The organism is Mesorhizobium sp. B2-5-7, from assembly GCF_006440875.1.
In the GTDB taxonomy this organism is placed as follows: Bacteria; Pseudomonadota; Alphaproteobacteria; order Rhizobiales; family Rhizobiaceae; genus Mesorhizobium; species Mesorhizobium australicum.
The window spans coordinates 57,672-288,357 of record NZ_VFUO01000007.1; the positions used below are offsets into that span (position 1 = coordinate 57,672).

Annotated in this window: 193 protein-coding genes, 1 tRNA gene, 3 pseudogenes and 1 riboswitch (2 of these 198 only partly in view); of the genes and pseudogenes, 91 read left to right on the forward strand and 106 right to left on the reverse strand. The window is 62.3% G+C overall.

All coding sequences use genetic code 11. The features are described 5' to 3' along the window. The 4 genes from FJ543_RS26480 to FJ543_RS31595 form a co-directional block, all read left to right on the forward strand. Window positions 1-866 carry the final stretch of an ABC transporter ATP-binding protein gene (locus FJ543_RS26480; protein ID WP_064993547.1) on the forward strand. It extends 1,033 nt beyond the left edge of the window, so the window shows 866 of its 1,899 coding nt (coding positions 1,034-1,899); its start codon lies off the left edge, out of view; the stop codon is at window positions 864-866. A 1,620-nt stretch (window positions 867-2,486) separates the two neighbouring features. After that, complete coding sequence (locus tag FJ543_RS26490) at window positions 2,487-2,687, forward strand: hypothetical protein (RefSeq protein WP_064993548.1); 201 nt, start codon at window positions 2,487-2,489, stop codon at window positions 2,685-2,687. Then, entirely contained in the window at window positions 2,684-3,205 is a 522-nt protein-coding gene (locus FJ543_RS26495) for a hypothetical protein (RefSeq protein ID WP_064993549.1), read from the forward strand. The genes FJ543_RS26490 and FJ543_RS26495 overlap by 4 nt, the downstream gene beginning before the upstream one ends. 46 nt (window positions 3,206-3,251) lie before the next feature. Beyond that, complete coding sequence (locus FJ543_RS31595) at window positions 3,252-3,452, forward strand: hypothetical protein (RefSeq protein WP_176479567.1); 201 nt, start codon at window positions 3,252-3,254, stop codon at window positions 3,450-3,452. Between the two features lie 418 nt (window positions 3,453-3,870). Here FJ543_RS31595 and FJ543_RS26505 read toward each other — a convergent pair whose 3' ends face one another. Beyond that, window positions 3,871-4,089: a hypothetical protein gene (locus FJ543_RS26505; protein ID WP_064993551.1), complete on the reverse strand. Its 219-nt coding sequence runs from the start codon at window positions 4,087-4,089 to the stop codon at window positions 3,871-3,873. Window positions 4,090-4,457: 368 nt separating this feature from the next. After that, the gene (nifA, locus tag FJ543_RS26510; RefSeq protein ID WP_064993575.1) at window positions 4,458-6,218 is read right to left on the reverse strand and encodes a nif-specific transcriptional activator NifA; all 1,761 of its coding nucleotides are present in this window, start codon (window positions 6,216-6,218) and stop codon (window positions 4,458-4,460) included. Between the two features lie 1,286 nt (window positions 6,219-7,504). Between nifA and FJ543_RS26515 the strand changes: the two are divergent. From FJ543_RS26515 to FJ543_RS26525, 3 genes and pseudogenes are all read left to right on the forward strand, one after another. Next, window positions 7,505-8,898, forward strand: a pseudogene (locus tag FJ543_RS26515) (dicarboxylate/amino acid:cation symporter). Between the two features lie 194 nt (window positions 8,899-9,092). Next, window positions 9,093-10,157: a LacI family DNA-binding transcriptional regulator gene (locus tag FJ543_RS26520; RefSeq protein ID WP_064993576.1), complete on the forward strand. Its 1,065-nt coding sequence runs from the start codon at window positions 9,093-9,095 to the stop codon at window positions 10,155-10,157. 162 nt (window positions 10,158-10,319) lie between these two features. Then, entirely contained in the window at window positions 10,320-11,159 is an 840-nt protein-coding gene (locus tag FJ543_RS26525; protein WP_064993577.1) for a TIM barrel protein, read from the forward strand. 14 nt (window positions 11,160-11,173) lie between these two features. Here the strand turns inward: FJ543_RS26525 and FJ543_RS26530 are convergent, their stop codons facing one another. After that, window positions 11,174-12,091, reverse strand: a complete 918-nt coding sequence (locus FJ543_RS26530; protein WP_064993553.1) for a LysR family transcriptional regulator — start codon at window positions 12,089-12,091, stop codon at window positions 11,174-11,176. Between the two features lie 157 nt (window positions 12,092-12,248). Between FJ543_RS26530 and FJ543_RS26535 the strand changes: the two genes are divergently transcribed. From FJ543_RS26535 to FJ543_RS31600, 5 genes are all read left to right on the forward strand, one after another. Next, on the forward strand, window positions 12,249-12,839 hold the full coding sequence (locus FJ543_RS26535; protein ID WP_064993554.1) for a NodA family N-acyltransferase: 591 nt from the start codon (window positions 12,249-12,251) through the stop codon (window positions 12,837-12,839). 213 nt (window positions 12,840-13,052) lie between these two features. Then, window positions 13,053-13,334 (forward strand): acyl carrier protein, encoded by a 282-nt coding sequence (locus FJ543_RS26540; protein ID WP_064993555.1) that lies wholly within the window; start codon window positions 13,053-13,055, stop codon window positions 13,332-13,334. After that, window positions 13,335-14,543 (forward strand): beta-ketoacyl-[acyl-carrier-protein] synthase family protein, encoded by a 1,209-nt coding sequence (locus FJ543_RS26545; protein WP_064993556.1) that lies wholly within the window; start codon window positions 13,335-13,337, stop codon window positions 14,541-14,543. 285 nt (window positions 14,544-14,828) lie between these two features. Next, complete coding sequence (gene fabG, locus FJ543_RS26550) at window positions 14,829-15,566, forward strand: 3-oxoacyl-[acyl-carrier-protein] reductase (protein WP_064993557.1); 738 nt, start codon at window positions 14,829-14,831, stop codon at window positions 15,564-15,566. Between the two features lie 234 nt (window positions 15,567-15,800). Next, window positions 15,801-16,298, forward strand: a complete 498-nt coding sequence (locus FJ543_RS31600) for a hypothetical protein (RefSeq protein ID WP_064993558.1) — start codon at window positions 15,801-15,803, stop codon at window positions 16,296-16,298. Here the strand turns inward: FJ543_RS31600 and FJ543_RS26560 are convergent. Next, window positions 16,286-17,269, reverse strand: coding sequence for a LysR family transcriptional regulator (locus FJ543_RS26560; RefSeq protein ID WP_064993559.1), 984 nt, complete (start codon window positions 17,267-17,269; stop codon window positions 16,286-16,288). The two genes, FJ543_RS31600 and FJ543_RS26560, sit on opposite strands and share 13 nt — an antisense overlap. A gap of 299 nt (window positions 17,270-17,568) precedes the next feature. On the opposite strand from FJ543_RS26560, the gene FJ543_RS26565 reads away from it, so the two are divergent. The 8 genes from FJ543_RS26565 (at window position 17,569) to FJ543_RS26600 (ending at window position 27,518) form a co-directional block, all read left to right on the forward strand. Beyond that, on the forward strand, window positions 17,569-18,159 hold the full coding sequence (locus tag FJ543_RS26565; protein ID WP_064993560.1) for a NodA family N-acyltransferase: 591 nt from the start codon (window positions 17,569-17,571) through the stop codon (window positions 18,157-18,159). After that, window positions 18,156-18,797 (forward strand): chitooligosaccharide deacetylase NodB, encoded by a 642-nt coding sequence (gene nodB / locus FJ543_RS26570; protein ID WP_064993561.1) that lies wholly within the window; start codon window positions 18,156-18,158, stop codon window positions 18,795-18,797. Before FJ543_RS26565 ends, nodB begins: the two co-directional genes overlap by 4 nt. A gap of 14 nt (window positions 18,798-18,811) precedes the next feature. Beyond that, window positions 18,812-20,164 carry a chitooligosaccharide synthase NodC gene (gene nodC, locus FJ543_RS26575; RefSeq protein WP_064993562.1) on the forward strand — a complete coding sequence of 451 codons (1,353 nt, stop codon included), beginning with the start codon at window positions 18,812-18,814 and terminating at the stop codon, window positions 20,162-20,164. A gap of 222 nt (window positions 20,165-20,386) precedes the next feature. Next, window positions 20,387-21,301 carry a nodulation factor ABC transporter ATP-binding protein NodI gene (nodI, locus tag FJ543_RS26580; RefSeq protein WP_064993563.1) on the forward strand — a complete coding sequence of 305 codons (915 nt, stop codon included), beginning with the start codon at window positions 20,387-20,389 and terminating at the stop codon, window positions 21,299-21,301. A gap of 3 nt (window positions 21,302-21,304) precedes the next feature. Further along, window positions 21,305-22,093, forward strand: a complete 789-nt coding sequence (locus FJ543_RS26585; protein WP_064993578.1) for an ABC transporter permease — start codon at window positions 21,305-21,307, stop codon at window positions 22,091-22,093. Window positions 22,094-22,209: 116 nt separating this feature from the next. Then, window positions 22,210-22,947 carry a sulfotransferase gene (locus tag FJ543_RS26590; RefSeq protein ID WP_064993564.1) on the forward strand — a complete coding sequence of 246 codons (738 nt, stop codon included), beginning with the start codon at window positions 22,210-22,212 and terminating at the stop codon, window positions 22,945-22,947. 138 nt (window positions 22,948-23,085) lie between these two features. Beyond that, on the forward strand, window positions 23,086-24,261 hold the full coding sequence (locus FJ543_RS26595; RefSeq protein WP_086081372.1) for an efflux RND transporter periplasmic adaptor subunit: 1,176 nt from the start codon (window positions 23,086-23,088) through the stop codon (window positions 24,259-24,261). Window positions 24,262-24,341: 80 nt separating this feature from the next. Continuing rightward, window positions 24,342-27,518 carry an efflux RND transporter permease subunit gene (locus tag FJ543_RS26600; protein WP_095790674.1) on the forward strand — a complete coding sequence of 1,059 codons (3,177 nt, stop codon included), beginning with the start codon at window positions 24,342-24,344 and terminating at the stop codon, window positions 27,516-27,518. A 209-nt stretch (window positions 27,519-27,727) separates the two neighbouring features. Here the strand turns inward: FJ543_RS26600 and FJ543_RS26605 are convergent, their stop codons facing one another. The 5 genes from FJ543_RS26605 to FJ543_RS26630 form a co-directional block, all read right to left on the reverse strand. Further along, the gene (locus FJ543_RS26605) at window positions 27,728-28,402 is read right to left on the reverse strand and encodes a transposase (protein WP_224655970.1); all 675 of its coding nucleotides are present in this window, start codon (window positions 28,400-28,402) and stop codon (window positions 27,728-27,730) included. 821 nt (window positions 28,403-29,223) lie between these two features. Further along, a complete protein-coding gene (locus FJ543_RS26615; protein WP_064994854.1) occupies window positions 29,224-30,066 on the reverse strand; it encodes a TIM barrel protein in 843 nt (280 codons plus the stop codon). Between the two features lie 565 nt (window positions 30,067-30,631). Further along, complete coding sequence (locus FJ543_RS26620) at window positions 30,632-31,252, reverse strand: FMN-binding negative transcriptional regulator (protein WP_064994855.1); 621 nt, start codon at window positions 31,250-31,252, stop codon at window positions 30,632-30,634. A gap of 478 nt (window positions 31,253-31,730) precedes the next feature. Next, window positions 31,731-32,453 (reverse strand): B3/4 domain-containing protein, encoded by a 723-nt coding sequence (locus FJ543_RS26625; protein WP_176479568.1) that lies wholly within the window; start codon window positions 32,451-32,453, stop codon window positions 31,731-31,733. Window positions 32,454-32,668: 215 nt separating this feature from the next. Beyond that, the gene (locus tag FJ543_RS26630) at window positions 32,669-34,174 is read right to left on the reverse strand and encodes a PLP-dependent aminotransferase family protein (protein ID WP_064994856.1); all 1,506 of its coding nucleotides are present in this window, start codon (window positions 34,172-34,174) and stop codon (window positions 32,669-32,671) included. A gap of 110 nt (window positions 34,175-34,284) precedes the next feature. Between FJ543_RS26630 and FJ543_RS26635 the strand changes: the two are divergent. The 3 genes and pseudogenes from FJ543_RS26635 to FJ543_RS26645 all read left to right on the forward strand — a co-directional run bounded on the left by FJ543_RS26635 (window position 34,285) and on the right by FJ543_RS26645 (window position 36,778). Then, window positions 34,285-35,525: pseudogene (locus FJ543_RS26635) on the forward strand (aminotransferase class I/II-fold pyridoxal phosphate-dependent enzyme). A gap of 37 nt (window positions 35,526-35,562) precedes the next feature. Further along, a complete protein-coding gene (locus tag FJ543_RS26640; RefSeq protein ID WP_140688030.1) occupies window positions 35,563-35,874 on the forward strand; it encodes a dihydrodipicolinate synthase family protein in 312 nt (103 codons plus the stop codon). A 712-nt stretch (window positions 35,875-36,586) separates the two neighbouring features. Then, complete coding sequence (locus tag FJ543_RS26645; RefSeq protein ID WP_013533545.1) at window positions 36,587-36,778, forward strand: hypothetical protein; 192 nt, start codon at window positions 36,587-36,589, stop codon at window positions 36,776-36,778. A 643-nt stretch (window positions 36,779-37,421) separates the two neighbouring features. Here the strand turns inward: FJ543_RS26645 and FJ543_RS26650 are convergent. After that, on the reverse strand, window positions 37,422-38,135 hold the full coding sequence (locus FJ543_RS26650) for a GntR family transcriptional regulator (RefSeq protein ID WP_064994861.1): 714 nt from the start codon (window positions 38,133-38,135) through the stop codon (window positions 37,422-37,424). 326 nt (window positions 38,136-38,461) lie between these two features. Between FJ543_RS26650 and FJ543_RS26660 the strand changes: the two genes are divergently transcribed. Then, window positions 38,462-38,707 carry an ATP-binding protein gene (locus FJ543_RS26660; protein WP_280952669.1) on the forward strand — a complete coding sequence of 82 codons (246 nt, stop codon included), beginning with the start codon at window positions 38,462-38,464 and terminating at the stop codon, window positions 38,705-38,707. A gap of 869 nt (window positions 38,708-39,576) precedes the next feature. Here the strand turns inward: FJ543_RS26660 and FJ543_RS26665 are convergent. Next, window positions 39,577-39,786, reverse strand: coding sequence for a transposase (locus FJ543_RS26665; protein ID WP_084016086.1), 210 nt, complete (start codon window positions 39,784-39,786; stop codon window positions 39,577-39,579). 1,013 nt (window positions 39,787-40,799) lie between these two features. On the opposite strand from FJ543_RS26665, the gene FJ543_RS26670 reads away from it, so the two are divergent. Together FJ543_RS26670 and FJ543_RS26675 are read left to right on the forward strand one after the other, a co-directional pair. Continuing rightward, window positions 40,800-41,372, forward strand: a complete 573-nt coding sequence (locus FJ543_RS26670) for a periplasmic heavy metal sensor (protein ID WP_064994874.1) — start codon at window positions 40,800-40,802, stop codon at window positions 41,370-41,372. A gap of 203 nt (window positions 41,373-41,575) precedes the next feature. After that, window positions 41,576-42,182, forward strand: a pseudogene (locus tag FJ543_RS26675) (carbamoyltransferase C-terminal domain-containing protein); the annotation flags it as partial. A gap of 882 nt (window positions 42,183-43,064) precedes the next feature. Here the strand turns inward: FJ543_RS26675 and FJ543_RS26680 are convergent. Then, window positions 43,065-44,036, reverse strand: a complete 972-nt coding sequence (locus FJ543_RS26680) for a CHAT domain-containing protein (protein WP_064994875.1) — start codon at window positions 44,034-44,036, stop codon at window positions 43,065-43,067. A gap of 512 nt (window positions 44,037-44,548) precedes the next feature. Between FJ543_RS26680 and FJ543_RS26685 the strand changes: the two genes are divergently transcribed. Genes FJ543_RS26685 through FJ543_RS26695 form a run of 3 tightly spaced genes read left to right on the forward strand, consistent with a single transcriptional unit; the run spans window position 44,549 to window position 49,210 of the window. Next, a complete protein-coding gene (locus FJ543_RS26685) occupies window positions 44,549-45,646 on the forward strand; it encodes a CHAT domain-containing protein (protein WP_064994865.1) in 1,098 nt (365 codons plus the stop codon). Between the two features lie 51 nt (window positions 45,647-45,697). Then, a complete protein-coding gene (locus tag FJ543_RS26690) occupies window positions 45,698-48,121 on the forward strand; it encodes a caspase family protein (protein WP_064994866.1) in 2,424 nt (807 codons plus the stop codon). A gap of 9 nt (window positions 48,122-48,130) precedes the next feature. Then, a complete protein-coding gene (locus FJ543_RS26695) occupies window positions 48,131-49,210 on the forward strand; it encodes a hypothetical protein (RefSeq protein ID WP_064994867.1) in 1,080 nt (359 codons plus the stop codon). Between the two features lie 178 nt (window positions 49,211-49,388). Here the strand turns inward: FJ543_RS26695 and FJ543_RS26700 are convergent, their stop codons facing one another. The 4 genes from FJ543_RS26700 to FJ543_RS26715 form a co-directional block, all read right to left on the reverse strand. Next, complete coding sequence (locus FJ543_RS26700; RefSeq protein ID WP_064994868.1) at window positions 49,389-52,400, reverse strand: DEAD/DEAH box helicase; 3,012 nt, start codon at window positions 52,398-52,400, stop codon at window positions 49,389-49,391. Window positions 52,401-52,402: 2 nt separating this feature from the next. Then, on the reverse strand, window positions 52,403-52,630 hold the full coding sequence (locus FJ543_RS26705; RefSeq protein WP_084016088.1) for a DUF2158 domain-containing protein: 228 nt from the start codon (window positions 52,628-52,630) through the stop codon (window positions 52,403-52,405). Between the two features lie 295 nt (window positions 52,631-52,925). Further along, complete coding sequence (locus FJ543_RS32030) at window positions 52,926-53,147, reverse strand: hypothetical protein (RefSeq protein ID WP_318013086.1); 222 nt, start codon at window positions 53,145-53,147, stop codon at window positions 52,926-52,928. A 635-nt stretch (window positions 53,148-53,782) separates the two neighbouring features. Continuing rightward, entirely contained in the window at window positions 53,783-54,076 is a 294-nt protein-coding gene (locus tag FJ543_RS26715) for a calcium-binding protein (protein WP_224655969.1), read from the reverse strand. A gap of 415 nt (window positions 54,077-54,491) precedes the next feature. Between FJ543_RS26715 and FJ543_RS26720 the strand changes: the two genes are divergently transcribed. Continuing rightward, window positions 54,492-54,800, forward strand: a complete 309-nt coding sequence (locus tag FJ543_RS26720; protein WP_064994870.1) for a hypothetical protein — start codon at window positions 54,492-54,494, stop codon at window positions 54,798-54,800. A gap of 1,037 nt (window positions 54,801-55,837) precedes the next feature. On the opposite strand, the gene FJ543_RS26725 is transcribed toward FJ543_RS26720, so the two are convergent. Next, entirely contained in the window at window positions 55,838-56,083 is a 246-nt protein-coding gene (locus FJ543_RS26725) for a DUF982 domain-containing protein (protein WP_041163934.1), read from the reverse strand. A gap of 1,240 nt (window positions 56,084-57,323) precedes the next feature. Here FJ543_RS26725 and FJ543_RS26730 point away from each other — a divergent pair. The 3 genes from FJ543_RS26730 (at window position 57,324) to groL (ending at window position 61,740) form a co-directional block, all read left to right on the forward strand. Beyond that, window positions 57,324-58,046, forward strand: coding sequence for a Crp/Fnr family transcriptional regulator (locus FJ543_RS26730; RefSeq protein WP_064994871.1), 723 nt, complete (start codon window positions 57,324-57,326; stop codon window positions 58,044-58,046). A gap of 1,671 nt (window positions 58,047-59,717) precedes the next feature. Beyond that, window positions 59,718-60,014 carry a co-chaperone GroES gene (groES, locus tag FJ543_RS26740; protein WP_064994876.1) on the forward strand — a complete coding sequence of 99 codons (297 nt, stop codon included), beginning with the start codon at window positions 59,718-59,720 and terminating at the stop codon, window positions 60,012-60,014. Between the two features lie 61 nt (window positions 60,015-60,075). Next, the gene (gene groL, locus FJ543_RS26745) at window positions 60,076-61,740 is read left to right on the forward strand and encodes a chaperonin GroEL (protein ID WP_086081374.1); all 1,665 of its coding nucleotides are present in this window, start codon (window positions 60,076-60,078) and stop codon (window positions 61,738-61,740) included. A 583-nt stretch (window positions 61,741-62,323) separates the two neighbouring features. On the opposite strand, the gene FJ543_RS26755 is transcribed toward groL, so the two are convergent. Both FJ543_RS26755 and trxA read right to left on the reverse strand, forming a co-directional pair. Continuing rightward, a complete protein-coding gene (locus FJ543_RS26755) occupies window positions 62,324-67,453 on the reverse strand; it encodes a shikimate kinase (protein WP_064995676.1) in 5,130 nt (1,709 codons plus the stop codon). Window positions 67,454-67,731: 278 nt separating this feature from the next. Then, a complete protein-coding gene (gene trxA / locus FJ543_RS26760) occupies window positions 67,732-68,052 on the reverse strand; it encodes a thioredoxin (protein ID WP_064995677.1) in 321 nt (106 codons plus the stop codon). Window positions 68,053-70,414: 2,362 nt separating this feature from the next. Here trxA and FJ543_RS26770 point away from each other — a divergent pair. Then, the gene (locus FJ543_RS26770; protein ID WP_015319225.1) at window positions 70,415-70,849 is read left to right on the forward strand and encodes a hypothetical protein; all 435 of its coding nucleotides are present in this window, start codon (window positions 70,415-70,417) and stop codon (window positions 70,847-70,849) included. A 9-nt stretch (window positions 70,850-70,858) separates the two neighbouring features. On the opposite strand, the gene FJ543_RS26775 is transcribed toward FJ543_RS26770, so the two are convergent. Genes FJ543_RS26775 through FJ543_RS26785 form a run of 3 tightly spaced genes read right to left on the reverse strand, consistent with a single transcriptional unit; the run spans window position 70,859 to window position 74,715 of the window. Continuing rightward, entirely contained in the window at window positions 70,859-71,719 is an 861-nt protein-coding gene (locus tag FJ543_RS26775) for an alpha/beta hydrolase-fold protein (protein WP_140722794.1), read from the reverse strand. A gap of 28 nt (window positions 71,720-71,747) precedes the next feature. Continuing rightward, window positions 71,748-73,796, reverse strand: a complete 2,049-nt coding sequence (gene fhuB, locus FJ543_RS26780; protein WP_140878203.1) for a Fe(3+)-hydroxamate ABC transporter permease FhuB — start codon at window positions 73,794-73,796, stop codon at window positions 71,748-71,750. Beyond that, window positions 73,789-74,715, reverse strand: coding sequence for an ABC transporter substrate-binding protein (locus tag FJ543_RS26785; protein WP_224623178.1), 927 nt, complete (start codon window positions 74,713-74,715; stop codon window positions 73,789-73,791). Before FJ543_RS26785 ends, fhuB begins: the two co-directional genes overlap by 8 nt. A gap of 271 nt (window positions 74,716-74,986) precedes the next feature. Here FJ543_RS26785 and FJ543_RS26790 point away from each other — a divergent pair, with 271 nt between their 5' ends. Then, window positions 74,987-75,328: a hypothetical protein gene (locus tag FJ543_RS26790; RefSeq protein ID WP_015319229.1), complete on the forward strand. Its 342-nt coding sequence runs from the start codon at window positions 74,987-74,989 to the stop codon at window positions 75,326-75,328. An 81-nt stretch (window positions 75,329-75,409) separates the two neighbouring features. Here the strand turns inward: FJ543_RS26790 and ggt are convergent, their stop codons facing one another. From ggt to FJ543_RS26805, 3 genes are all read right to left on the reverse strand, one after another. Continuing rightward, window positions 75,410-77,143 carry a gamma-glutamyltransferase gene (ggt, locus tag FJ543_RS26795; RefSeq protein WP_140878205.1) on the reverse strand — a complete coding sequence of 578 codons (1,734 nt, stop codon included), beginning with the start codon at window positions 77,141-77,143 and terminating at the stop codon, window positions 75,410-75,412. A gap of 215 nt (window positions 77,144-77,358) precedes the next feature. Next, a complete protein-coding gene (rhaI, locus tag FJ543_RS26800) occupies window positions 77,359-78,651 on the reverse strand; it encodes an L-rhamnose catabolism isomerase (RefSeq protein ID WP_140878207.1) in 1,293 nt (430 codons plus the stop codon). A gap of 112 nt (window positions 78,652-78,763) precedes the next feature. Beyond that, window positions 78,764-80,866, reverse strand: a complete 2,103-nt coding sequence (locus FJ543_RS26805; protein ID WP_140878209.1) for a bifunctional rhamnulose-1-phosphate aldolase/short-chain dehydrogenase — start codon at window positions 80,864-80,866, stop codon at window positions 78,764-78,766. A 188-nt stretch (window positions 80,867-81,054) separates the two neighbouring features. On the opposite strand from FJ543_RS26805, the gene FJ543_RS26810 reads away from it, so the two are divergent. The 7 genes from FJ543_RS26810 (at window position 81,055) to FJ543_RS26840 (ending at window position 88,198) form a co-directional block, all read left to right on the forward strand. After that, the gene (locus tag FJ543_RS26810; protein ID WP_140614716.1) at window positions 81,055-81,858 is read left to right on the forward strand and encodes a DeoR/GlpR family DNA-binding transcription regulator; all 804 of its coding nucleotides are present in this window, start codon (window positions 81,055-81,057) and stop codon (window positions 81,856-81,858) included. A gap of 54 nt (window positions 81,859-81,912) precedes the next feature. Beyond that, window positions 81,913-82,908 carry a rhamnose ABC transporter substrate-binding protein gene (gene rhaS, locus FJ543_RS26815; RefSeq protein WP_015319234.1) on the forward strand — a complete coding sequence of 332 codons (996 nt, stop codon included), beginning with the start codon at window positions 81,913-81,915 and terminating at the stop codon, window positions 82,906-82,908. Between the two features lie 83 nt (window positions 82,909-82,991). Beyond that, window positions 82,992-84,533, forward strand: a complete 1,542-nt coding sequence (locus tag FJ543_RS26820) for a sugar ABC transporter ATP-binding protein (RefSeq protein ID WP_140878210.1) — start codon at window positions 82,992-82,994, stop codon at window positions 84,531-84,533. Then, on the forward strand, window positions 84,530-85,510 hold the full coding sequence (locus FJ543_RS26825; RefSeq protein WP_140713949.1) for an ABC transporter permease: 981 nt from the start codon (window positions 84,530-84,532) through the stop codon (window positions 85,508-85,510). Before FJ543_RS26820 ends, FJ543_RS26825 begins: the two co-directional genes overlap by 4 nt. Then, window positions 85,507-86,508 carry an ABC transporter permease gene (locus FJ543_RS26830; RefSeq protein WP_140878212.1) on the forward strand — a complete coding sequence of 334 codons (1,002 nt, stop codon included), beginning with the start codon at window positions 85,507-85,509 and terminating at the stop codon, window positions 86,506-86,508. The genes FJ543_RS26825 and FJ543_RS26830 overlap by 4 nt, the downstream gene beginning before the upstream one ends. Further along, window positions 86,508-86,825, forward strand: a complete 318-nt coding sequence (gene rhaM, locus FJ543_RS26835) for an L-rhamnose mutarotase (RefSeq protein ID WP_140878213.1) — start codon at window positions 86,508-86,510, stop codon at window positions 86,823-86,825. Before FJ543_RS26830 ends, rhaM begins: the two co-directional genes overlap by 1 nt. Then, a complete protein-coding gene (locus FJ543_RS26840) occupies window positions 86,822-88,198 on the forward strand; it encodes an FGGY-family carbohydrate kinase (protein ID WP_140878215.1) in 1,377 nt (458 codons plus the stop codon). The genes rhaM and FJ543_RS26840 overlap by 4 nt, the downstream gene beginning before the upstream one ends. On the opposite strand, the gene FJ543_RS26845 is transcribed toward FJ543_RS26840, so the two are convergent. From FJ543_RS26845 to galE, 3 genes are all read right to left on the reverse strand, one after another. Next, on the reverse strand, window positions 88,199-90,025 hold the full coding sequence (locus tag FJ543_RS26845; RefSeq protein WP_140878217.1) for an alanine racemase: 1,827 nt from the start codon (window positions 90,023-90,025) through the stop codon (window positions 88,199-88,201). It lies immediately after the preceding gene. A 1-nt stretch (window position 90,026) separates the two neighbouring features. Continuing rightward, window positions 90,027-91,277, reverse strand: a complete 1,251-nt coding sequence (locus FJ543_RS26850; protein WP_140878219.1) for a D-amino acid dehydrogenase — start codon at window positions 91,275-91,277, stop codon at window positions 90,027-90,029. 118 nt (window positions 91,278-91,395) lie between these two features. Further along, window positions 91,396-92,391, reverse strand: coding sequence for a UDP-glucose 4-epimerase GalE (galE, locus tag FJ543_RS26855; protein ID WP_140878221.1), 996 nt, complete (start codon window positions 92,389-92,391; stop codon window positions 91,396-91,398). A 279-nt stretch (window positions 92,392-92,670) separates the two neighbouring features. Between galE and hemA the strand changes: the two genes are divergently transcribed. Next, on the forward strand, window positions 92,671-93,948 hold the full coding sequence (hemA, locus tag FJ543_RS26860; protein ID WP_140787201.1) for a 5-aminolevulinate synthase: 1,278 nt from the start codon (window positions 92,671-92,673) through the stop codon (window positions 93,946-93,948). Between the two features lie 65 nt (window positions 93,949-94,013). Here hemA and FJ543_RS26865 read toward each other — a convergent pair whose 3' ends face one another. Next, window positions 94,014-95,180 carry a pyridoxal phosphate-dependent aminotransferase gene (locus FJ543_RS26865; RefSeq protein ID WP_140878223.1) on the reverse strand — a complete coding sequence of 389 codons (1,167 nt, stop codon included), beginning with the start codon at window positions 95,178-95,180 and terminating at the stop codon, window positions 94,014-94,016. Between the two features lie 109 nt (window positions 95,181-95,289). Continuing rightward, window positions 95,290-95,712 (reverse strand): large conductance mechanosensitive channel protein MscL, encoded by a 423-nt coding sequence (gene mscL / locus FJ543_RS26870; RefSeq protein WP_015319245.1) that lies wholly within the window; start codon window positions 95,710-95,712, stop codon window positions 95,290-95,292. A 241-nt stretch (window positions 95,713-95,953) separates the two neighbouring features. Here mscL and FJ543_RS26875 point away from each other — a divergent pair, with 241 nt between their 5' ends. Further along, a complete protein-coding gene (locus tag FJ543_RS26875; RefSeq protein ID WP_015319246.1) occupies window positions 95,954-99,463 on the forward strand; it encodes a PAS domain-containing hybrid sensor histidine kinase/response regulator in 3,510 nt (1,169 codons plus the stop codon). 133 nt (window positions 99,464-99,596) lie between these two features. Here the strand turns inward: FJ543_RS26875 and FJ543_RS26880 are convergent, their stop codons facing one another. Beyond that, the gene (locus FJ543_RS26880; protein WP_015319247.1) at window positions 99,597-100,256 is read right to left on the reverse strand and encodes a response regulator transcription factor; all 660 of its coding nucleotides are present in this window, start codon (window positions 100,254-100,256) and stop codon (window positions 99,597-99,599) included. A gap of 122 nt (window positions 100,257-100,378) precedes the next feature. Beyond that, complete coding sequence (locus FJ543_RS26885) at window positions 100,379-100,813, reverse strand: hypothetical protein (protein ID WP_140878225.1); 435 nt, start codon at window positions 100,811-100,813, stop codon at window positions 100,379-100,381. 107 nt (window positions 100,814-100,920) lie between these two features. Here FJ543_RS26885 and FJ543_RS26890 point away from each other — a divergent pair, with 107 nt between their 5' ends. Next, window positions 100,921-101,268 (forward strand): DUF952 domain-containing protein, encoded by a 348-nt coding sequence (locus FJ543_RS26890; RefSeq protein WP_140878227.1) that lies wholly within the window; start codon window positions 100,921-100,923, stop codon window positions 101,266-101,268. Then, window positions 101,268-102,347: a quinone-dependent dihydroorotate dehydrogenase gene (locus FJ543_RS26895; protein ID WP_140878229.1), complete on the forward strand. Its 1,080-nt coding sequence runs from the start codon at window positions 101,268-101,270 to the stop codon at window positions 102,345-102,347. The genes FJ543_RS26890 and FJ543_RS26895 overlap by 1 nt, the downstream gene beginning before the upstream one ends. Here FJ543_RS26895 and FJ543_RS26900 read toward each other — a convergent pair. Beyond that, a complete protein-coding gene (locus FJ543_RS26900) occupies window positions 102,340-103,680 on the reverse strand; it encodes an MATE family efflux transporter (RefSeq protein WP_140878231.1) in 1,341 nt (446 codons plus the stop codon). The genes FJ543_RS26895 and FJ543_RS26900 overlap by 8 nt on opposite strands. Before the next feature lie 132 nt (window positions 103,681-103,812). Between FJ543_RS26900 and FJ543_RS26905 the strand changes: the two genes are divergently transcribed. Beyond that, complete coding sequence (locus FJ543_RS26905) at window positions 103,813-104,715, forward strand: histone deacetylase (protein WP_015319253.1); 903 nt, start codon at window positions 103,813-103,815, stop codon at window positions 104,713-104,715. Window positions 104,716-104,718: 3 nt separating this feature from the next. Here the strand turns inward: FJ543_RS26905 and FJ543_RS26910 are convergent, their stop codons facing one another. Continuing rightward, window positions 104,719-104,982, reverse strand: coding sequence for a DUF6460 domain-containing protein (locus FJ543_RS26910; protein WP_140878233.1), 264 nt, complete (start codon window positions 104,980-104,982; stop codon window positions 104,719-104,721). A 342-nt stretch (window positions 104,983-105,324) separates the two neighbouring features. On the opposite strand from FJ543_RS26910, the gene FJ543_RS26915 reads away from it, so the two are divergent. The 5 genes from FJ543_RS26915 to FJ543_RS26935 all read left to right on the forward strand — a co-directional run bounded on the left by FJ543_RS26915 (window position 105,325) and on the right by FJ543_RS26935 (window position 110,598). Continuing rightward, window positions 105,325-106,353, forward strand: coding sequence for a glycosyltransferase family 2 protein (locus tag FJ543_RS26915; protein WP_210243719.1), 1,029 nt, complete (start codon window positions 105,325-105,327; stop codon window positions 106,351-106,353). Between the two features lie 31 nt (window positions 106,354-106,384). After that, window positions 106,385-106,843: a GtrA family protein gene (locus tag FJ543_RS26920; protein ID WP_140878379.1), complete on the forward strand. Its 459-nt coding sequence runs from the start codon at window positions 106,385-106,387 to the stop codon at window positions 106,841-106,843. Next, complete coding sequence (locus FJ543_RS26925) at window positions 106,840-108,333, forward strand: hypothetical protein (protein WP_140878234.1); 1,494 nt, start codon at window positions 106,840-106,842, stop codon at window positions 108,331-108,333. Before FJ543_RS26920 ends, FJ543_RS26925 begins: the two co-directional genes overlap by 4 nt. Window positions 108,334-108,540: 207 nt before the next feature. Then, on the forward strand, window positions 108,541-110,472 hold the full coding sequence (locus FJ543_RS26930) for an acyltransferase family protein (protein ID WP_140660689.1): 1,932 nt from the start codon (window positions 108,541-108,543) through the stop codon (window positions 110,470-110,472). Between the two features lie 52 nt (window positions 110,473-110,524). Next, a tRNA-Gly gene (locus FJ543_RS26935) sits at window positions 110,525-110,598 on the forward strand. Window positions 110,599-110,664: 66 nt separating this feature from the next. Here FJ543_RS26935 and FJ543_RS26940 read toward each other — a convergent pair. Further along, window positions 110,665-111,426: a Stf0 family sulfotransferase gene (locus FJ543_RS26940; RefSeq protein ID WP_140614736.1), complete on the reverse strand. Its 762-nt coding sequence runs from the start codon at window positions 111,424-111,426 to the stop codon at window positions 110,665-110,667. Between the two features lie 364 nt (window positions 111,427-111,790). On the opposite strand from FJ543_RS26940, the gene FJ543_RS31605 reads away from it, so the two are divergent. Further along, the gene (locus tag FJ543_RS31605; RefSeq protein WP_181171003.1) at window positions 111,791-112,057 is read left to right on the forward strand and encodes a hypothetical protein; all 267 of its coding nucleotides are present in this window, start codon (window positions 111,791-111,793) and stop codon (window positions 112,055-112,057) included. A gap of 85 nt (window positions 112,058-112,142) precedes the next feature. Here the strand turns inward: FJ543_RS31605 and FJ543_RS26950 are convergent, their stop codons facing one another. After that, window positions 112,143-113,132, reverse strand: coding sequence for a LysR family transcriptional regulator (locus FJ543_RS26950; protein WP_140722844.1), 990 nt, complete (start codon window positions 113,130-113,132; stop codon window positions 112,143-112,145). A gap of 291 nt (window positions 113,133-113,423) precedes the next feature. On the opposite strand from FJ543_RS26950, the gene chvE reads away from it, so the two are divergent. From chvE to araD1, 4 genes are all read left to right on the forward strand, one after another. Next, on the forward strand, window positions 113,424-114,494 hold the full coding sequence (gene chvE / locus FJ543_RS26955) for a multiple monosaccharide ABC transporter substrate-binding protein (RefSeq protein WP_015319282.1): 1,071 nt from the start codon (window positions 113,424-113,426) through the stop codon (window positions 114,492-114,494). A gap of 163 nt (window positions 114,495-114,657) precedes the next feature. Further along, entirely contained in the window at window positions 114,658-116,190 is a 1,533-nt protein-coding gene (mmsA, locus tag FJ543_RS26960) for a multiple monosaccharide ABC transporter ATP-binding protein (RefSeq protein WP_140660687.1), read from the forward strand. Beyond that, entirely contained in the window at window positions 116,187-117,479 is a 1,293-nt protein-coding gene (gene mmsB / locus FJ543_RS26965; protein ID WP_015319284.1) for a multiple monosaccharide ABC transporter permease, read from the forward strand. The genes mmsA and mmsB overlap by 4 nt, the downstream gene beginning before the upstream one ends. Window positions 117,480-117,682: 203 nt before the next feature. After that, window positions 117,683-118,675 carry an AraD1 family protein gene (gene araD1, locus FJ543_RS26970; RefSeq protein WP_015319285.1) on the forward strand — a complete coding sequence of 331 codons (993 nt, stop codon included), beginning with the start codon at window positions 117,683-117,685 and terminating at the stop codon, window positions 118,673-118,675. 141 nt (window positions 118,676-118,816) lie between these two features. Here araD1 and FJ543_RS26975 read toward each other — a convergent pair whose 3' ends face one another. Continuing rightward, on the reverse strand, window positions 118,817-119,911 hold the full coding sequence (locus FJ543_RS26975) for a 2'-deoxycytidine 5'-triphosphate deaminase (RefSeq protein WP_015319286.1): 1,095 nt from the start codon (window positions 119,909-119,911) through the stop codon (window positions 118,817-118,819). Between the two features lie 158 nt (window positions 119,912-120,069). Further along, window positions 120,070-120,147: riboswitch (SAM riboswitch) on the forward strand. A gap of 56 nt (window positions 120,148-120,203) precedes the next feature. On the opposite strand from FJ543_RS26975, the gene FJ543_RS26980 reads away from it, so the two are divergent. After that, window positions 120,204-121,394, forward strand: coding sequence for an O-succinylhomoserine sulfhydrylase (locus tag FJ543_RS26980; protein WP_140878236.1), 1,191 nt, complete (start codon window positions 120,204-120,206; stop codon window positions 121,392-121,394). A gap of 30 nt (window positions 121,395-121,424) precedes the next feature. On the opposite strand, the gene FJ543_RS26985 is transcribed toward FJ543_RS26980, so the two are convergent. Further along, complete coding sequence (locus FJ543_RS26985) at window positions 121,425-122,576, reverse strand: ceramide glucosyltransferase (protein ID WP_140878237.1); 1,152 nt, start codon at window positions 122,574-122,576, stop codon at window positions 121,425-121,427. A 219-nt stretch (window positions 122,577-122,795) separates the two neighbouring features. On the opposite strand from FJ543_RS26985, the gene apaG reads away from it, so the two are divergent. Further along, window positions 122,796-123,188 carry a Co2+/Mg2+ efflux protein ApaG gene (gene apaG / locus FJ543_RS26990; RefSeq protein WP_140878239.1) on the forward strand — a complete coding sequence of 131 codons (393 nt, stop codon included), beginning with the start codon at window positions 122,796-122,798 and terminating at the stop codon, window positions 123,186-123,188. Between the two features lie 74 nt (window positions 123,189-123,262). Here the strand turns inward: apaG and FJ543_RS26995 are convergent, their stop codons facing one another. From FJ543_RS26995 to FJ543_RS27005, 3 genes are all read right to left on the reverse strand, one after another. Next, entirely contained in the window at window positions 123,263-124,294 is a 1,032-nt protein-coding gene (locus FJ543_RS26995; protein ID WP_140614741.1) for an Hsp33 family molecular chaperone, read from the reverse strand. Window positions 124,295-124,441: 147 nt separating this feature from the next. After that, window positions 124,442-125,353: an ornithine carbamoyltransferase gene (argF, locus tag FJ543_RS27000; RefSeq protein ID WP_140878241.1), complete on the reverse strand. Its 912-nt coding sequence runs from the start codon at window positions 125,351-125,353 to the stop codon at window positions 124,442-124,444. Window positions 125,354-125,369: 16 nt separating this feature from the next. Beyond that, window positions 125,370-126,569, reverse strand: coding sequence for an aspartate aminotransferase family protein (locus tag FJ543_RS27005; RefSeq protein WP_015319292.1), 1,200 nt, complete (start codon window positions 126,567-126,569; stop codon window positions 125,370-125,372). A gap of 356 nt (window positions 126,570-126,925) precedes the next feature. Here FJ543_RS27005 and FJ543_RS27010 point away from each other — a divergent pair, with 356 nt between their 5' ends. Then, entirely contained in the window at window positions 126,926-127,444 is a 519-nt protein-coding gene (locus FJ543_RS27010; RefSeq protein WP_140821329.1) for a GcrA family cell cycle regulator, read from the forward strand. Window positions 127,445-127,536: 92 nt separating this feature from the next. Here the strand turns inward: FJ543_RS27010 and FJ543_RS27015 are convergent, their stop codons facing one another. The 3 genes from FJ543_RS27015 to FJ543_RS27025 form a co-directional block, all read right to left on the reverse strand. Continuing rightward, on the reverse strand, window positions 127,537-128,544 hold the full coding sequence (locus FJ543_RS27015; RefSeq protein ID WP_140878243.1) for a magnesium and cobalt transport protein CorA: 1,008 nt from the start codon (window positions 128,542-128,544) through the stop codon (window positions 127,537-127,539). Between the two features lie 97 nt (window positions 128,545-128,641). After that, the gene (gene phoU, locus FJ543_RS27020) at window positions 128,642-129,367 is read right to left on the reverse strand and encodes a phosphate signaling complex protein PhoU (protein ID WP_015319295.1); all 726 of its coding nucleotides are present in this window, start codon (window positions 129,365-129,367) and stop codon (window positions 128,642-128,644) included. Between the two features lie 114 nt (window positions 129,368-129,481). Continuing rightward, a complete protein-coding gene (locus FJ543_RS27025) occupies window positions 129,482-130,747 on the reverse strand; it encodes an ATP-binding protein (RefSeq protein ID WP_015319296.1) in 1,266 nt (421 codons plus the stop codon). Between the two features lie 156 nt (window positions 130,748-130,903). Here FJ543_RS27025 and ppk2 point away from each other — a divergent pair, with 156 nt between their 5' ends. Beyond that, window positions 130,904-131,812 carry a polyphosphate kinase 2 gene (gene ppk2, locus FJ543_RS27030; protein WP_140878245.1) on the forward strand — a complete coding sequence of 303 codons (909 nt, stop codon included), beginning with the start codon at window positions 130,904-130,906 and terminating at the stop codon, window positions 131,810-131,812. Window positions 131,813-131,886: 74 nt separating this feature from the next. Here ppk2 and FJ543_RS27035 read toward each other — a convergent pair whose 3' ends face one another. The 3 genes from FJ543_RS27035 to FJ543_RS27045 all read right to left on the reverse strand — a co-directional run bounded on the left by FJ543_RS27035 (window position 131,887) and on the right by FJ543_RS27045 (window position 134,101). Further along, on the reverse strand, window positions 131,887-132,636 hold the full coding sequence (locus FJ543_RS27035) for an enoyl-CoA hydratase-related protein (protein WP_140660678.1): 750 nt from the start codon (window positions 132,634-132,636) through the stop codon (window positions 131,887-131,889). Further along, on the reverse strand, window positions 132,633-133,271 hold the full coding sequence (locus tag FJ543_RS27040) for an acyl-homoserine-lactone synthase (protein ID WP_015319299.1): 639 nt from the start codon (window positions 133,269-133,271) through the stop codon (window positions 132,633-132,635). Before FJ543_RS27040 ends, FJ543_RS27035 begins: the two co-directional genes overlap by 4 nt. Window positions 133,272-133,369: 98 nt before the next feature. Continuing rightward, window positions 133,370-134,101 carry a LuxR family transcriptional regulator gene (locus tag FJ543_RS27045; protein ID WP_140878247.1) on the reverse strand — a complete coding sequence of 244 codons (732 nt, stop codon included), beginning with the start codon at window positions 134,099-134,101 and terminating at the stop codon, window positions 133,370-133,372. Window positions 134,102-134,359: 258 nt separating this feature from the next. On the opposite strand from FJ543_RS27045, the gene FJ543_RS27050 reads away from it, so the two are divergent. Next, window positions 134,360-135,211 carry a transporter substrate-binding domain-containing protein gene (locus FJ543_RS27050; RefSeq protein WP_140660677.1) on the forward strand — a complete coding sequence of 284 codons (852 nt, stop codon included), beginning with the start codon at window positions 134,360-134,362 and terminating at the stop codon, window positions 135,209-135,211. Window positions 135,212-135,250: 39 nt separating this feature from the next. On the opposite strand, the gene FJ543_RS27055 is transcribed toward FJ543_RS27050, so the two are convergent. Next, a complete protein-coding gene (locus FJ543_RS27055; RefSeq protein ID WP_015319302.1) occupies window positions 135,251-135,664 on the reverse strand; it encodes a tellurite resistance TerB family protein in 414 nt (137 codons plus the stop codon). Between the two features lie 156 nt (window positions 135,665-135,820). Here FJ543_RS27055 and FJ543_RS27060 point away from each other — a divergent pair, with 156 nt between their 5' ends. Beyond that, a complete protein-coding gene (locus FJ543_RS27060) occupies window positions 135,821-137,467 on the forward strand; it encodes a lysine--tRNA ligase (RefSeq protein ID WP_015319303.1) in 1,647 nt (548 codons plus the stop codon). Here the strand turns inward: FJ543_RS27060 and FJ543_RS27065 are convergent. The 9 genes from FJ543_RS27065 to FJ543_RS27105 form a co-directional block, all read right to left on the reverse strand. Further along, on the reverse strand, window positions 137,433-138,305 hold the full coding sequence (locus FJ543_RS27065) for a thermonuclease family protein (protein ID WP_348643280.1): 873 nt from the start codon (window positions 138,303-138,305) through the stop codon (window positions 137,433-137,435). The two genes, FJ543_RS27060 and FJ543_RS27065, sit on opposite strands and share 35 nt — an antisense overlap. Window positions 138,306-138,314: 9 nt before the next feature. Beyond that, window positions 138,315-138,950: a helix-turn-helix transcriptional regulator gene (locus tag FJ543_RS27070; RefSeq protein WP_015319305.1), complete on the reverse strand. Its 636-nt coding sequence runs from the start codon at window positions 138,948-138,950 to the stop codon at window positions 138,315-138,317. A gap of 138 nt (window positions 138,951-139,088) precedes the next feature. Next, window positions 139,089-139,394, reverse strand: a complete 306-nt coding sequence (locus tag FJ543_RS27075; RefSeq protein ID WP_015319306.1) for a hypothetical protein — start codon at window positions 139,392-139,394, stop codon at window positions 139,089-139,091. A gap of 143 nt (window positions 139,395-139,537) precedes the next feature. Next, entirely contained in the window at window positions 139,538-139,741 is a 204-nt protein-coding gene (locus FJ543_RS27080) for a hypothetical protein (RefSeq protein ID WP_224593633.1), read from the reverse strand. 9 nt (window positions 139,742-139,750) lie between these two features. Further along, window positions 139,751-141,970, reverse strand: a complete 2,220-nt coding sequence (locus FJ543_RS27085; RefSeq protein ID WP_140614746.1) for a 3-hydroxyacyl-CoA dehydrogenase NAD-binding domain-containing protein — start codon at window positions 141,968-141,970, stop codon at window positions 139,751-139,753. Window positions 141,971-141,983: 13 nt separating this feature from the next. Further along, window positions 141,984-143,192: an acetyl-CoA C-acetyltransferase gene (locus FJ543_RS27090; protein ID WP_140878249.1), complete on the reverse strand. Its 1,209-nt coding sequence runs from the start codon at window positions 143,190-143,192 to the stop codon at window positions 141,984-141,986. A 34-nt stretch (window positions 143,193-143,226) separates the two neighbouring features. Continuing rightward, a complete protein-coding gene (locus tag FJ543_RS27095) occupies window positions 143,227-144,399 on the reverse strand; it encodes an acyl-CoA dehydrogenase family protein (RefSeq protein ID WP_140714003.1) in 1,173 nt (390 codons plus the stop codon). A gap of 46 nt (window positions 144,400-144,445) precedes the next feature. Further along, complete coding sequence (locus tag FJ543_RS27100; protein WP_140878251.1) at window positions 144,446-146,236, reverse strand: acyl-CoA dehydrogenase; 1,791 nt, start codon at window positions 146,234-146,236, stop codon at window positions 144,446-144,448. Between the two features lie 265 nt (window positions 146,237-146,501). Next, window positions 146,502-146,963: a MerR family DNA-binding transcriptional regulator gene (locus tag FJ543_RS27105; protein ID WP_015319311.1), complete on the reverse strand. Its 462-nt coding sequence runs from the start codon at window positions 146,961-146,963 to the stop codon at window positions 146,502-146,504. Between the two features lie 452 nt (window positions 146,964-147,415). Here FJ543_RS27105 and FJ543_RS27110 point away from each other — a divergent pair, with 452 nt between their 5' ends. The 4 genes from FJ543_RS27110 (at window position 147,416) to FJ543_RS27125 (ending at window position 154,811) form a co-directional block, all read left to right on the forward strand. Further along, window positions 147,416-151,480, forward strand: a complete 4,065-nt coding sequence (locus tag FJ543_RS27110; RefSeq protein WP_140878253.1) for a peptidoglycan-binding protein — start codon at window positions 147,416-147,418, stop codon at window positions 151,478-151,480. A 192-nt stretch (window positions 151,481-151,672) separates the two neighbouring features. Next, complete coding sequence (locus tag FJ543_RS27115; RefSeq protein ID WP_015319313.1) at window positions 151,673-152,596, forward strand: sulfite exporter TauE/SafE family protein; 924 nt, start codon at window positions 151,673-151,675, stop codon at window positions 152,594-152,596. Beyond that, entirely contained in the window at window positions 152,596-153,384 is a 789-nt protein-coding gene (locus FJ543_RS27120) for a TIGR02186 family protein (RefSeq protein WP_140614750.1), read from the forward strand. Before FJ543_RS27115 ends, FJ543_RS27120 begins: the two co-directional genes overlap by 1 nt. Before the next feature lie 170 nt (window positions 153,385-153,554). Further along, window positions 153,555-154,811: an Hsp70 family protein gene (locus tag FJ543_RS27125; protein ID WP_015319315.1), complete on the forward strand. Its 1,257-nt coding sequence runs from the start codon at window positions 153,555-153,557 to the stop codon at window positions 154,809-154,811. Window positions 154,812-154,813: 2 nt separating this feature from the next. Here the strand turns inward: FJ543_RS27125 and FJ543_RS27130 are convergent, their stop codons facing one another. Beyond that, window positions 154,814-155,716, reverse strand: coding sequence for a LysR family transcriptional regulator (locus tag FJ543_RS27130; protein WP_140878255.1), 903 nt, complete (start codon window positions 155,714-155,716; stop codon window positions 154,814-154,816). A 278-nt stretch (window positions 155,717-155,994) separates the two neighbouring features. Here FJ543_RS27130 and FJ543_RS27140 point away from each other — a divergent pair, with 278 nt between their 5' ends. Genes FJ543_RS27140 through FJ543_RS27150 form a run of 3 tightly spaced genes read left to right on the forward strand, consistent with a single transcriptional unit; the run spans window position 155,995 to window position 160,598 of the window. Next, window positions 155,995-158,925 (forward strand): molybdopterin oxidoreductase family protein, encoded by a 2,931-nt coding sequence (locus FJ543_RS27140; RefSeq protein ID WP_181174097.1) that lies wholly within the window; start codon window positions 155,995-155,997, stop codon window positions 158,923-158,925. After that, complete coding sequence (locus FJ543_RS27145; RefSeq protein ID WP_140878259.1) at window positions 158,922-159,656, forward strand: 4Fe-4S dicluster domain-containing protein; 735 nt, start codon at window positions 158,922-158,924, stop codon at window positions 159,654-159,656. The genes FJ543_RS27140 and FJ543_RS27145 overlap by 4 nt, the downstream gene beginning before the upstream one ends. A 6-nt stretch (window positions 159,657-159,662) precedes the next feature. Beyond that, on the forward strand, window positions 159,663-160,598 hold the full coding sequence (locus FJ543_RS27150) for a DmsC/YnfH family molybdoenzyme membrane anchor subunit (protein WP_140878261.1): 936 nt from the start codon (window positions 159,663-159,665) through the stop codon (window positions 160,596-160,598). 3 nt (window positions 160,599-160,601) lie between these two features. Here the strand turns inward: FJ543_RS27150 and pdeM are convergent, their stop codons facing one another. From pdeM to FJ543_RS27175, 5 genes are all read right to left on the reverse strand, one after another. Then, window positions 160,602-161,318 (reverse strand): ligase-associated DNA damage response endonuclease PdeM, encoded by a 717-nt coding sequence (pdeM, locus tag FJ543_RS27155; protein ID WP_015319321.1) that lies wholly within the window; start codon window positions 161,316-161,318, stop codon window positions 160,602-160,604. A gap of 3 nt (window positions 161,319-161,321) precedes the next feature. After that, window positions 161,322-163,850: a ligase-associated DNA damage response DEXH box helicase gene (locus FJ543_RS27160; protein ID WP_140878263.1), complete on the reverse strand. Its 2,529-nt coding sequence runs from the start codon at window positions 163,848-163,850 to the stop codon at window positions 161,322-161,324. A 68-nt stretch (window positions 163,851-163,918) separates the two neighbouring features. Continuing rightward, complete coding sequence (locus FJ543_RS27165; protein WP_140614756.1) at window positions 163,919-164,779, reverse strand: NlpC/P60 family protein; 861 nt, start codon at window positions 164,777-164,779, stop codon at window positions 163,919-163,921. Window positions 164,780-164,808: 29 nt separating this feature from the next. Further along, the gene (locus FJ543_RS27170; protein ID WP_023773016.1) at window positions 164,809-165,159 is read right to left on the reverse strand and encodes a MarR family winged helix-turn-helix transcriptional regulator; all 351 of its coding nucleotides are present in this window, start codon (window positions 165,157-165,159) and stop codon (window positions 164,809-164,811) included. A gap of 71 nt (window positions 165,160-165,230) precedes the next feature. Beyond that, on the reverse strand, window positions 165,231-166,595 hold the full coding sequence (locus FJ543_RS27175) for a leucyl aminopeptidase family protein (RefSeq protein ID WP_140614757.1): 1,365 nt from the start codon (window positions 166,593-166,595) through the stop codon (window positions 165,231-165,233). Between the two features lie 126 nt (window positions 166,596-166,721). On the opposite strand from FJ543_RS27175, the gene FJ543_RS27180 reads away from it, so the two are divergent. Next, window positions 166,722-167,552 carry a tetratricopeptide repeat protein gene (locus tag FJ543_RS27180; protein WP_015319326.1) on the forward strand — a complete coding sequence of 277 codons (831 nt, stop codon included), beginning with the start codon at window positions 166,722-166,724 and terminating at the stop codon, window positions 167,550-167,552. 88 nt (window positions 167,553-167,640) lie between these two features. Here the strand turns inward: FJ543_RS27180 and FJ543_RS27185 are convergent, their stop codons facing one another. From FJ543_RS27185 to FJ543_RS27225, 9 genes are all read right to left on the reverse strand, one after another. Then, the gene (locus tag FJ543_RS27185) at window positions 167,641-168,657 is read right to left on the reverse strand and encodes a type II secretion system F family protein (protein WP_015319327.1); all 1,017 of its coding nucleotides are present in this window, start codon (window positions 168,655-168,657) and stop codon (window positions 167,641-167,643) included. A gap of 9 nt (window positions 168,658-168,666) precedes the next feature. Then, window positions 168,667-169,680 (reverse strand): type II secretion system F family protein, encoded by a 1,014-nt coding sequence (locus tag FJ543_RS27190; RefSeq protein ID WP_140878264.1) that lies wholly within the window; start codon window positions 169,678-169,680, stop codon window positions 168,667-168,669. A gap of 29 nt (window positions 169,681-169,709) precedes the next feature. Continuing rightward, window positions 169,710-171,215 (reverse strand): CpaF family protein, encoded by a 1,506-nt coding sequence (locus tag FJ543_RS27195; RefSeq protein WP_140878266.1) that lies wholly within the window; start codon window positions 171,213-171,215, stop codon window positions 169,710-169,712. A 23-nt stretch (window positions 171,216-171,238) separates the two neighbouring features. Then, a complete protein-coding gene (locus FJ543_RS27200) occupies window positions 171,239-172,522 on the reverse strand; it encodes a CpaE family protein (RefSeq protein ID WP_140878267.1) in 1,284 nt (427 codons plus the stop codon). A 31-nt stretch (window positions 172,523-172,553) separates the two neighbouring features. Continuing rightward, window positions 172,554-173,282, reverse strand: a complete 729-nt coding sequence (locus FJ543_RS27205; RefSeq protein ID WP_140878269.1) for a CpaD family pilus assembly protein — start codon at window positions 173,280-173,282, stop codon at window positions 172,554-172,556. A 14-nt stretch (window positions 173,283-173,296) separates the two neighbouring features. Then, entirely contained in the window at window positions 173,297-174,823 is a 1,527-nt protein-coding gene (locus FJ543_RS27210; RefSeq protein WP_140660659.1) for a type II and III secretion system protein family protein, read from the reverse strand. After that, window positions 174,820-175,629 (reverse strand): Flp pilus assembly protein CpaB, encoded by an 810-nt coding sequence (gene cpaB / locus FJ543_RS27215; protein WP_015319333.1) that lies wholly within the window; start codon window positions 175,627-175,629, stop codon window positions 174,820-174,822. The genes FJ543_RS27210 and cpaB overlap by 4 nt, the downstream gene beginning before the upstream one ends. A 211-nt stretch (window positions 175,630-175,840) precedes the next feature. Then, entirely contained in the window at window positions 175,841-176,359 is a 519-nt protein-coding gene (locus FJ543_RS27220) for a prepilin peptidase (protein ID WP_015319334.1), read from the reverse strand. 188 nt (window positions 176,360-176,547) lie between these two features. After that, a complete protein-coding gene (locus tag FJ543_RS27225; RefSeq protein ID WP_015319335.1) occupies window positions 176,548-176,724 on the reverse strand; it encodes a Flp family type IVb pilin in 177 nt (58 codons plus the stop codon). A 358-nt stretch (window positions 176,725-177,082) separates the two neighbouring features. Here FJ543_RS27225 and FJ543_RS27230 point away from each other — a divergent pair, with 358 nt between their 5' ends. The 3 genes from FJ543_RS27230 (at window position 177,083) to FJ543_RS27240 (ending at window position 178,904) form a co-directional block, all read left to right on the forward strand. Further along, a complete protein-coding gene (locus FJ543_RS27230; RefSeq protein WP_140660658.1) occupies window positions 177,083-177,502 on the forward strand; it encodes a pilus assembly protein N-terminal domain-containing protein in 420 nt (139 codons plus the stop codon). A 138-nt stretch (window positions 177,503-177,640) separates the two neighbouring features. Continuing rightward, window positions 177,641-178,222: a TadE/TadG family type IV pilus assembly protein gene (locus FJ543_RS27235; RefSeq protein WP_015319337.1), complete on the forward strand. Its 582-nt coding sequence runs from the start codon at window positions 177,641-177,643 to the stop codon at window positions 178,220-178,222. Between the two features lie 40 nt (window positions 178,223-178,262). Then, window positions 178,263-178,904 carry a TadE/TadG family type IV pilus assembly protein gene (locus FJ543_RS27240; protein WP_140878384.1) on the forward strand — a complete coding sequence of 214 codons (642 nt, stop codon included), beginning with the start codon at window positions 178,263-178,265 and terminating at the stop codon, window positions 178,902-178,904. Between the two features lie 5 nt (window positions 178,905-178,909). Here FJ543_RS27240 and FJ543_RS27245 read toward each other — a convergent pair whose 3' ends face one another. After that, window positions 178,910-179,830, reverse strand: a complete 921-nt coding sequence (locus FJ543_RS27245) for a phosphate/phosphite/phosphonate ABC transporter substrate-binding protein (RefSeq protein WP_140878270.1) — start codon at window positions 179,828-179,830, stop codon at window positions 178,910-178,912. Window positions 179,831-179,981: 151 nt separating this feature from the next. Here FJ543_RS27245 and FJ543_RS27250 point away from each other — a divergent pair, with 151 nt between their 5' ends. The 9 genes from FJ543_RS27250 (at window position 179,982) to FJ543_RS27290 (ending at window position 189,555) form a co-directional block, all read left to right on the forward strand. Then, window positions 179,982-181,223 carry a phosphopentomutase gene (locus FJ543_RS27250; RefSeq protein WP_140878272.1) on the forward strand — a complete coding sequence of 414 codons (1,242 nt, stop codon included), beginning with the start codon at window positions 179,982-179,984 and terminating at the stop codon, window positions 181,221-181,223. After that, window positions 181,216-182,106: a bifunctional DNA-formamidopyrimidine glycosylase/DNA-(apurinic or apyrimidinic site) lyase gene (mutM, locus tag FJ543_RS27255; RefSeq protein WP_140878274.1), complete on the forward strand. Its 891-nt coding sequence runs from the start codon at window positions 181,216-181,218 to the stop codon at window positions 182,104-182,106. The genes FJ543_RS27250 and mutM overlap by 8 nt, the downstream gene beginning before the upstream one ends. Before the next feature lie 33 nt (window positions 182,107-182,139). After that, window positions 182,140-182,913 carry an enoyl-CoA hydratase gene (locus FJ543_RS27260; RefSeq protein WP_140878276.1) on the forward strand — a complete coding sequence of 258 codons (774 nt, stop codon included), beginning with the start codon at window positions 182,140-182,142 and terminating at the stop codon, window positions 182,911-182,913. 179 nt (window positions 182,914-183,092) lie between these two features. Continuing rightward, window positions 183,093-183,359 carry a 30S ribosomal protein S20 gene (rpsT, locus tag FJ543_RS27265; protein ID WP_015319343.1) on the forward strand — a complete coding sequence of 89 codons (267 nt, stop codon included), beginning with the start codon at window positions 183,093-183,095 and terminating at the stop codon, window positions 183,357-183,359. An 854-nt stretch (window positions 183,360-184,213) separates the two neighbouring features. After that, window positions 184,214-185,758 carry a chromosomal replication initiator protein DnaA gene (gene dnaA / locus FJ543_RS27270; RefSeq protein WP_015313987.1) on the forward strand — a complete coding sequence of 515 codons (1,545 nt, stop codon included), beginning with the start codon at window positions 184,214-184,216 and terminating at the stop codon, window positions 185,756-185,758. A 200-nt stretch (window positions 185,759-185,958) separates the two neighbouring features. Next, window positions 185,959-187,077, forward strand: coding sequence for a DNA polymerase III subunit beta (dnaN, locus tag FJ543_RS27275; protein ID WP_015313988.1), 1,119 nt, complete (start codon window positions 185,959-185,961; stop codon window positions 187,075-187,077). Window positions 187,078-187,143: 66 nt separating this feature from the next. Next, window positions 187,144-188,283, forward strand: a complete 1,140-nt coding sequence (gene recF / locus FJ543_RS27280; RefSeq protein WP_140878278.1) for a DNA replication/repair protein RecF — start codon at window positions 187,144-187,146, stop codon at window positions 188,281-188,283. Window positions 188,284-188,314: 31 nt separating this feature from the next. Beyond that, window positions 188,315-189,067 carry a molybdopterin-synthase adenylyltransferase MoeB gene (locus FJ543_RS27285; RefSeq protein WP_140878280.1) on the forward strand — a complete coding sequence of 251 codons (753 nt, stop codon included), beginning with the start codon at window positions 188,315-188,317 and terminating at the stop codon, window positions 189,065-189,067. A gap of 2 nt (window positions 189,068-189,069) precedes the next feature. Next, window positions 189,070-189,555 (forward strand): GNAT family N-acetyltransferase, encoded by a 486-nt coding sequence (locus FJ543_RS27290; RefSeq protein WP_181174098.1) that lies wholly within the window; start codon window positions 189,070-189,072, stop codon window positions 189,553-189,555. A 35-nt stretch (window positions 189,556-189,590) separates the two neighbouring features. Here the strand turns inward: FJ543_RS27290 and FJ543_RS27295 are convergent, their stop codons facing one another. Next, complete coding sequence (locus tag FJ543_RS27295) at window positions 189,591-190,592, reverse strand: D-glycerate dehydrogenase (protein WP_140660652.1); 1,002 nt, start codon at window positions 190,590-190,592, stop codon at window positions 189,591-189,593. 148 nt (window positions 190,593-190,740) lie between these two features. On the opposite strand from FJ543_RS27295, the gene FJ543_RS27300 reads away from it, so the two are divergent. After that, on the forward strand, window positions 190,741-191,301 hold the full coding sequence (locus tag FJ543_RS27300) for an SH3 domain-containing protein (protein ID WP_015313993.1): 561 nt from the start codon (window positions 190,741-190,743) through the stop codon (window positions 191,299-191,301). Here FJ543_RS27300 and FJ543_RS27305 read toward each other — a convergent pair. Both FJ543_RS27305 and irrA read right to left on the reverse strand, forming a co-directional pair. Beyond that, entirely contained in the window at window positions 191,291-191,671 is a 381-nt protein-coding gene (locus FJ543_RS27305; RefSeq protein WP_140660651.1) for a DUF4260 domain-containing protein, read from the reverse strand. The two genes, FJ543_RS27300 and FJ543_RS27305, sit on opposite strands and share 11 nt — an antisense overlap. 28 nt (window positions 191,672-191,699) lie before the next feature. Further along, complete coding sequence (gene irrA / locus FJ543_RS27310) at window positions 191,700-192,131, reverse strand: iron response transcriptional regulator IrrA (RefSeq protein WP_015313995.1); 432 nt, start codon at window positions 192,129-192,131, stop codon at window positions 191,700-191,702. Between the two features lie 242 nt (window positions 192,132-192,373). On the opposite strand from irrA, the gene fabA reads away from it, so the two are divergent. From fabA to FJ543_RS27330, 4 genes are all read left to right on the forward strand, one after another. After that, a complete protein-coding gene (gene fabA / locus FJ543_RS27315; RefSeq protein ID WP_127276870.1) occupies window positions 192,374-192,892 on the forward strand; it encodes a 3-hydroxyacyl-[acyl-carrier-protein] dehydratase FabA in 519 nt (172 codons plus the stop codon). A gap of 49 nt (window positions 192,893-192,941) precedes the next feature. After that, window positions 192,942-194,162, forward strand: coding sequence for a beta-ketoacyl-ACP synthase I (fabB, locus tag FJ543_RS27320; protein WP_140878283.1), 1,221 nt, complete (start codon window positions 192,942-192,944; stop codon window positions 194,160-194,162). 31 nt (window positions 194,163-194,193) lie between these two features. Further along, window positions 194,194-195,006, forward strand: coding sequence for an enoyl-ACP reductase FabI (gene fabI / locus FJ543_RS27325; protein WP_140660650.1), 813 nt, complete (start codon window positions 194,194-194,196; stop codon window positions 195,004-195,006). Window positions 195,007-195,135: 129 nt separating this feature from the next. Further along, window positions 195,136-196,680 (forward strand): bifunctional diguanylate cyclase/phosphodiesterase, encoded by a 1,545-nt coding sequence (locus tag FJ543_RS27330; RefSeq protein WP_140878284.1) that lies wholly within the window; start codon window positions 195,136-195,138, stop codon window positions 196,678-196,680. Window positions 196,681-196,796: 116 nt separating this feature from the next. Here FJ543_RS27330 and FJ543_RS27335 read toward each other — a convergent pair whose 3' ends face one another. The 10 genes from FJ543_RS27335 to rimP form a co-directional block, all read right to left on the reverse strand. Then, entirely contained in the window at window positions 196,797-197,807 is a 1,011-nt protein-coding gene (locus FJ543_RS27335) for a class I SAM-dependent methyltransferase (protein ID WP_140722943.1), read from the reverse strand. A 69-nt stretch (window positions 197,808-197,876) separates the two neighbouring features. Beyond that, window positions 197,877-200,024 carry a polyribonucleotide nucleotidyltransferase gene (gene pnp / locus FJ543_RS27340; RefSeq protein WP_015314001.1) on the reverse strand — a complete coding sequence of 716 codons (2,148 nt, stop codon included), beginning with the start codon at window positions 200,022-200,024 and terminating at the stop codon, window positions 197,877-197,879. Between the two features lie 279 nt (window positions 200,025-200,303). Then, window positions 200,304-200,573 carry a 30S ribosomal protein S15 gene (rpsO, locus tag FJ543_RS27345; protein ID WP_015314002.1) on the reverse strand — a complete coding sequence of 90 codons (270 nt, stop codon included), beginning with the start codon at window positions 200,571-200,573 and terminating at the stop codon, window positions 200,304-200,306. A 181-nt stretch (window positions 200,574-200,754) separates the two neighbouring features. Then, window positions 200,755-201,849, reverse strand: coding sequence for a magnesium/cobalt transporter CorA (gene corA / locus FJ543_RS27350; RefSeq protein WP_140787140.1), 1,095 nt, complete (start codon window positions 201,847-201,849; stop codon window positions 200,755-200,757). A gap of 52 nt (window positions 201,850-201,901) precedes the next feature. Then, a complete protein-coding gene (truB, locus tag FJ543_RS27355) occupies window positions 201,902-202,882 on the reverse strand; it encodes a tRNA pseudouridine(55) synthase TruB (RefSeq protein WP_140878285.1) in 981 nt (326 codons plus the stop codon). Then, entirely contained in the window at window positions 202,882-203,292 is a 411-nt protein-coding gene (rbfA, locus tag FJ543_RS27360; protein WP_015314005.1) for a 30S ribosome-binding factor RbfA, read from the reverse strand. The genes truB and rbfA overlap by 1 nt, the downstream gene beginning before the upstream one ends. A gap of 139 nt (window positions 203,293-203,431) precedes the next feature. Next, on the reverse strand, window positions 203,432-206,008 hold the full coding sequence (infB, locus tag FJ543_RS27365; protein WP_015314006.1) for a translation initiation factor IF-2: 2,577 nt from the start codon (window positions 206,006-206,008) through the stop codon (window positions 203,432-203,434). Further along, complete coding sequence (locus FJ543_RS27370) at window positions 206,005-206,655, reverse strand: RNA-binding protein (protein WP_140614777.1); 651 nt, start codon at window positions 206,653-206,655, stop codon at window positions 206,005-206,007. The genes infB and FJ543_RS27370 overlap by 4 nt, the downstream gene beginning before the upstream one ends. Window positions 206,656-206,693: 38 nt before the next feature. After that, window positions 206,694-208,289, reverse strand: coding sequence for a transcription termination factor NusA (gene nusA, locus FJ543_RS27375; RefSeq protein ID WP_015314008.1), 1,596 nt, complete (start codon window positions 208,287-208,289; stop codon window positions 206,694-206,696). Window positions 208,290-208,338: 49 nt separating this feature from the next. Further along, the gene (rimP, locus tag FJ543_RS27380) at window positions 208,339-208,986 is read right to left on the reverse strand and encodes a ribosome maturation factor RimP (RefSeq protein WP_015314009.1); all 648 of its coding nucleotides are present in this window, start codon (window positions 208,984-208,986) and stop codon (window positions 208,339-208,341) included. Window positions 208,987-209,271: 285 nt separating this feature from the next. Here rimP and FJ543_RS27385 point away from each other — a divergent pair, with 285 nt between their 5' ends. Then, window positions 209,272-209,436: a hypothetical protein gene (locus FJ543_RS27385; RefSeq protein ID WP_140878287.1), complete on the forward strand. Its 165-nt coding sequence runs from the start codon at window positions 209,272-209,274 to the stop codon at window positions 209,434-209,436. 52 nt (window positions 209,437-209,488) lie between these two features. Here the strand turns inward: FJ543_RS27385 and FJ543_RS27390 are convergent, their stop codons facing one another. The 18 genes from FJ543_RS27390 to FJ543_RS27475 form a co-directional block, all read right to left on the reverse strand. Next, entirely contained in the window at window positions 209,489-210,190 is a 702-nt protein-coding gene (locus FJ543_RS27390; RefSeq protein ID WP_140878288.1) for a tRNA (guanosine(46)-N(7))-methyltransferase TrmB, read from the reverse strand. Window positions 210,191-210,217: 27 nt separating this feature from the next. Further along, a complete protein-coding gene (gene metK / locus FJ543_RS27395) occupies window positions 210,218-211,483 on the reverse strand; it encodes a methionine adenosyltransferase (protein WP_015314012.1) in 1,266 nt (421 codons plus the stop codon). 168 nt (window positions 211,484-211,651) lie between these two features. Next, entirely contained in the window at window positions 211,652-212,071 is a 420-nt protein-coding gene (locus tag FJ543_RS27400) for a helix-turn-helix transcriptional regulator (RefSeq protein ID WP_127279029.1), read from the reverse strand. Window positions 212,072-212,209: 138 nt separating this feature from the next. Next, a complete protein-coding gene (gene lnt, locus FJ543_RS27405) occupies window positions 212,210-213,802 on the reverse strand; it encodes an apolipoprotein N-acyltransferase (protein WP_140878290.1) in 1,593 nt (530 codons plus the stop codon). Window positions 213,803-213,889: 87 nt separating this feature from the next. Then, the gene (locus FJ543_RS27410) at window positions 213,890-214,360 is read right to left on the reverse strand and encodes a VOC family protein (RefSeq protein ID WP_140878291.1); all 471 of its coding nucleotides are present in this window, start codon (window positions 214,358-214,360) and stop codon (window positions 213,890-213,892) included. A gap of 14 nt (window positions 214,361-214,374) precedes the next feature. Beyond that, window positions 214,375-215,469 carry a hemolysin family protein gene (locus FJ543_RS27415; protein ID WP_140787131.1) on the reverse strand — a complete coding sequence of 365 codons (1,095 nt, stop codon included), beginning with the start codon at window positions 215,467-215,469 and terminating at the stop codon, window positions 214,375-214,377. Window positions 215,470-215,497: 28 nt separating this feature from the next. Beyond that, on the reverse strand, window positions 215,498-216,004 hold the full coding sequence (gene ybeY / locus FJ543_RS27420; RefSeq protein WP_015314017.1) for an rRNA maturation RNase YbeY: 507 nt from the start codon (window positions 216,002-216,004) through the stop codon (window positions 215,498-215,500). An 18-nt stretch (window positions 216,005-216,022) separates the two neighbouring features. Next, window positions 216,023-217,015: a PhoH family protein gene (locus FJ543_RS27425; RefSeq protein WP_031241013.1), complete on the reverse strand. Its 993-nt coding sequence runs from the start codon at window positions 217,013-217,015 to the stop codon at window positions 216,023-216,025. Window positions 217,016-217,098: 83 nt separating this feature from the next. Further along, entirely contained in the window at window positions 217,099-218,520 is a 1,422-nt protein-coding gene (gene miaB / locus FJ543_RS27430) for a tRNA (N6-isopentenyl adenosine(37)-C2)-methylthiotransferase MiaB (protein ID WP_140878293.1), read from the reverse strand. A gap of 62 nt (window positions 218,521-218,582) precedes the next feature. Continuing rightward, the gene (locus FJ543_RS27435; RefSeq protein WP_140722964.1) at window positions 218,583-219,383 is read right to left on the reverse strand and encodes a 1-acyl-sn-glycerol-3-phosphate acyltransferase; all 801 of its coding nucleotides are present in this window, start codon (window positions 219,381-219,383) and stop codon (window positions 218,583-218,585) included. 121 nt (window positions 219,384-219,504) lie between these two features. Beyond that, window positions 219,505-219,999: a ribosomal protein S18-alanine N-acetyltransferase gene (rimI, locus tag FJ543_RS27440; protein WP_015314021.1), complete on the reverse strand. Its 495-nt coding sequence runs from the start codon at window positions 219,997-219,999 to the stop codon at window positions 219,505-219,507. A gap of 82 nt (window positions 220,000-220,081) precedes the next feature. Then, window positions 220,082-220,759 carry a tRNA (adenosine(37)-N6)-threonylcarbamoyltransferase complex dimerization subunit type 1 TsaB gene (tsaB, locus tag FJ543_RS27445; protein WP_140878294.1) on the reverse strand — a complete coding sequence of 226 codons (678 nt, stop codon included), beginning with the start codon at window positions 220,757-220,759 and terminating at the stop codon, window positions 220,082-220,084. A gap of 107 nt (window positions 220,760-220,866) precedes the next feature. Beyond that, entirely contained in the window at window positions 220,867-221,973 is a 1,107-nt protein-coding gene (locus tag FJ543_RS27450; RefSeq protein WP_140878296.1) for a DUF1513 domain-containing protein, read from the reverse strand. Window positions 221,974-222,325: 352 nt separating this feature from the next. Then, window positions 222,326-223,405: an imelysin family protein gene (locus tag FJ543_RS27455; protein WP_140878298.1), complete on the reverse strand. Its 1,080-nt coding sequence runs from the start codon at window positions 223,403-223,405 to the stop codon at window positions 222,326-222,328. Further along, entirely contained in the window at window positions 223,405-225,006 is a 1,602-nt protein-coding gene (locus FJ543_RS27460) for a di-heme oxidoredictase family protein (RefSeq protein WP_140878300.1), read from the reverse strand. Before FJ543_RS27460 ends, FJ543_RS27455 begins: the two co-directional genes overlap by 1 nt. A 12-nt stretch (window positions 225,007-225,018) precedes the next feature. After that, window positions 225,019-225,504, reverse strand: coding sequence for a bacterioferritin (bfr, locus tag FJ543_RS27465; RefSeq protein WP_015314026.1), 486 nt, complete (start codon window positions 225,502-225,504; stop codon window positions 225,019-225,021). Beyond that, the gene (locus tag FJ543_RS27470; protein WP_140614790.1) at window positions 225,470-225,781 is read right to left on the reverse strand and encodes a (2Fe-2S)-binding protein; all 312 of its coding nucleotides are present in this window, start codon (window positions 225,779-225,781) and stop codon (window positions 225,470-225,472) included. The genes bfr and FJ543_RS27470 overlap by 35 nt, the downstream gene beginning before the upstream one ends. 48 nt (window positions 225,782-225,829) lie before the next feature. After that, window positions 225,830-227,119 carry an imelysin family protein gene (locus FJ543_RS27475; RefSeq protein WP_140878302.1) on the reverse strand — a complete coding sequence of 430 codons (1,290 nt, stop codon included), beginning with the start codon at window positions 227,117-227,119 and terminating at the stop codon, window positions 225,830-225,832. 432 nt (window positions 227,120-227,551) lie between these two features. On the opposite strand from FJ543_RS27475, the gene FJ543_RS27480 reads away from it, so the two are divergent. After that, the gene (locus FJ543_RS27480; RefSeq protein ID WP_140714058.1) at window positions 227,552-228,805 is read left to right on the forward strand and encodes an FAD-dependent oxidoreductase; all 1,254 of its coding nucleotides are present in this window, start codon (window positions 227,552-227,554) and stop codon (window positions 228,803-228,805) included. Window positions 228,806-228,917: 112 nt separating this feature from the next. Here FJ543_RS27480 and FJ543_RS27485 read toward each other — a convergent pair whose 3' ends face one another. Both FJ543_RS27485 and FJ543_RS32035 read right to left on the reverse strand, forming a co-directional pair. Next, a complete protein-coding gene (locus tag FJ543_RS27485) occupies window positions 228,918-230,195 on the reverse strand; it encodes a 4-aminobutyrate--2-oxoglutarate transaminase (RefSeq protein ID WP_015314032.1) in 1,278 nt (425 codons plus the stop codon). A gap of 59 nt (window positions 230,196-230,254) precedes the next feature. Next, the gene (locus tag FJ543_RS32035) at window positions 230,255-230,578 is read right to left on the reverse strand and encodes a hypothetical protein (RefSeq protein ID WP_224585246.1); all 324 of its coding nucleotides are present in this window, start codon (window positions 230,576-230,578) and stop codon (window positions 230,255-230,257) included. On the opposite strand from FJ543_RS32035, the gene FJ543_RS27490 reads away from it, so the two are divergent. Beyond that, window positions 230,577-230,686: the 5' end (the start) of an efflux RND transporter periplasmic adaptor subunit gene (locus FJ543_RS27490; protein ID WP_246678888.1), read on the forward strand. 874 nt of this gene lie beyond the right edge of the window; only the first 110 of its 984 coding nucleotides appear in the window; its start codon is at window positions 230,577-230,579; the stop codon falls past the right edge of the window. The two genes, FJ543_RS32035 and FJ543_RS27490, sit on opposite strands and share 2 nt — an antisense overlap.

Genomic DNA, 230,686 nt, shown 5'->3' on the forward strand with positions numbered 1-230,686 from the left:
GCAAGCGCCTGACCGAGGTGCTGGACGTCCAGATCGAGGTGCAGGACAAACGCGACGCGCGGGTACTTTCGGCGGAAATGGACTGCTCGGTTGAGTTCAGGAACGTTACGTTCGGCTACGATCCCAACCATCCGGTGCTGAGCAACGTATCTTTCGAGGTCAATCCCGGCGAGACCGTCGCCTTGGTCGGGCCGACCGGCTCTGGTAAATCGAGCGCAATGGCCCTCGTCCACCGCTTCTATGATGTTCAGCAAGGCCAGGTGCTGGTCGGCGGACGCGATGTGCGCGACCTCACCCAGGAATCCCTCGGCCTCCAGATCGCCATGGTACTGCAGGAACCGTTCCTGTTCACCGGGACAGTCTTCGAGAACATCCGCTATCACAAGACCGAGGCCACGCGCGACAGGGTGATCGAGGCCGCTAAGGTGGTCGGAGCCCACGACTTCATCACGAGCCTTCCCAACGGGTATGAAACCCAGCTCGGCGAACGCGGCGGCAACCTTTCTCTCGGCCAGCGTCAGCTTGTCAGTTTCGCCCGCGCTCTTGTTGCCGACGCCAAGATCCTGGTTCTTGACGAGGCCACCGCCAACATAGACAGCTACACGGAAATGTTGATCCAGAAGGCTCTGAGAAAACTCCTGGAAGGCCGCACTGGCCTCGTCATCGCTCACCGGCTCGCCACAATCCGCTATGCCGATCGGATCATCGTACTTCAGAACGGCCAGGTTATCGAGACCGGCAACCACGACAAACTGATGGCTATGGGCGGGCTCTATTCCAAACTGTACGATCTGAACTACTCATCCTTCGACGACATTCCCAAAGAGGAAGCTGATGCGACCGTAAAAGCCGCCTCTCGTACCTGATGCAAGCATCGCCGGCAGTATCCGCTTTAGGCGCGTCGGCGAACGCCGCGGATGAAGCGGGCAGAGAAAACCACTCGCACTCAAGGAAGCCAACCGCGTGACGGCCGTATGATGAGCGGGATAACCCTAATCCGTTTCCAATCAGACGAACGCTGCCTCGCCTCCAGCAAGCCCTGGACAAGAAGCCGTGCGAACGAGACCGATCCAGAAAACGGCGGCAACCATCTGCCTCCAAGCGTTGAAGAAACGCTGTAGACCTGACGCAGGGCCATAAGCCCCGACGGGTGGGCAACTGTCCAGCGGATGATGTTTGATCTGCGGTCACTTCAGGTTTTTCCTCGGTAGCATACTGTCCCGCAACAGCGTGTGGCTCTGGTCGAGGCAAACCGGCTGCCGCGCGCCGAGCGTGTGGCATCGACGGTCCACGCTTCCAAGATCCCACCTCTTCCTGCTCCACACCAAGGCTCGCAAAAATCGTATCAACTCACCCATCGACCCGACATTCGTTTCCAGCGGTTAGCCTAAGCCCTAGACAAGAAAGTGCCTGAACGAAGAGGTTTGTCGCGGACCCGACAATCCGACACTCCGTGTCGGATGGCGATCATAGACCGCTATCGTACTCGGATACCGGAAAAGTGGGGCAGCGAGTGGGACGCGATTGAGCACGAGACCGCTGGAGGCCATTCGGCCTAGAGTCGGTTCGGCAGCCATTGATCCCGCGGACCCGGCGCCCAGCCGTCTGGTGCAAGGCACCTCCCCGCTGTTTGTGGGAGCGTAATCGACGAACCCGCGACCAGTCTACGTTCGCCCCAGTCGCGTTCCAGTAGCCGCGTCGCTCAACCATCATTGCCGAAGCTGGCCGTCTTCGCCGTGTTCATCGCCAGTTTCTAGGTTCTGCCTGCTGGACACTCGACACAGCCGTCAGCCAATATCGAGGCCAGCCCGCCTTTTCCAAGTTCGGCGACGGCAGGCTACGTCTCACCGGGATGAGGCCGGCAAGTCTGCGGGCGTCAGCGTGAGAACTCATTTTCGGGCATAGTTCGAGCACTCCTTCGCAAGATCGCGTCAATCCAGCAGACGGCACGTGTTGTGCAGCATCGGCGAATGCGGTCCGACTACCGGCCTTTCGTTAAGGGCGGGGCGTTCCCGACCATGGCAGGAGCACCAATTGCGCTATCCGCTCGCCTTTTTCCTCTCGAGTGCCGCAGATGCGATCGCTCCGTCTCGCCGGCGTCTCCATCTAAATGCTGGGCGCGAGCTGACGATCTCGCGCAAGCAGGCGCTCGCTTTTCTGGCCGATCCCGACGCCTATCTCACCGGAAACCGCTGTGAGCTCGATGATACCTCAGCGCTACGAATACGAGACCTTCGGGGCACGGCACATCCCCTCGCGCAACGTGGCCACGGCGCTCTGGCCTCCGCCAGCAAGGGCCAACTCAGATAGCACCCCAGAGACGAAAACCACGTGAACCTGCACACGCGCCAGCCGGCGACGACTGCGCAATCGACAAGTGACCTGCACGCCCGGCATTTTGCTGTTGTCGGCGCTCTCCTTGGCACGAGGATTGCGTGACCGTTACCGAAATAGCAAGGAATTCGAAACCGTTAGCAGGAGTAAAGATGGATACCGCACAATTGGACCGGGAGATCCACAAGATCGCCAACCAATGCGTGACCGAGGCCAGGGCAGTCGTCAAGAATCGAGGGCTCCAGCCCCAGGAACTAACCGCGAAAACGGTCGCTGCCGGCGTCGACACTGTCGAGATCGTACGCTCGGCCGACGCGGCCATGAGCAAGGTTGACGAGGGGACGTGGCTGTGACGACGATCGCCTACAAACACGGCGTAATGGCCGCCGACAGCCGTGCCTACGGCGCCGGCCTGGGGTCAATCGGCTCCAAGCTCAAAATCCGCCGTCTTCCGGATGGACGCCTGATTGGCGCAACGACTCCCCAGGTTGGCGCCGGTGAGGCCATTCTGGACTGGTACGCCGCTGGCGCTGACGTTCACAACACGCCAGAGGGTGTAAAAGGCTCCAACGTCGGTCTGCTGGTCGTTCATCCCGACGGGCGCGCTCAAGTGGCGTCTGGCGCCTGGACACTGACCGGCATGCTCGAAAGCCCCTATTTTGTTGTCGGCAGCGGCTCCCATTACGCGGAGGCCATTCTCGAATCCGGCGGGACCTCACAGCAGGCTGTAGAGATCGCCTGCAAGTTCGATTCGCACTCCGGGCTCCCGGTCGTGTCCCTGATGCACGGAGCGCCCTGCCCTTCCCCGCGCCACCCCAGGCGGGCCAAGTGGCTGTCGTGGGTCGGCAGGAGGTTCAAGATTTCGGGCTAGTTATCGTCGCAGCTGCCGGCCGTGACAATAGGATGAAGGGAGTCTGATGGGGTACAAACCAACGCGGCACAAGCCGCGCGAGGCAGCCCTGATCCGCTTGATCATCAACGGGTTCGGCGGCCCAGCGCCGGCGCCGCTAGTAGCGATCGCGCTGCTGGCGACGTCGGCCATCCAGTTCGCCGGCGTACCGGTCTCAGTCGTGGCGCTATTGTTCTTGCGCCGCCAGCTGGAGGAATCTTTCAGTTAAGGCCCCGAGGCGTTGCTTCAATCACTCTGTAGACAGTGGTCGGGTCTTCGCCTGGATCAGGAGTTCGCGTGACTCGTCGGACATCGCAGCTGTGAGGGTCACCCTTCGTGCGTACCCTGTGTTTGGCATTGACGAGACCTTTCCCTTGCCGGCGCAAGCAACGTCGTCAGATGAATGACCAACATCAGGCGTGAATCAGCAAGAGCGGGCAAACCACACCAGCGGCTTCTGAGGACCGCGGACACCTTGCGCTTGTCGGACATGACCTGGACGAAAGCGGACACACACGGAGCATTGTCGATCCAGACATGGACGAATCCCGCCGATGCCGAGGAGGCGATTGACTACGCCCGTTTGCCGCCGGTGATGCGATGTCCGACGAGGCCAAGGCCGGCCCAGCTCTTGATGTCGAGATGAACTACTTCGCCGGGATGCTCCCGCTACCGGGCGCCTGGGACCCGGCTCCGACGCACCGAACCTGTTCAGGCCCAAACCGCCAGTCGGCCGCTGCAACGATCCATTGCTCTGCGATCACCGATCCATCGTACAAGTCCTCGTCAATAAGGTGTGCGGCCTGCCAAGGGTTCTCTTCGATCTTGGTCGGCACGCCCTTCCAGATTTTCCTTTCAAAAGACATCGTGGGCTCCTGCGAAAAGGCGGGCCCGCAATTTAAAGGCGGGCCCGCAATTTACAGGAGTCTTTAGCATGGACGTGTTCTACACCAAAAAGGATAGCGAGCGCACAGAGCTCATATCGGGTGGTAGCACCGGTCACCGGTTCCTCGTTCTATTTTGCTTTACATAACGGCCACCTGTCGTTGGGGCCAACCAGGTCGAAACAGCTTGAAATTGGCCTCCTGCCCGCCAATCTCATTGCTAGGTAGCAAAGCGTCATGGCCCCATGTTCTTGCCTGGGTCGATCGAATCGAAATGGCGACGCGGGGACCCCACATCGCTCGTCTCAAGGCGCCAAAGCACCAAGGCTTCATCTGGTTCGGTTGATTCTTCACAGACGTTTGATCTCAATGCCGTATTTCCTCAGCGTGTAGCCAATCTGGCGCGGCGTCAGTCCAAGCAGGCGTGCCGCCTTTGCCTGGACCCAGCCACATCTTTCCATGGCCGCGATGACAGCTTCAGCACCGGTCGTTCTCGTACCGTTCAAGTGAGCTATCCTGCTGAGTGGCGGCTCCCCTGTAGTCTCAGGCGGGACTGCGACGGAGGGAGACGTACCGGCAGCAGCCGGCGTTATGGCCGCACCCCCTGGCGCCGGCAACATCGGACGCGATTGCAGCGCCAGGCTGACGGATCTGACCTTATGCAGCGCCGCTGCGAAGCATTGGCCTTGGCAGCATGCAAAGTCGCCTCTCCCTATCGATGCCCCCATCGCCAGAACGGCTGTCCGATACACGCAGTTCTGGAGCTCGCGAATGTTGCCGGGAAAATCACAGTTCATCAGCACTTCAACCGCACCGGGATCGAGGGTCATCGTAACGCCGTTCTCATCATTGAAATTTTTGAGAAACTCGGCTGCGAGGAGCGGAATATCACTGCGCCTTTCGCGCAGCGCCGGCACCCGCACCGTAAACACATTGATGCGGTAATAGAGGTCCTCCCGGAACTCATTTCTGGCAACTGCCTCTTCCAGGTTCTTGTTCGTGGCAGCGATGATCCGAACATCGACTTTGACGGTCTGGTTGCCGCCGACGCGCTCGAACTCCTGCTCCTGCAGCACACGCAAGAGCTTTGCCTGGAACGATGGCGAGATCTCGCCGATCTCGTCCAGGAACAGCGTCCCTTTGTCGGCGAGCTCAAAGCGCCCCTTGCGCGAGTTGAACGCGCTTGTGAATGCGCCCTTCTCGTGACCGAACAATTCGGATTCCAGGACTGTCTCGGATAGCGCAGCGCAATTGACCTTGATGAAGGGGCGTTTGGCGCGCGGCGACAAATCATGGAGGGCCTTGGCGACCTTCTCCTTCCCGGTACCCGACTCGCCTCGCAACAGAACCGCAATCTTGAGCTTGGCTACGACCTGGATATTCTCAATCAGATCGCGAAACGGCAAACTGTCGCCAATCATCCCCTCGATGTGAATCTTGTTACGCTGCCGCGCCGGTTGGTTCTGCTTTGGCTGCAAGTCGTGCTGGGCCATGGGTTGCTGGCGACCGCCCCCTAGGGAGCGACGAAACTTGACTGTCTGACCTACCAAATTAGCGATTTGGTTGAGCAGATAGAGGTTGTGATCGAGCCAAGCTCTTGGGTCTTCGCCCAGTACGTGGTCGATGGTCAGTGTGCCCACGACATCCGCATCGACGCGAATGGGAACGCCGATGAAGGACACTGCTGCGTTGTTGGAGACCCCGAGCACGTCCGTGTCGGCGGCGGTGAAAGCCGAATGAAAGGCGATGTTCTCGGTGACCAGGGGCGTGCCCGCCCTCATAATGTGGTCGATCGCGTTCCGCGGCACACGGCGGCTCTCGCTCGAGCCGGCGCCGAAGATTTCCAGTTCGCCATGACTGTTTAAGAGAGAGATGATGCCGTGCCGCATCGGCAGAAACGATCGCAGAATATCTACGACCTTTGTCAACGTGACATCGAGCGCGGAGGGGGCGGCAAGTGCTGTAGTAAATATTTCCACTACGCCGGCAAGCTCGCTCTCACGTGACGGCAGAGTAGCGGATTCCATTTTGGCGTCGTGAAGCGATGGGCAGCATGACGGCGTCTGCTCAGCACTTTCTTCAGATTGGCGATTGTTGTCATGATTTAGCATGTCATCCTCCATTCCGGGCCGCGACAGCAACGCCGCGCCATGTGGGCCTGCGACGTCGCCGGGCGTAGAGGCCCTGGTCAAATGGCATCGGCGCCCCAGCCACCGTTGGCCGGGACCGGCATGAGTTTCTTCGCCCCGTAGGCCGCCGCAGATTGGCGCACTTGCTCGCGCGTCGGAGCCACGAGTGCTTGGGACGTCGATAGAAACAATCGTGACGCGGGGTTGGCGGCAGCACGCCGGAGTTCCGCAGGAGGCATAAGACGAAAAGTAGGTCTCGGTTTTTGGCTTCGGTCAGGGTCCGATGAAAGGCAGGCACGAAAAATGCGGGAGGCGATGCTCGATGCATAGCTGGACTATCCTTAGTGAATCGGGGCGCTCTACAGGCTCTTCCGGTGGCCACCACTGCTGCTCGGAACGAGATGGGCAGTCAACAGCTGCTCGGAACGATGTGGCCAATCAACCGAACTTCCTTGCATTTCTGAAAGGATGAGAGAGGCTATGATAGAATCCATCATTCAGATTCTAGGAGATCGATGGGAACGGCAAAGATGTTTGCCCCGGCGTCTCGAGGGTGCCTGGCGCGCTGAGCGAGCCGACGCATTTGCGCGCTTCTATCGCCGGCAATCGCTGCCGACGTCCTCCTGGTTCCGGCTCGCTGAGTGACCGCGACAATCGTTCATTCCTCGCTATTTGATGCCATTCCCACGAGAGCAGGCTGGCGCGTGCCATGGCGCGAAGTTGTCGTCGTGCGGGCTTCAGTGTTCGTGCTGCAAAGCATCTCCTCAATCACACGGTTGCGCCAGGACCCGCGGGATCAATCGGTCTGTCGACGGCCCCTTCGAGACGCTCTGCTTCGGCGGGAGCGCGGCCAGAGCACGCTCGTGTAGGTGATCCTCCACTCCGGTGGCGGTCGGTCGCAAATACGACAAGGAAGCGGGGACATCGGGGCGCCAGAGACACAACCGGCGGCCGCTCTGCCAGGCAAAGCAATTACTGCACGGCGCCCTGTCAATCCTCTTTCTTCTACCGGACCGTATTGCTTCGACGCGGCACAATGCCGAGCCTAAGTGCGGGATTTCGCCCAGGATCAGGCAGCCAGTGCGGAAACCCGCACAAACCTCGGGGACACCGGGTGACCGAGCGTCTGAACATGCACGATTGGGCGCGGGATTTCCACTTGGCACGACGCTTGCAGCCGAAACGACAGCAGCGCTCGACCGGAGCGCCGCGATGGAGAAGCGCGGGAAGGGAGGAGGCCCACCCCGATCCGGTCAGGGAGAGAAAAGCTGTTGGCTCCACCGATTCGAAGCGCCGGTCCCCCAGCCCGCAAGGCCTTCTACGCCCAACTGTACGTGCAGGTGCTTACCGCCATCGCCCTCGGTGTCGCAGTCGGCTATTTGTATCCGGGCACCGGAGAGGCTCTGAAGCCGCTGGGCGATGCTTTCATCAAGCTCGTGAAGATGATTATCGCACCTGTGATCTTTCTAACCGTAACGACCGGCATTGCGGGCATGAACGATCTCAAGAAGGTCGGCCGGGTCGCCGGCAAGGCGATGATCTATTTCCTCACCTTCTCGAGCCTCGCATTGATCGTCGGTCTCATTGTCGCCAATGTCGTTCAACCCGGCTCTGGCCTCGATATCGATCCGGCCTCGCTCGATGGCCAGGCCGTGCAGGGCTATGTGGCCAAGGTCCACGATCAGTCGGTGACCGGCTTCCTCATGAACATCATCCCGTCAACTATCGTTGGTGCCTTCGCCGAAGGCAACATCCTGCAGGTCCTGTTCTTCTCGATTCTGTTCGGCAGCGCTCTGGCGATGGCCGGAGACACCGGCAAGCCTGTGCTTTCCTTGCTTCAAGCGCTACTCGCGCCGGTGTTCAAGCTGGTCGGCATCCTGATGCAGGCCGCGCCCGTCGGCGCTTTCGGCGCCATGGCCTTCACAATCGGCAAATATGGCATCGGTTCAGTGGCCAACCTCGCCATGCTGGTCGCGACGTTCTATTTCACCGCATTCGTCTTCGTGTTCGGGATTCTTGGCGCGGTGTGCCGATACAACGGTTTCTCAATCTTTTCTCTCGTGCGATACATCAAGGAAGAGCTGCTGCTGGTCCTGGCAACGTCCTCCTCGGAGGCTGCGCTGCCCTCGCTCATGGAGAAAATGGAGAAGGCAGGCGCCAAGCGTTCCGTCGTGGGTCTCGTCATCCCGACGGGATATTCCTTCAATCTGGACGGTACCAATATCTATATGACGCTTGCCGCCCTCTTCATCGCCCAGGCAACGAACACGCATTTGTCGGTTGCCGATCAGATTCTCCTGTTGGTCGTCGCGATGCTTTCCTCGAAGGGTGCCGCAGGTATTACGGGGGCTGGCTTCGTCACGTTGGCCGCCACGCTTTCCGTAATACCAACTGTTCCCGTTGCTGGGATGGCTCTGATCCTTGGTGTGGACCGCTTCATGTCCGAATGCCGAGCGCTGACGAATGTAGTGGGTAACGCGGTGGCTGCGCTCGTCGTCGCCCGCTGGGAAGGCGAATTGGACGAAGCGCGCATGAAAGCCGCCTTCTGCGGGAGCTTGCCGAGAGACTAAACCGGCCACCCCGCCCCAGCAAGATTGCTGCAGCGCGACCAATCAAGTCGCCGCGCTGTCATCAGCACGAAACAATCGGCTCGCGGCTCTAAACAGCGCGTCGCGAGACACAAGATCAGAAGCGCCAATGCGGTGAATCAAGAAACATGGATGCCTTACGCAAACGAAACCGAGAGCGACGAATGCTCGGTTGCTCCTTGAGCGCTGTTCATTGGATAGGTTGCCGATCGTGGAGCATGTCGAAATCTTCACGTTGCCGCCCGGAACCGTCGCCGGGACCGGGCCGATGACACAGGGACAGCCGATCAGAATTGGCGCGACGGCCAAGCGCCCCACAATTGCCGATCTCGCCCGCGAAGCCGGAGTGAGCGTAGCAACGGTCGATCGCGTCCTGAACGATCGTCTTCCGGTGCGGGAGCGGACCGCGCGGCTGGTCAATGAAGCCGCCCACGCGATCGGCTATCATGCGGCGGGTCTCATCAAACAGCGCTTGCAACGGGACCTGCCGCAGTACCGGCTAGGCTTCATCCTGAGAAAGCCGGCCCAGCATTTCTACCAAGATTTCGCGCGCGAGGTCGAAGCAGCGGTTACTTCGGCCGAGACCTTCCATGGCACTCCGGTTATCGAATTCGCGCCTTCGCATTCGCCCGGGGAGCTGGCGGCTAGCCTCAGGAATCTTGGTAGGCGCTGTCACGCGATCGGCATGGTGGCGCCAGACCACCCTAAGATCACGGCGGCAGTCGAGGAGCTCAAGGCAAAAGGCATCCCGGTTTTCTCGCTGCTTTCTGACTTCGCCGCTGGCGCGCGCGAGGGCTACGTAGGTCTCAACAACCACAGGGTCGGGCGCACGGCAGCTTGGATGTTCTCCAAAGCCGCTAAACGGCCTGGCAAAGTGGCGGTGTTTGTCGGCAGCCACCGTTTCCAGAGTCATGAGCTGCGGGAAAGCGGCTTCCGCTCCTATTTCCGTGAGAACGAGCCAGCATTCGAGGTGCTCGATACGCTCTTGAACTTTGAGAAACGACAGATCACTTACGAGGCGCTACTGCATCTTATGCAGCGGGAACCTGAGCTCGTCGGGTTCTACGTGGCCGGCGGTGGCATGGAGGGTGCCATCTCCGCGCTCCGGGACGAGTGCAACGGTCAGGATCTCGTCGTGATCGTGAATGAAATCACGCCGGAGTCACGGGCGGCTCTCGCGGATGACATCGTCACGATGGCGCTCGCCACGCCACTGCGCCGACTTTGCCAGGAGCTGATGCTGCTGATGGACCGCGCCCTCAAGAACGGCACGGCGGAGACATCGGGCCAGACATTTCTGCCGTTCGATATCTATGTGCCGGAGAATATCTGAATGATGTGATTCTATCAGTGCGTGCCAATTTTCTATCATAAATGCAAGAATCGCTCGATTGACTAGCCTGCTCCAATCAGCTTTGTGCATCCGCCTGCGGTGGGGCGCGCGGAGAAGCCAGACAAGACTGGCGCCGCACTTTTTGAAGGAAAAGCCAAGCCCATGCGCCAGGTATCTCCCCGCTTTGCGCTGGAAGACATGGCGGCGCCTTCTGTCGACGTCAGTGCAATTTTCGCAATTGCGCGTGATCAGGGCCTGACCGATGTTCAAATCCGTGACCATCGTTTCAGCAATCCTGTTGCACGCGCCATTCCGGCTGCTGAGGTCCGCTCGGCCGCTACCGAAGCCGGCGTCACGATAATTTCGATGAACGCTTTGCAGCGCTTCGACGACTGGACTGCCATCCGCCGGGCGGAGGCGAGCAAGCTGGCCGACTACGCTGCGGCGTGCGGGGCCAAGACGGTCGTGCTGGTGCCAGTCAACCACGGCTCGCGCGCCAGCGCTGGCGAGCGCCATGACTGTCTCCGCCTCGCTCTAAACGCGCTCAAGCCGGTCCTCCAATCGCGCGGCCTTGTCGGCCTGATTGAGCCGCTGGGCTTTCGAACCTGCTCGCTCCGATCAAAGAAGGAAGCGGTCGAGGCGATTGCCGCGGTTGACGGCCAGACCGTGTTTCGCCTGATGCACGATACGTTCCACCACACGCTCGCCGGCGAGGCCTCCTTGTTTGGCGAGCTTACCGGACTGGCGCACATTTCAGGCGTGAACGACCCGATGTTCTGGATTTGCCCGGATCGCCTTCTTGGAGGTTCTGACAATGCCAGTCAGATCCAGGCGCTGCTTGACCATGGCTATGCGGGACCCTTCTCGTTCGAACTGGTAGAGGAAGTGTGCACGATTGACGAGCTCGCTGGCGCGCTTGCCGCCAGTATTGATTTCATCCAGCGCGTGCTGTCGACGCGAAAGCAGTTGGTCGAAGAGGTAGAAAGCGAAATGGACGTGTAAAGCCTCGCGTGTTGTCACAGCGGAACAGCCATGCGAGCTGCCTCCTGCATCATTACCTCGCGCATCCAGACGCTTGCCGGATCGGTATTATGGAGTGCTGGCCATTGGACCGCTTCGGTGAAAGCAGGAAGCGGCAGCGGAAGTTCCACAATCTGAAGGGGGAAGGTTTTTTCGAAGTGCTTAACCAGCCGGAAGGGCATGGTCGCAATACGAGCCGTGCCGGACACCATGGGTGGGATCATGCTGAAGCCCTGCACGGCCACCTCGACACGTCTTTTAAGACCATGCTCGAGTAAGAACCATTCCTCGACGGACGGCATCAGCGAACGTCCGAACCTGACCGAGACGTGCCTCATCGACAGGTATCTCTCGAATGTAAGTTGCCGTCTCAGCTGCCTGTTCGTGGGACAGCCGACGCATACGAGCCTCTCGTCGAACAAGGCCACGCTCGAATGCGCGCTCGACGTGAACAAATCTGGAAGAACTACAAAATCGACGTCGCCGCGCCCGAGGAGCTCATCGGGGCTATCGTTGACAGGCAGCAATTCGAAACTGACGGCGGGGGCTTCCCGGGCAACACGCTCCACGACTTTCTCAAAAAAAACGAGCGTGGCGAAATCGGAAATAGTGATCCTGAAGCGACGATCGGATCGAGCCGGGTCAAACGGATCGGAAGAAATAATCGTACGCTGGATGTGCAGCAGAGCGTCGCGAACTGCGGGGCCAAGTGCTGCCGCACGTGACGTCAGAATACGTTCGCGGCCGTTCATGCTGAACAGTTCATCGCCGAAAAAATCGCGCAGTCGGGCGACGGCCGCACTCATCGCCGGCTGACTGAGATTGATCCGGCGTGCCGCCGCCGAGAGATTGCGCTCGGCCAGCAATGCGTCCAGCACGACGAGAAGATTGAGATCAAGCCCCCTGAAACGCATTTCTGCGGCTATCCATAGAGTGGATACCTTCCATCGAAACAAAGGATTTTATCATTGTGCTGAAATCTCGCATGGACAAACACCTGACGCACCGATCACCGCTGCCTCTATGCCGTGATGAGCGTCTTAAGGACAACCCGAAAGGAGAAATTCTTCCATGCGCTCTGCCGTGCAGTGGAGGTTATGCTGGGAAAATAGCTTGCAAGTGGCCGACCATGTCGAGCTCTCCGATTTCTTCCGAAAGATCTATGGACGAAACGGGGTCTTCGGCGCAAAGCCATTCGAAGGTGGCCGCAGTTGGGCCGGCGCAAGACCCGAACTCCGCCTTATTGCCAGCGACCCTGAGGGCGTAGCGGCACACATCGGAATACTGCGCCGCTTCATCAAGGTTGGCGACGTCGATGTTCTTGTGGCTGAGTTGGGCCTGTATGGCGTTCGTCAGGATCTTGAGAAGCTCGGAATCAGCTTTTCTATGCGCGCCGTATATCCCGTCCTGCAGCAGATGGGGGTTCCCTTCGCTTTCGGCACGGTTCGGCACGCCATGCGTAACCATGTTGAGAGGTACTGCAGAGAGGGCATAGCCACCATTGTGCCAGGCGTCCGGGTCCGTTCGAGCCGCGCAAATGTGCATCACGACCTGCCGTCCACGCGCCTGGATGACGTACTCGTGTTGGTATCGCCAATTGGACGCTCCATGGACGAATGGCCCTCCGGCACGCTGATCGACCGCAACGGTCCGGAGCTGTGAAGCTTCGGGGCTGCATATCCGTCCCGAGTGGCTACGGCCTCCCAGCAAGATTCTTCGCCATCGCGGCCTGCGCCGCAGGCCAGCCGGACTTATCCGGCTCCATGGGCGTTAAGCTTCTTCAGTTGCAGAAGTTTGATGGCTGGTTCCCCGATGCGCGCGGCTCAAGGAGTTATGTCGCGCCACGTAAAAACAAGCTGAAATGGAAAGAGACAAATGTCTGATCAACTTATAACGGAAGTCATTGAGATAATCAGGAAGCGCATCGAATCGGAGAACGCCGAGGGAACGACTGCAGCATCCGTCGGCGAAATAACCACTGCGAACGAAGTGACTGCGCTCGGGATCGATTCACTGGGGTTGGCGGACGTGCTCTGGGATCTCGAGCAGGCGTACGGCATCAAGATCGAGATGAACTCGGCCGATGCGTGGTCTGATCTCCAAACTGTCGGGGACATGGTGGAAGCCATCCGCGGCTTGCTCAACAAGGCGGCTTGAATGGATCGCCGGGTCGTCATCACTGGACTGGGCGGGCTGTGCGGGCTGGGCACCGATGTCGGGTCCATCTGGAAAGGCATGCGCGAGGGCCGATCGGCCATCGGTCCCATTGTCAATGCACAGCTTCACGGACTGGAGGGCGCGATCGGCGCCGAGATCAAGACGCTGCCTGAGCACGACATTGAGCCTCGGCAGCTGCTCTCCATGGGACGTTTCAGCCTGCTTGCCGTGCTTGCAGCACGCGAAGCCATGCGACAGTCCGGACTCTCCTGCGATGAAGGCAATGCCCATCGCTTTGGCGCAATAGTGGGTGCCGGCTTCGGCGGCTTCGATGCGACCGAGAAAGGCTACCGCGACGTCCTTTTGGGGGGAGCGTCCCGCGTTGAACTGTTCTCGGGAGTAAAGGCGATGCCGAGCGCGGCTGCGTGCCAGGTCAGCATGAGCCTCGGCCTTCGCGGGCCGGTCTTCGCCGTCACCACCGCCTGTGCATCGGGCAATCATGCGATTGCCTCGGCCGTAGACCAGATCAAGTATGGCCGGGCCGACGTGATGCTTGCGGGAGGCAGCGACGCGGCGTTCGTGTACATGATGATGAAGGCATGGGAAGCCATGCGCGTGCTCGCTCCGGACACTTGCCGGCCCTTCTCCGCGGACCGGAAGGGAGTGGTGCTGGGCGAAGGTGCGGGCATGGCCGTACTGGAAAGCTATGAGCATGCTACCGCCCGGGGTGCAAAGATTCTTGCCGAGGTCGCGGGCATCGGTCTGTCTGCCGATGCCTCCCACATCGCCGCGCCGGCAGTTCACGGGCCGGAAGGCGCGATGCGCGCCTGCCTTGCCGATGCGAAACTGAATCCAGAGGACGTCGAGTACCTGAACGCGCACGGCACCGGCACCAAGGCCAACGATCAAATCGAAACGGCGGCGATCAAGCGAGTCTTCGGTGAGCATGCTCATTCGATGTCCGTCTCTTCCACCAAATCCACCCACGGTCACTGCCTAGGTGCAGCCAGCGCGATTGAAATGATCGCCTGTGTGATGGCGATTCAGGAGGGCGTGGTACCTCCGACCGCCAACTATCGCGAGCCAGACCCCGATTGCGATCTCGATGTCACGCCCAACGTGCCGCGCGAGCGTAAGGTGCGTGTGGCCATGAGCAACGCGTTTGCCATGGGGGGCACGAACGCAGTTCTAGCGTTCAAGCACGTATAGTGAGCGTCCATGTCGCCGCAAAGTCCTTCCGCGAGCCTTGCTAGACAGTCTGAACGCTCTCCCAGTGTCCACCAGTCAGCTCCAGGTGGTCAGATCGGTCGAGCCGCGTCTGGTCGTGCGGCCGATGCCGCCGCAACCCAATTGGTGCGTGAACTCACCAAGGCCGTTTGGCTGGATAAAATATTACGTCGCCGCGGATCGGGAGCGCCCAGGAAGCCATCCATCGAGCCGAGACTTCCGGCAGGCGAAACCGAATTCGCCGGCCTGAAGAGAAGAGGACAAGATATGTTCGAATTGAAGGGCCGCAAGGCGCTCGTCACCGGGGCATCGGGAGGCATCGGCGAGGCGATAGCCAGGATACTGCATGCGCAGGGCGCCATTGTCGGCCTGCATGGTACGCGCATCGAAAAGCTGGAGACGCTGGCCAACGAACTGGGCGACCGGGTCAAGCTGTTTCCGGCCAACCTGTCGAACCGCGACGAGGTCAAGGCGCTTGGCCAGAAGACGGAGGCCGATCTCGAAGGGGTTGACATCCTGGTCAACAATGCCGGCATCACCAAGGACGGCCTGTTCGTGCGCATGTCGGACGCCGATTGGGACTCAGTGCTCGAGGTCAACCTGACCGCCGTTTTCCGGCTGACCCGGGAACTGACCCACCCGATGATGCGCCGCCGCCACGGCCGCATCATCAACATCACTTCAGTTTCGGGTATCACCGGTAATTCGGGCCAGACCAACTACTCAGCTTCCAAGGCCGGCATGATCGGTTTCTCCAAGTCTCTGGCGCAGGAGATCGCCACCCGCAACATCACCGTCAACTGCGTCGCCCCGGGCTTCATCGAATCGGCCATGACCGACAAGCTCAACGACAAGCAGAAAGAGGCGATTATGGCGGCGATCCCGACCCGGCGGATGGGCACCAGCGCTGAAGTCGCGTCCGCGGTTGCCTACCTCGCCTCCGATGAAGCAGCCTACGTCAGCGGCCAGACCGTCCACGTCAATGGCGGCATGGCCATGATCTGAGCACGGGTAACCGGAGCCTACCTTGTCGTAGGCATCGCGCGACAGGTCTCACCGCCGGGGTTTGCAGGGCATGTGCTGCTGCATGCGGATCAAACGTCCGCGGCGCTTGTCGTAAACGGTTCATCCCGCAGCCCGGCCACGGCTGCACCCATGGCCGTGCGATGAGTTTGATACGCGTGCCGCGGAAGCGCAACAGGGGTCTCAAAGCCAGGCGCAGGCCTTTCCAGGGTCGTCATGGCGACCAAGATCCTTGCGCTCACCGATCCGCTCGGCACTTGTGTGCTTCGTCCCCCGTCAGGAGGCCGCTTCGATACGGGGTTTCGCCCGCGCATCGAGGGCGTCGCCTTCGGCGATCCGATCGCCGACACGGGGTTCAACATCAACACCATCATTGCCGATCTGAACGAGCGCGGCGCCAGGATCGCAATCCAGCACGATCCGAGGCGCGCCTTGCCGCCGCCTCTCGATCTGGAAGCGTCATCTGATCGAGAACTTCTTCTGCACCCAAGCGTATGGCAGGACAACTCCAACCAGAGCTTCGAAGCGAGCATCGACCGCAACCCTGGCATAACCCACGATGGGCCTCAGACCAAGGCCAGCCAAGATGCGAACCGGATGAGGTACCGACCAGAGACATGCACTTCGAGCTCCGCTCCTCGCTCCGGGCGTCTCACAGTCTGCAAGCGCAACACCTGCCGATCAGCTGACGATCTGTCGCCTCAGGCAACATGAGTGTGGGCGGTAACGGCCGACACAAATCCAGGAGCGCTGGGGGCCTCGCGTGGATTCGCAGGAGTAGCAAGTCGGGATGCTTCCTGCACCATTATCTCCCGCATCCAGATGCTGGCTGGATCACCGTTGTGGTTGGCCAGCCATTGGACGGCTTCGGTGAAAACGGGAAGCGGCAGTGGAAGTTCGACGACCTTAAGGGGGAACGTTCTTTCGAAGTGCTTAACCAGCCGGAAGGGCACGGACGAAATACGAGCTGTGCCGGACACCATTGGCGGCACCATGCTGAAGCCCTGCACCTCGACTTCGACACGTCTTTTTAGGCCGTGCTCGAGCAAGAACAGTTCCTCGATAGAGGGCTTGCGCCAACGTCCGAACCTGACGCAGACGTGCCTCATCGACAGGTATCTCTCAAATGTAAGCTGCCGTGGCAGCTGCTTGTTGGCGGCACAGCCCACGCATACCAGCTTCTCATCGAAAAGCGCCACGCTTGGAAACGCGCCCGACATGAACATATTCGGAAGAATTACAAAGTCGATGTCGCCGCGCCGGAGGAGCTCGTCTGGGTAGTCATCGAGTGGCAGCAATTCGAACGTGACGGCGGGGGCTTCACGAGCGACACGCTCCACGACTTTTTCAAAAAAAACGAGCGTGGCGAAATCGGAAATAATGATCCTAAAGCGTCGATCGGATCGAGCCGGGTCAAACGGATCCGAAGAAATAATCGAGGACTGGATACGCAGGAGAGCGTCGCGGACTGCGGGGGCAAGTGCAATCGCTCGTGCGGTCAGGATGCGCTCTCGACCGTTCATACTGAACAGTTCATCACCGAAAAAGTCGCGCAGCCGGGCGACAGCCGCACTCATGGCCGGCTGGCTTAGGTTTATGCGGCGTGCCGCCGCCGAGAGAGTGCGCTCGGCCAGCAATGCGTCCAGCACAACGAGAAGGTTGAGATCAAGCCCCTTGAAACGCATGCGTGCGGCTATCCATAGAGTGGATACCTTTCATCGAAACAAACGATTTTACCAGTTTTGCTGAACGTCGCATAGGGACCTCACAAGAGATGTAAGCAAGCCCTAAAGGAACTTGATGCTTGCGTGGGTGCCGGACAGCATTTCTGGCGTACGCCTTCCGGTGTCGACCGGATCGCATGTCCAGTGCGGCTAAAGTTCACCGGTGACCTGCGAAAGCCATATCGCGCCGGCTCGACGCGACAAGCTCCCCGTCATTAGGCGCTTACCTCAGGAAAACAGGAACGGACAGAGGTCTTTCCATGCGCTCTGAAGTGCAGTGGAGGTTGTGTTGGGAAAACGAGTTGCAACTGCATGAGCATGTCGAGCTGTCAGACTTCTTGCACAAAACCTATGGAGGGACTGGCACCTTCTCCGCAATGCGATTCGAAGGCGGCCGCAGTTGGTTCGGCGCGAGGCCAGAGTTCCGCGCAATTGGTAGGGACACGCACGGTGTAGCGGCACATCTCGGTCTACTGCGCCGGTTCATCAAAGTTGGCGAAATCGACGTGCTGGTGGCCGAACTCGGATTGTACGGGGTGCGTAGGGATCTTGAGGGCCTCGGCATCAGCTTGTCCCTGCGCAGTCTGTATCCGGCGCTGCAGCAGATGGGCGTTCCATTCGCTTTCGGCCAGGTTCGGCACGAAATGCGAAATCACATCCAGAGGCTCTGCAAGGTGGGGCTTGGGAAGATTGTGCCGGACGTTCGCATCCGCTCGACCCTGGCAGACATGCATCCCGACCTGCCGCCCACGCGCTTGGAGGACGATCTCCTCTTTGTCTCGCCGATTGGGCGGTCGATTGACGAGTGGCCGTCCGGCACCTTCATCGAGCGGAACGGTCCGGAGCTATGAAACATCTGGACCGCATATGTGAAATGTCCAGTCACTGCGCAGACGGCACCCAAGAGCGCAGCGTCTATCTCACGTTTGACGACGGTCCCGATCCCGTTTGGACACCGGAGGTCCTCGACGTGCTGGCGCAACACCGGACACCGGCGACATTCTTCCTGATCGGTGACGCGGCTGTAGACCGGCCGGAGCTTGTCCGGCGAATTATTGCGGATGGGCATGAAGTGGCCAATCACACGATGACTCATCGCGACCTGTCCAGATGCGAACCCGGCGAAGTTGAACGTGAAATAGTTGAGGCGAACAGCGCCATCAGGATGGCGTGCCCCCAAGCTGCGCTGCGGTACTTTCGTGCGCCCTATGGGAGCTGGACCGAAGAAGCTCTCAAAGTCTCGGCGAGCACTGGATTGGCACCCCTGCATTGGTCAGTCGATCCGCGAGACTGGTCTCGCCCCGGCGCGGACTTGATTGTCGATGCAGTTCTCGCCGGGGTCCGCCCGGGCGCGATTGTGCTCCTTCACGACGGGTGTGACTGCTCTCGAAGGAATCCACGCGACCAGACCGTTATGGCGCTGTCCCGCCTGATCCCAGCGCTGCACGACCGCGGATTCACAGTCCGACCCCTTCCTCAACATCATTGAACAAACGAGATCCTATGGACCCGCTTACCACAGCCAGTACCGTCGCCGTTTCGTGTTACGCGCTGCTCTCGACCGTTTATAAAGGCATGCAAGCGGTTTATGCGCAGCCGGGACACGTTGCCTCAAGCTCGGACGACTTGCTCGCCTTCGACCTTTGGCCGAGCGTGGATGTCATTATCCCCTGCTACAACGAGGAGCCGCGCACACTTTCGGCCTGTCTGGCTTCGGTTGCAAACCAGGAATACGCCGGAAAGCTGCACGTCTATGTGGTTGATGACGGTTCTGGAAATCGCAACGCCCTCATGCCGGTGCATCACGCCTACGTAGACGACCCCAGATTCACCTTTATTCAGCTCCCCCACAACGTCGGCAAACGTAAAGCACAGATCGCCGCGATCCGTGGTTCGTCTGGAGATTTCGTGCTCAGCGTCGACTCTGACACGACTCTCGAGCCCGACGTGATCGCGAAACTTACCGCAAGGATGCGGGATCCAGCGATCGGCGCCGCCATGGGCCAGCTGACGGCATCCAACCGGAGCGACACTTGGTTGACCCGGTTAATTGACATGGAGTACTGGCTCGCTTGCAACGAGGAACGGGCAGCGCAGGCCCGCTTTGGTGCGGTCATGTGCTGTTGCGGCCCCTGTGCAATGTACCGCCGCTCTTGTCTGATGTCGCTGCTGGATCAATACGAAACTCAGCTGTTTAGGGGCAAACCTAGCGACTTCGGCGAGGACCGCCATCTTACCATCCTGATGCTGAAAGCAGGCTTTCGGACCGAGTACGTTCCGGACGCCATCGCGGCGACAGTCGTTCCGGACAAGATGGGACCCTATCTGCGCCAACAACTACGCTGGGCACGAAGCACTTTCCGCGACACGCTGCTGGCACTGCGCCTGTTGCCGGGCCTCGATCGCTACCTCACGTTGGACGTGATTGGACAGAATCTCGGTCCATTGTTGCTCGCGGTCGCTGTACTCGCCGGGCTCGCAGAGCTCGCATTGGCAAATACGGTGCCTTGGCCAACGGCAATCATCATTGCCGGCATGACGATCATTCGATGCACCGTGATAGCTTTGCGTGCACGCCAAGTCCGGTTCTTCGGCTTTTCTCTGCACACGTTCATCAACATCTTTCTCCTACTTCCCTTGAAAGCTTATGCGTTGTGCACCTTGAGCAACAGTGATTGGCTGTCGCGCAAAAATGCCATCCAGCCCCATGGGAGCAAGAAGCCGATCATCGTCGCAAACCCGATCACCAGGGCAAATGGTACAGGCAGTCCGGGAATTGCCGGCTCGAATCGTACTGATCGTTCGCGCGATTCTGCACAGCTGGTTGAGCCTGGCGTTCTTCACAGCTCCGACTGAGCACTTGGGTAGAGAATACGTCGTGAGCTTAGGCATACATCAACGATCAGACCGAGAACCAGCCGAAAGCGACTGTAGCCTTCGACCCTTTTTTGCGCGGCTGCTACAATCGCTTTCTCTCATTCCTCAAGGACCAGCACAGGTACCAGCTGCTCTGGACCAGAACCTCGAAAGTAAGCTGCCGGCCGGCCGATTGGCCTGTTTTCAGCCTGAGATAGACGTATGTCCAATGTAGCAATCGACCTTGACCAGGTAACCAAGTCATTTGGCAGCAAACTCGTTGTGAAAGGGTTGTCCTTCACTGTGGGGACGGGAGAGTGCTTCGGCCTGCTGGGGCCGAACGGTGCAGGCAAGAGCACCATTGCCCGCATGCTCCTCGGCATGACCCGGCCTGACTCCGGTAAGATCACGGTGCTCGGGGTGCCGGTGCCGGCTCGAAGTCGCTTGGCCCGCAAGGGCATAGGTGTCGTTCCGCAGTTCGACAACCTGGACCTGGAATTCACGGTCCGCGAGAACCTGGTGGTGTTCGGGCGATACTTCGGCATGAGCACACGGAAGATTCAAGAGGTCGTTCCATCTCTCCTCGAGTTTGCCCGCCTTGAGAGCAAGGCGGACTCACGTGTCGGCCAGCTGTCAGGCGGCATGAAGCGGCGTCTAACGTTGGCACGCGCGCTGATCAACGACCCACAACTTCTTATAATGGACGAGCCAACTACCGGCCTCGACCCGCACGCCCGCCACCTGATCTGGGAGCGGCTCCGTTTTCTGCTGGCGAGCGGAAAGACAATCATTTTGACCACCCACTTCATGGAAGAGGCTGAGCGGCTATGCGATCGGCTGTGTGTACTGGAGCGGGGACGCAAGATTGCCGAGGGCAGCCCTCATGCGTTGATAGACGAACATATTGGATGCAATGTGATCGAGATCTTTGGCGGCAATCCGCAGGAGCTGACTTCGCTAATCAAGCCGTACGTTCAGCGCATTGAGGTAAGCGGCGAGACACTCTTTTGCTATGCGCCCGATCCAGAGCAGGTGCGTGGCCAGCTTCGCGGGCGCGCAGGTCTGCGGATTCTGGAGCGCCCACCAAGTCTGGAGGACGTCTTCTTGCGGCTAACCGGACGCGAGATGGAGAAGTGAATGATGCGTGAAGATCTTGCGGCGGCACTGCCCGCCAACGCGTGGAACTGGATTGCGGTGTGGCGCCGCAACTATCTGGCGTGGAAGAAGGTCGCATTTGCGTCTCTTCTCGGTACTCTCGCCGATCCTTTAATTTACCTTTTCGGGCTCGGTACTGGTCTTGGCCTAATGGTGGGTCAGGTTGAAGGCGCCTCGTATATTGCCTTCTTGGCAGCCGGGATGGTCGCGACAGGCGCGATGACCGCATCGACCTTCGAAACAATATACGCGGTTTTCAGTCGCATGCGCGACCTGGGCACCTGGGAAGCAATCCTGCATACACAACTCACGCTGGGCGACATCGTTCTCGGTGAATTGGCGTGGGCAGCCACCAAGGCCTTTCTCGCAGGCACGGCAATTACCATTGTTGCTGCTACGCTGGGCTATGCGGCGTGGACGTCCGTGCCCTATGTGCTGCCGGTGGTCGCTCTCACCGGCTTTGCCTTTGCCAGCCTCGCAATGGTCGTCATCGCGCTCGCGCCCAGCTACCACTATTTTATATTCTATCAGACGCTCGTCATCACACCCATGCTGTTCCTGTCTGGTGCGGTCTTTCCAGTCGGCCAACTGCCAGGCGCCTTTCAGCGCGTCGCGGCCTTCTCCCCGCTGGCGAACTCTATCGACCTGATCCGTCCGGTAATGCTCGGCCATTTGGCAGACAACGTCGGGCTGCATATCGGCGCACTTTGTATGTACGCCGTATTGCCGTTTTTCCTCTCTGCTGCGCTGTTTCGTCGACGTCTGATGCGTTGATGCTGCTGCGACCGGCACGAGAGGATTGAGTCCAGTTCAAGACATAGCAGCCGAGCTTGTTGTGCCCTGGTCTGCCCTAAACCCTCGCGACCGCTACTAGCTGGAAACACATAGCAATGACTCACCCCACGCCTACGCCTCAGCCTTTTGTGATCCTTGCGATGCCAAGGACTGGCACACACTATCTCGAGGAATTGCTAAACGAGCATCCGACGGTACTAAGCAACGGTGAGCTGCTCAATGAGTATGATGCCAATTGGCCCGGGAAGGATCGCCTGCTACGCACCGATCGTGAGCTCCTCGAACAAGCCTACTTGCGCTATCCCACGCCAGACTACAAGAAAGTGACGCATGTCGGCTGCAAGATCAATGAACCCCAATTTCGCGAACGCCCAGCTTTTTTTGCCGAACTGACTCGTTGGCCAGCCCTCAAAGTCATTCTCGTAACTCGAAATATATTAGAATCGCTACGGTCCTTTGCACAGGCAAGACAAAGCGGGCAATGGCTGAAATTCAGTTCGGACGCCGCTCGGCCACCGCGCGTCCGATTGTCAATCGCTGACTGTGAGGCTTACTTCAAAGCCGCGGACGATTTCCACGCGCGCATTGAGCACTCCTTCACGTCGAGCCAGCTGCTCGTAGTGGAATACGAGAGCCTCCTTCACGAGCCCGCTGCTTGCTTAGGAAAGGTTTGGGATTTCCTGGGCGCGCCGACCATCGAGCTATCTGATCCAGCCAACCTTCAGCGCCAGGAAACGCGAGCGCTAGACCAGACCGTGCAGAATTTTGATGAGTTGCAGCTCCACTTCGCGGATGGACCTTACGCCCGGTTCTTTGAAGCGGGGACTCTCTGACTGGCGCCGTTCTCGGTTCACGGTCGCAGCCTAGCTTCTGTGCCATCTGATCGTGGTCGCTTCCCTGGGTTGGCTTCTCCGGCATCAACGAGGACCGCTTGCCTCATACAGAGGTGAACCCGCGGTGGAAAAATGACGATGCCCAACATCAGGTTTCACAAGCTTGCAGCCATTGTTGTGCTCATTGGTTTCGCGGCGTGGATGGCGACAGGCGAGTTTTCGTCGGTCGGCAGCGTAGCCGCCAACAAAGCCAAGGCAGCCGAAGCCGAACAGGCCAAGGCGCCGGACGCGGCCAAGCCGAAGACGGCTGAAGCCGAGCCGAAGGCACCGCTGCGCACCGTTGCGGTGGTGACGCCGCCACGCAAGACCTATGCACGCGCCATCCGCATTTCCGGGCTGACCGAAGCCGACAAGCGGGCGGTGCTGGCGACGCGCGTCGCCGGTGTCATCGACAAGCTGCCTGTCAAGCAAGGCGATCACGTCAAGACGGGGGATCTGGTGCTGATGCTTGCGGCGGAAGAAAAGATCTCGATGGTCGACAATGCAAAGCAGTTGGTGGTGCAGCGCCAGGCCGAGTTGGACGCAGCCTTGCGGCTGATGAAGACCGGCAATCTGCCGAAGCTGCAGCTCGACACCGCGCGCTCGAACCTGACCTCGGCGCAGTCGCAACTGGAAACGGCACAGGCCGAACTTGACCGCAACGAGGTGAAGGCGCCCTTCGACGGCGTTATCGACCGGGTGCCGGTGGAACTTGGCAGTTCCATCATGCAGGGCGGCGAGGTGGCAACCATCCTCAAGCTCGATCCGGTGATTGCCCGCGGCGAAGTCAGCGAGCGCGATCTCGGCTACCTGAAACTCGGGGACAAGGCCACCATACGGCTGGTCAGCGGCCAGACCGTCGAAGGCACCGTGCGCTACATCAGCCGCGACGCCTCTTCGGCGACCCGCACCTTCCGCGTCGAGGTTGCCGTCCCCAATGCCGACGGCTCCGTGCCGGCCGGCATGACGGCGGAAATCGCACTCAGCGCGCTGCCGACCGATGCGGTGCTGCTGCCGCGCTCGGTGGTGACGCTCGGCGACAAGGGCGACCTCGGCATCCGTGCCGTCGGCAAGGACAACAAGGTTGCGTTCTTCCCCATCGACCTCGTCGACGACACGCCGACCGGCTTGGTGCTTGGCGGCATCCCTGCCGATGCGCGCATCATCGTTGCCGGCCAGGAACTGGTGAAGGAAGGCGATGAGGTCAAGCCGGTCGAAGCCGACCAGGCAACCATCCAGAAACTGCTGGGCGAAGCGACCGCCGGCACGCAGTAGCATGGGGTACGGCGGACAGACCCCGGGCGGGGACACTTGGCTGCGACGCAGCTCGTGAAATTCAAGAACAGGCGTTAGCCATGGATATCGTCAGACTCGCAATCAACAATGCCCGCCTGACCATTTCGGTCCTCGTCTTCCTTCTGCTCGCCGGCTGGGTCGCCTATCAGTCGACGCCGAAGGAAGCCGAGCCCGACGTTCCGATTCCGATGATGTATATCAGCCTGATCTATCAGGGCATTTCGCCGGAGGATTCGGAGCGCCTTCTGCTGCGGCCGATGGAAAGCAAGCTGAAGAGCCTGAAAGGCCTCAAGGAAATGCGCTCGGCCGCCTTCCAGGGCGGCGGCTATGTGCTGGTCGAGTTCCAGCCGCAGACAAATCTGGCGACGGCCTTGCAGGACACGCGCTCCAAGGTCCAGGACGGCAAGGCCGACCTGCCGCAGGCGGCCGAAGAGCCGGTCGTTACCGAAGTCAACATCTCCGAATTCCCCGTCCTCGTCGTCACCCTGTCGGGCGAATTGCCCGAACGCGTGCTAGCCGCCGCGGCGCGCGAGTTGCGCGACCGCATCGAGGAAGTGCCAGGCGTCCTGGAGGGCTCGTTGCAGGGTTCGCGCGACGATCTTGTCGAAGTCGTCATCGATCCGATGAAACTGTCGTCCTACGGGTTGCAACTCGATCAGCTGATCGGCGCTGTCGGTGCCTCCAACAGTCTGGTCGCCGCCGGCAATATCGAAGGCTCGGAAGGCAAATACGCCGTCAAGGTGCCGTCACTGATCGAGACGCCCGAGGACGTGGCGGCCTTGCCCGTGGTCGCCGGCCCCAATGCCGTGGTGCAGGCCAAGGACATCGCGACGATCCGCTCGACCTTCGCCGATGCCACGACGATCACGCGCCTCAATGGCAAGCCGGCCATCGCCATCGAAGTCAAGAAGCGCATCGGCGCCAATCTGATCGACACGCTCGCCAAGGTCAGGGAGGTGTCCGACGCCTACGTCAAGACGATGCCGCAAGGCATGAACGTCACCTACACGCAGGACAAGTCGGTCTTCGTCAACCAGTTGCTCGGCGATCTGCAGAACCACGTCATGATCGCCGTCATCCTGGTGTTCATCGTCATCCTCTACGCGCTGTCGGGTCGTGCCTCGCTGCTGATCGGATTGGCCATCCCCTCATCCTTCCTGATCGGCATCCTGTTGCTGGCGATGATGGGCTACACGATCAACATGATCGTGCTGTTCAGCCTCATCCTGGCTGTCGGCATGCTGGTCGACGATGCCATCATCGTCACCGAGTTCGCCGAGCGACGCATGAGCGAGGGCATGCCGAAGGAGCAAGCGTTCGCGCTTGCCGCCAAGCGCATGGCTGGCCCGGTCATCGCGGCGACGATGACGCGCATTGCCGCCTTCTCACCGCTGTTGTTCTGGCCGGGCATCATCGGCGACTTCATGAAATATATGCCGATCACGCTGATCGTGACGCTCTCGGCCTCGATGCTCTATGCGCTGGTCTTCGCACCGACGCTGGGCGCCATATTCGCCAAGGCGCCCGCCCATCACCCCGACGACAATCGCGACGGCTGGTACATGGCCGTGGTCAAGCAGGCGGTGCATTATCCCATCACCGTGCTTGTCCTCACCGTGGCGCTGTTGTTTGGCGTGGGCTACGCCTATTCGAAATTCGGCGCCGGCGTCGAATTCTTCCCGAATGTCGAGCCTGACTACGGCCTGCTCTATGTCCACGCCCGCGGCAATCTTTCGCTTGCCGAAATGGACGCGGCCACCAAGACGGCGGAAAACCGGCTGCTCGGCTGGCCGGGCGTGAAGTCTGTCTATACCCGTGTCGGCAAGACGCAGGGCGGCGGCCAGGATGTGTCCGAGGACGTCGTCGGCGTCATCCAGTATGAATTCATCGACTGGCGCGAGCGCAAATCGGCCAACGATATCCTGAACGATTTGCGTGGCGTCATGGCCGGCATTCCAGGCGTCGACGTCGAGGTTCGCGTTCCGGAAGCCGGCCCGCAGACGGGCAAGCCGATCCAGATCAGGCTTTCGGCCGTCGACCCCAAGGGGCTCGACGACAAAGCGCGCGCGGTTGCGGCACGCATCGGCAAGGTGCCTGGCGTCATCGACATTTCCGACGGCCTCCCGCCGCCCGGCGTCGACTGGGCGCTCGAGGTCGACCGTGCCAAGGCAGCGCAATATGGCATCAGCCCAACCGCTGTCGGCACAGTGGTGCAACTGGTGACCAACGGGCTGAAGCTTTCGGAATACCGGCCTGCCGGCGCCGACGACGCCGTCGACATCAGGCTGCGTCTGCCGGAAGACCGGCGCACGCTGTCGACGCTCGACGAGCTCAGGGTGCAGACCTCGCAAGGCTCGGTGCCGATCTCGAATTTCGTCGTGCGCAAGCCGGAGCCGACGGTCGGTATCCTCAACCGTATCGACGGCGCGCGCACGGTGGTCGTCCAGGCAAACGTTGCCGCAGGCGCCCAGGTCGCGGCCGTGCAGGCGGAGGTCACCAAGGCCGTCTCCGGGATGGATCTCGGCAGCGGCATACGTTGGAAGCTGGCCGGCTCGAACGAAGACAGCGCCGAGGCCAGCGCCTTCCTTGGCAAGGCCTTCGGGGCGGCGATCTTCCTGATCTTCCTGGTGCTGCTGATGCAGTTCAACAAATTCACCAGCGTCTGGCTGGTGCTGTCCTGCGTGGTCATGGCGACGATCGGCGTGTTCCTCGGACTGCTGATAACAGGCGAGACGTTCGGCATCGTCATGTCGGGCATCGGCGTCATCGCTCTGGCCGGCGTGGTGGTGAACAACAACATCGTGCTGATCGACACCTATGACCGGCTGCGCGAAGAGGGCTGGGACAAGATGGAGGCCGTGCTGCAGACCTGCCGCGAGCGCGCGCGCCCGGTGGTGCTGACGGCGGTATCGGCCATTCTCGGCGTGCTGCCGATCGCCTTTGGCCTTGGGCTGGAAATCTTCCACCACGAGACGACGATCAACGCGCCGTCGACGCAATGGTGGATTTCGCTGTCCTCGGCGATCGTCTTCGGCCTGTCCTTCGCGACGGTGCTGACGCTGGTGGTGACACCCTCGATGCTGATGGTGTTCACCCGCGCCAAGATCAAGCCGGGCGCACGGCGCGGCTTGTTCAGCCGGCTGTACCGGCGCGGCAAGGGTGAGATCTCGTCGGATGCGCAAAAAGCGGATGCCGGTCCGGAACCAGCGATCGCCTTCCCGAAAGCCGCCGAATAGGCACGCTGCATGATTTGAATGGCAAAGGCCGCCCGGAACAACGGGCGGCCTTTTGCTTGTTTGCCCCGCAATACGGTGGGCAGTGCCTGACGCAAATGCTCTTCGACTTGCGTTCAGGTCCTTGGGAAGCGCAGACGCGTAAACTACGACCTCTCGGATAGCGGGCGTCGGACAAGAATTCTGGCGCTCCGATCCGCGATTCAGGATTACTAAAGCCCGAGCTTCCTCTTCAGTTCCGCGTTCTCCTTGCGCAGGCGTTCCGCGAGCAGGCTCTTCAGTCGCTTGTTTTCTTCCTCAAGCGCGACGAGGTCCTTCAGATCGTCACCAACCGGCGCCGGCGGCGTAGCTTTCTTCCATTGATAGTAGGTCTGTTCCGAGATGCCGGCCTGCTTTACGGCGCTCTTGTGGGTGGCGCCGCCACTGATAGACTTTTGTATGAGGGCGAGCATCTCGGCGCGCTCCTTTTCAGAGTAGGTCTTACGTCCGGTCGTCGCTGCTGGTGCTTCCTCCGCCTTAGACGCCGCGCTGGCATTCTTCCGAGCAGCTGGCCTAGGCTCAGCCTTCGCCTTCGGCGACCGTTTGGCCTTCTTCTTTTCAGGCATCTCCACTTTGGCTGCCGGTTGGGTTGTAGTTGTTACTGGTTCAGCGTCCAGGGAATTTGCCATGAGATGCTCCGCTCGCGGTTTGTGCCTGTGTTCAGCATCAAGCGCTACGACGCTTGAGTCAACAAGTCGATGATTTGGCAGATCCATCTCCTCGAGTTCTCTTCTTGTCTCGGCCGTTGCTGCGGTAAGATCGACACCGCTCCAGATGGAACCACTTCGCTTTTGAGAACTGCGCTTCTGTCTTATCTCGACCGTGAATGCCGGGGGCTGCCGCCTCATAGGTAGTTCCTTGTTGAAAACGAATTGCGCTGGAAGTCGCGGCAGGCGACGGGTGAAGGTCCGGCCGATTCTTCTGCAGTCGAGCTATATGCATCCGACCGCCCGAGCAAGACCTGTTGGTGACGTACACCGCGGACCATAACGATTCCTGCGAGTACCTAGAAGCAAGTAGGCACTATGCCATCTCTCGATATCGACCAGGTGGCGGAGTCCGCAGCATGCAAAAACTATCTATCGTGTCTTTGATTGTGCATCGACGGCAGGGGTACGAACTGAAAGGAACTGCTCAAGAGCCGATCCAATCTGTCTGTCAGTTCTGCGGGTCACGTGCCGGGACGGTGTAACTCGACGGGAGAAGCCGCTCGCGAGCGCGCGCTCAACAGCGCGGCAGTGAGCGAGCGGCGTAGGGGGGGGTTGGCGTGAAAGGGATTGAAGCGTCGGGCTCGAGGCCTTTATCGAGCGGGGGTTACATTCGCTTCGGCAGCGTGGAACGACACACGATCGATGTCTTTGAGCTGAACCCCGGACGTTGCGAGGCAGTGCTGAAGAAACCCCAAATCGGCTGGGCGCAAGCTCGCTTGACTTAGATCGGGCTACGCTAATGTTCGCCCCTCAATCAGACATGGTCTAACACAAAAGTTTCGATAGCCCGCCCCCTCAGCACCAGATCCAAGGTTTCGCCTTGCCGACCCATCTACTTGGCAGGGCCGCCCAAGGCGGTCCATGGCCAGTCTTGAAACAATGGCGACCCGCAAAGCACCTGCATGATCAGGGCACAGGAGCGATCTCCAATGACTTCTCCGCTCAATTGCCTCCGCGCCTCAAACCGGAACTCGCCTGAGAAGCCCGCGTCGGATGAGATCGATGCTGGCGGCAAATGCGCCTGCAAAGTCATTTAACGCATGGACCTCCTCCACAAGCTCAAAGGAGAAGGGGCCCGAATAGCCGCCATCGAGTAGCGTCCGGATTTGGCTGCAATTGTCCGAGCCGCCCAGGATGCGATCCGGGCGAATCCAGAAGGTTGGATCGTTTATGCTCGAAATGTGCACGAGACCGGTCAAGTCGCAGAAGAAGGACGTCTCGCTGGCAAGCGTGTGGTGGAATGTATCGTGGACAAGCCGGAAGGCGGACTGGCCATCAACCGAGGCAATGGCGCTAGCCGCTTCTTTTTTCGACCGAAGTGAGGAGGTCTGGAACCCAAGCGGCTCGATATACCCAACGAGACCCCGCGACTGAAGTATTGGCTTTAGCGCCTTTAAGGCGACGCGGAGATTGCCTTGGCGCTCGGCATTGGCGGACCGCGAACCGTCGTTCACCGGCACCAGCATGAGCGCCTGGGCGCCGCAGGCGGCCGCATAATCGGCGAGCTTGCTGGCCTCGGCTTTGCGGGCGGGAGTCCACTCGTCGAATCGCTGCAAGGCGTTGACTGAGATAATCGTGACTCCCGCTTCGGCAGCGGCAGCCCGGATATCCGCCGACGGCTTGCCGCGCACAACAGCCTTGCTGCAAGGATTAGTCCGGACTTGCACGTCGGTCAGACCGAGATCGCGGGCGAGTGCGAGGAACGTCATGACGTCAAGCCCAGGTGTCGCCATATGGTCGAGCGCAAACCGAAGCGGCGCCAGGCGCACGGAGTGGCGTTCTTTCATCAAGGCGGCCGCCATTCGCGGCTCACTGGCCGTTTCTCGATTTTCAAGGCCGAAATGTTCGGCATAGGGAGGCGAGCCGGTCGAAGTCACCCGCTCTCTATTCATAGGATTGTCTATCATTGTGAGCCGACTTTCACGCAACGGGTACCACCGCGCCTCTTGAGACATTCATCTGCTAAGCGAAATGACCGAAGATGGATCCAGCCTACCCAGCCGCTTCTGCAGAGTGAGTACCAGGCCGCAAGGATGCTGAACCGCTCCGGAGCCAAACTGATGTGGCCGGCTGCTCCGCCGTAGCGAGGTGGACGGCCAGTGCAATCATAGGGCCTCCCCGACCTCTCCCTCAGGCTCTGATTCAATCCAGGACGCGCTGCTGTGCGGCCTTTAATGGCTCTGGGCACAAGGCCAACGCGTCGGCGAGCGTATTGAACGCAATCGGGGCGACCGCCGGCGAGACTGCGGGCGACAACATAGAGTCGCCGAGCACCAGGCGTTATCGCCAGCACAAAAGCCGCGGCAAGGCGTGGGGCGAGTTGCGTCAAATTTGTCATGGTGGTCGATACCAACGAAGTTTATGTTGCTAAGGGATGAAGGAGGCGACCTCACGGTCAGATGCCCGCTCGCTCGCTGCGAGGCCCGCAGCCACTCCGGCACGGTCGGCCGCGTTCCGATTCTGGCTCATCTTGCGCTTGCCCTCGATCCTCGTGATCGACATGCGCAGACCCACAATTCCGCGGAGTTGGGCCTGCACGAAATCCGACGGCGCATCCGACACCGCCCAGGGCGAGACGCGCTCACCCTCTTGGTGGTCGGTCAGGCGATTCACGGCCTCCAGCAGCCTCCCGGTGTCCTCGAAGAACTCGACCGGGCCATAGGCGTGGACGGTGACGTAATTCCAGGTAGGCACAACCTTCCCGGTTTCCTGTTTGGTCGCATACCACGCCGGGGTCACGTAAGCTTCCGGCCCCATGAAGATGGCCAGACCGTCGCCCAGCGGGGGAACACGGCACTGTGGATTGGCCTTGGCGAGATGGCCGTAGATCACGCCGTGCTCGCCCTCGCTTTCATCAAGCAAGAGGGGCAGCGGCGAGGCGAAGAGTCCCTCGGCCGTCGCGGTGACGAAGTTCGCCAGAGGAGATGCGCGGACGCTCGCCCGCAGGAAATCCATATCATCATCGCGGAAGGCGGGAGGGGTGTACATCGGGGGAACTCCGTGTGTGCGCTGCAGGTCGGGATACCGGCAATCTGACCCTCAGGAAACAGCCAGTTAATTACAAATGAAGTCGTCCAGTTGGTGAAGTGACCTGGCGAGCCCAGATCATCGGGCCAACTATCTTAGTGGCCCAACAGTCGTAGAGGGCCGTGTGTCCAGCTTGCGTAGCCCAGCAGGACCTGTGTGACGCCGAGCTGGCGCCGTCCTCCCGGGTTGGCAAAATTAATTAGGACACAGCATGTGCCGCCGAGCCGCTGGCGGTGTCGGCGGCAAGCTCGCGACCCGCAGATATGGCTGCGTACCGATCTGCTCGGGAAGTTAGCCTTCGAAGGAGGCGGAGAGCTCCCCCGACGGGTGAGCATACGCCTCTCGATCGACATCTCTGATAGGCTTCCGTGCTGCCGGCCTGCCTATCAGGCCGCGCATGCAGGCCAGCTCAGCCGCGATGACAGGGATGGCACGTTCCTCAACCGACCCGCCTGGCGGAACTGGCGACCGAGGCTTTTGCGGTGGTGATTTCCTGTTCGTAAACCTTACACCCTGGTGCAAGCTCTCTCAGACCGCTCACGAGCATCTTAGCTGCGTCCTCGAGCGCTCCCTCCGGCATCGCTGCTAAGCTTTCCAAAATAAACCACATGCGGCCGCCCACCGTCTCCAACCGGGTGCGCGTGCCCTGCCGCCAGTTCCAGCGGCGACATGTAACTGCCAGATCGTCGCGCCAGATGACCTCCCCCTTGGAAGGCTGTTCGACGACCGCTTCGCCATTCAAAACAGTGTGGAAGCACTCCGTTCCTTCCGCAATTGTCAGCCGTGGTTTACCGACGTATGCATCGAAATTTTCGCCGCCGACGGGTATTGCGAAACGCAGGCTCACTGCATTGTAGAGGTCAACGACAGGATTTATCGATGGGATGCGGCCGTCCCTCTCCACCCGTTTTTTCAATGCGTGCGCCGAGCACGGCGTCCGGTTTGGTTTTGCTCCGAATCGGACGTATGCCTCCGCCCAATTGGCTAAGTGCGCTTCTCCCCAGGCGGGTCCTCCCGCTCGGACGAAATCGCAAGCCTCTCCCAACACGTCTCGAGCCATGACGCCTCGCGCACTGTCCTGTGCATCAACAAGAATGCTGATAGCGCGAAAGTCAGGTGCGATCTCTGCCATTTCCTCGTCGATCAGCGGAAAATCCATCAACGCTTTCTCCTTTAAGCCGGCCGCACGGCGCCTTGCTTCCACTGGATGTAGGAGTCTCGTCGAGAACTCTCTTCGCCAGGTCGCAGGGTCAGAGTACTGCCCTGGACCCTGACTGGGCGACAGGGCCAGTCATGGCAAGTCTTGCTGATCCAGTCTGCGATCGCTGCCGGCGTGACTCTGGGGTCACGAGCCAGGCCTGTGCACCGTCAGGCCGGTTATTGAGGATGTTGCCGAGTGCTCGCAAGGCTTTTTACCCGTTGAACAGCGCCAGTAAGGAGCCGAACGCCATTCTCGATCTGCCGAATGGTCAGGGCGGAATAGCCCATCACCAGTCCAATCCGGTCAGCACGGCCTTCATCTCGAATGTATAGTGATGAAATCGGATGGATGCCCACCCCGACCCGCCGCGCCTCTTCAACCAGGATGTCCTCCAGCGAGCGAGAAAGATCCTTGAACCAGACGACGACATGCAGCCCTGCATCAGCACCCTCGATGACAATACTGTCTGCGAACGCGCGTTGAAGGACGGCAAGCAGCGCCTCTCGACGCTCGCCGTTGAGACGGCGGACGCGTCGCACATGGCTTTCATAACCACCGCTCTCGATAAGTGAGGCCAGGGCCTCCTGTTCGGCAACCGGAGAATGCCTGTCGAGAAGCTGCTTGGCCGTCGCAAAGACATCTTGCAACTCGGCCGGAACCACCAGGTAGCCGATGCGCAGCATCGGCGACAGTGTCTTGGAGATCGTCCCAACATAGATCACGGAACTGCGGTCTTCCAGCTTGTGCAACGGGGGCACCGGACGAATGTCGTACCGGTACTCGCCATCGTAATCGTCCTCGATGATATAGGCGTCGTTGCGCCGAGCCCATTCGAGAAGCTGATAGCGCCGCGAAATCGACAAGACGCCGCCGAGCGGGAACTGGTGCGACGGGGTGACATAGGCCAGCCGCGCCGGAATTTCCTGCAGCAGCTCCGTCTTCATGCCCTCGCTATCGACGGCGACGGCCACTGGAGTGGCTCCTGTGCTGGCAAAGACCAGGCGCGCCATTCTATAGCAGGGATCCTCGATCACGAAGCTGTCAGCAGGATCCAGCAGCAGACGCGCGCAAAGGTCCAGGCACTGTTGTGATCCACTCACGACGAGGATCTGCTCGACCCGGCAGCTAAGCGTTCGGGCGCGCCACAAATATCCCTGCAACGCCTGGCGCAAGCGATGCGAGCCGCGTGGATCGTGATAGGCCAGCCTTCCGGTACTTTGTGACATCGCCGCGTTCATCGCGCGCTTCCACGTCAGTGCAGGGAAATCAGATGGTGCGAGGTCGCCGTAGCGGAAATCGACCTTGAGACGGTTGGGGAGGTAGTCGGACCGTGGCGGACTGGCGCGCAGTCGCTCGCCGTAACTGGAAAGGTGAATCGGGCCAGTCCGTTTCGGCACCGCGCTGGTCGCTTTACTCCCGACTAGCGAAGCTGCAACGCGAGGTCTTGCGCCTTGGATGACCTCAATGAAACCCTCGGCGACCAGCTGGTCATATGCCACCGTCACCGTGGTTCGCGACACACCGAGTTCATTTGCGAGGCCCCGGGACGACGGCAGTTGGCTGCCCGTTTCATAGATGCCGCCCAGGATCTGCTCGCGAAGAGCTTCGCAGATCTGGCGCGCGCCCAGACCTTGAGGGCGAGCTGTCGAAGCGGCAGGAGAAGGCTGGACCATTTCTTTCATCGCCAACTGAACGTTCCATCTGAGTTAGTGTGACGGCATTGTCCCCGAAATCAAGAGGGCTAAAGCCGATGGCCAGCGCCGAAGATCCGCTTGAAAACGAGGCAATATCAATGCCATTCCGGAACGAGGTCGACCTCGCATTTGCCACCCGGGTCATCCATCACGGCTACGATCCGGCCGGCTTTTCCAATTCCGTTCAGACGCCTGTGTTTCTTACATCGACCTAGATTTGAAGGCGTGGCAGCAAACGAAGCCGCCGCAGCCCTTGGCGGAAGACTTCTACGCACGCGAATACAACCCGACGACTGGGGTCCTCGAAAAGCGGCTCGCCAATCTCGAAGGAGCCGATGCTGGGCTGGTACTCGCCTCGGGGATGGCGGCCTTCGGCACGCTGATCCTTTCGCTGCTTTCGCAAGGTGACGAACTCATCGTCCACAACACCGTTTATGCCAATGCACTCGCCATGGTCGAACAGGGCCTGCCGCATTTTGACTAAGGTCGTTGCCCTCGACCTGTCAAATCCCAGTAATCTCAAGGGGGCCATCACCGAAAAGGACTCGGCTCGTTTTCTTCGAGACGCCGATCAACCCGTTGAGCCGTATCCTCGACATCGCTGCCATTGCCAAACACGCCCACTCTCGCGGCGTGAAGGTCGCGGTCGACAGCACCTTCGCCTCGCCCGCCCTCCAGCGTCCGCTGGAACTCGGAGCTGACATCGTGATCCATTCGCTGACCAAGTACATCAACGGACATGGCGATGCGCGGGGCGGTGTCATACTCGGCGATGCGAAGACATTGCACCTGTTGCGCGAAACTGGCCTGCGCTATCCGACCCGGGCAGCGCTCTCGCCCATGTCCGCGTTCCTGATCTTGCGCGGGCTGAAGACACTCACGCTGCGTATGGAGCGTCACAGTGCCTCTGGGCTCGCGGTCGCCCAGGCGCTCGACGCACCGGGCTGTGGCTTGGGTTAGCTATCCGTTTCTCCGCTCTCATCCCGACCATGAGATCGCGCGCAGACAGATGTCGAACGGCTCAGGCATGTTGGCTCTCCAAACGGGGTTCGAGGGCGCGCGCCGTATGATGGACGGTCTCACGTTGATCACCAGGGCAGTCAGCCTTGGCGATGCTGACCGTCTCATTTATCATCCGGCAAGCCTGACCCGCTCGCGCAAGTTAATCTGCAAGGACGCGCATTTGCCTGAAGCAGTCGGCGACGACCTCATGCGCCTGTGGGTAGGACTTGAAGACGCCGTCGCTGCCGTCACTATCGCTTGGCGTAAACCGCGAGCGGGACTCGTCCACCCGTTTCGTCCAGCGCCTCGGAAAAGCCCGACGGCGTTCCTCGCGTGACAGATACATGTAAGTGCCGGTGCTGCCGAGCAGGCCGATGGAATCCACCTTTGCTGCACAGGGCGCCGATTTGATCACCGATCTCAAGCAGGCGAACGTGGGCGCTTTGCGCACCGATGAAGCGGTAAAATATGCAAGTGATGCGAAGGCCCTCGGCGCAGCCGCGGGATTTTCGCCGCTTTGTCCTACAGTCCGCTCACTGAGGACGAGGTTTTCGAGCATTTTTACGACAGTGGCGCGCGAAAGTGGCCTTCCGATCGTGATCTACGACGATCCTGCAAACACGCATTTTCGCTTCACGCCAGCACTCATCCGCGTCTGGGACAGCTGCCTGAGATCCTCGCTATGAAAAACTCAGCGGACCGGGGCGATGCTATCGAAGGCCAACTTGCGTACCAGAAAGAAATATTGCCGAAAGAATTCTCAATCGGCTACAGCGGCGACTGGAACGTCACGGCGGCCCTGATCGCGGGCGCCGATGCATGGTACAGCGTCCTCGGTGGCATCTTGCCGGAGCCCTGCCTGGGGATCGTCAGAGCGGCTCGGCACGGCGACCACACAGAAGTACACGGGTTAGACGCTACGCTGGCCCGGTGTGGGAGCTTTTTAAAACGTTCTCGAGCCTTCGCATTGTCTACGCTATCGCAGAGCTCCTCGAAATCTGTTCCGCCCAGCCCCCACGGCCAATCAAGCCGGTTTCCGCTGCCGCGAAGTACCAGGTCGCCGAAGTCCCGGCCCGTTTAGGATCAGGTGCCCCAATCGTAAGCCCCGCTTTCGAGTGGTGTGCTGACCACCGACGGATTACAGCTCTCGACCCCTACCCAGCGAGCTCACCGTGTGTGCCGAGGGAGCGCAGCACCTCCCGTCCCTCGGGACCACATCCTTGCTCAGCGGCTTGCGAGGCCAGCTCTCACTGCGGCACAGTTCTGGCAAAATGTCATCGTCCGAGCATGCTACTCCTCCTGATTGTGTCAAGTTTAAATCAAATTGTCCTATGTATGTTCACCGTTGCGCGACACTGACCTCGTAGAGGGCTGACGCGGCGGCTACTGAGAGGTTAAATGAAGAGCGATTTTTCCGCGGCCCGGGTGCATTTAGATCGGGCGTACCACTATCTTGGTGGTGATGACCCGATGAGCCAGACGGGGCGTGAAGCCTTGGACGCTATAATTGAGGCGGTCGCCTTCGAAGAATTCAAACAGCCCCGCCAACAGGCGGAGGTGCTACCATTTCCGGATGTGCGTCGCTTCTGAGACGATCGCCCTAGCTATTGACCTGTGGAGCAAATCCTCCCTGCTCCCCAGGCATAACCGGATGGGTAATAGCCATGAAGGCCTGGGGCGCGCATCCACGATGCCGGGCAGGTAGCGAACCCCATGGCCGGGGACCACGCGGTCGATTGGGCCAAGGTCCTGTCCGAAGCGCTGAGGAGAGTTTCCTTTCGGGCGAGACCGTGACGTCTGTCGCCAGACGAGGGGGCGTGCGCCGGCGAGCCTCGGCGTGGCGCGCCGAAGCGGTGCCGTACGCCGTTCGGCGGCCTTGTTTGTTGAGAATGCCGGCGATGACGGCGTCGGGTATGCGGTGCAAGCCCCCGCAGCAGCACCAGCGTGTGCTCGTCCGTACGACGAGGAGCGGGCCAGCGGGCCGACGCACATATCTACTTTGAACGCTCCGGCTGGCCCCCGTCTGGAAAAATTCCCGAAAATTGGCGCGATCGAAGCTTTTGAGCGGTGTTCGCTATAACCTTCACATCAATCACCGCGCCAATCCGTCAGGCGCGAGGCTCGCGCGGGCAAGTCGATGTTGCATTAGTTAATCCTCCGGGGAATCCGCAAAAGCGCCGGCAGCAACAGCAGCAAAAGTGAGCCAGAGCCACATCTCAGTGGAAACCGCCGGTCAGCTCTCGTCGAAATTCGACTGCAATGTCTTCAACCAGCTCTCTTTCGTATCCCCGGCACGAAGATTACCCTCCAGCACAAGCTCGGGGACGGTTTCAATTGTCGCACTGAATTGCCGACCAATATTTGCGATCGCCCCATTTTTGTCTTGCTTGTCAAGAAGCTCTACAAGCTGTCTCATATCAGTTATAATACATGATAGACGCTCCGGCCGTTGCAAATCCAAAAGACGTACATATCTCGTTCGGATGTTGAACTCATGAACGAGATCCAGCATTTTTCCATTGTTTCCACCCTCTGCGATCTTCTCATAAAATACCTCGAGGAACTCCCCAAACAAAATACAGTCGTTAGAGCTGGGGATCGTAGGAAGCGTCGACCACGGCTTGGAATGCTCATCTGGGCCTTCCCTGAAAACACCCTGAAGTATTGCGTTGGCAACACCATACTCATCTGATAATTGCTTTGTATCCAGCTTTCTTGTGTAGTAGCCATTGCGAGGAGATCCGACGATGTACTTTTCGGTTTCGATCTGAATCAATGCCTCGCGTAACGGGGTAACGCTCGTTTTCAGGGTAACGCTGATTAGACGTGGGTCGAGTCGCGTATCGGGGGGCACCTTAAAATCGACGATAAGTTTCTTCAATGCTTTATAGAGTCGATTGGCCTTGGACCGATCCCATCCTGGTGTATCTTCGTGCTGCCTATACATGCCTTCTCCTGGGAGAATGGTTTCTGCTATTCAAAGAAGCTTGGGCTGCAGCCCCACTCCTGGTGTCCCTCGCCCGCCCGATCTGCCCTTACAACCCGGGGGAGCCGGTTAGATGGGGCTGATCCTCGTGCGCGCAAGTGACATTTTTGCCCCACGGGGACATTTGAACCTCGCCGCCACATCAAACGGTGAGCCAAAGCGGCCGCTTTGAAGCTGGCCTCAGCGAGCTTCGCCATGCCATCGGTATCGTTCTTGTTTCGTTAAGTTTCGCTTAAGGCGCACCAGAACCTGGTCGTCGCCGGCCAGACCGGGATCGAAAGTCATGGCTGGCCTGCGCCTTCGACCGTCAGGCGGCACGGCTCGATCATTCCGTGCTCTACCTGCGCGTTTTACGGCTCTCCGAGGGATTTGCGTTCGCCCGCATTGATGGCCGCTGCCGCCGCCTCATCTACAAGCTCACGCGCGTGCGGCTCCTCATCCTCGACGACTTCGGAACGCACTCCCTCATTGAGGAGCAGCACTTCCATCTGTTCGAAATCGTCGAGAAACGCTATCGACGCAAACCACCCTGATCACCGCCTGTTGCCAGATGGCATCATCGCCGAGCTAAATATCAGGGGCCGCCGCCATTCTCGACAGGCTCGCTCACCGCAGCGCTCCAGTGCGAAAGCAAAGCCGCTGCGTCTCCTATGAAGTCAGTGCGTGTCGCAGCCTCACTTTGCCAGAGCGCCGCCTCTATTCACTTCCCATGGTATATTAGTGAACAAATGTCCGCGTACTTAGCATCACGTCGTTCGCTGCCTGCAGTGCCTGCCCCCGTCACCTTCCGCCCTTCCATTGTGGAGAATCTGATCCAAGTGGCCAGCCGAGGTGTTCATGGGGCGCGCGATTGCGGGTAATCCTCTACGCTCCACTCGTCATTATTGCACGTCCGATAGCCAAGGCAATTCTGGGCAGCGCTGACATTTCCGCAAACACGCGCCGCACGATTTCCTCGGCGATCCGCTCCGGGGTCGACGTGGGCTCGTCTTCGGCCGGGACGAACGATGCCATGCCGGCGAGGCATTCGCGCAGCATGCGCCACGACCTTCGCCGCAGCGGGAACTGGCTTCATGTACATGCGCAAATTAGTCCTAAAGAAGATCGAGTGCGCGATCAAAATCATCGTCGACACCAGACGCGGGCACCAAGCGCTAGATTCCTTCCACCGTCATGATTGCTGACAACGGCCTTTGGCGTAGAAATTGGCCCGCCACTCGATCGGCGATCGAGGCACTTGGACTGCGGATATCAGGTGCAAGAGGCGGACTTGACGCCCTGACGGGCCGCATTTTTGCCTGGACGCGCCGGCGCGTCTGGAACGACCCGATCGCGAACGACGTGTGGCAGCGCTTCGATCGGGTCGACCTTGCGCCGGCCGATGCGGTCTGATCCTGTAAGCTCAGGCGCCCTCGACCAGCGCGCGCCGGGCATGGGTGTTGCCGGCCGTTGCGATGCGGCCCGCGCCAGACGGTCTCGCCACTCGATTGCTCGCCGGGACCAGGCCGAAGTAGGCCATGAGCCGGCGTGGATTGAAGAAGCGGGTGAAGTCGCCGACTTCCGCAACCAGCACCACGGCATTGGCTGACGCGATACCGCGTATTGCCTGCAGGCATCACCCACCGAGCGCCGGTTCATTCCGGGATCGGCTGAGTATCTGTTACTGGACCTGCTGCAGGCGCCGTTCCGCATCATGACGGCATCGACGTAGTCCTGAATCCGACCTGCTGAGCGGGATGTTCGAAGGCCAATGTCAAAAGCAATCGGCAGCAAGCCATTCGCCAGGCCGCCCCACGCTCTTGCTTATGCCCGTGACGCAGCAGAAATCGCGAAGACGTTCATGCGCTCGCGTCAATATCTGTCGCACGACGGGGCTACACAGGCGATCAGGTCGCGAATGGCTTCGTGATCGTTATGGGCACCCAGACGGGGGTCAACTCTCCGGCCCGATTGCGGCGGGCGAGCATGGTGGCATCCCGACGGTTTATCTTCACCCGATCGCCGGCCGCCTCGGAATCAGCGATGACGCCACCACGTCGCAGCGATGACTCAGGCTTGTGAGTTGGCGATAACGGCCATAACCGCACGCGCCGGTCTCCTAGCCAAACGCTAGCGGCTTGCCGGAATGCCCAGACGGTTGCAGAGCTTTTTGATGGCATCAGTGTCATTGGGAATCTCGCCGAAATATTCCAGCGATCCGCCGCGTCAGCTCGCTGCCACCGCGATCGAAATCCGCTCCTTGTGAATATCCACATATGGCCCGCCTCTTGTGCATGAGGCACTGCGCCGGCCAGCTGGCTTAACCCTCGGCCGTTGCTTATCGGATGACGGGCCACCCTCAGGCCCAGCAGTCATAAGGGGTACGTGGAGTCGCCGCGGCTCCTGACGCTATCACATCAATCCAGAAGTTGAACAATAAGTCAGACTATCTTATCAATAGGCTCTTATGCCTCTTCAACTGTAGGCGACATGCCCGATTGCATCGTTTCGCGCAAAAATAGTCGGATATATTTAGAAATATACTTATATTCTCTTGCCTTCTAACTGGCACAAACCTATCTGCTGCAAATGCCGGTTCTACTGATCCAGGCATTCCACTCGACCAACATTCAAAGGAATATGTTCATGCCCCAAACTGAACCCTCTGCGTGGCAGAAACTTCGTCAACATTTCTCCCGCACTCCGAAGTCGAAGAACTGGGGCAAGCGCATCGCAATCGGCGGCATTGCGGTCGTCACGCTTGCCAGCGTCGGCGTCTCTGGCGCGCTCAGCCAGGGTTACGGAGGCGTGCAGCGCTTCGACGTCGGCGGCGGCCACGGCGGACCCGACATGCACATGCAGACCGGCCTCCGCCATGGGACGGGCTACTGCGCGCATGACTTAGGGTCCAAGCTCGTTGATCTTGACATCACGCCCGAGCAGGAAGAAGAGTTGGCGGCGATCACCGACCAGGTCCATAACCATATTCGCCTCATCAAGCAGGGCTTAATCCAGGCGCACAATGATCTCGCCGAGCTGCTCAGCGCGTCAACCCTCGATCCCGACGCAGTGGAGGAGGTGCGCGCCGAGATTGTCGAGTGGGCCGGCGAGGCTTTGCGCGCGCTGACGACCGATCTGCTGGATGCCACCGAGGTGTTGACGGCCGAGCAGCTTGAGCAGTTGCTCGACGATTTCGGGGATCTCGAAGATCGCGGATAAGCTCTGTACGAGCACAGGTTCGAACGGAGCGGACAAACGAGCATGGCGGACCAGGTCCTCATCGTCGATGAAGACAGGCGGCTGTCCGCCATGCTCGCGGAATATCTGACGGGTTACGGGTTTCGTGTGCTAACGGCGGACACGGGGGGGGGCATTGCCGACATCGCGCGGCAGTACCCCCCAAGCCGTAATTCTCGATGTCAGACTGGTCAGTCTACAGCGGGCCGAATGTGGGCCGTGGCAAGATTCCCCCCGGTTGGCAATCTGCTGCTTTCAGTCTGAAAGATCTTGCCCGTTTGCTCGCCGACAACAAGCCTGTGGTGTTCCTTGCAGGCCGCGCAGAGCTTGGTCCGCGTGCCTTGGGAGGCAGAAGCATTCTGGCGGCTGCGACTTCGCCGGAAATGAAGGACCATCTCAACAAGATCAAAGTGCGAGAGCACTTCCGGCCGGTAGCGCCAATATGCTTGGAGGATCGTGCACCTGACATGTTTGACCCCGGCACGCCGGATCCTTACATGCTGTTCGACCACCGAACCCGTTCAGAGTGGAAAGAAATAATCCCGGCGGTCGTCCATCTCGACGGAACTGCGCGACTTCAGACGGTTTCAAGAGCTTCCGAACACCCAATTTGCAGAACTTCTCATAGAGTACGAGAAACTCACGGGCATTTCGCTGCTCTGCAACACGAGTGCAAATCTCAATGGACGTGGTTTTTTTCCGGATGCTGCTGCCGCCTGTGAGTGGGGCTGCGTAGACCACGTTTGGTGCGATGGGTTGCTTTTGACCAAGACAAGTCAATTCGAGGGCTGACCGAGCCGCAGCCAAGGTTCCTGCATCGCCGGCGTTGAGCGCGGCTGCGACAATCATCGGGTCGCACATCCATGGAGCTGTTCCTTGGCTGGCGTCGATCACCACATAAGGTCACGTGGGCACACAGGCTAGCGTGCCGTCTCCTTCCTGAGCCGCCGGGGTGACATGCGACCGATCATTTCAACGTCGTAGTTGGCGTCATCGCAAGAGTATCCGGCGGCCTGAATGGTCTAGATCACAGCCTCATCGAGGAACGGTTCGTTGCACGAAATCGCTCGTAGGAAAATGGCGACAGGTCCAGTGTCTGAAACCCGCCGCGGATGCATCAATAACGTTCAATGGAAGAACTGACCGGTCAGGTTCGTTGCCCGCCATACCTCAGGGGTGAGCATCCGACGCCTCCCGATGCGCCGAAGGCCGACGTAAGCCACTTTAGCAACGTTGGACGGATGAACGAGGTTCGATATCCCGAAGCTTGCGCTTCCTCTTGGTTTCCGCAATCCTGACAGGATGCGACTTTCGCGTATTGCTTTGCGCTGGCAACAGTTCGGTTGGGCCAAAAGCCCGCCGCTGCGGTTGACTGAAAGCCGCCATTGACTGTCGCTGCGCCGCGACCGTCCTCGAGATGCGTGAGAACACTAGGCGCGCGATAGACACGCTACACCCTTCATCGCCGCTGAGTTGGAGAGAGCAAAACTGCGCAGAGAACGGCTCCAAACCCGACAGTGACGCGCAAATCCTTTGCTGAAGAGCTAGAAAGCGCCTCGCAACTGAGGATGCGCTCATCAGCATTGCTGCAGAGATGAAAGTGGGCGGTCGGAGGTCATTCAAATCGTGTTGCGCAAGTGGGAGCTCAAGCGGCTTGTAGAAGCGAACACCCGGCTAAGGACACTGCACGATAACAGGCGTTTCGTGCTCCGCGATGCCAAACAGTTTCAATTCGACAATCCCCAATTCGAATGCGACCGGGACGCCCTTTCCGGCACCAAGTGCTCGGTAGAAACCGGTGGCGAACGCGATCGCCGCCTCGTCACTGATTGTCGTGCGCATGCCGATGACGAAGGGGACATGCCGGGCAATCGCAAGAGCCTGGTTTTCAGAAAAGCAAGCGTTGAGCAGGACACACCGGACTTTCTCGCCCGCCGCCGCGAACAGCGCGGCCAACGCGTCGGGGTCGATTTCGTGGCTCGTGCCATCGGATGCTTCCACACAGATTGCACCATCAGCAGTACCGTGGCCGGAGAAGTGCACATAGGCCGGTTCGAGCTCAAGCAGTGCCCGCACCATGTCCTTGGCACGGACTGCTCCGCGTGCTTGGAGGTCAAACCGCTCGCGGTATCCTGCCGTTGCCAGCTCTTCTCGAATGTCCCGCAATTCCCTGTCGAGCCGCAACCGAGTTCTGTCCGAGGGATTGGCCGCTAGAAAGAGTATCCGGAGCTTCGTAGCCGTCTCGACAGCTAGTGCGCTCAGATAGGTCACATAGTCCATTGTACTGTCGGCCCAGAGCGCGATACCATCGAAGAAATCGGCTTCTGCGCGTTCGTAGCGACGCTGCGCTTCCTCCGTCCCGAAATGTTCACGCGAGACAGTTGGGTTGCGCGAATCTCTGATCGCCTGCGCGAACTCACGGCACCCCTTCCACTGCTGGCTGGAATCCCCTCCGGTCACCCGTCTGGCCTTCTCCCGCACAAGGCTTTCAATCAGCTCGACCTCCGCGTCCCTGGGCCATTCTTCGGGCGTGATACCCGTGTCTTCCTTACGGTAGTGTCCAGCGGTACGCTTCGCCCTGGCCTTGAGCGAGCCAATAAGGCTTTTTAGCCCACTTCCGTTCGCGTCGATTTCCGTCTTAGCCACGCTAATCCCCAATGCAGCGCATGCCGAGCAATGTACCCGTCGTGAGGCGCGAGCTTAACCTTAAAGCGAGCTGTGTTCGCCTGAACCGATTCGAGCCGACGTCTCTTGCGATCCGCTGCCGCCACCACCTGCCGATGGGATCGCTGGGATCTTCTCGGCGGAGCTGCGCTTCCTAGCGCCAATGCCGCGGCCCGCTCGAACGCTGTTCGGTCGCCACGAACTTTCAGCAGAATACCCCGTCGCCTTGATCGACCATACGTCGCCTCGTGGGTCGACAATTGGTAGGCAAGTTCATACGGTTTAGCTTCCAGTTCAAGAGCAGTGATGGAGAATTGCATGAACCAGCCAACTCTGCCGCCTTCTGAGCGGAATTACTTGAACTTTGTCCTCAGAAACGCGAGCCAGGGAAGCGAGGAGGCCTAGGTCCGATGTTTCAGGCGCCACGGTTTGATTGCCCCCGGCCAGCCCTTGCTCTTGGCTCGACCGCACCCATTCTGATTTCGGAGTAGACAATGTCGCGCATCGATAGCCTGCGCAGCGAACTCGCTCGGCTTAAGCAATCGGAAGGGCGGCTTCGGAAGGAACTCGCCGGGCACGAGGCAACAGTTGCTTTGGCGCGGAAAGATGCCGGTTCGAAGCGTCAGTCGGCGGCGCGGTCCCGCAATGCGTCGTCGATCAATTCCTATCTCCGCTCGGCTGTGTCACTCGACCACAAGGCCACCGAAACCGGTAAGAAGGCTGCCGCGGTCGCCGAGAAAATCGGTCGCAACGCCAAGGACCAAGCGAGGAAGCAGGCAGCGATCGCTAGCGCGGAAGAAGACCTGCGCAAGGAACGCGAGCGCGCCGACAAGAAGCGCCGACGTGAGGAACTCACTCACGCGCGTCAGGTTCACGGGCTCCTGCAGTCGGCCCCGCATCTCGCGCGTATCCCCGAGCCCAAACCCGAACGGCTCCGAGTCCTCTACGTCACAGCCAATCCCGAAGCGACCGAACGCATCTACCAGCGCGACGACGGGTCAGTCGTCGAGGAGGGCCGCTGGCTCCAGACCGACCGTGAGGTGCGGGACGTTCTCAAGGCACTCAAGAGTGCGCTGCATCGCGATCTCATCGATCTCGAGCATCTTCCGGCAGCGACGTTCGCCGATCTGATCGATGGGACAAACGAACGACGTCCGCATGTTATCCATTTTTCGGGTCATGCCGCCGAGGGCGCCTTGCTATTTGACGACGGGCTTGTCCACAGTACTCAAGCACGACCGATACCGCTGCAGTGGATTGCCGATCTGCTGGCGGCAACGACAACGCCACCGATTCTCGTTGTCCTCAATGCGTGCGACAGTCTCGTCGGCGCCGAAGCGCTGCTCGAAACGGTCCCTGTTATTATCGGAATGCGTGGTGAAGTCGGGGATATTGGCGCCAGGGTATTCGCAGTGCGTTTTTATGCAGCGATCGCTGAGGGACAGCCGGCGGGGATGGCTTTGCAGCAGGCCAGACTTGGCCTCAAGGACGCCTTGCTGCTGGACGACGCCTCCTTGCTCGAGTCGTTGTCACGATCGGGGATAGACCTTGATCAGGTTGTGTTGGTGAAGGGGCAAACGCCAGCCGCCTGAGACTGATAGTTCGTGCCGGCGCGTCCGGACCAAAATGGAACTGGGGGACTGATGAGTAGCGACGACAACGCTGAACGCGACAAGGGTCTCGTCTTTGTGGATACCGCTTTCGACCGACGGCCCGCGACCCATGTGATGATCATTGGCGTCGGCGCGTTTCAGAGCAAGAAGCTGAAGCCGGTTACTTCACCGCCGATCTCGGCACGCGCTATCGCCGACTGGTTTCTCGATCAGAAGGCCGGATTCACCAACCCGGAGCGGCCGCTCGGGAGCCTTGCACTGGCCCTCTCTGAAACGCCCCCTGGGCAGGCTGGCGCCCAATATGCAAGCGTAACCGTGCCACGAGCGACGTTTGCCGAGGTGAAGGCTGCAGTGAAGGACTGGGTCAAGCGGGCCAATACGCACAAGGACAACGTGATGGTGCTGTTCCTTTCAAGCCACGGCGAGAGCTTCGGTCGGAGGACAGCCTTCTTACTTGAAGACTACGACACAGACCCGCTTGAGCAGACCGCCGGAATGACCGAGATCGAGCAGTTCATTACAGCGCTCGAGAACGCTGTGCCGACGTCGCAGCTGTTATTGTTCGATTGCTGCCGTTTGAAGACCTCGTTGGGGCTGCCTGCCGAAGAGGAGTTCGGCACCAAGCTGATCTCGCTTTCACGAGCGCGGGACGACCACGGTGGAACGCGCCACCAATGGGCGCTCTGCTCAACTAGCCTCTATGAGGAGGCCGACGGTCGGCGCGATAAGACAACTGTCTTCACCGACAGTTTGCTCCGAGCGCTCAACGGTGCCGCGGCCGACGTGTCGGGGGCACGCTGGCCGGTTCGACCCGGCATTCTCGTTGACCGGCTCACTCAGTTTCTAAGGCTCTTTGCTCGACCAGACGGGTCGTTGCAGACGCCGGCGGGCCGAGCCGCTGGAAGCTTTGCGATCACCTATCCTGGCGGCCTTGATCGGGTGAAAACCTATGTCAGTCTTTCCGATCGAGCCCGATGGCCACGCTGTCGCACCGTCATCTCAGACCATCGGGAGGTCGTGTCTACGAAAACTGCGGGCGAGGCCGCGCCCTTCTTCGCGGAGTTTGACCTCGAAGAACTGAAGACAGTGACGATTTCAATTGATCGGGACGGCAAGGCTCTTGGGTCAGAGATACTTACCCCTCGCGCTCCCGTGGCATTCGTCGAAATCGGAGCGGTACCGACCGTCGAAACCGCCTCGCCAGTCCCGCGTCGCGGCCCCGGCGCCGAATTGGTTTTTGAGTTTACTGCCGCAGCGGAGGTAGGGGCCGGCTTCGTCGTCGCATTGTCGCGGCGCGACGGCAACAACCCCGGTCCACTGAAACCAGTAGTCGGCGGCACTCGCGAAAAGCTGCGCCTTGACGTCGAGCCGGGTGCCTACAGCGCCGTCATTACGCTTCCCGACGGGACGAGCGTCAGCAGGGAACTCCAAGCCGAGCAAGGCGCGAGTGTCCATAGCCTGATTGTCAGCGGCCCTTCCCTGCATGAATGGCTGGGGTATGCGACCTTAGCCGGCGCGCTTCTTGCCAGCACCTCAATATCCCAGGGGCCAGACGCGGTCAGCGCACCTCGATTTCCACAGCAGCCTCTCAACCCTAGGGGACCGACGGTCACCAGTGTCGCCCGTTCAATGCCGGCCCCCTCGTTCTCCGAACTCGTCGGGGTAATGGCCAAGCCGCGCGACGCAGCCCGCCTAGGTGCGGCAGGCCCGCGAACACCCGCCTTGCGGGAGGCAGCGGGCGATCGGGACTTTCTTCGCTTTGATGTGCCCGAGCACAATCCTCTGGTCTTCGAGGACGCCTACACGCAGCGCAGCGGGCCGCTCTGGGCCGTCCTTGGATTCGGTACCCGCATCGAAGCGGCCTTTCTGCCGCAGTTGGGCCGGCCGAGCGACCCAAACGAATGGTCCGCTCACCTAATCGTCGCCGCCGCTCCAGCAGAAGGGCGAGCCGCGACGTCGGGCATCGTCGAGTCATACCGATGGTCCGGCCTGCTGGCGTTCCTCGCTTCGCGCGACTTCGAGCGTGGCTCCGAGGTTCTCAAGGTCATGCAAGGAGAGGTCCGCGAGGCCGTCCGCAGCAAGATGACCAACCCGCTTGCGGCCGTGGCGGGTGCTCTAATCGCAGTGGGAGCCGGAGCATCGGAGCTTGTGCCACGGCAATGGCTCGAGAACATCACCAACCGGTTTCCGCAAATCCCCGACGGGCCTATTATCCTGGCGCGTCGCCTGATGACCGAGAGGTCGCCCGACTTCGATCGTATCTCCGAATTGCTCGAACAAGGGTTCAGCCGCGGCGTGCCATTTTTCTCGCTCACCTGCGACTGGCTGGCCCGCGGTCTTGAATCGGTTCCTGGGTCGCAGGAGGAGTCTTCAGAGGAGCGAGGGCTGGTCCGGCGGGTCGCGGCTCGCGTCGATCCGCAACAGGCCTTCACAGTGGTCAAGCTTACTCCATGAGGTAGCTCAATGTTCACACTCACCATGAATCCGGCGTCTGAGGGCGATGCGCTTGTCCTCGCCTGGGGCGATGAGGACCATTCGTATCACGCCCTGGTCGATCTCGGCCGCACAAAGGACTACGGCACTGCCCGGCCTGCGCTAAAGGAGATGAGCAACTGCGAACTCTTCGTAATCAGCCACATCGATGCCGATCACATCGAAGGAGCCATGCCTTTGGTGCGCGAGGCGGCGGCGCCGTTCAATCCCAAAGAGGTGTGGTTCAATGCCTACCATCAGCTTGTCGAAGCGCGTGACCGCATTACAGCGGGTCTCGAAACCGAGCCACTCAACGCCGAGCAGGGCGAAAAGCTTTCGTCCGGCATCGATAAGTTCAATTGGAAATGGAACTCCCGCTTCGCCAGCCGCATAGCCTCACGTGGGAGCCCGGAGGCAAGTGGCGAAATTAGCTTCGCCGGGCTCGCGATTCGCCTACTCTCGCCCAACGATGCAGATCTTGCCGCGCTGATCCCGCGTTGGATGGACGAACTTGAAGCCAATGGACTCCGCCCATTCGACCCTGACCACGGAATGGGCGAACCTGGCTCAGGCCGCGAGCCCTTGTCCGGGCTGGACGTCGAGCAACTCGCCTCCAAACGCTTCAAGGAAGACACCGCCGCGCCTAATCGCAGCAGCATCGCCTTCATTGCCGAGTTCGGCGGTCGCCGCGTCCTTTTGGGCGCCGATGCCCATCCGGGCATCATGGAGCGCGCTTTGCGGGAGCTCGGAGCGAGCGAGGCCGAACCCTATCCCCTCGCTTGCTTCAAAGTCTCCCATCACGGCAGCAAGGCCAATACCTCGCCAGAGATTCTTAGGATTCTCGATTGCACGGCATTCGCCTTTTCGACGGATGGCTCGCGCCACAACCACCCCGATCCCGAAACTATCGCAAGAATCCTTGTGAATGACCCGGTGCGTCAAAAGGTTCTCTATTTCAATTATGCGCAAGAGAACACCACGATCTGGAACGACCCCGAGACAATGCGCCGCTTCAATTACCACTGCGTGTTTCCTGCCCAAGGCGAGCAGGGCTTGGTCATTTCTATCTGAGGGGAGTGGTCGCGTTCTCTTCCTCAGGGCAAAATCTGGGCACGGTCATCGGTCTTGTGATGATCATTACATGCCATGTTGCCGCATCGCGATCTGTTGGCCAAATGAGGTTGGAGCGGGCGTGAAAAAGCCATCGCAACCCCTGCCTTCCTATCGACCGCAGCCATACGAAGGCTGTTCAGGACCCAGTGATAGCAAGTTCCTCGTGCAATGCGGCGTACAACATATTCCCTCTCGCGTTCAACAAGGATACGAGTTCGGCTTCGGTTGCATGTTCGACTTGCTCTCGACTTCCATATCCGTTTTTCCACAACTCGAGGATTTCGCCGCGCGCTAAGACGATAGGTAATTCAGTCAAGGAGAAGGCTGCGCCGGGTATTCCAAGGTCAAGGCGTTTAAGCAAAGTACTCACCTCATCGGGATCATCAGCTCGACCAAGAACGATCGCAGCTATTCGGAGCACCGAGTCCAACAGGAAGCGGGTACCGTCAGCAAAACCCCTTATGTCGCCATGACGAATGGGCGAAAACGGATTGGTGGTGTAGCCAGTCTCAATATCCGTGATTGTAACGCCTTCGATCCAGTCCGAAACGATGAGCGCACGTTTGCAGCGACCGTAATATTTCACATCGCTTTCCGCACGATGCCATAGGGCACGCGCCACATGTTGGCCAAAGCGTTGCGAAACTTGTTGCTGCCGTTGCGGCTCACCGCGTCTTGTTTGAGGCGTGTAGTCTTCATCGCGTTCGGGCAGCGCTTCCAATAAAACGAGAACCGTCTCTAGTCCTATCGAATCCGGCGGCAATTGGCGTAGCAGCTCAACAGCCTGCATACTGGATTCCAAGCTGAGGGGTGACTCGCCGCAGGCGCGCCCTAGAGGCGTTAGCCTCAGCCTTCCATCGCGCTCATCAATCAACCCATCGTGCTGCATCCTCGTCATCAAATTGAGGAGCCGGGTTGACATGCTGCCGCGCCAGGCGGGATCTCTCAGCGAGGCAAGAAATCCTCCATAGGTGTTTGCCACCAGATCGACAACTGCATTGCTTGGAATATCCTTTACCTGCGCCAGAAGTCTAACGACCCACGTGCCCGGGCTTCTTTCGTCGAAGGAAGACTGGATGCGTTCGGGACGTCCCTGAACGTAGCGCCGGAAGAGATTCTCTCGCTCCATGCCGGTGTCGGCGAGAACTATGGCTTTGCCTTCTGTCTCGTAGCCCAGGCGACCTGCACGGCCCGCCATGTTCTTATACTGAGCGACAGTGTAAGGCTGCGGCTCCACTCCGCGAAATTCCGTTTCCGCCACGATGACGGTCGAAGCCGGCGTGTTTACGCCGGCAGCTACGGTGCTTGTCGCCACCAAAACCTGAATCCCACCGTTTGGGTCGCGAAAGCCTCTCTCCACGATCATGCGTTCTTCGCGATTAAGATCACCGTTGTGAAAGGCAACGCCGCCGTTGAGCGCGCGGCGAAGGCGTTCGGACATATCCGAACGATCCATTCCCGGCAGCATGTCCGCGATTGTTTGTGCTGGCGGCAAACCCAACTCGGCCGCGAGATATTCCGCGCAACCGGCGGATGGTCCTCTCGCGTTACGAAAGACGATGACCTTTTCGCCCTGACCGGCGAGATGCCGAACCAGCGGTACGAGAACGTCTTGGGAAGATGGCTTATCCCGGCGCTGCCGTATCTCGCAGCGTGCGAACAACTGCGCGACCTCCACCTCACCATTAGGACGCTGCAACTTCCACACGCCGCTCCGATCAATGACACCTTCTGTCAAGGGAACCGGACGCTCGGTCGTAAGGAGAAGTTCACAATCAAGCCAGCGCTCAAAGTTGTTTGTGTCGCCGATTACCGCACTCAGGGTCACCAACTGAGGTGCAATCCCCCGCTCGCGTGCGCTCAAAAGATTGGTGAGGATTAGCTCCACAACCATCCCACGACCCGGCTCTGTGATAAACTGTCCTTCGTCAATCACCACCAGACCGATTTGGTGAAGGATGTGCGGAGAGGAAACTGACAGAGCCAAAAACTTCTCATAAGTGAAGAAGGCTATGTCGTACTTGCCCCTTAGAACGTCGCCAACCTGATCTTGCCAATCGCCGCTGCATCGGGCGATGCGCAGATTCAAAAGGTCGCCATAGAGCGCAGAGAAATCTTCGAATTTTTCATTGACCAGCGCTTTGTAAGGGAGGAGGAAAACCGCCTTCTTTCCCTCGCCGATTGCTTTCAGTGCTGCCATCTCGCCGACAAACGTTTTGCCGGCACTTGTCGGCGCTACGACGAGAAGAGATTTTCCATCGAGCACGCCATGGCTATTCACAGTGGCGATCTGCAATGAATTCAGACCGGCGGGGAAACGATCGCTCCAAGCGTTCAGCGCATTCTGAGGAATTCCGTAGGCCGAAAGCTCCCCAATTGGACCTGAAACAGTGACCGTGCCCCTTTCGGGATAGAGCGCGCGGTAGCATTTACCGCGCATACCTTTCGGCAGGGTTAGCTCTCCTTCGACATGACCGAACATCACCGGAGTCTGTTCGTAACCGAATCGGGCTGCGTTGGCGCGGACCATTTGCACAACGCGGTCCACCATCGCAACCACGCTCACCGGCCCATCACTCTCCAGTATGCAATCCAAAATCGCCTTCGTAAAAAGACCGTGGCGTGTTTGGGGGTCTTCGAGGGCCTCCTCGTTTGGATTGCATGCAGCGAAAAGAATACGGCCCTGTCCACCAACTTCGGCGAGCGGCATCCCCGCTGCGCGCGGAATGTATCCGACATCCAGAACGCGTGCCGGCGCGCCACCGCTAAAGCAGCAATCTAGCAAAAGCAGGACAGCGCGCGCTCGCGAAGTCCGAAACTTCGCGGCAATCTCCGTCATGTCTATTGTCGTTCCCGGAACGTCGTCAGAGCGCGTATCCGTTAAAACTAATCGGTGGTCTTGCGTGCCGTGGCCGGCAAAAAACAGGATGACGACGTCATCTTCTGATGCACCGTCGAGCACATCGTCAAAGATGGCCGAAACCCTCGCATAAGTCGCGTCGTGGTCAGTGATAAGCGTTGGCTGAAACCGGTCAATAGAATCCGACAGCACCGCGCACATAGTCGAAGCATCACCCACAGCGCCGCTCAGTTCCCGCGCAAGCGGATCAAGATGTTTGTTGATTCCGATAAACGCTGCGCGGATCATGGTTAGGCTCTGTGCACCGCAATCGATCCGGTGGCGGGGCGTTCGTATTTTTTCAGCGCCACGGGCGGAAAAGTTTCTCTTTGAACGACTTGCTTGTTTCCGATTTTTTCAAACCACACGCACCACACGCCGTCCTCGTCCGTCATGCTCGTCTTGCCTACTTGCTCAACAGTCATTTGAGGACCCCCGGATTTCAGTTGAACAACATCACCCGCTGCAAATTCAGACATTTTCATCTCCTTGTTCGTGATTTGTCCCATCGTAACATTTTTTTGCGGTAGGCACTCCAGCGACTCGTTTTTGGAGCAATTATCAACAGGTGATGCACCAAGGCTTTACGGATTGAGTGTATTCGGTCGCGAGGGCGAACTTGCATAGACAGCGGTGCCGCCCATCAAACAAGCGGCAATCATATGCGTCAGCGAGTGCAGTCCACAAATAGGTCTGCAACATAGACGTTTCCGCCGTTCCGTCGAGACGCCAACCAAATCAGTCAAACGAACGGAATATGCTTCCGCAAACCGATCAGCGCTTCGATCGCCGCCAGCCCGCTGTCATGGCCTCCGCTTCTGAACAGAACCATCTTTCGCCTTTGGCTTCGGTGATTTTGGTGACGTTGTAGTACTTCTGTCCAGGCACGTGATAGATGCGCCGCCGTTTGCTGATATGTTGCCTTTGATATTGCAGCCGGAGTTGCCGTTGCCAATCGCAAAAGCGGTGCCGGCGGCGCTTGCGCATCGTCGCCATGCTGCGCCCGCCAGTCCCATGGCGGCAGAAGCGTTCCGACCCAAAGACCGGTCTTCGACGCCTTCGCTTTGGTCTGTTGTTTTGCATAGGCGCCATCGCTGTATTTTGGCCAATCGAGCGCTTGGCCGTGCTCGAGCATCCAGGCGGCGACGCTCGACCGTCGGCGCGCCTGCAGTCACCAACAAACCGGCCGTAGCGACCAAGTCCCGAACGTACACTTGACCGGCCTCGAGGCTGCTAGGAAGCCGTCCAGCGCTTCGGCGGAACGGCGCCCGCATGGATATTCGAATCCCTTGGCGTCGTCGCAGTATTGCCGGCTCTCGGGCGCGTCGATGCCATTGAAGCGGACACGCTGCCCATGGATCTCGATCGTGTCGCCATCGATGATGGAGGCGACACCGGCAATCGGCGCTGGAGCCGGCTTGGTCAGATTCAGTAGGTGACCTCGGGCAATGAGCCGCTGTGTTGCATGAAGAACTGCGCCACCAAAGCCGAAGCCGCGGCTACCGTCACGTAGATCACTCGCAAAGGCATGCCAGCCCACCGGCGCGGGCGATATTGCTTGGCTCCGGTGCGTTTCAGCCACTTGTCGGACCGATTGTCGTAGCGAGATCGTTCCACCGTCCTGGCCGCTTTCACTCGCACCCGATGCCGTCGCGATCGCGATCTAGTCCGTTAGGATCACCGTTGGTGATTTTCACCCCATGGGGTGCGACCGGATTGTTTCCCTTGCCGCCTGCGCAGTCCAAATCAGCACCGCCAGATGGCACAGCTGCGGCAGTTGCGGCCACGCCTCGATACCTGTTGACGATTGCTGCGGCGCGTACGCCGTCGCCCTCGATATGGGTGTTGTTGCTGTTGGGATTGAATGGATCGACCGTCTGCAAAAGCATGTTGGCGTGGTACGCATCGCCAGCGGCGAGCGTCACCGAAATCGTAATTGTTCAAATAGTCGGCTGCGCAGCCCGAGATAAGTACCACGGACAACACGCACGAAAATTCGTGCACATGCATGAATGAATTCCCCAACCCAAGAAGGATCATGCGCTATTTGTCTCTTGCTGTCGAATCCAGAAGAGGTTTCGGCCTTCCGTGAAGGCACCATTGTCGTCATTGCCGTGTCGTCTCAGCGATGTTGGCTCTGGGGAGGAATACATGCGTGGCGCGCTCGTCTTTGGTTCCGTTCTTTCATTGATCCTATCATCGGCTCCCGCCTTGGCCTGGTGGGACGGCGGCCCCATGCAGATCGCCGCCGTGGCCTAATCAAAGCTGAGCGCACAGGCGAAGGCCAAGGCCGGTGCCCCGATCAAACTGAACCCCGACTATCAGAGCTGGGTCGCCGGCGTGCCGGACGACAAGAAGGCGCAGTATGCTTTCGTTCATGCGGCGGTTTGGGCTGATGACATCAAAGACCCTGCCCACGGCTACACCAAGGACGACGACACGCCAACGGGGCAGAACATCGGCTATGCCGACAAGAACATGCATCGCTACTGGCACTTCAAGGACATCAGCTTTTCGACCGACGGGACGCAATTCTCCGACGCCGATCCGATCAACGCGGTCTCGCAGATGAAACTCTTCGTCGCCGCGCTGCCGGCGTCAGCCGCTACCGACGACGTGCGCCCTTTTCTTTTGCTTTCAGCGCTTTAAGGGCGGCGTCCGTCAGCAGCCCAATGGTCTCCTGAAAAAGTACCGTCAGTACAATTTCAAGGCTCGGCAGCAGGAAATCCCTTTTTCCAGTGCCTTAAAGGGCAAAAAAGTACCGTCACGAGCCTCTTTGGTTGTGACTGTACTCAGAAAAATCCTGGCTCAGCCAATACGCCATCGGCGAGCCGACTACCGCGCCACCAATGATCACGATATCATAGGCATTGCGCGAAGGGGCTGTGTAAGGAGGGATTGCCACGACTGCTCTCCGTTTTCGAGGTTGAAGACGGCGATCAGACCGTCCGGGGCCCGCGCCAGCAGGCTGACATCAGGATCCATCCGAAGAAGGCGCACGAAGGCGCGTGACGCTCCGTCGGTGGCCACGCGTGTCCAGCGTTCGACTTCCTAGCAGCAGTCTGGCCGTCTACTTATCTGGGGTGGCGGTGGATCACCCTGCCCTGGATCAGTTCGCGACCCGCCTTGCCCGTCTATCGTTCGCCGCTTAAGCAGGGACGGTACTTTCTTCCACAGATAGCCAGTGACATGACAGTGGCTCAGGAAGAGAAATTCAAGGCCGCTCAGCTCCCGTCATTCGCTTCGAGGATGGGGAGCAGGTCGTGCGTCACGCCAAATTGCACGATTTACGGGGTTGCCGCCCAAGAACCGTATCTGTCCTGTGGCGGAAGCTTTGGAACAAGGGAAGTTGGGATCAACACCGAGCGAATGCTTCAAAGCAACTCCGTTGGTGGTATGAAGCAGGCGGTGTCGGGCGCGAGGGTGTCCACCATGCGTCCAGGTGATCCTCAAATGAACCCTCTGCACCGCTCGAGGCGCCCTTCGGGAGTTCCAGGCGGCATTTCTGTTCAATAGCTGAGCCAAGTCTGCGGGCGTTGGAAGCTGTTAAACCTAGATCACCGGAGGCATGCTCCGCGCCACCCTGCTTGGTCGCGCCATGATCACGCAGAGGGACTTCCCATTCTATGCTTCGATCGGGAGGAGGATTGAACCTGAATGGATATCCGGCCGACCTTCGCGCTGGTCTAATCGCCGCGTAGAATCTTCGCCTCGAGCGCGGCCGCAACGAATGCCCGCCTTGCAGTTGGCGGATGAGCCTCACCACGCAACACGTGCAGACAGGCATCCATCGCTGCATTCCGCTTCTTGGTCTGAGAACGAAGATCCCGCATCAAAATAGTTGCCGCGTCATTCACCTCAAGCACGATGCGTTCAGAGCTGTTACGGTTGACCTGAACGACGACTGGTCTCTCAAATCTGCTTAAGCCCATCGCCACGCTCCCCTCCACCCGGCGACGACAGGCCGCACTGTTTTCCTCAACCGAAATCCGCCTGAATCACCGCAGCTAATTTTCGGTCCCAGGCGACCCCCTGCCTGGCCGTAAAGTCTCGAGAATGGTCGGTTCGCGCTGAATAAAATAGAGTGGGATAACCAAGCCGAATGCAGCGACACTATTGAGAAACAGGTATATGGTCATATAGCCCCCCGGCCATTTTCATAAACCATACAGCCATGCAAGTTCGCTAAAAGCAAGCGACCCCGGCGCGCGCACCTGCGTATACACGGCAATGTCATGTCGCCTCGTTCACAGCCGGGCGCGGCATGCTAGCCAGTGCCTACAGCACTCGTGATCTCGGACCGTGCCCATGCGTCGCGGACGCCCGATAACCACGGAAGTGCGGTGCGGCACATTGAGGCCGAGCCTGCACAACAGTCTCGCGGCAGCGCGAATGTAGATTGGCCGGGAGAATTCGCCAAAGTACCTCATGCTCCGTCATCAGCGGAACCTGAGCTCGAACAAAGGCAAGTCCGAACGGCCGCCCATCCTGCAGGATGTGGTGACGGCCAGTCACCACAACATGATCATCGACGAGTTGGGAATCGGCGCTATCCGCGCGACATTGGACCAGACGGCCCCGGGCTGACATCAGTCGATCCTCAAACGTGTCCCCGTACAGAATAAATCCGACAGCCGCCACTAGGGCATTTCGATCGGACACGCTGAGTGTTGCTGACGTCCCGCCGACGCAACTTTCCGAGCAATCGTAGATCCGAGCGATCGGCGAAGGACAACAAAAATCCTCCGCCCCCCACCGCGGCCGACCGGACGCGCTGCGGCATTGGGGAGCGGTTACATCTAGCGGCATCCCCGAGCGCGAGGTGTCGTTCTCAGTGAACAGTTACGATTTGAAAGCGCGCCGGCTCTAAATCAGGAGTTCGTGCGATTCTCACGAAGCTCAAGGGAATCGGCGCGCTAGGACGACAGGTAACGGGAAAGAGCTGGGACCTCAGAATGTCGGTTTCGTACAAAGCTGAGTTTGGTACGTTTCCCACTCTGACATACTTTTCGCGTCTTTTGTAATCACGCGGCGGGGGCTCGCCGTGCATCGATTCGCATTCCGCTGTCATTGTCGTACCAAGGGGCGTATTGTCACGAGATCGTCTGCACGTTTTTACGGGCGCGGACGGCAAGGAGATTGGAATGCTCTTGCCCCAAGTGGGATTGAGCCATGACCAATCCAGTGAATGCTTCCTACAAAAATGAATTGCTGCGACGGCTTAGCGCGGATGACCTCGCGCGTTTGGAGCCGCATTTTGAGCGACGTGCCCTTGATCTGAGAATGCCGTTGGAGACTGCCGGTTCAAGGATAGAGGCCGTTTACTTCCTTGAGGAAGGCATCGGCTCTGTTGTCGCGATGACTCCGGACGGCAAGGATGCCGAAGTTGGCCTCATTGGCTTAGAGGGAATGACTGGTCCCGCGCTGGTGATGGGTGCCGACTATGCCGCGCACGATTGTTACGTGCAATTGGCAGGCAATGCAGTGCGAATCGGAGTTCAGCCATTCAAGGCGGCTCTAGTGGACAGCCCTACGTTGCATCCCTTCCTTTTGCGCTATGTCCACTATCTCCACATTCAGGCTACGTATACGGCCCTAATGAACGCACGAGCGAGCCTTGAAGAGCGTCTGGCGCGATGGCTGTTGATGTGTGACGACCGGATGCACGACAAACGCATTACGATCACTCACGAGTTTTTGTCTGTTATGCTCGGCGTAAGGCGGCCGGGGGTCACCGTTGGGCTCCAAGTGCTCGAGGGCCGTGGCCTCATCCGTTCGCGACGAGGTGAAATCGTCATTCGAGACCGCCAAGGCCTCGTTGCCCAAGCAGCTGGTATCTATGGGCAACCAGAAGGCGAATATGTTCGGCTGATTGGGGAAATCGCCCGACGCTGACCATGGGGTCTGTGGGGTCCGCAAGCTCGGTCCTCGCTAGCAGCTAAGCAGAATCTTGCTTCGCGCGCGGTCAGATGGTGTAGAGATCCCTGGCTTGGACGAGCGGGCGACGGTTTTTGCAAATCCCAAGAATGGCTTGCATACAGGAGAGCAGCCCTCCATCATAGCCGGATTCGCAGTTCCATTTTTTGCCAGCGCACCTTGCGATTGGCAGCACGAATCGGGACGCCGCCCCCTAGGAGGGGGAGAAACCATGCCTTCCGTATCTACTGGACGGGCCAACTTATTGGACGCAGAAACGGGCGCCCGTTTCATTCACGCGCTACTCGATGAACTCTCTGGCGGGAAAGCGCCCACGCCCGACTTCGTCAAACAAAGCGCGGCGACAGTGCTTGCCAACGAAATGAATGTGGCGAGCCGGCCGGCATAGTCGTACTGAATGAGTGCACGGCGATCTATGCAGGAGGCAAGTCCGGCCAGATTTCGGAGCTGTATGTTCGACCCGAGATGCGCTCCAATGATTGCCCCTTGTCTGCTCGAGGTCGCTGTGCGGGAAAGCCGCGCTCGTGGTTGGAAGCGACTTGAGGTTGGAGCACCCGCGCAACCAAAATGGAAACGCACGTCGATTTCTACTCGGACGGGTTCGAGGAAGTCGGCCCTCGGCCCCGCAGGACTATTTAGACAATCTGTCCCCAACCTATGCCAAGCTACACAGGTGTAATGCAGGGTCACTTCGCCAGCAACGGTTATTCTCGCTTCGACGAACTTCAAAGCCGGCATGTGGCAGATCAAGTTCGGCTGCGAGCATCTTCACCCTTGGAGGAGGCGCGCTGCCTCGCGTACGGATGTCACTCGCGACCCACTCCCAGACCTGTTCCTGGCGCCCCTGATTGGTTGGAGTTTAGAGGCGCCCCTGATTGGTTGGAGTTTAGAAAAGTCAGCCACCGTCTGGTCTGACCGACGGAGCCGATCCTACCGGGGCGGCTCTGGTGTGGATCAAACGCGCCATAGTCCATTGTGAGACGGGGGGTGCCGCGGCGGATTGAGCGCACCTGATGAGCTTGGCAGCAACAAAACCACTTGCCGACTACCAGCACTCCGAGTGGGTTTGTTCCCGAATGAACTTCCTCGCGAGGCGCACCCGTGTGCAGGTGCGGTGATGCGGCGACAGCCGTAGCGGGCTGGCCGACAAAATGTAAGTAAGCGGCAGCAACCCCTGCGTCCTGGGTTTGAGCAAACCACAAGCGAGATACGGCCTTCAATCCGAATGCCTCCTGGCACAAGAAGTTCGCAAGTCTCGCTGCCTGATCAGCACTCCCCGCAGCGCGCAGGCGTTGCAACGGATCTTCAAAGAAATTCACAGGCTCTTAGCACTCCAAAGCCGCTGGGAATGGTAGGCGAACATAAATTGTCGAAACGCGCTGCCGAGAATGCCAAATGACGAAGTCAGCAGGAGTGTTCAAAGTGGTCGCCTTGCCTGAGAGCTTTGGATCAAGATTTTGCTCATGCGCCTGCCCTTTCGTCTTGACTATCTCCGGCTTACCCCTTAATCCTCCCGTTGTTAGCACTCGCTCGCGGTGAGTGCTAACAACGGTCCGGCAAAGCCGGGCTTTGCAGTTTGTCCGGCGTGGCCGGACGGTGTTTCTCACCGCTCTCACCGAGGAAGAAAAAATGGCAAAGTCGAAGTTCCGCCCGCTTCATGACCGCGTGGTCGTTCGGCGGGTCGAATCCGAATCCAAGACCGCGGGCGGGATCATCATCCCGGATACGGCAAAGGAAAAGCCGCAGGAAGGCGAGATCATCGCTGTCGGCTCCGGTGCTCGTGACGAAACCGGCAAGCTGGTCCCGCTGGACGTCAAGGCTGGCGACCGCATCCTGTTCGGCAAGTGGTCGGGCACCGAAGTCAAGCTCAATGGCGAAGACCTTCTGATCATGAAGGAATCCGACGTGATGGGCATCATCGGCTGACCGCCGTCGCCTTTCATCACATCCAATCTGAATTTAGGCCGAATTGCCCAGGAGCAAAAAAATGGCTGTGAAGCTCGTCAAATTCTCCCGTGATGCCCGCGAACGCATGCTGCGCGGCGTCAACATCCTCGCCGACGCGGTGAAGGTCACGCTCGGCCCGAAGGGCCGCAACGTCGTCATCGACAAGTCGTTCGGCGCCCCGCGCATCACCAAGGACGGCGTCACCGTCGCCAAGGAAATCGAGCTTGAAGACAAGTTCGAGAACATGGGCGCGCAGATGGTCCGCGAAGTCGCTTCGAAGACCAACGACATCGCCGGCGACGGCACCACGACCGCGACGGTTCTGGCGCAGTCGATCGTCCAGGAAGGCCACAAGGCCGTTGCCGCCGGCATGAACCCGATGGACCTGAAGCGCGGCATCGATCTGGCTGTGACCGAAGTCGTCGCGACGCTGATCAAGAACGCCAAGAAGATCAAGACCTCCGAGGAAGTTGCTCAGGTCGGCACGATCGCCGGTAATGGCGACGAGTCGGTCGGCAAGATGATCGCGGAAGCGATGCAGAAGGTCGGCAACGAAGGCGTCATCACGGTTGAAGAAGCCAAGACCGCCGAGACCGAACTCGAAGTCGTCGAAGGCATGCAGTTCGACCGCGGCTATCTCTCGCCCTACTTCGTCACCAACGCCGACAAGATGGTTGCCGAGCTCGAGGACGTCTACATCCTGCTCCACGAGAAGAAGCTCTCCAACCTGCAGGCCATGCTGCCGGTTCTCGAAGCCGTCGTGCAGACCTCCAAGCCGCTGCTCATCATCTCGGAAGACGTCGAAGGCGAGGCCCTGGCCACGCTGGTCGTCAACAAGCTGCGTGGCGGCCTGAAGATCGCTGCCGTCAAGGCGCCGGGCTTTGGTGATCGCCGCAAGGCCATGCTGGAAGACATCGCCATCCTCACCGGTGGCCAGGTCATCTCGGAAGACCTCGGCATCAAGCTCGAGAACGTCGGCCTCAACATGCTCGGCCGCGCCAAGAAGGTGTCGATCTCCAAGGAGAACACCACCATCGTCGACGGCGCCGGCAAGAAGGCCGAGATCCAGGGCCGCGTTGCCCAGATCAAGCAGCAGATCGAAGAGACCACTTCGGACTACGACAAGGAGAAGCTGCAGGAACGTCTGGCGAAGCTCGCCGGCGGCGTTGCGGTGATCCGCGTCGGCGGTGCGACGGAAGTCGAAGTCAAGGAAAAGAAGGACCGCGTCGATGACGCCCTCAACGCGACCCGCGCGGCCGTCGAAGAAGGCATCGTTGCTGGTGGTGGCGTCGCGCTGCTGCGCGCTTCGCTGAGCATCAACGCTGTCGGCGTCAACTCCGACCAGGCCGCCGGCATCAACATCGTTCGTCGCGCGCTGCAGGCTCCGGCCCGCCAGATCGCGGCCAACGCCGGTGCGGAAGCCTCGATCGTTGCCGGCAAGATCCTTGAGAACAAGGGCGCGACCTTCGGCTACAACGCCCAGACGGGCGAATATGGCGACATGATCGCCATGGGTATCGTCGATCCGGTCAAGGTTGTCCGTACGGCTCTTCAGGACGCGGCCTCGGTCGCCGGCCTGCTGGTCACCACCGAAGCCATGATCGCGGAGGCTCCCAAGAAGGAGTCGGCTGGCGGCGGCATGCCTGGCGGCATGGGCGGCGGCGGCATGGGCGGCATGGGCGGCATGGGCGGCATGGATTTCTAATCCACGCTACCTGCGCAATACGGAAAGGGCGGCAGCGATGCCGCCCTTTTTTTGCACAACTTCGCGGAACCACAGCTACATCGTCGTACTGGCCGCTTGATACCGCCTATTACCTCATGTCCATTTCCAGCACCCATCTCGTCCTTTGACGCTCTTCTTGATGCAGTCAGCAACAGCTGGTACCGGTCACAACTCTTTCGCGTACTCTTTTACTGCAAATTCAAGTGATTGGGGCATAGGGACAGGAAGCCCTGAGCGGTTCTGCAGCCAAGCTGTGCAGAATTTGTCGGTCTGCCTCTGTCTCCACGCCCTCGGCCATGACCTCGATCCCAAGCACAAGCAGCCTGTCATCTCGAGACCTTGCCAGACCGCGAACGAAGCCCTGCTGCCGCATCACTGCTGTGAAGGGCGGGCCATTGGGCGGTCAACGAATCTCCTGTGTCATCTAGGACCAGATCGACTCGGCCAGAGGCTTCTGACGACTTTATGCATGCGATTCCCACTTTTGTTAGCATTCGGCGCGAACCCGCCCCCTGCACCAAACCTGCGAAAGGACCTGATCGTTGTCGCCTAAAGCTTGTTGTCATCGACTTGAGCGTTCTCTGCTTCTCATGGAAGATGCTAAATCCGCTCGTGCGTTATTGCCGGCCAGCAAAGGCTGCGGGTCGGCGGTGAGGGTGTCGAGAGGCGGCAGTTCACCTTGACTCATTGGTGCCGCCGGCGCCTGGATGGTTTCCACGACTGTGCCGGAAGCACCGGAGACATGTGACATCTCGGCAGCGGGCGTCAGGGCGGCTTCTCTCTCCCTGCTGCACAGAAAATCGTGGAGCGCCTCCACGCAAATGCCGGCGTTCTTCTTGTCTTTTCTAAAGGTCGGGACCACCTTGATATCGGCCTGTTGGTAGTCTGGCCCGCGCTTTTCTAACATGTTTTCGAGCTGCTGCTTGATGTCGGGGCCTTGCAGCAGCGGCCGGCCGGTGTCGCCCGTGGAGCGCTGCTGCAGGTGGAGGCGCCTGCCGATCTCATCCAGGTCGGTGTTGAGCCAGATTGACACCGCCTTCTCGCGGATCAGGTCTCGATTGGGCTGCTTGACAAAGCCGCCGCCGCCGGTTGCGATGACCATGGGGCCTTTCTTCAACTGCTCGGCGAGCTCTCTAGTCTCCAGCTCCCTGAAGTAGGGCTCGCCACGGCGCTCGAATATATCCTTAATATCGCCGTGCCCTTTGATGATAAGTTTATCGATGTCGACAAACTCCACCCCCAGCTCCCTGGCAAGGCGGGGGCCGATGCTCGACTTGCCGCTCGCCGGCATGCCGACGAGCACGACCGGCCTCGTACCGAGGGCCGCGACGATCTTGCCGGCATGCGGCGAGAGAATGACCGCACTCTGTTGTCTTGCGACGGTGGGCGACCTGGAGGTCCCTGCCGCCCTCGACCTGCTTTCTCCTGACGAGCCCCAGTGTAATATGTCCCAGGCACCACGGGGAATGGGGACCAGCTCGCATTCGCTCTGCGCGCGCTGCGCGAGCTCGGCCCGGTAACTGGCCGGCGTATGGAACTCGACCTCGAAGCGATAGTTCTGTGCGGTTCTGAACGCCGTGTGAACGCCGCGTAACCCCTGCGTGTCCATCCTGATGAACCAGTTGGTGGTCTCGACCTCGCTGCAGTCACGCTCCTCGAAGGCCAGTGCCGCCTTCCTGAAGGCGCGCGTAAAAGCCTCGTCCGGGATCTCAAAGACATGGCGCACTGCACTGGTGACCAGTTGGGCATCCGGCGCCGCGCTCACGCCCTGGCCGGTCAACTCGTTGGCTGTCCCGATCTGCCCACGCGACCGTTGATCAAGATGCGGCACCTGCACCTCGATGCCGTCCTGCCGCAAAAGCTCGGCAACCGCATGCACAGTTTCGGTAATCGCGCTTTCTTGCGCTTGGGCGAGGGCGGCTTCGAGCCTGGCGCGCTCCAGGGCCTGTTCGCTGTTCGGCGCTATCCTGCTGGCGGGGTCGTCGTAGGCCGGAATTGCTAAGGCGCTGGGCAGTATTCGGTTTTCGACGGCGAGTCTGATCGAGGCCTCCATGACCGACGCCGCCAGCGTGGGGTTGTCCTTCAGATCCGCCAGGCTGCCATCGACGTCGAACCGGCCCTGTTGGAGCTTTGCCGCCTGCGACTTGACATAGGGCGCCGACTTGAAGCCCGGCCTCTGCTCTATGAGCCGCTGCAATTCGGTGGTTTTTTGCATGAACACTCGCGCACCGGTTTCGGACTTGTAGGCGTCCGTGCCGACCTTGATGCCGACGCTCAACAGATTGATCGCGCTTTCATGCAGATCGACCGGGTTGTAGCCGTCGGGCCGCGGATCAATGCGCGCCTGATAGCGGTTGAGCAGGAAGTCGACGCGTTTCCTGGCATCAGCGGTTGCCGGATAGGATTCGCTGAGTTTCGGGAAGAGCGCGGCGGCCTCGGCGCTGACGGCAGGCTTCGCGCCGGTTGAGGCCACGGATCGCGCAAACTTCTGCTTGACGTCCGACTGCTCATGAGCCGGCTCGCTATTGAGCTGCAGGTTCCAGTCCTGGAGCTCGGCCACTAGCAACGCGGCCAGTTCGCAGGCCACCGGATGCCGGGCGGTCTTGCTGTCTTCCCCCGCCCTGGCGATCAGCTCATGGAGGGTCTGGCCATTCGGCCGATCTTCCTGCAACAATGCACGGATGTCGGCCTTGAGCTCTTGATGAATGCCCTCGTAGGTGCCGAAGATGGCACGCTCAGCAAACCAGCGTTGCGCCTCCAGCGGCTGCGCCAGCACGTTGCGCTGCAGGCAGCTGTAGGTCTCCAGCACCAGCCCGGTGGCCGACAGGATCTGCTTGGACCGGCTGAACTGGTAGCCGCCTTTCTCAATGGCCGGCGTGTGCGACTTCGGCGGCTTCATCGAGGCGATGCCGCGCGCCTGCAGCTGCGCGTCGAACTGGCGCACATGCTCGTAAAGGCGAGGCTGGTCGCCGATGATGATGACGGCATCGCCATCAAAATCGCCGTCGAGCATTTTTTGTTGGACGGTCGGAACCGCAACCAAAGAGCCGGGCGCGAACACCTCCGTCGCCTGCAGGATGCCGACGCACTCGAGCGCGGTGTCGGTCTTAACCCGGTCCTTTTCCTCCAGCCAGCGCGAATGGCACTTTACGTCCTCGGCAGACATCACCATCCCGCGGTCGGCGAAGTCCGCCGGCCACATTTCGTCGGGCACAACGATCAAGACGCCTTTGGCAAAGAAGGTCGGATCGTCGGCGGCAAGCCTAGCCCCCGATCTGTGCGCGACGTTGAAGCTGTATTGGAAGGCCACGCACCGATCCAGGAACGCCGCGGTGCGGTCGCCATCGCGCGCCGACCTGACCCGGTCGGCGGCGAACGGGCGCAGGTTGGGCTTGTCATAGGGGGAGCGTCCGACAAGTACGCCAGCGTCACGGGTCAAGGTCTTGCTCTTGCCCGTCGGCACATACAGGCATTCGTCACTGGACGGCACGGCGATAGCGTTCGAACCCTCGATATGCCCGCCCGTGACCGTCCGAAACAGCTCCTCGGTGGTGAGGCTTTGATGGGTTTCGAGCCACGCCAGAGCCTTCTCGCGGGTCTCCTGTGCCACCTCGACGCTGCGCGGATAATGTTGCAGCGCCGTGGGCGGTACCGCCGATTGCCTTTTATCGGCAAAGGCAGGCATCCGCTCGGGAGCGTCGTGGCGAGCCCGGGCAACGGACGGCATGCGCTCGGCCAGCGACGCCCTGATGAAGCCGCAGCCGTCATGCGGCCGCAAGGCGATCTCGCCGTCTCGCCCCTCGAACCGGAAGGGATGCACCGCGCCTGCGGGGCGGTCGGGCAGAAGGGACAGCTTGAAGCACCCTTCCAGCGCATAATCATGCGGGCCAACGTCGGGGATGCCCGGCGGCGCGGCAAATCCGCGGCGCTGGGTATAGTAATAGGCTTCCTTGAACGGCGCCCAGGCCCGCGACAGCTGCTCAAAGGCCGTACCCGGAGCCGTCTCGGCATAGGGGATCGCCAAAAGCTTGCCGCTTGGGGCCTCTGCGGCCGTGAAGGGCAGGTCAGAGGCAAGCTGGTTAAGGCTCCTTTGCGGCGGCTTCAGTTTGCTGCCGCCGAACAGGTCCATGCGGTAGGGCACGCCCTCCACGGCCACCGTGCGTGTCAACATGGCGCCAGTCGGAGTTCCCTTTAGCTGCACCGCCACCACGTTCACCGCGCCCGAGGTCAAGCGATGGAAAATGGAATAGCGCAACTCGGCTTCGCTGGCCAGCGGCTGGCCTTGCATGTCGACCACCGGCAGCCGCATTAGTCCGGCATCGCCTTGCGGCGGTCTCGGCTCTTGGTCCATGGCCTGAAGCACCCGATGAACATCGAAGCTGGCGGCTGCATGCTGGGCCTGGATCATCGATGCGTTCTGCGCCATGAAGGTGTCGAGCGCTTCGAGCGGTTCCTTCGCCTCGATAGAGGCGATCACGTTCCAGCTCTTGTAGGAAAGGTCGGCGTCGATGAGGGTGCGGGCGCTCTTCAGTATCTGCCTAGTCTTGCCATGCAGCTCTTCCTGCCTGGCCCGCAAGGCGAGCTCGTCGCCGTCGACATAGGGCCGCCGGTAGAGCGTCTCCAGCACCGCCCGGGTCTTGAGCACCTGATGGATCGAAAGCGCCGGGCGGCGGCTTGCATTGGCGCCGCTGGTACGCTCGGCCTGGCCTGCTGCGAGATAGGCATCTATCTTGTGTTCCACCACCGGCTGGATGGCGTTGAGCAGGTTCAGCGTCGACTTGCGGTGCCAGCGCAACGCCGGCTTCGGGCTGCGAGCTAGTGGCAGCAGGGAGCTGCAAAGATTGCCCATCGTCTCGAGGTTGTTGTCGAGCTTAAACCCGGGAGCGGCACGTAACACCTCGAGCCTGTCCAGCCCCGGCTGTGCCAGCATACCCAGATCATCCAACAACTGCGCCTTGCCCAACGCCTTGAATATACCCGCGACGGCATGGACATCGGCCTGCTGGAGCCGATCCTCGGCATATTGCAGGTAGTGCGCCAGCTGATGCAGCCGGTCCTTCAGCAAGGCCGGTTCGGCGACCTCGCCGGCGGTCTCTCCCGCCTCGATACCCCGCGACAGGCCATTGGCGATCCTGACTAGTGCGGGCGTGCCGAAAGCACTGAAGCGACGGCCCTTGGAACCGAGCTCGCTGGCGATGGCAACGATCGCCTTGCGTGCTTTTTCTTCTTCCGGCCACTTGCCGAAACCGTTCACCAGATTGGCCAATTCTGAATCAGAGAATCCGTCGAGATTGCCGTCGCGGGCAACCACCGCGCCGGCGATGGCAAGCGTCGCTTCGCGCGTCTCCTGCTGGTCCGGCCATCTGCTGAAGCCGTTCACCAGATTGGCCAACTCTGGATCAGAGAATCCGTCGAGATTGCCGTCGCGGGCAACCACCGCGCCTGCGATGGCAAGCGTCGCTTCGCGCGTCTCCTGCTGGTCCGGCCATCTGCTGAAGCCGTTCACCAAATTGGCCAACTCTGAATCCGAAAATCCGTCGAGATTGCCGTCGCGGGCAACCACCGCGCCGGCGCTGGCAAGCGTCTCTTCGCGCGTCTTCTGCTGGTCCGACATTGCGTCGGAGACGCGGTGCGGGCCTTCTTCGCTATCAGGACGCCCTGCTTGTCCGACCAACTCTCCGGTACTGCCCATATTCCCTCTCCGATCCAGCAAGACGCATCGCCTAAGCCTGTCAACAACAGGGCGTCATTGGTTGAGTGCGGTCACGCGAACCTGCAACGGCATGCGTGAAAGCTGCGGCATTCACGCAACGGCAACTGCCTCGACAACGCCCCAGTGAAAAGCTTCCTCGCCACTCGTTCGTTCCGGCATAAAGCGGAAGCACAAAGGGCTGAGCCCTGTACAAATGCCAATAAATCACTATGAACCCACGGGGCGGATCTACGGTTTCTTCATTTGAGCGACCTCGATCAGGCAGCGTTCGAAATCCAGTTCAAAAGAGCTGTCTTCGGTTTGGCGCCGACCGAGAAATCGGCCACTTCGCCGCCTTTGAAGATCGCAAGCGTCGGAATGGAGCGCACGCCCAATTGGGCGGCGAGTTCCGGGTTTTCATCGATGTTAAGCTTGGCGATCTTGATCTTGCCTTCCATCTCGACGGAGATTTCCTCGAGGCTCGGAGCAATCATCTTGCAGGGATCGCACCATTCGGCCCAGAAATCGACGACGACGGGTGCTGCGGATTCCAGAACTTCCGACTGGAAGTTATCGATATCGACTTTCACGGTAGCCATGGCTGCTCCTTTGACCGAAGAATTGTTGAATCAAATGTGACGGTTTCCGGCTTAGCCGAACGCTGTTTCCACTTTGACTGAGCCCGAGTTAGATGATGTAAGTTTTGCCAGCGGCAAATGGACCTTCGTTCAACATCGAATGCGCCGATTGGAGCGTGTCCTGCAATGAAGATCCAAAGTTCTGAAGGGTCAACGTCGAAACGGGTTACATTCGTAATGTGGATAGATCGGACATGCTGGACCGGCTCGCAAGCATGGGATCTCCGAAGCGACGATCTACAATTGGAAGCCCGCGGCAAGGCCTGGCAGATAGTCTGCCCCTGTCGCCGGACGGCATCGCGCACGATAACCATGACGTGACAGCGCAACGGACGGTGCGACCAGATGATCTGCGAGGGGAAACGCCACGCCGGCTTGGCTTGCCAATGACTTCAATGCCAACCCACGGCATAGAGGGGTCCGGTAAGCTTGGCGCCATTGTCATTGGCGAAGCCGTCGGCGAGCACCACGATTTCGTCGAGGACCGGCCGCGATAGCCCGCTTTATCGGAGTGGAACGCAGGGCAGTGGCGTTGCGACAAAAAAGCTCGCGGCCTGCGGCCCGCGCCCGTCATCCCGTTCTGCCAAGCGAAATGTCGTCGAGATCCTCTTCGATCACCCCAGCCGCGTATAGCTGATCGAGCAGGTCGGCGATGGCAAGGACGCTCGCTGCATCCGTGACCCCCATAATCAGCTCCGAGGCTGTACAGTTCCCGCTCGCGATTAGATGACAATGGAAATCGGAACCACCCCGTCGAGCACTCGATGCTGAATGTTCCGTGAGCGGAGATGGAAGCAGTGGTCCCCCGCCTCGTGTTGCAGGTCTCCGCGGAAGCGAATTGGCCGGTTGGGAGGCGGGTTTTCGAGCATATTCGTCGACGATGCCATCGAGACCCTCCCGGAACTCGTCGGGCGTGCTGAAGACACGTTGAGACATTATTCGGTACCCGAGAGGCCAGCGTTCGTTACCGGCGTCACCAGTTGTAAACGTCCCTGCCGCATATTTGCCAGAGAGCCAGAAACACAGGCGATAGTCGTGGGACAGCCCTCCGGCACGGCGATTGCGGCATCTTTGCCGGACGCCCTCCTCCGCGCGCGTGCGCGCCCGGTGAAAGCCTTTGCGATCGGCCCGTCCTTGCCCCGCAGGATGAATTCGACCCCATCAGGTCCTCGGGCGAAAACGCCGCGTGTATCTGATTATGATCGTCCGTGCTTAGCACCGAGAAACGATTGGTCACGCGACCGTGGCGTTCAAACAGTTCGAGCATGCGGTTGGCAGTTCGCCCGTGATTTGATGGTAGTCGAACAGAAAACGGTCATACTCCGAGTGTCGATCGGGTCTGTGGCCCAGCAACAGAGTCCAGTGCGGCACGCGACATGGGCCGAATTGCTGCCGATCACATCACCATCGCAATGCGAGTTGGCGATCAGGTTGACCGTCAGGGAAAGTACGGCTCGAGTGAGGCGTTAGGCACTTCGACATCCCAGGTAAGAGCCCTCCATTGCCGAATTTGGTCTAAGTGTCCGCGTCCAGGTGACCAAAACTCACTTTAATGGCTGCGATGAGGGCGAAGCAGTCGTTCAGGAATTTTGTCCGCAGGGGACACTCTGTCCAAGTTGCAAACATCGCATGGCAAATACATGTGACTTGATTGTCGATGGATAGGTGATAAGTCGCTGCGATGCTCGACTGCATCTAGGGTGCGGCGGCGTCGGACCGAAAGGCAATGTTCGGGAACCGAACCAATCCACAGAAATATTTTGTTGGTATTTTTGTTGGTCAGCGCTGCTGCTGCTTCATAACTATGCAATTGAGAAACCAAGTGCTATTTTCTCTGCTTGGATTCCGCCTCTGGGCACCATCATTTTGAAAATCCAAGCGCTTATGGCGTGACCACCTGATCGCTATCATCGCATGCGCCTGTTGCACGGGCGTTCGCGTGTCGTCGCTTAGGTTTTCTTGTCGCCATCGGGATTTGGTGCCGGTGCCTCTCGCACGTCTCGCGGTGGCGGATCGACATGCTCAGGCTCTGACGGTGCTTCCTTGTCCGGCCGACGGACGGGTGGCTGCGGGCCGGGCTTCGGCCGTGGTTCTTGGATCTTGGCTGGCATATCCAGTTAACCGCAACCACAGCCTCTTGTTCCCTTGTGTCTTAAAGAACCGGGAGGCCAAAGCCTTCTGTCGGCTTGGTGCGGGTGCCCGCCCTGTCACAAAGATCGATGGACGGAACGACTTTGCCTTCGCAGGGCTTGTGGAAGATTCAATTTGCTTGGTGATCCCACAACCCTAGGGCAAACTCCCTGCCGGGGCTGCAGGAGGTGAAATGAGAGCACGCGCAGCAACGCTTGGGGATCTCGAGGATGTCTTCCATGGCCTGTCGAAGCGGATGTCGGACGAGTACGCGGCGGCCGGCAAGGACAGCAAGATCGCCTACGACAATCTGATGATGAATTTGAAGGAAGGCCGCGCGCACGCGCTTGTCGAGGGCGAGAAGGCCGTGGCGATCATCGCCTGGCATGAAAACAGCGACGCCGCCGATACGCTGTTCGCCGCGCGGGAGGATTTCTTCCGCGGCTCGACCGTCCGTTTCTGCAAGCGGCATATCAGGCATATCCAGGCGCTTGCCGGCAACCTTCCAATCCACTCGCGCAGTTGGCTCCAAGGGCCCGACGTCGCCAGGTGGTTCGGCATTATCGGCTATGTCGAGCGCGGCCAGGAAAACGGCGCAAAGCTGTTCGAACTGCCGCCTGCGCGCTGAATAGAAATTCTACCGCACCGCGAACGCCGCCTGCACCGCCCGGTTGACCGTCACCGGCAGGATCGACATGTGGTTTTCGCCGGCATGGAGTTCGAAGCTTGCCCGCAGGCCCGGGAGCGCGTCGAGGCGTTCCGCCATCGCCCTGGCGAATTCGTCGGTAAGGATGAGCTTTTTCTGCGCCAGGCGCTTTTCCTCGTCTTCCGCGCCGACCTGGAACGGCGCCAGCTTTTCGGTCTCATACTCTCCGGCCGACAGGATTACGTCGGCCTTCAGGCCGTCGGGAACAGCGGCTTCGAACCTTTCGAGAAAGCGGTCGATAACGCGATCTTCCCAATAGATGGCAGGGCTGGCCGCAATGAAGGTGCTGAATGAGAGCGGGCGGGTAAACAGGGCGTAGAGCGCGAACAGGCCACCGAAAGAGTGGCCGTAAAGTGCCTGGCGGCTCTCGTCGATCCTGGTCCGGGTGGCGACCCACGGCTTCAGCTCGGCTTCGATGAAGGCCAGAAAATCCCCCGCCCCGCCGGTCCTGACTTCCGGCGTGCCCTCGTGGAAGGGCGGATAGGTCCTGCCCGGCGGTGGCCCCAGATCCCATGAGCGGCGCAGCGGGTCATAGGCGCCCTCGACGGGGTAGCCGATGGCGATGATGACGCCCCAGCCGACATTGGTGCCGGCGGGATAGAAGGCCTGCGCGCGCATCGCGTCGACCGCAGTGCCGATAACGGCGTTGCCGTCGGTCATGTAGAGCACCGGCCAGCCGGCCTCGGGCATTGGCCCCGACGGCACATGGATGAAGACCCGCCAGGGATCGCCTCCGCTTTTGCCAACGAAGTCGTGGACGGTGGTGTCGGCAATCAAGGCTGGCGTCGCCATCGGCTTGGATATCTCCACGGGACAAGGCTCAGCGGCGGCGCAAGAGCCACATCAGGACGGGGCCGCCGATCAGCGTCGCGACGAGGCCGGCCGGAATCTGGCGCGGGAAGATGGCGGTGCGGCCGATCCAGTCGGCGCAGACCATGATCAGCGCGCCGGCAAGCATCGCGCCGATCGCTTGCGGCAGCGCACGCGACAGGCCAAGGCGCCACGCCAGGTGCGGCGCCATAAGGCCGATGAAGGTCAGCGGCCCGACGACCAGGGTCGAGGCGGCGGTGAGCGCTGCCACCATCAAAAGCACCAGCAGCCGTGTTGCCTTGAGGTTGACCCCGAGGCTTTGTACCGCGGCGGAGCCGAGCGGCAGCATGTCCAGCCAGCGCAGGAAGAACGGTGCGAGCAGGAACAGGCAAAAGGCAAACGTCGAGGTCAGAAGCGCCGAGCCGGCGTCGACGCCGTAGGTTGAGCCGGTGAGCCAATTGAGCAAAAGCATGGCGCGCGGATCGCCCGTGGCGGTGAGCACCAGGATCAGCGCGTCGAACAGGGCCGTCAAGGCGACACCGGCAAGCAGCAGCCGCTCTGGCGCATAGGCGGTACGGCGGCCGATCGCCAGCGTCACCAGAAGGGCGGCGAAGGCGCCGATCGTGGCGGCCAGGGTCTGTACCGGGCGGCTGGCATCGGCGAGCGCGAACAGCGCCACCATCATGCCGAGCGCAGCGCCGGCGCTGATGCCGAGCACTTCGGGGCTGGCCATCGGATTGCCGGTCAGCCGCTGCATCATCAGCCCGGCCAGCGCCAGCATGGCGCCGGCGGCAAGTGCCGCGGACACTCGAGGCAGCCGCCAGGCCAGCAAGGGCCGCAGCTGATCGCCGGACGCGAATGTCCAACCATCGGTGCCCGGCCCGTAGAGCAGCGCCAGCACGAGCAGCAAAAGCAGGAGGCCGCCGATCGCCGCCAGCACAAGGCCGGGCCTTTTCGTTCTGGGCAAGCGCTCGGCGGCGAGTGCCGGTGCTTCCGCGCCAAGCGCGAGGCGCGGCAGAAGCCAAAGAAGCAGAGGCGCGCCGAGAAGCGCCGTCATCGCGCCGGTCGGCAGCAGGTCGCCCTGTGGCCCGGTCGCGACCTGCACTCCCTGGTCCGCGGCCCACAGCAGTGCCGCGCCGATCAGCGGCGCCATCACCAGTTGCTGGCCTAGCCGGCGGGCGCCGCCGATGCGCGCGAGCGTGGCGGCGGCAAGGCCGACGAAGCCGATGACGCCGATGGCGGCAACGACGAAAGCGATCAGGGCGACCGCCGCCGCCAGTCCGGCGAAGCGATAGGCACCGAGCGGGACGCCGAGGCTGCGCGCGCCTTCGTCGTCGAGGCCAAGCAGAGTCAGCGGCCGCACCATGAGGCCGATCGCCAGCGCGGCACCGCCAAGGCGCGGCAAGAGCCACCGCGTCACCGACCAGTCCTGCTGGCCGAGCGAACCGGCGCCCCAGAGGAACAGGCTGGCCAGCCATTCATGCCGAAGCACCACAAACGCAGCACCGATGGCGCCGGCATAAAGGCTGACGACCAGCCCGGCCAACACGACCGAAAGCGGCGACAGGCCCTTGTGCCAGGAGAGCGCCAGGACCGCCGCAAGGGCAGTGAAGGCGCCGGCAAGCGCCACCCATTCGCGGCCGAAGGCAAGCAGCGACGGCGCCAGAAGCGTCGCCAGCGCCAGCGCCAGATAGGCGCCGGCCGAGACGCCGACGGTTTCGGGCGAGGCGAGCGGATTGCGCAAAACCTGCTGCAGCACCGTCCCGGCCAGTCCGAGGGCCGCACCGCAGAGAAGGCTGACGGCGAGCCGGGGCAGGAAAGCGTAGTGGACGAGCACCTGCCTGATATCCTCGACATCGGGGCTTGCGAGCGCCCCCAGCCAGAGTGCCGGCGGCAATTGCACGCTCATGTTGGAGAGGGTCGCGGCGCCGGCCGCGCAGAGAAGCACGACGCAAAGCAGGATCGCGCCCAGGGGATATCCGCCTGGTATGCGAGGCGACGGGGTGCGACCGCGGACGAGGACGGCATTGTCGGGCAAGATCGCTTCCTGCTCAACCACGGGCGGTCTCCGCCGTCAGCGCCGCGGCCAGCAGGCGGGCAAAACGGCTCGCCGAGGGCAGCGTGCCGAACATCAGCACCGCAGGCAGGCGCATGATCGAGCCGTTGCGCACGAACGGCATGGCATTCCAGACCGGGCTCTCGGTCAGCGTTCCGCCCGCCCCTTCGGGCAAGGGTTCGAGATAGGCAAGGCGCGCATCATCAGACGTTGCCAGCCCGTCGATGCCGACGGTTGCAAATCCCCAGTAATTGGTCTCTCCGGCCCAGGCGTTGCGGATGCCGATGCGGTCGAACACCGCCTGAAACAGGCTTTTTTCGCCATAGACGCGCACATTGCGCGGATCGAGGAAGCTGACGACATAGATCGGCCGCGCCGAAAGCGGTTCCAGCTGCTGCTTGATGGTCGAAAAATGCGCCTCCGTCGCCGCTATCAGCGCCTCGCCTTCCCTTTCCTTGCCGACAAGCCCGGCCAATTGCCGGGTCGCCTCGATGGCGCGCTGATAGGGCTGACCGCCCGGCGTATAGATGCCGATCGTCGTCACCGGTGCCACGCGCTCGAGCAGCGGCTTGATGCCGTCGAGATAAGGGATGGAGAGGATGATGTCGGGACGAAGCTGTTGCAGGAATTCGAGATTGGGCTCCAGGATCGTGCCGATGTCGGCGACTAGGGGCGGCAGCGGCGGCTCCACAACCCACCTTTCCCAGACCTCACGGTCGGCGATAGCGACCGGCGTGATGCCGAGCATGAGCAGGGTCTCCGCCAAGCCGTCATCGAGGCAGACGATGCGCGGCGGGCTGGCCGCGGCTGGCGTCACCACGCCGGTGAACGGCAGAGTGAACAGCGCGAGCGCGTGGCGACGCGTGATCCGGACCCGCGGACGATTGACCTCTCCTGGCCGGGGTTGATGATCTGGATTCAACTTGGCTTGCCTGTTGCCCGGGGCCCTGGTCTCCGGCGACCAATCCGAGTTGACTATTAAACAGGATATTCTTAGTCAAGTTTTAAGACGAGGCCGGCGGCGACAAACCCCAAGAAGGCAGGTGACGCGATCCGGCAACAGCTCCTAAAATCCGTCAGCAAACTATCCCCGAAAAGGGGCCGGAGGCGGTGCCGGGCGCATCCGCCACAGCGTGATCGGGTTGCGCTCGGCAGGCGTTGATGGTTTGTTGCCGGTCAGCGGAGATCAAGTGATGCGAGAATCCATGGGTCAAGACGAATACGGGTCGGCGAACCCCTTCGATCCGGACGACCTGCCGAATTTGAACGCGATCGGACCAGGGATCGGCAATAACGACTTCGAGAAATACGCGGTCGCCGTGATCATCGTGTTCGGCGCCCTGATCATCGGCGGCTTGATGGCCGCGTCGATGACTTTCGGCCACCGCAACGGGTTCCTGTTCGCGCTGGGCGGTGCCACGTCGGCCTGGATATCGGGAAACGCGCTGCTGCTCGACCGGCCACGCATCTATGCGCTGTTCGTCGGCATCGCCGCCTTGATGCTGATCGCGTCGACCATCACGCTGGTGACCTGACGGCTCCCGGGCCATGAGGCGGAGGCCGGTCCCGAAAGGCGGAATCAGGCCTCATCCGGAAAGCAACGGTCTTGCGGCCTATCAATATCCGAGCGCTTCGCCGGATGCCGCGCGACTGTCGATGGCGCCATTGTAGCGCGCGCCGCCGCCCTTCTCGATTTCCGCCAGGCTCTTGCCGCCGACGAGAATGCCCGCCGCCTGGCCCCAGCTCTGGTCACTGAGATCGAGATGATAGCCCATCCCGGCCAGCAGTCTTTCTGTATCCGGCGAAAGGCCGAACGGCTCGACATAGACGGTATCGGGCAGCCATTGGTGATGAATGCGCGGCGCGTCGATCGCCTCCTGGATGTTCATGCCGTGGTCGATCACGTTGACGATGGCTTCCAGCGTGATGGTGATGATGCGCGAGCCGCCTGGGCTGCCGATGACCATGAACGGCTTGCCATCCTTGGCCACCACGGTCGGGCTCATCGAGGACAGCGGCGTCTTCTTCGGCTGGATGGCATTGGCTTCGCCCTGGACGAGGCCATAGAGGTTGGGCACGCCGGGTTTCTGGGTGAAGTCGTCCATCTCGTTGTTGAGCAGGATGCCGGTGCCGTCGGCGACCACGCCGGCACCGAACGAACCGTTGAGCGTGTAGGTGACCGCGACCGCGTTGCCGTCCTTGTCGATGATCGAATAGTGCGTCGTCTCCTTCGACTCGCCGAAGCCCTTCGGCATCAGATCCTGCGACACGCCGGCGCGGAACGGATCGATCTTGTCGCGGATGTCCTTGGCATAGGCTTTGTCCAGCAGCCTGGAGACGGGGTTGTCGACGAAATCGGGATCGCCGAGCGCGGAGTTGCGGTCGACATAGGCGTGGCGCATCGCCTCGACCATGACGTGGACGGTCTCGGCCGAGCCGGCGCCGAGATAGGACAGCGGATAGCCTTCCAGCACGTTGAGGATTTCGCAGATGATGACGCCGCCTGAGCTCGGCGGCGGCGAAGAGATGATCTCGTAGCCGCGATAGGAGCAGGTGACGGGCTTCAACTCGCGCACCGCGTATTGTTCGAAATCACCCTTGGCCAGGATACCGCCCTTGGCGCCGCTCGCCTTGACGATGACGTCGGCGATGGCGCCCTTGTAAAAGGCATCGGGACCTCTCTCGGAAATGGCCGAGAGCGACGCGGCAAGGTCGGGCTGAACCAGCTTCTCGCCGACGCCATAGGGCTTGCCATCGGTTTTGAGGAAGGCCGCCGCCGCCGCTGGGTCCTTCGCCAACCTTTCGGCGCTGCCGGCGAACGAAGCCGCATCGCCCTGGTTGAGGACGAACCCATCTCTGGCATAGGCGATCGCCGGCGCCATCAGGTCCTGCCTGGACAAGGTGCCATATTTCTGGCGCGCCATCTCGAAACCAGCCACCGAGCCTGGTACGCCGACCGCGAGATAGCCGTCCAGGCTAGCGCCCTTCACCGGGTTGCCGTCCTTGTCGAGATACATGGTCTTGGTCGCGGCAAGCGGCGCCCGCTCGCGGAAATCGAGGAAGGTCGATTTGCCGTCCTTGAAGCGGATGGTCATGAAGCCACCGCCACCGATATTACCGGCATTGGGATAGACGACGGCCAAGGCATAGCCGACGGCGACCGCCGCATCGACGGCATTGCCGCCCTTTTTCAACACCTCGACGCCGACTTCGGAAGCCAGATGCTGGGCCGTGACGACCATGCCGTTCTCGCCCTTGGCCGGTGCCGGCGACGCGGCGAAAGCCGATGGCGAAAAGGCGAAGGCGATGGAAAGACCGAGGGCGATCAATGTCCTACGGGTGAGATGCATGGCGGGTTCTCCAAGTGGTGCTTGCCTAGAAGAGCTACTTGGAGCGATCGAGTCCATCTTCAATAAAGACATTCACGGGTTGGTGACTGCTCGCTTGTGGTGGAGATGCAGGGCAGAGGAGGCGTGAAGGATCGCCAACTTTCGGACGTCGGCGCGACAGCGTCCCCTCTGTCCTGCCGGACATCTCCCCCGCAAAGGGGAAGATCGGCTCTACCTCAAACGATCCCGCCGGAACCACCTGCGACGGCTGGCCGCTCCGCCGCGATCTTGGCGCGATAGCCCGCCGCCCGGTATGCGGCGACCGGATCGATGGCGCCACCTGTCTTCAGCCGTGCCATGGCAAGGATCGGCTCGACATCGGTTCGGTAGGCCGCCTTCAGCGTCTGCGTCGCCATCAGCGCGTCATTGCCGTCCTGGAACCCTTCAAGCGCCTTTCGGTCGACCAGCAGCGCCTGCGTATAGGCGCGCTGCACCTCGACCGCCGACAGCATCAGGCTTTCGATCGGATCGGTGACATTGTGGCTCTGGTCGAGCATATGGGCGGGGTCGAACCCCTCGGGGCCTGACAGCTCGGCATCGACCAATTCGTTGAAAACCAGGAACAGCCGATAGGGGTCGATCGACCCGGCATCGAGGTCGTCGTCGCCATATTTCGAATCGTTGAAGTGGAAGCCGCCGAGTTTTTTGAACTGAATCAGCCGTGAGACGATCATCTCGATGTTGACGTTGGGCGCATGATGGCCGAGGTCGACCAGGCAGAAGGCCTTGTCGCCGAGCTCCCTTGATATGATGTAGTTGGTGCCCCAGTCCTGCACGACGGTGGAGTAAAAGGCAGGTTCATACATCTTGTGTTCGGTGAACAGCTTCCAGTCGTCCGGCAGCCCGGCATAGATCTCCTTCATCGCGTCGAGATAGCGCTCGAACGCCTTGGCGAAATTGACCTGGCCGGGGAAGTTGGAGCCGTCGCCGATCCACACCGTCAGCGCCTTCGACCCAAGCGTCTTGCCGATCTCGATGCATTCGAGATTGTGCTCGACCGCCTGACGACGCGTGTCGGCGTCGGCATGCGACAGCGAACCGAATTTGTAGGAAAGCGTCTGGTCCTTCGCGTCGGAAAAGGTGTTGGAGTTCATCGCATCGAAGCCAAGCCCGAAGCGGGAGGCCGCCTGCTTCAGCCGGTTCGGATCGGCCTTGTCCCAAGGAATGTGCAGCGACACGGTCGGCGTCGCCTGCGTCAACTGCTGGATGACAGCGCAATCCTCGATCTTGTCGAAGATGTCGCGCGGCTCACCGGCGCCGGGAAAGCGGGCGAAGCGGGTGCCGCCGGTGCCGACGCCCCAGGACGGGATCGCGACCGCGAACTTTTCCACCTTGTCGCGGATAGAGTCGATGGCGATGCCGCGTCGGTCGAGGCGCTCGCCGAGCGAGGCATAGTCACGCTCGAGGTCAATCTTGCGCGCGGCGTTACTGCTGGCGACGATGTCGGCGGAAATGATGGATTCTGACACTGCTGTTCCTCCCAGAATGCATTCGGTCGGCGGCGCCCCTCATCCGCCTGCCGGAAACTTCTCCCCGTATAGCGACGGGAGAGAAGGGGCCAGCGTGAGCGCCGGCGAGCGGCTACCGCGTAAAGCTCTGTGCGTTGCCGGCGTCGACGTTGATGATGTTGCCTGTCGACTTGGCCGACATGTCGGAGGCGAGGAAATAGATCGCCTCGGCGATGTCTTCCGGGAAGACGGAGCGCTTCAGCATCGAACGCGAGCGGTAGTGCTCTTCCAGATCGTCGGTCGACATCTTGTAGGCGGCGGCACGCTGTTCCTTCCACTCGCCGGTCCATATCTTCGAGCCGCGCAGCACCGCATCCGGGTTGACGACATTGACCCTGATCTGGGCTTCCGCGCCCTCCAGCGCCAGGCAGCGGGCGAGATGAATTTCGGCGGCCTTGGCGGTGCAGTAGGCGGCGGCGTTGGGCGATGCCGCCAGGCCATTCTTGGAGGCGACAAAGACGACGTTGCCGCCGATCTTCTGTACCCGGAACAGCCGGAATGCTTCTCTGGAGACCAGGAAATAGCCTGTGGACAGGATGTCCATGTTCTTGTTCCACAGCGCCAGGGTCGTCTCCTCGATCGGCGCCGACGATGCCAAGCCGGCATTCGAGACCAGAATGTCGATGCCGCCGAACTCGACGGCCGTCTCGGCGAAGCCGGCGACGACCTGGTCCTCCGAGGTGACGTTGATGAGAACTGGGCGGACGAAATCCCTGCCATAGGCTTTTGCCAGTTCCTCGTTGGCGCCGGCGAGTGCCGCCTCGTCGATATCGGCCAGCACGACGCAGGCGCCTTCGCGCAGCAGGCGGTTGGCCGTGGCGCGGCCGATGCCGCCGGCGCCGCCGGTGACCAGTGCGATCTGGCCGGCGAGAGACTTCGGCTTCGGCATGCGCTGCAGCTTCAAATCCTCGAGCAGCCAATACTCGATGTCAAAGGCCTCCTGCGCCGGCAGGCCGACATAGGACGAGACGGTCGACGCACCGCGCATGACGTTGATGGCGTTGACGTAGAATTCGCCCGAGATGCGCGCTGTCGCCTTGTCGCCGGCGAAGGTGAACATGCCGACGCCGGGCATCAGATACACCACCGCGTTGGGGTCACGGATAGCAGGCGAATCCGCATGCTTGCAGCTGTCGTAATAGGCTTGGTAGCCGACACGATATTCGGCAATGTCGTCGGCGAGGCGCGCGATGACGGCATCGACGTCGGGCTTTGCGGGATCGAATTCGATCACCAGCGGACGGATCTTGGTGCGCAGGAAGTGGTCCGGGCACGAGGTGCCGAGTGCGGCCAGTGGGCGCAAATCCCTGGAGTTGACGAATTCGAGCACGGCGGGCGAGTCATCGAAGTGGCCAAGCTTGTGGCTCTTTTCCGAGATCAGGCCGCGAATCCTGGGCATCAGCTTGGCGGCAATCGCTCGGCGGGCAGCGGCATCGAGCGACTTCACCACCTCCCCACCGAAGATCGCCACGCCTTCGGAGCGGCGCTCGAACCACTCTATCGCCTGGTTGATCACCGAAATCGTCGTTTCGTAGCACTCCTTCGGCGTATCGCCCCAAGTGAACAGCCCGTGGCTTTCGAGGATGACGCCCCTGGCGGTGGGGTGTTCGAGGCAGAATTTCTCCAGCCACAGGCCGAGTTCGAAGCCCGGCCGCTTCCAGGGCAGCCAGCCAATGGCATCGCCGAATATCTCCTTCGTCAGCACCCTGGAATCCTTGGCGGCGGCGATGGCGATGATGGCATCGGGATGCATGTGGTCGACAAAAGGCTTCGGCACATAGGCGTGCAGCGGCGTGTCGATCGAGGCCGCGCGCGGATTGAGGTTGAAGGTGCAGTGGGGAAGATAGCCCACCATCTCGTCCTCGTGCTCGACGCCGCGATAAAGCCCCTTCAGCGCCCGCAGCTTGTCCATGTAGAGCGTTGCGAAGCCATCAAGCTTGATCGAGGCGCTGTCGCCGCCCGACCCCTTCACCCACAGCACTTCCACATCCTGGCCGGTGAGCGGATCCTTCTGCAATATCTTCGAGGATGTGTTGCCGCCGCCATAATTGGTGACGCGCTTGTCGGAGCCGAGCGTGTTCGAGCGATAGACCAGCAGCTCGGGCTCGCTCATCCCCTTCGCCTTCGCATCGTCCCACAGATTGGCGAGGCGCGAGCCGGAGCGCTTGTCGAGCATAGGTAATCCTCCCTTTGGAGCGCGCACCATGCGCTCCTTTTTCGCTCGGGAATGTCTACGCAACAGGCGCGCGTGTCAATCACAAACGATCAATATCAATCATATTGCACTGCACAATGAAATTATATGATCGGAAATGATTGACACTGCTCGATTTGGGTGCCTAGATGCTCAGGCAGGGAGGAACCATGCACGAAAAAGAGCGCCACAGGATCATTCTGTCCGCCGTCCAGGAAAAACCTGTGGTGACGGTGCAGGAAATGGTCGACCTGACGGAATCGTCCGAGGCGACGATCCGGCGCGACATCGCGGCTCTCCATGTCCAAAAGCGCCTGCGCCGTGTGCGCGGCGGTGCTGAAGCAATATCGCCGCCGCAGTTCATCGGGCTGGCTGGCCGGCCCTTCTCCGTCAACGAAACGCTCAACGCGGCGCAGAAGCGGGCGATCGCTCGTGAAGCGGTCGAACTGTGCAAGGACGGCGAGCCGATCATCATCAATGGCGGTACCACCACCTTCCAGATGGTGCATTTCCTGACCGGCCTCCGCATGCCGATCTTCACCAATTCGTTCCCGATCGCCGAGCACCTGCTCAAGCACTCCAAGAACACGGTCATGCTGTCGGGTGGCACCATCTACCGCGAGCAGAACATCATCCTGTCGCCCTTCGACAATGACGTGACGCGCAATTTCTACGCACGCCGCATGTTCATGGGCGCTCAGGGACTGGGGCCTCTCGGCCTGATGGAAGGCGATCCACTGCTGATCCAGGCGGAGCAGAAGCTGATCGACCAGGCCGACGAGTTGGTGGTGCTGGTCGATTCCTCGAAATTCCGCAAACGCTCCAGCCTGATCCTGTGCGGTCTTTCGCGCATTGCCACCGTCATCACCGACGACGGCATCGAGGACCGCGAGGCAAAGATGCTGGAAGCCGCGGGGGTGACGTTGATCGTCGCCCGCAAGTCGACAAAAGAAGAATCTTCACTGCAGGCCTGAGACACCTCACGCCCGCAGCGGCGATGGAATGCAACGCTCAAGGGAGGAAATTCGATGAGCTTCTTGAAGAAATTGATGGTGACGGCGGCCTTCTCGGCCGCCATGTTCGTGAATGCCGCCTACGCGGAAAACGTCAAGATCGCGCTGGTGGTGAAGTCCCTCGGCAACGGCTTCTTCGATGCCGCCAACAAGGGCGCGCAAGAGGCGGCCAAGGAACTCGGCGACGTCGACATCATCTACACCGGCCCGACCAAGGCGACCGCCGAGGCGCAGATCGAAGTGGTCAATTCGCTGATCGCGCAGAAGGTCAACGCCATCGCGATTTCCGCCAATGACGCCGACGCTCTGGTGCCGGTGCTGAAGAAGGCGATGGAGCGCGGCATCACCGTCATCTCCTGGGATTCGGGCGTCGCCAAGGAAGGCCGCCAGCTTCACCTCAATCCGTCCGACACCGGCCTGATCGGCGAGACCATCATCAAGCTCGCCGCCGACTATCTGCCGGAAGGCGGCGATGTCGCCATCCTGTCGGCTTCCTCGACCGCGACCAACCAGAATTCCTGGATCGAAGCTGCCAAGAAGGTGCTGCCGGAGAAGTTCCCCAAGATCAAGCTCGTCGCCACAGTCTATGGCGATGACGATTCGGCCAAGAGCACGGACGAAGCCAAGGGCCTGTTGAAGTCCTATCCGAACCTCAAGGCGATCATCGCGCCGACCACCGTCGGCGTCGTCGCCGCCGCCCAGGTCGTCACCGACGAGAACCTGATCGGCAAGGTCAATGTCACCGGCCTTGCGCTGCCGTCGGAGTTCAAGAAGTTCATCGACAACGGCGCCAGCCAGGCGGTTGCGTTGTGGAACCCGATCGACCTCGGCTACTCCGCCGTCTACCTCGCCCACGACCTGGCGGTGAAGAAGGAAGAGGCCAAGCCGGGTGCGACGCTGTCGATCGGCCGCGTCGGCAAGGTCACGCTCGACGACACCAACTCGGCCGCGATGGCTCCGCCCTTCCAGTTCGACAAGAGCAACATCGAGAAGTTCTCCAAGATCTATTGATCTCGGAGCTTTCAAGTTGCCGCGGCGGGACTCACGTCCCGCCGCGACTTCAAACGGACCTAGTTTCAGGGCTTGATACGGATATGGACACGACGGCCCGACATAGCGAGACCGACGAGCGGCTTCCCGCCTCCGCTCCCCGCCTGGCGCTGTCCGGCATCTCCAAGAGCTTCCCCGGTGTCCGTGCCCTGCACAATGTCAGCCTGTCGCTCTATCCCGGCCAGGTGACCGCGCTGATCGGCGAGAACGGCGCCGGCAAGTCGACGCTGGTCAAGATCATGACCGGCATCTACCAGCCCGATGCCGGCACGATCAGCATCGACGGCCAGGCCGTCGCGCTGCCCAGCGCGCACGCCGCCTTCGGCCATGGCGTCACCGCCATCCATCAGGAAACCGTGCTGTTCGACGATCTCAGCGTCGCCGAAAACATCTTCCTCGGCCATGCGCCGCGCACGCGCTTCGGCACCATCGACTGGCGCACGATGCGCAAGAATGCGCGCGAAGTGCTCGACACCATGCATGCCGGTCATATCGATGCCGATGCGCGGCTCAGGGATCTCGGCATCGCCAACAAGCATCTCGTCGCCGTCGCGCGCGCCATGTCGATCGACTCCCAGATCGTCATCATGGACGAGCCGACCGCAGCCCTTTCGATGAAGGAGATCGAGGAACTTTTCCTTTTGATCGAATTCCTCAAGGAGCAGGGCAAGGCGATCCTGTTCATCAGCCACAAGTTCGACGAGATCTATCGCATTGCCGACCGCTACACGGTGTTCCGCGACGGCGAGATGGTCGGCGAAGGCCTGATCAGGGATGCCGGCCAGAGCCAGATCGTGCGCATGATGGTCGGCCGTTCGGTCGACCACATCTTTCCGCAGCGCAAGGCCGAGATCGGCGCGCCGGTGCTTTCCGTTTTCGGCCTGTCGCATCCGACCGAGTTCAGGGATATCGGGTTCGAACTGCACAAGGGCGAGATTCTCGGCTTCTATGGCCTGGTCGGCGCCGGGCGCAGCGAGGTAATGCAGGCGATTTCAGGCATTACCCGCATAAGCGCCGGCACGATCACGCTGGATGGCAAGGCGATCGCGCCGAAATCGGCGGCGGAGTCGATCGAGGCCGGCATCGTCTACGTCCCGGAAGAACGCGGCAAGCAGGGCGTGGTTATCGGCCTGCCGATCTTCCAGAATGTTTCGCTGCCATCGCTCGCCCGCACCTCCAAATCAGGCATGCTGCGGCTGGCGGAGGAGTTTTCGCTGGCCCGTTCCTACACGGAACGGCTCGACCTCAGGGCCTCCTCGCTCAGCCAGGATGTCGGCACGCTATCGGGCGGCAACCAGCAGAAGGTGGTCATCGCCAAATGGCTGGCGACGTCGCCCAAGGTGATCATCCTGGACGAGCCGACCAAGGGCATCGACATCGGCTCCAAGGCCGCCGTGCACGGCTTCATGGCCGAACTGGTGGCGCAGGGCCTGTCGGTGATCATGGTGTCGTCCGAACTGCCTGAAATTCTCGGCATGTCCGATCGCGTCGTCGTCATGCGCGAGGGCCTTGTCGCGGCGGTCTACGACAACAAGGGACTGGATGCCGAGACGCTGGTCAGGACAGCAGCAGGGATCGCAGCATGAAAGCTTTCCTCAAATACCGCGAAATCTGGCTGCTCGCGGCCATCGTCGTCTTGATCGGGCTGATCTCGACGCGCTTCCCCGCCTTTGCCGACCCCGGCAATCTGCGCCAGGTGTTCAACGACACCTCGATCCTGATGATCCTGGCGCTCGGCCAGATGGTCGTCATCCTGACGCGCTCGATCGACCTGTCGATGGCGTCGAACCTCTGTTTCACCGGAATGGTGGTGGCGATGCTGAACGCCGCGCACCCGGCGATCCCGATCCCGCTGCTGATCGTCATCGCGCTCGCAGTCGGGCTGGTGCTCGGCGCCATCAACGGCCTTTTGGTGTGGCGTCTGAACATCCCATCGATCGTGGTGACGCTGGGCACGCTCACCATCTATCGCGGCGCCACTTTCGTCCTGTCCGGCGGCGCCTGGGTCAACGCCGACAGGATGAGTCCGGATTTCATCGGCTTTCAGCGCGCTGCTTTCCTCGGCATTCCGGTTCTGTCCTGGATCGCTATCCTGGTGATCGCGCTGTGCTTCGTGCTGATGACGCGCACCGCGCTCGGCCGCTCGATCTATGCCATCGGCGTCAATCCGACGGCGTCCGTCTACACCGGCATCGATGTCGGGCGGACCAAATTCATCGTCTTCTGCATCTCCGGGATGATCGGTGGCCTCTGCGGTTATCTCTGGATCTCGCGCTATGTGATCGCCTCGGTCGAGGTCGCCAACGGCTACGAGTTGAACATCATCGCCGCCTGCGTCATCGGCGGCATCTCGATCGCCGGCGGCATCGGCTCGGTCGGCGGCGCCGTGCTCGGCGCGCTGTTCCTCGGCATCATCTCCAACGCTTTGCCGGTCATCAACATCTCGCCCTTCTGGCAGATGGCGATTTCGGGCAGCGCCATCATCCTGGCGGTCGTGCTCAACGCGCGCGGCGAACGCCAGCAGGGCCGCATCATCCTCAAGAAAGTGGAAGCGGTGACATGACCGACGTCCCCGCCCCTCGCCACATTCCCGACCGGCTCGACAAGCCGCTCTCTTCGGCGATCTTTTCCTGGGAAGCGCTGCTGGTCGTGGTGGCCATCGCCATCTTTGCCGTCAACAGTTTCGCCTCACCCTATTTTCTCGATCCGTATTCGCTGTCCGATCTGACCTTCAATTTCACAGAGAAGGGCCTGATCGCGTTCGCCATGGCGCTGCTGATCATTTCGGGCGAGATCGACCTGTCGGTGGCCGCCATCATCGCGCTCGCCTCGACCATGATGGGCATGGCGGTGCAGGCCGGCGCCGGCACGCCAGTGCTTGTCCTGATCGGCATCGTCGTCGGGCTCGGCTGCGGCGCCTTCAACGGACTGCTGGTCACGCGCCTCGGCCTGCCTTCCATCGTCGTCACCATCGGCACGATGAGCCTGTTTCGCGGCATCGCCTTCATCACTCTCGGCGACCAGGCCTACAAGGGCTATCCCGAAAGCTTCGCCTTCTTCGGCCAGGGTTACGTCTGGTGGGTGGTGTCGTTCGAACTGGTGCTCTTCCTCATCGCCGCGATGGTCTACTGGTTCCTGCTGCACCGCACGAGTTTCGGCCGCCGGGTCTTCGCGATCGGCAACAATCCGGTCGCGGCGCAGTTTTCCGGCGTGCGCGTCGGCCGCATAAAATTCATCCTGTTTTGCCTGACCGGCCTGATGTCGGGCATCGCTTCGGTGCTGATCACGGCTCGGCTCGGCTCGACGCGTCCGTCGATCGCGCAGGGCTATGAGCTGGAGGTCATCACCATGGTGGTGCTCGGCGGCGTCAGCATCCTCGGCGGCGCCGGCAGCATCGTCGGCGTGGTGCTTGCCGCCCTGATCATGGGGCTGGTGACCTTCGGCCTCGGCCTGCTCAACGTGCCCGGCATCGTCATGTCGATCTTCATCGGCCTGCTGCTGATCATCGTCATCGCGCTGCCGATCGTCTGGCGGCGGCTGCACGGGGGACGCCTGGCCTGATGCCCGAGAAATACGCATTCAAGATGATGCTCAAACCCGGCATGAAGGCCGAGTACAATAAGCGCCACGATGAAATCTGGCCGTCGCTGGTCGCGTTGCTGAAGCAGGCCGGCATCTCCGACTACTCCATCCATCTCGACGAGGAGACGAACATCCTGTTCGGTGTGCTGTGGCGGCGCAATGGCCACGGCATGGACGATCTGCCGAAGCATCCGGTGATGCAGCGCTGGTGGGCTGAAATGGCCGACATCATGGAGACGAAACCGGATAACCAGCCGGTGGCGGTGCCGCTGGAAATGATGTTCCATATGGAATGAGCGCGGTCCGCCACATCGCCGTCATCGACATCGGCAAGACCAACGCCAAGGTGGCGCTGGTCGATCTCGCCACATTGAGCGAGGTGACGCTGCGCCGGGTGGCGAACGCGCCGGTGCGACAAGCGCCCTACCCGCATCACGATGTCGACGCGCTGTGGGCGTTCATCCTCGACAGCCTTGCCGACCTCAATCGCGAACAGCGCATCGACGCCGTTTCGATCACCACGCATGGCGCGACCGGCGTGCTGGTCGATGCCACGGGCGAGCTGGTGCTGCCTGTCCTCGATTATGAATACGATGGGCCCGATGAACTGGCGTCCGACTATGACGCGATCCGCCCGCCCTTCTCCGAGACCGGCACGCCGCGCCTGCCGCTCGGCCTCAATCTCGGCGCGCAATTCTTCTGGCAGCAGCAAAGTTTCCCGACGGAGTTCGCCAGGGCCGCCGCGATGCTGATGTACCCGCAATACTGGGTGCGGCGCCTGACCGGCGTGGCCGCCAACGAGGTCACCTCGCTCGGCTGCCACACCGATTTGTGGAACCCCTGGACGGGGGATTTTTCGGCGCTGGTCGATCGCCTGGGCTGGCGCGAGCTGATGGCGCCGGTGCGGCCGGCCAGGGACCGGCTTGGCTCGATCCTGCCCGCGCTTGCGGAGCGGACCGGGCTCGATCCACAAACCCCGGTCTTTTGCGGCCTGCACGATTCCAACGCCTCGCTGCTGCCCCACCTCCTGTCAGATGCGCCGCCCTTCTGCGTGGTCTCGACCGGCACCTGGGTGGTGTCGATGGCGGTCGGGGGCAAGACGGTGGCGCTCGATCCGGCAAGGGATACGCTGGTCAATGTCAATGCGCTCGGCGACCCCGTGCCCTCTGCGCGGTTCATGGGCGGCCGCGAATTCTCGCTGCTGACCGAGGGCTCGGCGCAGAGCTGGAGCGACAGCGATGTCGCCGCGGTGCTGGCGCGCAAGACGTTGCTTTTGCCTTCGATCCAGCAAGGCTCGGGGCCGTTTCCGCATCACACCGCCGCCTGGCGCAAGGGCGAGGCGATCCCACCCGGCCAGCGCTTTGCCGCCATCTCCTTCTATCTGGCGCTGATGACGGCGACCTGCCTCGACCTCGTCGGCGGCGATGGCCCGACGACCGTCGAGGGGCCTTTCGCGCGCAATCAATTGTTCACGCGGATGCTCGCCGCGAGCACTGGCCGCGCCGTCATCGCATCGGAAGCCGCTACCGGCACCAGCATCGGGGCCGCCCTGCTTGCATCGGACCAGCGCGCGGCGCATGGCAAAGGTCAAACACTGGAGCCGCCGGCCGATCCGGCCTGGGCGGAATATATCAGCGCGTGGCGAGCAGCCGTCGAGGCTATTGGCTGATCAGAGAATTCGCTTACCGAAGGCCGACATGACGAAGTTGACCGTGTCGCTACCGATCCTGGGCTCCAGATCGGTACTCAGGCCGGAGACATCCATCGACAGCAGCCCGCCGGAAAGCGCTATCGCCTCCATCGCCTGATGCGTCTCGCGCACGGTGAGGCCGCCGGAGCCAGCCGCCCAGCCGGCGAATTCGGTCGCCGTGGGCGAATAGCTGACATGAAACCCTTGCGTGCCCGAGGTGGCGATGCGGATTGCCTCGTGCATCAGGTCGCGCATGCCCATCGCGTCGATATCGGTCATCGTGAAGGCCGAGACGCGCGAATCCTTCAGCACCCGCACTTCCGCCGGGTCGGCATGGCGCAGCCCGATGATGACGACGTTTTCCGGCGACAGCTGCGGCTGCAGCGCGCCGGCCTTGTGGTCGAGGCCAAGCGAGCGCGCCAGTACCGACGCCTCCGGCAGGTCGATGCCATCTTCGTCCTCCGGCATCAGCGCGGCGATGGAATCGATCCAGATCAGGCCGAAGGAGTGGGTCGCGCGGGCCGTTGCGGTCAGCGCCTTGTGCGCGATGCGACGATCGGCGCCGGCGGCGAACCGGATCAGGCCCGAGGGCGGTCGATCGACATCGGCCAGTTCGACGACGTCGAAATTCATCGCCTCCAGCCGGGCGCCGGTTGCTTCGCGCGCGAGGATGCGAGCCGCTTCCGCTTCGGCCGAGATCGACACCATCTTGCGGCCGGAGAAATCCGCGACATCGTGCATCGGTGCTTTTTCGACATATTCCGAGGTCATCGCCAGAAGCATGGCGCCGTAGCTCATGCGGAAGGCGACGCGGTCACCAACGGCGAGCGGCGGGTCGGCATCCTGCACATCGAGCAGCAGATGGTCACTGGAGGCGCCGAGCACCCTTATCCCCTTGGCGATCGGCGTCAGTCCCTCGACCAGTACGTCCTCGCGGCCGATATTGGCGATGGCGCGCAGCCTGTCGCCTTCGTCGGGAAAGACCGGCTGGTTGCCGAAGGCGTCGTAGCCGGAGGTGCCGATCGGCCGCGACGGCTTGAGCTTGACCTCGATGACGTCGCTGGTCAGCCGGCAGGCATCGGGTTCGAGTTCCGCCCATGGGACATCGCGGAAGGTCTCGACACCGCCCTGCAGGATCGCCTCGCCGATGCGCAAATTGTTGATGCCGGCCGGCAATTTGCCTTCGAGCAGCAGCGGCAGCGACGACGACGCGCCGCCGGAGATGAAGTCCAGGCTTTTCCCGGACAGGCGTTCGGTCTTGTAGGCATGAGCGACGAGCTGGCCGAGATTTTCCTCCGTCGGCATGATGGCGCCGAAGCAACCGAGATTGGTGCCGATGCCGGCGATGCGCACGCCCTTCATGTCGAGAATCCGCTCGACCGTGTGGATGAGGTCGTTCGGCCAGATGCCTTCGCGGAGGTCGCCGAGATCGATCATCAGCATGATGTCGTGGACGCGGCCCATACGCTCGGCGGTGCGCGAGATCTCGCGGATGATCGTCAGCTCCGACTGCAGGCTGACGTCGACGGTGCGCACCACCTCCTCGACGCGCGCCATCGGCGGGCTGCGCAACAGCATGATCGGCGCGCTGATACCGCTGTCGCGCAGCCGGCGGATGTTTTCGAAACGCGACTCGGCGATCCCGGAGACGCCGCCGCGCAGCATGGCGCGTGCCACTTGCGGCATGCCGCAAGTGCCCTTGGTGACGCCGAAAACCTTGATGCCCGAAAGCGCGCAGCGGTCCACAACGGTGCGGGCGTTGCGCTCGATGCGGCCAAGGTCGATGGCGACTTGCGGTCCCGACATCCTATCCCCTGTAGACCAGGCCTTGCGGGTCGATCTCCGGCTTGCGGCCGGCGATGAGGTCGGCGAGAAATTTTCCCGAGCCGCACGCCATGGTCCAGCCGACATGGCCGTGGCCGGTGTCGAGGTAAAGGTTGCGGTATTTCGCCTGGCCGATGACCGGCACCGAGTTCGGCATCATCGGCCGCAAACCTGCCCATAGCTCGGCCTTCCTCTCGTCGAAAGCACCGGGGAACAGGTCCTTGCCGGTTCTGAACATGGTGGCGAAGTCGCTGGGTTTGTGGGTGCGGTCGAAGCCGGTGAATTCGGCGGTCGAAGCCAACCGCAATCGATTGCCGAGGCGCGAATAGGCCATCAGCTGATCCTCGTCGGCGCCGCCCATGGTCGGGCCTTTGCTCTCATCCTCCAGCGGAATCGTCGCGGTATAGCCCTTCACCGGATAGACCGGCAGGTCGATGCCGTAGCGCCGGCCGAGCAGGCCGCTCTCCGGCCCCATCGATATGACCACCGCATCGCCGGCGATCGGTCCGGACGAGGTCATCACGGCGCGCACCCGGTCGCCTTCGATGTCGAGGCCCTCGACCGTCGTCCCATAAAGGAATCTCACGCCGAGCTTTTCGGCGGCATAGGCAGCGAGGTTTTCCACGAACTGCCGGGAATCACCGGTCTGGTCGATCGGCGAGTAGACACCGCCGGCGATCTTTTCCTTCACCCCGGCAAGACCTGGTTCAAGCTCGACCAGCCGGTCGCGGCCGACGATCTCGATGGGCAGGCCATGCTCGGCCAGATAGCGGTAATTGTCGGTGCCGGTGTCGAGACTGTGCTGCGAGCGGAAGAAGTAGAGGATGCCCTTCTTGCGCTCGTCATAGTGGATGCCGGTACCGGCGGATATGGCGTTGATGCAGTCGCGCGAATAGAGCGCCAGCCGCAGCTTGACCCGGCTGTTGGCCCGCAGGCGGGCCACCGTGCACTGGCGCAGGAAGCGCAGGCTCCAGGCGAGGAAATAGGGATCGAAGCGCAGCCGCACCTTGATGCCGAGATCATGATTGTAGAGCCCGCGCAGGAACGTCTTGAGTGCCGCCGGCGAGGCCCAGGCGGTGGCGTCACCTGGAGACACCAGCCCGGCATTCGACTGGCTGGTGCCTCGCGCCGGCGCCGCATGACGCTCGATCACGGTGACCTCGTGACCGTCGGCGGCCAGATAGTAGGCTGCCGCCGTACCGACGACGCCGGCTCCAAGCACCGTTATCTTCATGCCATCCCCCAAAGCTCATTGCGGCACCGCGCCTCCACGCTGTGTCGCGAACACTTGCATAGCGCGTCGCCGCGCGCCTTGCGAGCCCTGGGCTTGTGAGCCCCTGGGGAAAGCGCGCTCAGCCCCGCGCGGAGTTCTTGCTGGTCAGGATGCGTTCCCAGGACAGCGCGTCGTTGACGATCTGGTCGAGATCGTCGCGCCGCGGGGTCCAGCCCAGTTCCGACCGGGCGAGATCGGAATTCGCAACCACCGCCGCGGCATCCCCGGGACGCCGGTCGCCCATCCTGACCTCGAAATCATGGCCGAAGGCGCGCCGCACGCTTTCGATCACCTCGAGCACCGAATAACCGTGGCTGTAGCCGCAATTGGCGACGAGGCTGGCGCCCCCGGCGCGCAGCCGCTGCAAAGCCAGGCGATGCGCGGCGGCCAGATCGCTGACGTGGATATAGTCGCGCATGCAGGTGCCGTCCGGCGTCGGATAGTCGGTACCGAAGACCTGCATGAAGGGTCGCTTGCCGAGCGCGGTCTCGCAGGCGACCTTGATCAGATGGGTGGCGCCCGGAGTGGACTGGCCGGTGCGGCCCTTCGGGTCGGCGCCGGCGACGTTGAAATAGCGCAGCGCCGTGTAGCGGATGTCGTGCGCAAGGCCCGCGTCGCGCAGCATCCACTCGCTCATCAGCTTGGACAGGCCATAGGGTGATTCCGGCGCCAGGCGGGCATCCTCGCGCACCGGCTCCAGCCCGGCGCCGCCATAGACGGCGGCTGTCGAGGAGAAGATGAAATTCGGCACGCCTTCGCGGACCGCGGTTTCGATCAGCGTGCGGGTCTTCGAGGTGTTGTTCTCGTAGTAGGCGAGCGGATCGGCTACCGATTCCGGCACCACGATGGAGCCGGCGAAATGGATGATGGCATCGACATGATTGTCCTTGATAATCCCGCCGACCAATTCCTTATCGGCGACATCGCCGACAATCAGCTTTGCCTCCGGCGCCACTGCCCATTCGAAGCCGGTGGAAAGGCGGTCGAGAACGACCACGCTTTCGCCTGCATCCAGCAATTCCCAGACCATATGGCTGCCGATATAGCCGGCGCCGCCTGTCACCAAAACCGTCATCCCAAGTCCTCGCTTACCCAAGATTTATCGGAAACTGTCTCAACAACCGCCTTACTGGAAAGCCCGGCGCATGACCATTAGAACGAGAGGTAACCGGCGTTCACTTGATGTGGCATCATGCGGAAACAAAAGTGATCCACTGAGCGTGTCGTGAAGTGGAATAGGCCACGATCCGTCAACGTTAGGAACAGGTGTGGGGCGTGGCATTTTGACCAAAATGGCCCGGTGGACGGCCAAAAGGCCAATGATTATGATGCCGCGCAAAATTGGGAAGTCGACATGAACTATCAGCGGTTTTTCGAGGAAGCGATCGATCAGCTCCATGCCGAGCGTCGCTACCGCGTCTTCGCCGACCTGGAGCGTATCGCGGGCAAGTTTCCGCGCGCCGTCTGGCGTTCCAACGGCCGCGCCGAGGAAATCACCGTCTGGTGTTCCAACGACTATCTCGGCATGGGCCAGCATCCTGACGTGATCGCCGCATTCCAGAACGCGGCCGGCAAGATGGGATCGGGCGCCGGCGGCACCCGCAACATTTCCGGCACGTCCAACCCGCTGGTCGAGCTCGAGCATGAGCTGGCCGACCTGCACGGCAAGGAAGCCGCCTTGGTCTTCACCTCCGGCTTCGTCTCCAACGAGGCCTCGATCTCGACCATAGCGCGGCTTTTGCCCAATTGCCTGATCATCTCGGACGAACTGAACCATGCCTCGATGATCGAAGGCGTGCGGCGCTCGGGCGCCGAGAAAAAGATCTTCCGCCACAATGACGTCGCGCATCTGGAAAGCCTGCTGCAGACCGCGGGGCGCGAACGCGCCAAGCTGATCGTCTTCGAAAGCGTCTATTCGATGGATGGCGACATCGCGCCGATCAAGGAGATCGTCGAACTCGCCGAACGCTACAACGCCATGACCTATATCGACGAGGTCCATGCCGTCGGCATGTACGGACCGCGCGGCGGCGGCATCACCGAGCGCGAAGGCCTGGCCGACCGCATCGACATCATCGAAGGCACACTGGCCAAGGCGTTCGGCACGCTGGGCGGTTACATCACCGGCACCAGCGCCGTCATCGACGCGGTGCGCTCCTACGCGCCGGGCTTCATCTTCACCACGGCGCTGCCGCCGGCGATCGCCGCGGCGGCCACCACCTCGATCCGTCACCTGAAGCGCTCGCAGGCCGAGCGCGACGCCCAGCAGCAGCAGGCGAGCCGAACCAAGCAGATCCTGTCGGCGGCCGGTCTGCCGGTGATGGAGTCGCCGACACATATCGTGCCGGTGCTGGTTGGCGATCCTGAACTCTGCAAGATGGCGAGCGACCGCCTGCTCGGCGTCCACGGCATCTACATCCAGCCGATCAACTACCCGACGGTGCCACGCGGTACCGAACGGCTGCGTATCACGCCGACGCCGTTCCATTCCGACGCGCTGATCGCCGAACTGCAGGACGCGCTGGTCGAAACCTGGGACGCGCTTGGCATCCCCTACGGTTCGGCGGGACGGCCCTCAGTGACCAAGAGCGACCGCATCATTCCACTGCTGGTGCCCAAGTCGGGCGGCTGAAGCCCGTTTGAAACTCTACTCCGACGGCCAGCTGACGCGGCTTTCAATTCGGGCTTCGTCAGAGTTCAGACAGTCTTCATCCACCTTGCCAGCCGGTTTGCCGCATCCTCGAGCTGGTCGAGGCGTCGGTGGAAGCACAGCCGCAGGAACGCGTCGCCACCGGGCCCGAAGGCGGTGCCGGGCGCCAGGCCGACATTGGCCTTGTCGACGATTTCGAAAGCGGCTGCCCGCGAGTCCGTGATGCCGTCGACGGTGAAGAACAGGTAGAAGGCGCCCTGCGGCACGGTGAAGCGCGCCTTGCCGGTTTCGCCGAGAATACCGCAGACCAGGTCGCGCGCTTGTCTCGCCCGCTCCACCTGTTCGGCGACGAAGGCATCGCCCTCGTCGAGCGCCGCGACCGCGCCGCGCTGCATGAACTGGGCCACGCCCGAGTTCGAATACTGGATCAGGTTCTCGAACACCTGCTGCAGGCTTGGATGCGTCTTGATCCAGCCGACGCGCCAGCCGGTCATCGCCCAGTTCTTGGAGAAGCTGTTGACGAACAGGATGCGGTCTTCCGCCTCCGCGATGTCGAGGAAGGACGGCGCGCGGCCGTGACCATAGTGGAACAGCGAATAGATTTCGTCGGCGATGATCCACAGGCCCTTGGCGCGGGCGAGATTGAGGATCGCCCGCAAGGTCTCGTGATCGGCGGTCCAGCCGGTCGGATTGGACGGCGTGTTGATGAACAACGCCTTCGTGCGCGGTGTGACCGCCGCCGCTATTTTCTCGACGTCGCATGACCAGCCATTTCCGGAATGGTCGAGCCTGACCGGCACCGGCACGGCACCCGCGATGGCGGCGGCGGCGTCGAAATTCGGCCATGCTGGCGACAGGTAGATCACCTCGTCGCCGGCTCCCGCAAGCGCGTCGAGCGCCAGCTGGATGGCATGCATGCCGGAGCCGGTGACGATGAATTGCTCCTCGGCGAAGGTCTTGGCGAAGTGCCTTTCGTAGTAGCGTGCCAGCGCCTGCCTGAGATCGGGAATGCCCCTCTGCCAGGTGTAGAACGTCTCACCGCCGGCCAGCGCCTTCGACGCCGCATCGGTGATGAAGGACGGCGTCGGCAGGTCGCCCTCGCCGGCCCAAAGCGGGATCAGGCCTTCGCGCAATCTGCCATAGTTGACGACGGCGACGATACCGCTTTCGGGCGCGGCCAGGGCCTCGGGGCGCAGGGTCTGGATCAAGGTCATGGGCAGGTCCATTGTCTCGGGGCGTTCGGAGGTGCTGTTTACCAGATGCGAAAACAGAAAACCCCGGCCGCGAACGACCGGGGTTTTGGTCCAGAAGAACCCTATCCGTCTATCGCCTGGCCAGCAGATCGCGGATTTCGGTCAAAAGCTGCACATCGGCCGGCGGTGGCGCGGCCGCTGGCGCGGGCTTTTCCCTTTCCAGGCGCCTGCGCATGTTGTTCACGGCCTTGACCATGAGGAAGATGATGAAGGCTAGGATGATGAAATTCAGCACCACGGTGATGAAGCTGCCATAGGCAAAAACAGCACCTTGCTTTTTGGCTTCCGCCAGCGAGGTGGCGTTGACGGCCGAGGAAAGCCCAAAGAAGTAGTTGTTGAAGTCCAAGCCGCCGAAGATCGCTCCGACGATCGGCATGATGATGTCGTTGACCAGGGAATCGACGATCTTGCCGAAGGCAGCGCCGATGATGACGCCGACGGCCAAGTCCATCACATTGCCCTTGGAAATGAATTCCTGGAATTCTTTCAGCATTCGACCCTCCTTATCATGGCGGGCCGCGCAGCCGTCCCATCCCGGAAGCACCGCCCCGGCGACACCATAACAAAAACCTCAAGTTGCAACATGGGCAAAAAGGAGAAAACAACCGGTTTCGCCTTACCCTGCGTTACCTCTTTGAAATCAGGTGCCCAAAGCCGTGATGGACTTGACGCCCAAGCTGTGATTGCGTCTGACCCGGCCAGGTGAAAATCGGCACAGGGAGGATCTTGCCGGCGTGCAGGGCTTGTTCATCGTCATCATCGCGATCGCCTATGTGACGCTGCTGTTCGCCATCGCCAGCCTGGGCGACCGCCGATCGGCCTTGTCAGGGCCCAGCAGGGCGCGACCTTTCATCTATGCGCTCAGTCTTGCCATTTACTGCACGTCCTGGACCTTCTTCGGCTCGGTCGGCCTTTCCTCCGAACGCGGCCTCGAGTTCCTCGGCATCTATACCGGCCCGGTGCTGGTGTTCGTGTTCGGCTTTCCCTTGCTCAACCGCATCGTGCGGCTGGCCAAGACCGAGAAGATCACTTCGGTCGCCGACTTCCTCGGCGCCCGCTACGGCAAGAGCTTCACCGTGGCAGCCATCGCCACGCTGATCGCCACGATCGGCGCCGTGCCCTATATCGCGCTGCAATTGAAGGCGATCTCCGGCTCGGTCAGCCTGATGGTCGAGCATTATACGGGCTCGCCGCCGTCCTTCGATCCGTTCGTCAGCGACATCTCGCTGGTCGTCGCCATGCTGCTTGCGCTGTTCGCGGTCCTGTTCGGCACGCGCCACGCCGATGCCACCGAACACCAGGATGGGCTGGTGCTGGCGGTGGCGGTGGAGACCGTGGTCAAGCTCGCCGCCTTCCTGGCCATCGGCCTGATGGTCACCTTCCTGATCTTCGGCGGCCCCGGCGACATGTTCGACCGGCTGGCCGAGAATGGCCAGGTGCGGCAGGCAATGGGCTATTCGACATCGCTGGCCACCTGGCTGGTGCTGACGTGCCTGAGCGGCTTCGCCATCATCCTTTTGCCGCGGCAGTTCTACGTCACCATCGTCGAGAACCGCAGCGAGGCCGAACTGCGCACCGCGACCTGGGTGTTCCCGCTGTATCTCGTGGCGATCAACCTGTTCGTGCTGCCGATCGCCTTTGCCGGCCTGACGCTGGTCGGCGCGAGGACGAGCAGCGACCTTTACGTGCTGTCGCTGCCGCTGTTCAGCGGCCACGATTTCCTGGCCATGGCCGCCTTCATCGGCGGCTTGTCGGCGGCAACCGCCATGGTCATCGTGGAGAGCGTGGCGCTGTCGATCATGATCTCCAACGACCTGATCATCCCGCTGTTCGTGCGCCGGCTGTTGCGGACGACCACCTCCGAGAACGAGGATTGGTCGACGCTCATCCTCAATGTGCGGCGGGCGTCGATCTTCATCCTTTTGTTCATCGCCTTTCTCTATTATCGCGAGAGCACCAACAGCGCCCGGCTGTCCTCGATCGGCCTGATGTCCTTCGCCGCGATCGCGCAGTTCGCCCCTGCCCTGGTTGGTGGGCTGATCTGGCGCGGCGCCAATGGCCGGGGTGCGGCACTCGGCATGGTCGCCGGCATCCTGGTCTGGGGCTATACGCTGCTGGTCCCGTCGCTCGTCGCGCCCGATACAGGCATCATCGTCCACGGACTGTTCGGCTTCGAGGCACTGCGGCCGCAGGCACTGTTCGGCACCGTCGCCGAGCCGCTGAACCACGGCGTGCTGTGGAGCCTTTCGGTCAACGCGCTGTTTTTCGTCTTCGGGTCACTGTCGCGCGCGTCGGTACCGCTGGAGCGCATCCAGGCATCGATCTTCGTGCCGCGTGAAGCCGGACCGATGCCGAGCCTGCGCCGCTTCCGCACCGCCATCACCGTCAATGACCTCAAGGATACGATCGCACGCTATCTCGGCGTCGAACGCACCGAGCGATCGTTTCAATCCTTCGAGAAGAGCAACGGTACCTCGCTGCATGGCAACGAGCAGGCCAGCATGGACGTCATCCGCTTTTCCGAGCAGCTATTGGCCAGCGCCGTCGGCTCCTCCTCGGCACGGTTGATCCTGTCGCTGCTGTTCCGGCGCCACGACCGCGAATCTCGCGACGCCTTCCGCCTGCTCGACGACGCCACGGAAGCGCTGCAGCACAACCGCGACCTGCTGCAGATCGCGCTCGACCAGATGGAGCAAGGCATTACCGTCTTCGACCGCGATTTCCGGCTGATCTGCTGGAACCGCCAGTACCGGGCGCTGTTCGACCTGCCCGACGAGATGGGCCAGGTCGGCGTTTCGCTCGACCAGATCCTTCGCCATCTGGCCGAGCGCGGCGACATTCCCGCCGACCAGCGCGTGACGATGCTCAACCGGCTGACCAGCTTCGTCAGCCCCTGGCAGATGGAGCTGAAGACCAGCGGCCGCATCCTCGAACTGCGCTCCAACCCGATGCCTGACGGCGGCATCGTCGCCACCTATGCCGACATTTCCGGCCGCGTCGAACAGGATCTCGCGCTGAAAAGCGCCAATGAATCACTGGAGCAGCGCGTCAAGACCCGCACCATCGAACTGACTGGGGTCAACGAGGAATTGACCCGGGTCAACGAGGAACTGGCGCAGGCCCAGATGCTCGCCGAGGAGGCCAATCTCGGCAAGACGCGCTTCCTTGCCGCCGCCGGTCACGACATCCTGCAGCCCTTGAACGCCGCCCGGCTCTATTGCTCCTCGCTGATCGAGAAGGCCGGCAAGGGTCCGGCCGGCAAGGCGGCCATCAACATCGAATCCTCGCTGGAATCGGTCGAGACCATTCTCGGCGCCGTGCTCGACATTTCGCGCCTCGATGCCGGCGCCATGAAGCCGGACGATACCGCCTTCAACCTCGACGGCCTGCTCAGCCAGATCGGCAATGATTTTCGACCGATGGCCGCAGCAAAGAAGCTCGAGCTGACCATCATTGCGTCCTCACTGACCGTGATGACGGACCGCAACCTTTTGCGCCGCCTGATCCAGAACCTAGTTTCCAATGCCATCAAGTACACCCGCCAGGGCCGCATCCTGGTCGGCGTGCGGCGGCGCGGCGAACTGGCGGAAATCCAGATCATCGACACCGGCATTGGCATCGCCGGTGACAAGCTGAACACCGTCTTCCATGAGTTTACCCGACTGGACGAAGGCGCACGCGAAGCAGAAGGTCTTGGTCTTGGCCTGTCCATCGTCGACCGCATCGCCAGGGTGTTGCGGCTTGAGATCCGTATCTTCTCCAACCCGGGCAAGGGCACGCGCTTTTCCGTCATCCTGCCCGTGGCGGCCGCGCAGGTGCCGCGACGCGAGGTCGAGACCAGGGCGCCGGCCCGCGCGGCGGCTTCGCTCTCCGGCCTGCATGTGCTGTGCATCGACAATGACATCCGTATCCTCGAGGGCATGCGGCTGCTGCTCGAGGGCTGGGGCTGCAATGTCGCCACGGTGACCGGCTCGGAGGATCTGGAGAGGGCCGCGATCGACCGTCCGGACATCGTGCTTGCCGACTACCATCTCGACCGCGAAACCGGTCTCGATATCATTATCAGGCTGCGAGCCACCCACGGCGACGACCTGCCGGCCGTGCTGGTCACGGCCGACCGTTCCAACGAGGTACGAGCAGCCGCGGCAGGCCTCGACATCCCGATGATCAACAAGCCGTTGAAGCCGGCGGTGCTGCGTTCGATGATGGCCAGGTTCAGGCCGATGGTGCGGGCGGCGGAGTGACGTCGAAGCGCCTGAATCAGGCCTGGTGCTCCAGGGTTTCGAGATAGGCGCAGAACATGTCGGCGAGCGCATCGGAACAGGTCGATGCGGCGAGCCGAAGTTAAAAGTTCCGACTGAGCCAAGCAGCCGGCACTCAGCCCGCCGGCTGCAGCGGGTCGCTGCCTATCTTGGACAGCAGGATCACCGCCTGGGTGCGACTGTCGACGCCGAGCTTTTGCAATATGGCCGAGACATGCGCCTTGATCGTCGCCTCGGAGACGCCGAGTTCATAAGCGATCTGCTTGTTGAGCAGGCCCTCGGCCAGCATGCCGAGCACGCGGGTCTGCTGCGGGGTCAACGTCTGCAATCGTTTGATCAGGTCCGATATTTCGGGATCGCGTTCGACGCCGAGATCGACGCCGACAGGTGCCGCGATATCGCCGGCAAGCACCGACTGCACGGCGCCGCGGATTTCCTCCATGCTGGCCGACTTGGAGATGAAACCGGAGGCGCCGAGATCGAGTGCGCGCCGTATGGTCGCCGGGTCGTCATGCGCCGACACCACGACCAGCGGCACCGCAGGATGGATACCGCGCAACGAGATCAGGCCGGAGAGGCCGCTGGCGCCGGGCATCGACAGGTCGAGCAGCACCAGATCGACATCTTCATTGGCCACGACCAGCGCCTTGGCGCTTTCGAAATCACCGGCCTCATGGATGGCGGCGACATTGCCGATGCCGGCAAGCGCCTCGCGCAGCGCGCCGCGAAACAGCGGATGATCGTCGGCGATCACGAAAGAATAGCCTGACGGCAAATGTCCCTCCCCGAATCCCCGATTTACTGCTTTTTGCGGGATCAGTTGGACGATTATGAGGGGCTGCGCACTGTTTTCAAGCGGCAAAGCCAGCGCGCCGCGTTTTCCCTCGTCTATGGCGCTCAGGTCTTCTGCGAGTTGGGCCGGGCGCCGTCGCCGCTGTCCTTGTCCATATCCTTGACGATGCCCATGAAGCTCTTCAGGAAGCGCTCCATGTAGCTCATCGTCGTGTTGAAATCCTCCTCGCTCGGCAGTTTCGATTCGAGACGGGCGGAGAGCGAATTCTCCAGCTTGGTGACGCGCTCGTCCATCGCCTTCATCGAGGCCTGCAAGCGATCGACCTCGTCCTGATAGGCGGCGCGTTCGTCGGCCGCCATCTTGCAGACGAGCTGGCCCGAACGCTCCTCGCAGATCGACATCGCGCCGGTCTGCGTATCCATGCGGATATAGCCGGTGGCCGATTTTTCCAGCCGGTAGCGGTCCGTTTCTTCCGAATAAGCTGAAGCGGCGACCAGCGAAACGAGCGCGGCGGGGATCAAGATTTGCTGCAGACGCATGTTGTCCTCCATGGCCAAGGCCTCAAATATCGCATGTTTGCGCCGGAAATGGGGAAGACCCTTGGCCTGGCCTTCCCCGCGCGACTGGTTCGGATTATAGCGCAACCATGTCACAGATTATCTACAAGATAACTCCGCAAGCGCCTTGGCGCGAGGCCGAAGCCAAAGGCCGCTTCGCCGGAGCGCCGATCGACACCGCCGACGGCTTCATCCATTTTTCGACGGCGGCGCAGGCCAGGGAAACCGCGGCAAAGCATTTCCAGGGCCAGACCGACCTTCTGCTGGTCGCCGTCGACGGAAACCGCCTGGGTGATGCGCTGAAATACGAAATCTCGCGCGGCGGCGCGCTGTTTCCGCACCTCTACGGCGTGCTTGACCTGAAAGCGGTGCTCTGGGTCAAGCCGCTGCCGCTTGGGGCCGACGGTACCCACCAGTTCCCAACCCTGGAGGGGTAATGAGCGTGCTCGACCGGATCGGCCAGAAACTGCTGTTCACCTTCGATCCGGAAACCGCGCATGGCTTGTCGATCGCGGCACTGCGCTGCGGCCTGCCGGGCGGTGCGCGGACGGTACGCGATACGAGGCTGAAGGTCAGCCTTTGCGGTCTCGATTTCCCGAACCCACTTGGCATGGCGGCTGGCTACGACAAGAACGCCGAAGTACCCGACGCGCTGCTTGGCCTCGGCTTTGGCTTTGCCGAAGTCGGCACGGTGACGCCGCTGCCGCAGGCCGGCAACCCGAAGCCGCGCATCTTCCGGCTGACATCGGATGAAGCTGTCATCAACCGGCTGGGCTTCAACAACGAGGGCCATGCGGCCGCCGAAAAAAGGCTTGTGGCGCGCTTGGGGCGCGGCGGCATCGTCGGCGTCAACATTGGTGCCAACAAGGACAGCACCGACCGCGTCGGCGACTATGAGAGCGGCGTTTCCCGCTTTGCTCCTTATGCCAGCTATCTCACCGTCAACATTTCCTCGCCCAATACACCAGGCCTGCGCACCATGCAGGCGCGCGAGCAGCTCGGCGAATTATTGTCCCGAGTCAGGGCCGCGCGCATTGCAGCGTCCGCGCAGCCGCCGATCTTCCTCAAGATCGCGCCTGATCTGGTCGAGGCCGAACTGGAGGATATCGCCGCCGAGGTCATCGAAAAGCAGATCGACGGCATCATCGTTTCCAACACAACCATTTCCCGCCCGGCGCTACGCAGCAACGATGCCGCGCGGGAGACAGGCGGGCTTTCGGGAAAGCCGCTATTCGAGCGCTCGACCATCGTGCTGGCCAGGATGCGCAAGCTGCTCGGGCCCGAAATGGCCATCATCGGTGTCGGCGGTGTCAACTCAATGGAGACGGCTCTGGAAAAGATCCGCGCCGGCGCCGATCTCGTCCAGCTCTACACCGGCATGATCTATGGCGGACCGGCGCTGCCGGGCCGGATCGTCGCCGGGATGGCACGTTTTGCCGAAACGGAAAAACTCAAGTCGATGCGCGAGTTGCGCGACAGCCATCTCGACCGATGGGCGTCGAAGCCGCTCAGCTGAACGCGGTTTGCATCCGCAGCCGCAGAATTGTCAGCAGGCTCAATCCCCGCACCAGCAGAAAGACGTGCAGCGCCGCCCACAGGCCGCGATTGCCGAAGGTGGGCGCCAGCGTGATCAGCGCGGCGGCAAAGGCGAGGAATGACAAGAGCATCATGTTACGCATGTCGCGCGACCAGGTGGCGCCGATGAAGACACCATCCATCTGGAAGGCGAGCACGCCGCTCAGCGCAGTGAAGGCGGCCCAAGGCAGGTAGGTATCGGCCACTGCGCGGACCTCCTGCGACGTCGTTACGACGGCGATCAGGTTGGTGCCGGCCATGAGCAGCACCAGCGTCGCGGCACCGGCCAGACCAAGGCCCCAGAACAGGGTCAGCCGCACCGCCTGCCGGAAAGGCTGTTCGGCGCGCGCGCCGACGGCGCGGCCGGCGAGTTGTTCGGCGGCGGTGGCGAACCCGTCGAGGAAATAGCCGGCGACGAGAAAGAAGTTCATCAGCACCGCATTGGCGGCCAGCGTCACCGTGCCGAACTGCGCGCCCTGGCGGGTGAACAGCGCGAAGGCGGCGAGCAGCGAGAACGAGCGGATCATGATGTCGCGGTTGAGCGACAGCATGCGCAGGAAGGCGCCCATATCGAGCAGGCGCTGCCGAGGCAAGGGCGGGGTGGATCGGAACCGGCGAACCACGATCGCGAGACCAAGCAGCATGGCGAGGAATTCGCCGGTGACGGTTGCCCAGGCGACGCCGGAAACACCCCAGCCGAGCTCAAGGCCGAGCAGGAAGCACAGCGCGATATTGGTGCCGTTCAGCACCAGTTGGAGGATCAAGCCGAGCCCGCCCTCGCCGCGCCCCAGCACGTAGCCGAGGATGGCGTAGTTGATCAGCGAGAACGGGGCGGCAAGCAGCCTGATCCTGATATAGACACCCATCGCGTCGCTGACGCGTGGCCCGGCGTCCATGAACCGCTGGCCGCCAACGGCGATGAGTGGTGAAAGCGCTGCCAGCACGACGCCGGCAACGACCGCGATCAGCACGGCACGCCAGAACACCGCCTGTTCCTCCAGCGCGTCGCCACGCCCGAAGGCCTGGGCGACGAGACCGGTGGTGCCCGAACGCAGAAAATTGAAGGTGGTGAAGACGACGTCGAAAGCCAGCGCGCCGGCGGCCAGGCCGCCAAGCAAGGCGGCGTCACCGAACTGGCCGACAACAGCCGTGTCGACGAGGCCGAGCAGCGGCGTCGTGAGATAGGCGAGCGTCATCGGCACGGCGATGGCAAGCACCGACCGGTTGGTGACGGAAAATACTTTGGTGTCGGCTGGGATGGCGCCCTTGTCCAAAGGATTGCTGCCTTGCTGATTTGCGGCTTGATCGGGGAACCGATGTGCCCCATTTTCCGGCCGCCGCGCAATCGCCCTTCCGCGGCGGCCAACCGAAATCCCGCTCTGGCGCGAAACCGTCCGATCCAGTTCATGCCCCTGCAGATCGTCCACCATCCCGACTACGACGCCGGCTTCGCGACCAGCCATCGCTTTCCGATGAGCAAATATCCGCTGCTGATGGAGGCCTTGCGAGCACGCGGCCTGGCCGGAGCCGGGGCGCTCAACACAGCCGAACCCGCGCCTGCGTCGTGGCTTAAGCTCGCCCATGCGACAGATTATGTCGAGCAGGTTCTCGGTTGTTCGGTCCCGGAAAAAATCGAGCGCGAGATCGGCTTTCCGGTCGGCCCGCGCGTCTCGTTGCGCGCGCAGCTTGCCGCCGGTGGCACGGTGGCGGCGGCGCGGCTTGCCCTGCGTCACGGCATCGCCTGCAACACCGCCGGCGGCAGCCATCACGCGCGGCGCGCGCAAGGCGCCGGCTTCTGCACTTTCAACGACGTCGCCGTCGCCTCGCTGGTGCTGCTTGAGGAGGGCGCGGCACACAGTATCCTGGTGGTCGATCTCGACGTGCACCAGGGCGACGGCACGGCGGATATTCTGGGCGACGAGCCGCGCGCCTTTACCTTCTCCATGCATGGCGAGCGCAACTACCCCGCGCGCAAGATCGCCTCCGACCTCGACGTCGCCCTGCCCGACGGCACGGGCGACGCCGCCTATGTCGAAAGGCTCGATACCATCCTGCTGGAGCTGTCGGCCCAGGCGCGTTGGGACATCGTCTTCTACAATGCCGGCGTCGACGTCCATGCCGAGGACCGGCTCGGCAGGCTGTCGCTTTCCGACAAAGGCCTGCGCGCCCGCGACAAGATGGTCATCGGCCATTTCCGGGCGCTCGGCATTCCCGTCTGCGGTGTCATCGGCGGCGGCTATTCCACCGATGTGCCGGCACTTGCCGCGCGCCACGCCATCTTGTTCGAGGTCGCATCGGACTATGCCTGAAGGTCACTTCCGGTAGTTGGCGATCCTGAGCAGGATGAAGGCTGGCACGACGATCGCGGCACCGAGCAGGATGTAGCCGAGGAAACGGTCGATGGCGTGGAAGCCGAGATTCCATAGATCAATGAAGAACTTCTGGATGACGTAGAACACGTCCATCGGCGACCAACCGAAAGCGTTCATAACCAGGCCGACGAGAAAGGATACCACTAGCAGCTTCAGAATAATCCTGAGCGGCGAGTCGCCGAGAAAGCGCGTCAGTACGGACAAGGCCGTCTCCCGATTGAGATGCCCCGACTCATGGGCACGGCGCAGAGATACGTGCTTGGCGGCCATCCATCAAGCCGCCAGGGGCCGGTGCGGGGGAATTGATAAGCCGCGGCAGATGTTGGGCGCCATCGGGAGGGCGCTCTGCCCTGCCACAGCTGGTGAAAGCCGGATCCTGCCGGGCTCATGGCGCGGTGCCCGCATCCGCATGGAACTGCCAGTTCGTTCGTGACACGTGCCATCGGCGCCGCCAAAAGCGTGGCGGCCGCGCGACCCCGGCTTACCTGTTTTCTGTTTTCTAACCAATTGCCGCTATTGCCATTCCAAAGCGGGAGCCAGGCTTTGGTGGGAACGGGAAAAATCGGCGCGCACCGCGCACCCATGTTGTCGGTGGTCGTGCCTTGCTACAATGAGCGCGACGGCGTGGCGGAGCTTCATCGACGCGTCAGCGCGGCATGCCTCGAGCAAAGCCTCTCCTACGAGGTCGTGCTCGTCATCGATGGAGCGACCGACGGAACCCGTGAGGCCGTTTTCGAACTGGCCGAAAAGGACGACCATGTGGTCGCCATCGACCTTGCCCGCAACTACGGCCATCAGATCGCCTTGAGCGCCGGGCTGGAATTCTGCCGCGGCCAACGCATCCTCATTCTCGACGCCGACCTTCAGGACCCGCCCGAACTGCTTGGCGCGATGATGGCGAAGATGGATGAAGGCTTCGACGTCGTCTACGGCCAAAGGGTGAAACGGGAGGGCGAAAGCTGGTTCAAGCTGGCCTCCGCCTCGATGTTCTACCGTCTGCTCGGCCGGATGGTCGATGTCGAGATCGCGCCGGACTCCGGAGATTTCCGGCTGATGAGCCGGCGCGCGCTGGACCATCTGATCGCGATGCCCGAACGCTACAGGTTCATTCGCGGCATGGTGAGCTGGATCGGGCTGAGGCAGGTCGCCTTTCCCTATGAACGGCAGCGGCGCTTTGCCGGCGCAACGCACTACCCGCTGAAGAAGATGGTTCTTCTGGCGGTCGACGCTATGACCAGCTTTTCGATCGTGCCTTTGCGCTTCGCTTCGCTGCTGGGCATGATGTTCGGCCTGCTCGGCCTGGTCGTGCTTGGCTATACGCTGTTCGAATGGTCTATCGGCAATGTTCTGCCGGGCTGGACGAGCCTTGCCGCGATCATGCTTATCCTGGGCAGCGTCCAGCTTCTGGTGCTGGGCATTTTCGGCGAGTATCTCGGCCGCATGTACATGGAGACGAAGCGGCGACCGCTTTATTTCGTCAACGAAATCGTTTCACGAAGCCAGGCGGCGGCCGAGGACCAGGACCTGCCGGTCCACCGCCTCCAGGAAATAGTGAAACGGGCGGCGCGTCGTTGAGGTAGGGTCGACCGTGGGTAACGGGAACGCCATGGGCGGGATATGGTCGGCTGTTCCGGCCGGCTTTTCGCGGATGCTGCGGTTTGGCGCGGTCGGGCTGCTCAACACGGCGCTGGGCTATTGTCTTATCCTGGCCGGGCTGAAGCTGGGCCTTGGCGACATCGCCGCCAACATGACCGGCTATGCCGGCGGTCTTGTCCTTGGCTTCTTCCTCAACCGCCGCTGGACCTTCGGCCGTGCAGGCGGTTTTCGCTCCGGCACGGCGGTGCGGTATGCGCTTGCCTTCGTTGTGGCTTATACCGCAAATCTGACGATAGTGGTCGCCGCCATGTCCGCCGGCGTCGTCGAAAATCCGTTTGTCCACCTGGCGGGAAACTGCCTCTACTCGGTCCTCTTCTATCTCGGCTCGGTCCGTTTCGTCTTCGTCGGCGCGGCAAAGGACACTGTCTTGGTCGCGATCGACATGAAGTCCGCTGGAGCGGCGACATGAACAAGGTCGAGGCAATCGTTCCAGTGTTCTCGCCGCTCGAGGACGCACAGCGCGCCAGGCTGATATTCTGCCTCATCGGCGCGGGTGTCATGGCGACGGTTCTGGCAACCTTTGCCAGCGCAACCCTGCAGGACCCCGACAGCTGGTGGCATGTCAAAGTGGGGCTGGATTTCCTGGCAAACGGGACGCTTCCGACCGTCGACACCTATTCCTACACCTTCGCCGGCCAACCGTGGATCGCCAAGGAATGGCTGGGGCAGGTTCTGCTGGCCCTTGCCTACAGCGCGGGTGGCTGGAACGGCGTGGTCACGCTGATCATCGGCACGATCTGTCTCGCGGTCTTCCTGTCGGGATGGTTCCTCAGCGCGCACCTGAAACCGGTCCTGGCCGTAGCGCTGGCATTCGTCGCGGCGTTCCTGATCAGCCCGATCTATACGGCGCGCCCGCACGTCTTCACCTTGCCGATCATCGTCGTCTGGACGACGATGCTGTTTCGTGCCGCGCAGGACGAGAAGGCGCCGCCGCTCTGGCTGCTCGGCCTGGTCGTATTGTGGGCGAACCTGCATGCCACGTTCACCCTGAGCTTCATCATCGCCGGCTTCGCCGGCCTCGATCTCCTGGCGCGCACCGGCCTGTCGAAACCCGCACTTTTGGCGAAGTGGGTGGCGTTTGGCCTGCTCTGTCCGTTGGTCAGCCTGATACACCCTTATGGCGTGCAGGCCATCCTGGCCACGCTCACCGTCGCCTATGGCAATGAGGCGGTGCCGCTGATCCTGGAGTGGCGGCCGTTCAATGCCCAGGAACAGGTCCTCCAGGAAGCCGCGATACTGCTGGCCTTTTTCGGGCTTCTGACATCGAGGCTACGGATCGGCTGGGCGAAGGCGTTGTTCATCGTCTTCACCTTGCACGTCTACCTTTCGCATCTGCGGTTCGTCTATCTGTTCTTCCTGCTTGTTCCCCTGGTGGTCGCGGTCGAGGTCGCGCGCCAATATCCCGCCTTGTCCGCAGGCGCCTGGCTGAAAGAAGAGCGCGACGGACTGGAAAAATTCTTCGCCAGCCGGTTCCATCTGCTCCGCGGCGCGACGGCGGTGTCGCTGGTCGTTGCGATGCTTGCGCTCAACAACGCCGCCTACCAGGTCGCGCCGAGCCCAAAGACATCAGCCAGCGGCGCCCTTGCGTTCGCCAGGGATCACCACCTCGCAGGCAATGTGCTGAATTCCTACAATTTCGGCGGCACATTGATTTTCCACGACATCAAGACCTATGTCGACGGCAGGACGGACCAGCTGTTCCTGGGCGGGTTCACGAAAGCGGATGAGGCGACGGGGCAGACCGGCGGAAAACCACTGCTCGAGGCGCAGTTGAAGAAATACGCCATCGGCTGGGCACTGCTTACAGCCGCGGATACCCGCATCCCCTTCTTCGCCGAGTTGGGCTGGAAGCGGGCCTATGCCGATGACCATGCCGTGATCTACCTGCCGGCAACCTGACCGGCCGCTTCCAAACCGGCTGCGCCGGCGTCCAAAGCATGGCGTTCCGGCTTGACACTCATGTTGCAGTGCAGCAAAATCGTTTCGCAGAGGAGAGCCTGTGAACCCCACGGCGTCACGATTTTTCGCACAACCAAGGCATCGTCGCATGAGCGGCGTGGCATGCTTCGCACGAGATCGGCGGGCCGCGAGCCGCGGACTGTCCGAATGAACTACAGGCGCGACATCGACGGCCTGCGGGCCGTTGCCGTGCTGCCCGTGGTGCTCTTTCATTTTGGCGTGTCCGCCATCCCAGGGGGATTCACCGGCGTCGATATTTTCTTTGTCATATCGGGCTATCTGATCAGCGGCAGCTTGCTGGATGATCTCGAGCGCGGCCAGTTTTCGATAGGCCGCTTCTACTGGCGCCGCGCACGGCGCATCCTGCCGGCGCTGACCTTCGTCATCCTGCTTGCAAGCATCGCGGCATGGTTCATCCTCCTGCCGTCGGACCTGCACGAGTTCAGCCTCAGCGTGATCGCTGCCTCGACCTTCTGGTCGAACATCTATTTCTGGAAGACGACGAACTATTTTTCGATCGACGCCGAACTGCGGCCGCTGCTGCACACATGGTCGCTTTCGGTCGAGGAACAGTACTACATCTTCGCGCCGATCCTGGTTTATCTGATCTATCGCTATGCCTCGAAGCGCTGGCTGACGATACTTCTGCCCATCACCATCGGCAGTTTTGCCTTGGCGGTGATGGCGACCACGCTGGCGCCGACCGCCGGCTTCTACCTGCTGCCGACACGCATCTGGGAACTGGCGCTGGGCGCCATGCTGATGCTGAAAAGGCCGCCGCCACTTGCCAGCCGGCCGGCGACGGAACTGATCGGCTTGGCCGGCTTTGCACTGCTCGGCTTCGGCTTCCTGACGATCTCGGAGAGCGACCCGTTTCCGGGCTATAACGCCCTGTTTCCCTGCGTCGGAACGGCCCTGCTGATCTATGCGGGCCAGAACCATGCGAACCGACCCGTGCCCCTCGCCACGCGTGTGCTTCAGTTCGCCCCGATGGTCTGGATCGGCCTCATCTCCTATTCGCTCTACCTTGTTCACTGGCCGATCAACTCCTTCGTCCACTACCTCTCGCTGAAGGCCATCTCGGTGCCGATGATCGTCGCGATGACGGTGGCCAGCGTCGCCCTGGCGACCTTCTCGTGGAAATATGTCGAGCAGCCTTTCCGGCGGAAGCGGGCCTTCACCGCCCCGTTGCCGATCTTCGCCTTTTCGGCGACGGCGATCGCCCTGCTGTGTGTCGGCGGTCTGGCCGGTGTGCTGGGCAAGGGCTTTCCGCAGCGGTTCCCGGATTTCTCGACGCAACGGATCCTGGTGGGCGACTGGCGCAACGGTGTCTGCTTCAATGAGGGTGCGAGCCGGATCGAGGATTGGAACCTTGCCGACTGCACGCGCACGCACGGCTTTGCCACCAATGTGCTGCTGTGGGGCGATTCCTTCGCGGCTCACTACGTATCGGGCCTGGAAGCCAACGCGCAGAAAATCCAGGCCAACGTCGTCCAATATACCTATGCCGGCTGCCCACCCAACCTGAGCTATTTTTCCTATGCCCGGCCGGCCTGCACCCGCTTCAACGAACGGGCGCTGTCGATCATCCGCGATGCCAACATCCAGGCGGTGATCCTGAGCGGTCGATGGACCGACTACCAGGCCAGGGGCTTCGACGGCCTGCAGACGACGATCGACCGGCTGCGCGACATGGGTGTCAAGGTCTATGTCATCGGCCAGTCTCCGGAGTTCATCGCCGACGTCCAGAAGATCGCTTTCTTTGCAAAACACGAGGGCGCCGCGAATACATCCTGGCCGATGGCCATGGATCCCGACATCAACAAGCAGGTGCAACTCTTCGCCAACGGCGCGACCTTCATCGACCCGCTCACCTATCTGTGCGACGCCACCGGTTGCTCCTATGCGGATGCCGGCAGCAAGCAGTTTCTCTATTTCGACTATGGCCATTTCTCTTCCGCCGGCGCGACGCTGGCCATCTCGAAATACTGGCCGAGCTTCGCCGCCGGCGGCGAAGTCGCAAAGGCCAGGGAACCAACGCCGACCGTCACCGGTGAGCTGGCGAAGCCCGCCTTGTGAGACCGGTTTGCGATTGCCCGAGGCCATGCCGTCATGATAACGAGGCTGCAGCGCGGGTATGATGTAATGGTAGCCTGTCAGCTTCCCAAGCTGAACGCGCGGGTTCGATTCCCGCTACCCGCTCCAGCTTGATGCGAAAAGCCGATTGCCTAGCCCGGCCCCTGTCCGATTGGCAGCACTATCGGGATTCGCCTAGGCCTGTCCGGTTAGCATCTGCTTCTTGAGGAGGAACCGGGCGAGATTGTTGATGTTCCGCGGCGCCACCTTCCTGGGCAGATGCGCCAGCAAGTCTTCCGATTTGACGTCGTTGCGGAACCGCTCCGCCCAATCTTCGGTGAGATCGTCCCGCTGCAGGCGTAAATTCGTTTCGAACTCTCCGTCCGGCATTTCAACCGACAACTGCCGGGCCACCGACGCAACGTACGGCCGAGGATCGTCCAACAAATCCTCATAAAAAAAGTGATCGTATGCCAGGTCGGCCAGCCGCAGGTAAGCTTCCCAGAAGGCATAGCTCTGCTCGATCAGGAAATAGGCCTGGCAGATGCCGGCGAAGTCGTATCGCGGAACCAGATCGGCGCCGTCCATCGTACTTTTCCAGTGCCCCGACGCCTTTGCCCGGCAATAGGAAATCGCCTGGCGAAGGCGGTCCCGCCGCTCCAACAGGACCAAGCCCATGGCATGGCGCCGGCTGCATTCAGCGAGGAAGTCAACTCCATATCTGGCCTGCGACCAGTGAAGATGCCGCGGAAACAGTTTCACGGCGAACGTGCCGTTTGCGGTTCCGCCGCGATCGATCACGGCGGACATCAGGTCATCGAAGGATTTCGGCTTGCACCCCAGATTGGCCGTATCGAGCCACTCGGCCGACTTGCCCAACAATCCCGTGCTGTTCGTGAGACTGCCAAGCCATTCGGAGCCGCTGCGGGCTTCGGTCAGTATGGCGACGCCCTTCATGCGTGCCGCTTCTCCGCGGCACGCATGATCTTGATTGCAGAATGCCGTTCTTCTTGGTGGTCCCTCGGCATGGTCAAAGCTCCGCTTTAAACAGGCTTCAACGGACAAAGGCTCATATGGTTCCGCCGATTCGGCGGCAGCTAGGCAAAAGTGCGAGTCCCAAACACGTTACAGTTGGGTAATCAACGCCGGACTTGAAGAGCCTGAACACAGGTGCCGGCCACCTGCGGTGGCCGGCTTATGCGTCAGCAAGAAGAGATTACAGCCATACGCGGAGCCAGACGCGCTCGCGCCAGCAGCGGGTACGGCGGCGGCCATGGCGCCAGTAGCTGCGGCAAACTCGTCTCCAGCCGCGGCGACGCCCGTGGCGACGACGCCAGTAGCCATCGTGGCCATGATGGCGGCGAAAATGCCAGTCGCGATGCGAGACCTGCTCTACCTCGACCGCTTCATCCCCTTCGAAGACAGCCGGATCCGGCTTGTCCAGTTCATCGAGAATTCCGTTTCCCTGGGGAACACCGGCTACCGCGCGGCCGGGTCCGGCCACGCTCGCAAACGCCGCTGCCCCCGCGAGGCCAAGCATTCCAGTAAGAAACAACCGACGTTCCATAAAAACCTCCCGAGTTGTTAATCGTCGACACCTCGTTTCCTCGCCCGCAACGGGCTCCAGCGCGCATGCCGAACGGTTTGAACGCGCGGCAGCGGTTCTCGTTCCATCACCCCACTTCGCGCAGGATGAAATCATGCAGCATTTTGGCAGCCGGCGACAGTACGCGATTCCTGACGGTGATCAGGCTGTAAGGCCTGACCTCGATGTCGAATTCGGTTTGGACGACATCGATGGCGCCGGCAAGCCCGTCCGGGTTCTGGATGAACTTCGCCACCTGCACCGAGACCGGCGCGATGGCATCGGATTGCGCGACCATGACCAGCGTGAGCAGCAGCGAACTGGTGTTCAAGATCCGGTCCGGCAGCGCGATGTTGCGGTTCAGGAAGTTGCTCTCCATCGCTTGACGCAAGGGCGAACCGCCCGACTGGAACACCCAGTCATAGGCAGCGGTGTCTTCCAGCCGCACCACATTGCCTCCGGCGAGCGGGTGGCCGCGGCGCACGATCAGGCAGGCCTTCTCGACGCCGATCACACGGGATTCGAACAGTCGTGGATTGAGGTCGTCGGGAATGCGGGCGATGATGAAGTCGTGGCGCGAGCCGATCAGCTCGCGGGCGAGCACGTTCGACGTCTCGACCTGCATGGTGATCTCGATGCGCGGGTAGATGCGGCGGATTTCACGGATCGCCGGCACCGCCAATTCGATCGCCGGCGCGGTCACGGCGCCGAGGAACACCGAACCGCCCTTGCCAGCCTTGAGCTCGGCAATCTCGCGGTCGGCTTCGCGCATCTCGAGCAGGATCGAGCGGGCCCGCCTGGCAAGCGCCTGGCCATAGGGAGTGAGGGTCACTCCGCGCGGCAGCCGTTCGCACAGCTTCACGTCGAGCACCGCCTCCATCTCGGCGATCATGCGCGAAGCGGCCGGCTGGGAGATGTTCATGACCTGGGCCGCGGCGCTCACCCGTCCGTGATCGTCGAGGGCGGCGATCATGCGCATGTGGCGCAAGCTCAAACCACTGCGCAGGAGTGTCTCACCGTCTCCCGGGAGCTTCTCGTAACTTACTGGAATCGCATCCGGATCGCGCAATGCCGCCATGATCTCCAGCTTTCTCGCCGATTGCTTTCCGGATGCTAGATCATACCGGTTTCGGTATAGCAACCACCAAAGATCGCATTTGACAGTTATGGCAAAGGGACCCACCCTTCGCGCGTTCCGGGACGCAAGGGTCGGTAGCGATCAAAATCGTATCGATTGAAACTGCGTCGCGGAGCCGATTGGGAGGATACCGGAGATCGATAATGCCGACAGCGGCGCGTTTGCGCTCCTGTCTGGCTGCGCGGCCCGCGAAGCCCCGAGGTGTCGCGTCCATCAACCAGGGAGAGTAATGTGAAGATTATCAAGACGCTGGCCGCCGTGGCGGCCCTTGGCATCGCTGCCATGACCTATCAGGCGCACGCGGCCGACAAGGGTCTTGTCGGCGTGCTGATGCCGACCAAGACCTCGCAACGCTGGATCAATGACGGCGACGCCGTCAAATCCCAGCTCGAGGCGCTCGGCTACACTGTCGACCTGCAATACGCGCAGGACGACATCCCCAACCAGCTCAGCCAGCTGGAAAACGAAATCACCAAGGGTCCGAAGGCGCTGATCATCGCCTCGATCGACGGCACCACGCTGTCGGATGCGCTGCAGAAGGCCAACGACGCGGGCGTCGTCGTCGTCGCTTATGACCGCCTGATCAAGAAGACCAAGAATGTCGACTATTACACCACCTTCGACAATTTCGGCGTCGGCGTGATCCAGGCAAATTCCCTGGTCAAGGGCCTCAAGGAGCGTTTCCCGAACACCAAGCCGTGGAACGTCGAACTGTTCGGCGGCTCGCCCGACGACAACAACGCCTTCTTCTTCTACAATGGCGCGATCTCCGTCCTGCAGCCGCTGATCGACGACGGCTCGATCAAGATCAAGTCCGGCCAGACCGGCATGGACAAGGTCGGCACGCTGCGCTGGCTCGCCGCTACCGCCCAGGCGCGCATGGACAACCTTCTGTCGGCCAACTACTCGGACGGCAGCCGCGTCGATGGCGTTCTGTCGCCCTATGACGGCCTGTCGCGCGGCATCACCGCCTCGCTGCGCGCTGTCGGTTACGGCACCGACGCACAGCCCTGGCCGATCGTGACCGGTCAGGACGCTGAGACCGCCTCGGTCAAGCTGATCATCTCGGGCGAGCAGTACTCGACCGTGTTCAAGGACACCCGCGAACTGGCCAAGGCCACGGTGCAGCTGGTCGACAAGGTGCTCTCCGGCGGCAAGCCGGAAGGCCTCGACGAAAAGACCTACAACAACGACGTCAAGGTGGTTCCCTCGATCCTGCTGACGCCGCATGAGGTCGACAAGTCGAACTACCAGGCCCTGGTCGTCGACTCCGGCTACATCAAGGCCGAAGACCTGAAGTAATCCCGGTTACAAAGGCAGGGGTCCTGCGCGACGCAGGGCCCCTTTTCGTTCACAAGCGGCCCCGGTATTGTCTCTGCCGGCCTAGAGCCATTCCCGGAAAAGTGCGCAGCGGTTTTCCGTCAGGAATCGCCTAAAAAAGAAAGTCTAGGAGGAGCTTGCCCTGATGACCTCGACGATTTTGGAGATGCGCGACATCACCAAGACGTTCCCCGGCGTGAAGGCGCTGTCGAACGTCAACCTCCACGTCGAGGAAGGCGAAATCCATGCCGTGGTCGGCGAGAACGGCGCCGGAAAATCGACACTGATGAAGGTGCTTTCGGGCGTCTATCCCTCCGGCACCTATGATGGCCAGATCATCTTTCAGGGCCAGGAATGCCAGTTCAAAGGCATTCATGACAGCGAACACAAGGGCATCGTCATCATCCACCAGGAGCTTGCGCTGGTGCCGATGCTGTCGATCGCCGAAAACATTTTCCTCGGCAACGAGCAAGCCAGATACGGCGTCATCGACTGGGACGCCAACGAGGCGCGCACGGCCGAGCTTTTGAAGAAAGTCGGGCTCAAGGAAGACCCCAAGACGCTGATCACCCATATCGGCGTCGGCAAGCAGCAGCTGGTCGAGATCGCCAAGGCGCTCAGCAAGGAAGTGAAGCTGCTGATCCTCGACGAGCCGACAGCATCGCTCAGCGAGAAGGACAGCCAGGCGCTGCTCGATCTATTGCTCGAGTTCAAGCGGCAGGGCATGACCTCGATCCTGATCTCCCACAAGCTCAACGAGGTGAACCGCGTCGCCGACAAGGTGACGGTGATCCGCGACGGGCGCACGATCGAGACATTGCCGAGGAAGGACATCAGCGAGGACCGCATCATCACCTCGATGGTCGGCCGATCCCTCGACGATCGCTACCCGCCGCGCGAACCTAGCATCGGCGACGTCATTTTCGAGGTCAAGGACTGGTCCGTCTACCACCCGATCCATGCCGAACGGCAAGTGATCAAGAGCATCGACCTCAAGGTGCGCAAGGGCGAAGTTGTCGGCATAGCGGGACTGATGGGCGCCGGTCGCACCGAATTCGCCATGAGCCTGTTCGGCCGCTCCTATGGCCGGCGCATCAGCGGCGAGGTGCTGCTCAACGGCAAGCCCGTGGACCTTTCCACAGTGGGCAAGGCCGTGCAGAACGGCATCGCCTATGTCACCGAGGACCGCAAGACCTATGGGCTGAACCTCATCGACCATATCAAGCACAATGTGACGCTGGCCAACCTCGGCGGCGTTTCCAGTGGCGGCGTGATCGACGATATGCGCGAAATGAGCGTCGCCAACGACTATCGCAAGAAGACCAATATCCGCGCCTCCAGCGTCTATCAGCTGACCGGCAACCTCTCGGGCGGCAACCAGCAGAAGGTGGTGCTGTCGAAATGGCTGTTCGCCGACCCGGAAGTCCTGATCCTCGATGAGCCGACGCGCGGCATCGACGTCGGCGCCAAGTACGAAATCTATACAATCATCGCTCGCCTTGCCGCCGAGGGCAAAGCGATCATCGTCATCTCGTCTGAAATGCCGGAATTGCTCGGCATCACCGACAGAATCTATGTCATGAACGAAGGACGCATCGTCGGCGAGATGGCGGCAAGCGACGCCAGCCAGGAAAAAATCATGCGCGCCATTGTTCGCGGAGAAGGAAAAGCATCATGAGCACAGACAGCGCTCCCGCACCTCAAAGCGGCACCGCCGAGGACGTCAAGCAGGGTCCTCGCGTCGCCGTCTCGGCGCTGACGACGAACCTGCGCGAATACGGCCTGATCATCGCGCTGATCGTCATCATGCTGTTCTTCCAGTACACGACGTCGGGAACGCTGTTCAAACCGGTCAACCTCAGCAACCTGGTGCAGCAGAACTCGTTCATCATCGTGATGGCGCTCGGCATGCTGCTGGTCATCGTCGCCGGCTACATCGATCTCAGCGTAGGATCGGTCGCCGGCTTCATCGGCGCGCTTGCCGCCATGATGATGGTCATCTGGCCGCTCGGCATATTCAGCAATCCGCTCGTTGTCTCGATCGTCTGCCTCATCGTCGGCGGGTTGATCGGTGGCGCGCAAGGATACTGGATCGCCTATCACCGCATACCAAGCTTCATCGTGACGCTCGCCGGCATGCTGATCTTCCGCGGCATCTGCCAGGCGCTGCTTGGCGGCGGCTCCTCGGTCGGCCCGCTTCCCGACAGTTTCAAGGCGCTGAGTTCCGGTTTCATCCCCGATGTGATCGGCCCGCTGACCCTGATCCCGCCGACGGTGAACGCGGCCGGCAAGACCGTTTTGGGCAGTGGCCTGACGCTTCACATGACGACAGTCGTGCTGGGCCTGATCGCGGTGCTCGCCTACGCCTATTTCGGCTTCAGGACGCGACGCAAGCGCGAACTCCACGGTTATGAGGCCGAGCCTTTCACCCTGTTCGTCATCAAGACCCTGGTCGGCAGCGCGCTGGCGCTCTTCCTGGTCTTCCAGTTCGCGACCTATCGGGGCCTGCCGATCGTGCTGCTGGTGATGGGCGTGCTGATCTCGCTGTTCGTCTTCGTCACCAAGCGCATGACCATCGGCCGCCGCATCTACGCCATGGGAGGCAACGCCAAGGCGGCGCAACTGTCGGGCATCAACACCGAAAGGCTGACGCTCTGGGTGTTCGTCAATATGGGCGTTCTGTCGGCGCTCGGCGGGCTGATCATCGCCGCACGTCTCGGCCAGGCCGTGCCGGCGGCCGGCCTCGGCAGCGAGCTCGACGTGATCGCGGCCGTCTTCATCGGCGGCGCCTCGGCGATGGGCGGCGTCGGCCAAGTCATCGGCGCGGTGGTCGGCGGCTTCATCATGGGCGTGATGAACAACGGCATGTCGATCATGGGCGTCAATGTCGACTGGCAGCAGGTGGTCAAGGGCCTGGTGCTGCTCGGGGCCGTGATCTTCGACGTCTACAACAAGAACAAGGCTTGAGGGCCGGGGGCGAGGACTAGGAGGCATACGGGTTCTAGATCGCGAAGCTGCCGGCAGCCCGTCGGCACCAAGAAGTCCGGGGAAGGACCAGGCTCGCGAACGCAATCCGGACGAAGCGTTTCAACCGTGGCGCGTTTCCGCGCCGCGCCGGTCAGGGTTTGCCCATTGGCAGCCGGATACAGATAAATGAGAGAGGACTGATCATGCTGATCTCGCAGATTCTCGACGACGCCGAGACGATCCGTGTCGTTGCCCGCAGCGGCGGGAAGACCCGGATCATCAACGGTGCGCGCAGCGTCTATTCGCTGGCGATGGAGGCCGCCCGCACCGGCGTCGGCCTGGCCGCCCTGATCGAACGCAAGGGGCTTGGCGAGACGATCGATCTCGACGCCGCCTACAAAAGGGGGCGCCTGCTGTCGCCGATCAATCACCCCGACCCAGCGCATCTGCACCTGACCGGCACCGGGCTGACGCATCTGGGGTCGGCCGCGACGCGCGATTCCATGCACAAGAAGCTCAGCACCGACGGCGAGGAGCAACTCACCGATTCCATGAAGATGTTCCGCATGGGACTGGAAGGCGGCAAGCCTGCGAAAGGCCAGGTCGGCGTGCAGCCGGAATGGTTCTACAAGGGCAACGGCACCATGGCGGTCGCGCCTGGCGCGGCGCTCATGTCACCGGCCTTTGCCAAGGATGCCGGCGAGGAACCCGAGGTCGCCGGAATCTATGTCATCGGCGACGACGGCGCGCCATTCCGCGTCGGTTTCACCTTGTCGAACGAATTCTCGGACCATGTGACCGAGCGCGTCAACTATCTCTTCCTCGCCCATTCCAAGCTGCGCAATGCCTCCTTCGGCCCGGAGATCCTGATCGGAGACCTGCCTTCGGACATCCGCGGCACGTCGCGCATCCTGCGCGACGGCAAGGCATTGTGGGAAAAGCCCTTCCTGTCGGGTGAAACGAACATGTCCCACACCATCGCCAATCTCGAACACCACCACTTCAAATATTCGGCCTTCCGCCAGCCTGGCGACGTGCATGTGCATATGTTCGGCACCGCGACGCTATCCTTCGCCGACGGCATCAAGACGGAAGCCGGCGACGTGTTCGAGATCGAGGCCGGGGATTTCGGACTGCCGCTGCGCAACCCGCTCGAGATCGAAAAGCCGGTGAAGGTGTCGGTGAAGGCGCTTTGAAGCCATGAGCGCGTGATTCCCCTCTCGTGGGGAATGGCTGGCAAGCCAGAGCGGGGCGCTGTCCCGCCGATCTAGCAATAGGTTTCCGTCACGTCCCTGCCGGGCATCTCTCCCACAAGAGCGAGGTCGGCAGCTTCAACCTTAGCGCACGGCGCGGAAATGCTTCGACAGCTTCAGGCCCTGCGCCTGGTAGTTCGAGCCGAGATCGGTGCCGTAGAGCGCCTGCGGTCGCTTCAGCATATGCTCGTAGACCAGCCGGCCGACGATCTGGCCGTGGTCGAGGATGAACGGCACTTCGTGGCTGCGCACTTCGAGCACCGCCCGGCTGCCGGTGCCGCCGGCCGCCGAATGGCCGAAACCCGGATCGAAAAAGCCGGCATAATGGACACGAAACTCGCCGACCAGCGGATCGAACGGCGTCATCTCGGCGGCGTAGAGCGGCGGCACATGCACCGCCTCCTGGCTGACGAGGATGTAGAATTCGTCGGGATCGAGCACCAGTTCGCCGGCGCGGCTCTTGTGGATCGGCTCCCAGAAGTCGAGGACATCCTGCGCGGCGCGCTTGTCGACATCGACGAGGCCGGTGTGGTGCTTGCCGCGATAGCCGACCAACCCATCCTTGTCGCCATTGAGGTCGATCGACAGCGCGATGCCGCCGCCGGAAATGTTCGGCGGCTCCGTGGCGACCAGCATCTCGGCACGATGCAGCTCATGCAACTCGGCTTCCGAGAGCAGCGCGTTGCCGGTGCGAAAGCGGATTTGAGACAGGCGCGAACCCGTGCGCGCGATGATCGGAAAGGTGCGCGGGCTGACCTCGAGATAGAGCGGACCGTTGTAGCCGGCGGCGATCTTATCGAACTCGTGGCCCCGATCGGTCATGACGCGGGTGAAGATGTCGAGCCGCCCGGTCGAGCTCTTCGGATTGGCCGAGGCCGAAATGTCAGCCGGCAGGGCCAGACTTTCGAGCAGCGGCACAATATAGACGCAGCCGGTTTCGAGGACCGCGCCTTCGGTCAGACTGATCTCGTGCAGTTGCAGCCGATCGAGCTTTTCCGACACCTTGTGGTTGGGACCGGGCAGGAACGAGGCGCGAACCCGCCAGGCCCTTTCGCCCAATCTGAGATCAAGGCTTGCCGGCTGGATCTGGTCGGCATCGAGCGCGCGCGGCGACTTCAGCGCGCCGGACCGGAACAGCGCCGAAATGTCCTGATCGGGAAGAATGCCTGTCTGCCGCAAAGTCTGGCTCCGCCCCAAGACTGGTCTCTTTCGTTGCAGGTTCTTGTTTGTTGCAGGATCTTGCCGCAAAACCGCCGGGCACTTCTGCGGAACCTGCCTTGGTACAAACGTCTTAATGAAGCCGGCAATTGACGCAAGCGTGGCGCGGGTCTAAAGGGTCGTTATCCCGTGGTGATTTGGCCGGTCGGCTTGCAGCCACGTTAAACAAGTCGCTAAAGGACCGTCGGGCCGCAAGGCCGTATGGACCGGTTGCGACTTTCGCGGCCGGTTTTTTTGTGTCTGGAACAAAGCTATGAGCACCAAGAAGCGCAACTGGAAACCTCAGACGGCACTCGTGCATGGCGGAACCCTGCGTTCCGGCTTCGGCGAAACCTCCGAGGCGATGTACCTGACCCAGGGTTATGTCTATCAGACGGCGCAGGCCGCCGAGGCCCGCTTCAAGGGCGAAGAGCCTGGTTTCATCTATTCGCGCTACGCCAACCCGACCGTCGACATGTTCGAAAAGCGCATGTGCGCGCTTGAAGGCGCCGAAGACGCGCGCGCCACGGCGTCGGGCATGGCGGCGGTGACGGCTGCCCTTCTGTGCAGCGTCAAGGCCGGCGACCACATCGTGGCCGCGCGCGCGCTGTTCGGCTCCTGCCGCTGGGTGGTCGAGACGCTGGCGCCGCGCTATGGCATCGAGGCGACCTTGGTCGACGGCACCGAGATCGCCAATTGGGAAAAGGCGGTCAGGCCGAACACCAAGCTGTTCTTCCTGGAAAGTCCGACCAACCCGACGCTCGAGGTCGTCGACATCGCCGCCGTCGCCTCGCTTGCTAATTCGATCGGCGCGCGGCTGGTCGTCGACAATGTTTTTGCCACGCCGCTGCAACAGAAGCCGTTGCAGCTTGGTGCGCACATCGTCGTCTACTCGGCCACCAAGCACATTGACGGCCAGGGCCGCTGCCTGGGCGGCGTCATCCTGTCGGACAAGAAGTGGATTGACGAGAACCTGCACGACTATTTCCGCCACACCGGTCCCAGCCTGTCGCCGTTCAACGCCTGGACGCTGCTGAAGGGCCTGGAAACCTTGCCGCTGCGCGTGCGCCAGCAGACCGAGAGCGCCGGCAGGATCGCCGACTTCCTGGCCGGGCAGCCGCAGATCGCCCGCGTCATCTATCCCGGCCGCGCCGACCACCCGCAGGCCGATATCGTCAAGAAGCAGATGTCGGGTGGCTCGACGCTGATCTGCCTCGACGTCAAGGGCGGCAAGCCGGCGGCCTTCGCCCTGCAGAACGCCCTCGACATCGTGCTGATCTCGAACAATCTGGGCGATGCCAAGAGCCTGATCACCCATCCGGCGACGACCACCCACAAGAACCTCAGCGATGAGGCCCGCGCCGAACTCGGCATCGGGCCCGGTACGCTCAGGCTGTCGGTCGGCCTGGAGGATACGGACGATCTGCTGGAAGATATCGCGCAAGCCTTGAAGGCCACCAAATAGGTTTCGTCCAGGCAGCGTCGTCAGCAGCGATCAGGCGCTCGACGGCGTCTCCTCCAGTTCCGCCGTCTTGGTGCGGATGGTCATGGCGTTGCCGCGCCAGTCGACGGCGCCGCCGAGCCAGCCGCGCGCCCAGATGGCCGGGAGCATGACGTCCCGCGCGACCGTCGCCGTGATCATGCGCGTCGAGACGTGCCAACCCTTGGCCAAGGCCAGAGCGCATTCCGGAAGATAGAATGCCGTCAGCACGGCAATCGCGGTTGCCCAGAGGCTGACGCCGGCGCTCGCCGCGGCAATCAGCGCAAGAGCCAGCGGGACTGCCGCACCAGTCAGGATCTCGGGTGCGAAGAACAGCGGGAAGGTGACGCGGCGCAGGCGCGCCCAGCGGGCCTGGCGCGACCAGATTTCGCCAAACGTGCGCTGGCCGAGGGGCTGCTCGAAGGGCGCCGTAACGAGGTTGACACGCAGGCCGAGGCCGTTCACCAGCTTGGTTGCGGCGGCGTCCTCGGCGATCTCGGCGGCCAGCGCGCGTATGCCGCCATTGGCGTCCAGCATCGGCTTGTTCCACAGCATGCTCTTGCCCTGGGCGAAGCCGAGGCCGAGCGCCGCACCGGCATACTGCCAGCGGGCCTGCAATGTGTTGAGGAAGGCGCATTCGACGTCGGCCCAGAAACCATCTGGCCTGGAGCCGATCGGCGTCGAGCAGACAAGGCCGGTACCGTGCTGCCACGCCGCCATCATGTGCTCGACATAGTCCCGAGGCATCAGAACGTTGGAATCGGCAAGAATGACCCAGTCGTGGCGCGCCGCTTCCCAGCCTTTGACGCAATTGTTGAGCTTTGGATTGGCACTGACACGATCGTCGCCGATCAACAGCCGGGCCGGCACCTGCGGAAACCGGGCAATCGCCCTGTTTATCAGTTTCACCACCGGGTCGTCGGCATGGGCGACGCAGAAGATCAGTTCGTAGCGCGGCCAGTCGAGCGCGAAGGCGCGTTCCAGCGTCTCATGTGTGAATGGCTCGACGCCGCGCGACGGGACGACAATCGACACCGCCGGCGATCTGCCCGCCGGCGGGGCAATCGTGGTGCGCCGTTTCAGCTGTGAAGCGGCAAGCAGGATGCTGGCAGCGTTTGAGAGGATGAGTGCGGTCGAAAGCGAGGCGGATATGAGAGTGAGTTCCATCGAGATCTGGTCACTCCGGAAGTCGGCCCGCGTCGCGGCCGTTTTCAACAGTTCGACAGAGGGCCGAGTCGCCCGGTTCGCGCACACCACCATTGTCGTGTGTCACTTAAATGACATTCTTTGCCGGCACCTGCGTTTCAATCCCAGGCGCGACAAGACGCGCACGTTGACCTGCTCACCGCGAGCGTCGAAAGTCGTCGGATTGTTTTGGAGCCGCTCATGTACCGCGCCGTGACGCGCAACATCGAAGTGCAGGTCAGGCCGTTCTATATGGAGGATCGTTCAGATCCCCAGGAGAACCGCTACGTCTGGGGCTATCAGATAACGATCGACAACCAGTCTGACGAGTTCGTGCAGCTTCTGTCGCGCTATTGGCACATCACCGATGGTGCCGGCCGGGTCGAGGAGGTCCGCGGGCCGGGCGTTGTCGGCGACCAGCCGGAACTCAATCCCGGCGACAGCTATCAGTACACGTCCGGCTGCCCGCTCTCGACACCCTCCGGGATCATGGTCGGACGCTACACGATGCGCAACAAGCGCGGCGAGACGTTCGACATCGCCATCCCGGCCTTCTCGCTCGATCTGCCGGGGACAAGGCGCACGGTGAACTGAGGGCCGACGGTCGCGTCGCCCCTCATCCGCCCTTCGGGCACCTTCTCCCCGCAGAACGGAGAGAAGGAAAGGCTTTACTGAGCCGCAAACTCGGCTGGATCGAAGTCGTACTGCGTCGAGCAGAATTCGCAGGCGACATGGATGCCGCCATCCTCGGTGCTGTCCTTGATCTCCTGCGCTGAGAAGCCTTCGAGGATGCCACGGATCTTGTCGCGGGAGCATGAGCACTGGTCGGCCACGGGAACGCCGCCGAAGACGCGCACGCCATGCTCATGGAACAGACGATAGAGCAGCCGCTCGGCGCCGATGGTCGGGTCGATCAATTCGGTCGGCTCGATGGTGCCGAGCAAGGCCAGGAGTTCCTGCCAGGAATTATCGGCCGGATCGTGGACTCCCTCGCGCGGATCGCCGTCCCCACCCGGCAGGTCCGGAATGCGCATGCGCTCGGGCGATTGCGGCAGGAACTGCGCCAGGATGCCGCCGGCGCGCCATTGCTCGCGCGCGCCGCCGATCCCGGGCGTCAGCAGCTTGGCGACCGAGAGCCTGATATCGGTCGGGATCTGTTCCGACTGACGGAAATAGGTGCGCGCCGCGTCTTCCAGCGTTTCGCCGTCGAGCTGGACGATGCCTTGGTAGCGCTGAGTATGGGCGCCCTGGTCGATGGTCAGCGCCAGCACGCCGCTGCCAAGCAGCGTCTGCTGGGACGTCTCGCCTGCCGCGACCAGTGCTTCGAGCCGATCCGCATCGAAGCGTGCATAGGCACGCAGTGCCGAGGGCGTGGAGAAGTCCGCGACCAGCATGTCGACAGGCCCGTCGGTGCGGGTCTGCAGGATGAACTTGCCTTCGAATTTGAGCGAGGTGCCGAGCAGAACGGTCAGCACACAGGCTTCCGCCAGCAGGCGGGCGACCGGCTCGGGATAATCGTGGCGGCCAAGGATGGCGTCGAGCATCGGCCCAAGCTGGACCGTGCGGCCGCGCACGTCGAGCGGACCGACCTCGAAGGGAACGACGTGATCGTCGCCGGCGTAGCCGAACTCGCCGAGTTTGGGGTGATGTTCAGTCACTTGATGGCTTTCCAACATGACAAAGCTCCAGGGCGCGGCCATGCGGCCCTGGTGGGCACATGCGTCCAAACGCGCTTGATTTGCGTGATGCGGCGCAGATAGGCATCGCGCCGCCGCAGATCAAGCGCCTGGGCATTTCAGGCGCCTGGGCATTTCGGGCGTCCAAGACACTTCAAGCCCCAAGACACTTCAAGCACCGAGGCACCAGGCAAGCACTGCCTTCTGGGCATGGAGCCGGTTCTCGGCCTCGTCGAAGACCACCGAATGCGGCCCGTCGATGACCTCGTCGGTCACTTCCTCGCCGCGATGGGCCGGCAGGCAGTGCATGAACAATGCATCCGGCTTGGCCTTGGCCATCAGCGCCGCGTTGACCTGATAGGGCGAGAAGACATTGTGCCCGCGAGCACGGTGTTCCTGTCCCATCGATACCCAGCAATCGGTGACGATGCAGTCGGCCTGGTCGACGGCTTCCTCGGGCGAGCGGGTGAAATGCAGCTTGCCGCCATGCGCCTTGGACCAGTCGATATGCTTCTGCGCCGGTTCGCTGCCTTCGGGCACGGCGACGTTGAGATTGAATCGGAACCGTGCCGAGGCCTCGAGCAGCGAGTGCAGCACATTGTTGCCGTCGCCGGTCCAGGCAATCGTCTTGCCGGCCACCGGACCGCGGTGCTCCTCGAAAGTCATGATGTCGGCCATCAGCTGGCAAGGGTGGGTGTCGTCGGTCAGCCCGTTGATCACCGGAACGGTAGCATTCTCGGTCAGCTCCAGCAGCCGCTCATGCGAGGTGGTGCGGATCATGATCGCATCGACGTAGCGGGACAGCACCTTGGCGGTGTCGGCGATCGTCTCGGAGCGGCCGAGCTGCATCTCGGTGCCGGTCAGCATGATGGTCTCGCCGCCGAGCTGGCGCATGCCGACGTCAAAAGAAACGCGCGTGCGCGTCGACGGCTTGTCGAAGATCATGGCCAGCACCTTGCCTTCGAGCGGCTTGCTCCGCTCGCCGGCCTTGAGACGCGCCTTTCGCGTCACCGCATCATCCAGCATGAAGCGCAAATCGCCTTCGGAAACGGTGGAAAGATCGGTGAAATGGCGAACTGACATCAGGAATGGTTCCGGATTACTTCGCGGCGGCGGAGGCGATCGCCTCCGACAGGCCCTTGGCGCCGGCGCGGATGCGGTTGAGCGCTTCGTGAATCTCGGCGTCGGTGACGGTGAGCGGTGGCAGCAGGCGAATGACGTTGTCGCCGGCCGGAACCGCCAGCAAATGCTGGTCGCGCAGCGCCATGTTCACCTTGCCGTTGGGCATCGCGCATTTGAGGCCGAGCATCAGCCCGGTGCCCCTGATATCCTCGACAATTTCGGGGAATTCGTCGGCTATCGAGGCTAGCCCCTGCTTCATCAGCAGCGCCTTGCGCTGGACATCCTCCAGGAAGCCGTCTTCCAGAACGACGTCGAGCACGGCGTTGCCGACCGCCATTGCGAGCGGATTGCCGCCGAATGTGGTGCCGTGCACGCCGGCGGTCATGCCGACGGCCGCCTCGTCGGTGGCAAGGCAGGCGCCCATCGGGAAGCCGCCGCCAATGCCCTTGGCGATTGCCATGATGTCGGGCGTCACCGCGGACCACTCATGCGCGAACAGCTTGCCGGTACGGCCAATGCCGCACTGGACCTCGTCGTATATCAACAACAGGCCGTGCTGTTCGCAGAGCTGCCGCAGCCGCTTGAGCGACTGTGTCGGTACTGGGCGGATACCGCCCTCGCCTTGCACCGGCTCGATCAGGATCGCGGCGGTCTCGGGCGTGATCGCCTTCTCGGCGGCGTCGATGTCGTCGAAGCCAACCTGGTCGAAGCCTTCGACCTTGGGTCCGAAGCCCTCGAGATATTTGTACTGGCCGCCTGCCGCGATGGTCGCCAGCGTGCGGCCATGGAAGGCGCCTTCGAAGGTGATGATGCGGAAGCGCTCGGGATGTCCCTTGACGAAGTGGTAGCGCCGCGCCGTCTTGATCGCGCATTCCAGCGCCTCGGCGCCGGAATTGGTGAAGAACACCTTGTCGGCGAAGGTGGCATCAGCCAGCCGCTCGCCAAGTCTGCTCTGCCCCGGGATCTCATAGAGATTGGAGACGTGCCAGAGTTTCGCCGCCTGCTCGGTGAGGGCCGCGACAAGGTGCGGATGGCCATGGCCAAGCGAATTGACCGCGATGCCGCCGGCGAAATCGAGATATCGCTCGCCCTTGTCGGTAACCAGCCAAGTGCCTTCCCCATGGTCGAAGGCCAGGGGTGCGCGAGCAAAGGTCTCGTAAAGCGCCGAACCGCTCATTATATGCGTCTCCGGTACCGGAAAATCAAAAAAGCCGCCAAAGCGGCGGCCTTCTGCGGCTTATCGTGTTTTTCGGCCATGAAGTCAACGAAAACGTCGCGTAGTGGCGCGCGGCAAGCTCCCCGACGCAACGCCGGCTCATGAGCGACCGGGCAAGTTGGGGAAAACCGAAAAAACCGATTCGTGTTGCACTTGGGACTCTTGTCACCGAGTCAGCGCATAGAGTAGTTGTAGTCGAGAAATAACTAGATTTCGTGCGGCGGACCTAATCACCAGATATATGTGGTGTCTGCCCCAGCAGTGGTGCTGGGTCGGGAATGGATTCTGATTGCCGCACGCTTATAAGGAGCGCGGTCATGAACTGGACTGACGAGCGGGTAGAACTCTTGAGAAAACTGTGGTCGGAGGGTCTGAGCGCAAGCCAGATTGCTGCGCAGCTTGGAGGGGTCAGCCGCAATGCCGTCATCGGCAAGGTGCACCGGCTGAAGCTGTCGGGTCGCGGTCGCGCAACGGCGACGCCGGCGCGCCAGAAGAAGGCGACGCAGGGATCGACCGTCCAGAAGTCGGTGGCGCGCGCCGCAAGCACGGCACGCCACGTCACGACTTCGATCGGCGCGACGGCTCTTCAGACGCAATTCGAGGCCGAACCGGTGGCGCGGCACTACATCCGTCCGGTCGAGAACGTCGTGGTGCCGATCTCACGGCATCTGCAGCTCGTCGAACTGACCGAGCGCACCTGCAAATGGCCGAACGGCGATCCCCTTTCGGAGGACTTCAATTTCTGCGGCAACGAAGCCGCTGAAACCGGTCCCTACTGTAAATACCATGCCCGCGTGGCGTTCCAGCCGGCGGCGGAGCGGCGGCGGAATAGATAAGCGGTGAGTAGTGAGTAGTGAGTAGTGAGTAGTGAGGAAACAAGCGCTCCCACCAACCACTACCGACTACTCACTACCGACTACCGACTTCCTCACAGCCAGCCGTTCTTCCTGAAGCGCCAATAAAGGAAGCAGCAGATAAGCGCGATGGTGGCCAGCACCATCGGATAGCCATATGCCATCTTCAGCTCCGGCATGTCGGTGAAGTTCATGCCGTAGATGCCGGCGAATGCGGTTGGCACCGCCAGGATGGCCGCCCATGAAGCGAGTTTCTTGGAGATCGCCGTTTCCTGGCTTTGGCCGACCAGAAGACTGGCCTCGAAGGCAAAGGCCAGCACCTCGCGCAGACTGTCGATCTTCTCCTGGACGGTACGGATGTGATCCGTCACGTCGCGGAACAGCGGGTGCATGGCCGAATGGATCTGCGGTAGGTCGGCGCTGGTCAGCCGGCGACAGACTTCCACCAGGGGCAATGCCGCGTTGCGCAGGCGCAGGAGGTCGCGGCGCAGCATGTAAAGGCGTTCGATGTCGGGGCCGGTCATCGGCTTCAGCAGGACCTTGTCCTCGATCGCCTCGACCTCGTCCTCGATCTGCTCGAGCACGGGCATGTAATTGTCGACGATGAAGTCGAGAATGGCATAGAGGACGAAGTCCTCCCCCTTGGCCAGCGAGTGCGGGCAGCTTTCCCAGTGCTGCCGCACGGCGGCATAGGATGTCGAAGGACCGTGCCTGACGCTGACGATATAGCCTGAGCCGACAAACAGATGTGTCTCGCCGAAGGTGACGCGCCCGTCGATCAGCTGCGCCGTGCGGGCGACGATGAACAGCGCATCGCCATATTGCTCGATCTTTGGCCGCTGGTGCGGATGCTCGGCATCCTCGATCGCCAGTTCATGCAGATGAAACTGCGCCTTGACGCGCAGCAGGAGGTCGCGGTCGGGTTCAAGCAGCCCGATCCAGACGACATGTCCCGATTTCTTGGCCCATTCGCCGGCTTCCTCGATGGAAATATCGGCGATGCGGCGGCCTGCGGTGTAGACGCCGCAGGCGATGATGCCTGATGCCGGCGGCGAGGCCTTGAACTCCCGGACATATTCCATCGCAGCCTCCCGAAAGCGTTGCCTTCCCTGGGGAACCAGCAAGCTTATCTCGGGATAGTCTACCGCAATATGATCAAGCGTTCGAGAGGATGTGCGTTCACTTCACCGGCAGCGCCTCGGGGAGGCCGATTTTGTCGGTCTTGTCGCCTTTCGGCCGGTCGGCGGGCATCTGGTCGCCGGTGACGATGTAGTAGATGGTCTCGGCGATGTTGGTGGCGTGATCGCCGATCCGCTCGATATTCTTGGCGCAGAACAGCAGATGCGTACAGGGCGTGATGTTGCGCGGATCTTCCATCATGTAGGTCAGCAATTCGCGAAACAGCGACGTGTACATGGCATCGATCTGGTCGTCACGGTCGCGCACGAAACCGATCTTGTCGACCGAGCGCGACGCATAGACGTCGAGCACTTCCTTCAGCTGGGTCAGCGCCAAATTGGCCAGAGCCTCCAGGCCGCGAAACAGGCTGGTCGGCTGCCGGCCGTCGGTAACGGCAACCACCCGCTTGGCGACGTTCTTGCCGAGGTCGCCGACGCGCTCGAGGTCGGCTGAAATGCGGATGGCGCCGACGATCTCGCGCAGGTCAGTCGCCATCGGCTGACGCCTGGCGATAATGATGATCGCCTTGTCGTCGATCTCACGCTGTCCCTCGTCCAGGACGGCGTCGTCTCGGATGACCTTCTGAGCCAGCCCCGGATCGGCATTGACCAGGGCGGCGACCGCCTGCTCGACCATGCGCTCGGCGTGCCCACCCATCGCGGCGATGCGCTTCGAAAGATATTTCAGTTCCTCGTCATAGGCGCTGACAATGTGAACGGACTGCATGGATGAAATGCCTTCCCACGGGATCTTGTCTTTGAGTCGTTTCCTCGAATCCCCGCTGATACGCTAACGGGATGACAGAAAAAAGAAACGGCCCCGTGGAAAACTAGGGCAGTATCAGTGCGCCGGCAAATGCACCGAGAAGGCGGCGCCCTTGCCGACCTCGGACCTGATCGTCAGCCTGGCGTTGTGACGCGTCAGGATGTGCTTGACGATCGACAGGCCAAGCCCCGTGCCCTTCTGGGTCCGGCTGGTCTCGACATCGATACGATAGAAGCGCTCGGTGATGCGCGGTATGTGCTCCTCGGGGATGCCGGGACCAAAATCCCTGATGGTGACGTCGATGCCGGGTTCGGAACCATCATCGCCGCGCGCGATCGACACCACGACACGACCGCCCGACTGGCCGTATTTGCAGGCATTTTCCAAAAGGTTCTCGAACACCTGGAACAACTCGTCGCGATCGCCCGGCACATCGAGCGGCCCCTTGGCGAAATCGCGCTCGATGGCGACATTGTTTTCGCGGGCGAGCGGGCCGAGCGAATCGATGACGCTGTCGACGGTCTGGCGCAGATCGACTTCGGTTCCCGGCTTGAGATAGGGCTTCATCTCCAATCGCGACAGCGACAGGAGGTCGTCGATCAGGCGCGCCATGCGGCCGGTCTGGTTCTGCATGATCTGGAGGAACTGCTCGCGCGCCGCCGGATCGTTGCGGGCCGGTCCGCGCAGCGTTTCGATGAAGCCCGCGATCGAGGCCAGCGGGGTGCGCAATTCGTGGCTGGCATTGGCAATGAAATCGGCGCGCATGCGGTCGATACGCCGCGCCTCGCTCTGGTCCTTGAAAACCAGCACATAAAGATCGGTGCCATGCCCGACCGAGGATGCGCTGACCCGGTAGGCCCGTTCGACAGGCAGTTTCTCCGTGTAGTCGACGACATCCGAGGCGACAGTGCCCGACAGCACACTGTCCAGCAGCGCCTGCATTTCCGGCGCCCGGAATTTCAGCGGCAGCGATATGCCGGGCGCGATGCCGCCAAAGGCGGCAAAGGCGGCGGCGTTGGCGTGGACGATGGTGGCGGCGTGGTCGAAGATGATGAGCGGGTCGGCCACGGCGGCCGCCAGATATTCACCGGACAGGCGCTGCAAGCCAATCGCCTCGATCGCCGCGGCGTTCCCCGCGGAATGGCGGGCGCCGGTGACCGGCAATATTGCCGCGGCCGGCAGCAGGAGCAGCGCTGGCACCAGCACGTAGGCGGAAAAGCCCGCGAAGCCAAAGGCGATCAGAACCGCCACGACACCGGCCGCAAGCAGCCAGCGGCTGTGCCACAGCCGAGCGGCCACAGCTTGCCCCGTGCTCTTCTGCTCTGCGCCCAGCTCGGTCATTCGCGCGCCCAGCCTCCACCGGTCAGACGGCGGCGAAAACTTCCGCTGGACCGCAAATCAAAAGTGCTACAGCCTCCTTTGCGCGTCCAAACGGAGGCGCGGCGCTGTAGTGGCTCCCAATAGCATGAGTCCAGACACTTAAAAGGGTTCGTCTGCATGAAAAAAGCCAACGACAATTCGGTCACTCCAACCTCAGGCCCGCTGAAAATCAGGATCGGCGGCAAGGAACGGGAGTTCGATATCGAGAATCCCGAGCTTCCGGACTGGGTCGAGGAGAACAAGCTGACCGCGGGCGGATATCCTTACGACAAGAAGATGAAGAGCGAGGAGTATGACGAGACGCTTGAGAAATTGCAGATAGAGCTCGTCAAGGCGCAGGCATGGCTGCAGGCGACCGGCAAGCGGATGATGGCGCTGTTCGAGGGTCGTGACGCGGCCGGCAAGGGCGGCACGATATTCGTGCTGCGCCAGTATCTTAACCCACGCACGGCGCGCAACGTCGCGCTCACCAAGCCAACCCCGACGGAACTGGGGCAATGGTATTACCAGCGCTACGCCGACCATTTCCCGACAGCGGGCGAATTCGTCACCTTCGACCGCTCCTGGTACAATCGTGCCGGCGTCGAGCCGGTGATGGGTTTTTGCACCCCCGAACAGCACGAGAAGTTTCTCGACGAGACGCCGCATTTCGAGCGCATGATCGTCAATGACGGCATCTATTTCTTCAAATTCTGGCTGAACATCGGCCGGGAGACGCAGCTCGAGCGCTTTCACGATCGCCGCTACAGTCCGCTGAAGAGCTGGAAATTCTCGCCGATCGACATTGCCGGCATCACCAAGTGGGACGATTACACCAAGGCACGCGACACCATGTTCGAGCGCACACACAAGGAGTTCGCGCCATGGATGATCGTGCGGGCCAACGACAAGCGCCGCGCGCGGCTGGCGGTGATGCGCCGCATCCTGCTGTCGCTGCCCTACGAGGGTCGCGATCTCGACGCTATCGGCAAGGAAGACAAGAAGATCATCGGCGAAGGGCCGTCATTCCTGGGCAAGCAGGACTGACACTTTTGGCGCCGCGCGGCCAGAAAGGCAGCGCGGCGCGGTTGATGCAGGTCCTTTCTCTCGGCCTTTTCGACTCAGGCCGCCAGACGCGCGATCCGCTGCAACCGTCGCAACGTGGCGTCGTCCTGCAGCGCCTGCTGGAACAGCGATATCTCCTCATCGATGCGCTCGCAAAGCGCGGCGGTGTTCCCCTTGAGCAGGCCGCGTGTCTGCAGCAAAGCGGCAACCGGCTTTTTGGCGAGCTGCCTGGCTCGGCCAAGCGCCGCTTCCTCGACGCTGCCTTCCGCGACGATCTCGGCAACGAGGCCGAGCGCCCTGGCGTCTTCGGCAACAAGCGTGTCGCCGAGACAGAAGAAGCGGAAAGCACCGGCATAGCCGAGTTTCTGCGGCGCCAGGATGCTGGTTGCCGCGTCCGGCACCAGGCCGAAATCGACGAACGGCACCCGGAAGGTGCTTTTTTCAGATGCGATCACCATGTCGCAATGGAACAGGATGGTGCAGCCGACGCCGACGGCATCGCCGTCGACACAGGCCAGGATCGGCTTTGGAAACGTCGCCAGCATGCGGAACATGTCGGTGACGGCGGCGATCAGCTTCTGGTGCTTGGCGGCATCCAGGAATTCGGAAAAGTCACCACCAAGGCAGAAGCAGCCGGCCAGACCGCGCAGCACGACAACCCGCACCTCGTCATTCTCGGCGGCTTCATGGAACGTCCTGGCAAGGCTCTCATAGGCCCTCCGGTCGAGCACCGGCCGGCCGTCGTTCGACGACACGGTGACGATCAGTGTGTGGTTCCGCAGTTCGGGTTGCGGGTGCGCGTTCATGACGCCCTCCTTTGACCGAACATGTCGGGATATCCCCTGGCCAGGACGGGTGCATGATGATTGCGGCGCGAACGCACCACGTCCAGCGTGTGCTCGTTGAAGGTGAGCAGCGTCGCCACGACCTGCTGGTTGCCATAGGTGCGCTGATAACCGAGCGGCGTCGCCAGGAAGTGCAGTTGCAATGCGCGCAGCACCCACATCGGCTCGAACTCGATGATCACCTTGTCGACGCCGCGCTTCAGACCCCACTCGACGAAACCGGCTATCAATTCCGTGCCGACGGTCGAGACGCCGCGACGCCCATCGCGAAAACCCGGAGCCACCGCGTAGCGGGTCAACTCCCAGATGTTGGGACCCGCCGGCGGCGTTCCTTCGGAGAGATCGGTCAACACCTCGGTCAACAAATGCGGCCGTGTGGTCGGCAACATCCTCTGATAGCCCGCGACTTCATTGCCCCTGATGACGATCTGATGCACCGCCTCGTCATGATCGAACTGGTCGACTTCAAATCCGTCGGGGCGCCGAAGGTCCTCCCATCCCATCTCCTCGACGAATATCCGGTAGCGCAGCCGATGGACGGCCTCCCAAAGGTCGGGACGTTCCATCAATTCCTTGGTCGTAAGACAAAAAAGCATTCCGTAGTCTCCTGTGGTTCAGGGGAAGATACGGCCGTGCTTCGATGCGAAAATTGCGTGATCACGTAGGCAAGAAGTTCTAGGCCTGCACGGCCGACCTAGCTAATGTAGCCGCGCCTTATCGCCTCGGCGACTGCCTGGACCCGGTTGACGGCACCGAGTTTGCTTTTGGCGTTAAGAAGATGTTTCTCCGAGGTGTGCTCGGAGATGCCGAGGATTTGGGAAATCTCCCATTCGGACTTGCCGACGGCAGCCCATTGCAGGCATTCGCGTTCGCGCGGCGTCAGCTCGATGTGATCGATCGCCGTGGTCGCCATGGTGTGGAGTTGCATGGCGCGGCCGACGGCATAGGTCGAGACCAGGGAGACCAGGCCGAACTCGGCCGCCGACAGTTCCACGGCCTCGCCCCCCAGCGACACCATGACGATTTCGCCGTCGAGCGTGATCAACGGAAAGGCCAGCCCGTCGCGCAACTTGAAGGCGCCGGCGTCGCCCATCACTTCGCCGCTGCTCTTGTCGATGCGGATGCCCTGGGCGGCTTCCCGCCACTGGAACGGCGCTTGCAGCTGTTTCATGTGACTGACGACGGGATCGTGATCGACATAGTTGCGCGTCACGTAGCGCTCGAGCCATTCGACCGGCCAGTCGCAGAGCAGCACATGCTGCTTCTGCTGGCCCGTCGGTGTGCCCGGCTGCGGAACGGTTCCGGCCATCAGCGCGGTCAGGCCGAACTCCGACGTTACGCCCAACAGTTTCTCGCAGACCGCGGCCGCCGTTGCGGCGTGCTGCAGTTGATCTATGTATTCCAGCGTTCGATCGAACTGACTCATCGCAACATCAACCCCATGTTGCCTCATGCATTAAGTCCATGGTCCGCGCCTTCCCGGCACTTCGCCACCGACCACGGATTGCAAAGCGCCCGCTTCCGGTTGTGGTTCTCGACCCTGGCATTCCCACCAGGGCGCCACCGCTGTTTGCAAACCGACCGAACCATATCCTGAAATCGAAGCGTTGAAATCAAAAAGCATTGTGCCTGTATCGTTTTCGTACCAAAACCGGCACGAGCACGGGTGCGGCGGAGTTTTATCGTGGCGTTCCAATGGAGGTCCCATGTCCTGGCAGCGGCGCTCATCGCCGCATTGTCATGGGTTTCCGGCGCGGGCGCGGCGGAGCCGCAGGTGCCGGTGTTGTGGGATGCCAAGGAGCGGCTTCCCAAGCCCGACCTTTCGGCGCTGCCGCGGCTGCGGTTCCTGACGACCACGGATTTTCCGCCCTTCAATTTCCTCGACGGCGCGGGGAAGCTGTCCGGTTTCCACATCGACTTGGCGCGCGCCATCTGCGCGGAACTCGGCATCGTCGACAAATGCCAGATCCAGGCCTTGCCTTGGGCGGAGCTTCAAGGCGCGCTTGAGAGGGGCGAAGGTGAAGCTGTTATCGCCGGCATTGCCCCGACGTCACAGTCGCGCCAGACATACGCCTTCTCGCGCGCCTACCTGCAGTTCCCGGCGCGCTTCATCACTGCGAAGAACAAGGCGCTGGCGGAACCGCTCTTCGACAAATTGCACGGCAAGCGAGTCGGCGTGATATCGGGCTCGGCCCATGAACGCATGCTGCGCGATTATTTCGGCACGGTCCAGGTCGTCCCCTTCGACAAGCCGGAAGCCCTCTATGGCGACCTCAAGGCCGGCAAGATCGACGCGGCTTTCGGCGATGGCATGCGCTTCGCCTTCTGGCTCGGCGGCTCCGATGCCGCCGGCTGCTGCCGCTTTGCCGGCGGCCCCTACCTGGCGCCCGAATATCTGGGCACCGGCATGGCCATCGCCACGCGAGCGGACAATCCGGCGCTGGCCGCGGCCCTCGACTACGCTTTGCAAGAGATTTCGATGAAAGGCACCTTTGCCGAATTCTACCTGCGCTATTTCCCGGTCAGTTTCTTCTGATCCGGTCCGGTCAGCTTTTCTGATCCGGCCGTAACCTCGTCAGGTCAGAGTTCGCAGCCTTGCCTTGGCCGCACGGCCGATGGCCGCCACGGTCAGCGTGTCGAGATCGAGCTGGCGACGGATCAACTGCAGCACCCGCACTTCCTCCAGCCGCATCTCCAGATCGACGGCGGCCACTTCGAAGGCCGCGGCATAGGCGGTGTCGCGCAACCGCTCCGGCAGCGCCTCCGAGACCTGGGTCAGGACACCTTCGAGCCCACCCTTCTCATGCAGCATCTTCTGGCAGGCCTGGGCCACGGCAACCAACCGGTCCTGCTTGAAATCCTCGAACACCGGCCACGAGCGAACAACCTCACCGATCCTGGCCAGTTCGACATCGGTCATGTCCCGGTCGGAGGCCGAAGTGATGACCATCAGATAGATCAGGGCTTCGTGCGGGGTGGGCGACAGCATTCTTTGCTCCTTGAACGGGCTCCGAAGGTAGGAAGGGGAGCCTGAGGCCGCAAGGAAAAAGCGCCCGACGCGTTGACGCTCCGGCCACGCACGCCTAGAGACCGGTTGAAAATGCACTTGCGGCTATTGCCGGGATACAATCTGGAAAACTGTGACATGGCGGGATCAAACATCATCGATCTCAATCCCGAACTGCTGACGGCCGCGGCCGAGAGCAAGGCATGGCCGTTCGAGGAAGCCAAAAAGATCATCGAACGCTACAAGGGCGCCGATTTCCCCGAAACGATCCTGTTCGAGACCGGCTATGGACCGTCGGGCCTGCCGCATATCGGCACGTTCGGCGAAGTGGCGCGCACCTCGATGGTGCGCCATGCGTTTCGCGTGCTGACGCAGGACAAGGTCGCGACCAAGCTGCTGTGCTTTTCCGACGACATGGACGGCATGCGCAAGATACCCGACAGCGTGCCGGACCGCGCTGCGCTCGAGCCATATCTGCACAAGCCGCTGTCATCGGTGCCCAACCCCTTCGGCGGCGACTATGCGAGCTTCGCCGACCATAACAATGCGATGCTCTGCCGCTTCCTCGACACGTTCGGCTTCGATTACGAATTCGCCAGTGCGACGCAGTACTACAAGTCAGGCCGTTTCGACGCGATGCTGTTGCGCGCCGCCGAACGCTACGACCAGATCATGGCGGTCATGCTGCCGACGCTCGGACCCGAGCGGCAGGCGACCTACAGCCCCTTCCTGCCGATCTCGCCAAAGAGTGGGCGCGTGCTTTACGTTCCCATGAAGCATGTCGACGCCAAGGCCGGCACCATCACCTTCGACGATGATGGCACCGAAACCACGCTGCCGGTCACCGGCGGCCGCGTGAAGCTGCAGTGGAAGCCGGATTTCGGCATGCGCTGGGCGGCACTCGGCGTCGATTTCGAGATGTTCGGCAAGGACCATCAGACCAATGCAGTGGTCTATGACCGCATCTGCAACATACTGGGCGGGCGGGCGCCGGAGCATTTCGTCTACGAACTGTTCCTCGATGAGAATGGCCAGAAGATCTCCAAGTCGAAAGGCAACGGCCTGACCATCGACGAATGGCTGACCTATGCGCCGACCGAGAGCCTCGGGCTCTACATGTACCAGCGGCCGCGGCAGGCCAAGAAACTCTATTTCGACGTCATCCCGCGGGCCGTGGACGAATACTACACCTTCCTCGCCGCCTATCCCCGCCAGGAGTGGAAGGAGCGGCTGGGCAACCCGGTCTGGCATATGCATGACGGCAATCCGCCCGCCATCGACATGCCGGTGCCGTTCTCGTTGCTGCTCAACCTTGTCAGCGCCTCCAATGCGCAGAACAAGGAGGTGCTGTGGGGCTTCATCTCGCGTCACGTCGCGGGTGTGACTCCGGCGACCCATCCCGAGCTCGACCGGCTGACGGGCTACGCGATCCGCTACTTCGACGATTTCGTGAAGCCGACGAAAACCTTTCGCCCGGCCGACGAGGTCGAGCGGGAAGCGCTGGTGGCTCTCGAAAAGGCACTTGGCGACTTGCCGGCGGGCGCCAGCGGCGAAGCGATCCAGAACGCTTCGCTCAACGTGGCGCGCAAGATCGAACGCTACCAGGATCATTCCAAGCAAAGTCCGGAAGGTGGCCCGGGTGTTTCAGGCGCCTTCTTCCAGATGATCTACCAGGTGCTGATCGGCCAGGAGCGTGGCCCACGCTTCGGGTCGTTCGCCGCCCTCTACGGCGTCGCCGAGACCCGCTCGCTCATTCAGAAGGCGCTGGCTGGTCAGCTGGCTTGAGGACGCCGCCCTCCTCTTGCAGGATCGAGTCCTCCTCCAGGATCGAGCCCGGCGCCTGAGGCGCTGGGGTGGGTGCGGCCGGCATCGCCGAGATGCCGGCAAGGTTCGGCGCCGACCCGAAAATGCCTTTCTTCGCGCCTTGTGCCTTGTCACCGGCCTCGACATAGGGTCCGCCCTTGGCGGCACGCGCCCAGCCGTTTTCGACCAGCCATTGACCGACGTCCTGCTTGCCGATCCGGCATTCCGCCGCAATCCGGTCGCGTCCGCCTTCCGGCGGCACCGTGCAAACCACGGCGCGGCCGCGCAGGAAGGCGCGGAATGCCGTGCGCGCGCGGATGCCGCACGGCCAGGATTTCCCGTCGGTGGTGCAGGTCTCGTCCTGACTGACGACATCGATGCCGGAAATCGCGACCGAATACCCCTTCGCCTCGATCAGGCCGGCGGCCGGAGCTACCGGCTGGAACAGTTTCGTGCCGTTCCAGTCGTCGGGCATTTTAGGCTTGGGCGGCACGGCGAGCGCCAGCTTGCTCAACGGCGCACGCGGCTCGACCCGCTCGAGTTCGCCGGTGGGCAGTTCCGGCGGCGCGACCACGTCCGGGTCAATCGCCCGCGAATGCACCGCCGGATTTGGTGGCTGCGCCGGTGCACGAATTGCTGAGGTGGACGGTTCCTCGGGCGTCGCATCCCTATCTGCCTCAGCGGTAGTGTCGGCGCCGGGATCGATCTGATCCACCGCAACAGTGCTTTCGCTGCCTTTCAGCGTGCGTCCGCCGGCAACGACCAGCGCCGCCATCGCCGGGATCATCAGAACCGCCAGGACAAGATGAGGAAGTCGCACCCGTTGCACCTATTGGCTTGCCCAGACGATCCGCGCCACCCACTCGACCTCGAGCATGGGGATGTCGCGGTCCGGATGCTCTGGATTGAGCGAGACCAGCGCGATCGACTTGACTGTCTGGCGCTCGAGCACCTTGGCCATCACCTCGCCCGATGTGGTCTTGACGACGACGCGGTCGCCCTTGCGGGTGGCCGCACCCGGCTCGACGATGAGGACGTCGCCATTGCGGTAGAGCGGCAGCATGGAATCGCCCTGCACCTGCAGCGCATAGGAACTTTCGGTCGATTGCGCCGGCAATTCGACGAGATCCCAGCCCTGCCCCGCCGGAAAGCCGGCATCGTCGAAGAAGCCGCCGGCGCCGGCCTGGGCGAAGCCGAGCAACGGCACCGCGCGCCGGCTGGCGGGCGATGCGCCACGGCCTTCGATCAGCCCGGTGAATTCGTCCAGCGAAGCGCCCGTCGCCTCGATGATCTTGGCCAGCGATTCGGTCGAAGGCCAGCGCGGCCGACCGTCCGAGGACAAGCGTTTGGATTTGTTGAAGGCGGTTGAATCAAGTCCCGCGCGCCTTGCCAGACCCGAAGCCGAAAGCGAATAGCGCTCGGCAAGAGCATCGATGGCAGCCCAGACTCGGTCGTGCGAGAGCATGACGTGCTCTCCTTCGAAACAGGAAAAAATGCCTCTTCCTGTCTAACGCGCAACGGCTGAGTTGTCCACCAGCGGGCTGGCGGATCACGAACAAAGCTGTGTGCCGCAACCACGGCACAGTGTCATGGCCGAAGCCGGCTATCCGGCCAATGCCGCCATCGCCCTCGGCAGGCCCTTCTGGAGCTCGTCGACGTTCATCACCGGGATGAGCTCGACGGTGGCATTGAAGGCGAAGAAGAACCGCTCGGCGACATAGGGCATGTCCGAACTGTCCTTTACCTCCAGGAAAAGGTAGGCCGTTCGCCAACCACCGTCCGCGGTAAAATAGGCAGCCTCCGGCTTGAGATCGGACAGGGTTTGCTCGATGATCTTGCCCATGCTGCCGTCCTTGATCGCCTTATTGCCTTCCTCGGCCGGGATGGAAACTCTCAGCATCATACGCATGATGATTACTCCTCCGCCAACATCATGTTAGCGATACCTAATATATCATCCGCGCCTGGTTTGGGAAAGTCGATCGAATCCTGCTTGCCAACGGGTTGATCAGCCGGACGATTTGGCCAGGCCGCGCAGTCCCTGGTGCGATGTCATGAAAATGCGTTCTGCCTCGGTCGGTGGCCGCGGTTCACCGCACGGCCAAGTGCGGCGACAACCGCGTCAATGTCGAGGAAGCGGCGCGCCTTGCGGTCATAGTCGGTCGGCAGGCAGCGAAAAGCCGGCCGGCCCTCACCGCCCATCATGTAAGGGCCACGGCTTCGCGCCGTGGCCAGCATGCGCGCCCAGACATACATGACGCTCTGTCAGGCCGCCTGCTTCACATCGCCCTTCGCATAGGGATCGAAGCGTTCGTAAAAGGTCTCACCTTTCTCGGCCATGTCGAGGAGCAGCTTGGGCGCCTTGAACTCGGCGCCATACTTCTTCTGCAGCGCCTTGGCGATCTTGACGAATTGTTTGGCGCCGATGCCGTCGATGTAGGACAGCGCGCCGCCGGTGTAGGGCGCAAAGCCGAAGGCCAGGATCGAGCCGACATCGGCCTCGCGTGGATCGGTGACGATGCCCTCTTCCATCACGCGCGCCGCTTCGAGCGCGATGGTGACCAGCAGGCGCTGCTGCAGCTCCTCATAGTCGACCTTCTCGGCCGCGAGCTGCGGATAAAGGTCCTTGAGGCCGGGCCACAGCTTCTTCTTGGCCGGCTTGGCCGGATAGTCGTAAAAACCCTTGCCGTTCTTGCGGCCGAAACGGCCGTGATCGTCAACCATGGTGTTGATCAGCGCCATCTGCCTGGGGTCGACGGCCTTTTCGCCGAGATCCCTGATGGTCTGCTTCATGATCTTTTGGGCAAGGTCGATGGCCGTCTCATCGGTCAGCGCCAAGGGACCGACCGGCATGCCGGCGGCCTTGGCCGCATTCTCGATCATCGGCGCGGGCACGCCTTCGATCAGCATCTTGTAGGCTTCCGACATGTAACGCAGCACGCAGCGGTTGACGTAGAAGCCGCGCGTGTCGTTGACGACGATCGGCGTCTTCTTGATGGCCCGCACGAAGTCGATCGCGGTGGCCAAGGCCTTGTCGCCGGTTTTCTTGCCAAGGATGATCTCGACCAGCATCATCTTGTCGACCGGCGAGAAGAAGTGGATGCCGATGAAATTCTTCGGCCGCGCCGAATTCCTGGCGAGGCCGGTGATCGGAATGGTCGAGGTGTTCGAGGCGAAGATCGCCGACGATTTCAACACGGCTTCCGCCTGTTCGGTGGCGGCCTTCTTGACGGCGGAATCCTCGAACACGGCTTCAACGACGAGATCGCAGCCGGCGAGGTCGGCATAGTCTGCCGTCGGCGTGATCAGAGACAAGAGCTTGTCCTTGTCCTCGGGCTTGGCACGGCCCTTCTTGACCTGATCCGAGATCAGGCCGTCGGAATGCGCCTTGCCCTTTGCGGCCGCCTCCATGTCCCGGTCGAGCAGCACCACCGGAATGCCGGCCTTGGCCGTGACATAGGCGATGCCCGCGCCCATGAAACCGGCGCCGAGAATGCCGATCTTCTTGAACTTGGTGTCCGGCACGCCGGCCGGGCGGCGTGCGCCCTTGTTCAATTCCTGCAGCGACACGAACAGCGAGCGGATCATCGCTGCCGCTTCCTTGGTCTGCATGATCTCGGTGAAATAGCGCTGCTCGATCCTGAGCGCCGTGTCGAAGGGCACCAGGAGGCCCTCATAGACGCATTTCAGGATCGCCGCGGCGGCCGGGTAATTGCCATGGGTCTCGCGGCGCAGGATGGCGATGGCCGGCGGCCACAGATTGGCACCGGCCGCCGAATAGACCGGCCCGCCGGGCAGCTTGAAACCCTTCTCGTCCCACGGCGCCACCGGCTTGAGGCCGTTCCTGATCATTGCCTTGCCGGTCTCGACCAGCTTGGCCGGTTCGGCGATCTCATGGATCAGGCCCATCGCCTTCGCCTTCTGCGGCGACAGGGTCTGGCCGGAGGTCAGCATTTGCAGCGCCTGCTGCTGGTCGGTCAGCCGCGGCACACGCTGGGTGCCGCCGGCGCCGGGGAAGATGCCGATCTTCACCTCGGGCAGTGCCATCCTGACCTTGTCGGAATCGGCCGCGACGCGGCCATGGCAAGCGAGCGACATTTCGAAGGCGCCGCCCATGCAGGTGCCGTTGATCGCCGAGACCCATGGCTTGCCGCAAGTTTCCAGCTTGCGGAACAGGCCGGTCATGATGCCGGCATTGTCGAACAGCGCCTTGGTCGCCTTTTCGACATCCTTGACCTTGTCGGTGGCGAAGGTGGTCAGCATCCTCTGCAACAGCGTGATGTCGGCACCGCCGGAGAAGGTGTCCTTGCCGGAGGTGATCACCGCGCCCTTGATGGCGGCGTCGCCGGCCACCTTGTCCACGATATCGTTCAGCTCGCGCATCACCTCTTCGGTGAAGACGTTCATCGAGCGGTCCGGGCTGTTCCAGGTGACCAAGGCGATGCCATCGGCGTCGATGTCGAGGGTGAAATTGGTGTAGCTCATCGTTCTCTCCCCGTCAGACGCGTTCGATGATGGTTGCAGTGCCCATGCCGGCGCCGATACAGAGCGTCACCAGCGCGGTGTTGAGGTCGCGCCGCTCGAGTTCGTCCAACACGGTGCCGAGGATCATCGCGCCGGTGGCACCGAGCGGATGACCCATGGCGATGGCGCCGCCATTGACGTTGATCTTGTCGTGCGGAATTTCGAAAGCCTGCATGTAGCGCAGCACCACCGAGGCAAAAGCCTCGTTCAGCTCGAACAGGTCGATATCCGACAGCTTCATCTTGGCGCGCTTCAGCAGTTTCTCGGTGACATCGACCGGACCGGTCAGCATCAGCACCGGCTCGGAGCCGATGTTGGCGAAGGTGCGGATGCGCGCGCGCGGCTTCAGGCCCATCGCCTTGCCGGCCTTCTTCGAGCCGAGCAGCACGGCCGCCGCGCCATCGACGATGCCGGACGAGTTGCCGGCGTGGTGGACGTGGTTGACCTCCTCGACCTCCGGATGCTTCTGCACCGCCACCGCGTCGAAGCCGCCCATTTCACCGGGCATGACGAAGGACGGGTTGAGCGAGGCGAGCGACTGCATGTCGGTCGACGGCCGCATATGCTCGTCATGGTCGAGAATGGTGAGACCATTCTGGTCCTTGATCGGGATGACCGAGTTCTTGAAGCGGCCATCGGCCCACGACTTCGCGGCGCGCTTCTGGCTCTCGACCGCGTAAGCGTCGACGTCGTCGCGCGAGAAGCCGTATTTGGTGGCGATCAGGTCGGCCGAAATGCCTTGCGGCACGAACCAGCCGGGCAGGCCGACCGAAGGATCCATGAACCAGGCGCCGCCGGACATGCCCATGCCGACGCGCGACATGGATTCGACGCCGCCGGCGATGACGATTTCATCGGCGCCTTGCGCGATCTTGGCGGCGCCGAAATTGATGGCGTCCAAGCCGGAGGCGCAGAAGCGCGAGATCTGCATGCCGGGTGCCTTGGTGTCGTAGCCGGCCTCGAATGCTGCGGCGCGTGGAATGACGGAACCCGCCTCGCCGACCGGGTCGACGCAGCCGAAGATGATGTCGTCGACGTTTGCAGTGTCCAGCCCGCTGCGGTCGCGCAGGGCCTCGAGCGTCCTGGCGGCGAGCCGTACCGCCGGCACTTCGTGCAGCGATCCGTCCTTCTTGCCCTTGCCGCGCGGCGTGCGCACGGCGTCATAGACATAAGCTTCGGTCATTTTTCATGCTCCCTGGGGTTCGCTGAAAAGCTGCTCAGAGCGAGCGTCCGATCAGCAATTTCATGATCTCGTTGGTGCCGCCATAGATGCGCTGGACGCGAGCGTCGCGGAACATGCGGGCGATCGGATATTCATTCATGTAGCCATAGCCGCCATGCAATTGAAGGCATTCGTCGACGACTTTGCCCTGGAGGTCGGAGAGCCAGTACTTGGCCATCGAAGCGGTCACCGGATCGAGGCCGCCATTGATGTGGCGGGTGACGCAGTCATTGTAGAAGACGCGGCCGATGGTGGCCTCGGTCTTCAGCTCCGCCAGTTTGAATTGTGTGTTCTGGAAATCGATGATCGCCTTGCCGAAGGCCTTGCGTTCCTTGACGTAGTCGATGGTCAGCGCCAGCGCCCGCTCGATCATGGCGATCGCCCCGGTGCCGATCTGCAGCCGCTCCTGAGGCAATTGCTGCATCAGCTGGACGAAACCCTGTCCCTCTTCATGGCCGAGCAGATTGGAGGTCGGTACACGCACGTCGTTGAAGAACAGCTCCGACGTGTCGTTGGCCTTCAGCCCGATCTTGTCGAGGTTGCGGCCGCGTTCGAACCCCTCGACCTCGTCGGTCTCGATGACCATCAGCGATGTGCCCTTGGCGCCCTTCTCCGGATCGGTCTTGGTGACGACGATGATGAAGTTCGCCAGCTGGCCGTTGGTGATGAAGGTTTTGGAGCCGTTGATCTTGTACTGGTTGCCGTCCTTCTCGGCACGGGTCTTGACACCCTGCAGGTCGGAACCGGCGCCGGGCTCGGTCATGGCAATGGCGCCGATCAGTTCGCCGGTGGCGAGCCTGGGCAACCATTTCTTCTTCTGCTCTTCCGAGCCGTAATGGAGGATGTAGGGGGCGACGATCGAATTGTGCAGGCCGATGCCGAAACCGTCGACGCCGACATGGCCGATCGCCTCGATGATGGCGCTCTCATGCGCGAAGGTGCCGCCGGAGCCGCCATATTCCTCCGGCATGGACGCGCAGAGCAGGCCGGCGGAACCAGCCTTCAACCAGCTTTCGCGGTCGACCATCTCGTTCTTCTCGAACTCGTCGTAGCGCGGTGCGATCTCCTCCGACATGAAGCGGCTAGCCATGTCGTAGAGCATGCCGACCTCGTCGGCCGCCCAGGCTGGTTTCGGCAAAGAGAGCACTTCGGCGGGATTTGTCGCCACGATTTCCTCCGCGTATCGACAGACAGAAAGGCTAGCGAGACGGAGTTTAGAACGCTTCCGCCGGCAGGGCCATCAGCGTATCGGCACCACTCGAAATACGGGCGAGGTGCGCCGAGGTCTCCGGCATGATCCGCTCCATGAAGAAGCGCGCGGTCACGACCTTGTTGTCGTAGAAAGACTGGGAGCCGTTGGCATCAGTCTTGCCCTGTGCCGCCTTGGCCATCTGCGCCCACATGTAGCCCAGCGCGACGAGGCCGAAGAGATGCATGTAGTCGGTCGAGGCAGCACCGGCATTATCGGGCTTGGCCATGCCGCTCTGCAGCAGCCACATGGTCGCCGCCTGCAAATCGTTGAGGCCCTTCTTCAAACCCTTGGTGAACGGCGCCATCTTTTCGTCCGCGCGGTTTTCCTCGCAGAACTCGCCGACCTCCTTGAAGAAGGCCTGGATGGCTCGGCCGCCGTTCAAGCCGAGCTTGCGGCCGACGAGGTCGAGCGCCTGAATGCCGTTGGCACCTTCATAGATCATGGCGATGCGGGCATCGCGCACGAACTGGCTCATGCCATGTTCTTCGATGTAGCCGTGACCGCCGAACACCTGCTGCGCCATGACGGCGTGATCAAAACCCTTGTCGGTCAGCACGCCCTTGACTACCGGCGTCATCAGGCCGGTGTAATCGTCGGCCGCCTGGCGATCCTTGTCGTCGACGGAGCGGTGCGCGATATCGGACTTGATCGCGGTCCACAGCGCCAGCGCGCGGCCGGCCTCGTTGAAAGCCTTCATGGTCATCAACGAGCGGCGGATGTCGGGATGGACGATGATCGGGTCCGCCTTCTTGTCCGGCGCCTTCGGACCCGACAGCGAGCGGCCCTGCAACCGGTCCTTGGCATAGGCGGCGGCATTCTGGTAAGCGATCTCCGACAGCGACAGGCCCTGCAGGCCGACGCCGAGGCGGGCCTCGTTCATCATCGTGAACATCGCCTTCAGGCCGCCATTGGCCTCGCCCAGCAGCGTGCCTTCGGCCTCGTCATAATTCATGACGCAGGTCGAGTTGCCGTGGATGCCCATCTTCTCCTCGATCGAGCCGCAGGAGACGGTGTTTCTCGTCCCCGGATTGCCCGATGCGTCGAGCTTCAGCTTGGGCACGATGAACAGCGAAATGCCCTTGACGCCCTCCGGCGCGCCTTCGATGCGGGCCAGCACCAGATGGACGATGTTGTCCGACATGTCGTGCTCGCCGGCCGAGATGAAGATTTTCTGGCCTGAAATCTTGTAGGTGCCATCGCCGTTCGGCACCGCCTTGGTGCGCAGCAGGCCAAGATCGGTGCCGCAATGCGGCTCGGTCAGGTTCATGGTGCCGGTCCAGCTGCCCTCGACCATCCTGGGCAGCCAGGTCGCCTTCTGCTCGTCGGTGCCGTGGGTGATGATGGCGGCGATCGCGCCCTGGGTCAGGCCCGGATACATCATCAGCGACATGTTGGCCGACACCATGTATTCAGCCACCGCCGTGTGCACGGCATAGGGCAGGCCCTGGCCGCCGAACTCGACGGGCGCCGCCAGGCCCATCCAGCCGCCTTCGCGATACTGGTCGAAGGCTTCCTTGAAGCCCCTGGGCGTGGTCACCGAGCCGTCGTCATGGCGCACGCAACCCTCCATGTCGCCGACACGGTTGAGCGGATGCATGACGTTCTCGGCGAGCTTGGCCCCTTCGGCGAGAATTGCCTCCAGCACGTCAGGCGTTGCGTCGGCGAATCCCGGAAGGTTCGAATAGCGCTGATAGCCGAGCACCTCGTTGAGCACGAACAGCGTGTCCTGGACCGGGGCCCTGTAGATCGGCATGCTTTTCCTCCACCATGCGGATTGACCCCGAAATCAAGCCGTGCGCGGCAAGCGGGCCAATGTCGAAGCCGCAATAGCAAATATTGACGTTTGCGTAAACGTCAATATTTGCGCTGCGGCAAGATTTCCGCCACCACGGGCGCAATCGCCAAGCGTCACGGCAATGCGCAAGCCAGCGCGAATCACGCAGGCCAGACAGCGAAAAAGCCGCGCGGCATCGCCACGCGGCTTTGTTGTGAAGGGTCCGACAGTATCGGAGGGCGGCTTAGCTCGCGACGCTCGCTTGCGGCGCCGAACGCTCGGCCAGCATCTGACGCACCGCCGACATCGAGCCGCCGAGCTCATTGATGGCGTCGTCGATCAGCGCCCGCTGCTTCTGCAGGCGAGCGAGCTGCTTTTCCGACTTGTCCAGCGCCAGCCGCAACTGCTTGGTGTTGGAACCGGTCGGATCGTAGAGGTCCATCATCTGCTTGACGTCGCGCAACGAGAACCCAACCTTGCGGCCGAGCAGGATCAGCTTCAGCCTCGCCTTGTCGCGGCGCGTATAGAGACGGGTCGAACCGTCGCGCTGGGGGTTGAGCAGGCCCTTGTCTTCATAGAAACGCAGCGTGCGCAGCGTCACGCCGTACTTCTTGGCCATCTCGCCGATGCGGGAGAGATCCTCGCCGGCTTCAACGGTTGCATTATTGGTGTTGGCCGCGGTCTCGCCGGCCGAGATAAGCTTCATGGTCACTGGCTTCCCCGTCTGGTGGCGTCGCGGTCCCGGACCATGCGTCGCCTGACTGGAAGCGGGGGCGTGCTTCCGGCCGTGGTTTCGACAAACAAATCGAAAACAGCGCAGTTGATACGCCATTTACGTTTACGTCAATTCTATACCGGTAGCCGTCTCATGACGCAAGGGCGTTCTGAGAACGGTGCTTTATGCCGCACCGGAAGTCACGTCAGCCAACTTCCTTGCAACTTCTTAAGCTTGGTTAACGCGTTGTTTACCACGTTGGGCGAAATGTGCGCGTGTCGGCTACCCGTGGTTATCCTGTATCGAATTTTCACGGTTTTTCGGAGCGCGGGGAAACCCGGGAAGCTTGTCTTCCACCGTGGCATCGAAGCGCGGTCGCCTCGTTCCGGCAGGGACTTGGGGAGCTGGCCGCAAGCCGGCCAATCTGAAAGACGGACGCACCGATGAACAGCAAGCGGTCCTACCTCGATACACTCAATGCTGGCAGGCAGCGCAAGCCGCAGACCACGCTCGAGCAGCTGAACCGCTCCCTGGAGACGCTGGAACAGCGCCTGGGGCAGACGCGCGAGGACGCGACGGCACGACCCGCGCCTCGCCAATATGGCGCCGAACCGCGTTACCCCGCCTCCGACCCGCGCTATCCCGCTGCGCAGCCGACGGCCCAGCAGCGCTGGTACGAGGATCCGCAGCCGGCACCGCGTGCGCACAACCCGGCGCCCTCCCCTGCACCCTTCGACCAGAATTATCAGGCGATCGCGCGTGACATCGACCGCGTGCGCGGCCAGGAAGACAGCGTCGCCATGGTCGGCAAGATCGCCGGCGAACTGCGCGGCATGCGCGAGGAACTGCGCCACCAGGTGACTTCAGGGCTGCAGCGCGAATTCGACGCGCTGCGCAAGGACATCGACCGCGCCTTCCAGTCGAACGCCAAATCCGGGACATCGGGCAAGGGCAGCGCCGAACTCGGCGTGGAATTCGAGCGGCTCTCCGGCGCCATCAAATCGTTGTCGGAGAAGAATGACGACAGGAGCGTCAACCTGCTGCGACTGGAACTCGAACAGGTCAAAGCCGCGCTCGACACGCTGGCGCGCGAGGAGAGCGTGCAGAAGGTCGACCGCCGCTGGGACGAGTTCGACCGCCGCTGGACGGCCTTCGAGGACCGCGTCGACGCCGACCAGCGCAAACGCTCCGACGACCCCGCCCTTGCCGCCTTGACCGACCGGCTGGAGCAGATCAGCAACGCGGTCAACAATCTGCCGGAATCGCTGTCCCTGCGTTCGCTGGAGGAGAAGGTCCGCACGCTGGCCGGGGCGGTCGACCATTTCGCCAGCCAGCAGGACAATCGCGGCGGCGGCACGCTGGCCATGATCGACGAGCGGCTGGACGAGATTTCCCGCGCCATCGTCGCCTCGACAGTCGCCGCACAGGCGAATTCAATCGACCACGAAGCCTTCGAGCGCATCGAGAAGCGGATCGACTCGCTCGCCCAGCAGATCGAGGAAGTGGCGCAGGACCGTCCCGCAAATGTCGTGATCGACCGGCTGAACACGCTGTCGAGCCGGGTCGACGACCTCGCCGGCCGCGCCAACCTGCCCGAGCAGGCGATGGAACGGCTCGCCAAGCAGATCGCGCTGATCGCCGACAAGATCGATCAGGCGCCGGCCATGCCCGACGCCGACTACATCTTCCACGGGCTGGAGCAGCGCTTCGACGTGCTGTCGGGCATGATGGAGCGGCGCCAGGGCGACGCCATCGAGCAGGGCAACATGCTGTTTCGCGATCTCGAGCGCCGGCTGGACGAGGTTGCCGACCGGCTGGACCAGCGCAGCATGCCGCAGGTCGACAATGCCGGCATCATGGACGCCATCGACGCTCGCTTCACCGCACTGGCCAAGCGCATGGAGACACGCGCTCCCGATCCCGCCGGCGAGGCGGCGATCCGGGGCCTGGAAAGCCGGCTCGAAGATATTTCAAGCCGGCTGGACGCTTCGGCGGCCCAGGTGGCCGGCATCGATCCGGCGCTGATCCGCAGCCTGGAGGCGCAGGTCGCCGGCCTGTCGGCGCATCTTTCCAAGCCCAGCACGCCGCTGCCGGACTTCGAGGACATCAGCCCACGCCTCGACGAAATCGAAAAAGCGCTGGCCGGGACCCGCGATTCCATCCTCGGCGCGGCACGTGAGGCGGCCGAGAACGCGGTGCGCTCGCTGGCCGGAACGAGCACCAATACGGCCGCGGTATCCGGCCTCGCCCAGGATCTGAAGACCCTGGAGACGCTGACGCGGCGTTCCGACGAGCGCAATTCGCGGACCTTCGAGGCCATTCACGACACACTGCTCAAGATCGTCGACAGGCTGGGCTCGCTGGAAACCAGCGACCCGCCCGAGGCGGCAAGTGAGCTCCTGGACGCGGCCTCGATCGAACCCAGTGGCTGGCGTGGCTTGCAGCGGCCCAAGATGGCCGTGAACGCACCATCCATGACCATGGACGAGCTGCCGCTGACTGGCGACATGGCCGATCTGGACGCGCGTGCCGCGGCCATAGTGCGCACCGAGCCCGGCGAGCCCGCACTGCACGTCGGAACGGGCTTGTCTCCCCGGCCGGGCACGCGCTCGCCGGCGGAAGCCGCCGCCGCCGCCGCGATAGCCGCACTCGGTTCCGACACCACCGCCGGAAAGGACCAGCCGGCAGGCCGCAAATCGATGTTCGGCGGACTGGCGCGGGTCTTCAAGGGCAAGAAGGCGGCGGATGTTCCGCCGCTGGCCGGCTCGGCGCCGAGCGCCGACATCCCGAGTGTCGATCTCGACGAGCCGCTCGACCCGAAAGTGGCCAACCGCCCGCTGGAGCCCGGCTCCGGCGCGCCTGACCTCAATGCCATCATGAAGCGCGTGCGCGACGAGCGCGGACAACCGGCAAAGCTCGGCGACAGCGACGCGGCGAAATCGGATTTCATCGCCGCCGCCCGGCGCGCGGCGCAGGCGGCCGCGGCCGAGGCCGACGCCCTGAAGCGCCAGTCGACGATGAAAGGCCCGGTCAAGGCGCTCAGGATAGGCGACCTGCTCAAGGCGCGGCGCAAGCCGATCTTGATGGCGGCGGCAGCGATCATGCTGGCGCTTGCCGGCCTGCAGCTCGGCAAGGCGTTCCTTTCGGATCCCGCCCAGGTGGCAAGCAACGACGCATCCCCGATCGTCGCCCCGCAGCCGGTTCAGACGGCATCTCTCGATACCGCCAGCCAGCCGAAGACCGAAGTTCAGCCGACGGCGATGATCAGCGCGCCGGCCCGTCCGGCCAGGCAGGCCGAACAATCCGCGCCCGCCAGCAAGGACGATATGGCGGCGCGGACCGTCGTGGCCATGCCGTCTGATACGGACGCGATGCCGGACACAGCGCCCACGGCCGAGCCCGCTTCGCCGGTCACGTCGGCCATGGCTTCCGGCCCGAGCGCCCCCGACGCGATGGCTTCGGCCGCGCCGGTTGCTCCGATGACCGCTGCCCCAGCCATGACGGATCCGGCACCAGCCGCCGGCGCTACGCAGGCGACGGATGCCGATCTCCAAGCGGCCCCTGCCGCGCCAGTGGCGACCGAGGCGACGACCAACGACACGACTGGCGCCGTTGCGCCCATGGACAAGCCGGCGGCGACAGCCGCGATCAAGTTCGACATTCCGGCCGATGCCGGCCCGGTCGCCTTGCGTGACGCCGCCGCCGGTGGCGACGCCAAGGCGCTGTTCGAGGTCGGCTCGCGCTACGCCGAGTCGCGCGGCGTCAAGGAAGACATGCCGGCTGCCGCCAAATGGTACGAGAAATCGGCGGAACTCGGCTTCGCGCCGGCTGAATACCGCATCGGCAATTTCTACGAGAAGGGCATCGGCGTCGCGCGCGACATCAAGAAGTCGAAGACCTGGTACCAGCTCGCCGCCGCGCAGGGCAACGCCAGCGCCATGCACAATCTGGCGGTGCTGTTCGCCATGGCCGCCGACGGCGCAACCGACAATGAATCGGCCGCGCATTGGTTCCAGGCGGCCGCCGACCTCGGCGTCAAGGACAGCCAGTTCAATCTTGGCATCCTCGCCGCCAAGGGCGTCGGCATGAAGCAGAACCTGGAGGAATCCTACAAATGGTTCGCGCTCGTCGCCAAGACCGGCGACAAGGATGCCGCGGCCAAGCGCGACGAGATCGCCAACGCGCTGCGGCCCGAGCAGCTCGAGCGCGCGCGCGCGGCGACCGAATTGTGGAAGGCCAAGCCGCTCAACGCGGCGGCCAATTCGGTGGACATTCCCGAATCCTGGCAGGAAGGCACGCCGCAGACGACGGCCGGCATCGACATGAAAAAGGCGGTCAAGAACATCCAGCTCATCCTCAACAAGAACGGCTATGACGCCGGCGGCGCCGACGGCGTGATGGGCGGGAAGACCAAGAACGCGATCATCGCTTTCCAGACCGACAACAAGCTGCCAGCGACGGGCGCGGTCGACGAGAAGCTGGTCAAGGCATTGCTGGCGCGCAAATAACGGCAGAAGCGTCGTTTCCACGACGCCCTTGCCTTACATTTGCCTGTTAACTGATCGAGTTGTTTTTTGTTTCGGCGCGGTGACGGGGTTTGCTCCCGCTGCCGCGTCGGCGCAAGAGAAAATTGGCTTTTCGATGCGATAGTGCCCGCAGCGGCTTTATTCGCCGACAGGCAAACTGATCGAGACAGACGGGTGGGCATCTATCTCCCGATCGCGGAAATTTCCGTCAACGTCTTCGTGCTGCTGGCCATGGGCGCCGCGGTGGGCTTCCTGTCGGGCATGTTCGGGGTCGGCGGCGGCTTCCTGATCACGCCGCTCTTGATCTTCTACAACATCCCGCCGGCGATCGCGGTCGCCACCGGCGCCAACCAGGTCATTGCTTCTTCCGTCTCCGGCGTGTTGTCGCACATGAAGCGAGGGACGCTCGACTTCAAGCTCGGCAGCGTGCTTCTGGCCGGCGGCGTCGTCGGCTCAACCGGCGGCATCTATGTGTTCGGCTTCCTGCGCAGGCTCGGCCAGCTCGACCTGTTCATCTCGCTGCTCTACGTCGTGCTGCTCGGCACCGTCGGCGGGCTGATGCTGGTCGAGAGCATCAACGCCCTGCGCGCCACGCGCAGCGGCGCGGCACCGGTGCTGAAGAAATCCGGCCAGCACAACTGGATCCACCGCCTGCCGCTGAAGATGCGCTTCCGCGCGTCGAAACTGTTCGTCAGCGTCATTCCGGTGCTCGGGCTTGGCGCCGGCATCGGCTTCCTGTCGTCGATCATGGGTGTCGGCGGCGGCTTCATCATGGTGCCGGCGCTGATCTATCTCTTGAAAGTACCGACCAATGTCGTCATCGGCACCTCGCTGTTCCAGATCATCTTCACCTCCGCCTATACGACGCTGGTCCACGCCACCACAAACCAGACCGTCGATGTGATGCTGGCCTTCCTGTTGATGGCCGGCGGCGTGGCTGGGGCGCAATATGGCGCCAAGGCCGGCCAGCGGCTGCGCGGCGAGCAATTGAGGGCGCTGCTGGCGCTGCTGGTGCTGGCGGTGGCGATCCGGCTTGCCACCGATCTGTTCGTCACGCCGCCCAACCTTTATTCGCTGTCCGGCCTGGGCCTCAACTGATGAATGGCCTGAAAGCGCTCGCAGCCGTCGCTCTCCTGTCCCTGATCGCCGCCGCGCCGGCGAAGGCGCAGACGCCGCTGACGGAAGGCATCCAGATCGGCCTTTCCACCGACGCGGTGTCGATCACCGCCGGTTTTTCCGGCGCCGACCTGACCATCTTCGGTTCGCTGGAAAATCCCGACCCGCTGGTCGCACGCCAGGGCCGTTACGACGTCATCGTCGTGCTCGAAGGGCCGCCGAAACCGGTGGTCGTGCGCCGCAAGGACCGGGTGCTGGGCGTCTGGGTCAATTTGGATTCCGAGACCTTCGAGAACGTGCCGGTGTCCTATTCGGTCGCGACGACGCGGCCGCTGCAGGACATCACCGAACCCAACAGCTACAAGCAGCTGTCGCTCGGCGCCTCCAACCTATACATGCAGCCCGCCGAAGCCGGAGACAGCCCGGCGACGATCGAGGAATTCACGGCCGCACTGCGCGAACGCAAGGCCGCCGCCGGCCTCTACAGCGAGAATGTCGGCGGCGTGCAATTCCTGTCGCAGAACCTGTTTCGCGCTACCGTCAGGCTGGCGCCTGATGTCTCGGTCGGCACGCACAAGGCGCGCGCATTCCTGTTCAAGAGCGGCCTATTCGTCAAGGAGAGTTCGGCGCAGCTCGAAATCCGCAAATCGGGCTTCGAACAATCGATCTTCCGCGTCGCCCACGACTATTCGTTCCTCTACGGCGTGTTCGCCGTATCGTTGGCCATGGTGACTGGCTGGCTCGGCCGGCTGGTGTTCCGCAAGGATTGATGCCGCGGGAAAAGAGGGGTTCCCCTTTTCGCCGCCATGCGATAAACCGCCGCCTCCCAACCCAGGGGCAAACAAGCACATACCGTTCGCCAGGAGCGGTCCCGCCATCCCGATGACAGCGCGACGCGTCGCCGCTGTTTTGCCGCCACGAACAATGACAGGAGGCTGCGATGCATCAGGCATTCGGCGGCATCGACTTCGGCACGTCTAATTCCACGGTAGGCGTCATCCGGAACGGCAAGGCGGGGCTGGTCCCGCTGGAGGGCGGGCAGCCCACTTTGCCAAGTGCCGTGTTCTTCAATTTCGAGGATGGCCATACCTATTTTGGCCGCCGCGCTATCGGGGACTATACCGACAGCATCGAAGGCCGCCTGATGCGCTCGTTGAAGAGCGTGCTCGGCAGTTCGCTCGCCCACGAGAAGACGCGGATCAAGGCACGCCAGATCGGCTTCATCGACATTATCGGCCTGTTCATCGGTCATCTGAGGACGCGGCTGGAAGAGGACGCCGGCGGCGTGGTGGAGAGCGTGGTGCTCGGCCGCCCGGTGCAGTTCGTCGATGACGACGCGCAAGCCGACGCGGAGGCGCAAGGCGAACTCGAGAAGGCTGCCCGTGCCCAAGGCTTCAAGCATATCGCTTTCCAGTTCGAGCCGATCGCGGCGGCGCTCGATTACGAGCAGAAGGTGACACGCGAGGAACTGGCGCTGATCATCGACATGGGCGGCGGCACGTCCGACTTCTCCATCGTGCGGGTCTCGCCGGAGCGCGCGCGATCGACCGATCGCAAGGACGACATCCTGGCCAGCCGCGGCATCCATATCGGCGGCACTGATTTCGACCGGCTGCTGAGCATCGCCCATGTCATGCCACAGCTCGGCTACCTCTCCGCGACCAAGGACGGCAAGCGCAATCTGCCGGCCAGCTACTTCATCGATCTCGCCACATGGCAGCGCATCAATCTGGTCTACACCGCCAAGGCGATGACGCATCTGCGCCAGATCCGCTACGAGGCCGCGCGCGCCGACCTGGTCGACCGCTTCATCCATATCGTCGAGCACCGCTACGGGCACGCGCTGGCGGCGCTGGTCGAGAAAGCCAAGATAGAGCTGACCGACATGTCATCGGCGGACGTGGCTGTGAAGCTGCCGGGCGCGGCATTCGCCGCCGGGATCACGCGCGACGGGCTGGAGGCGACGATCGCTCGAGACATCGAGCGGGTTACCGAAACGGTGGCGCAGACCATCCGCGACGCCGGAGTCAAGCCCTCCGACATCACCGCGGTGTTCCTGACCGGCGGATCGACGGCGATCCCGCTGGCAAGGCGGGAAATCCTGTCGCTGGTGCCGCGGGCTTCCGTCATAGAAGGCGATATGTTCGGATCGGTCGGACTCGGCCTGGCGCTCGATGCGCAGCGGAAGTTCGGCTGAACCTACCCCAACGTAGTCCCGTTCGCCTCCGCGGCCAGATGCGCCTTCAGCGCCATCTGGGCCAGGCTTGCCTGACGGTCGCGATGGGTGATCATGGCGAAGTCGCGCTTCGGCAATTCGATCGGCACGGCTCTCAGGCTCCCCTCGGCGACCGCGCGCCCGACGACCAGCTCCGAAATGATGGTCGCGCCGGCACCCGCCTCGACAGCTTGGCGAACCGCCTCGTTGCTGGGCAACACCAGGAATATCCTGAGGTCGGCAAGCGAAATGCCCTCGCGGCGCGCCAGATCCTCCAGCACCTCACGCGTGCCGGAGCCGCCCTCGCGGATTATCCAGCGCAGGCCGGTGATGTCGGGGCGGCCCGGCGCGGTTTCGGCGATCTCTGGATGGGAGCTGGCAACGACCAGCATCAACCGGTCGGTATCGACCTTGACGCGGCGCAACAAGTCGGACTCGGTGCGCCCTTCGACCAGGCCGAGATCGGCGGTTCCATCCAGCACGCTGGCCTCGACCTGCCTTGTGTTGCCGATGGTGACGCTCAGCCTGACGGCCGGATAGGCCTCGTGGAAAGAGGCCAGCCGGCGCGGCAGCCAATAGCTGGCGATGGTCAGGCTGGCAGCGATGGAGAGGCTGCCGGCGACCGTATGCGAAACATGTTCCAGGACATTGCGCGCGGCGGCGGCCCGCTCCAGCACGGCCTTGGCCTCCGGCAGAAACCGATGGCCGGTCTGAGCCAGCTCGATGTTGCGGCCGACGCGGTTGAACAGATGGACACCATGCTGCTCTTCCAGAGCGCGAATGGCCGCCGACGCGGCCGATTGGGAAATGCCCAGAAGCTCCGCCGCCTTGGTCATGTGGCCGCGCTCTGCGACGGCGACGAAAATGCGCAACTGATCGAGGGTCATGCCTGTATTAAGAACCAATATCGATCGAATTTACAAGAACAACTGATTAGACGGATCGATAGCTTTATTCTACTTTTTCGTCGGAAGTTAGAAAAAATTAGCCTGCAGGTCGCAAAGAGCAAAATGGTCGGGCGGTTCAGGTCCCTGCTTGCGCATTGGAGCCGCGGTATAAGGCGACGGCTGGCCGGTGATCGCTACCATCCCGAAGAACATTATATGCGCGGCCCCGGGCCGAAGACGCGAGCCAAATCCGCTGGCCGCGCGAGCACCACGGGATCATGATGCAAGGACCGCCGCGCGGCGCCAATTCAGCCCCCTCGCAACGCCCGCTTGCCGACACGCAGGCGCCCGATGAAGGCGATGGTGTCGACACCTCGCCTGATGTTTCCGACAGCATCGCCAAGACGACCTGCTACATGTGCGCCTGCCGCTGTGGCATCGATGTGCACATCAAGGACGGCAAGGTTCGCTACATCAACGGCAACAAGGATCATCCGGTCAATCGCGGCGTGATCTGCGGCAAGGGCAGCTCCGGCATCATGCAGCACTACAGCCCGGCCAGGCTGAAGAAGCCACTCTTACGCACCGGGCCGCGCGGCTCGGGTCAGTTCCGCGAGATCGAGTGGGAGGAGGCCTTTTCGATCGCCACCGAGCGGCTGTCGAATATCCGCCGGACCGATCCTAAAAAACTCGCCTTCTTTACCGGACGCGACCAGTCGCAGTCCTTGACGGGCTGGTGGGCGAGCCAGTTCGGCACGCCGAACTTCGCCGCCCATGGCGGCTTCTGTTCGGTGAACATGGCGGCGGGCGGGCTCTACACGATCGGCGGCTCGTTCTGGGAGTTCGGCGAGCCCGATTGGGACAACACGAAATACTTCATGCTGTTCGGCGTTGCCGAGGACCATGATTCCAATCCGATCAAGATCGGACTGGGCAAGCTCAAGGCGCGCGGCGCCAAGGTGGTGTCGATCAATCCATGCCGGACCGGCTACAATGCGATCGCCGACGACTGGATCGGCATCCGGCCCGGCACGGACGGCCTGTTCGTGTTCGCGCTGATCCACGAACTCTTGAAAGCCGGCCGCGTCGATCTCGATTATCTGCTCCGCTACACCAACGCGCATGTCCTGGTTATCCAGGAGCCGGGCGCGGCCGATGACGGGCTGTTCATGCGCGACAGCGACGGCAATCCGCTGGCATGGGACAGAGTGGCGACGACCTCCGTCAACGCAGTCGATTCAAATGCCAAACCGGCACTGACCGGCAGCTTCACAGTCGACGGGCGCAGGTGCCTTCCCGTGTTCCAGCTGATCGCGGACCGCTACATGGACGTCAGCTATTCGCCCGATGCGGTCGCGGAGCGTTGCGGCATCCCGGCCGGAACGATCCGCCGGATCGCCGCCGAACTGGCCCACGTCGCCTTCGAGCAGGCGATCGAACTGCCGGTGGCATGGACCGATTGGGCCGGGCGCCGGCATCAGACGATAAAGGGACGGCCGGTTTCGATGCATGCCATGCGCGGCATCTCGGCCCATTCCAACGGCTTTCACACCTGTCGCGCCATCCACCTGCTGCAGGTTCTGCTGGGCACGGTGGACGTGCCGGGCGGCTTCCGCTTCAAGCCGCCCTATCCCAGGTCGGCGCCGCCCGGCCCGAAGCCCTGCGGCAAGGATGTCAGGCCGATGACGCCGCTCGACGGCATGCCGCTCGGTTTCGTCTGTGGACCCGACGATCTGCTGGTCGATGAAGCGGGTACGCCGCTGCGCATCGACAAGGCCTATTCCTGGGAATCGCCGCTTGCGGCGCATGGGCTGATGCACACAGTCATCCGCAACGCCTGGGCCGGTGATCCCTACCCGATCGACACGCTGATGATGTACATGTCGAACATGGCCTGGAATTCCTCGATGAACACCGTCGAGACCATGGCCATGCTCACCGACCATGATGAAGCGGGCAATTACAAGATCCCCTTCATCATCTATTCCGATGCCTACTATTCCGAGACCGTGCCTTTCGCGGACCTGGTCCTGCCCGACACCACCTATCTCGAGCGTCATGACTGCATCAGCCTGCTCGACCGGCCGATCAGCCATGCCGACGGGCCGGGCGACGCCATTCGCCATCCGGTCGTCGAGCCCGACCGCGACGTCAGGCCCTTCCAGTCGGTGCTGATCGACCTCGGCGCGCGGCTTGGCCTGCCCGGCTTCGTCGATGACGAAGGCTCGCCGAAGTACCGCGACTATGCCGACTACATCGTCAATCATGAACGCACGCCCGGCATCGGCCCGCTCGCAGGCTGGCGCGGCAAGGACGAAAACTCGATCGGCAAGGGCGACGTCAATCCCAACCAGTTGCAACGCTACATCGACAATGGCGGGTTCTGGCACCACGATTTCACCGAGGACCAGCGCTACTACAAGATGGCCAACCGCTCCTATCTCGACTTCGCGGTGCAACTGGGCTTCATCCCCAAGGCCGAGCCGATCGTCTTCCAGCTCTATTCCGAACCGATGCAGCGTTTTCGGCTGGCCGCGCGTGGTCATGGCCGGGTGGTGCCGCCCGAAAGCGAACGCAAGCGCGTCGAGACCTACATGGACCCGCTGCCGTTCTGGTACATGCCGTTCGAGGAAGCGTCCGTCGACCAGGAAGAATACCCGCTGCACGCGCTGACGCAGCGGCCCATGCACATGTACCATTCCTGGGGTTCGCAAAATGCGTGGTTGCGGCAGATCACCAGCCAGAACCGGCTGTTCGTGCATCAGCAAACCGCCGCTGGGCTCGGCCTTGGCGACGACGACTGGGTGTGGATCGAGAGCATCAACGGCAGGGTCAAGGGGCAGATCAAGCTGGTCGAAGGGGTCAACGAAAGCACGGTGTGGACCTGGAACGCGATCGGCAAGCGACGCGGCAGTTGGGGGCTGAAAGACGATGCCGCCGAAAGCAATCGCGGCTTCTTGCTCAACCACATCATTGGAGACCAGACCTTGGCCGACGCGCAGGGCAAGCGTTATTCGAATTCCGATCCGGTCACGGGCCAGGCGGCGTGGTTCGATCTGCGCGTGCGCATCGTCAAATGCGCGGCGGAGGAGGCCGGCTTCACCGAGCCGCAATTCGAGCGTTTTCAACAGCCGCCGCATTTCGAACCCTCGCCCGACAAGCTCACTTTCGGCGCCGGGTTTCGGCAGGCAAGAGAGGCAACCGAATGACCTGTCTTCCAAGTCCAGGCGGCAAGAAGCTTGGCCTCGTCATCGACCTCGACACCTGTGTCGGCTGCCAGGCCTGCGTCACCGCTTGCAAGGAATGGAACACCGGCGGCCACATGGCGCCGCTGACCGACATCGACCCCTATGGCGGCCATGTCGACGGGGTCTGGTTCAACCGCGTGCACAGTTACGAGCACATCACCGAGATGGGGGGGCGCACGGTCAACTTCCCGCGTTCCTGCCTGCATTGCGAGACGCCGGCCTGCGTCACCGTCTGCCCGACCGGCGCCTCCTACAAGCGCGCGTCGGACGGCATCGTGCTGATCGACGAGGACAAGTGCATCGGCTGCAAATTGTGCAGCTGGGCCTGCCCTTACGGCGCGCGCGAATTCGATGGCGATGTCGGGGTGATGAAGAAATGCACGCTCTGCGTCGACCGCATCTATAACGACAACCTGGCCGAGGGGGACCGTGTGCCGGCCTGCGTCGCCGCCTGCCCGACCAGCGCCCGGCATTTCGGCGACCTCGGCGATCCCCAATCCCCCGTTTCGCAACTGGTGGCGGGGCGCGGCGGTGTCGACCTGATGCCCGAACTCGGCTATCGCCCGACCAACAAATACCTGCCGCCGCGCGCTCACACGCAACGCGCCGCATCGGTGACCGCTCCCGCGCTGGAGCCGCTACGGGCCGAGGGCGGTTTCCTTGGCTGGGTCGACCGCATGCTTTCGAGCTGACCATCCATGAATCCAGCTTTTTCGGTCGTCTTCTTCACCACCGCCACGGGTGCCGGCTATGGGCTGCTCGCGCTGCTCGGCGTGCTCGGCCCGCTCGGCTTCGTCGCGCCCGATTTCTGGCCGGGCTTCGTCGGCATGGGGCTGGCGCTCGGCCTGATCGCCGCCGGCCTGTTGTCATCGACCGGCCATCTCGGCAGGCCCGAACGTGCCTGGCGGGCGTTCTCGCAATGGCGCAGTTCATGGCTGTCGCGCGAAGGCGTTGCCTCGGTCGCCACCTTCATTCCCGCAGGCGTGTTCGGCGTAGGCTGGGTCTTCCTTAGCCGCCTCGATGGCTGGGTGGCGGCCGCCGGCGTCCTGGCCGCCGTTGGCGCCACAGCCACGGTCTGCATGACAGGCATGATCTATGCCTCGCTGAAACCCATCGCCCACTGGCACAGCCCCTATACCTTGCCCGGCTATCTCATCTACTCGGCGATGAGCGGCTGCGTGCTTGTGAATGCCCTGCTGCAAGGTCTTGCGCTCGGCTCGACTATTCTCCTTGCAGCTTCCGTGCTGCTCACCTTGCTTGGCTGGGGCTGGAAGCTCGCGACCTGGCGCCACAACGACCGGCTTGAAATCCCGACCAGTGCCAACACCGCGACGGGGCTGACCGGTGGCACGGTGCAGTCGCTGGAGTGGCCGCATACGGAAGAAAACTACCTGTTCAAGGAAATGGGCTTTCGCATCGCGCGCAAGCACAGCGCCAAGCTGCGCCGGATCACGCAGGCGCTGGCCTTCGGTTTGCCGATCCTGTTGCTGCTTGCCGCCTTCGCCTTGCCGTGGCCGCTCGCGGCGGCGCTATCGGCGCTGGCCGCGATCGCCCAGTTTGCCGGCATGCTGGTCGAACGCTGGCTGTTCTTCGCCGAAGCGAAGCACACGGTCATGCTCTATTATGGGCGATAGATCTCAGCCTGGCCGCAGCATCGAGTGCGAGATGGCGAAGATGCGCTCGGTGCCGAGCATGTAGGCCATCAGCGACTCCAGGCGAAACAGCCCGGCATAGGCGCGGTCGAGCACGTTGAGCGAACCGGTATAGGCGCCGAAAGCCGGCATGATCATGCGGCCGCCATCGCCGGCAAAGCAGCGCCTGCGCACCGAGCGGCCTTGTTGCACAATGCGCGCGCAGGGGTGCAGATGACCAGATATTTCGCCCTCGACCCTCACCTTCGATGGCTCATGCCTGAACAGCAGCGAGCCTATGGCCAGTTCCCGCACGGTCTCGCCAGGCAGATCCGCCGGCGCTTCGGGGTCGTGATTGCCGGCGACCCAGAACCAGTCACGGCCTGCCATCTGCGCTTCCAGCCGTTCGCGAAAGCTCGAATGCATGCGCGCTGCGCCGCCACCGTCGTGGAAGGAGTCACCCAGGCTGATGACGATCGACGGCTGGTAGTCCGATATGACCGCCTGCAGCCTGAGCAGGGTCGCGCCAGTATCGTAGGGCGGGATGAGCGTGCCGCGCCTTGCCAGGGACGACCCCTTCTCCAGATGCAGGTCCGATACCGTCAGCAGCTTGAGCTCGGGGAAATACAGCACGCCGCGCGGATCGCAGACCGCGCGCTCGCCCGCGATGCCGACGAGATCGGCCTCGGCGATCAGCGATGCGCGCGCCAGCGAAAAACTCATTCCTCAGCCATTCCCAGGCCCCATGGCCTCTTCGACCAGCGTCGCCGCATCCATCAGCAGCGTTTCATCGGCCTCGCCGTTCACCGGCATCTTGCCGATCTCGAGCATGATCGGCACGGCAAGCGGCGATATCTGTTCGAGCGCCTTATGCATGATTCGACCCTGGATGCGCGAGAGCATGTCCGCAAGTCTGCTGACATCGAGCAGGCCGGTCGCTGCATCGGCACGCGTCGCCTGAAGGAGGATGTGGTCCGGCTCATGGCTGCGCAGCACGTCGTAGATCAGGTCGGTCGACACGGTGACCTGCCGGCCGCTCTTCTCCTGGCCGGGGTGGCGTTTTTCGATCAGGCCCGAGATCAGCGCGCAATTGCGGAAAGTGCGCTTGAGAAGCCAGCTGTCGGCCAGCCAGGCTTCGAGATCGTCGCCCAGCATGTCCTGGTCGAACAGCGCGCTCAGTGAAGGTTTCCTGGCTTTGAACATCGCGCCCATGTCGCCCAGCGACCATATGGCCAAGGCATAATCAGTGGCGACAAAGCCGAGCGGCCTGACGCCCGCCCTGTCGAGGCGACGGGTGAGCAGCATGCCAAGCGTCTGGTGCGCCAGCCTGCCCTCAAAGGGATAGGCGACCAGATAATGGCGATTGCCACGCGGAAAGGTCTCGATCAGCAAATCGTCGCGCTTGGGCAGCATGGATTTGTCCGACTGGAACCGCAGCCAGTCGGCCACCTGCTCCGGCAGCTTCTTCCAGCGCTGCGGATCGTCCAGCATGATGCGGACCTGCTCTGCGAGGTAGGTCGAGAGCGGGAACTTGCCGCCGCCATAATATGGCACCTTGGCGTCGCTGCCGGGCGCGTTCGACACGAAGCACTCATTCTCGCGGATGCCCTCGAAACGCAGCACCTTGCCGGCGAACATGAAAGTATCGCCATGCGTCAACGTTTCGAGGAAGGCCTCCTCGATCTTGCCGAGCACGCGGCCACCGTGCGACGCCGCGCCTTTGCTGCCGGCCTTGACGTAACGCACGTTGAGGGCGGGCACCTCGATGATGGTGCCGACATTGAGCCTGTATTGCTGGGCGACGCGCAGATTGGAGACGCGCCACAGCCCGTCCTTGTTAAGGCGGATGCGGGCATAGCGCTCATAGTTCTTCAGTGCATAGCCACCGGTGGCTACGAAATCGATGACACGGTCGAAGGTCGGCCGATCGAGGCCGGCATAGGGTGCCGCCGTTCGTACCTCCTCGTATAGGTCATCGGCGCGGAACGGTGCGCCGCAGGCGCAGCCGAGCACATGCTGGGCCAGCACGTCGAGCCCGCCATTGACCAGTGGCGGCGTATCCTGCGCGCCGAGATAATTGGCGTCGAGTGCGGCCCGGCACTCCAGCACCTCGAAACGGTTGGCGGGGATCAAAATCGCCTTGGACGGCTCATCCATGCGGTGGTTGGCACGGCCGATGCGCTGTGCCAACCGGCTGGCGCCCTTCGGAGCACCGACATGCACGACCAGATCGACATCGCCCCAGTCGATGCCGAGATCGAGCGTCGACGTGGCGACGATGGCGCGCAGCGCGTTCTCGCCCATTGCCTTCTCGACGCGCCGGCGCTGGGCGACGTCGAGCGAACCATGATGCAAGGCGATCGGCAAGGTGTCCTCGTTGACGCGCCACAACTCCTGGAACAGCAGCTCCGCCTGGCTGCGTGTGTTGACGAACAGCAAGGTCGTCTTGTGGCGCTTGATCTCGCGGTAGATTTCCGGCGTGGCGTAGCGCGCCGAGTGCCCTGCCCACGGCACGCGCTCCTCGGAATCGAGGATCGAGATTTCGGGCTTGGCACCACCCGTCACAGTGATCAATTCCGCCATGTCACCCGGTGGGTTCTGGCTGACAAGCCAGCGCCGCAACTCGTCCGGCTCGGCCACCGTCGCCGACAGGCCGATCGTCTGCAGGCCAGGGACAAAGCTGCGCAACCGCGCGAGGCCGAGCGCCAAAAGATGGCCGCGTTTCGACGTCACCAGCGAATGCAATTCATCGAGCACGACATAGCGCAGATCCTCGAAGAAGCGTCTCGCGTCGCCTGCCGCGATCAACAGCGCCAGTTGCTCCGGCGTGGTGAGCAGAATGTCGGGCGGCGCAAGCTTCTGGCGCTGGCGCTTGTGGGCGGGGGTGTCGCCGGTGCGCGTTTCGATGGTGACGGGCAGGCCGATCTCCGCGACCGGCTTCCCGAGATTGCGCTCGATGTCGACGGCCAGTGCCTTAAGCGGCGAGATGTACAGCGTGTGAATCCCGCGCCGCGCCTGGCCTGGTTTTCGCCTTGGCCTGACGGCCAGTTCGGTCAGCGACGGCAGGAAGCCGGCCAGCGTCTTGCCAGCGCCGGTCGGCGCGATCAGCAGCACCGATTGCCCGGCCTGGGCCTTCGCCAGGAGCTCTACCTGATGCGCGCGTGGCGACCAGCCTTTCTCGCCGAACCATTTCAGGAATGGCTCGGGCAGGACGACTGCGGCATTCTGGTCGGCGAGGCGGGGCTCAACTGTCACGCGCCAGAGGTAGCGCGGCGACAGGCAATCGCCAAGCAGATTCGGAACAAAAGGGGATCGAAAAAGCCTTACGGGCGCCGGAACCCTGTAGGCCCGCCATAGAGATAGCCGATGCGGGCGATGGCTTCCTTCAGCCCTTCGCGCGACACAAGCATGGTGTGGCCGTTGGCGTGGATCATGGTTTCGGCGTCGGTCATGATGGCGACATGCCCCTTCCAGAACACCAGGTCACCACGTCGCAGCCCCGAAAAATCAGGGCCCGGCCCGAGCGGCTCGCCGATCGAGGCGGCCTGCATGTCGGAATCGCGCAGCACATTCTTGCCGGCCATGCGCATGGCCAGTTGCACCAGGCCGGAGCAATCGATGCCGAAGCCGGAAACACCGCCCCATAGATAGGGCGTGCCGAGAAATGTCTCGGCCACGGACACATAGTCGCCGGCCACTTCGCCGATCGGCTGCAAATGGCCAGCGATCACGGCTTTACCGGAGGGCAGCAACGCATAGTGCGTACCCCGTGTTTCAGCGGCACCCGTAACGGTTACGGTCGATCCCATGGACAATTGCCCGGCAATCGGAAAGCGCAGGTCCGGACCGGGATAAAGAAACGTGCGTGGCACCGAAACGATATGAGTGGACGCATGGTCGCGCCCGCCCAGCATGGCAGCGGCGACATAGCCGACATAGCCATCGCGTTCGCCCTGGACCCAGGCCCAGCCTTCGGTTTGCTCGAAGACGAGGACATCGTCGCCGAAGAGGAACTGCGTGTTGATGCCGGCGTCGGGCCGCGGCCCCTTGCGCAGATCGGCCACCGAGGCGGCAATCCGCGCAGGCCGGCCGGCGACGAAACGGTCGGCCGTCACCTCGCCCTTCAGCCGCGCATCGGCAAGATCGGAGCGAAAGGCGTGGAGGCGGGCGTCCCTGGCAGTCAAATCGTCAAATCCGGTCAAATGGAAATCGGTTACATCGGCAGTTCGTGGGCCTTGGCGATGATACCATCTCCGAAGCGCTCGACAAAGAGCGCGCCTTCGACGGTGCGCTTGATCAGGACGTTGCGCTTGTCGAGCTCGTCGCGATGGCGCGACACCAGTTTCAGCGCGCCCATCGTGTCGAGCGCGCGCGTGATAACCGGCTTGGTGACGTTGAGGCGGGCGGCGAGCCCGCGCACGGTGTGCGGCGGCGGATCGAGGTAGATGGTGAACAGGATCGCCGTCTGGCGCATGGTGAGATCAGGCGCGTCCTCGCGCACCTGCGACAGCATCACTTGCTGCCACAGTCGCAGGGCCTGGCTCGGGCGCATCGCAATCGACATCGCGCCAGCATGACGGCAAATTGTTTCGGTTCCGTTTCAGTTCTCGAAATCGCCGACTCTGCTTGCGGCAATCAGCCATAGCGCGTCGAGATGATCCGCTCCAGCGCCCGGATGCCCTGCGCCTCACCGCCGGCCGGGCCATGCGGGCGATCGGCGGGGTTCCAGGCGAAGATGTCGAAATGCGCCCAGCTTGCCGTCTTCTCGACGAAGCGCTTGAGGAACAGCGCCGCGGTGATCGAACCGGCGAAACCATCTGATGTGACGTTGTTGATGTCGGCTATCTTCGACGACAGTTTCGCGTCGTAAGGCCGCCATAGCGGCATGCGCCACAGCGGATCCTCGACCGCCAGCGCCGCCGCCGCCAGCTCCGAGGCAAGCGCCTCGTCATCGGTGTAGAAGGGCGGCAGGTCGGGGCCAAGCGCGACGCGGGCGGCGCCGGTCAGCGTCGCCATGTCGATGAGAAGCTGCGGCTCCTCGTCGTCGGCCAGCGCCAGCGCGTCCCCCAGCACCAGCCTACCTTCGGCGTCCGTGTTGCCGATCTCGACCGTGATGCCCTTGCGGCTCGCCAGCACGTCGCCCGGGCGGAAAGCGTTGCTGGCGATCGAATTCTCGACCGCGGGGATCAGCACGCGCAGCCGCACATTGAGCCCGGCGGCCATGATCATCGAGGCCAGGCCCAGCACATTGGCGGCGCCACCCATGTCCTTCTTCATCAACAGCATGCCCGATGACGGCTTGATGTCGAGCCCGCCCGTGTCGAAGCAGACGCCCTTGCCGACCAGCGTCACCTTCGGCGCGCCCTGCCGCCCCCAGGTCATGTCGATCAGACGCGGGGCATCGGACGAAGCGCGGCCGACGGCATGGATCATCGGGAAGTTCTGTGCGAGCAGGTCGTCGCCCTTGATGACCGAGACTTCGGCCTTGTGAGCCCCAGCCAGGATCCGCACCGCCTTCTCCAGATCGTCCGGTCCCATATCGTTGGTCGGTGTGTTGACCAGGTCGCGCGTCAGGAAAACACCATCGACGACGCGGCGAACGCGCTGCGCATCGACACCGGCCGGCAGCTCGAAGCGCAGCGCCTTGCCCGGTTTCTTGCCGTAGCGGGCAAAGACATAACCGCCGAGCACGATTGCAAGAGCCGCCAATTCCGGCTCCGCGGGCATGGAGGCAAAATGCCAATCGCCCTCCGGCAAGGTTTTCGCCAGCGCACCGACGGCAAGCGCGCCCTCGCTCTCACCGAGGCCGAACATGGCGCCGCCAAGCGCTCCGTTCTCGCCTGGCAGGACCAGCGTCCTGCCAGCCTCGCCGGAAAAGCCGTTTGCCTTGGCCCATGCGACAATAGACGGCGACAGACCGGCTGCCTCCAGCCCATCCCTGGCGACCAGATGGATTGGCAGCGGGTTCTTCGGCTTGCTCTCGACCAGTTCAACGGACATCAGATGTTTCTCCTGCCGAGTTTGCGAGTCGGCGCGTCTTAACCCTCCGTTAGGGTTAACAGAATATTTCTGCTGGAGGGAAGATGGTCACGCAATGGCCACGCATGAATGGAGGCCCAGGTGCCGATGCCGACCAACCGCACGATAGACATCCGGGGAAAACGGCTCATTACCACGGCATTCATGCTAGCGCTCGCGGCGGGCGTTGCCGGTTGCGCGACCGACAAACTCACCACAGGCTCGATCGGACGCACCAGCGGCAAGCCGCTGGAAACGATGTCGGCGGGAGAATTGCACAACGCCACGGCCGCACTTGGCCAATCCTACGCGAGGAACCCCAACGACAAGCGGATAGCGACCAACTTCGCGGCGGCGCTGCAGATGGACGGCGATGCCGACCAGTCGCTTGCCGTGATGCGCAAGCTGGCGATCGCCTACCCCAAGGACCGCGAAGTTCTCGCCGCCTATGGCAAGGCATTGGCCGCCAATGGCCAGCTTGAGGCAGCGCTCGACGCCGTGCGCCGCGCACAAACGCCGGAATACCCCGACTGGAGGCTGGTGTCGGCGGAGGCGGCCATCCTCGATCAGGTCGGCCAGAAGGACGAAGCGCGCCAACTCTACCGCAAGGCGCTTGAACTCAAGCCGAACGAGCCATCGATCCTTTCCAATCTCGGCATGTCCTATGTGCTGGAAGGGGATCTGCGCACCGCCGAGACCTATATGCGCTCTGCCGCCCAGCAGCCGAATGCCGACAGCCGGGTGCGTCAGAACCTGGCGCTCGTTGTCGGGCTGCAAGGTCGCTTCGACGAAGCCGAGAAGATCGCCTCGCAAGAACTTTCCCCCGAACAGGCACAGGCCAACGTCGCCTATCTCCGGCAGATGCTGGCCCAGCAGAACGCCTGGAGCCAACTCAAGGATCAGGACAAGGCGAAAACGGCGAAAACCGCCAACAACTGATCGTCGCGCGGGGCGCCCGATCGCGCCAAACGAAAGAGCCGCGTGGCATTTTCCGCGCGGCTCTTTCGCTTGGATTGTGCGGATGCGCCTACTGGGTGCCGTTGCTTTGCGACTGGCCGAAGATGCCGCGCTGGCTGACCTGGATGCCGGCAGGACCCAGGATGATGGCGAACAGCACCGGCAGGAAGAACAGGATCATCGGCACGGTGAGCTTGGGCGGCAGCGCGGCGGCCTTCTTCTCGGCCGCGTTCATGCGCATGTCGCGGCTTTCCGCGGCAAGCACACGCAGTGCGAGCGCCACTGGCGTGCCGTAGCGCTCGGCCTGGACGAGCGCCTGTGACACGGACCTGACCGATTCCAAGCCGGTACGGCTCGCAAGATTCTCGTAAGCCTGCTTACGTTCCTGCAGGTAGGAGAGCTCGGCGTTGGTCAGGATGAATTCTTCCGCCAGGGCCACCGATTGCGCGCCAATCTCGTCGGCGACCTTGCGCAGGCCGGCTTCCACCGACATGCCGGATTCCACGCAGATCAGCATCAGGTCGAGCGCATCCGGCCACGCCAGCTGGATCGACTGCTTGCGCTTGGTCGCGCGGTTGTTGACGTAGAGGACCGGCGCATAGAAGCCGCCATAGGCAACGAGGATGCAGACGAAAAGCCGGATCACCAATGGCTTGTCGGGCAACCCTCCGAGCACGAAAATATAGAACAGACCCAGCGCGAAACCGACAAAAGGAAGCACCAGACGGAAGAACAGAAATCGCGTTAGCGGATTTTGCCCGCGAAAGCCGGCGACCTTCAGCTTTTGCAAGGTGGACTCGTCGGCCAACGCACGGCGCAGATCGAGCCGGTCGACAATGTTGCGCATACCGACCGACTGCTGCTCGCGCAGGCCCTTGCGGCGGCGATCGGCCTCGTTCGCAAGCCGCGCGCGCTGCTTGGCGCGAAGCTCGTCACGCTCCAGCGCGACCGACTTCATGCGCGCCTTGAGTTGGTTTCCGCCAAGGGCCGGCAGCAGCGTAAAAACGGTTGCGAACACGGCGACAGCGACCAGCATCGCAATCAGGAGGCTGGGATCCGTCAGTGATTTGATGACTTGTTCGGTCATGCCACGGCCCTAGACTTCAAAATTCATCATCTTGCGCATCACGAAGATGCCGATCGACATCCAGATGCCGGAAACACCGAGGATCAGATGGCCGACGCTGGTCGTGAACAGCGGCATCAGGTAGTTGGGACTGGAGAGATAGACGAGAAAGGCAACGATGAAAGGCAAGGCGCCGATGATGGCGGCGGATGCTTTCGCCTCCATCGACAGGGCCGCGACCTTGGCCTTCATCTTCTTGCGGTCGCGCAAGACGCGCGAAAGATTGCCTAGCGCTTCGGAGAGATTGCCACCGGCTTGCGACTGGATCTGGATGACGATGCCGAAGAAGCTCGCCTCGGTGCATGGCATGGTTTCGGGCATGCGCAAGGTGGCGTCGGGGATCGACAGGCCCATCTGCTGCGAATCGACGATGCGGCGAAACTCGGTCTTGACCGGTTCAGGGGATTCGTTGGCGATCAGGCGTATGGCATCGTTCAGCGGCAGGCCGGACTTGACCGCCCGCACGATGACGTCGAGCGCGTTTGGAAATTCGTTGAGGAATGACTTGACGCGCCGGCTACGACGAAAAGAAACGAACCAACGCGGCAGGCCAAGCGCTCCGGCGAGCAGCACACCGGGCAAGACAATCATCGGCGCACCGGCCACGAACGCGACCACCGTCAGCGCGAGGCCGCAGATGGCCGAATAGATATAGAAACGTTCGATCGACACCTTCATCCCAGCCTGGCGAAGCTGCGCTTTCAGCGGCGGCTTCTTGACGGCGATGTCCTTGGATTTCTGCTTTTCGTCGAGATCCTTCAGTGAATCCTGCACCGATTTACGGCGCTTGGCGGCGTCAGCCGCCCGGTCGCGGGTGGCCTTGACGAGGGAACGGTCCGTCTCGGCGGCCTTGATCGTTTCCAGCCGCCTGCCGGCCTGTTTCTCGTTGCTGATCTGGTTGAACAGAAATACATAGGCGACCGCGCCGGCGCTGAAGCCGGCGAGTACGACAAACGCCAGTACGGTGCCGTCAATTCCAAACATCGACCAGAACCTTCACGCCTGTGAGTGCGTCAGTCAGCACGTTTCTCCATGGCCTCGAGCGCTATTGCGAGGCGCTGCTCTTCGCCGTAGTAGCGCGCGCGTTCCCAGAAATGCGGGCGGCCGATGCCGGTCGAGACGTGTTCTCCCAGCAGCCTGCCGTTGGCGTCCTCGCCCTTGATGTTGTAGAGGACGATATCCTGGGTGATGACGACGTCGCCCTCCATCCCGATCACTTCCGTGATATGGGTGATGCGGCGCGATCCATCGCGCAGGCGTGCCGCCTGGATGATGACGTCGATGGAGCCGACGACGATTTCGCGCACGGTTTTCTGCGGCAGCGAATAGCCGCCCATGGCGATCATAGATTCGATACGGTTCAGGCATTCGCGCGGGCTGTTGGAGTGGATCGTGCCCATCGAGCCGTCATGGCCCGTGTTCATCGCCTGAAGAAGGTCGAAGACCTCGGGTCCGCGCACTTCGCCGACGATGATGCGTTCAGGCCGCATGCGCAGGCAATTCTTGACCAGGTCGCGCATCGTCACCTCGCCCTCGCCCTCGAGATTGGGTGGACGCGTTTCCAGGCGCACGACATGCGGCTGCTGCAGCTGCAGTTCGGCCGAGTCCTCACAGGTGATGACGCGCTCGTCGCGGTCGATGTAGTTGGTCAGGCAGTTGAGCAATGTCGTCTTGCCGGAGCCGGTGCCGCCCGAGATGACGATGTTGCAGCGGACACGGCCGATGATCTTGAGAACTTCTGCCCCTTGCGGAGAGATGGCGCCGAACTTGACCAGCTGATCGAGCGTCAGCTTGTCCTTCTTGAATTTGCGGATGGTGAGCGCGGTGCCATCGATAGCCAGCGGCGGCGCAATGACGTTGACGCGCGACCCGTCGGGAAGACGAGCGTCGCAGATCGGGCTGGATTCGTCGACGCGGCGGCCGACCTGGCTGACGATGCGCTGGCAGATGTTGAGAAGCTGCTGGTTATCGCGAAACCGAATGCCGGTCTGCTCGACCTTGCCGTTCACTTCGATGTAGACGTTCTTGGACCCGTTGACCATGATGTCGGCGATGTCGTCGCGCGCCAGCAACGGCTCGAGCGGCCCATAGCCAAGCACGTCATTGCAGATGTCCTCGAGCAGTTCTTCCTGCTCGGCGATCGACATCGCGAAGTTCTTGATCGCGATGATGTCGTTGACGATATCGCGGATTTCCTCGCGCGCGCTTTCGGGATCGAGCTTGGCGAGCTGCGACAGGTCGATCGTATCGATGAGAGCCGAGAACACCTGGCTCTTGGTGTCATAGTAGGTTTCGCTCTTTTCGCGGCCCCTCCTCGGTTCCGGCGCCATGGGTGGCGCTTCGACCGCGCGCCTGGCCGGCGGCGCGACCGGTGCGCTCGGCTGAGCCGTGGCCGCAGGCCGGGCAAGCACCGCGGTGTCGGCCGGAACCGCGGCGGCCGGCGCGGCCGGTGCCGGTGCCGGCTGGCGAAATTCCGGCTTGAACCGGTTGCCGTCGTCGTTGCCTCTTTTACCGAACATGACCGACTACCGACCCCATTGCGTCACTTCTTGTTGCGCGAGAGCTTGCCGAGCAGACTGCCCAGGCCAGCTTTCTTCTTCGCCCGGATTTCGCTGCGGCCCGTCAGCACATGAGCAATCTCGTTGATTATGGCGACAACCGGATTCTTGGCATCCATCTCGCCCAGCATCCGCCCGTTGTTTGCAGCATTGCCGAACAGCAGGGGATCAAAGCCGATGACCGACATTGGTGTCAGGCCGAGCGGTTCGGCGAAATCGGATGCCGAGATCTCGGGCCGCTTGGGCACGCCGGCCTGGTTGATGATCAATTTCGGCGGCGGGTCGTTCGGACGAAGCCGCTTCAACATGTCGACCAGGTTCTTGGTGTTGCGCAGATTGGCCAGTTCCGGAGTCGCCGTGATGACGATCTCGTCAGCCTTGACCAGCGTGTTCTTGGCCCATCCCGTCCAGACATGAGGAACATCGAGCACAAGCAGCGGCACGCTGCGCTGCGCGGTATCGACAAGTTGCGCGAAGGCATCGGGATCGAAGTCGTAGACGCGTTCCAGCGTCGAGGGCGCCGCAAGCAGCGACAGGTGCTCGGCGCATTGGGTCAACAGCCGGTCGAGATAGACTTCGTCTATGCGCTCGGGCGAGAACACCGCCTCGGCGATGCCCTGGGCCGGATCCTGGTCGAAATTGATGTTGGCGGTGCCGAAGGCGAGATCGAGGTCGGCGACAACGACCTCGGATTTGAACAGGGAGGACATTGCCCAGGCGACGTTGTGGGCGATAGTGGAAGAGCCGACGCCGCCCTTGGCGCCGACGAAGGCGACGGTGCGGCCGAGCGGTTCGGCATCCGGATCGACGAAGATCGACGACACGACGCTGACGATGTCGGCCATCGACACCGGCGCGATGACATACTCGGAGATGCCGGAACGGATGAGTTCGCGATAAAGACCGACATCATTGTAGTGACCGATCACCACCACTTTCGAGGATGGATCGCAGTATTCCGAAAGCTGGGCGAGCTGCTCCAGCAATTGCTTGGGTTCGCTGCGCGATTCCAGCAGGATCAGGTTCGGTGTCGGCGCCGACTGGTAGAATTCGATTGCGGTGGCGACGCCGCCCATATGGACCTTGAGATGCGCCTTGGTCATGCGACGGTCCTCCCCGGCGCGCTGGACCGGATTGGCAACGCCCTCGGTCTCGCAGAATGCCTGGATCGAAATGCGCGGAACCGGCCGCAACGCCTGCATCGCGGCGACGTCCTGCGGCGAGGTATCGCCGCCCTCGACGGTGGCGTCATAGGCAAGGCTGCTCATGGTTGGTTGCCCCTAGACTTTGCAATCATAATCAGTAATCGACTTCTTGGTTGACCGGAGGCACTGCCAACGGAACTTTCCGATAGTCATCGATGACCTGACCACGCCGTTCCGCATCGATGGTGGTCTGCTTGCGCGGCCCGAGAAGATCATTTGGATTGGCCATCTGAGCGGCAAGATTGTTCTGATAGGAGCAGCCGAAATCGGCGTAGTGCTTGTTTTCCGAGGTGTCCACCAGGTCATCGGGCCAACGCCCGCATTTGTCGGTCTGTGCCCTCACCGCGATATAGGAAACGCGAACCGGGGCTGAGGCCTCGCTCGATCCAGCCTGATAGGAGACCACAACGATCCGGTCGCGCTTGATACCGGCGGCGACCGCGAGCCGGGCGAAATCACGGCCAGCCGCCGTCGCGGCGACTTCGTTGGCCGATCCGCTTGGAACCTGGATCGTCAATGTCGAAGCGGCAGACTTGTCGTAGCCGTCGAGGAACCCTAGAAGCGTGTCGCGCTGCGAGCCGGTCATGCCACGGTCGCCGGCGCCGACGGGAAGATCGATCTTCTGGTTCTTCTCCGCGATGACGATCGGATGATTGGTGCGATAGTCGTCGGGGATGGCGCCCACAGTAACACTGTCGCGCTGGGCACAACCGGCCAGCAGGCCCGATACCGCTACCGCCACGATGGGAAAGGCGCGCAGGCTTATCCAAGAACGGCCGGAGCGCATCGCAGAGATCCTTGCCTTCAATGCTGACTGAGACATGTCCGCTTTCCCGTTCACTTGTAGATAAAGCCGACGACGCCGTGATAGCGACCGTTGGGCCTGTCGGTCTGCATGGTGCCGTAGACGCGATTGACACGCCCAAGGAACATCCCGGCGCCATCGCTCGGAGGGTTGAAATTGTCGTCCGGCTTGGCGAGATCATTGCGTGCCACTGGCCGCGCCAGGTAGGGCGTGATGATGATGACGAGCTCGCTTTCGTTGCGGACGAAGTCCTTGCTGCGGAAGAGTGTGCCGAGCACGGGAATCTTGGCGAGACCTGGCAGACCGGAGACCGCCTGACGGACATCGTCGCGCACCAGGCCGGCGATCATCATGGAGCCGCCGGAGGGTAGCTCAACGGTGGTGTCTGCCAGGCGTTTGCGGATCGACAGTATGGTCATTCCAGGCAAGGCGCCTGCCCCTTCGAGCGTAGTGGCACCTTCCGCGGTCGGCTCCGATACGGAGGTCCTGACCTTCAGGCTGATGCGCCCGGCCGACAGCACTACGGGCTGGAACTCAAGCCCAATGCCATATTCGAGCTTGTCATTGGTGTACGTAACTTGGCCGGTCTGATTGTCGCTCGAAACATTGTTGGTGCGTCCGGTGATGAGATTGAATTCCCCACCGACCTTGAACGTCGCCTTCTCGCCAGAAACCGCCGTGAGGGTCGGTTCGGCAAGCGTCTTCATGACGCCGCTTTGCTCCATCGCGTTGACGTAGGCCTGAATTCCATTGCCGAGGCCGTCGCCGAGCCTGAAGTATGAATTCTGCGAAAGTGGCTTGCCAAGTCCGTAATTGGGCGAACTCAAGGCCCCGTAGCTGATGCCGTTCGAGCTACCGCTGCTGAGCATGTTGACACCGAGTTGCTTCATCACGGAGCGACTGACTTCGGCGACGGTCACCTTCAGCGTGACCTGGTCGTCACCGATGATCTGCAAGAGATTGACGATCTTGGAGACACGGCGCTCCTGGTCCGGGTTGTTGATGTCGACACCGCTCTGGGCCGAGCCGCCGGCGGCGGTCTGCGAATACTGGCCCGTCGTCGCCTCACCGCCCGAGACGAAGATCGTCGCCAAGTCGACCGCTCGTTTGGCGTCCAGCGGCGTGTCGACGGTGCCGGTCAGGATGACGTTGTCGTTCAGCAGTTCCACCTTCACGGTCGATGTCGGAAGGAAGCGCTTGATATAGTCTTCCAGGCCGGCGACGTCGCGTTCGATGGCAAGATCCAGGCTGGCGATCTGTTCGCCGTTCGGTCCAAAGACGAAGATGTTGGTTTCGCCGACCGACTTGCCAAAGAGATAGATACGCCTTGCGGTACGGGTCACGGCGTCGGCAACAGAGGGATTGGCGACAAGAATGTCATAGGCATCGCTCGGCAGGTCTATGACCACCGACTTGTTGAGGCCCAGCTTGACGCGCTGGGTGGCTGTCGTGGCCGACACCTGCGTGCTCTTCGCCTCGACGCCCTGCACATTCGCTCCGACCAGCAGCAGGCCGAATGCCATGGCTGCGATTGCCGGCAGTTTAGCGCTTAGCCTCATTTCCTTGCCCCTACCTCGGAGACTTCGCCCGACTTGATCAGCCTCACCGTTCCCCTGCGACCATTGCCGGAAACGAGATAGTCGGCCTCGCCCACATTCTTTTCCTGGGTGTCCGTGATCGCCCGCAGCGCCAGCGTCAGGCGATCCGCCATCTGCTGGGCAACGGTGATGATCTCCGCCTGTTTGGGTGTCAGCTCCAGCGTGGCGGTCTGGCCTACCCTGGTCTTCTTGCCTTCCTCGTCTTCCTGGATGGTCTGATCGATTGCCAGGACACGGATATTCTTCAGGATGGTCTCGGTGCTGAAGCCGGCCCCAGTGTTGGCATCGGCCCTGCGGGTCATGATGACGTCGACGAAATCGTTTGGAAGAATGAAGCCGCCGGCCGAGGTGTCGGCCGATATGGTCGTGGCGACCGCCCGCATGCCGGAAGGCAGGATGGACGACATGAAGCTTTGCCCCTCGCCGATCAGCTTGGAGCGCCGCACGGGCTCGCCCGCATACATCGGCACACGGGCAATCGACCCTTTCAGCTTCTCCAGGGCATCGGGAGCGGTGGCCTTGGTGATGAAATTCGCGTTGATGCCGTCAGCGGGCCAGGATTGCCAGGCGATGCTGTTCTGGAGCGCGTTGCCCATCGCGACATCGCCCGAAAGCACGAGCACGTCCTGCAGGGATACCGCTGGGGCCTGGGGGCCAGAATCGACGACGATCTGAGGCGGCGGAGCGACCATGTTTTTCGCGACATAGCCAGCACCGCCCGCCGCGGCCACCGCCACGCTCAGAATAATCAATCGGGATGCTGGCATCTGTCCGAACCCTCGCCCTTGGCAAACCACCTAGCCAAGCCGGACTTTGCAGCGGCAATCGTCAAAACAAGGTTAATGCAATGCTTACGATCGTGATTAATTTAAGGTTTACATAAATTGGATGGATCGCGCCGAGATGCGCGGAAATGCTGGGCCGCCGCTCCGCAAGACGGCTTGCAAGGCATGTCAGCCGACGAAAAAATTGATGAATTCAGTTCGCCAGCCTTGCCAGCGCCCATACCATCATGGGGGAATCGGGAAAGGTCAGCAGTCCGCCCAGGCCGAGCGCGATCCCGTAGGGAACACCGGCCGACTCTTCGGCGAAATGACGCAGGAATGGATTGCGGCCGGTGAAAACCGCCAGCGTCGACTTCCGGTAAAGCAGGATGGCGATTGTCAGAAGGCCGCCGATGAATGTCGAGACGACCAGATATTCGACGAGATGCACGTTGAGCCCCATCCACACGGCCGTGGCGGCCAGCAGTTTGGCGTCGCCGCCGCCCATGCCACCCAAGGCGAACAGGCCGAACGTCACGGCAAGGACGATGGCGCCGGCGGCGAAATGTCCGCCATAGGCTGCCCAGTCCATGCCCGTCAGCGGCGCCACCAGCGCGAAGACGACGACAAGCAGCACCGGCACGCGATTGGCGATCGTCATCGACAGCATGTCGGAGATCGCGGCGAACAGCATGCAGAACGGGAAGACGACGAAGATCAGGGCTTCAAGCATCGGCGCTTATGCCTATTGTGCGGATTTCCAGGATACTCAATCTAGGTCGGTTCGATTAACGATTGATGAGGTCCGCATGAAAAGACGGTCGTTGTCGGCAGCACTCTGGACCGGTCACAGACAAACAGGGGCCGCAATGTGGCGACCCCTGTCCAGAATGCAATCCAGGTGATCAGCAAATAAGCAGATCAGCTGCCGCTGCTGTTCAGCGTTGTACCGATGGCCGTGAACTTGGCGTTGATGGCATTGCCGAGCGCGCCTGCGCCGGTGATGATGGCGAGCGCGATGAGAGCGGCGATCAGACCATATTCGATGGCGGTCGCGCCGGATTCGTCCTTCACGAAACGTGCGATGAGATTAGACATTCGAGAGCTCCTACTCCACGTGTTACAGCACTTCCGTCAACTTCTGTGATGGTTGATCGGATGCTGCAAATCTAGGGAGAAGCTCTTTCGATCGGCTTAATAAACAGCCTTACCGATTCCTTTCCCGGCTAGAACATGTTGCGTGGTTAACTCCACACTAAGCGCTGGCTAATGTTCTGTTTTGCAGGTCGACGCCGCAAACGGCAAGGGCTTGGGCAGGCTTGCGACGCCTGCACGAGTCCGATGGTGCGCTCGGCCATGCCGACCGCCATATCCGGGCGCAACAAGTCAACTTAACCGTTGGTTCACCAATCTCGTTCATGTTCTGTTGAACAGTCCGCTTGCGTGGAGCGCCGTGATGGCCGTGCCGAGATCCTCAATTCTGATTGCCGTGCTTCTTGCCGCCAGCTTGACCGCGCCCGCCAGGGCCGGCGCCGGGATCGAGGTCACCATGAACCAGGCCAAGATCGTGAAATTGTCGCGCCCCGCCGATACGATCGTCGTGGGCAACCCGGCAATCGCCGACGCCTCCGTCCAGGATGCCTCGACGATCGTGCTCACCGGCAAGGGTTTCGGTGTCACCAATCTCGTCGTTCTCGACCCAGAGGGCAGCCCGATCGTCGACGCACAGGTTACCGTGGTCCGCCAGGCGGCCTCGTCGGTTCGCATTTACCGGCGCGCGGAGGTCCAGACCATGTCGTGCACGCCCTATTGCGAAAGCTCCTACAAGAGCGACGCGGAGAAATCGTCCGAAGCCGAGATGAGCGTCAGCAAATAAGCCATGCGGGCCGTGCCAGCGCCCAGGTTACTGCCTGGTTAAAGCGCCTGCGCCGAGTTTAACGATCATTCAAACCGGACCTCAATTGGTTTGCACTAATACACCTGTCAGCACCGTCCAGGATGGCAGGAACATCGCATGAGCAAGGAAATCGGCTCGACAGATCAACGCAAGATCGAGCGCGCCAGGCCTTTCCAGCGCTTCGTGCGCGACCGGCGCGGCGCCACGGCGCTCGAGTTCGCGCTGCTTGCGATGCCGTTCGCGCTTCTCGTCTTCGCCATCCTCGAAAGCTGCATCTCGTTTGCCAGCCAGGAGGTGATGGCCAACATTACAGACGATGTCGCGCGCCGGCTGCGCACCGGCCAGTTGAGGGCCGCTGACGTCGCCGGAGACAATTTGAAGAACATGATCTGCGGCAAGCTGGAAATCATCGTTTCGCAGGATTGCCCCAATCAGTTGAGCGTCGATCTTCGCCAGTACACGGCTTTCGCCGACGCGGCCCAGGCCGGCTTCAGGATTCAGGGCGGTAACATCCAGCTGACGAATAGCGGCGCCGATGTGCCCTTTACCGTCACGGCGGGTGCGGCGGAGTCAAGGAACATGCTGCGGGTTTTCTACAAATGGCCCATCATGACCAACCTGATGGCGCAGTCGATGGGCGGCAACAAAACGCTGCATTTCGCTTCGGTGACCTGGCAGAACGAGCCGTTCGACAATTGAGACAATCACCGAAGCAACAACAAGAAAAAAGGCAGTGAATATGATGCGTGCGGGGGCACATCAGGGAATTGCTGGGCTCTGGGGCAAATCAATGCTCTGGGGCAAATCAATCCGGTTCTGGTCCAATCGTCGTGGCGTCGCGGCGGTCGAGTTCGCGCTTATCGCGCCTATCCTGCTGGTCATGTATTTCATGACCATGGAGGCTTCGCAGGCCATCGAGACGAGCAAGAAGGTCAGCCGTGTCGGCAGCATGGTCGCCGATCTCGTCACACAACAGCCGACCATCGCCAAAGTGGACCTCGATGCCATCATGAAGATCGGCACCTTGACCCTTCAACCCTATAACCGCTCCGTGCCGGACATCACCATCACGGCCATACAGGTCACCACCGATGCCACGCCGCAGGTCCTGGTGGTGTGGTCGCGCAAGGTGGTCAACGGTGTGAACGGCGTCGGAGCCACCGCCGGCACCGCCACCACGGTTCCGGCAAGCCTCAGGGTCCCCGGAACCTTCCTCGTCCGCGTCGACAGCACCCTGGCCTATAAGCCGATCACCAGCTGGACGACCGACAGCCAACAGAAGCTCGGGTTTGTCGAGACGCTCGCCAAAGGCATGACGATGGGCGAAACCTATTATCTGCGTCCCCGCAGAAGCGTCACGATCCCTTGCAGCGATTGCTGAATGACTTATTGCCGCCCATCGACCGAAACCATCCGCACGATGGCCTCCGCCGCCGCATAGTCCTTGGGAACCACGGGCATGAAGCCGCCGGCATGCTTCGGCTCCAGGAGATCGTAGACATCCTGCGTCGTCGATTTGAGATTGGTGAGAAACACCGTCAGCCGACGCTTGGCTTCCGGATCGAGGTCGCCGCGCACCGCATGGGGACCGTATCTCAGCAGACCCGACGTCCACACGACCTGAAGGGCCGACGCCGGAAGGCCCGATGATTCGAGCCGTGCCTGCGTGCCCCCAGGCAGTCGCGGCTGACCGTCGGCCGCGGCCTTCACCCAGCCGAACAGGGCGTCGGCCTCGCCGTCGACGAGCATGGTCTCGGCCGCCGAGGCCGACGGGGCATGGACAAGGAATGGTGCGTCTTCGGCGATCCTGACGTGTTCGGCGGCCAGGCCCGCCAGTGGCAAAAGCGAACCGCCGACGCTGTCCGGCGGCGGCATGGCGATCCGGCGGGTCTCCATGTCAGCCAGGCCGGGCAATTTGCCGTCCCTGGTCAGCAGTACCGAGCGGATGCCGGCCGCACTGTCTGAATCGACCGGAGCCACGAGCGGCTCGATGCATTCGCAGCGTTGCAGCGCCGTGGCGTAGGCGGTCGCCGAATAGATGGCGTATTCGATCCGCGCATTGGCCTGTGCCTCGATCAATGCCGCGTAATCGCGGGCAACGACGAATTCCACCCTCATGCCGAGCGCATCGGTAAAGGCTTGCGTCAGCACGGCCAGCCCCGGAACGGTATTGCCGGCGCCGGGTTCGGCGACGATACCGATGCGAAATGTGCCGATGTCGTCGCGCCAGTCTGCCCACGCCGGTCCACAAAAGAACGCGCCGTTCACAGCCATGAGGGCAGTCCATGTCTTGAGCGCAGCCTTCATGACGGGACCGCCTTGCCTCTTGTTTCGTCCATGGGCGCCCAACTGGTCGCGACACCTGATCTTTGTGCCTGTATTGCCGTTTGGTTTCCGAATTGCCAAGGCCGCCGTGGAACCCTATGTCTTGAGGTCCACACTGGCAACAAATGACCCGATGGCGCGTGCATTCCTCTTTGTCCTGGATTCCTTCGGCATCGGCGGCGCGGCCGACGCAGAACGCTATGGCGACGCCGGTGCAAACACGCTGGCGCACATCGCCGAAGCTTGCGCGGAAGGGCGCGCCGATCGCGAAGGGCTTCGTCAGGGACCACTGTTCGTTCCCCATATGGCATCGCTGGGACTTGGCAAGGCGGCCGAGACGGCGACAGGACTGGGTTTTACCCATTTCGGGACGGACCTGCTCGCCAATGCCTTCCATGGCGCGGCGCAGGAGATTTCGAGCGGCAAGGATACGCCTTCCGGCCATTGGGAGATCGCAGGCCTGCCAGTGCGCTTCGACTGGGGTTATTTCCCGGATACGGTTCCCGCCTTTCCGGCCGACCTGACCGAGGCGATCATCCGCGAGGGCAAGATTTCAGGCATCCTCGGCAATTGCCATGCGCCAGGCACCGAGATCATCGAGCGGTTCGGCGAGGAACACATCCGCACGGGCAAGCCGATCTGCTACACGTCGGTCGATTCCGTCCTGCAGATCGCCGCGCATGAGGTCCATTTCGGCCTGGAGCGGCTTTATGAATTGTGCCAGGTGGTTCGCCGGCTGGTTGACCCGCTGAGGATCGGACGGGTGATCGCGCGCCCCTTCGTCGGCGAGACATCAGCCACCTTCGAGCGAACCTACAACCGCCACGACTACGCCGTGCCGCCACCCGAAGCGACATTGCTCGACCGGCTGACGGCGCGCGGCAGCCGCGTCATCGCCGTCGGCAAGATCGGCGACATCTTCGCCCATCGCGGGATTTCGCAGGTCCGCAAGGCGGCGGGCAACATGGCGATGTTCGACCAGGCGCTGGGCGCCATGGACGAGGCCGGCAACGGTGACCTCGTCTTCGCCAATTTCGTCGATTTCGACACCGAATTCGGCCATCGCCGCGACGTCGCCGGTTATGCCGCCGCACTCGAGGCCTTCGACCGGCGTCTGCCGGAGGCGTTTGCGAAGCTGAAGCAGGGCGACCTTCTCATCCTGACCGCCGACCACGGCAACGATCCGACCTGGCGCGGCACCGATCATACGCGCGAACGCATTCCGGTCATCGGCACTGGACCCGGCCTCAAAGGCGGCGACATAGGGCTGAGGGCGACATTCGCCGATATCGGCGAGACGGTTGCCGAACATCTGCGACTGGCGCGCGGCCGTAACGGCACGTCCTTCCACGCCACGATTGGCGGTCATGCCTGAATTGCCCGAAGTCGAGACAGTCCGGCGCGGCCTGCAGCCGGTCATGGAAGGTGCTCATCTGGCCAAGGTCGAGATGAGACGACCCGATCTGCGCTTCCCCTTTCCCGAACGGTTCTCGGAGCGGCTGACGGGCAGGACGGTCACGGCGCTTGGCCGGCGCGCCAAATATCTGACCATGCATATGCAGGGCGGTCCGGTTCTGATCTGCCACCTCGGCATGTCGGGCTCCTTTCGCATCGAGACCGGCGACGACGACGAGACACCGGGCGTGTTCCATCATGAGCGTTCGAAGAGCGCGGCGCACGATCATGTCGTGTTCCATGTCGTTTCCGCGGCCGGCGCGCGCTCCCGGGTGATCTTCAACGACCCGCGCCGCTTCGGTTTCATGCTGTTTGCGGAAGAGCCGCCGGAGACGCATCCGATGCTGGGCGGACTGGGTGTCGAGCCCACCGGCAATGCGCTGGACGGCGTTCTGCTTGCCTCGCTGCTGAAAGGCCGCAGAGCGCCGCTCAAGGCAGCGCTTCTCGACCAGAGGCTGATCGCCGGCTTAGGCAATATATACGTCTCGGAGGCGCTCTGGCGCGCAGGGCTGTCACCCCTGCGCGAGGCAGGCACCATCGCCAAGCCAGGCAAGAAGGCCAGGGAACAAAGCGAAGGCCTCGCCGAGGCAATCCGTTCGGTCGTCGCGGACGCCATCGCGGCCGGCGGGTCTTCACTGCGCGACTATGTGCGCACCGATGGGTCGCTGGGTTATTTCCAGCATTCCTTCGCCGTGTACGACCGCGAGGGTGAGCCTTGCCCCACGCCCGGCTGCAGCGGCCATGTCCAACGTATCGTGCAGAGCGGACGCTCGACCTTCTATTGCCGGACCTGTCAGAGGTAAGCTAGACCGCCGTCGAGCAAGGAGAAGCAGCCCATGGACTATGAGACGATCATCACCGAGACGCGTGGCAAGGTCGGGCTGATCACGCTGAACCGGCCAAAAGCGCTCAATGCGTTGAATTCCCGGATCCTTGCTGAACTCGTCTCGGCCGTGAACGGTTTCTGCGCCGATCCTGGCATCGGCGCCGTGGTTGTTACCGGTTCCGACAAGGCCTTCGCCGCCGGTGCCGACATCAAGGAAATGCAGGCGATCTCCTACGCGGATGCCTACAGCCAGGACTTCTTCGTTGGCTGGGAAGAGTTCACGCGGGCACGAAAGCCGATCATCGCGGCTGTGGCCGGCTATGCCCTGGGAGGCGGCTGCGAACTCGCCATGATGTGCGACTTCATTATTGCCGCCGATACGGCCAAATTCGGCCAGCCCGAGATCACGCTCGGTGTCATTCCCGGCATGGGCGGGTCGCAACGCCTGACCCGGTTCGTCGGCAAATCGAAAGCAATGGACATGTGCCTGACGGGACGGATGATGGATGCCGCCGAGGCCGAACGTTCGGGCCTGGTGTCGCGGGTCGTTCCGGCCGCCGAGCTGATCGAAGAGGCCGTCAAGGCGGCGGCCAAAATCGCGGATTTCTCGCTGCCATCGGTGATGATGGCCAAGGAAGCGGTGAACCGGGCCTATGAGACGACGCTTGCCGAGGGATTGCGCTTCGAACGCCGCCTGTTCCACTCGCTTTTCGCGCTCGAAGACCAGAAGGAAGGGATGGCGGCGTTCGCCGAAAAGCGGAAGCCGAATTTCACCAACCGGTAGGGCGTGGCGGGCCAGCCTCCGAAACCCGTGGCATCGGCAAAAAGAACGCCCGTCGGCGTTGACGCGCCGGAAAAGCTGAACTATAAGCCGCACCAACCGAGGCGACCCCGTGTCTGCCCGTTTGTTTTTTGCGCCCTGCGGCACGCCGCGTGCGCCGACCAGATCAGAAGAGAGGCATCATGGCCAACACATCCTCGGCCAAAAAGGCAACGCGCAAGATCGCCCGCCGCGCAGCGATCAACAAGAACCGCCGCTCGCGCGTCCGCACCTACGTGCGCCAGGTCGAAGAGGCACTCGCCTCCGGCGACAAGGCCGCCGCACAGGCCGCCTTCAAGGCAGCCGAGCCGGAATTGATGCGCGCCGCAACCAAGGGCGTGATGCACAAGAACACAGCGTCCCGCAAGGTGTCGCGCCTCGCCCAGCGCCTCAAGGTGCTGTCGGCCTGACATCGCCTTTTCAGGACGATCTTCTTCGAACCCGGCCGATCGCGCCGGGTTTTTTCGTTTGCCGGCAAGTACTTAAAAAGAATAGCCGCAGACAGCCCCAAGTGCAGATTCCCGAGTGCGAAATGATTTGCCGGCACATACATGCCCGCTGATGACCGGCACGCTTGAAAAGCGCCGACTGAAAAAACTACGCTCCGCACAAATAGCTATTTTTTTTCAAGCGGTTAGCGACAGTCATCCACAGCTTGTCCACAACGCGCCGAAGAGACGGGAGGACAACTGGCTGTCAAGTGAATTATTTCAGAAAATTTCGCGCCGGCCCGGCTTTTTCATATTCGTCGGAAAAGGGTTTGAATCCCAATGGCTTTGTCAAAATATGCCGCTGCGGCATGGCGCTCCAACCTGCCCGAGGTAACCAGATTCCTTAAAAATCCGTTAGACGTGGCCTTGCCCTATCCACAGCGATTTCGGTAATGTCGATCTATCGAACGGGACGGGCCTCTGGCCCTAACCCAGCCTTACGCGGCCAGCTTAAATTGGCGGGATTTGCGACGTGGATCAAGTCCGCGAACGGGTATGGTTTGCTCTTTTTCGATACGGTAGGGGACTGGCGTAACTAGACATGGCAGGTAGGACGGCGCGCCGGCGCTCTTTCGCCGGACGGCGTTGTATTGCCCTGACATACCCAACGCGGACTGGCTTCCATGGGCCGGCACCGGTTCCCGTCGGATAGTGGGCGACGTTCATTGCCGGCGGCGGCAATGGGCATCGTAGCGAAGACACGGTCGCCGGAAAAGGATGCAGGAGGCGCATCCCCAGCGAAAAACAGGTACAGAAAGGCAAGGAACTCGATCATGCAGAGCGGCATCGAAAGGGAGCTTACGGGCGACCTCCCATTTCCTGGAACTTTGATCGGAGCAAACGAGATGGCGGTCTCCAGCGACGCGGAACAGAAGTTCGACCGGGTCAAGGCCCAGTTGAAGGCGCGCCTGGGAACCGAAGTCTATTCCAGCTGGTTTGGGCGCATGAAGGTCGCGGAAGCGTCCAAGGGCATTGTCCGCATCTCCGTGCCCACCGCATTCCTGCGCTCGTGGATCAACGGCCACTATCATGATCTCATTTCAGAGCTGTGGAAGCACGAGGATCCCGAGCTTCTCAAGATCGAAATCGTCGTGCGCACCGCAACCCGTCAGGGGCGCGGCCAGCCCGAACCGGAATTGGCGCCGGCCCGCAAGATGACGCGGCAGACGCAGACGGCGCTGGCCGCCGGCACCGTCAGTCCAAGTAGGGTGGAGCGGTCTCCGATGCCGCGTCCGGGCGTGCCGGTCGAGAGCGAGTTCCGCCACAATGTCCTGGGATCACCGCTTGATCCGCGTTACACGTTCGGCTCCTTCATCGAGGGACCGTCGAACCGCGTTGCCTTCGCCGCCGCCAAGGCCGTGGCGGAATCGCAGTCGAGCGCGGTACGCTTCAACCCGCTTTTCCTGCATGCCACCGTCGGGCTCGGCAAGACGCACCTGCTGCAGGCCATCGCGGCGGAATCGCTGAAGCAGAACCCGAAGTCACGCGTCGTCTACCTCACCGCGGAGTATTTCATGTGGCGCTTCGCCACGGCGATCCGCGACAACAACGCACTGACGCTCAAGGAGCAGTTGCGCGACATCGATCTCTTGATCATCGATGACATGCAATTCCTGCAGGGCAAATCGATCCAGCATGAATTCTGTCATCTGATCAACATGCTGCTCGACAGCGCCAAGCAGGTCGTCGTTGCCGCCGACCGGCCACCGTCGGAGCTGGAATCGCTCGAACCGCGGGTCCGTTCGCGTCTCAATGGCGGCGTCGCGCTCGAAATGTCGGCGCCCGATTTCGCCATGCGGCTCGGCATGCTCAAACTGCGTCTGGCCACGGCCAGGATCGACGATGCATCGCTGGGCATTTCCGAAGAGATCCTCAACCACGTTGCCCGCACCGTGACCGGCAGCGGACGTGAACTGGAGGGTGCCTTCAACCAGCTCCTGTTTCGCCAGTCGTTCGAGCCGCAGATCACCATCGACCGCATCGACGAGATCCTCGGCCACATCTATCGCACGGGCGAGCCGAAGCGGGTCCGCATCGAGGACATTCAGCGCATCGTGGCGCGTCACTACAACGTCTCGAAGACGGAATTGCTGTCCAATCGGCGCACGCGCACCATCGTCAAGCCGCGACAGGTCGCCATGTATCTGTCGAAGGTGATGACGCCGCGCTCGCTGCCGGAAATCGGACGGCGCTTCGGTGGCCGCGATCACACGACGGTGCTGCACGCCGTGCGCAAGATCGAGGACCTTTCCGGCAATGACAACACGCTGGCGCAGGAACTGGAATTGCTGAGAAGGCTGATCAACGACCAGGCCTGACCGGCTGGAAAGCGCCCGCTTGCGGGGTTGGCCAGCTTTATCCCCAGAAAGCCCGCGCAACCGGCCCGAACCGGTGGCGCGGGCTTGCGTTCACTGGTTTTTTCCTGTCAGTTTGCGTAGATTCTGAAGCCTGTTCAGAGCTTTCGCGGGGCGCCGGCAGCCGGAGACCCGTTCATTCATTCAAGCGAGCCTGTTTCGTCATGCGTGTTATCCTGGAACGGTCAAATCTCCTGAAGTCGCTCAACCACGTGCACCGCGTGGTCGAACGGCGCAACACCATACCGATCCTGTCGAACGTGCTTCTCAGCGCGGACGGCGCCAGCCTCGAAATGAAGGCCACCGACCTCGACCTGGAGGTGACGGAAGCGACGCCCGCCAAGGTCGAGCGCGGCGGCGCGACGACGGTCCCCGCGCACCTGCTCTATGACATCGTGCGCAAGCTCTCCGACGGCGCCGAGGTAATGCTGAAGACGGATGAGGACGGCAACGCCATGACGGTGACGTCGGGCCGCTCGAGCTTCCGCCTGCAGTGCCTGCCGCAATCCGATTTTCCCGAGCTTTCGGCCGGATCCTTCTCGCACATCTTCCGCCTCGATGCGGTGGCGCTGAAGGGCCTGATCGAGAAGACGCAGTTCGCCATCTCCACCGAGGAGACACGCTACTATCTCAACGGCATCTACCTGCACACGCATGAAGTCGGCGGCAAGCTGAAGCTGCGCTCGGTGGCAACCGACGGCCATCGGCTGGCGCGCGCCGAGATTGACGCGCCGGCCGGCTCCGAGGGCATGCCGGGCATCATCATTCCGCGCAAAACAGTGAGCGAGTTGCAGAAACTGGTCGACGATCCGGATGTCGCCGTGACCACCGAACTGTCCGACACCAAAATCCGCTTCACAATTGGCAGCGTCGTCCTCACCTCGAAGCTGATCGACGGCACCTTCCCGGACTATCAGCGGGTCATTCCGACCGGCAACGACAAGAAGCTGATCCTCGACCGCCAAAGCTTCGCCGCCGCGGTCGACCGGGTCTCGACCATCTCTTCCGAACGCGGCCGCGCGGTGAAGCTCTCGATCAGCGAAGGCCAGGTAACGCTTGCGGTCAACAATCCGGATTCAGGCAGCGCCACGGAAGAACTGGCGGCCGACTATTCGGCCGACCCGATCGAGATCGGCTTCAACGCCAAATACCTGCTCGATGTCGCCGCGCAATTGACCGGCACGGAGGCCAAATTCATGTTGGCCGATGCCGGTTCGCCGACGCTGATCCACGACATGGCCGATGAGACCGCGCTTTACGTGCTGATGCCGATGCGGGTATAGCCGGCGCGGCGTCGCTGGCGATACGACTAGGCCTTGATTGCGGCGACTTCTACAGGCGGATAGCGGTTGCCGGGACAAACCCACATAAGTAAGCTCACGCTTACCAATTTTCGCAACTATGCGACCCTTGCGATAGATGTCGCGCCGGGCGCCGTGGTCTTTTCCGGCGACAATGGTGCCGGTAAGACCAATCTCCTCGAAGCGATCTCCTTTTTGACACCGGGACGCGGCTTGCGCCGCGCAGCCTACGGGGATGTGGCCCGTGAGGGTGGCGATGGCGGTTTTGCCCTGCATGCACGGCTCGACGGACCTGAAGGCGAGGTCGAGATCGGTACAGGCATTTCCGGGGGCGACACTGCGGAGAGCGGCAGGCGGGTGCGTATAAATGGAGCCGCGGCGCGGGCCGAGGACATGCTGGAATGGCTGCGGGTCGTGTGGCTGACGCCGGCGATGGATTCGCTGTTCACCGGGCCGGCCGCGGATCGCCGGCGCTTTCTCGACCGGCTGGTGCTAGCGATCGATCCCGGCCATGGCCAGCGCGCACTCGATTACGAGAAGGCGATGCGAGGCCGTAACCGCTTGCTGACGGAAGGCTCGCGGGATGCCAGCTGGTTCGAAGCGATAGAGACGCAGATGGCCGAGACCGGCGTGGCGATAGCGGCCGCGCGCGCCGAGTTGGTGCGCCTGCTGGTGGCCATGATCGACAGGCTGCCCGACACCGGACCGTTTCCGCGGGCCGATATCGGCCTTTCGGGTGAATTGGAGGCCGAGATTGCCGGTGCGCCGGCGGTCGATGTCGAGGAGCGGTTCCGACGGGCGCTTGCCGATGGCCGCGACCGCGACCGCGCCGCCGGACGTACCCTCGAGGGCCCGCACCGCTCGGACCTCATGGTCCGGCACCGGCCCAAGGCAATGCCGGCCGAACTCTGCTCGACCGGCGAACAGAAGGCGTTGCTGGTCGGCATCGTGCTGTCGCATGCCCGGCTGACCGGCGAAATGTCCGGCCTGACGCCGATCCTGCTGCTCGACGAGATCGCGGCGCACCTCGATGGCGGCCGGCGCGCGGCACTGTTCTCGATCCTGGAAGACCTGAACTGCCAGGCTTTCATGACGGGTACCGATGCAGCGCTGTTTTCCAGCCTGCATGGCCGCGCTCAGTTTCTGACGGTCGACCATGGCACGGTTGGGCCAACCGAAGACCCCTGACAAGATTTTTCGGCCGCTATATGGTCCTGACATGACTACCGCCCTCACCGCCGACGAGATCGAACGCTATGCCCGCCACATCGTGCTGCCCGAGGTCGGCGGCGCTGGCCAGCAGAAGCTCAAGCAGGCGCGGGTGCTGGTGATCGGCGCTGGCGGGCTCGGGGCGCCGGTGCTTGAATATCTCGCCGCGGCCGGTGTCGGCACGCTCGGCATTGTCGACGACGACACTGTTTCGCTCTCCAACCTACAACGGCAGGTCATTCACGGCACCGATACGGTCGGCATGCTGAAAACCCAGAGCGCCGGCGCTGCGATCGCCCGCATCAATCCCGACATATCGGTCGAAACGCACACATTCCGGCTCACCGCGGAAAACGCCCCTGCCCTCGTCGCCAAGTACGATATCGTCGTCGACGGGTCCGACAATTTCGAGACGCGTTATGTGGTTGCCGATGCCTGCGCCAGCGAAGGGAAGCCGCTGGTGCATGCGGCCGTCGGACGTTTCGATGGCTCGGTCACCGTGTTGAAGCCTTTCGAGGACGGCAGGGACGGCAAGCCGAACCCGAGCTATCGGGATCTGTTTCCCGAAGCCCCGCCGCCGGGCCTGGTGCCGTCCTGTGCGGAGGCCGGAGTGCTCGGCGCGCTGACCGGCGTCGTCGGCACCCTGCAGGCAATGGAGGCGATCAAACTGGTCACCGGCATAGGCGAGCCGCTGATCGGCCGGCTGCTGCTTTACGATGCGCTCGCCGCCCGCTTCGAGACCATCCGCTACAAAAGACGCTGATCTTGGAACAACCCCCTGTTTCGATCACGCAAATCCCCGCCGATTTCGGCCGCTGGGGTGATGTGCTTGCCCTGATCATGCATGCCTTCGCCTTCATGGACGGCATCATCGACCCGCCGTCGTCGGCTCACCTGCTCACAGTCGAAGCACTGCGCGCCAAAGCCTTGCGGGAGACAGGCTTTCTGGCGCTCGACGGCGACAGGATCGTGGGCTGCGTTTTTGCTCTCGAAAAGGCCGAGGGTCTTTATGTCGGCAAGCTCGCCGTCGCCCCGGACCGGCAGGGGCAAGGCATTGGCCGGCGGCTGATGCAAGCGGCCGAAGATCTGGCCCGCAGCCGCGGCAAGGCCGACATCGAACTGGAGACGAGGATCGAACTGGCCGCAAATCATGCCGCCTTTGCCCGGCTCGGCTTTCGCGAAACCGAACGGACGGCGCATGAGGGCTATGACAGGCCGACGTCCATCACCATGCGGAAGACCATTTCGTAAGCTTCGGTTTATGAGAGCCGGCGCCTGGAAGGTTTTCAGGTCCTGAGCGGCAGCACGCGGTCCGGCGGGCGATGGCCATCGACGAAGGCGCGGATATTGATGATGACCTTCTCGCCCATGTCGATGCGGCCCTCGAGCGTGGCCGAGCCCATATGCGGCAGAAGCACGACCTTGTTCCTGGCGGCCAGCTTCAAGAGCTTGCCGTTCAGGGCCGGTTCGTGCTCGTAAACGTCCAGGCCGGCGCCGGCGATCTTGCCGTCCTGGATCAGCTTGACCAGCGCTTCTTCGTCGATGATGTCGCCGCGGGCAGTGTTGACGATATAGGCGGTGGGCTGCAGCAACGCGAGCCGCCGCGCCGACAGAAGATGAAAGGTAGCGGGTGTCGAGGGACAATTCACCGAGATGATGTCCATGCGGGCCAGCATCTGGTCGAGACTTTCCCAATAGGTCGCCTCCAACCCATCCTCGACCGCCGGCAGCACACGATGCCGGTTGTGATAGTGAATGGACAGGCCGAAAGCCTTGGCTCGCCTGGCAACGGCGGTGCCGATGCGGCCCATGCCGACAATGCCGAGCCGCTTGCCCCAGATGCGCCGGCCAAGCATCCAGGTCGGCGACCAGCCGGCCCATTTCTTGTCGCCCGTGAGCACACTGGCGCCTTCCGCCAGCCGGCGCGGCACCGCCAGCATCAACGCCATGGTCATGTCGGCGGTATCTTCGGTGAGCACGTTGGGCGTGTTGGTGACGGTGATGCCCCTCTTGGCCGCCGCCGCCACGTCGATCTTGTCGACGCCGTTGCCGAAATTGGCGATCAGCTTGAGATTGTCGCCGGCCTGGGCAATCAGTGCGGCGTCGATCTGGTCGGTCACGGTCGGCACCAGCACGTCGGCTTCCTTGACCGCGGCGACCAGTTCCGGCTGCGTCATCGGCCTGTCCTCGACGTTCAGCCTTGCGTCGAACAGCTCGCGCATGCGGGTCTCGACGGGGTCGGGCAGCTTTCGCGTGATGACCACGAGAGGCTTCTTTTTGCCTACCATTGTTTCCCTCGTTGAGACCTCTTTAACCAAGACAGGCGAAACTGAAAGCCGGTCGCGGTAGCCGATTTACCCATGTAACAAGCGGTGCCGCCGAAGACAAAGAAAAAGGGGTGCCGCAGCCATCGGGCCGGTGCCGAAAGGAACGAAAGTGTCTGGTTTCGCGTCGCTTCGCCTGGCCCTCAGCGCAGCATTTCTCGGCGCTCTTCTCTATTCTCCGCTTGCCGGCGCGCAAAGCGCGGCCGCTCCCGCCCAGAGCGCCATCACGCTCGGACCGAGCGGCCTGCCGCTGCCGCGATTCGTCAGCCTGAAATCCGGCCGCGTCAACTCGCGTGTCGGCCCCGGCGCCAACTATTCGGTCGACTGGATGTACATGAAGGCTGGCCTGCCCATGGAAATCATCCAGGAATTCGATACGTGGCGGCGCGTGCGCGACGCCGACGGCTCGGAAGGATGGATCAACCAGTCGCTGCTTTCGGGCCGACGTACCGCAATCGTCGCTCCCTGGCAGCGCGGCAAGGGCGGCCAGATCAACCTTCTCAAGAGCCCCGAAAAGGATGCCAGAGTGGTGGCGATCGTAGAACCCGGCGTCATGGGCACGATCAAAGCCTGCGACGGCCAGTGGTGCGAGATGACGTTCGACGGCCACACCGGCTGGCTTGCGCAGTCGGTCGTCTGGGGCGCTTATCCGGGCGAGCGGGTCAAGGACTGAACGTTTCGCTTTTGCGCCCGATACGGCCGAGATGGGTATCCTGAAATCCTGTTGACAGCTTCAAGCCGTAGCCCAGCGCGCGGTCGATCGCGATATGCGCGATCCAGATCAGTGCGACGGCGTTGCCGACCGCACTGCCGGCGAGGTGCCCGGCAAGCAACACAAGCACCGGTACGATCAGAATGTGCAAGGCGTTGTAGGCAATGGCGCCGACGCGTGGGCCGCCGAGATAACCCAGCATCGACAGGTCCGGCGCCAGGATGAGCAACGCGAAGAGCCACCAGGAAACGCCTGTCGCGCCATAGAAGACGATCGCGGCAGCCGCCGCGACGGCCCATTCGAGCCGGACTATCCAATCGAGGAATTTCATCCCAGACCGCTTATTCCGGCCTTGCCGATCATTCCGGACGCTTGGGACGCAGCCTCACCACGATATCGACATTGGCGATCTCCATGCCTTCGGGCGGCTCCGGCAGATTGGTGACGGTTACCGGGCCGTTGGCGATGTCGAAAATCCTGTTTTCGCCTTCGATGTAGAAATGGTGGTGGTCGGAGGTGTTGGTGTCGAAGTACGTCTTGGAACCTTCGACGGCGAGAATGCGCAGCAGCCCCGCCTGGGTAAACTGGTGAAGCGCGTTGTAGACGGTGGCCAGCGATACCGGCACGCCGGCGGCCTGCGCCTCCTCATGCAGTTCCTCAGCCGACAAATGGCGGTCGCCCTTGGCGAAAAGCAGGTCGGCCAGCGCAATGCGCTGACGGGTCGGCCTCAGGCCGGCTTCACGTACCCGCTTGTCCACAGCGACATTTTCCTTCCGGCAGCCCCGGTCCATCTGGTCTTCCAAGCTCGCAGTCCCGCTTCAAGACACGCCCAGAATGGCAAAAAAATGAATGTCTGCCGGAACCGGACCCCTGTTGACATATATTCTGTCGCCCGAATGCGATCAATAGCGCGCATTGACCCGGGCAGACTGGCGGGTTAAGCGCAAACGCCGGTTTCCGGCCTGAAACAGATTGTGTTAGGACACCAACGACAAGGGCGCGCTACCGCCCGGACGATATGGGGACGAAATTGATGGCGGGTTCGAAATCCAGCTACGACTACGAAGAATTGCTGGCCTGCGCTCGTGGCGAGCTGTTCGGAGAGGGCAATGCCCAGTTGCCCTACCCGCCGATGCTGATGTTCGACCGCATCACCGAGGTCAGCGAGACCGGCGGCGCCTTCGACAAGGGTTTCATTCGCGCGGAATTCGATATCAAGCCCGACCTGTGGTTCTTTGCCTGCCATTTCATAGGCAATCCGATCATGCCGGGCTGTCTGGGCCTTGACGCCCTGTGGCAATTGACCGGCTTCTATCTCGGCTGGCTTGGCGAACCCGGCAAGGGAATGGCGCTGTCGACCGGAGAGGTCAAGTTCAAGGGCATGGTCACGCCATCGGTCAAGAAGGTCGAGTACGGCGTTGATTTCAAGCGTGTGATGCGCGGCCGGCTGGTGCTCGGCATCGCCGATGGCTGGATGAAGGCGGATGGCGAGCCCATATATGCGGCGACGGACCTGAAGGTCGGTCTGTCCAAGCAGTCGGCGGTCGCTTGACCGCAGCCCTGGCCCGCGCATTGGCCAGCATCCCTGGAAGGAGTTGCGAATGAGACGTGTCGTAGTCACAGGCCTCGGCATCGTGTCGTCGATCGGCAACAATGCCAACGAGGTGCAGACCTCGCTGCATGACGCCAGATCCGGCATCAGCTTTTCCGATTCCTTTGCCGAACATGGCTTCCGGTGCCAGGTCTGGGGCGCGCCGACGCTCGATCCTTCGGCGATGATCGACCGCCGCGCGATGCGATTCCTGAGCCAGGGCGCGGCGTGGAATCACGTCGCCATGGACCAGGCGATCGCGGATGCCGGCCTCGACGAGAGCGACATCACCAACGAGCGCACCGGCATCGTCATGGGTTCGGGCGGCCCCTCCACGCGCACCATCGTCGAGGCGGCCGAAACCACGCTCAAGAACGGCAGCCCCAAGCGCATCGGTCCCTTCGCGGTGCCGAAGGCGATGTCGTCGACGGCCTCGGCAACCTTGGCCACATGGTTCAAGATCCATGGCGTCAACTATTCGATCTCCTCGGCCTGCTCGACCTCGGCGCATTGCATCGGCAATGGCTACGAGCTGATCCAGTGGGGCAAGCAGGACATGGTCTTTGCCGGCGGCCACGAGGATCTTGACTGGACGATGTCGGACTTGTTCGACGCCATGGGCGCCATGTCGTCGAAGTTCAACGACAGGGCCTCGACCGCATCGCGCGCCTACGACGCCAATCGCGACGGCTTCGTCATAGCCGGCGGCGCCGGCGTGCTGGTGCTGGAAGAGCTGGAGCACGCCAAGGCGCGCGGCGCCAAGATCTACGCGGAGATCGTCGGCTACGGCGCCACTTCGGACGGTTTCGACATGGTTGCGCCCTCGGGCGAAGGCGCGGTCCGCTGCATGCGCCAGGCGCTGGCGACGGTTTCCACGCCGGTCGACTACATCAACACGCACGGCACCTCGACGCCGGTCGGCGATTCCAAGGAAATGGGCGCGATCCGTGAAGTGTTCGGCGAGAAGATGCCGTTCATCACGTCGACGAAGTCGCTGACCGGCCATTCTCTGGGCGCGGCGGGCGTGCAGGAATCCATCTATTCGATCCTGATGATGCAAGGCGGCTTCATCGGCGAAAGCGCCCATATCGAGACGCTCGATCCGGAATTCGAGGGCATGCCGATCGTACGCAAGCGCATCGACAACGCAGAGATCGACACCGTTCTGTCGAACTCCTTCGGTTTCGGCGGCACCAACGCGACGCTCGTTTTCCAGCGCTACTCCGCATAAGGCCAAGTTTTTCATATAAGGATTGCCGGCCATGGACGGATTGATGAAGGGCAAGCGCGGGCTTGTCATGGGTGTTGCCAACGATCATTCGATCGCCTGGGGCATTGCCAGGAAATTGTCCGAACAGGGGGCGGAACTGGCCTTCACCTACCAGGGCGAGGCTTTTGGCCGCCGGGTCAAGCCGCTCGCCGACAAGCTCGGCGCTTCGCTGGTCGTTCCCTGCGACGTCGAGGACAGCGCTTCGGTCGCCGCCACGTTCGAGACGCTTGGCAAGGCGTGGGGCGGACTGGACTTCGTCGTCCATGCCATCGGCTTTTCCGACAAGAACGAGTTGAAGGGCCTCTATGCCGATACCAGCCGGGACAATTTCGTCCGCACCATGGTGATCTCCTGCTATTCCTTCACCGAGGTGGCGCGCAATGCCGCGCCCCTGATGACCGCCGGCGGCTCGATGATCACGCTGACCTATGCCGGCTCGGTCCGCGTCATGCCGAACTATAATGTCATGGGCGTCGCCAAGGCCGGCCTGGAGGCCAGCGTGCGCTACCTCGCCAACGACTACGGTCCGCGCGGCATCCGGGTCAACGGCATCTCGGCCGGTCCGGTGCGTACACTGGCCGGCGCCGGCATTTCGGACGCCCGCCACATGTTCTCCTACCAGCAGCGGAACTCGCCGCTGCGCCGGACGGTGACGATCGACGAGGTCGGCGGCTCCGCGCTGTATCTCCTGTCCGACCTTGCTTCCGGCGTCACAGGCGAAATCCACTATGTCGATTCCGGCTACCATATCGTGTCGATGCCGACCCTCGACGAGTTGAAGCAGACGGATGGCGGCCGCGACTGACGGCGGCCCCGGTCACGCGGGTCTTTTGCCAGTAAAGAAAATAATCCTCTCCAGTAAAATTGGATTCATTCGCGGAAACTCATTTTAAGAAGGTTTCCGCTATAAAGCTTCCCATCTGGGGACCTTTTCATGCCTGCCGCCATCAACCCGAAGCGAACACCCGTGTTCCGACTGCTCACGATAGCAAGTTCGGGCATTGGCAGTTTCGTCATCGGAATCTGGGGGCTGAAGCACGGTCTCGGCGACGGATTTGCCGGCATTTCGGCTGATATGATGGTGTCGATCATGGCCGCGCTTTGTGCGCTGGCCGCATCGGTGGCGGCAATGTCCTTCTTTGCTGGTGTCGATGAATCAGCGGATTTCGTCTTCAACGAAACCCATTTCGACAAGCTGACCGGACTGCTGGCCCGCCCGGCGATGGTCGGCAAGATCGCCGAGGCGGCATGCGCGACAAGCCGCACCGGGGAACCGATGTTCCTGATCGACATCGACATCGACCGGTTCAAGCAGATCAACGATGCAATCGGCTACACTCACGGTGACGAACTGATCCGCGCCTTCACCAAGCGGCTGCACGACTGCGTGCCGGCGCGCGCACTGATCGGGCGGATCGGGGCCGGCGAGTTCGCGGTGCTGCTTCCCGATCACCAGATCCAGGGGACCCTGGAAAGCATGGTCGAGAGGCTCATCGACGAGATGATGGAGCCGTATGAACTCAGCACCCACCAGCAATCGGTGAGCCTGTCGGTGGGCATCGTGGCGATGCCCAAGGATGGGATCGATCCGGTCCTCATCCTGCGCCGTTCCAACCTGGCGCTGCAGAATGCGCGCGCCAGCGGGGTTGGCAACTGGTCGGTCTTCAACAGCGATATGGGGCGGGTGGCCGACCATCGCCAATGGGTCGAGTCCGAACTGCACAATGCGTTCGAGCGCGGCGATTTCGACCTGCATTATCAGCCGCAGCTCGACCTTCCGACAGGCCGCATCGTCGGCTACGAGGCGTTGATCCGGTGGCAGCATCCCGAACGCGGCATGATCCCTCCGATGGAGTTTATCCAGATCGCCGAGGAGACCGGCATGATCAATCCGATCGGCGAATGGGTGCTGCGCAAGGCCTGCAGCGATGCCCGCCATCTGCCGGACGACTGTTTCGTCGCCGTCAACATCTCGCCGGTCCAGTTCATGACCAAGGATTTCGTCGGCCTTGTGCGCGACACGATGCGGAGCACCGGCATCAAGCCGTCACGGCTGGAACTGGAAGTCACCGAGACGGCGATGATGCAGGACCGCGACCGCGCGGCCGCCATCCTGAAAGAACTCGCCGAGATGGGGATCTCGGTCGCTGTCGATGATTTCGGCACCGGCTATTCCAACCTCAGTTATCTGATCGACTTCTCATTCGGCAAGCTGAAGATCGACCGCTCCTTCGTCAGTCGCATCGATACCGATGCGAGCTCCGGCGCGGTCGTGTCGACCATTGTCGGGCTTTCCCGGGCGCTTGGCGTCAGCATCATTGCCGAGGGCGTCGAGACCGAGAACCAGGCGACACTGCTGCGGGCAGCTGGTTGCGAAGTGGTGCAGGGCTATCTGTTCGGCCGGCCGGCGCCGCTCAAATTCAGCGCTGGTGACAGGCACGCCACCGACGAAGTCCGGCGCGTCGCCAATCTACACTGACCTACAACATGTCGCGGCAATAGGATTCGCCCGACCTGCTGTAAGCTTCCGATTTATGGATGGCGTTGCCCCCGAACCGATGACACTTCCGGGCGACACGCATTAAATGCATCGCGTCAGCGCCGTGCGACAAACACCTTGAACATGCCGTCGCGGGCAAGCTCGGCGTGGCTGGCAAAGGCGGCCGACAGCACCGGCTCGTAGGGAAGCTGGCGGTTGGCGACCATGAACAGGCGCCCACCGGGCTTCAGGGCCTTGGCCGCGGCGCGGATCATGCCGACGCCGATCTCGGGCTCGGCCGCACGGCTGCGGTGGAAGGGTGGGTTCATTGCGATGACGTCGTAGCGGCGCTCGACAGGCTCGGCCAGCAGATCCGTCCAGAAGAAGCCCTGCGCCACGGTGTTGGCAAGGTTGCCCCTGGCGGCCTCCAGCGCATCGAAATCGGCTTCGTAAAGATCGAGGGCCGACAAGCCCGGACAGCGGGCAGCCATCTCGGCCGCCACATAGCCCCAGCCGGCGCAGAAATCGGCCGCGGTGCCACGCAAATCACCGGGCAGATTGTCGACCAGCAGTTTCGAACCGGCATCGACGCGGTCGAAGGAGAACATGCCGGGTGCGGTGCGGAACCGGTCCTCAACAAGCAAGGCGGGATTGGCGGCGCGAAGCGCGGCGGCGGCTTGCACATCAACCGGACGACGCAGCCAGAAGGCAATGCCGTGATATTTTGGCATGTGGCTATCAAGGAGAACAAGATCGCCGACGCGCTTACGCAGGCTTGCGATGCCATCCTCCTTGCCACCGGCAATGACGATCAATCCGCCCTCCGCCACCCGCTCGAGAGCCTCGGCGATGCGCAGTTCGTTTTCGCCGCGATGACGGCCGGCGAGCACAAGCACGGCATCAAAATCCTCACCGGCCGATCGCGGCGTGACCGTGAAGCCAGCCGCCTGCAAAGCGCGGAAATACGGGCGAAAGCCCTGTACGAGATGCAGCGTAGCCTCGAAGCCCTGTGGCAAGCGCAGGCCGGGTTCGGCGCCAAGGAAGAGAATGCGCTCGTCCCTGCCCGGCGGGGAAAGAGCCTCGGCCTCGAATGGATGAAAAAGCGTCTTCAACGCTTCAGCGGACATGGCCGTGCTCCATAAACAAAAACGGGCGCGACATAAGCCGCGCCCGCTTCGATTTTTCCGTCAGAGGCCTCAGGCGGCGTTTTCTTCGCCTTCGGTCTTCTTGTCGCGGGCGATTTCCTTGCCGGTGGCCTGGTCGACGACCTTCATCGACAGGCGGACCTTGCCGCGCTCGTCGAAGCCCATCAGCTTGACCCAGACCTTGTCGCCTTCCTTGACGACGTCCGAGGTCTTGGCGACCCGGTCGTTGGCAAGCTGCGAGATGTGGACGAGGCCGTCACGCGGACCGAAGAAGTTGACGAAGGCGCCGAAGTCGGCGGTCTTGACGACCGTGCCTTCGTAGATCTCGCCGACTTCCGGCTCGGCGACGATGGTGTGGATCCACTTCTTCGCCGCCTCGATCTCCTTGGCGTTCGACGAAGCGATCTTGACCGTGCCGTCGTCCTCGATGTTGATCTTGGCGCCGGTCTTCTCGACGATCTCGCGGATGACCTTGCCGCCCGAACCGATGACGTCGCGGATCTTATCGGTCGGGATGTGCATGACCTCGATGCGCGGCGCGAACTCGCCGAGTTCAGGGCGGGCGCCGGTCAGGGCATGGGACATCTCGCCGAGGATATGCAGGCGACCGTCCTTGGCCTGGCCAAGGGCGATCTTCATGATCTCCTCGGTGATGCCGTCGATCTTGATGTCCATCTGCAGCGAGGTGATGCCGCCTTCGGTGCCGGCAACCTTGAAGTCCATGTCGCCGAGGTGATCCTCGTCGCCCAAGATGTCGGAGAGCACGGCGAAGCGCTCGCCTTCCTTGATCAGGCCCATGGCGATACCGGCCACCGGCTTGGCCAGCGGCACGCCGGCATCCATCAGCGCCAGCGAGGTGCCGCAGACGGTAGCCATCGAGGACGAGCCGTTGGACTCGGTGATCTCCGAGACGACGCGCAGCGTGTAGGGGAACTGGTCGGCGGAGGGCAGCATCGGACGGATGGCGCGCCAGGCGAGCTTGCCATGGCCGATTTCGCGGCGGCCCGGCGAACCCATGCGGCCGGTCTCACCGACGGAGTAGGGAGGGAAGTTGTAGTGAAGGAGGAATTTCTCCTTGTACATGCCGGTCAGGGAATCGACGTACTGCTCATCCTCGCCGGTGCCGAGCGTGGCAACCACGAGCGCCTGGGTCTCGCCGCGGGTGAACAGCGCCGAACCATGGGTGCGCGGCAGGACGCCGACTTCGGAGACGATCTTGCGAACCGTGCTCAAGTCGCGGCCATCGATGCGCGCGCCGGTGTCGAGGATGTTCCAGCGAACGACCTTCGCCTGCAATTCCTTGAATACCGAGCCGATCTGTTCGGAGGTGTACTTTGCGTCCTCGCCTTCAGCCGGGGCAAACGCGGCCTTGACCTTCGCCTTGACAGCGTCGACGGCGGCGTAGCGCTTCTGCTTGTCGACGTTCTTGTAGGCATTGCTGAGCTCGTCGCCGACGATCTTCAGCATCTCGGCCTCAAGCGCGGAATAATCCGGCGCGGTGAAGTCGCGCGGCTCCTTGGCGGCAACTTCCGCCAGCTTGATGATGGCGTCGATGACCGGCTGGAAACCCTTGTGGCCGAACATGACAGCGCCGAGCATCAGCTCTTCGCCGAGTTCCTTGGCTTCCGACTCGACCATCAGCACGGCATCGGTGGTGCCGGCGACGATGAGGTCGAGCTTGGACTCCTGCATCTCGTCGACATGCGGGTTCAGCACATATTCGCCATTGATGTAGCCGACGCGCGCGCCGCCGATCGGGCCCATGAAGGGAACGCCCGACAGGGTCAGGGCCGCCGAGGTGGCGACGATCGACAGGATGTCCGGGTCATTTTCGAGATCGTGCTGGACGACGGTGACGACGATCTGCGTGTCGTTCTTGTAGCCGGCGGCGAAGAGCGGGCGGATCGGGCGGTCGATGAGACGGGAAACCAGCGTTTCCTTCTCGCTCGGACGGCCTTCGCGCTTGAAATAGCCGCCCGGGATTTTGCCGGCGGCATAGGTCTTTTCCTGGTAATTGACGGTCAGCGGAAAGAAGTCGAGACCGGGCTTGGGCTCCTTCATCGAAACGACGGTGGCGAGAACCTTGGTCTCGCCGTAGGTGGCGAGCACCGCGCCGTCGGCCTGGCGCGCGATCTTGCCGGTCTCCAGGATGAGCGGACGACCGCCCCATTCGATTTCCACTTTGTGGTGATTGAACATGTCTTGTCCTTAATAAGCGGAAAGGGCCGCGCCGTTTCACGGTGCGCGGATGCCCTTTGCCTGGCTTCCTTTCTCGGGCAGCCACGGGCAAGACAACGGGAAGCTCGGGTGATTTAGGCGCGACAAGCGCGCGCGAGCGTCCTGCAATCCTGCCCCATGACCGTCCATGGGCGGTTTCGAACGGCCCTTTGCACGCTCGAAACCGGGTCTGGCCAGCCTATGCGACTGGCAGAATGCGCGACCGGCGGGCTCTCCGAAGAAAGCCCGCCGGTCAATTCGTCAACGGCGCAGACCGAGCTTCTCGATCAGTGTCTGATAGCGCGAGTCGTCCTTGCGCTTGAGATAATCAAGCAGGCTGCGGCGCTGGGACACGAGAGCGAGCAGACCACGGCGGGAATGGTTATCCTTCTTGTGGTCCTTGAAATGGTCGGTCAGGTTCTTGATGCGCTCGGAAAGGATGGCCACCTGGACTTCCGGAGACCCGGTATCGCCCTTGGCGGTTGCGAATTCACCCATCAATTCCTGTTTGCGCTCGGCAGTAATCGACATCGTGTTTTTCCTTATCTGTTTGAGGAAACGGGTCGCCCACAGCCGGGATGTCGTCCAGCAGGGGCCGTGCATGCAAAGCGTCAAGGCGCTATGCTGCGGCGCATATAGTGCAATTCCCAGAAAAACACCAGCCCAATTCACAAGCCGGCTTTTGAGGCTCAAATGACAGGTTTAAACCCGGTCAAAGCCATTTCTTCCATTTGAAGAATGCAATCAGCCCGACAGCGACGGCAGCCATGAACAGCAGAGACAAGGGATAGCCGTAGTACGCCTTCAGCTCCGGCATATTCCATGGCGAGCTGGCGGGGTCGAAGTTCATGCCCCAGATGCCGACCAGGAAGGTCAGCGGCATGAAGATGACCGAAACGATGGTGAGATAGGAGATGACGTCGTTGGTGCGGGCCTGGCTCAGCGACAGATGCATTTCGATCAGGCCGGTCAGCATGTCGCGCTGGGTCTCGACCAGCTCGATCAGCCTGAGCGAATGGTCGAGCGTGTCGTTGAGGAAGACCTTGGTCTCGGCTGTGACATAGGCCACGTCGTTGCGGATCAGCGTTGCCAGCGCATCGCGCATGGGCCACAGCACGCCTTTCAAAACATTGGCATCGCGCCGCAATTCGTGCAGCTGCCGCATCTGGTGCTTGTGCGTCGAATGCAGCATCTGGTCCTCAATGCTGTCGACCAGGTCGCCGGCAGCCTCGATCGGCGGAAAATAGCTGTCGACGATGGCGTCGATCAGCGCATAGGCGAGATAGTCGGCGCCGCGCGTGCGCAACCGGTTGGGGGCCGAACTCTCGATGCGCTTGCGCACCGGATCGAACGGATCGCCCTCGCGCTCCTGGAAGGTGACGACGAAGTTCTCGCCGAGGAAGAGAGCGATCTGCTCGTAGCGATGCGACGTGACATCGTCGATCATGCGCATGACGACGAAGGCGTGATCCTCGAAGAAGTCGACTTTCGGCCGCTGGCCGGTGTTGACGACGTCCTCCAGCGCCAGCGGATGCAGGCTGAAGATGCGGCCGATCTCCTCGATCAATTGGATGTTGGCAAGGCCGGTGCAGTCGAGCCAGATGACCGGCCATTTCCGGCAACTGGCCTCGACATCGTCGATGCTGGCGTTCTCGATGGTCTTGAACTTCTGCGGCGAGATCAAGGTCAGCCGCAGTTCGGAGCGCCGCGCCGCCGGATCGGCGATCAGCGTACCAGGCGAGGCGCCAACCGGGGGCCGCCTCGTCTTCACCGGCGCCCTTTTTTTCACCACCTCGGCCTTTGCCATGCCACCACCCGTCGAACCTGCTTGTCCTATACCGTCATGGCGATCAGACCGGTCACCCGGCAAAGACCCGCTTGGGCTTGAACATGCCTTGCTCGATAGCGCCAATGGCGACGAGCTTGCCGCGCGCCGTCGCACAGGCTTCCTCCGCCTCCACCGGTGCGTCACGGCCACGAATGATGACTGGATTGCCGAGGCGGATCTTTGTCGCGGCATCGTCGCTGATCGCGATCTGCGGCAGGCAGTCGAGCGCCGCCGAGGTGTCGACGAGAAGCCCGTCGATGGCGCCGAAATCTATAGGCATCTCCACTACGTCCGCGGCATCTGCCTCCGGATCCGGTTTATCGTCACCTTGCGCGCCGAAGCGCGCGGCCTCGAGTTCGGCGATGGTGACGAAGTCCTCTGGCGTAAACGGCTCGACCTCGACCCGGCGCAGTTCGCTGATATGGCCGAAGCAGCCGAGGTCGCGGCCCATGTCGCGGGCCAGCGAACGCACATAGGTGCCCTTGCCGCATTCGACTTCGAAAATCGTCTGGTCCGGCTTGTGCTCGACAATGTCGAGCCGGCCGATCTCGATCTCGCGCGGCGGTATGTCGACCGTCTCGCCTTCGCGGGCGAGGTCGTAGGCGCGTTCACCCGCAATCTTGATCGCGGAAAATTGCGGTGGCGTCTGCATAATGACACCGGTGTATTTCGGCAGCAACACCCGGATATCGGCTTCCGATGGACGCTGATCGGCCTCTTTCGTCACCGGACCTTCGAGGTCATCGGTCGACCGCTCCTGTCCCCAGGCAACGGTGAAACGGTAAATCTTGGCGCCGTCCTGCACGTAGGGCACGGTCTTGGTGGCCTCGCCGAGCGCGATCGGCAGCATGCCGGAGGCAAGAGGGTCGAGCGTGCCGGCATGGCCGGCCTTTTCGGCCTGGAACAGCCATTTGATCTTGGAGACGGCCTCGGTCGAGCCCATACCGACCGGCTTGTCCAGCACCACCCAGCCGGAGACCGGCCGGCCCTTCTTCTTGCCGCGACGCCCCATTATTCTTCTTCCTTGTTGTCGTCGCTATCCAGGTCGCGTGCCACTTCGGGTGACTTCAGCAGGTCGTTGATCCTGGCGAAATTGTCGAAGGACGTATCCAGCCGGAAACGGAACTCCGGCATGTACTTCATCTGCCGGAGCGCGCCGGAGACGCGGCCGCGCACGAACTTGGCATGCTTGTTCAGCGCTTCGATCACGGCGTCGGTATCCTTTGCGCCGAGCGGAGAAACGAAGGCTGTGGCGATCTTGAGATCCGGCGACATCCGCACTTCCGACACCGAAACGACGGTATTTTCAATCAACGGGTCGATGATGTCCCCGCGCTGCAGGGTTTCCGAGAGCGCATGGCGCACCTGTTCACCGACGCGCAACATGCGCTGGGATGGGCTTGATGTGGTGGAACGGGGCATTTTTCTCGATCCTGAAGCGTGAGGCGCGGGATGGGACCGTGCCGCATGTCTCAAATGATTATTCTCAACAGGCTTGTGGTCAACAGGCTTGGGGCGGCGGTCTTTCGACCACCGCCCGATATCGACAAGTCACTCGACCTCAGAGTGTGCGGGTCACCATCTCGACGCGGAAGCACTCGATGACGTCGCCGACGCGCATGTCCTCGTAGTTCTGGAAGGCCATGCCGCACTCCTGGCCGCCCGGGACTTCCGAAACTTCGTCCTTGAAGCGCTTCAGGGTCTTCAGCGTGCCTTCGTGGATGACGACGTTGTCGCGGATCAAGCGTACGCCCGCACCACGCTCGACCTTGCCTTCGGTGACACGGCAGCCGGCGATCTTGCCGACCTTGGTGATGTCGAAGATCTCGAGGATCTCGGCATTGCCGATGAAGGTCTCGCGACGCTCCGGCGAGAGCAGGCCCGACAGAGCCGCCTTCACGTCATCCACGAGGTTGTAGATGATCGAATAATAGCGGATCTCGATGCCCGCGGCCGCGGCCGCGGCACGTGCCTGCACATTGGCGCGAACGTTGAAGCCGATGATCGCCGCGCCAGACGTTTCCGCCAGCGAGACGTCGCTTTCGGTGATGGCGCCGGCGCCGGAATGAACGATGCGCGCACGAACCTCGTCGGTCCCAAGCTTGTCGAGCGCGGCATTGATCGCCTCGATCGAACCCTGCACGTCGCCCTTGATGACCAGCGGGAATTCCTTCAGCCCGCTCGTCTGCAACTGCGACATCATCTGTTCGAGCGAGCCGCGCTGGCCGGCATGCCTGGCCACCGCCTTCTCGCGCGCCAGACGCTGGCGATATTCGGTGATCTCGCGGGCACGGGCCTCGTTGTTGACCACGGCGAAGCGGTCGCCGGCCTGCGGCGTTCCCTGAAGGCCGAGCACCTCGACCGGCATCGCCGGCGGTGCTTCCTTGATCTGCTCGCCGCGATCGTTGACCAGAGCGCGCACGCGGCCCCATTCATTGCCGGCGACGAGGATGTCGCCCGGCATCAGGGTGCCGGTCTGCACCAGAACGGTGGCGACGGGACCACGGCCCTTGTCGAGCTGCGCCTCGATGACGACGCCCTCGGCGGTACGGTCGGGGTTGGCCTTGAGGTCGAGGATTTCGGCCTGCAGCAGGATCGCCTCGAGCAACTTGTCGAGATTGGTGCCCTTGGTCGCCGAAACTTCGACGTCCAGCACTTCACCGCCCATGGATTCGACGAAGACCTCATGGCGCAACAGCTCGGAACGCACCTTCTGCGGATCGGCGTCGTGCTTGTCGATCTTGTTGATCGCCACGATGATCGGGACGCCGGCCGCCTTGGCATGGCTGATCGATTCGATGGTCTGCGGCATGACGCTGTCGTCGGCCGCGACCACCAGGATGGCGATGTCGGTCGCCTGGGCGCCACGGGCGCGCATCGCCGTGAAGGCGGCGTGGCCGGGCGTGTCGATGAAGGTGATCTTCTGACCGTTCTTCTCGACCTGATAGGCGCCGATATGCTGGGTGATGCCGCCGGCCTCGCCGGAAACGACATTGGCATTGCGGATCGCATCGAGCAGCGAGGTCTTGCCGTGGTCGACGTGGCCCATGATGGTCACGACCGGCGGACGCGACACCAGGTCCTCGGCATTGTCGGCGATGTTGAACAGGCCTTCCTCGATGTCGGACTCGGCAACGCGGCGGACCGTATGACCGAATTCGGTGGCGACCAGTTCGGCCGTGTCGGCGTCGATGACGTCGCCCGGCTTCAGGATCTGGCCCTGCTTCATGAAATACTTGACCAGGTCGACAGCACGCTCCGACATGCGCTGCGCCAGTTCCTGGATGGTGATGGTCTCGGGCAGGATCACTTCGCGCATGACCTTCTCGCGCGGCTCGTTGTGCATCGCGCGCTTGAATTTTTCCTGGCGGCGACGCATCGACGACAGCGAACGAGCCCGGGCATCCTCGTCGGACAGCGCGGAGTTCAGTGTCAGCTTGCCACGGCGGCGGTCTTCCTCGCTCTTGGTGGGCTTTGCCGGGCGCGCCACTTCAGGCGTGACCAGACGGCGCACCGGTGCGCCGGCGGTCGCCCGCTTCGGCTTGACCTCTTCCTCCTCGTCGGCGGTCGCCAACTCGGCGGCTTGCGGTGCGCGGCGGCGCGCCTCTTCCTCGGCGCGGCGGCGCGATTCGGCCTCGGTCTGCAACCGTGCCTCTTCCTCGGCCTGGCGGCGCGCGGAATCCTCACGTTCGCGCTTGCGGCGCTCTTCGTCCTCGGCGCGGCGCTTGGCATCCTCGGCGGCCCGCTGACGGTCTTCGACCTCGCGGACCTTCGAGCCCTCGAGCGCCCTGCGGCGCGCTTCCATCTCGCTGCGCGACAATTCGTTCAGCACCATGCCGCTGCGCTCGACCGGAGCCGGCGGCGGGGGTGGCGCCTTGGGCGCTTCCTGGACGACAGGCGCCGCCACGACCGCCGGCTTCGGCGTGAAGACGGGCGCAGGCGGAGCCGCGGCCGGCTCCGGCTTGTCGCCGGGCAGCGAGAACTTGCGCTTCTTGGTCTCGACCACGACCGACTTGGTACGGCCGTGCGAGAAGTTCTGGCGCACGGTGCCCTGTTCCATGCCGGGGCGCTTCAGCGTCAAGGTCTTCTTCGGTGTAACACTCAACGTCTTGTCGTCGCCCGATTTCGTATCGCTCATTCCATATCCTCTGCGGCATCATCTTCGTCAGCAACGGCCGCAAGCATTGCAAGATCGTCCGGGGTACCGCCCCGATATCGGTCGAGCGCAACCATGCGCTTCTGGACCGCCTTACCCGCGTCTCCCGCGAGGACGGCAGCATGTATCACATTTGTACCCCCCAATGCCAAGCTCAACTCGGCCTCGGAGAAAAGTTTGTAGGCAAGGATGGAGGGGCCGCCGATATGGACGGTCGCCCGCCGCGCCTGGCTGATCTTGCGCACGCCATCCTCGGACGCTTCGGTCGCGTGGAGCACGAAAAGCGCCAGTCCGCCGCGCACCGCGCTCTCGACCTTGGTAGCGCCTAGCGAAATCGAGCCTGCCTTGCGGGCAAGACCCAGCATACCGAGAGCGTATCTGGAAAGCAGCCCGTCGACCATGCCGCCGAGATCGGGCGGCACGACCACCTGTGCCTTGAAGGCGCGGGCAAAAAGGTTCTTGGCCGCCGCCTTCTCGATATGTAGGCGGTCCGCACTCACCCAGCAACCACGGCCGGGCAGATTTCTCTTGAGATCGGGAACGACGGCCGAATCCGGGCCGACGACGAACCGGATCAGTTCATCCGGTTCGGCCTGTTTGCGGGTGACGATGCAGGTGCGATCGTTCATCTCGTCCAAGGGCGGGTTGTGTGCGATGCGGTTTCACCTCACGCACCAACGGCTTCGTCGGCCGTTTCTTCTTCGGCCGCAAGCTCGTCTTCGGTGATCCAGCCGGCCTTGAGGCGAGCGGCCAGAACCATCTGCTCGGCATCGGCGCGCGAAACGCCGTGATTGGCCAGCACGCCGGGATAGACCTTGGTCTCGCCGTCCTTGCGTTCCTTCCAGCCGGTGAGGTCGTCGGCGGCATAGCCGGCGAAATCCTCGATCGTCTTCACGCCATCCTCGCCGAGCGTCACCATCATGGCGGTGGTGACGCCGGGGAGTTCGCGCAGATCATCCGAAACGCCCAGCGCCTTGCGCTTCTCGTCGTGCTCGGCCTCGATCTTCTCCAGATATTCGCGGGCGCGGGTCTGGATTTCCGAGGCTGTATCCTCATCGAAGCCGTCGATCGAGGCGATCTCGCCGGCATCGACATAGGCGACTTCCTCGACGCTGGTGAAGCCTTCCGAGGCCAGCACCTGGCCGACCATCTCGTCGACATCGAGGGCTTCCATGAACAGCGCCGAGCGCTCGACGAATTCCTTCTGGCGGCGCTCGGATTCCTCGGCCTCGGTCAGGATGTCGATGTCCCAGCCGGTGAGCTGCGAGGCAAGGCGCACGTTCTGGCCGCGGCGGCCGATGGCCAGCGACAGCTGATCGTCGGGAACCACCACTTCGATACGCTCCGCATCCTCGTCGAGCACGACCTTGGCGACTTCCGCCGGCTGCAGCGCATTGACGATGAAGGAGGCCGCCGAAGGCGACCACGGAATTATGTCGATCTTCTCGCCCTGCAATTCGCCGACGACGGCCTGGACGCGGCTGCCGCGCATACCGACGCAGGCGCCGACCGGATCGATCGAGCTGTCACGCGAAATGACGGCGATCTTGGCGCGCGAGCCCGGGTCGCGGGCGACCGACTTGATCTCAATGATGCCGTCATAGATCTCCGGCACTTCCATGGTGAAGAGCTTGGCCATGAACTGCGGATGGGTGCGCGACAGGAATATCTGCGGGCCGCGCTGCTCGCGCCGCACGTCGTAGACATAGGCACGCACGCGATCGCCATATTTGTAGTTTTCGCGCGGGATCAGCTCGTCGCGGCGGATGATCGCCTCGCCACGGCCGAGATCGACGATGACGTTGCCATACTCGACGCGCTTGACGGTGCCGTTGACGATCTCGCCGATACGGTCCTTGTATTCGTCGTACTGACGGTCACGCTCGGCCTCGCGCACCTTCTGCACGATGACCTGCTTGGCAGACTGGGCGGCGATGCGGCCGAAATCCATCGGCGGCAGCAGTTCGGCGATGAAATCGCCAAGCTGGGCGTCGGGATTGCGCTCACGCGCCGAGGAAATGGCGATCTGGGTCGCGTAATCGTCGACCTTCTCGACCACTTCCATCAGCCGCTGCAGCTTCATCTCGCCGGTGTTCGGGTTGATGTCGGCGCGAATGTTGGTCTCCTGGCCATAACGCGAACGCGCCGCCTTCTGGATCGCATCGGCCATGGCGGCGATGACGATCGACTTGTCGATCGACTTCTCACGCGCGACCGCATCGGCGATCTGCAGCAGTTCAAGTCTGTTGGCGCTTACAACCATGTTCTTTCTCCCGAGCCTGTTCGCCGGACCTTTGCGCCCGGCAGCTCAATCAAATTTCCTGTTCGTGTTCTTCCGTGGCGTCCGGTTCCGTACCCTCGGACACATCGTCGTCCGGTTCACCGCGGCGTCTCTTGGCTTCCTTGCGCTCCCTGTTGTCCCTGGACAACGCTTCGCGAATGAGGTCGTCGGTCAGGATCAGCCTGACATCGGCAATGGCATCGTAGGGCACGCGCACCGTCGGCTCCTCGCCATACGCCGCCTTGTCGCGCTCGATCAGCACGTCGTTCTCACCGGCTTCGGCGATCTTGCCCTTGAAGCGCTTGCGGTCGGCGACGACGACCGATGTTTCCATCTTCACCAGATGACCGGTCCAGGTCACGAAATCCGATTTACGCACCAGAGGCCGATCGATGCCGGGCGAAGAGACTTCGAGGTGATAGGCCTTTTCGATCGGATCATCGACGTCGAGCGCCGGCGACACCGCGCGGCTGACCTCTTCGCAATCCTCGACGGTCATGGTGCCGTCCTCACGCTCGGCCATGATCTGCAGCGTCAGCCCGTTCTGGCCGGACAGATGCACGCGCACGAGGCGAAAGCCGATGCCACGCAGCACCGGCTGGACGATCAGCGCAATGCGCGCATCGATGCCGCTTTCGCGGATGATGCGATCGTCACCTTCGTTTGCCGTTCCAGTCATCGTTGCCTATCGTTGGTCTCGAACCTATCGGCAGGTAATAAAAAAGAGCGGGACCGGGTGGACCCACTCTTCGTCATACCGACCAAGAATTTGAGGCTGATATAAACGAACACGGTTCGTGTTTCAAGTCCGCAGTCCCGGCCGGACGAAAGCCTGTGGGTTCAGGGTTGTTCCAGGCGCATGGCCGCCATGCGGCAATCCGCCTGTGAGAGCCGGCGGCGCGCTCTTATTTGTTAGCCATCAAACGAATTGAATTGGCGCGCTGGCGCGCGAAAGGACAAGACCATGAGCAACCGCAGGATATTCTCCGCCTTGGGCGATCTGTTCACCACATTCGGCAGCGCCGTTGCCGCGTGTCGCGCCGTGGAAGCCGGGCGCAAGCCCAGAGCCGACGACCTGCGCAATCTCGGCATGGATCCGGCCGTATTCAACAGGACCGGTCGTTCCTGACTCCAACAGGCATTCGACCCCGTCCTCCCGGCAGGTTGCCGGTTGGGCGGACCTAGGTCCTGACGAAAGTCAGATAGGCCGGCCGGCGCCCCTCGCGAATGGCCTTTGCCTCATAGCGCGTGCCGGGCCAGCCCTCATAGGAGCGATGCCAGTCCGCCGCTTCCGCAGCCTGCCATGCGAAAGCGCCATGCGCCCGGCAATGCAGCAAGGTCCAGTTCACATAAGTGTCGATGTCGGACGCAAAGCGGAACTTCGAGCCGGGTTTGAGGACGCGTGCGAAACGATCGAGATTGACCGGACTGACGAAACGCCGCTTCCAGTGTTTTTTCTTCGGCCAGGGATCGGGATAGAGAAGATCGATGCCGTCGAGCGAGGTCGGCGGCAACCAGTCAAGCAACTGGGTGGCGTCGTCGTCGTAGACCCTGAGATTGGCCAGCGGCGCTGCCCGCACAGCCATCATCATCTTGGCCATGCCGTTGACAAAGGGCTCGACGCCTATGAAGCCGGTCGCGGGCGCCTCGATGGCGCGATGCAGGAGATGTTCACCGCCGCCAAAGCCGATCTCGAGCCGAACCGCCGAAACCTCTGCTTCAAACAGGACGCGCAGGTCTGGCGGTGCCTCGGCCGTCAGATCGAGCCGGTATTTGCCAAGCCCGCTTTCCAGCGCCGCGGCCTGCTGCGGGCGCACGGGCTTGCCGCGCCGGCGACCGAAGAAGGCTTCGGTCATGCGGCTTGGCCTGTCCGCGTCACTCATCGACTGGCGCCAGTCCTGCCGCCGCCCTCAGGCCGCGACAGCATCCTTGAGCGCCTTGGCCAGATCGGTCCTTTCCCAGGAGAAAGACCCGTCACGGCCAGCCTTGCGGCCGAAATGGCCGTAAGACGACGTCTTGGCGTAGATCGGCTTGTTGAGGTCGAGATGACGGCGGATGCCTGACGGCGACAGGTCCATCACGCTGCGCAGCGCGTCCTCGAGCTTTGCCTCGTCGACCTTGCCGGTGCCGTGCAGGTCGACATAGACCGATAGCGGCTGGGCGACACCGATGGCGTAGGAAAGCTGGATGGTGCAGCGATCGGCGAGCTTCGCCGCCACGACATTCTTGGCCAGGTAGCGCGCCGCATAGGCAGCCGACCGGTCGACCTTGGTGGTATCCTTGCCGGAAAAGGCGCCGCCGCCATGGGGGGCTGCGCCGCCATAGGTGTCGACGATGATCTTGCGGCCGGTCAGGCCGGCATCGCCATCCGGACCGCCGATGACGAACTTGCCGGTCGGGTTGATGTACCACATGCAATCGTCAGCGATCTTGAGGTCGCCCAATGCCTCGCGGATATAAGGTTCCACGACCTTGCGGACCTTCTTGGAATCCCAGCTTGAATCCAGATGCTGGGTCGACAGGACGATCTGCGTCGCCTCGGCGGCCTTGCCGTCGACATAGCGGACGGTGACCTGGCTTTTCGCGTCCGGCCCGAGCTTGCCGGCCTCGCCGTTGTTTTCGTGGCGGGCCGCTGCCAGAAGTTCGAGAATCTTGTGGCTGTAGTAGATCGGCGCTGGCATCAGGTCCGGCGTCTCGCGGCAGGCATAGCCGAACATGATGCCCTGGTCGCCGGCACCTTCCTCGCCCTGACGGTCGGCGGCATTGTCGACGCCCTGGCCGATATCAGGCGACTGGCCATGCAGCAGGACCTCGATCTTGGCCGTCTTCCAGTGAAAGCCAGCCTGCTCGTAGCCGATCTCACGGATCGCCTTGCGGGCGACGGATTTGAACTTCGCCGGGTTGACGACGGGGTGGCCCGCGGCATCCTTGAGGATGTTGCCGGCCTTGTCCTTCTTCAACAACGTCTCGGGAACGCGCACTTCACCGGCGATGACGACCCGGTTGGTGGTCGCGAGCGTCTCGCAGGCGACACGGACTTTCCATGGGTCCATGCCGGTCTTCTTGGCTTCACGATAGACCAGATCGACGATTTCGTCGGAGATGCGGTCACAGACTTTGTCGGGATGGCCCTCGGCTACGGATTCCGAGGTAAAGAAGTAGTTCTGCCGCGTCACGGGTGTCCCCTCTTGAAAAACGATCGGCAGGCTGCCGATTTTGGCGCGCCACGTGTTAGCGGGGCAAAGCGCTGCTCGTCAAGCGCTGCCGCGGCTCTGGCCTGAATGTCGGAGGCGAAATCTTGTGCCACCGGCGGCGCACGCCGCCGGTGCAAAGCGCATTGCGGATCAGTCGAGATCGTCCTCGGCGAGCGATTTCACCAGGTCAATGATCCTGCGGCGTACCTTGACGTCGGCGATCTTGACAAAGGCCCGGTTGAGCTGAAGTCCTTCGGGACTGCCGCAGAACTCGACAGCGAAAGCCATCGAACTATCCTCGGCAAAGCCGCGGTTGGCGGTCAATTCCTGGCCTGGCGCATCCTCGAAAAAGAAGGCGACGGGGACGCCGAGTATGGAGGCAATCGCCTGCAGGCGGCTGGCACCGACGCGATTGGTGCCCTTTTCATATTTCTGGATTTGTTGGAACGTGATGCCGAGATTCTCGCCCAGCTTTTCCTGGCTCATCCCGAGCATATTGCGGCGAAGCCGGACCCGGCTTCCCACGTGAATATCGATGGGATTGGGTTTCTTCTTGTTTTCTTCTGTCATTTTTTCCTCGCCGAATTTTTTCGGCTTTGTGATTTTTTCCTGCCCAAAGAAAGCCGGAGGCGACTGCCCCAACAGAACGATCCACCAGCTTCGAGAAATTTTCAGGCGGTACAGTATGAGTTTCTAATGTGCCAGCTGTCAATTCACCCGTAGCTTTTGCCTTACGTTCAACAGTCCCCCTACAAGCGCAAACAGCAACATGATCAGCATTCCGTTAATGCGCCGCTGGCTGGACGAAATGACCGTCTGTGCGGAAACAGGCACCTTCACATCGATGGCTCCGCGCGCGTCGATCGCAAGGGCGTCGACGACGCGGCCACGGGCGTCGACCACGGCCGAGATGCCGTTGTTGGCAGCACGCAACAAGGGCAATCCATTCTCCACCGCGCGAATCTGGGCCTGCCTGAAATGCTGATACGGTCCCGGCGTGTCGCCGAACCATGCATCGTTGGTAACGTTCACAATAAGCTGCGATGACGTAGCGTCAACTGCCACCAGATCGGGAAAGATCACCTCATAACAGATAAATGGCAGGGCACGAATGCCGCCCGGCAACGTGATGGCATGACGCTCGTTGCCGGCCGTGAACGTCAGCGGCCCGGCGACCAGCTGTTCGATGCCGAAACGAGCGAGCAGGTCGGCGAAAGGCAGATACTCGCCGAACGGCACCAGATGAACCTTGTCCACGGCGTCGGCGATCTCGCCCTTGTCGTCGATCGCCACCACGGAGTTGTAGTAGCGGCTGTCGGCGCTGGCCGCCGAGCCGCCCTCCTCACGCACGACGCCGGCGATCAGCATCTGGCCGTCGCCCAGCATGTCGCCCAGCGCCGTCAAGGCGTCAGGGCGCTCCGTGAAAAGGAACGGTACCGAGGTTTCCGGCCAGAGAATCAATTGCGGTTTTTCGTGACCTGGGTCCGGTGCCTTTGCGGAGAGGCCCAGCAAGGTGGCGAAGATGCGGTCGCGCACCGAGGCATCCCATTTTTCCGACAGATCCACGGCCGGCTGGACGATGCGGACATCGAGACTGCGCGTCGCCGGCTTTTCGGGGGCGTTGAGCCTGACATAGCCAAAGCCGACATGGGCGGCGGCGAGCACGACAAACAGCGCGGCGCCCAGCCGAAGATGCCGGCGCGCCGCCAGCAGCGCCGGCAGTGCGAAAAGGAAAACCGCGAGCGCGTTCATGCCGATCATGCCGGTCACCGAGACGCTCTGCATCAAAAGCGGCACCGGCATCGCCGCGTAGCCGATGGCGTTCCAGGGGAAACCGGTGAACATGAAGCCGCGCAGCCACTCCGCCAGCGCAAAACCGAAGGCGAGGGCAGCGATACGGCCGATATCGCTGCTCCACAGGAGCCGCGCGACCACCGTTGCGAAGCCATAGAAAAATGCGAGCGCGAAGGGAATGCCGACCACCGCGAACGGCAGCGCCCAGGCAAAGTCGTCGGCCTCGACCAGCAGCGCCGAGCCGATCCACCAGAGGCCGGCGAGGAAATAACCGAAGCCGAACCACCAGCCGACGGCGAAAGCCGGCCGCAGGCGCCGCAACAGGCTGCCCGAGGCTTCGCCGGTCGCGCCATCGAGCAGCCAGACCAGCAGCGGAAACGAAATGAAACAGGCGGCAAAGAAATCGTAAGGCGCCTGGCCCAGAACCGTCAGCGCCCCAGCAAAAAACGCCACAAGCGAACGCCGCCAACCCCAAAGCAGAATTATCCGGCCGGCAAGGCGCTCCATGCGTATTTCCGTCGCGCGAATCAGGAGCTAAGATTTATCAGGCCGCGCCGCGCGCTCCAAACGCCGGCGTGATTGCCCGGCCGCTCTCTACCGGTGCCAGCCTTCGATGCGCAGGCCACCCAACCGCTCGGCCTCTTCACGAGAAACAGAACGCACCGGTTGCGTGAACGTCCAGACATGGCCCTCGGGATCGCGCGCCCGATACTGGCGTTCGCCATAGAACTGGTCCGCCGGCTCCTGGATTATTGCAGCACCGGCCGCGCGGGCCTGCTCGCAATGCGCATCCAGGCCGTCTTTCAACCTGACATAGACCGATTGCGTGTTCTTGCCCTGGACCGACGCGGGGCTCGCGACATGATCGGCCCATTCAGAATCGACAATGAGGTAGCAATCGCCGAACCGCATTTCGGCGTGGACCAGCTTTCCCTCGGCATTGCTGACCACCATGCTGCGCTCGAAGCCAAAGGCTGTTTCAAGCCAATCCAGGGCAGAGCGTGGATCTTTGTAAAACACACCGGAGCCGAGGACCGAGTGCTTGAACGGATCTTCGATCGTCATGCGACAGCAGGCTTTCAGGCCTGTTCGGTGCGCGCCGTGGCCCGCCGGCGGCGTTCGCCCTTCTGGCTCTGCACGATGCGAACGCGCTTGACGCGGCGCGGATCGGCGTCCAGCACGTGGAATTCGAAGCCGGGAATGGCCTGCACCACCTCGCCGCGCGCCGGCACGCGGCCGAGCGTGTTGAAGATCATGCCGCCAATGGTGTCGACATACTCGCCATGTTCACCGGCGGCGAAATCCTCGCCGATCATCTTGGCGACCTCGTCGATCTCGGCCTTGCCGTCGACGATAAACACGCCGTCGCCGGTCTGGGTGATCATCGGCTCGTCGTCGTCGTGCTCGTCCTCGATGTCGCCAACCACCATCTCGACGATGTCCTCGAGCGAGACGAGGCCGTCCGTGCCGCCATATTCATCGATGACCAGGGCCATCTGCGTGCGCGTCGTCTGCATGCGGCCCATCAAGTCGGACGCAAGCATCGACGGCGGCACGAACAGGACCTGCCGGATCAGGTTGAGCTCTCCGATGGTGCGCGCGAGGTCGACCTGGGCGAGATCGAGAACCGTGGCGACAGGCGTTTTGCGGGTTGCACGGCCCTTCCTGACGCGCGCCAGCTTGGTGATATGGGCCAGCACGTCGCGGATATGGACCATGCCGCGCGGGTCGTCGAGCGTCTCGGAATAGACCGGCATGCGGGAATGGCCCGATTGTTCGAACATGCCAAGCAAGTCACCGAGCGACGTGGCGATCTCGACCGCCTCGATATCGGCGCGTGGCACCATGACGTCCTCGACGCGCACCTCGCGCAGGCGCAGGATGTTGTTGAGCATGGCGCGCTCGCCAGGCGAGAAGGATTCGACATCGCTCGTCGTCTCGGCGAGCGCGCCGGCGATCTCTTCGCGCAGGCTTGTGCCGTTGCGTTGCCGGAACAGGCCCAGCACGCGGTTGAACAGGGAGGGGCCGGCAGGCGACGGCTCGATGGCCGCGCTGCCGGTGTTGGCGACACCAGGGGTAACGGTACTCGGACTTGATCCCTCTTCCGACGTATCGGAAGCCTTGATCGCACTGCCGACATCGGGGCGGGCGGCAGTCTCTGGTTTGTCGTTCATCGTCGTCCGGTCAATTGGTCTTTTTTAGTTACGCGTAGGGATCGGGAATGGCAAGCCTTGCCAGCGCGGCGCGCTCGATGGCTTCCATCTCCTCGGCCTCCGCGTCGGTCTCGTGATCATGGCCCATGAGATGCAGCAGGCCATGGATGACGAGATGGCAGATATGGTTCTCCAGCGGCTTGTCTTCCAGTGCCGCCTCGCGCGCCACCGTCTCGGCGGCAAGCACGATGTCGCCGAGCATCGGCGGCAGCGGGCCGCCTTTTGCCGGCGGAAAAGCCGGGAAAGACAAGACGTTGGTGGGCTTGTCCTTGCCGCGCCAGCCGGCATTCAACGTACGGACATGGGCGTCGTCGGAAAAAACAATGCTGAGTTCGGAATGACCCGCCGCACCGGTCTCGGCAAAGGCGGCGTCAACCGCGCGATCGACCAGCCGCGTCAGGCTTGCTTCATCGGGCCAGTCGCCCGCTTCAACCGATATATCGATCTCGACGGGAACCGGGAGGCTCCCGCCGCCGGATGTGTTGTCATCAGGCATGAGGCCGCATCGTCAAGATCAATTCTCGGCACCGAGGCCACGAGCCAGCTTGGCGTCCCGGTCATAGGCCCTGACGATTTCCGCCACCAGCGGATGGCGAACGACGTCGACATCGTTGAAGCGTACGGTTACCGCGCCTGCCACACCGTCGAGGACACGCAAGGCTTCGACCAGGCCCGACTTGGTGCTCGGAGGAAGATCGATCTGTGTCGGATCGCCAGTGACGATCATGCGCGAGTTCTCGCCGAGACGGGTGAGAAACATCTTCATCTGCATCGGCGTGGTGTTCTGAGCCTCGTCGAGAATGACGGCGGCGTGCGCCAGCGTGCGGCCGCGCATGAAGGCGAGCGGCGCGATTTCGATTACTTCGGCGGCAATGGCGCGCTCGACCTTGTCGGCCGGCATCATGTCGTAGAGCGCGTCATAGAGCGGCCGCAGATAGGGATCGACCTTCTCCTTCATGTCGCCCGGCAGGAAGCCCAGCCGTTCGCCCGCCTCGACAGCCGGTCGCGATAAAATGATGCGCTCGACCATGCCGCGTTCCAGCAGCATCGCCGCATGCGCCACTGCCAGATAGGTCTTGCCGGTGCCGGCTGGACCGATGCCGAACACCAGTTCCGACCGCTCCAGCGCCCGCATGTAAGCGTCCTGGTTCAGGGAGCGGGCATAGATGGTCTTCTTGCGGGTGGCGATCTGGGCGGCGGAGACCTTGCCCTTGCGCTCCAATGTCGGCAGCGTGAGCTGGTCGTCGGCGGCGATAGCCATGCGCACGGCCCCGTCGACATCGGACTGGCTGATATCGACGCCCTTCTGCAGGATGCCGTAGAGATTGTCCAAGGCGCGGCGCGCCTGTTCGGCGGCCGAAGCGGATCCCTTGATGGTCAGCTGGTTGCCGCGCGAGCGTATGTCGACGCCGAGCTTCTGCTCAAGCCGGGCCAGGTTTTCGTCGAACTGGCCGTAAAGGGCGCTAGCAAGCTTGTTGTTGTCGAAAGTCAAAACGATGTGCGCCATGTCAGAAGCCCCGGATGCCGGTACCGGGGGCAGATTCTTCAGCTCCGCTGCGCTCAACCGTCTCTCCTCATCTGCCGAGACCATCAGGCCAATTCGGCGAACAGGCTGTTGTAGCCCGTCTTCGTGATTCGCACCTTGATAATGTCACCGATTTCGCCGGCGTTTTCATCAACAATAACTGGCTGCAGCCAAGGCGAGCGGCCGACCTTCTGGCCGGCCTGACGACCGGGCTTCTCGATCAGCGTATCTATGGTGCTGCCGATCAAACTCAAGCCGAAATCCTGCTGTTGCTTCAAGAGCAATGCTTGCAGGCGCTGCAAGCGGTCGTCCTTGACCGCTTCCGGCACGTGGTCGGACATCTCGGCGCCGGGCGTACCGGGACGCGGCGAATATTTGAACGAGAAGGCCGAGGCATAATTCACCTGGCGCACCAGATCCATGGTCGCCTCGAAATCGGCCTCCGTCTCGCCGGGGAAACCAACGATGAAATCGCCCGACAGCGCGATATCGGGGCGGGCGGCGCGGATGCGGTCGAGCAGCGCCAGATAGTCCTTGGCCGTATGCCTGCGGTTCATCGCCTTCAAAATGCGATCCGACCCGGATTGCACCGGCAGGTGCAGATAGGGCATCAGTGCGGCCAAGTCGCGGTGCGCGGCGATCAATTCGTCGTCCATGTCGCGCGGATGGCTGGTGGTGTAGCGCAGCCGCGCCAGGCCGGGGATTTCCGCCAGCCGGAACAGCAGCCGCCCGAGACCCCATTCCGCGGTCTTGCCCCCTTTGGTCTCGCCCTGGCCATGCCACGCGTTGACGTTCTGGCCGAGCAGCGTCACCTCGCGCACCCCGGCCTCGGCCAAGCGCTCGGCCTCGGCGACGATCTGCGCCACCGGCCGCGACACTTCCGAGCCTCTCGTATAGGGCACGACGCAGAAGGTGCAGAACTTGTCGCAGCCTTCCTGGACGGTGAGGAAGGCGGTGACGCCGCGCTTGATCACCTCGGCACGCTTGGGCTGCGGCAGATGCTCGAACTTGTCCTCGATGGCGTACTCGGTTTCGACGATCTTTTCGCCGCCGCGAACCCGTGCCAGCACGTCGGGGAGACGGTGATAGGTCTGCGGACCGATGACCAGGTCGACGGCCGGCGAACGCCGGATGATCTCGGCGCCCTCGGCTTGCGCCACGCAGCCGGCAACACCGATCAGCATCTCGCGGCCAGCGCTGGCCCGCTCGGCCTTCATGTCGCGGATGCGGCCAAGTTCGGAATAGACCTTTTCGGCGGCTTTTTCCCTGATATGGCAGGTGTTGAGCAGCACCAGATCGGCCTCGCCGATGACATCGGTCGCCGTATAGCCGTCAGCGACCAGCGCATCGGTCATGCGCTGTGAATCATAAACGTTCATCTGGCAGCCATAGGTCTTGACGAAGACCTTCTTGGCTGCCGTGGCGTTCGCCGCCGGCTGTCCGGCCACAGTGCCGATGTCGTCGCTTTCAATCGTGTTCAAGTCCATCCGGCGGCTTCTAACGCCTTTCCGTGACAAAAAACAGACGATTCTGCCTTGGGGCGTTGGGTTCAGCGGCTCGGGAGCGGATCGGCAAGGGCCGCCTGCATCATCTCGCGCACCCGGCCTTCCATCAGCTTGGCCGTTTCCTTGCGGTTGGAACCCTTGGCAAAGGCGATCGGCTCGCCGAAATGCACCTCGACGTCGAGCGCGCCCTCGGCCATCAGCACCTTGAGATGCGGCATCAGGTCCTCATCGCCGATCCAGGCTGCGATCGGGCGGTGACGGCGGCCCAGCGGCACGCCGTGCAGGCGCGTATAGGCGATCGCAACGGGCTGGATGAAGACCTGCTCGGCCGCGCCTTCGGAAATGGCCATCGAGGCGGCGCCGAACAGGGTGCTTTTGAAGGGCAGGACGACATTGCCGTCACCGGTCGAGCCCTCGGCGAACAGCACCATGGCATCGCCCTTGGCCATGCGTCTGGCGATCTCGCTGGCCTGATCGCCAGACGAACGCTTGCGTTCGCGCTCGATGAAAACAGTGCGCTGCAGTTTCGACAGCATGCCGATCAGCGGCCAGCCTTCCATGTCGGCTCGGGCGATGAATTTCACATCGGCAAAGGAGCCCAGCACCATGATGTCGGTCCAGGAGATGTGGTTCGAGGCAACCAGCAAGGGGCGTTTGTCGGACAGTGCCCCCCTGACATGGATACGCATGCCGAGCGCCCGGATGATCAGCCGGTGCCAGATTTTGAGGATGAAGGTTTCCGGCCACCAACCGGTCTTCATCGACAGGATCTGCAGCGGCACGAAAACCAGCGACCCAGCGACGACGAGGCCCAGCGCCAGGAAAATCCTGATTTTCTTGATCATCGCCCTACCATTACAGCGCCGCGCGTCCTCTTGGACGCGCAAAGGACGCTGTAACACCTTAATTCTGGCGCATGATCCTCTCCGAAATCGGATTCGATTTTCGGGATCATGCGGTCCCTGGCTAGCGAAGATCGCGGCGCATGACAAGCGCCCCAGTCGGCCCGCGATCGGGCGACTTGTAGTAATCCGGACGCTTGCCGACTTCCCGAAAACCCAACCGACGATAGAGAGCGATCGCCGCGGCATTGGTCTCATCGACCTCGAGGAACAAGGCTTCGGCGCGCTGCGAATGCAATTCGCGCAGCACTGCGTCCATCAGCTGCCAGCCCAGCCCCTGGCGGCGATGCGACCGTGCCACCGCGACGGTCAGGATTTCACCCTCGCCCGCGGCCAGCCGGGCGAGGACGAAGCCGACAGGCGGCTTGGCGCCCTGCCCGGTTTCGCGCGCGGCATAGCCGAACACGGTGTCCTGTTCGAGCAAGGCGGCGAACTCGCCATCGGTCCAGGGGCGGACAAAATCCTCGCGGTGCAGCAGCGAGACCGCGGCGCTGTCGGTGATCCTGAGCGGCTCGAGCGCGTAGTCCCGGCGACGTGGCTGAAGAAAAGGTATGCGCATCAATTCTCGTTTTCTCGTCTGACCATGAGCTCTGGACAAACGGAACCGTTTGTCCGCGAAAACCGGCTCCCACTTTTCGGGATCATGGTCTTTGCCTCGAAAGTATGAACCCGGCCTGCGGCTTGGCATCGGCATCGCGCAGATAAAGCGGCTTCGGCCGTTCGCCCTGCCCCTTTGCGGCAGCCAGCCGGGCGTAGGTGAGAATGTCGGCGGTGGCCGCCCGAGGCCCGATGTCGAAGGTACGGGCGGCCGCGTCAGCGATCAGCGTCGCTGCCGTGCCGGCGAGCACCGCGAAACGTTCCGTCGCCATCGTCACCGCCTCCGCAAGCGTGGCCACGGCCGGACCGTAAGTCAACACTGACATTTCATCGTACAGTGCGGCATGGATTTCCTCGCGGCCGGCATCAAGCGCCACCAGCACGGCGCGGCCAGGAAAGGCACTGGCCGCCTCGGCGGCCAGTGCCTCAAGGGTCGTCACCCCGATTGCCGGCAGCTTGAGCGCCAGCGCCAGGCCACGCGCGGTCGACACGCCGACGCGCAGGCCGGTGAAGGAACCCGGACCGACAGAGACGGCAATGGCGCCAAGCCCGGCGTAGTCGGTCGCGCCGGTCTTCAACGCGTCAGCGATGACGGCCATCAGGTGCTCGGCATGACCCTTGCCCAGATCAAGCACCGAGCGGCCAAGCTCCAGCCCAGCCGCCGCGTCGTAGACGCAGGCGGCGCAGAGGCTGGCGGCACAGTCGATGGCGAGAACTTTCATGAAACGACCGGTTCGAGAAGCAATTCCCTGTGCCCGCCATAGCGCGCAACCGCAAGTGTATAGTGCATAATTTGTTAAGCGGCTTCGGTTTGGCCTGGCAGAAGAGCTTATGCCGCCGGCCCTATGCGCAGCATGTGGTTGTCCCAGACATAGTCCGGCTCCGTCCGCGTGGCACCACCGCCCTCGATGATCTCGCCGGCGCCCGTGGTGGCCATGAACCCTGCCCCGTCGGGCGCCACGCCGCAGACCTCGACCAGCGCGCTGGAGGAGACGATCCGGCCGCTGCCCGCATCGATCACGACAAGCGAATTGCCTTCCGGCGAGGAGACGGCGACGGTGCCGGCACCAGGATTGGCGGCGACCGAGCCGATATAGTTGCGGAAACCGGACAGCACATCCCGCGGCATGTCGAGCAATGCCAACTCCTTGCCCCGCGCGGCGCGACCGACCAGAAGCGGACGATCGGTGCCGGAGCCCCTGTATTGGCAGCCGAACCAGACGGTGCCGGTCTGGTCGATATCCATGTGGCGGATGGACAATTGGTGGAGAGCGGCCGGCAGTTCATGCTTTTCGATCAGGTCGCCGGTGACGCGGTCGACCAGCACATAGGAAGGCTTCATGGTGGCAATGTTGAGCTCGGCGCGTCCATAGTCTGGATGGGTCTCGATGCCGCCATTGGCGACCGCGATCGTCTTGCCGTCGCCCAGCAGAAGAAGTTCGTGCGGGCCCATGCCGTAGGTCGGGAATTCGCCGATGCGATTGAATTTCGCCCGCGCGTCATAGACGCCGACCACGCCAGCGGCGTTGTCGAAGTCGTTCTCGGTGGCGTAGAGCAGAGCGCCGTCGGGCGAGAAGACACCATGACCGAAGAAGTGCCGGCCCGCGATGCTGGCGATGGTCCGCGGGGCGTCGCGCCCGGCGTGATCGAAAACCACGGCGAAGGTGCCGGGCTGGCGGGCGAAAACCACCGAACGCTTCGATATCGGATCGAAGGTGACGTCATGACCGCGATCGGGCAGGTCGATCGCATGCAGCACCTTGCCGGCCTCGGACAGAACGGCGGCACCAAAACTGCCGTCGCGCTTGACGAAGGCGGTGGCGAACACGGCATCCGCCGCGAGCGTATTTGCCCAGGCCGAGGGCGTCACGGCGGCGGCAAAGCCAATGCCGGCGGCCCTCAAGAAATCGCGGCGGTCGATGAGAGGCGTTTTCAAGACATGGCCCTCCCCTGCACTGGCCGGCTCCAAGACATGGTAATTTTTAGGGATCGGAGCTGACGCTTGGCACCTGCCGATTCTTCGAATGACTCATCGCAGACGTTGGAAGTTGGCCGAAGCCTCCGGAACTTCGTCATCCTTGGGCGGAGCAGGAGCGTAGCTCCGTCGCGGAGACCCAAGGATCCATGCCGTGACTTTCGCCGAGGAATGCAGCAGAGTAGAATTCTGAACCGTTGCAAGGCCTTGCGGTCACGGCATGGATCCTGGGATCTACGCCGCGTCGCTTCGCTCCTTGCTTCGCCCCAGGATGACGAAGCTATGGGCGTTTCGGCCAATCTCAAGGTCACGCTCAGTCTCCATCCAGCGACGAGAAGCCGGCGGTCAGGCCGAATTCGGCGGTCAGCCTGGTGCCGATCAGGGTCGACAGGCTGGAGGTGATCAGGGCGAGATGCTCGAGTTTTTCGCGCAGCGCCGGATCGGCGAGCGCCTTGTCGATCGGACCCTGGACGGCCTTGGCGGTCGCAACGCCGTTGAGCAGCTGGATGTGGATCGACTCTGCCATCCAGCGCGCATCCGGCGGCAGCGCGTTGCCGAGCTTCGACACCTGGAACAGCGCATCGATGCCGGCCAGATTTCCGGCCAGCGCGTTGGCGGTGTTCTGCGAACGCCAGTAGATCGCCTGTTTTGGCTTGTCGGCCTCGGGCTTGGCGCCCAGAAAACCCTTCAGGCGCACATCGCGGACCATTTCCAGTTCGTTGATCAAGACGCCGACCAGTTCGGTCACCGCCTCGTTACCATCGCGATAGAGCGTGTTTTGCGGCCCCGGATTGGCCCACAGTGCCGCGAATCCATCTGGTTTGTCCCAGGCCGCGCTGACGTCCGCGGCGATGGTTTCGATGTTGCCGGCGACAGCCGCCCCGTAAGCGCAGCGATAGGATTCAGCCTTGCCCGTCAAGGCGTCGGCGCCGTCGCCGTAGAGCACGAATTCCAGCGCCCCGAGCCCCTGCATGGCAACGCTCTTGCCGGCAAGCTGGACAGGATCGGTGGCAGCGGGATCCTTGTCCGACAACGCCGCCTGCACCTGTTTCAGGCCGATGCTCTTGCGATCCGGCCAGAACAGCATGCGCTCCAGCCTGTTGTTCTCCTTGATCGGCCCGAAACCGATGATCTCGGCCGATGACCAGGCGTAGACGGTAGCCGAGAACGCGGCTCGCGCCGCTTCAAGGTCCGCTTGCGAGGGTGCCTCGCAAAGCTTGTGCATGGCTTTGGCGAGGGCTTTCGCATGCTGGTGCAGGTCCTCATATGCCGGGCGGACAAAGCCGTCGATCGCGCGCTGGATGACATCAGAGGCTTTCACCGCGGCCGATGCGGGCAAGGCGCCCAGCAGAACCAGCGGAAGAACGAGAACCAGCGCGAAACGCTTCGCCATCAGAGTGACTCCAGAAATTTGACCAATGCATCGCGCTCGGTGGCGCTGGTGGCGGCAAAGCGGTCGCGCGCCTTCTGCGCCTCGCCGCCATGCCACAAGATGGCCTCGACCAAAGTGCGCGCACGGCCATCGTGCAGATAGAAGGAATTGCCGTTGACCATTTCAGTGAGGCCGATGCCCCATAGCGGCGGCGTGCGCCACTCATTGCCAGTCGCATCGCCCACAGCCTGGCCGTCGGCAAGATCCGGCCCCATGTCGTGCAGCAGGAAATCGGAATAAGGCCAGATCAACTGGAACGCCTGCGGCTTGTCAGGTGCATCGCGACGGGTAACGAATTTCGGCGTGTGACAGGCAACGCAGCCGATTTCATAAAAGACCTTCTTGCCGGCGAGCACCTCAGGCGAGGCGAGGTCGCGTCGCGCCGGCACCGCCAGGTTGCGCGAATAGAAGGTGACGAGATCCATCACCGGCGCCGGCGCCTCGACCGGGCCGAGGCGCGCCTGCACGCCGTTGGGCATGGCGAGGCACTTTTCCTGCGCGGCGGTGCAATCGCCCCAGTGTTTCGGCGCCTCCGGCGTCGAGATGCCGATATCGCCGGCAAAGGCATCGGCGGCCTGCTGGCGGATCGACGCGGTCTGCGCCTTCCAGCCGAAACGGCCAAGCGTCAGCTCGCCGCTCAGGCCATCACGCACGATGTTGGGCTTGCCGGAAATACCATCGCCATCCCTGTCGTCAGGGTCGGCACGGGCCAGAATGTCGGCCGGCGCGATCTGTTCGATGAGGCCGAGGCCGATCATCGGCGGCGTCAGGCGCGGCGACAGCGTGGTGTGCGGATCGAGCGGCCCGTAGCCGAGATCATCGATCGTATAGGCGGGTTTGCGCAGTAAAACCGCGGTGCCGTCCGGCAGTTCCACCTTCCGTTCCCGATAGTCGACACGCATCCTGCCCTCACCCCTGAGACCAGGCACGGCCAGTTGCTGCAATTGCGTGCCATAGACCGGGTCTGGAAGGTTGAGCAGCCGGTGGTCGGCGAGCGCCGCCTTTTCTTCCGCGCTGCTGGCATCGCGCGCCAGCCGCAGGAACATCGAGGTGGTGCCAACATCGGCTTGCGGCGGCCGTCCGCGTCCATCCTTCAGATGGCAGTTCTGGCAAGCGCGTTCGTTGAACAAGGGTCCGAGCCCATCCGATGCCTGCGTCGAGGACGGCGACGAGACCCAGTTCTTGCGGAAAAGCGCATTGCCGAGCTTGAAGGTGCCTTCTTCCTCGAAGCTGATGTTGGCCGAAGATTGCGAGAAGGAATCACGGCTGATGTCTTTCCGCGAGGTGCCGGCGCCACCTTGCATCAGTTCGAAAGGCTCGGGCTTGGAAAAATCCGTGGTCGGCCTGGTAATGGCTGTGACGCGCACCTGATCCTTGGCATTAAGGTCGGTGCGCGTGGTGGCGAGACCGGCGGGTAGAAGGTCGCCGGCGATGGCAGAAGTGGTCAGCGCCAGCATCAGAATAATGCCGTGCCGACCAGCCGATATGGCTGGCATTTTCCGGAGGCGCGGCGGGCCCTTGGCCCGCCGCAAGCGGCGCAGGACGTCTAAGAGGCGCCGCATTCCCGCATATCCTTAGTCTGCCTCGTCCGCCGGTGCGGCGTTGAGCTGGCCGTACTTTTCCTCACCGATCGAGGCCAGCAGGTCGAGCTGCGTCTCGAGGAAGTCGATATGGCTTTCCTCGTCGGCGAGCAGTTCCTCGAACAGTTTCATCGTCACGTAGTCGCCCGCTTCCTCGCAGATTTCGCGCGAGCGCTTATACGCAGTGCGCGCGTCATATTCACCGGCCAGGTCGGATTCGAGCACTTCCTTGACGTTCTGGCCGATGCGCAGCGGCGCCACGGACTGCAGGTTGGGATGGCCTTCAAGGAAGATGATGCGGGCGACGAGCTTGTCGGCGTGGTGCATCTCCTCGATCGATTCCGCCCGCTCCTTCTTGGCCAGCTTGGCGTATCCCCAATCCTCGAGCAGGCGGAAATGCACCCAATACTGGTTGACGGCGCCGAGCTCCAGAAAGAGAGCCTCGTTAAGCCGCTCGATGATCTGTGGTTCGCCTTTCATGGGTCCTGCTCCCGTATTGGACGCGCAGGCCTCTGACGCGATCCAGATGTGAAACGATGTCCACGCCGCTTGCCTGCGAGCGGGCGTGGTAGTTCTCGGTGACCCGAATGATCGTTTCGACCACATTTGGGAAGCAGCCGCAACAGCGACCCCGTTTGTGCATGGCGTGATAGACCTTTGCCGGCACGATGAGCTGCCAGGGATCCTGATCCAGCAGGCCGATGATCGTCTGCTCGATCTCCTTCTCGGTGATGATGTTGCAATGGCAGATCAGCATTTCGTCGCTCTGGCTGACGGCGCTCCGATGCGCCGTTTGGCTGGGGGCTTACTTGAACACCTTGTCGGGCGCGTCGAGACTGTCGGAGCCTTCGAAGGCGATGTTGTTCAGCTTCAAGGCGCCGACGGCGCGTTCGATCGACTTGGTCTGGTCGATCAATGCGTCGATTGCCGCCTGCACGGTGGCATTGCCCGCCGTATTGCCCTCGGCGATCTGCTGGTCGTAGGCCTCGCCGGCCAATGCCCGTGCCTTGATGGCTTCCATCTTGGCGACCGAAACATCGAACTTGTCGGACAGTTCCTTGTCGATTGCCGGATCCGCTGCCTTGACCATGTCGTGCACCGAGGGACCCGAAACGACGGTACCATCCAGCCGTGTGTAGCTGGCGTGATAGGCGGCGCGAATGCCGACTGCATCATAGAGATGAGAATTGTAGGTGTTGTCGGAGAAGCAGTCATGCTCCTCTTCGGGATCGTGCAGCAGCAGGCCGAGCTTCATGCGCTCGCCGGCCAGTTCGCCGTAGGAGAGCGAGCCCATGCCGGTGAAGATGATCGAGATCGCGGTGTTCGGCTCGCCATCGACGAGGTTCTTGCGCGCGGCGCCGTCTTCCTTCCAGTCATTGACCATCTTCTGCAGGTCGGAGACCAGAAGGTCAGTTGCCGATTTCAGGTACTGTGCGCGGCGGTCGCAATTGCCGCCGGTGCAGTTCTTGAGGTCGTAATCCGTATAGGGACGCTCGCCGGCGCCTGGACCGGTGCCATGCAGATCCTGGCCCCAGAGCAGGAACTCGATGGCGTGATAGCCGGTAGCGACGTTGGCCTCGATACCGCCGGCTTGCTGCAAGGTCCCGGAGAGGAATTCCGGCGAAAGCGTCGAGGCGTCGATCTTCTTGCCGTTGATTTCGATCTCCTTGTTGGCGATCACATTGGCGGTGTAGAGAGAATTCGCGTCCGATTCCGTGCCGTAGCTCTTGGCGACATAGTCGATCAGGCCTTCGTCCAGCGGCCAGGAATTCACCTCGCCCTCCCAGTCGTCGACGACCTTGTTGCCGAAGCGATAGACCTCGGTCTGCTGGTAGGGCACGCGCGCCGCCTTCCAGGCGTCGCGGGCGGCATTGAGCGTTTCCGCCGACGGGTTGGCCAGCAGCACGTCGACCGCCTTGTCCAGCGTCCGCGCCGTGGTTAGCGAATCCTCGTACTTGGCAAGCGCGATGTCGGAATAGGTCTTGATCACCGCCTTCGCATCGGTTTGCGCCTTTGCAGGCAGCACGAACACCGCCGCCGTCAGCAGCGCCGTGGCGCCGATCGCCACAAGCCTGCCGCCATATCGTGCCGTCATTATCGCTCTCCAGTTTCTCGGGAATTCCGCAAACGGCGCGCGCGGCAACCGGCACCAGGCCGTGTGCATGCCACCGGCCGCAAGATATGCCGCGCTGCCGCGCGGCTCAGGGAAGAAAGACACCAAAATGCCTCCAATCGAACGGGTTCAAGGCCCAGACATCAAAGGGATGCGCCAATGCGCAAGCTTCCTTAAAACTTCGAGTTCGATGGAGTCAACGGAAATTGCTGAAAAACCTAATCGAAACAACAGTTTAGAATTATTCTAAACTACAACTGTCAACTTTACGCGTTCCCCTGCACCGGCTTTGCGGCCGAACTGTACGATTGACAGTCGCCATCCCGGGTGCGACCCGCAGACATTCTCTTGCGGCGGTGCCAGGCAATTGCCACTTGGCGAGGCGTCCTAGGATCGAATCGGGATCGGAATGCGATGAAGAACGGCGTGGTCATTGTCGGTGCGGGTCATGCGGGCGTGCAGGCGGCCGCCAGTCTGCGCGAGGATGGCTATGATGGGCCGGTGATCCTGGTGGGCGACGAGAACGAACTGCCCTATCACAAGCCGCCGCTGTCGAAGACTTTCATCAAAGATGCCACGGCCAAGCCGCAGCCCTTGCGCGGCGAAGCCTTCTACACCGGCAGCGCCATCGACTACCGGCCGGGCATCCGGATCGAGCGCATCGATACCGGCCGCGGCAGTCTCGACATCGCTGGCGGTGGCGCACTTGCCTTCGACCATCTGATCCTGGCGACCGGATCGCGCCCGCGTGCCTTGCCATTACCCGGCGCGGAGCTGTTCGGCGTGGTGTCGCTGCGCTCGCTGGCGGATGCCCGGCTGATCCGGGACTTGAGCGCGCACAGCGAAGATGTCGTTATTCTCGGCGGCGGCTTCATCGGACTGGAAATCGCCGCGACGCTTCGGGCGGCGGGCCGCACCGTCACCGTTGTCGAGGCGGTCGACCGGCTGCTTGGCCGCGCCGTGGCGCCGGTGGTGGCCAGCCATGTCCGGCAAAGGCTGGAAGCGACAGGCGTGCGCATCCTCACCGGCACCTCGATTGCAAGGCTCGAAGGCGAAGACGGCCATGTCACCGCCGCGATCACCACCTCAGGCGAAAGGCTGCCGGCGCGCATGGTCGTGGTGGGCATCGGTGCCGTGCCGAATGTCGAACTGGCGCAGGAAGCCGGCCTCACCATCGCCAACGGCATCCGCGTCGATCACCAGATGCGCAGCTCGGTACCGGATATCCTCGCCATCGGCGACGCCGCCTCGTACCGGCACTGGTTCACCGGCGGCGACGTGCGGCTGGAATCGGTGCAAAACGCCACCGACCAGGCGCGGCTCGCCGCGCGCACCATATCAGGCCACGCCGACGCTTATTCGGCGGTGCCATGGTTCTGGTCCGACATTGGCGACATGAAATTGCAGATGGTCGGGCTGACATCAGGCGGCGACAGCCATGTCGTGCTCGGTGACCTGCCCGACAACAAGTTCTCGATCTACCACTACGCGGGAGATCGGTTGCTCGGCATCGAATCCGTCAACCGCCCCGGCGATCACATGCTTGGCCGCAAGATGCTCGGCGCCGGCTTCTCGCCGACACCGCAGACGGTGGCCACGGGTCCCGAAGGGCTGAAGGCGGCTCTGGCTGCCTTTCAGCAGGATGAGCTGGCAAGAGCTGCGGGATAGCCGCCCTCCCCTTGTGGGAGGGTCGCTGCGAAGCAGCGGCGGGGTGGGTCGGCGCCAAGCCCCCCGCCCGGACCTGCGGTCCGACCTCCCCACGAGGGGGAGGTAACGTGGTTCAGGCGGCGCAGACTTCGCGGATCGAGCTTTCCAGAATGTCGAGCGCTTCGTTCATGACTTCGTCCTGAATGGTGATCGGCGCCAGGAAGCGGATGACGTTGCCGTAGACGCCGCAGGTCAACAGGATCAGACCCTTGTCGAGCGCCTTCAGCCGGATCGCGTTGGCGATCTCGGCCGACGGCAGGCCCTTCTTGACGTCATTGAACTCAACCGCGTTCATGAAGCCCAGACCCCTGATGTCGACGATCTCGGGCACGTCGTCACGGATCGACTGCAGACGCTGCTTGAGCCGCGCACCCAGCGTGTTGGCGCGGTCGCAGAGCTTTTCGTCCTCGATGACATCCAGGACGGCGTGTGCCGCGGCGACGCCGATCGGGCTGCCGCCATAGGTGCCGCCGAGCCCGCCGGGGCTGGGCGCATCCATGATCTCGGCACGGCCGGTGACCGCCGCAAGCGGGAAGCCGCCGGCCAGGCTCTTGGCCATGGTGGTGATGTCGGCCGCCACCTCGTGATGGTCCATGGCGAACATCCTGCCGGTGCGGGCAAAGCCGGTCTGCACTTCGTCGGCGATGAGCAGCATGCCGTGCTGATCGCAGAGCTTGCGTAGCGCCGTCAGGAGTTCACGCGGCGCGTCGTAGAAGCCGCCCTCGCCCTGAACGGGCTCGATGATGATCGCGGCGACGCGGGCCGGATCGACATCCGCCTTGAACAGCTTGTCGAGTGCCGCCAGCGAATCGGCGACCGAGACGCCATGCAGTTGCACGGGGAACGGCACGTGGTAGACGTCGCCCGGCATGGCGCCGAAGCCAACCTTGTAGGGCACGACCTTGCCGGTCAGCGCCATGCCCATGAAGGTGCGGCCGTGGAAGCCGCCGCCGAAGGCGATGACGGCCTGGCGGCCGGTGGCGTTGCGAGCGATCTTGATGGCATTCTCCACCGCCTCGGCGCCGGTGGTGACGAAGATCGTCTTCTTCTCGAACTTGCCGGGCAGCATGGCGTTCAGCCGTTCGGCCAGCCGCACATAGCTCTCGTAAGGCACGACCTGGTGGCAGGTGTGGGTGAAGCGGTCGAGTTGCGCCTTGACCGCCTCGATCACCCTGGGATGGCGATGGCCGGTGTTGACGACGGCGATGCCCGAGGAGAAGTCGATATAGCGGCGGCCCTCGACATCCCAGATCTCCGAATTCTCGGCCCGGTCGGCGTAGATTTGCGTGGTCATGCCGACGCCGCGCGAGATCGACTGGTTCTTGCGTTCGGAAATGGCGGAGTTCTTCATCATATCCCTCACCGGGCCGGCGCCCGTTCTGTTTGATGCCGTTGAGTTCCCTTCTGGCCTTATTTCAGGTTTTCCTCAAGCCGGCACCATCGCAGGGTCGATTGGGCCTGACTTAACCAGTCCGGCGATACGTCTACGAGACCGGTTTCCTTTTTTCCGGGATCGACTATCCTCCTGACTATCCGCGAGGGACCGCGATCAGCGACCGGCGCGCGGCCGAGGGGAGCCATGAGCAGGAACGTGACATCGTCCGTCTCGCCGCCATCCGCCAAAACTCCTAGCCTTTTGTCTTTTCCAGCCGCTTCAATTCTCGCCTGCACGGCCCTGGCGCTGCTCGCCGGTTGCCAAAAGCAGGCGGCGGCGGAAAAGAAGCTGCCGGTCATGGTACGCACCGAAACGGTGGCGATGGCCGACTATGCGCCGAGAACCTCGCTGACCGGGGTGATCGCGGCGCGCACGCTGAACAATCTTTCGTTCCGGGTTGGCGGACG

What these genes read in the sequence shown, in the direction of transcription:
- FJ543_RS27385 (WP_140878287.1), top strand. Translation starts at nt 209,272, where the DNA reads ATGAGCAACCGCAGGATATTCTCCGCCTTGGGCGATCTGTTCACCACA.
- FJ543_RS27370 (WP_140614777.1), bottom strand. Translation starts at nt 206,655, where the DNA reads ATGAACGATCGCACCTGCATCGTCACCCGCAAACAGGCCGAACCGGAT.
- FJ543_RS27075 (WP_015319306.1), bottom strand. Translation starts at nt 139,394, where the DNA reads ATGCGTATGATGCTGAGAGTTTCCATCCCGGCCGAGGAAGGCAATAAG.
- FJ543_RS27435 (WP_140722964.1), bottom strand. Translation starts at nt 219,383, where the DNA reads ATGATCAAGAAAATCAGGATTTTCCTGGCGCTGGGCCTCGTCGTCGCT.
- FJ543_RS26690 (WP_064994866.1), top strand. Translation starts at nt 45,698, where the DNA reads ATGAGTAGCGACGACAACGCTGAACGCGACAAGGGTCTCGTCTTTGTG.
- FJ543_RS27205 (WP_140878269.1), bottom strand. Translation starts at nt 173,282, where the DNA reads ATGTCTCAGTCAGCATTGAAGGCAAGGATCTCTGCGATGCGCTCCGGC.
- ybeY (WP_015314017.1), bottom strand. Translation starts at nt 216,004, where the DNA reads ATGCCTGATGACAACACATCCGGCGGCGGGAGCCTCCCGGTTCCCGTC.
- groES (WP_064994876.1), top strand. Translation starts at nt 59,718, where the DNA reads ATGGCAAAGTCGAAGTTCCGCCCGCTTCATGACCGCGTGGTCGTTCGG.
- FJ543_RS27015 (WP_140878243.1), bottom strand. Translation starts at nt 128,544, where the DNA reads ATGGAATATGTCCGGGAGTTCAAGGCCTCGCCGCCGGCATCAGGCATC.
- fabG (WP_064993557.1), top strand. Translation starts at nt 14,829, where the DNA reads ATGTTCGAATTGAAGGGCCGCAAGGCGCTCGTCACCGGGGCATCGGGA.
- FJ543_RS26505 (WP_064993551.1), bottom strand. Translation starts at nt 4,089, where the DNA reads ATGTCTTTTGAAAGGAAAATCTGGAAGGGCGTGCCGACCAAGATCGAA.
- FJ543_RS27335 (WP_140722943.1), bottom strand. Translation starts at nt 197,807, where the DNA reads ATGTCCGCTGAAGCGTTGAAGACGCTTTTTCATCCATTCGAGGCCGAG.
- FJ543_RS31595 (WP_176479567.1), top strand. Translation starts at nt 3,252, where the DNA reads ATGGGGTACAAACCAACGCGGCACAAGCCGCGCGAGGCAGCCCTGATC.
- mscL (WP_015319245.1), bottom strand. Translation starts at nt 95,712, where the DNA reads ATGCTGAAAGAATTCCAGGAATTCATTTCCAAGGGCAATGTGATGGAC.
- nodI (WP_064993563.1), top strand. Translation starts at nt 20,387, where the DNA reads ATGTCCAATGTAGCAATCGACCTTGACCAGGTAACCAAGTCATTTGGC.
- bfr (WP_015314026.1), bottom strand. Translation starts at nt 225,504, where the DNA reads ATGAAAGGCGAACCACAGATCATCGAGCGGCTTAACGAGGCTCTCTTT.
- FJ543_RS27035 (WP_140660678.1), bottom strand. Translation starts at nt 132,636, where the DNA reads ATGAACGCGCACCCGCAACCCGAACTGCGGAACCACACACTGATCGTC.
- FJ543_RS26615 (WP_064994854.1), bottom strand. Translation starts at nt 30,066, where the DNA reads ATGGCGGCCGCCTTGATGAAAGAACGCCACTCCGTGCGCCTGGCGCCG.
- FJ543_RS26535 (WP_064993554.1), top strand. Translation starts at nt 12,249, where the DNA reads ATGCGCTCTGCCGTGCAGTGGAGGTTATGCTGGGAAAATAGCTTGCAA.
- FJ543_RS26825 (WP_140713949.1), top strand. Translation starts at nt 84,530, where the DNA reads ATGAAAGCTTTCCTCAAATACCGCGAAATCTGGCTGCTCGCGGCCATC.
- FJ543_RS27170 (WP_023773016.1), bottom strand. Translation starts at nt 165,159, where the DNA reads ATGTCGATTGCGATGCGCCCGAGCCAGGCCCTGCGACTGTGGCAGCAA.
- rimP (WP_015314009.1), bottom strand. Translation starts at nt 208,986, where the DNA reads ATGACTGGAACGGCAAACGAAGGTGACGATCGCATCATCCGCGAAAGC.
- FJ543_RS26895 (WP_140878229.1), top strand. Translation starts at nt 101,268, where the DNA reads ATGAGCGTGCTCGACCGGATCGGCCAGAAACTGCTGTTCACCTTCGAT.
- galE (WP_140878221.1), bottom strand. Translation starts at nt 92,391, where the DNA reads ATGACGGTTTTGGTGACAGGCGGCGCCGGCTATATCGGCAGCCATATG.
- ppk2 (WP_140878245.1), top strand. Translation starts at nt 130,904, where the DNA reads ATGAAAAAAGCCAACGACAATTCGGTCACTCCAACCTCAGGCCCGCTG.
- FJ543_RS26890 (WP_140878227.1), top strand. Translation starts at nt 100,921, where the DNA reads ATGTCACAGATTATCTACAAGATAACTCCGCAAGCGCCTTGGCGCGAG.
- FJ543_RS27040 (WP_015319299.1), bottom strand. Translation starts at nt 133,271, where the DNA reads ATGCTTTTTTGTCTTACGACCAAGGAATTGATGGAACGTCCCGACCTT.
- truB (WP_140878285.1), bottom strand. Translation starts at nt 202,882, where the DNA reads ATGGGGCGTCGCGGCAAGAAGAAGGGCCGGCCGGTCTCCGGCTGGGTG.
- rpsO (WP_015314002.1), bottom strand. Translation starts at nt 200,573, where the DNA reads ATGTCGATTACTGCCGAGCGCAAACAGGAATTGATGGGTGAATTCGCA.
- FJ543_RS26685 (WP_064994865.1), top strand. Translation starts at nt 44,549, where the DNA reads ATGTCGCGCATCGATAGCCTGCGCAGCGAACTCGCTCGGCTTAAGCAA.
- FJ543_RS27400 (WP_127279029.1), bottom strand. Translation starts at nt 212,071, where the DNA reads ATGACAGAAGAAAACAAGAAGAAACCCAATCCCATCGATATTCACGTG.
- rbfA (WP_015314005.1), bottom strand. Translation starts at nt 203,292, where the DNA reads ATGCCCCGTTCCACCACATCAAGCCCATCCCAGCGCATGTTGCGCGTC.
- FJ543_RS26725 (WP_041163934.1), bottom strand. Translation starts at nt 56,083, where the DNA reads ATGGGCTTAAGCAGATTTGAGAGACCAGTCGTCGTTCAGGTCAACCGT.
- FJ543_RS27195 (WP_140878266.1), bottom strand. Translation starts at nt 171,215, where the DNA reads ATGTTCGGTAAAAGAGGCAACGACGACGGCAACCGGTTCAAGCCGGAA.
- FJ543_RS26585 (WP_064993578.1), top strand. Translation starts at nt 21,305, where the DNA reads ATGCGTGAAGATCTTGCGGCGGCACTGCCCGCCAACGCGTGGAACTGG.
- FJ543_RS27105 (WP_015319311.1), bottom strand. Translation starts at nt 146,963, where the DNA reads ATGAAGCTTATCTCGGCCGGCGAGACCGCGGCCAACACCAATAATGCA.
- araD1 (WP_015319285.1), top strand. Translation starts at nt 117,683, where the DNA reads ATGCTGATCTCGCAGATTCTCGACGACGCCGAGACGATCCGTGTCGTT.
- FJ543_RS27285 (WP_140878280.1), top strand. Translation starts at nt 188,315, where the DNA reads ATGACTACCGCCCTCACCGCCGACGAGATCGAACGCTATGCCCGCCAC.
- FJ543_RS27090 (WP_140878249.1), bottom strand. Translation starts at nt 143,192, where the DNA reads ATGACCGAAGCTTATGTCTATGACGCCGTGCGCACGCCGCGCGGCAAG.
- FJ543_RS26595 (WP_086081372.1), top strand. Translation starts at nt 23,086, where the DNA reads ATGCCCAACATCAGGTTTCACAAGCTTGCAGCCATTGTTGTGCTCATT.
- FJ543_RS27210 (WP_140660659.1), bottom strand. Translation starts at nt 174,823, where the DNA reads ATGAGGCTAAGCGCTAAACTGCCGGCAATCGCAGCCATGGCATTCGGC.
- pdeM (WP_015319321.1), bottom strand. Translation starts at nt 161,318, where the DNA reads ATGAGTTTTTCGCTGGCGCGCGCATCGCTGATCGCCGAGGCCGATCTC.
- FJ543_RS32035 (WP_224585246.1), bottom strand. Translation starts at nt 230,578, where the DNA reads ATGACCGGCAGCTTCTTTTCCGCCGCCGCCTGCTTTTGGCAACCGGCG.
- FJ543_RS26565 (WP_064993560.1), top strand. Translation starts at nt 17,569, where the DNA reads ATGCGCTCTGAAGTGCAGTGGAGGTTGTGTTGGGAAAACGAGTTGCAA.
- FJ543_RS26905 (WP_015319253.1), top strand. Translation starts at nt 103,813, where the DNA reads ATGCCCCTGCAGATCGTCCACCATCCCGACTACGACGCCGGCTTCGCG.
- FJ543_RS27410 (WP_140878291.1), bottom strand. Translation starts at nt 214,360, where the DNA reads ATGACGATCGAAGATCCGTTCAAGCACTCGGTCCTCGGCTCCGGTGTG.
- rhaM (WP_140878213.1), top strand. Translation starts at nt 86,508, where the DNA reads ATGCCCGAGAAATACGCATTCAAGATGATGCTCAAACCCGGCATGAAG.
- mmsA (WP_140660687.1), top strand. Translation starts at nt 114,658, where the DNA reads ATGACCTCGACGATTTTGGAGATGCGCGACATCACCAAGACGTTCCCC.
- FJ543_RS27010 (WP_140821329.1), top strand. Translation starts at nt 126,926, where the DNA reads ATGAACTGGACTGACGAGCGGGTAGAACTCTTGAGAAAACTGTGGTCG.
- fabI (WP_140660650.1), top strand. Translation starts at nt 194,194, where the DNA reads ATGGACGGATTGATGAAGGGCAAGCGCGGGCTTGTCATGGGTGTTGCC.
- FJ543_RS27200 (WP_140878267.1), bottom strand. Translation starts at nt 172,522, where the DNA reads ATGAGCAGCCTTGCCTATGACGCCACCGTCGAGGGCGGCGATACCTCG.
- FJ543_RS27295 (WP_140660652.1), bottom strand. Translation starts at nt 190,592, where the DNA reads ATGGTAGGCAAAAAGAAGCCTCTCGTGGTCATCACGCGAAAGCTGCCC.
- FJ543_RS27190 (WP_140878264.1), bottom strand. Translation starts at nt 169,680, where the DNA reads ATGTTTGGAATTGACGGCACCGTACTGGCGTTTGTCGTACTCGCCGGC.
- FJ543_RS32030 (WP_318013086.1), bottom strand. Translation starts at nt 53,147, where the DNA reads ATGGCGACGATGCGCAAGCGCCGCCGGCACCGCTTTTGCGATTGGCAA.
- FJ543_RS26995 (WP_140614741.1), bottom strand. Translation starts at nt 124,294, where the DNA reads ATGGCCGCGCCCTGGAGCTTTGTCATGTTGGAAAGCCATCAAGTGACT.
- fabA (WP_127276870.1), top strand. Translation starts at nt 192,374, where the DNA reads ATGGCGGGTTCGAAATCCAGCTACGACTACGAAGAATTGCTGGCCTGC.
- FJ543_RS26530 (WP_064993553.1), bottom strand. Translation starts at nt 12,091, where the DNA reads ATGCGTTTCAGGGGGCTTGATCTCAATCTTCTCGTCGTGCTGGACGCA.
- FJ543_RS27150 (WP_140878261.1), top strand. Translation starts at nt 159,663, where the DNA reads ATGAATCCAGCTTTTTCGGTCGTCTTCTTCACCACCGCCACGGGTGCC.
- FJ543_RS27025 (WP_015319296.1), bottom strand. Translation starts at nt 130,747, where the DNA reads ATGACCGAGCTGGGCGCAGAGCAGAAGAGCACGGGGCAAGCTGTGGCC.
- FJ543_RS27475 (WP_140878302.1), bottom strand. Translation starts at nt 227,119, where the DNA reads ATGACGGCACGATATGGCGGCAGGCTTGTGGCGATCGGCGCCACGGCG.
- FJ543_RS26940 (WP_140614736.1), bottom strand. Translation starts at nt 111,426, where the DNA reads ATGAAGGGCGTCGCCATACTGACCGAAGCCCGCAGCGGCTCCGAATGG.
- FJ543_RS26790 (WP_015319229.1), top strand. Translation starts at nt 74,987, where the DNA reads ATGCGAGAATCCATGGGTCAAGACGAATACGGGTCGGCGAACCCCTTC.
- FJ543_RS27390 (WP_140878288.1), bottom strand. Translation starts at nt 210,190, where the DNA reads ATGAGTGACGCGGACAGGCCAAGCCGCATGACCGAAGCCTTCTTCGGT.
- FJ543_RS26920 (WP_140878379.1), top strand. Translation starts at nt 106,385, where the DNA reads ATGGGCGGGATATGGTCGGCTGTTCCGGCCGGCTTTTCGCGGATGCTG.
- FJ543_RS27455 (WP_140878298.1), bottom strand. Translation starts at nt 223,405, where the DNA reads ATGGCGAAGCGTTTCGCGCTGGTTCTCGTTCTTCCGCTGGTTCTGCTG.
- rpsT (WP_015319343.1), top strand. Translation starts at nt 183,093, where the DNA reads ATGGCCAACACATCCTCGGCCAAAAAGGCAACGCGCAAGATCGCCCGC.
- FJ543_RS27240 (WP_140878384.1), top strand. Translation starts at nt 178,263, where the DNA reads ATGATGCGTGCGGGGGCACATCAGGGAATTGCTGGGCTCTGGGGCAAA.
- nodC (WP_064993562.1), top strand. Translation starts at nt 18,812, where the DNA reads ATGGACCCGCTTACCACAGCCAGTACCGTCGCCGTTTCGTGTTACGCG.
- ggt (WP_140878205.1), bottom strand. Translation starts at nt 77,143, where the DNA reads ATGCATCTCACCCGTAGGACATTGATCGCCCTCGGTCTTTCCATCGCC.
- FJ543_RS26865 (WP_140878223.1), bottom strand. Translation starts at nt 95,180, where the DNA reads ATGACCTTGATCCAGACCCTGCGCCCCGAGGCCCTGGCCGCGCCCGAA.
- FJ543_RS27005 (WP_015319292.1), bottom strand. Translation starts at nt 126,569, where the DNA reads ATGAGCGGTTCGGCGCTTTACGAGACCTTTGCTCGCGCACCCCTGGCC.
- FJ543_RS27130 (WP_140878255.1), bottom strand. Translation starts at nt 155,716, where the DNA reads ATGACCCTCGATCAGTTGCGCATTTTCGTCGCCGTCGCAGAGCGCGGC.
- FJ543_RS26930 (WP_140660689.1), top strand. Translation starts at nt 108,541, where the DNA reads ATGAACTACAGGCGCGACATCGACGGCCTGCGGGCCGTTGCCGTGCTG.
- FJ543_RS27180 (WP_015319326.1), top strand. Translation starts at nt 166,722, where the DNA reads ATGCCGACCAACCGCACGATAGACATCCGGGGAAAACGGCTCATTACC.
- FJ543_RS27060 (WP_015319303.1), top strand. Translation starts at nt 135,821, where the DNA reads ATGGCGGGATCAAACATCATCGATCTCAATCCCGAACTGCTGACGGCC.
- FJ543_RS27110 (WP_140878253.1), top strand. Translation starts at nt 147,416, where the DNA reads ATGAACAGCAAGCGGTCCTACCTCGATACACTCAATGCTGGCAGGCAG.
- FJ543_RS26885 (WP_140878225.1), bottom strand. Translation starts at nt 100,813, where the DNA reads ATGCGTCTGCAGCAAATCTTGATCCCCGCCGCGCTCGTTTCGCTGGTC.
- nusA (WP_015314008.1), bottom strand. Translation starts at nt 208,289, where the DNA reads ATGGTTGTAAGCGCCAACAGACTTGAACTGCTGCAGATCGCCGATGCG.
- FJ543_RS26950 (WP_140722844.1), bottom strand. Translation starts at nt 113,132, where the DNA reads ATGGCGGCATTGCGCGATCCGGATGCGATTCCAGTAAGTTACGAGAAG.
- hemA (WP_140787201.1), top strand. Translation starts at nt 92,671, where the DNA reads ATGAACTATCAGCGGTTTTTCGAGGAAGCGATCGATCAGCTCCATGCC.
- FJ543_RS27085 (WP_140614746.1), bottom strand. Translation starts at nt 141,970, where the DNA reads ATGAGCTACACCAATTTCACCCTCGACATCGACGCCGATGGCATCGCC.
- lnt (WP_140878290.1), bottom strand. Translation starts at nt 213,802, where the DNA reads ATGGAGCGCCTTGCCGGCCGGATAATTCTGCTTTGGGGTTGGCGGCGT.
- nifA (WP_064993575.1), bottom strand. Translation starts at nt 6,218, where the DNA reads ATGCTAAATCATGACAACAATCGCCAATCTGAAGAAAGTGCTGAGCAG.
- FJ543_RS26705 (WP_084016088.1), bottom strand. Translation starts at nt 52,630, where the DNA reads ATGTCTGAATTTGCAGCGGGTGATGTTGTTCAACTGAAATCCGGGGGT.
- FJ543_RS26980 (WP_140878236.1), top strand. Translation starts at nt 120,204, where the DNA reads ATGAGCACCAAGAAGCGCAACTGGAAACCTCAGACGGCACTCGTGCAT.
- FJ543_RS26545 (WP_064993556.1), top strand. Translation starts at nt 13,335, where the DNA reads ATGGATCGCCGGGTCGTCATCACTGGACTGGGCGGGCTGTGCGGGCTG.
- FJ543_RS27425 (WP_031241013.1), bottom strand. Translation starts at nt 217,015, where the DNA reads ATGGCGCACATCGTTTTGACTTTCGACAACAACAAGCTTGCTAGCGCC.
- infB (WP_015314006.1), bottom strand. Translation starts at nt 206,008, where the DNA reads ATGAGCGATACGAAATCGGGCGACGACAAGACGTTGAGTGTTACACCG.
- FJ543_RS26640 (WP_140688030.1), top strand. Translation starts at nt 35,563, where the DNA reads ATGGAATCCACCTTTGCTGCACAGGGCGCCGATTTGATCACCGATCTC.
- FJ543_RS27245 (WP_140878270.1), bottom strand. Translation starts at nt 179,830, where the DNA reads ATGAAGGCTGCGCTCAAGACATGGACTGCCCTCATGGCTGTGAACGGC.
- FJ543_RS27125 (WP_015319315.1), top strand. Translation starts at nt 153,555, where the DNA reads ATGCATCAGGCATTCGGCGGCATCGACTTCGGCACGTCTAATTCCACG.
- FJ543_RS26525 (WP_064993577.1), top strand. Translation starts at nt 10,320, where the DNA reads ATGCGCCAGGTATCTCCCCGCTTTGCGCTGGAAGACATGGCGGCGCCT.
- miaB (WP_140878293.1), bottom strand. Translation starts at nt 218,520, where the DNA reads ATGGACTTGAACACGATTGAAAGCGACGACATCGGCACTGTGGCCGGA.
- FJ543_RS27235 (WP_015319337.1), top strand. Translation starts at nt 177,641, where the DNA reads ATGAGCAAGGAAATCGGCTCGACAGATCAACGCAAGATCGAGCGCGCC.
- FJ543_RS27415 (WP_140787131.1), bottom strand. Translation starts at nt 215,469, where the DNA reads ATGAACGACAAACCAGAGACTGCCGCCCGCCCCGATGTCGGCAGTGCG.
- FJ543_RS27080 (WP_224593633.1), bottom strand. Translation starts at nt 139,741, where the DNA reads ATGTATGTCTGGGCGCGCATGCTGGCCACGGCGCGAAGCCGTGGCCCT.
- FJ543_RS27225 (WP_015319335.1), bottom strand. Translation starts at nt 176,724, where the DNA reads ATGTCTAATCTCATCGCACGTTTCGTGAAGGACGAATCCGGCGCGACC.
- FJ543_RS27480 (WP_140714058.1), top strand. Translation starts at nt 227,552, where the DNA reads ATGAAGAACGGCGTGGTCATTGTCGGTGCGGGTCATGCGGGCGTGCAG.
- FJ543_RS27220 (WP_015319334.1), bottom strand. Translation starts at nt 176,359, where the DNA reads ATGCTTGAAGCCCTGATCTTCGTCGTCTTCCCGTTCTGCATGCTGTTC.
- FJ543_RS26600 (WP_095790674.1), top strand. Translation starts at nt 24,342, where the DNA reads ATGGATATCGTCAGACTCGCAATCAACAATGCCCGCCTGACCATTTCG.
- FJ543_RS26820 (WP_140878210.1), top strand. Translation starts at nt 82,992, where the DNA reads ATGGACACGACGGCCCGACATAGCGAGACCGACGAGCGGCTTCCCGCC.
- FJ543_RS26695 (WP_064994867.1), top strand. Translation starts at nt 48,131, where the DNA reads ATGTTCACACTCACCATGAATCCGGCGTCTGAGGGCGATGCGCTTGTC.
- FJ543_RS27260 (WP_140878276.1), top strand. Translation starts at nt 182,140, where the DNA reads ATGGACTATGAGACGATCATCACCGAGACGCGTGGCAAGGTCGGGCTG.
- FJ543_RS27100 (WP_140878251.1), bottom strand. Translation starts at nt 146,236, where the DNA reads ATGCCGATCTACAGGGCCCCGGTCCAGGACACGCTGTTCGTGCTCAAC.
- pnp (WP_015314001.1), bottom strand. Translation starts at nt 200,024, where the DNA reads ATGTTCAATCACCACAAAGTGGAAATCGAATGGGGCGGTCGTCCGCTC.
- corA (WP_140787140.1), bottom strand. Translation starts at nt 201,849, where the DNA reads ATGGCAAAGGCCGAGGTGGTGAAAAAAAGGGCGCCGGTGAAGACGAGG.
- FJ543_RS27305 (WP_140660651.1), bottom strand. Translation starts at nt 191,671, where the DNA reads ATGAAATTCCTCGATTGGATAGTCCGGCTCGAATGGGCCGTCGCGGCG.
- FJ543_RS26770 (WP_015319225.1), top strand. Translation starts at nt 70,415, where the DNA reads ATGAGAGCACGCGCAGCAACGCTTGGGGATCTCGAGGATGTCTTCCAT.
- FJ543_RS26605 (WP_224655970.1), bottom strand. Translation starts at nt 28,402, where the DNA reads ATGAGGCGGCAGCCCCCGGCATTCACGGTCGAGATAAGACAGAAGCGC.
- FJ543_RS27230 (WP_140660658.1), top strand. Translation starts at nt 177,083, where the DNA reads ATGGCCGTGCCGAGATCCTCAATTCTGATTGCCGTGCTTCTTGCCGCC.
- FJ543_RS26520 (WP_064993576.1), top strand. Translation starts at nt 9,093, where the DNA reads ATGACACAGGGACAGCCGATCAGAATTGGCGCGACGGCCAAGCGCCCC.
- FJ543_RS27145 (WP_140878259.1), top strand. Translation starts at nt 158,922, where the DNA reads ATGACCTGTCTTCCAAGTCCAGGCGGCAAGAAGCTTGGCCTCGTCATC.
- FJ543_RS26730 (WP_064994871.1), top strand. Translation starts at nt 57,324, where the DNA reads ATGACCAATCCAGTGAATGCTTCCTACAAAAATGAATTGCTGCGACGG.
- FJ543_RS26775 (WP_140722794.1), bottom strand. Translation starts at nt 71,719, where the DNA reads ATGGCGACGCCAGCCTTGATTGCCGACACCACCGTCCACGACTTCGTT.
- FJ543_RS26650 (WP_064994861.1), bottom strand. Translation starts at nt 38,135, where the DNA reads ATGTATAGGCAGCACGAAGATACACCAGGATGGGATCGGTCCAAGGCC.
- FJ543_RS27330 (WP_140878284.1), top strand. Translation starts at nt 195,136, where the DNA reads ATGCCTGCCGCCATCAACCCGAAGCGAACACCCGTGTTCCGACTGCTC.
- FJ543_RS26700 (WP_064994868.1), bottom strand. Translation starts at nt 52,400, where the DNA reads ATGATCCGCGCAGCGTTTATCGGAATCAACAAACATCTTGATCCGCTT.
- mutM (WP_140878274.1), top strand. Translation starts at nt 181,216, where the DNA reads ATGCCTGAATTGCCCGAAGTCGAGACAGTCCGGCGCGGCCTGCAGCCG.
- FJ543_RS31600 (WP_064993558.1), top strand. Translation starts at nt 15,801, where the DNA reads ATGGCGACCAAGATCCTTGCGCTCACCGATCCGCTCGGCACTTGTGTG.
- FJ543_RS27045 (WP_140878247.1), bottom strand. Translation starts at nt 134,101, where the DNA reads ATGAGTCAGTTCGATCGAACGCTGGAATACATAGATCAACTGCAGCAC.
- FJ543_RS26810 (WP_140614716.1), top strand. Translation starts at nt 81,055, where the DNA reads ATGCACGAAAAAGAGCGCCACAGGATCATTCTGTCCGCCGTCCAGGAA.
- trxA (WP_064995677.1), bottom strand. Translation starts at nt 68,052, where the DNA reads ATGGCTACCGTGAAAGTCGATATCGATAACTTCCAGTCGGAAGTTCTG.
- FJ543_RS27055 (WP_015319302.1), bottom strand. Translation starts at nt 135,664, where the DNA reads ATGCTGTCGCCCACCCCGCACGAAGCCCTGATCTATCTGATGGTCATC.
- tsaB (WP_140878294.1), bottom strand. Translation starts at nt 220,759, where the DNA reads ATGAAAGTTCTCGCCATCGACTGTGCCGCCAGCCTCTGCGCCGCCTGC.
- fabB (WP_140878283.1), top strand. Translation starts at nt 192,942, where the DNA reads ATGAGACGTGTCGTAGTCACAGGCCTCGGCATCGTGTCGTCGATCGGC.
- dnaA (WP_015313987.1), top strand. Translation starts at nt 184,214, where the DNA reads ATGCAGAGCGGCATCGAAAGGGAGCTTACGGGCGACCTCCCATTTCCT.
- FJ543_RS27485 (WP_015314032.1), bottom strand. Translation starts at nt 230,195, where the DNA reads ATGAAGAACTCCGCCATTTCCGAACGCAAGAACCAGTCGATCTCGCGC.
- rhaS (WP_015319234.1), top strand. Translation starts at nt 81,913, where the DNA reads ATGAGCTTCTTGAAGAAATTGATGGTGACGGCGGCCTTCTCGGCCGCC.
- FJ543_RS26755 (WP_064995676.1), bottom strand. Translation starts at nt 67,453, where the DNA reads ATGGGCAGTACCGGAGAGTTGGTCGGACAAGCAGGGCGTCCTGATAGC.
- FJ543_RS27470 (WP_140614790.1), bottom strand. Translation starts at nt 225,781, where the DNA reads ATGCTGATCTGCCATTGCAACATCATCACCGAGAAGGAGATCGAGCAG.
- FJ543_RS26590 (WP_064993564.1), top strand. Translation starts at nt 22,210, where the DNA reads ATGACTCACCCCACGCCTACGCCTCAGCCTTTTGTGATCCTTGCGATG.
- FJ543_RS27460 (WP_140878300.1), bottom strand. Translation starts at nt 225,006, where the DNA reads ATGCGGCGCCTCTTAGACGTCCTGCGCCGCTTGCGGCGGGCCAAGGGC.
- FJ543_RS27070 (WP_015319305.1), bottom strand. Translation starts at nt 138,950, where the DNA reads ATGCTCTCGCACGACCGAGTCTGGGCTGCCATCGATGCTCTTGCCGAG.
- argF (WP_140878241.1), bottom strand. Translation starts at nt 125,353, where the DNA reads ATGTCAGTTCGCCATTTCACCGATCTTTCCACCGTTTCCGAAGGCGAT.
- FJ543_RS26620 (WP_064994855.1), bottom strand. Translation starts at nt 31,252, where the DNA reads ATGTACACCCCTCCCGCCTTCCGCGATGATGATATGGATTTCCTGCGG.
- apaG (WP_140878239.1), top strand. Translation starts at nt 122,796, where the DNA reads ATGTACCGCGCCGTGACGCGCAACATCGAAGTGCAGGTCAGGCCGTTC.
- mmsB (WP_015319284.1), top strand. Translation starts at nt 116,187, where the DNA reads ATGAGCACAGACAGCGCTCCCGCACCTCAAAGCGGCACCGCCGAGGAC.
- phoU (WP_015319295.1), bottom strand. Translation starts at nt 129,367, where the DNA reads ATGCAGTCCGTTCACATTGTCAGCGCCTATGACGAGGAACTGAAATAT.
- nodB (WP_064993561.1), top strand. Translation starts at nt 18,156, where the DNA reads ATGAAACATCTGGACCGCATATGTGAAATGTCCAGTCACTGCGCAGAC.
- dnaN (WP_015313988.1), top strand. Translation starts at nt 185,959, where the DNA reads ATGCGTGTTATCCTGGAACGGTCAAATCTCCTGAAGTCGCTCAACCAC.
- FJ543_RS26850 (WP_140878219.1), bottom strand. Translation starts at nt 91,277, where the DNA reads ATGAAGATAACGGTGCTTGGAGCCGGCGTCGTCGGTACGGCGGCAGCC.
- FJ543_RS26845 (WP_140878217.1), bottom strand. Translation starts at nt 90,025, where the DNA reads ATGTCGGGACCGCAAGTCGCCATCGACCTTGGCCGCATCGAGCGCAAC.
- FJ543_RS26645 (WP_013533545.1), top strand. Translation starts at nt 36,587, where the DNA reads ATGAAGAGCGATTTTTCCGCGGCCCGGGTGCATTTAGATCGGGCGTAC.
- groL (WP_086081374.1), top strand. Translation starts at nt 60,076, where the DNA reads ATGGCTGTGAAGCTCGTCAAATTCTCCCGTGATGCCCGCGAACGCATG.
- FJ543_RS27140 (WP_181174097.1), top strand. Translation starts at nt 155,995, where the DNA reads ATGATGCAAGGACCGCCGCGCGGCGCCAATTCAGCCCCCTCGCAACGC.
- irrA (WP_015313995.1), bottom strand. Translation starts at nt 192,131, where the DNA reads ATGGACCGGGGCTGCCGGAAGGAAAATGTCGCTGTGGACAAGCGGGTA.
- FJ543_RS26830 (WP_140878212.1), top strand. Translation starts at nt 85,507, where the DNA reads ATGACCGACGTCCCCGCCCCTCGCCACATTCCCGACCGGCTCGACAAG.
- FJ543_RS26540 (WP_064993555.1), top strand. Translation starts at nt 13,053, where the DNA reads ATGTCTGATCAACTTATAACGGAAGTCATTGAGATAATCAGGAAGCGC.
- FJ543_RS26925 (WP_140878234.1), top strand. Translation starts at nt 106,840, where the DNA reads ATGAACAAGGTCGAGGCAATCGTTCCAGTGTTCTCGCCGCTCGAGGAC.
- FJ543_RS26985 (WP_140878237.1), bottom strand. Translation starts at nt 122,576, where the DNA reads ATGGAACTCACTCTCATATCCGCCTCGCTTTCGACCGCACTCATCCTC.
- FJ543_RS27185 (WP_015319327.1), bottom strand. Translation starts at nt 168,657, where the DNA reads ATGACCGAACAAGTCATCAAATCACTGACGGATCCCAGCCTCCTGATT.
- rimI (WP_015314021.1), bottom strand. Translation starts at nt 219,999, where the DNA reads ATGCGCATACCTTTTCTTCAGCCACGTCGCCGGGACTACGCGCTCGAG.
- FJ543_RS26630 (WP_064994856.1), bottom strand. Translation starts at nt 34,174, where the DNA reads ATGAAAGAAATGGTCCAGCCTTCTCCTGCCGCTTCGACAGCTCGCCCT.
- FJ543_RS26560 (WP_064993559.1), bottom strand. Translation starts at nt 17,269, where the DNA reads ATGCGTTTCAAGGGGCTTGATCTCAACCTTCTCGTTGTGCTGGACGCA.
- FJ543_RS26670 (WP_064994874.1), top strand. Translation starts at nt 40,800, where the DNA reads ATGCCCCAAACTGAACCCTCTGCGTGGCAGAAACTTCGTCAACATTTC.
- FJ543_RS26805 (WP_140878209.1), bottom strand. Translation starts at nt 80,866, where the DNA reads ATGCTCGACAAGCGCTCCGGCTCGCGCCTCGCCAATCTGTGGGACGAT.
- FJ543_RS27120 (WP_140614750.1), top strand. Translation starts at nt 152,596, where the DNA reads ATGAATGGCCTGAAAGCGCTCGCAGCCGTCGCTCTCCTGTCCCTGATC.
- cpaB (WP_015319333.1), bottom strand. Translation starts at nt 175,629, where the DNA reads ATGCCAGCATCCCGATTGATTATTCTGAGCGTGGCGGTGGCCGCGGCG.
- FJ543_RS27175 (WP_140614757.1), bottom strand. Translation starts at nt 166,595, where the DNA reads ATGTCCGTTGAACTGGTCGAGAGCAAGCCGAAGAACCCGCTGCCAATC.
- FJ543_RS26490 (WP_064993548.1), top strand. Translation starts at nt 2,487, where the DNA reads ATGGATACCGCACAATTGGACCGGGAGATCCACAAGATCGCCAACCAA.
- FJ543_RS26840 (WP_140878215.1), top strand. Translation starts at nt 86,822, where the DNA reads ATGAGCGCGGTCCGCCACATCGCCGTCATCGACATCGGCAAGACCAAC.
- FJ543_RS27250 (WP_140878272.1), top strand. Translation starts at nt 179,982, where the DNA reads ATGGCGCGTGCATTCCTCTTTGTCCTGGATTCCTTCGGCATCGGCGGC.